A 230,686-nucleotide genomic window follows, 5' to 3' on the forward strand; every position below is an offset into this window, starting at 1 on the left:
GGAAATGGCAGAAATCATTCATACCAGCGGTCACGCACTCCTGTCCGTAATTAATCACATTCTCGATTTTACAAAGATTGAATCGGGCAAAATGGAGCTGGACTACGAGCTGTTCAACCTGCATGCCTGCCTGAAAGAAACGATGGATCTGTTCAGGGCACTCGCCAAAGAACGCAACTTAAGTATGGAAATGGATATCGACCCGGCGATTCCCGCGCTGCTGGTTGGTGATCCGAACCGTCTTAGACAGGTCCTGAACAATCTGATTGGCAATGCCATCAAGTTCACGGCAAGCGGCGGTGTAAAGGTACATACCCGTCTCAGACAATCGCTGGATGGGGTCCTGCAGCTGGAGTTTGTGGTTGAAGATACGGGCATCGGCATTCCGGCGGATAAAATGGGTTATTTATTTCAGCCCTTCACACAGATCGGCGCGACCATCAACCGCAAGTTCGGCGGAACCGGCCTCGGGCTGTCCATCTGCAAAATGCTGGTTGAACTCATGGGCGGCACTATCTACGCCAAACCGGGCACCGAACAGGGAGCCGTATTCATTTTCACCATTCAGGTTACCGAAGGCCAGCCGGATTAGTCTGCTTATGGGAACACACAAAAAACCGCAATCGCTCCATTCCTTGGAGGCTTGCGGTTTTTTTGTGTCAGTCTGGCAGGCTCTATGGTTGTAAAAGAGAGTGCGATCCCGTTATCCTGCGCTTACTTATTCACCGTATCCACCGGCAGGAGCCGGATGGGCAGCGATATATTCCAGGGCATTGTAGATCAGCTCCGCTGCTTCTGCGCGGGTAATCTCCTTGGCCGGATGGAATTTGCCCGCGGTGTCCAGACTGGCGATTCCAAGGGCAAGCGCCCGCTGAATGGAGCCGTCGTAACCGCTTGTAAAATCAGCTTCGTCGGCAATATCCACCGGCATGAGCTTGATCATCGGAAGGTTGCTGTGCTTCTCAATCGCCAGCATCAGCTGATGGGTGAATTCTTCCCGCGTCCAGTTCTCCGCAGGGTCCAAATCTGCCGGCAGGCCAATATTGTTATTGGCAGCGATAATCAGCGCATCCGCATACCAGGCTGTATTGCTGGCATTCGGGAAATAGTCCGTCGCCTGCGGGGCTTTGATGAAGCGAACCATGTCGATATTCAGATCCAGGGCGTTGACGATTAGTTGAATGCCTTGGGCAGCGGTAACCGGAGCATTCGGCAGGAATTTACTATCAGTGACCCCGTGAATGATCCCCTTTTGCTGCAGCTCTTCAATTTTTGCTTTAGCCGGGATACCGGCCAGATCCTGAAAAGAAGCGGCGGCGGCAAAGCTCTGCCCAGCAAAAGTCAACGTCAGCACTGCCGCTGCGGACAGCACAAGCTGTTTGAATGTATGATTATTCATGTCTACTCACCTCGCGGTAGTTTTACTTGCTTGATTGTGCCTTCTTTCTACCAGACGAAGCCGATTATTAAAAGTTGCAGTTCATCCGCTGCTATTGGAACGTAGGACAGCCCCGCTCAATGCGTCATTTCTGCACAGAGCCGGGGCTGTTCAGTCTGCCTTTTTGTGGTTCAGCACATTGTCCTCCAGAACGGCAAATTTATCGCCATATTCCCTGATGATATGCCGCTCCCCCCAAGCGCAGAGGGAATCCAGAATCGACCGCAGCGACAAGCCGTATTCGCTGAGCTCATATTCCACTTTAGGCGGCACCTGGTTGTAGCTGATCCGGTTGACAATGCCGTCCTGCTCCAGCTCCCGGAGCTGCTGGGTAAGCATTTTCTGTGTAATATTCGGCATATGGCGCTTCAAATCACTTGTCCGCATCTTGCCGTGGGTCAGGTGGCAGAGAATAACGCATTTCCACTTGCCGCCGATTACCTCCAGCGTCGCTTCCACAGATATATTATATTTTTTAGCCATGAGGATTCCTCCTGAAAAGTTTGGTGGGCTTTGTCTTCAAACACTCCTGCGGGTACTTTTTAGTACCTATAGCACTAAAAAGTACGTACTATCCTTTAACGTCCTGGTAATCCATAATAGCACTTACCGGCCGGTGATTACCATACTGTAGGAGTGGAAAACATGTCCTTAGATAAAAGAAGAAGCACCCTGGCGCTGCTGGCTTTGGCGATCAGCGCCTTTGCGATAGGAACAACCGAGTTTGTCAGTGTCGGCCTGCTGCCGCTAATTGCTGATGACCTGCATATATCCGTAACCACAGCGGGATTGACTGTCACTCTATATGCGCTGGGCGTTACCTTCGGCGCACCTGTGTTAACGTCGCTGACCACGGCGGTCTCGCGCAAAACCCTGCTGCTGGCGCTGATGGTTCTGTTCATCGCCGGCAACAGTCTGGCCGCTGCCGCTGACGGAATTGCCATGCTGCTGACTGCACGGGTCATTTCGGCCCTCTCACATGGCCTGTTTATGTCCATTGCCTCAACCATTGCTGCCGATCTCGTGCCCGAGGACCGCAGGGCCAGCGCCATTTCGGTGATGTTCACCGGACTTACGGTTGCTACCGTAACCGGAGTGCCGCTCGGTACGTTCCTCGGACAGCAGCTTGGCTGGCGGGCTGCCTTTATCGCCATAGTCATTACCGGCATCATAGCGCTGATCGGGAACCTGGTTCTCGTTCCCTCCGGTCTGCGCAAAGGCACAAAGACCCCTTTGCGCGACCAGGTCAAGCTGGTGACGAATGGCCGCTTGCTGCTCGCTTTTGCAATTACAGCTTTGGGATACGGTGGTACCTTTGTCGTCTTCACCTATTTATCGCCTCTGCTGCATGATATCAGCGGCTTCAAGGAAAAGACGGTTGCCGTCATTCTGCTGGTGTACGGCATCGCCATCGCCATCGGCAATGTGATTGGCGGCAAGGCAGCCAACCGCAAGCCGATGAATGCCTTGTTCTATATGTTCGCCCTGCAGGCTGTCGTTCTGCTGGTCTTGGCCTTCACAGCACCCTTTAAGGCCGCAGCACTGGTCACCATCTTCTTCATGGGGCTGCTCGCATTCATGAACGTACCGGGCCTTCAGGTTTTTGTCGTAATGCTCGCCGACCGGTATGCGCCAAGCGCCAGAGATATCGCCTCTGCTGTCAATATTGCCGCCTTTAACGCCGGCATTGCCATCGGAGCATACCTTGGAGGGCTTGTCACCGATCACATGGGCCTGATTCATACCACATGGGTAGGATCAATCATGGTATTCGGGGCTGTAATCCTTACCGCCTGGAGCCGTGCGCTGGAACGAAAAGATGAGCTTACACTTCAGACTGAAGCCGCCTGATCACCTGCCGCTCCATTCAATCCTGTTTCGAATACACAAAGTACAAACTGCAAATCACTAATCACATTACATTCTGGAGGTTATTATATGATGGCACAGCATTTACAGGATACAACTACACTGCAGAACGGCGTGAAGATGCCCTGGCTAGGATTGGGAGTCTTTAAGGTCGCCGACGGGGAGGAACTGGTACTGTCCGTGAAGCAGGCCATTGCCCATGGCTACCGCAGCATTGATACCGCTGCTGCTTATCAGAACGAACGGGGCGTTGGCCAGGCGATAGCCGAGGCTATGAAGGATAACGGACTGAACCGTGAAGATCTGTTCATCACCTCCAAGGTCTGGAACGCTGATCTCGGCTACGATGCGACACTTGCCGGCTATGAGGCCAGTCTGGAGAAGCTGGGCCTGGAATATCTGGATTTGTATCTCATCCATTGGCCGGTAGAGGGCAAATACAAAGAGTCGTGGCGGGCACTGGAAACGTTGTACACAGCGGGCCGGGTCAAAGCGATCGGCGTCAGCAACTTCCAGATTCATCATCTGGAGGATGTCATGCAGGATGCCGGAATCAAACCGATGGTCAATCAGGTGGAACTGCATCCGTACTTGTCCCAGCAGCCCCTGAGAACCTTCAGCAAGGAGCAGGGCATCCAGATCGAAGCCTGGTCGCCGCTCATGCAGGGACAACTGCTGGAGCAGCCTGTGCTGAAGGAAATCGCCGCCGCATACGGCAAATCCGTAGCACAGGTTATCCTGCGCTGGGATCTGCAGCATGGCATTATCACGATTCCGAAGTCAACGAAGGAACAGCGGATTATCGAGAATGCCGCTTTGTTCGACTTCCAGCTCAGCGATGAAGACATGAGCCGGATTGACGGGCTGAACCGCGATGAGCGGGTCGGTCCGGATCCTGATAACTTTGATTTCTAAGCAGACACCACGCTAGAATCGCTACAATAAAAGAAACGACGGCAGCCATGGACAAGAATAAAGTCCTAAACTGCCGTCGTTTTATATTTCTCCTTCGGATACCGGAAATAATCCGCCAAATAATGTCTAACGAATGGGGGCGGACCATGAAGCATTTACCCGTCTTTTCAGGCAACTGGAATCAAAAAACCCGGGTCATGAGGTATTCATCGGCAGGGTTTCACTGGAGGAATTTCACTTTCATAAACAATTGACAAAAATTCGGATATTAGATATATTTAATTTCGTAATATTATATTTCGCAAAATATAATTTAGATAACTACTAATTAAAATGGAATGGAGAGATTGTAATGATGATTTTGAGTACGATACTCGTAGCACTGGTTGCGCTTGAGCATGTATATATTTTGGTTTTGGAAATGTTTATGTGGACTACTCCAAGAGCGCAGAAAGCGTTTGGAACCAGCAAGCAGTTTGCGCAGGATACAAAGTCACTAGCCGCTAACCAAGGACTGTATAATGGCTTCCTGGCCGCTGGTTTATTATGGGGATTGCTTCATCCGAATGAAACGACCGGATTTCAGCTTCAACTATTTTTTCTGATCTGTGTCGGTGTGGCAGCGATTTATGGCGGCGTCACTGCCAAGAAGTCGATTTTATGGGTTCAGGGCCTCCCGGCCTTTCTGGCTATTCTGGCTGTTCTTGTAGCGAATCTGTAGGTCAATTTCCCCATAGTGAGCCATCCTTTGTGGATGGCTCTTTTTGTGCCCTCTTCTCCAGAACATTAACCGGCATCAGACTTAAGCGCACTAAAGTCCAAATTCTTAAGCCGTTCTGTTTCTATAAATATCATCAAATTGTCGCCATCATGCCAACACCATTCAAGATCATCATCGGAGGCAATGGTTAACAGAGAGATCCACCCTGCTCCAGGCGATGGATCATATGCCAGTGTACAATGAGAAGGATAACCTAGAAGGTAGTCTGAGCTTTTATGCAAAGAATCTCGTATTTCCGTGTATATGTCGTTCTCTTCTTCCCCGAAAGGCCAATCCTTCACCTGGTATTCGTCATAAGGAATATCCATCGCCGGGATAAATTCAATCACAGTGGTCTTGCCATTATCGGAATTGGGCGGCGATATCTCCTCCAGATCTATGGATTCAGGAATATATATAGCATGAACATACCCGTCCTCAAAAGCCTCCAGGCAACCCTCACCCTCGGGATCATCCGCTACAAAAAGACTTAGGAGTCCTGTGGATGGCAAGTCTGCTCCAGTTAATGAGATTTCCGCAAAATTGATTTGGCCCAGGAAACGATATGGATTGCCTTCATATGTAGGCCATTCGCTGCCAACTGGTAAATCAGGCGCTCCTCCAAAACGGCTACAGCCCAATCGTGGTTCAACATCGTTATTCTTAACTATATCAATTGCTGGTCTCACAACTTGGCGCAGATACTCTTTATGGCGTGCTATCTCTGACTGTTCTATCGTCTCTAAAAATTGGTTGTTATTCATTTGCATCTCCTTCTCCTTGAAAAACTTTACGATTTCAAGCGGCAAGTTTTGTTTAATATGTTCTCTGCATAGATTATAAAAAAATCTCATGATACCTTATTTCATATAACGACGGAGGAGGTCATAACATGAAGATTACGTTAAGAAGGTATAGATTACTTTCCGATTTCGAAAGAGTCTCTCAGTTCATGAGATTAAACTTCAAGAAGTATCAGTTGGGTGGTAATGTCCCGCAGCCTTTTTGGGAGTATGCGCATACACACCCTTATTTTAATCATTCTCTAACACATCGATTCGGTATTTGGGAGGAGAACGAAGAAGTTGTAGGTGTAGCTTGCTATGAAATGGACGTTGGCGAATGCTACTTTTCAACCAAAGAAGGATATGATTTTTTAAAACATGAAATGGTTGAATATGCAGAGACAGAGCTGTCTAAGAGATCAGCTGACCAATACAGCCTCGATATTAGGGTATACGATTATGAAGAACATCTTATGAAATTACTTGTCCAAAAAGGATATCACAAGGTATACAGTGAGCCAATCCGAGTTTACAATTACGTTTCGGGTTTTTCCACGCGCACATTACCCGAGGGATTCACTTTCATAACTTTAGAAAATGAAAATGACCTGCGTAAAATTAACGATGTATTGTGGCGGGGATTCAACCATGGAGACGAGCCTGACGATGACCTTGATTCCAGATTGCTCATGCAGAGTGGTCCACATTTCAGAAAGGACCTTACCGCAATAATAAAAGCCCCCAATGGAGAGTACGCCTGTTTTGCCGGAATGTGGGTTGATGGTGTGAACGATTTTGCATATCTTGAACCACTCGCTACAGATCCGCGATATCGCAGTTTAGGGCTTGCAACTGTAGCAGTAACCGAGCTAATGAAACGCACTGAACAACTGGGGGCTACATATTGTTTCGGAGGTGCCCCCGACTTTTATCCCAAAATTGGGTTTGAAACCGCCTGCCACCGGGAAATGTGGTCAAAAGCATGGTAACCAAACGGCAGACAGAAGCGGATATTATCTGACCCTATTCCCGCTTCTGTCTGCCGGAATTAACCGTTAACTTCTCATCTAGACTCATCAAGTCCTTTTACTTCTATTACCTTTTTACTAAACTGATACGCTACAGTAACATTTTCTATAATCGCAGTATCCTGATATGCAAGAGAGCCCTCAAACTCTAAAGTATCATTGTCTTTCCACACTATTTTATCTGCATAGCTATAATTCTCATAATCTGTGCGAATCCATGTATCTAATTCTTTTTGTGCACCATATTTGACTCTTGCAGATTCTACTAACTCTGGACTTGTCATTCCCTCTTCAATATTAATAATTTGAACGAATTCACTTTTATTAGAGCATGTCACTATCGCAACTAACTTCTTATTGGGTGAAGGAATAATATCTGTAATATACATAGATGGTGGAGAAAAACTTGAATATTCTTTAAGCACATTGTCTTTTATTCTCCAGAGGACATTTTGACTTCCATAATCCGAATAATTATTAAATAACGTAAACAATATACTTCCGTCTGCCAACTTAAAAATATAAGGGCTCCGGTAACTTTTTGACAGAATATCTATAGCGAAAGCAGCCGAATCGGCGATTTTTTGATTATCATTTTCTAAAAATGGCTGGAGTTCCTTTAACGCTTTTTCTCTCAACTTTTGATTATTAAAGCATTCTACTAGCCTATTAATAGCAATATATACATGTTCCTCATTATCACTTTTTAAAGCGTGCAGAAATTTTTCCGCATCATATTGAGTAACAGGTGCTAACTCCATGTCTTCAGCTCTTAAGTAACGTATATAAGGCTCTGAATTTTGATTTTTATAATATTCTGTTGCCAATAGAGCTGAAGCGGTTGAACTATACAGGATAAGACAGGCAACCAAAACAACCCACTTTTTAGAAATACTTTTTTTCCTTTTCTCTGTTCCACTGTGCTCTGCCGCTTCAATTAAGTTTTCATCAATTAATCCAATCTCTCTATATAACTCTTCTCTTTTCATAGATTAACCCCCTCTTTCTCCAGATGAACTTTAAGTTTATTTCTTAACCTAAATAAAATGGACTTTACTTTACTACCACTCATATTAAATCTCATAGAAAGATCCTTTATTGAATAGGAGTACCAGTACCTCCCAATAAATAAATTTCTTGCTTGCTCATCTAAGGCATATAAAAATTGATTGATTAAATTGGCTATCTCACCTGCTTCATACTCTGTTTCTACAGTATCAGGGGAAGCTAAACATTCTTCTAATTCAGTTAAAATAACTTCAAACTCACGATTACGCTTTTTCGCTGTATTATAACCATGTTTATCAAGCGCAATATTACGTGTGATCCTCCCTAGAAATACAGGGAACTTCCTAGGCATATTAGGGGGTATTGCATTCCATGCTCCTAAGTATGTATCGTTCTCACACTCTTCAATATCCGAATAACTGGAAAGTGTGTTTCTTGCAATCACTCTGCAGTATGCCCCATATTTATTCTTAGTCTCTATAATGGCTTGCTGCGAACGCTGTAAGTACAGGCGAACTATTCCCTGATCTTCCATCCGGTATTCTCCTTTACAAATCTTATCCCTCTTATCCATATAGTAGAAAGTTCGTAGGATTGGTTGCACTTTTCTCGACTCTTTCCTATTAATTAGAGCGTGTCCTCAAACTGGAAGAGCTCTGGGGAAGCAGGGTTTAGTATTGAATGAAGATAGGGTCCCTAAAAGCACACAGCGGATTCGTTCACTCGGACTCAGGAGACGCTATCGAGAGTAAAACCCCTGTTTATTCTCTTTTGCGGACCCAGATGCACTTATCTGCTCTGGATTCTATCTAAAAACGGTCTTCAGGGAGAAATAACTGCGCTGGAGTCCGTTTCCTTACTGTAACAGGCTAAAAGCCCCAAATAGGTGCAACTCGGTCCGTTTGTGCTCAGAGCCAGGAATACACTTTCCGGACGCACACGCCCTTGTTCAAAAATGTTTTTTTATTATTCCTTATTCTCGTCCAAACAGCAAGAAAGGCCCCTCCCTTTCAGGACGACCTTTTCCTTGAGAGATTGAACCAATGTTCTCTTCGCGCCAAGCCTCTCTATTTCGATATGGATTACGATTCTCACAATTCGTCTTTGTCGAAGTAATCATCTGGCAAATACAGTTCCCGCAAACAACCGATAAATTTCTCTCTGAAATTCGGATTGCTTTTATACTCCGGCCATACCGCCTTATAGTAAGGCAGCAGCTTCTCATGTGGAATAATGCCCCAGTATAAAATCGAGTTATTCAGAACCTGCCGGCCGCCCCCCATCAACATCTGTTCAATGATCTGCCAGCTTCCCTGCTTGTTCTCGCAACTGCGCGCGGCATAGATGGCAGTGGTTTGCATCTTCGGGTCGGCGTGACACAAGAAAGGCGCAAAGTTCAGGAGAGTAATCGCACCGTAATCTTCCAGGATATACCCTGCATAACGCAACGTTTCCGGGTCGTGAATCCTGTCAAACCTTTGCAAGATCACTGGAATAAATTCCGTTAAATCCACAGTTTTACTGGAAGCATGCAGAATCTCTAAAGCTTGCAGAAAACCCTCATGCCTATCCGATTGCAACAGCTCCAGAAGATATTTCCTACCCGCATCAAAAGAAGTTTTGCAGATTAGCCAAATTGCTGTGGTCCGATTTTTTGGGCTTTGCTCCGCAATATTTTTCAAAAAACCAAGGGTTGGCTGAGAGGTTTTCTTAAACTTGAACATTCCATCCAGCGCTTTTGCCTGAATTTCTTCGGTTGGAGCGCTCTGATAAATCTGGATCAGCGCATTCTCATCACCCGGCATACGACTGCCAAACCACCCGTTATCATAATCCAGAATAATTTCATCCAGCCAACGCTCATACCAGTCCAGAAAGTTGTCTTCATAGACAAAGAAAAAGGGATGATCGGGATGAAAATCAGAGGTGTACACAATTCTCCCCCTGTGTTTCCCTTCAAGCACGAGATACATATCGTATTCGCAGCCTTGGGTGCCTATGCACAACATGCCGCCCAGCACCTTATTACGGGCGTCGTCGTATTCCTCATCGGGGATGTCCTCGTCGTTGGTCAAGGGCTCCGTCAGATGGTTCCATTCCTCTTTGGTCATCCCGGGATGCAGAACAGCTTCTGCAAGGAGTGCCTGGCGCTCGGTATAGGAAGCTGCCTTTTCGATCGAATAAATTCCATAATAGGGTCCGGCGCCTCCGTTGCCGACCTTCGTTAAAAACTGCGCGAAAGGCTCAGGAAGTGTGACCTGATTGTGGGCTTGCCAGTCCGCCAGCTCTTTTGCTGTAAGCTTCCCATTAACCCTGTATTGATGTGAGGATGATCCAAACTCCGAGAAAGCCGTGTCTTTGCGCATGGCTTGATTCAATTTGTTTTTTATTCGATCCAGTTGCGTTTCTTTCTTCCCAAACCACATATTTGAACCCTCCTGTTGACTATAGCCAGGTTTTCTTTGTTTGCCACAACGATAGTATGTATATAATTTATATCCGTAAGGTACAACAGTTCCTGTATGCAAGGCAGTTTTGAAAAGGGCCACCCTTCACAGGATGACCCTTTCTTTTGTAGATCAAGCTTCCGCCTGACGGGTGCTCATTTAATCACTCATAATTATACGTTTATACGATAAGGGCAACAATCTTTCACTTCAACTTTTACACCGGATAATACCGCTCCTCTCCCAAAATGGTCCCGATCGCATCATTCTGTCGCCCGCTGCCGTGTTGGTTACAGTGCCTCCTCAAGAGGAGCGGGGTAAGCCCACTCTCCAGGGATAAAATTGTACTGTTCTAACGGATACCAGCCATTACTCTGTAGCACAAATAAAACTCTCAGAAGTCTGTTTAGCACCGTTCCGACCAGAATGTTACCCACCCTGCTCCTTTGGTCCGCATGATGCTAATACTGGCTCCTGCGAGCTTTTCTTCAAAAAACTTGCCCCTACTTGTGATAAGGTTCACCGCGCTGTCTGTAACGGCAAGTATCTTTTATATAATGAAGACCGCCATAATGGCGGCCTAAAATTAAATTACGACTTTCTTCTAACCGGGATCCATACTTCGCAAATCGATTCGGTGTGATCATCATTTGCCCAATAGTACTTCTCCATACATGGTCCTTCAACTTGTTCAAAATTCGAGGATGGGAACCACTCCGAATAAATTCGTTTCCAGACGTTTAGGATTTCTAACCCGATCTCCATGTCGTCTGGAATCGATTCTCGACTATCGAACACCGCGTAGCTTTGATTAGGAATCTGAAGGATGTTCAGCCCATCCGGTACTCCTCTTCCTTCTGGCAACTCGACACCCGTCATATAGCTCTTAGTACCATCCTCGCTGAAATCAAAGTAATATCCGTTTAACAGAGAACCTGCAGGCCTGCCAACAGTCTCGTTAATCTGGTCATGCGTGCCATTCTTCCAAATTACCTCTACGAAAGCCGGTATCTCCGTGAAAGGGTCTCTTTTGATGATGACGACCTTGCCGATTGCTGTTGAAGCCTTTTCCTCGACAATACGATAGTTCATTTCTGTTTCTCCTTTAATCTGAATTTGAAAGGAGATTCGAGAAAACGCTTTGAGCTTCACATTCTTTTTCTTTGCCGCAAGTGGTGTTACGCCATGCATCCGTTGAAATGCTTTGGCAAATGCTTCAGGACTCTCGTAACCATATTTCAGCGCAATATCAATGACCTTACTATCCGATCCTGCCAGATCTTCCGCCGCAAGCGTGAGCCTTCGGTTACGCATATACTCGGTCACCGTAAAGCCCGTCAAGGCATGGAATATCCGCTGAAAATGGTACTTCGAAGACATCGCGGACCTTGCGATATCGTCGATCTCAATATTCGATTGCAAATTCTCTTCTACGTAATCAATCGCCTGCCGAAGCAACCGAAGCGTTTCCACTCGCTCTCATCTCCTTTCATTATTCAGTCTAGAAGAACGGCTGAAAGAATTCCTGTTCGAAAGTGCTTCGTTTTGTCTGAAAAACTTGCCCCTACTTGTGATACGGTTCACCGCGATTGTGAAACATCCTTATCTTTTTTGCAAAAAGATCCACCATTGCCGGTCAAAACCGGGAATAAAAATCTCTTCGCAACCCTGAATCCCGTTCAGCCAGCGTCTGGTCAGGGGGATGATATTCTCAAACAAATCTAACGGGTAGCCCCAGTCAAGGTCTAATTGGAACATATAATGATTCATAGCGATAATGCCATCTGTTCGCAAAAAAATCAATAAAGTGTGGATCAAGGTGATAAAAGGCTGCATGGCATGAACTTCGAGTGTACCTGAGGCAACCTCCTGCTGAAGAAGTTTGATCATGGCCGGCAGAGTTTCCATCCAATCTGTATGTATGGTGTCGATTCCAGCCTGTCCACACAATATCGCCTGGATGATATCATTGACCGCATGCTGAAAAACGATAAGATCCACTGACCCGGAAGGCAGATGGTTTTCGAGATAAGCTGCATCTTCCTCTATGACTTTCATATGCAGGGGAAGGCCCCGCGTTTTCTGCAGCAAACTGGTGGTGAGGCTTTTATTCATATTCGCCGTTATGTATGTACTGTTCGGATGGGTTCGTGCCATGACCTGGGGAACCATATCTGCATCGCCGGAAGCCACCTCCAATAATGTCAGTTCATCTCCCAACTGCAGTGCTTCAAAAACCTCCGCCCAACGCGCTCTGAAGTAGACTTCATTTACAACGGTAAATTGGGCAATCGGACTTTCCAGCAACAGTTTAAGCTGGTGTTCAACCTCGTTTTGCGGGAGGGAGAGATATTGCTTCAGCTCTTGCTCACTCAAAAAACGTTGTGCCCGCTCATTTATTAATGGGTAGCATTTGTCTACATCATCTAATGGAATCATTTAAGCTTCCCCTTCCTGGCTATAACTATATTTGCTACTATTATATTTATTAATGGATTTTCCAACAATCGGAATTATCAAAGATATATAGGTTAAAATAAAGTTTTTTGGGAATCCATAGTTACTTCAATTATAGAATCGGCTTTCATGTACCTTATCTAGCTAAATATATACAAATCAATGTAGCAAAGGAGCGGCAGAAGCGCAGGCTCGTTACACGCCGCCGACCACCACAATAAGCACCGGCAGCACCAGGAAAGAAGCTAGCGTTGTCCATACAATGCAGCGGGATACCAGGGAGGGAGAACTGCTGAACCGTTCGGCCAGCACGACGGAATTGACGGCGACAGGCATGGACGCCAGAATGAGCAGCACCGAAAATAAGGTGCCGGTAATATTCAGCAGGAGCAAAACGAGTGCGGCAAGCAGCGGAGCCAGCAGAAGGCGGACCGTGATCCCGGTCCAGAAGGCAAGCTGCACATTGCGCTCTGTCTGGGCCGCTTTGACCTTGACCATCTGCGCACCTAGAATCGCGAGCACCACGGGCGAATATGCCCCGGCCACCATTGCGACTCCGGATGCTAGTTCATCCGGCATATGCAGGCCGAGCGCCCGCAGCATCAAGGCCAGAATTGCCGCATAGATGGCCGGCAGCGAGAACACCGATTTAACGGCGCTGCGCACTGAGAACTGTGATCTCGCAGCGAAATAAACGCCTATGGTATTGACGATTACCATCTGGCCAATGACATAGACCGATGCTTTATCGAGGCCAAGCTGGCCGAAGGCCAGCAGCACCAGCGGAAGCCCGTAATTGACGCTGTTCGTAAACGTGGAGACCAGTGTTAGTCCGGCGGCTTCCGCTGGAGCCAGCTTCAGTATTCGCCCGAGCACATTGGCCAGGCCCCATAAGAGAAACAGATTCAGCAAGGAGAACGACAGTGTCTTATAGACGTCGTCGAAGGAAATTTCTGCAGTAGCCAGCGTATCGAGAATGATCGCCGGACTCAAAAAGTACAAATAGAGCGTCAACAGCGGTTTCGTATCGAGGTTCTTGAACCGGCCCAGCAGCGCTCCGGCGATGACCGGAATGGACAGCGGCACTATGACCTTAAATAACGTCGACAACACACTCTCAATCACGGGCCAGGACTCCTCTGTTCTATAGTTACTCCCTACTATACCTGCTGAAGCAAGGCCCGTCTAAGATATGGAAACAATATGCTTAATAGAAACTGCCTATGGCTGCACATAACTTCCCAAAAGATAGTATTGTGATATGATTAAGAAAACTCGCTATTCACTCAGGAGGCTAGTTGAATATGAACCTTTCAGAGCCTGTCATTATAACCAAGGGCACTCCCGGCGAACCCTGTCCCATTGCCAAAACACTCGATATTATTGGAACCAAATGGACCTTTCTCATTATCCGCGATCTGCTGATCGAAGGCACGATGCGCTTCAGCGATCTGCTGAAATCCCTGGAGGGAATCAGCCCGAAGACGCTCTCGCTGCGGCTCCGTGAGCTGGAGAACCATGGCATTCTGGAACGTACAGTATATCCGGAGGTGCCGCCGCGTGTAGAATATACCCTGACCGCGAAGGGGGAACAGCTGGAAGGAATTTTTATCGAGTTAAAACGATACGGACTCGCGCTCTAAAAAACTTTAATCCGGCAACCCTTCCACCGCACAAAACTATACTTTTGGAAACTGTATAACAATAAGGTAACTACTTCCCAAAAGGAAGTTATAGACATATACTCTCCTCACAGAGCACAACATGCTTAGCGATGCTTCCGAAGCGAGTTTTATTGCGGCGGATGTCTGAAAGTAATGCTCCATAAACCTTTGAGGAGGAAAAGAGATGTTAACAGGACAAAAAGTAGTTATTGTCGGCGGAAGCTCGGGAATCGGTTTGGAAACGGCCAGACGGGCCGCCGCGGAAGGTGCGGAGATTGTAATTGCCAGCCGTTCCCGGCATAAGCTGGAACAGGCCAAGTCTGCCATCGGTACAGGGGCGAAAGTAGCTTCACACATACTTGATGTGACAGATGAGGAGCAGATGCGGCTGTTCTTCGAGCAGACCGGGACTTTTGATCATCTGGTTGTCAGTGCGGCCGAAACAACCGGCGGGCCTTTCCTGGCAACGCCGACAAGCACTGCCCGCTCGCTGTTCGAGAATAAATTCTGGGGCCAATATTATGCCGCCAAATATGCGGCTCCGATGCTGAACCCCAATGGCTCCATTACCCTCTTCTCGGGGGTTGTAGCGTTCAAATCCATGATCGGCTCCTCCATGCTGGGCGCAGTGAATGCTACTGTCGCAAATCTTGGCCGGACCTTGGCCCTGGAGCTGGCCCCTCTGCGGGTGAACGTCGTCTCTCCGGGCATTATTGATACGCCTTCCCGGGCAGGGATGGCGGAGGAATCCCGGAATGCCTTTTACAGCAGCACAGCTGCCAAGCTGCCGGTACAGCGTGTAGGCACCGTGGCGGACGTGGCTGAGGGCGTGCTTTACCTGATCCATAACGGATTCACCACAGGCACGGTACTTCATATCGACGGCGGCCATAGCCTGATCTGAAAGCGGCAGGGCCGCAGTCCCGGAAGCTGCGTTCCGTCATTCCCCCGGGCCGCCGTTACGCCGTAAAGCCGTTATTCCGGAGATACGCTCACCTGTCTACAACAAAAATCCTCATCCCCAGCGAAATGACAAGGGGATGAGGATTTTGTTTGTTACAGCATTTTGATTTCAAGCAGCTCATATTTTATGATGCCCATCGGGGCATTGACGCTGATGATGTCGCCCACTTTTTTGCCAATTAGCTCTTTGCCCAGCGGACTTTCATAAGAAATCTTGTTGTCGAGCACATCAGCCTCAGCCGGGCCCACCACTCTATATTCGATTTTTTCGGAGTATTCCACATCATTCAGGATCACGATGCAACCTACACTGACTGCACTCAGATCCATTTTGCTCGAATCAACGATCTGGGCTTTCGTCAGCATTTTCTCCAGGATCATAATCCGGGTTTCCATGAACGATTGATCTTCCTTGGCCGAGTGGTACTCACTGTTCTCCTTCAAGTCCCCGTAGCTGATCGCCAGCTTAAGGCGGGCTGCCAGTTCCTTGCGTTTCACCGTCTTCAGATCCCTAAGCTCTTCCTCTAACTTAGCCAATCCTTCTTTAGTCAAGAATACTTCTTCATTGGACTTAGACATGTTCTACAACTCCTATTTTTGCCTGCTTTATTGTATTTTACCCCATATTGCGCAAACATGCGAAGAAGAAAAGAAAATTATCTCATCCTCCTTTACCCGGCACAAATGCGAAGATGCCAAGGCCGAAGAAGTATGAATCCCTCTTAACTCTCCAAAAACATTGACGGATAGGGATGGACCTGATAAATTAAATTAAATTAATCATACAATTTAACTCGGAATTATATTCCAGCCAAAGGGGTTGATCGCCGTGAACTTTATTTTCTTTTCCCCTCATTTCCCGAGGAACAGCGCCGATTTCTGTACTCAGCTGCAGCGTCAGGGTGTGCTGGTGCTCGGGATTGGTGATGCCGAATATGCACACTTGGAGGACAAGCTGCAGCTCGCGCTGACGGAGTATTACAAAGTGAATGATCTGGAAAATTACGAGGAGATCTTGCGGGCGGTAGGCTATTTCACACATAAATACGGCAAGATTGACCGGTTCGAGTCACTGAACGAATATTGGCTGGAGCAGGATGCCGCCATCCGCAGTGACTTCAACATTTACGGCACCAAGACCGATTTCGTCTACAATCTGAAGCAGAAGTCCAAGATGAAGGAATTTTTCCGCAAAAGCGGCGTCAACACCGTGCAGTTCTCCACCGGAACCACCCGGGAGAGCGTCGATGCGTTCATCCGTGAAGCCGGCTTTCCGCTTGTTGTGAAGCCCGATCTCGGCTCCGGGGCCAGCATGACTTACAAGATCAATAATGAGGATGAGCTGCAGCAATTTTTTGACACCAAACCCGCTGAGGTCCCCTTTATTATCGAAGAGTTCATTGACGGGGTCATTCTGACCTATGACGGACTGGTCGATATCCATGGTGAAGTGCGCTTTGCCGTAAGCCATCTGTTCGAGAACAGCGTGATGGAGGTCGTCAACACCGATAACCATCTGTATTATTTCTGTCTGCGGGAGATTAGTCCGGAGGTTGAGGCGGCGGGCAGAAACATTCTGAAGGCTTTTGACATCAAGGAGCGTTTCTTCCATATCGAGCTGTTCAAGTCGAATAAAGATGGCCGGATTATTGCTCTAGAAGTGAATATGCGCCCGCCCGGCGCCTGGATGACCGATGCCATAAACTTCTCGTACGACGTGGACATCTATAAGGAATGGGCCAGCATGATCGCACATAACGAGGTTGGCGGACCCTATGAAGGCAAATATTATACCGGCTATGCCAGCCGCAAGAAGCATAAGCATTACACCCACAGCCATGAAGACATCTACCGCACCTGTGGCGACAAGATCGTGAATTATGCCGAGATCGAAGAGGTATTCAGCAGAGCCATGGGGAACAGCGCCTATCAATTCCGTTCCGCCGCATTAGAGGATGTCAGAGACATCGTGAACTATATTCAACAAGAAGAGGGATAGGATGTGTTAACGGATGAGGACAAGCTACCATAAGGAGTACAGCCATAACTTGCACAGGGAAATGGAGTATAAAATATACGGCCACGCCGGCAAGCCGATGCTGGTCTTCCCTACGTCACTCGGCAGATTCTATCAATACGAGGATTCGGGCATGATCCAGACGCTCTCTGAATTCATTGAGGCCGGCAAGCTGCAGATTTGGGCCTGCGACAGCATTGATGAGGAGACCTTCTTCTCTGCCCACTGGAATCATGAGGACAAAGTGCAACGGCATGAGCAGTATGACAAATACATCACGCAGGAGCTGATCCCCGGCATTCTCGACCAGAGCAAATGGAACAATGGCGGCAGTGACCAGCGCATTCTCATCTCCGGCTGCTCCATGGGCGCTTACTACAGTGCCAGCTTCTTTTTCCGTTATCCGCAATATTTCGATACCTTGATCGCCCTGAGCGGCGTCTATTCCACCTATTATTTCTTTGGCGACTATATGAGCGACAACGTCTATCTCAACTCTCCGCTCCACTATTTGCCGGGACTTCAGGATGATTATTATCTGCAGCAATACCGTGACAGCAACATCATCATTTGTGTCGGCCAGGGCGATTATGAGGACGAAATGCTTCATGAGACCCGCCTGTTGCAGGAACTGCTGCAGCGCAAGGAGATCCCTGCCCGGTTCGACTATTGGGGCCACGATGTGAACCATGACTGGCCTTGGTGGAACAAACAGATTCATTATTATGTCAGCGGCTGCCTATAGTCGTTATAATGTTGCAAAAAGGGGAGCTGCCATAGCTGGCAGCCCCCCCTTTCCTATGCAGAACCCGTCTTACTGCCTCACATAGCCACCGGGGTTCTCGTGCATACTTCCTTACTCCGGCAGATGTTCTGTACAGAACAAGGCCAGTGCTGCTTCCTCGTCCTCTTCCATATCGAAATCCAAAACGCGGCCTGTCGTCGTTTCCAGCAGATCGTAACTGACGATGGCGCTCTTCTCTTCCTCAACTTTGAAAATCACGCGGGCCGATACCCCGTTCTCTTCGTACAGTTCATCTTCTTCCGGCACATCCAGGTTAATCATGAACTCATATCGCTTGCCGCTTAAAATACCGAATGGGTCTCTTAAATTTTCCACGGTGTAGCTTGTAAATGTCAGCACAACGCATACCTTCTTTCCTAATCACTGCCAAGCTATTGTATCACAAAAATCCTTAGCAGGTGATGGAAGGGATTACGTCCTGCTAACCAGGCCGTCCGCAAACCGCTGAAATGGTCTCCAGCCTTATCCGGCAACTACCCCGTTCTTATCCGCGCTGCTATCTTTGGTCTTCTTAATCTGCTTGCTGCGCAGCTGGCCACAGGCGGCATCAATATCCGTGCCATGCTCCAGCCGGGTGCTGACGCTGACTCCCTGCTTCTTCAGCGTGTCAAAAAAGGCCCGTACCGACTCCCGCTCGCTCCGCTGGTACTGACTGTGTTCATCCACCGGGTTGTATGGGATCAGGTTGACGTTGGCCAGCTGACGCCGGTCGCCGATCAGTTCTGCCAGCTCCAGCGCATGCTCCTCGCGGTCATTGATGTCCTTCAGCAGAATGTACTCCAGCGTAATTCTCCGGTTCGTCTTCTCCAGATAATAATCAATCGCCGGCATTAATTTCTCTATAGGAATCGCACGGTTGATCTTCATAATCCGTGTCCGCAGCTCATTATTCGGCGCATGTAAAGAAATCGCCAGGTTGACCTGCATATTGGCATCGGCAAATTCTCTGATCTTGTCGGCCAGACCGCTTGTCGAGACGGTAATGCCCTTGCCGGCAATCGCCAGCCCTTTGTGGTCCTTGATGACCGTCAGGAAATTCAGCAGATGTTCAAAGTTATCGAACGGCTCGCCGATCCCCATCACTACTACATGGCTGACCCTCTGTCCCAGTCCGGCATGATCGAGATGCTGCTGCACCTTCATAATCTGCTCCACAATCTCGCCGCTGGACAGATCACGGCTCTTCGCCAGCAGTCCGCTCGCACAGAAGCTGCAGCCGATATTGCAGCCGACCTGAGTGGTGACGCAGACGGACAAGCCGTATTTCTGCCGCATCAGTACCGTTTCGATCAGATTGCCGTCCTTTAGACGGAACAGGAACTTGATCGTACCGTCAGCCGATTCCTGCTTCACATGCTCATCCATCGTTTGAAATACATAATGCTCGGACAGCAGCTGCACACAATCCTTATTCAGATCGGACATCTCCGTGAAATCCGTAATCCGCTTGCGGTAAATCCAGTCCCAGACCCGGGCTGCACGGGACTTTTTATGGCCGCGCTCCGATAGCCATGACGCCAGTTGATCCAATGTTAATCCATAAATGGATTCTTTATTCATTTCATATCCTCTTTTCAAAACTTTAAAGTTCAATCTATTCTACCTTGACAGGACTCTTCCAACAACATCTACTTATTGTCTCAAATTTCGTATATTAAAACAAGGGAAATCCCTGCCTGCAGCCCCGTATCCGTGAAGTTACCGATACACAGCTGGAGTAGTATGCAGCCGGCTATGCACATTATATCCAGACAGCCTTGCCGGTCGTTGCCCTCCGGTAATTTTCCGGAGACTAGAACAGCGAGTCTCTTCACTTCTTCTAACAACATATTAAGTTAGTTGTAGGGCATTTAAAAAGCGTATCCATGTACGATGGATACGCTCAAACCCTGCAAATTATTTAAAGATGGCGAATTTCAAGCCTTTGCTCTTAAGATATTGGATGATTTCAGGGAGGATCTTTACGGTTATGTTTTTTTCATGCAAAAGATAGATGCCGCCCGACGGATCGGTTGCGCGGAAATAATGAAGAATCTCCTCCGGGCTGTCGGCCTTCCAATCCTCAGGGTCACGGTTCCAGAGCAGCACCTTCATATGCTGTCTGCCGACTTCAGCCGCCAGCTCTTCATTTACCGCTCCATACGGAGGACGGAAGACCGTTACCGGAGACTTGATGAGCTGTGCCAGTGCGTGGTTAACTTGACTTAGATTGTTCCGGTTCTCTTCACCGCTGTTCCTGGTCATGACGCTGTGATCCCACGAATGATTGCCGACCGCCATGCCCTGCGCATCCGCATAGATTACTGCCTCAGGGTAGTGGAGCACATTCTGTCCAATAAATAAAAAATTGGCCGCAATGCCTTCCGCCTGCAGAATATCCACGATCTCCTTGGTATACTTCGAGGGGCCATCATCGAAGGAGAGCGCCACATATCCCTTGGGCAAGGCGTATTCATAGCTGTCTCCGCCAAGCTCAATCTCCTCGTACAGCAGCTTCTGCACTTCTTTCTCATCCACTACTGGTACCGTAGCTGCCTCGGCTATACTGCTCTCAAGTGAAGTCAGCCGCACCACAGGGGCATAAGGAGCGGACAAGGTATCATCTCGCTCGGAACTATGAGCACCAGCCTCAGACTGGGTGACTTCCACCTTCGCTTCGGCACTGTCCGAGAACAGTCCATCGTCCATACGCAGCAAGAATACGATCAGCAGAAGGCTCAACACAAGTCCCCGCAGGGCAATCGACCGGGCCCCAGCCCTGGAACTGCTGCGCTTAACCGGTTTCGGTACTGCCGCTACCGCCGGGGAAGGAATCACTGCTGCCTCTTCCTTCTCCTTGTCCTTTACCTGTTCAGCACCCGCCCATTCCGGCTGCTTCAAACGATGAAGTAAGGAGATATATTCTTCGGAGCAGGCGAAATACAGCGTTTCGCTGAAGGTCTGGTTCATTTTGATAAGCGAGCTGAAATGTGTCTGGCGGAAGGGATCCCACTTCGCATACAGTGACAGCCGAATCCGCTGTCCTTCAAAAGGGGGGAGTGCGTTCATTTGCAAATATGTAAGTTCATCTATGTGGACCATATGTCTGGTAAAGGCACCGCTGCGGGTTAGACCTACCTCCATCCGATAACCGTCCTGCCCGTGCTCAAGCGACAGCAACTCTATCATCAGAGCGGCGCTTTTTTCCTCAACTGGCATAAATATTATGTATCCCCATTCTCATCACTGCGCTCTGCAGGCAGGCTACTGCCGCCAAAAGGTGCTGTCATCCGGTTGGTGAAATCGCTGATCATGCTGGAGAGGTAGGCTTTCTCCTGCCGGACCGTTTCGTATTTCTGTCGAAGATGGCCATTTTCCGTCTCCAGGCGTCCGATCTTTTCTTCCAGCTCATTCATTTTCTTGAGCTTCTCCGCATGGACCTCATTGTGCTTCTGCACAAGGTTAACGTATTTCTGCTGCTCCAGATCAATGGTGCTCTTGAGTTCGTCCATCTCTGCAGAAAAAGTGATATGAAGCTCGCGGTAATCCTCCAGCACCTGATCCACCTTCAGATTACGCTCTACCAGCTTCTGCTCCAGCTCCATAATGTTCTTCTCCCGGTCTTCAATCACCTTGTTGAGGTTCTTGAGATCCTTGTTCAACCGCTCCACATGTCCGCTGGAATGCGCAAGCCGGTCCTGAAGCTCACGGTTATTCGTCTCGGCATGCGTCCGGTCCTGAATCATCTGTTCAACCGCAAAAATTAAATCCAGTGATTTCTTGTCCAGCTGTGCTTTGCCTGTCGAAATCAGGCTGTTCTGGCTGTCACTCTTTTCATAGCTTTCCGAATCTTCAGGAGGACTTTCCGCCAATTGTACCTTTTGAACCATGCCCGGCTTCGGCGTCTTGTCCACCGCGTCTCTTTTCTTAAAAAAAGGAGCAGCCATCTATATATCACCTCATTATAAATGTCAAAAAATGTCGAGCATATACGAGTTTATTATAGATGATTTGTCCTGGATGTAAGTGAGCCTTAATATCTAACTTTCCTAAATACATCTAAAGACCCAATTTACTGCCACAGAAGGGATTATCCACGCCAATAGGCCGGATTTCCACGGTTGCCGAACTTTTCGCACAAAAAAACGCAGCCCCATTGGACCACGCCTTTTGCCCTACATTCGCTATTTATACAGGACTTTCTCCACATTGTACTTGGCCTTCAGCTTGTTCACAATGTAAGTTTCGTAAATCTCTCTGTCGACCGGATCCTCAACGAGGCATACCTCGATCTTGGTGACTTCGTCGCGATGGGGCTTCATTACGGATACGTTATCTTCAAAATGCTTTTTGATTCTGGGTCTCAGCTTTCTGGCCTTGCCTACAAACAACAGCTCGTCGTTGTCGTTATAGAACATAAAGATGCCGCCGGCTTCACGCGTAATCAGGTGGAAATCCGTAAAACCGTAAATATGACTCAGCACAGGATTCTCCTGCTTGGTAATCGTAACATCCGGTGCCGGGATGGTAATGCTGATCATTCGTGCTCACTTCCCTCTTGTATATAGAAATAAATAGTATCACAGATCAAGTGGCCTGACTATTTCTATCTTCTGCGGCTTTGATGTATTTTATAAGCGTGTTCACAAAGATTTATCCTGCCGGGCCTTAAGCACGCGGATCGTTTCCGTAATTCCCTGTTCAAACGGTGTAGCCGGAATCGGCCCGACGGTACGTTCATATTTGCTGCCGCTTAAAATAAGGGGCTCCTTCGTTAAATAGAGCATCTCGACAATCTCCTTCATGACCGGGATGAACAGTCCCAGCAGCGACAAGCCGGCGGCACCGACGGGTATAACCGGTTTTGATGATCCGCTAGCCGCCTGGGCTATCCGGACGATCTCTTTACCCGAGATGATGCCCGCACCTGGAATGTTCCAATTCTGCCCGTACGCTTCCTCCCTGCCCGCCAGCTCCACCATCATCACTGCGGCATCCGGGAGGTAGACGTATTCACGCGGAACGCTCATATTTCCGATGAACATCGCCGGTTTCCCGGCGGCAATCGCCTCCAGCGTAGAGCCCAGATACGATGCCTCATTGGCGGTAGGACCGTAATAATCGGGCAAGCGGACGATCATTCTTTTGGCCCGATTCCAGCGCGGGCTGAAGAACATCCGCTCAAATTCAAGCTTGACTTTTCCCTTTTTGGTATGCGGATTCTTCGGATAATCCTCACTGATCGGCTGCTCATTCCGTCTTTTGCCGTACGGATAAATGCCGTCCACCGCAACAACTCGGGTCCCTAGCTTGCTTGCCGCCTCCAAGACCGCTTCCCCCATCGGCAGCAGCTTGGTGCTCATCTCGTGATAAGGCACCGAAGCACAGTGGAAAATAACATCCCCCCCCTGCCCGGCCTCCTGTACATCGCCCGCCTTAAATACGTCGCCGGTCTTCAAGCGGAGTCCTGTTGGATTCCCCAGCTTCGCAGCAAGCTGCTCCAGCTTTGGCAGGGATCGCCCAAAGGCGACCGTTTCCACCCCTCTTTTCAGCAGCTCGGCAATAATGACCATTCCTGTTCCTCCGGTTGCACCTAACACGACAGCTTTGTTTAACATTTTAATTACCTCCTGATTAGTGGGTTTGGGTTTGGGTTTGGGTTTGGGTTTGGGTTTGGGTTTGGGTTTGGGTTTGGGTTTGGGTTTGGGTTTGGGCCCCTAGCTCTTGGCTCTTGGCTCTTGGCTCTTGGCTCTTGGCTCTTGGCTTCGCCAAATACAGTAGTGATTAATCACTAACTAAACATTTCCTGATTTCTGACTGTCACGGACTGGAGAGACGTTATCTTGCTGATCGGAGTCTATTTGACTTCCATTCGGACCCAGGTGCACTTATTGAGTGTGAAAATCAACAAATTGAGTGCGATTGTGAACAATAGCTGCACTGAGGTCCGATCACTGCTGCAAACAGGCAATTCCTCCGAAATAAGAGCTCTGGTGTCCGGTAAGCGATAGGGATTAACCATCAGGCAACCGGATTGGCTTTAGTGTGATATGGATTAGCGATATAGCGAATCGGCTTTAACGATAGGCTATGAGATCGGCGTTACGGCGATTCGGATTAGCGATAGGCTATGAGATCGGCGTTACGGCGATTCGGATTAGCCATAGGCTATGAGATCGGCGTTACGGCGAATCGGCTTTAGCAATAGGCTATGAGATCGGCGTTACGGCGATTCGGATTAGCCATAGGCTATGAGATCGGCGTTACGGCGATTCGGATTAGCGATAGGCTATGAGATCGGCGTTACGGCGATTCGGATTAGCGATAGGCTATGAGATCGGCGTTACGGCGATTCGGATTAGCGATAGTATTAGATTGGCGTTACGGCGATTCGGATTAGCAGTAGGCTATCAAATTGGCGTTACGGCGATTCGGGTACTTAACCATATTGCCATACGGCATACCGTTGGAGACTATTGCTTGGCGATTGACTATTTAACCAGTTGATGAGCGGCTCAAGATACCGTTGCTCCTTAGTACTTTAGTTACTAACAGGGCGCTTTTGTTATTGGCTAATCACTAACTAAAAATCATTAATATCTAAGGGACTCCGCCCTTAGATCCTGCTCACTAGCCAAACTCCCCCTAGTACTCGCTGGTGCTTACAGATGCTTTGGCTTTAATTCCGGCATTCCCAGCGCCATTGCGATATTGCAAAGCATGCCGTTGGCCATAAAGGTGCTGACCTCAACCTCCGGATGCTCCATTCCGGCAGCCACAAATTTTCCCATAACCAGACTGGTGACCTCAAGCATTCCCTTCTGCATCGCATGGAGGATCATTTCATCGCGGATGCCCAATGCCTGCACTTGCAGAAGAATCTCATTAGGATGGGTCTCCATCAATTGCTCATATACCCGGATTGTTTCCTCAAGCAGCTGATCTGCAGGAGCCTCAACACTCTTAAAGGTGCGGATAATCCGCTCAAAGGCACGGTCCAGTGCGGCTACAAACAGTTCCTCCTTGTTCTTGAACAGCTTGAAAATATACGGCTGGGAGATACCCACTCTCTCCGCCACCTGTGCAGTGGTCGCCCGGTAATAACCAAGTTCGGCAAAAACCACAACCGCCGCCTCCAAAATCTGCTCCCGCCGGTTAACGGAGGTCGCTTCAGCTGTCTTAGACCGGACCGTACTGGATTGTTTGTTCATGATGGCCATATGCCTCCTTTTCTGATGAAGTAGATAAAGTAATTCACGCCTCAATAGTTGGTTATTGATCAATCACTTTCTTGGTTAGAAGTATATACTCCAATTCTTAAATAATCAAGCCTGTATTTTAAACGCCTAGCCGACTGTTCCACCTTTACAATTCGTGTGGCTGTCATCCTCAGCAGAGATGAAGGACTGGATGGAAATGTCCGTATCACTTGCAGCCAGAGTGCCGTTTAGGAAATAGTCCGCAAGTCTTCTTCGAATTATAGTTACGCTTGGGATTTCCCCTGAGCATTCTGTCCGATACCACGCTTGCGAATGAACGCTGAATCAGCTTATGGTGCCCCCTTCAAAATAAATGTATTTACTGCAACTATCCAGGGGTACAATAGAGCTTTTTTAGAGATAGATGCATTTCTTACAACTAAAATTGGCGAAAGCAACGTTTTGCCCAAATCACGCCTAAATAATTGTACAGAATACAGCTATCTCCTATACTGCTCCAAAATGCTGGTTTTTAGGTGTATGAGATGCAGTTAAAGTAAACGGGAAGCTGAAAGCCCGGTGGAACTATTGCTGGTGGTGAAAAGGGCAAGCTATCTCCGCAGCTGCATGTCCAGGTTCAGCAGGAGTTTCTTCGCGCTGATGCTCCATGATGTCCAAGCCCGCCGCAGCGGCAGAACTGGTATGCCCCGCGCCATCTCGCCTACCTTCCTGAGCACCTTCTCGCGCACCTTTCAGTGCCCCCTCATACGTACCTCCTCGGGTACCTTCTTGCGCGCCCTCCTGCGTACCCTCCTGCATACCTTCTCGCGTACCCTCCAGCGCCACTCCCTGCGCACCTTCTCGCGTACCCTCCAGCGCGCCCTCCTGCACATCTTCCAGCACACCTTTTTGTATACCATCCGCCTCCTCCAGCCACCCTGTATAAGCAGAACTTTGGTAGACCAGGCGCGGACTGAGGTTAAGCTCTTTCAGCTTGTTGTCATTCCAGATTGGCGTAGCCGAGGGTGACATCGGCGGGATCAGCCAATGCCATTTGCCGGATACTTCCCGCCCCCGCTGCTTTTCCTGCTCCTGAAAGCGGACGAACTGATCGGCAGCGGTATGATGATCCACTATGCTTACTCCGGCCAGCTTGTAGGAATGCAATACGGCACGGTTAAGCTCCAACAGCGCCCTATCCTTCCACAGTGACGTATTGGTCGAACGGTCCAGTCCAAGCAGATCCGCTACAGCCGGCAGCCGGTTATAGCGAACGGTATCACCAAGATTGCGGGAGCCGATCTCCGTTTCCATATACCAGCCGTTAAAAGGAGCAGCTGTATACCGGATCCCGCCAATTTCCAGCTGCATGTCCGAAACGATCGGCACCGAATACCAGCGCAGCCCAAGCTCCGGGAAACGTTCGATTTCCGGATGGGTTAGCGGTACCTCCTGCACGATTCCCTTAGGAATAGGGAAAAGGCACGGCTGTTCATCGCCGATACTGATTACGAGCGGCAGCAAATCGAAGTCCCCGCCGGTCCCTTGCCAGCCAAGCTTCCGGCAGAGCGAGGTAAAAGCATCGGACGCTGGGTCGCCAGCGCGCGGATCTTCTGCATTCCCGGGATACCCGGCATAACGGATCAGTTGATGATTCCAGATACGGATCACTTTCGCAGGATCTTCACCGCTGCGGAACACAGTCATCACCGGACGGATGCGTCCTCCGTTATTGGCCCGCTCCATGTGGGCCAGCAGCGCTTCGGCTACCTCCTCTGCGGTTTCCTTCCCGCGTGCATCAATCACCTCGAGCGAATGCCAGAACAGACGCCCGATGCAGCGGCTGTTATGCCGCCACGCCATCCTTGCTCCATGTGTCAGCTCTTCTTCGGTATGCCTATAGGTACCGCTTTGCAGCACTTCTTCACGTATGGCCGACATCCGTTCAAAGATCTCAGGCTCGGATTTCTCCAGCTCCCCGTAGCATAACCGGATGAACGATTCGGCCTGATCTATTAAGTCTTCGCGCAAAACTCCGCAGTCATTATTCCCCATACCGTCCACTCCCTTGCTTGATCCGGTTCTGCCGGATGTTCGTGATATTTTTCTCAAAGCGGGATGAATTTGTATTCCTGTGTCCCTGAAGTTAATAGCATAATCATAGTAACTCCTGCGGGAATAAGCAAGAATCGGACAGGCTGTGGACAAGGAGACTCAGGCGATCCTTTGAATGCTTATATGCGGGAGACCAGCCAGCTCATAAAAATATAAACTGAAAAAGAACCTAATTTTGTATATTATAGTATGGAACCTTCAGTTGGCATTATGTAGATTTCAGGAGAGGGGAGCAAGCAATATGTTAGGAATTAATGTTACACAATCGGATGAAAACCTCGTGATCAAGTGGCAGCTGTCAAAGTTTGAAATACCTCTTTCAGAGATTGTGGAGGTTACACAGGACGATACTTATGGCGGTTCTGAAAAAAATGCCATTCGAATCGGTACTCCTTACGGCACAACGGACAGGGTTGTCATTAAAACACAGTCCATTATTTATATTTTATTCACCTCGGATGCAGCGGCAATTATAAAAAAAATAGAGGATCTAGGGAATTCTGAAAGTTAACCGCTTCTTTTAAAATAGGAATCTGGAGTGATACATATGAGCAAATATGGGATGTACGCTAAATTTACTGCACAACCCGGCAAACGCGATGCTTTGGCAAAAATCTTGCTGGAAAGCGCGGCTGCTGCTGAGACTGTCGAGGAGTGTGAGCTTTACATCATCAATTTCTCGGAGACCGAACCGGATATTCTCTGGGTTACCGAGGTATGGAGCAATCCGGAGGCACATGCGGCCTCGCTCAGCCTGGAAGCTACCAAAGCGGCTATCCAGCGCGCCATGCCGCTGATTGCCGGTGTGGAGTCCACAAAGCTCAAGCCCGTAGGCGGCAAAGGGCTGTCGTTTAATTAAAACGGAGACGAACCTTTAGTGAAGAATATAAAAGGCAATAAGCACAGCCTGCAGCGGCTGCATTTATTGCCTTTTTAGCGTTATCTCGACTCAGCTATTCAAAAAATATCTATAGCCATTGATCTATTCCATTTCAGCCAGCCTGGCGATAATTCTACGCTTGCGGTACAGCATCCGCGCGGCCTCAGCCACATCCTCCAGCGCCTTCCGGTTAAGATATGCGCCAAAAAACATCCCGGCGACGGGAACGGCCTGCAGCATCTTTTTCCAGCCCCAGTTATCGCGGTATACCGTAATAACCTCCTTCCAGCCCTGGATCTTGGAGACGGCAGCATTCGTTCCGGCAGTGATATCGCCGTTGCCTCCGGCCTGCAGATTCAGCTCCTGCAAAATCGTCCGTTTCCCCACAATATCCGAAGACGCGAACTGCATCACCTTCACCGTAAAAATCCGTTCCGCCTTGTCCGTTGGATTATAGCCATAGCATAGACCGATTTCCTGAATGACCTTCAGCGACAGGCCCAAGATAGCGGGAATATCGGCAGCAAGCGTGAAGAAACCCCCGAACCCGGTTGTAGCCCCTTGCGCCGTTGCTACATTCCGGCTGCTCTGACTCAGCTTCAGCGCGGCTTCATCCATAACAGCGAGCGGAAACGGTCCCTTCTCGCTTCCCCCGGCAGCACGGCTGGACGACTCCAGGAGCGAGCCCACCTTACGTCCAGCCACCAGATAGTTACCCCCGTTCTGGATATAACTGCCCAGTTCATCCAGCAGCTTGCCCAGCTTCTCGTGTATCACCTTTGGTGTGATTTTGTCCAATAGCTTGAACGGCAAGCGGGTGATCCGGTCCCAAATCATCAGCTTGTTCTGCTCTTTTTCCCATTTCACAATTACGGCAAGCGCGGCCTGCAGCTCCGCAGCCGTTTCAAAGCGCGGCAAGCCTTCAGCAGTTTCCGGCATAGGGTAACCTCCTAAAAGTTTTGTGAGCATTTCTTCACTGAGTTTACTTCGTACAAAACTTGCTTCGAAAGCATACGCTTAGTTTTGTGAGCGTTTCTTCACTGGTTTATGCATTGGGTATAGTTACGCCTTAATTCAAAATTATTCACTTTGGAAGTTCTACGCTCCACGAGAGCTGTCGGTTTCGCATAGGACCGAGCAAGTCTGAGTGTGACAGACCGTCTCTTAACTTTATAACCGAATTAGCGGCTCTTGATTGCCCGCATCCTACTATTCGTTCCCGGATCATGCCAAACAGGCATTTCCGGAGACTCACCGGAAATGCCTGCGGCTGCACATACTGCCTGGGAAACACCATCATTGAGCTGGGCTCTAATCCTTAATCTGGCTCTGCTGCACTTCCAGAGCGGCTAACCTTTCCTTCTCATCCTTTAGTCTTTCTTCGGTTAGATCAACGCCATGGCCGCCCACCGAGCCCTCCGGGGCATGCTGGACTGCATTCTCGGCATGCTCCAGACTATTCTCGGCTTGGGCAAGAGTCTGTTCATTCGGATGGCTTAAAGCCTGCGTTACTGAGTTATGCAGCTTGGTCACAGAATCTTGCGCCTGGTCCACCGTGCTGTTCGTCCGCAAACTGGATTCATAGTGCCTCATAAGTTGAATACTCCCCCTTCTGTCACGCTTTCCGATCCTCTTTAGCATGGATAAGGGGAGGTTTTCTTATGCACAATATCTACATCAGGAACATGGCGACAATCGTCGTCGCCGAGAGGCCCAGCAGCACCGGCTTCAGGTTCCGCCGGGCCAGCTCGAACGGGCTGACGCCGCAGATGGCGGCTGCCGGGATGAGCGCCCACGGAATCAGTGTGCCGCCGCCGACCCAGATGGCGGCCACCTGTCCAAGGGCGGTCAAGGTCGCCGCGCCGGAATGGATCGCGGCGGCAAACATCTGGGCAATCGGGCCGACCAGCGAGATGCCGGAAAAGCCGGAGCCGTCAAGGCCGGTGATCGCGCCGATCACCGTTAATGTTACGGCTCCTACCGCGCCATTCAGCGGAACGTGATCTGCAAGGGCGACGCCAAGATCGTTCACGATGCCGTGCGAGCCGCCGGGCAGCGTGTTCCCAAACAGCTCGGTGAAGGCCGAATCACCGAGATAAAAGAAGGCCGCGATGGGGATGACCGGGCCAAATACTTTAAAACCAAAGACAAATCCCTCGATCAGGTAAGAGGTGATTTTCTCCAGCCCCTGGTTATGATGGGCCAGCAAAGTGATCGTAATCAGGATCAGCACGGCGGTTCCGCCAACCAGGGCCGTAGCATCTCCACCCTGCAGGTCAAGGATAAACATCGCGACTACATCGAGCAGGAACAGCAGGGGGATGGCGATAGCCAGCCCTTTTTTCAGACCGGGGCTCATCAATACCGGAGCTGTATCCTCCGCTCCTGCTGACAACGGACCTGAAGAACCTTTGACCGACACCAGCCCGTCTCTCCAGGTTCCATTTCTCTGATCTCTGCGCATCATCCAGAACGCCGTGACCGTAGTGACCAGTCCCATCACTATAACAAGCGGTAGGCTCGCCTCCATAACACTGGACACCGGAAGGCCTGCGGCATCTGCGGTCAGTTTCGGTGCCCCCTGAATTATATAATCACCGGATAAGGCAATCCCGTGGCCGAACAGATTCATCGCCATCGCTGCGCCAAGCGCAGGCAGACCCACCCGGACAGCCACCGGGAGCAGTACCGCCCCGACCAGCGCCACCGCAGGTGAAGGCCAGAAGAAGAGCGAGGTAACCATCATAATCAGCCCGATCCCCCAGTAGGCCATAGCCGGCGTGCGCAGGAACCGGGTAAGCGGAGCCACCATCGTTTCATTAATGCCTGTAACCATCAGGATCCGGCTCATGGCCACAATAATGGAGATGATCATAATTGTGCTCATCAGCTCTTTGGTCGCATAGACAAACGAATTGAAGATTCCTGACACTGAACCGCTGAGCGTACTTGTTGCAAGCAGCCCCAGGGCAAAAATCCCGGTCACACAAATCATCGTTGTATCGCGCCGCCTGATCAGCAGCGTCATAATAAACACAATAAAGACCAGATACACCCAGTGAACCGCAGATAACTGAATGCTCATCATCTTTGGCGCCCCCTTTCCTCCTCAAGCAAGATGGTGCTATATGCTATGCGGAGGGTTGGGCTATTGTTCTACTGCCTCTTGTCTGACTTGCTGTTTCTGATCAGCAAACTTAGCTTTAGCAAATCCCTGGAGGACAAAGCTCTGATGGCTGCAGGAAGCGCTGGCTCCCCTGGCTGGGTAACAGGCTGCTTCCCGCAACCCTCCGGCATGACCAATTCGCTTTCATTCCGCGCTACTGCAGCAATATGTGCCTGCTCCGCTTTTTCCTTCAGCTTATCTGCCTCGATTCGTCTGCCTTTCTCCACTTCCCCGGGAGAAGCTACTGATGCAGACCAAACCGTATATGTACCATCTTTGTGTATAATCAGACTGTGCCCTGTCACCGTGACCCCATGCAGCTCTTCCATCTGGGCCAGACTCTTCAAATCTTCATGGATATAGCTATCAATATAACCGTAAACCTTCTTCTTTATGGAAGGGTCCTTGCTCATTAGATGCAGAATGTTCGGTGCCACCACCACTTCCTGCAGGCTGCCGCTTGTACCTCGCTTGGTAATGTCCTTATCATCTGCCGGGATGGTTTCGATACTGACTGTAAAGTCGTAAATATCCCTAATCTTCTGCGCCTGTTCCTCAGTCATAGCCGTAACTGAAGCCAAGGTTTCAGAGAAGCCAAGGGAGGGCGCTGCTGCGGTATCCCTGATCTTGGACTGCGGCGGTCTTTTTATTGAGCTTCGCTGAACTCTGGATATTGAAATGTTCATCCAGCATTCCTCCTTCCTGCATAAACAATGCACTATACCCTATTTATCGGCGCATAAGAAAGAGTTATTAAACCGTGCAAGCTCCCGGTGAAATCTAAAAGAATAACCAACAGTGCCGTCATAACTGCGCTGAATCCGCAAAAAAAAACCACCCCGGCAGTTAGCCGAAATGGTTCATTCAGAAAAATATTGGGGAAACTCATTTCTCCAAGGCGCTACTGGCAGCATCTTCCCCGCCAAGACGGCCGGAAGTGAATGAATAGCCGATGCCGACACCGTTACCCACATAGGTATCGTTGAACAACACGCCTTCCGACTCCAGTCCGACAGCGTACAGACCTTTAACAGGCACACGTTTGTCGTTCAACACCTGGAACTGGGTATTGACGAGCAATCCGCCGACAGAGCCCAAGTTGTTGATCTCGGCAATAATCGCATAGTACGGGCCGCTTTCTCCCATAGGAAGCAGATAGTCCTTCGCTTTGCCGAATTCAGTATCCACGCCTGTCTTGGTCGCTTCCTGGTATTTGCTGAAGGCCTCTGCGAATACAGCCGCGTCCATTCCGGCATTTTTAGCCAACTCTTCAATGGTGCTGCCTTTATAGCCATCTCCATTCTCTACCATGGAGTCAAAGACTTTGTCCGCATCCTTCCAAGGGTTCTCCAGCGTGAACTGCTTCGCAAATGTTGCATAGAATTCCGGCGGCATTCCCGGCAGACTAGGTGCTTGTACACCGTTCATCCCTTTAGCCTTCAAAGCGTCGATCTGTGACTTGGAGACAATCACATAATGATAGGCACCGTTAAATGCACTAGTATTAGCAGCTGCTACTGCAGTAAGCGTAGCCGCTTCGTCTCTGAATCTCGCCCCGGACGAACCTACATTCATGAAGTTCGGCAGGTAGGAGAGCATCAGCGGGTAGCTGGCCTCAAACGGCTCATATTGTGTCTTCAGCTTCTCTGTTGCTCTGGCCAGCGTCTGGTGCAGCATTTGTCCGCCGAAGTTATCAGGAACCTTGGCCCCGGCAGCCCAGGACATTTCCAGGCCTTCGCCGATATTCTGGCCAAGTCCGCCGTTTACGCCCTCAAACCCGAAGGCTTCCTTAACCATTTCCTTGTTGGCGGCATAACCGCCGGTGGCCATCACGATGCTTTTGCCGGTAATCTCCAGCGTTGTACCGTCTGCCTTCTCGGCTACTACACCGGTCACTTCTCCATTACTGCCTGTAATCAGCTTCTTGGCTGTAGTTTCTGTGATGACCTGTCCGCCTTTTTTCTCCACCGATTCTGCCAGCATCGCCCGGAGCAGGTCCTGGCGGGTCTCGTAGGCCGGAAGCATATGCAGCTGTTCACCTGCGAAATTGATAAAGGTGGTTTTGTAGCCTTTTTGATTCAGCCAATCATAGGTATCCCCGGACTTCGTCACATACTGGCGGATCGCCGCCGCGTCCACACGCCAATGGTTATTGACGATCCAGTCGGAGATTTCTTTCTCCACACTGATCTTAAGCCCGCTGCTGACGGCAGCCGATGAATTGTAGAATTTACCCGCCCAGGATAAATTGCTCGCTCCGCCGATCGTTGCCGTCTTCTCGATAATAATGACCTTTGCGCCTTTATCCGCTGCGGATACCGCCGCAGACACGCCAGAGGCTCCCGCGCCTACAACGACAACATCGGCGGCCAGCTGTTCTGTTTTGCCTTCGCCGGCTTTGGCCACAGTTCTGGATTTGAAGGCTTCCACATTGCCGCCTGCCTGCTTCAGCGCATCTTCAACAGCAGTCAGGATCGCTGTGCTGGATTCGGAAGCTCCGCTCACTGCATCGATGGCCAAGGTTTGGCCGGCTATGATTTCTTCCTTCACTTTATTGATAGCTTCAACGCCGATGCCTGCCGTCTCATTCTGGCTTACGACCTGAATGTCCGTAATCTTCTGGGCTGCGTCCAGTGTAACTTCCACCTGAACCTTGCCGTCTTTGCCATCAGCTTCCGCCTTGTAGGTTCCCGCTTTGAAAGAAGCCGGGATTTCACCCGAATCGGCTGTTGGCTGCGTCGCTTCAGGCGATGCAGACGGCTGCTCCGAAGCGGCCGGTTCACTCGAATTGCCGCTGCAGCCTCCGATGATCGACAGGATCATAACCAGGCACAGCGATAACATGAACATTTTGGTGATGGATAACTTTCGCATTGCTTATTTGCCCCCAGTATAGTTTAGTGGCCGTCCTTATTTCTCTCTTCTCGGACGGCCCATGCGTATGTCCAGAGTGTAAACCTTGGTGCGGCACCAAGGTCAATGAATTATATGTGAAACTTTTCTCAAAGTGGGGGATAGAACGGGCAACCCTCTGCTTTTTGAAGCAAGTCAGGTTGTCATCCAATAGGCAGGTTTAGATAGGAATATTAATCTCCAGATAGGTTTTATTCGTTCCGCTCCTTCGTTCCGTGAACAGAATTTTTCCGATAATATCACCCGTGATGGCATAGCGGTGCTCTTCGGCATAATCCAGCATGAATTGAAAAGCACTCCGCTCGATGTACTCTTCACAAGAGGTAGCAATCACCGAAGATATGCAGGTCGCCGGCTGAAGATATTCAACACTTTCATTCAGGCCCACCTCAAGCTTCTCCTGATCCTCCTCAAGCAAAGCCAAACCCCAGCTATAATCCAGCTCCGCGCTCCCGTAGATACTTTCCGTATTTTCAATCCGGAAGGAATAGAACGTAAAGGGCAACAGCTCCATCCAGGCTTGGACCGTTCTTTTCAGGCAATCCTTCTGCAGCAAATGATTTTTGTTCGTCTGTTGGATTCTGTATATTCCCGGCAGCTGCTTGATCCGGCACTTATAGAAAGAATGGCTGATCACCTTCAGCTCCTTATGGATCTCATTGATCTTGTTCAGCAGCATCGTGCTGCGCCTGATTTCCGCTTCCAATTGCAGCTGCGCGGCGGCGATCGACTCCACTACCTGCTCCGAAGGCGCATCATTAATCAGCTCGGCGACATCCTGAAGCGGAATCTGCATACTGCGGTACCACCGGCTGGACAACAGATTCCGGGCATCCAAATCATCAAAATAACGGTAGTTGTTATGATGATCCTTCATTGGTCTGACAATATCATGCTTCTCATACAGCCGCAGCGTATCAGCCGTTATCCCCAGAATGGATGCGAACTCCCCGATTGAATATTTCATGAAATCCCCCCAGTTTTGTCGAAATTTATATTTTATATCCTTAATGATAAGGGGTTTTGACGGGAGCCTTTGTGGGTTATATCACATCGCCATATTTCTCACACGCAGAGCGGAACATCGGACTTTTCCAGTCGCCGCCGCCAATAGCATCGTTTATACTAGAATCTACTAGAGAACGCAATCAGCGGAGGAGATTTCATGCCTATGAATCTAACAGAAAAGGTGGCAGCCCTCCCTTTATCGCCCGGAGTCTATCTGATGAAGGACAGCCTCGGCCATATCATCTATGTCGGCAAAGCCAAGCAGTTGAGGAAAAGGGTGCAGTCCTACTTCTACAATTCCAAGGGGCATTCGCCCAAGGTAAACCGGCTGGTCAGCAACATCAGGGATCTTGAATATAGGGTGACCGATACGGAATTTGAAGCCTTTATGCTGGAGTGCCAGCTCATTAAGGAAATTAAGCCGATGTACAATAAAAAAATGAAAAATCCGCTCGCCTACACCTATATCACCATTCGCAATGATACCGCCTACCGGCAGCTCGAAGTGGGCTATGATCCAGGACAGGCTGAGAACAGCCTATCCTTTGGTCCCTTTACCAGCAGAAGCACGGTGGAACGGGCGGTGCAAGGCATTAAGGAATGTCAGAAGATCCTTTGCAGCAGTCCGCATGCCCAACGGACGCTCTGTCTCAACCATTCTCTGGGCCTATGCATCGGGATGTGTGGAGGCGGAGAAGCGCTGGAGAAATACAATGGCATTATCGACCGGATCATCGCCCTGCTGAATGGAGAGGACACGGGTATCCTTGAGGATCTGGAGCGGCGAATGGATGAGGCGGCGGAGAGATATGATTTCGAAGCGGCGGCCAAATATCGCGACTATGTCGGAGCTGTCCAGTCCCTGCTGCAGAAGGAGAAGGTTACCCGCTTCACGTCAGAGAACCAGAACATCGTCGTCCTGGAACCGGTGAACGAACAACTTCTAAAGCTTATTCTGATTAAAGGCAGCCGCATTCTCTTCCGGGCCAAGCTGGAAACCGGACATCCGGATATGGCGCAGCTGCAGGCCGGCATCCAATCCGCTATTGCTGAGACCTTCACCCAATTGACACCGGAACCGCCGGAAGCGGTCAACCGCCATAAAATTGACGAAGCTCAAATCATCTACAGCTATTTAAAAAGCAATTCCGGCAGCTATATCCTTGTTCCCCAGGAGCTGCTTCATCCAGAGCATCAATCGTCTCTTCGCGGGGCAGTGCGTGAACTGCTGGAGAATTATTTCGGGCTGTAACAAAAACGGCTGAATGTAATCGTTGGAGTGCATATCGAGATTCGTACGATTTCAGCAGTTACGTCCTCGCCAAAATGGGAAATCTTTAATTCAATCTATAGGAGGAAAACAATTGAATCTCAAAAGAACTTATACCTTATTAACAGCAGCTCTTCTACTTCTTGTACTGGCAGGATGCAGCAGCGGCAATGCCGAGGCCGTTAACATGGAGCCGGATACTTTCTCCAAGCAGGATATGGCCATCTACAAGGCGGTTAACAGCAAGGAACGCGTCAGCTACGGCATGAGCCGCAAGAATGCGGAGAAGGTGCTGGGGACCGGAAATAAAGGGATTCCGAATTCGTATACATATGATCCTGGAGTGAGCGTGATCTACAGGGATGATAAGGTCGTATCCATAGCGCTGCGGAAAGAATCTCAAGGGGTATATAGAACTGCCCGGGGAGCTGAAGCTGGCATGAGCCATGCGGGTATTAAAGAGTTATATGGAGAGAAATACGCGATAGAGAATGCTGAGAATTATATGGATTATTACTACGATACAGAAACACGTCAACTTGTGAAAAGTTCTGTACAGGAGTTGAATTCGCTCTCGGGGGAAGCGCTCAGAGGCATACATATGGTTTCAACAGTCTATGATGAGGAAGGAAAGGCCACGATAATCATACTGATGGATATGCAGGCAGCCACTACTATGAAATAGTTCCTTGAGAAGGAATACACAGATACAGAAACTAACAATTATTATAATAACTTCCGATTAAATAATGTATTACATTATTTAGGAGGTTGGTATGAGCGATTTTTTCCAGGATTTCAAGCTGTTCGAGAGCAATGCGGAAGAATTTCATATTTTGACACCGGAGTACATCTATTCAGAGATTGGAAAAGAGAATGAAGCACTTGTCGTCCAAGCACTTGCGAGAGGAGAGGATTTTCCGGCAGAAGTCCGTCATGGAAAAATATTTTCAATCGGGGATATTGAATCCGTATCCTCGAACAAAAAGGGAATGTTTACGAATATTGTAACTAGATCTAGTTTCGGAAAAACAGAGACTGACTTTATCGTAATTACGGATCCCGACATTCGCGAAGATTTCATCAGGTTATTACACATACATATGGGTAGTGAATATAAATTTAACAAAAAGCAGCTAACAAGCGTCACAGCTTCCTTAAAGCCCTTATTTTATGTGCTAATAATTCTGGGGGTAGGGGCTGTTATGACTCAACTTTCAATCAATGCTCAAACTGAACCTATTGAGGAAGGTCGCATTTTGAAAGCTAGGGTTCGTGTTCTTTATTATTTACTGGGCCTGATTAACCCCGTCTGGGTAATGGTTTTTACCGGGATTGCCTTGTTCATTGCACTTGTAATCGTCATTCGCAGAATTGCAAATCCGCCACATATTATCCAAATCAAGCCTGCTAAAAGAAGGGTAGCTTATTTGGCCAGATTTCGATGAACTGTTGAGTTAACTAACTATGCAGGTATGCGGCATGGCATTGCTGCCCTGTATTCAAAAAAGAGTCTGCCCTCCGGTTATGACCGCTCCTACTGGGGCGGTTTTCTTGTGGCCGGATATCAAAAAAAGCCATCCCGAAGAACCGCTTTATCATGAGCTATGTCAGGAGAAGCAAGCGAAGCCTCTCTTATCGGTGAACCTTCTTCTAATGGGCCCTGCCCTTGCTTTGCCAATAGTCCGCTGGCTCCCGGTCAAGCACCTCCGTGCCTCCATTTTGATCCCTTTACCAGCAGAAACACGTTGGAACGGGCGGTGCAAGGCATCAAGGACTGCCAGAAGATCCTCTGCAGCAGTCCGCATGCCAAACGGACGCTCTGTCTCGACCATTCTCTGGACCTATGCATCGGGTTGTCTACTCTTTAAAGATAGATGGCTCCTTAACATACCACTCCGTCAAACCACAGGTTGAACAGACATAGGGAACAAGTTCACTGGTTTTTTTAGTTGTAAATGCTCTATCCTGCTTTTTGATAGCAGAAAATTGTCCAACCGTATTTGTCGCTGTACATCTTGTTAGCTTGACGCCGCAATTCCGGCACATATAAATCATTTCAATCATCTCCTTGTATAATTTTCAATATCTGATTCATATACCCGTCCGTTTCTACAGGGATGATATTGCTCTGCAGGTCGTGTACATCACAGTGATCTACATACCATCTTGCATCCGTTATCGAGAAATGATAGTGATACTTGAGATTGGTTACAGCATGCAGGGTTACTGTCTTTTTCACTGTACCCTCTCCAATTAAATGCACGTTGTGCAGTTTTTGGACAAGCATCAACGCCAATATTTCACTACAGCTTGCTGTATGAGGGTTTACAAGTATGAATATTTTTTTAAAATCATAAAATTCATTATTGATTTTTTGGTGTATTACTTGCTTCTCCTTGTAATTCAAGATCAACATACTACATCTGGGAAGAAGCTGCCTGGCGATTTTTAGACAAGCGCCTAATTTACCACCGCTGTTATTTCTGAGATCCAGGATCAAATAACTCATTTTAGCGTACTTATCAAGCAGGCTGCCAATCTCCGCTGCTGACTCATCATTAAAACTAGTAAACGCAATGTACAAAATATCATGCAGCTTGATATCATATTTTATCTCATTCATTCTTTTCCGCTTTGCGAATGATTTCACTGGGTAAAAGTAATTAAATTGAGTATATATCGAATCCGTTGTACTATTCACAAATTGCTGAAAATCCAAATGAGAGATCTTCCGTCTGTTCAATAGAGCCTGCTTTTTCTCTTTATAACTATCCTCCATTACCAAATTTAATTCCTTTTCTTCATATACCTCGACAAGCATCTCCACCAGGCGCTTTGGAATATAGCGATGCGATCTGAGTTTGAGCATTTTTTATTCCTCTATTGTGTTGCTATCCTCAAATGTCTTAAGTAGCTTCTGTGTATTGATAATTAATTTCTCTTTATTCGGGTTATTAACGATCCAATAAGAAATCAGTAAAATGAATAGGGACAAGACAAATGATACAGCTGTAATTTGCAGAGACACCTCTATCCCTTTACCATAATAAAATAAAAACAGAAAAGGATTGGCATAAATCAACAAACCTGCTGCAGATGCCAAGACTTGCTTAAGTTTGGAGTAATCCGCAAAATGAATCGTAGAAAATCCTATTATAGAAGCTCCAACTACAATATTCAGAACATTTTGCAGTATCGCCTGACTGGTTATATTGAAGTCTATATCGAATAGGAAAGGACCGCTAAGAACAGCTATCCATAAGATAATGTTGGAATATATGAATCCAATTACTGTAGTGCATACAAGGTTTACCAACCATATTTTTTTTATCGAGGTGTTAGTCGCCAATATAACTTCTGTGGATACAAGTTCTTCAATTGAGAAAAATACAAAGGTTTGCAGTAGAATTACGCTCAGAGAATAAAATGCAACTACATTTTCTGTTTTTATATTCAATATTAATAATAGAAACAAGTAAGCTACTGGTAGGATAAAAAATACAAGCACTCTGACTTTGCTTCTTTGGAATTCGCTATATTTCTTCCACATTAACGCTCTCATATTACAGGCTCCTTCTCACGATTCTTTCTTTCCTTATTTTCCTTCTGAGAACACCGTTCATTACTATAATCAATAGAAAACTGACGAGCACTGCAATAATAAAATCTTGTTTATTAAGGCTTAAGATCATGTAGTAGACAAGGTAATCAAGCAACAACACAGCAAATTTATATTTTTTCCCAAAATGCCATATCAATTTATATAACATTAAATGATATGCAGTAACCCAGGTTAATAAGCACGCAACCTCAAGGAAATTCATGTTGAAAGATACATCTGCTGCAAATAGAATCATAATATTAACAACTGAAACTACAATACACTTGCAAATTAAATATATTGTTTTTCCAAGCCACACATCTTCAACATTTATGGGCAATGCCAGCAAGGACTCTATACTTTGGTTTATATCTGAAATGATCATTTCCATCTGAAAGACAAAATAAATTGCCAGCAGCAAATAAACATCATAATTTTGAAAAGCACTTTTATATCTGATTAAAACGTAGTTTCCAAGAATAATGAAGAATATAGAAAGCAAATTTGCCTTAATCCTTAATTTATCTTTTTTCAGTTCTCGCCATAATATAGTTTTATATATGCTCATAGGCCTCCATACAAATTACTCATTAATAATTTTATTGTACAAGTGCTTCAGATCATTATTCACTCTCTTCATTTCCAGAATTTCTACATTATCACTCACAATCCATCGGGATAAATAATTTGCTTCATCCTTTAGTTGAACAAATACCCCATCCTCTATCAATTTGCAGGATAGAACAAAAGGCTGGCTCTTTAGTTTGTTTATCAGTTGATTATTATCTTCTGATTTTAGAACATATGTGTTGTCTGAGTATGCTTTCTCAAGTTCGTTGTATGTATTCACATGAAGAATGTTCCCCTTTTTGAGAAATGCCACATGCGAGCATACCTCCTGCAATTCGTTAAGATCATGTGAATTAAAAATAATGGTACATCCTTTGCCTGTAAGCTCTTGGATAAACTCCTTAAGGAGCATTCTGCCTTCTACATCAAGCCCTCTACTAGGTTCGTCTAAAATCAATAATTCCGGTTCATTAATGAGTGCACGGGCAATAGCCAGTCTTTGTTTCATACCCCTGGAGAAAAATGAAATCTTATCAGATCTTTTATCATACAAGTCAACCTTTTTCAGCAGCCGTCCTATTCTTTCTGATCTTTCCGGATATTTTGCCGAAGGGTAGTAAATGCGATCAAAGAACTCCAGATTATCCCAACAACTCAGATCTTTAAACAGGCCGATATTGTCCAGCAGGAAACCTATTTTTTTTCTGACTGAAGTATATTCCTTAGAAGAAACATCAACATTATTAACCAGCACTTTACCCTCGGTTGTGTTGTACAAATTCAAAATCATTCTAATAATCGTTGTTTTCCCGGCGCCATTTGGCCCTACAATAGAGAATACGGACCCCTTATGAATGTGAAGATTAATTTTGCTAATAATCTCTTGTTCGCCTATCCTTTTTGTAACATCTATTAATTTGACTTCCATAGTCCAGCCTCCAAATTGTACTCGCAGCTTTTTTCGATATTTACTTTATTGCATGCATTGCATGCGTATTTAAACTCACATCGAATGCACTTGCCAGATGTATCCTTGGTATAAACCGGCTTATTCCAGTATTCTTCTACTAGTATCTTTAATATGCTTGATATGCCCATTTTATTTACATTTCCAACCACCTCATCTTGTTTGCCTAAACAGCTTATGACATCCCCATTATGACAAATGGTTACTCTGCCGCTTAAGCACCAGTCATTCATTTTCTTTATGAAAAATTTATTCATGCCCGTTTTAATAATGGAGCTCTCTTTAATCACCGGATTTTGTAAGGAAGTTCTCACACTCCTCCATGATTGTTTGATGGCCACCGGCAAAAAATCTATATCTATTAATGCAATAGTGACGTTGTCATATGAATCGTAATTAGTTGTGACTTGCCCAAGGTCTGCTGAATCAAACAGATTAATATATAAATGGGTCTCCAGCGGCAGTTCATTAATTTTAATCAGGCCATTGGTACTTATGGTGATATTGATCTGTTTATTCAATCCGTAATTAACAATGTCAACCACCTGAGGAAAAATAGCCGGTTCTCCCCCTGTTAACACTAAATTCGTTACTCCAAAAAAGTTAAGCTCGTCAATGAGTTTATACCAATCCTCAACCCTCATGTCGTTGGTATTATTTTCTAATTTTATACACATTGGACAAAAAGCGCTACTACAAAAACTGCAGTCAAGATTACACTGATTAGTCAGTTGTAATACTGCAGAGCTGATTACCGGAGTGTCCTTCCAAAACTTCTTTTGATTAAAAACATTAACCGTTCTCAATTTATCTATAAAGATTTTGGTATCTGAGAAAAACCCCCAGCCCATATTGCTTAATTCCTTAACCAGTTTCTCATCGGTGCTAACCAATTCATTTTTTTCACATTTCAACAGTAGCTGGGTACTCTCTTCATCCAGCACTACCATTCTTTCTTGCAATAGATTGTGAATGACTGAGTTCTTCTCCCCTACTTCCAAGTAACATTCAGGGTACAAATTAAAATATTTATAGTTCAATTCGTTCTCCTCCCTTCTCATAGATTGTGTTGAAATAGTCAACAGTTATATCTTCAAAAATATCCGGTCTCTCTTCCAGAATGTTTAAAAAATGGGTCAGCCTTTCCCGGACAGATCTTTCAATGTTAGTACATAAGGATGGGGATTTCACAAAAGCTGTATCCGTTGCACACTGTACAAAGCACATGCTGCAGAACCGGGTAAAATTGCAATCCTCACAATGATCACAAATGTTCTTGTTGTATTCATTGATGATGGAAGTGATTTTCCCATAGTCCAAGCCGTCATCAACATTACCAATCCAATGCTTCTCATTAATTTTTTCGCACATGTGTATTTTCCCGTCTGCAGTCACATATATTTTTTCCCCGGGAACGCAAGTTGATGTAAATGGAAGGCACTCTGTACGTCTTTCATTAATAACTGAGTGAAATGCCAGTTCAGAATAATTAATTCCGATTAGAGCATACAAAAATGAGTCCTTTTTAATCTTATTTTCGCTGGCCAAGTTATAGAATTTGTTCTGCAAGCCTGCCATCATATCATCGAAATCATTCAAATCACAGGAGGAAAACTGCTGATAGTATGTAGAATTAACCGCTTCAACCCGAGCAAGCTTAACCATGAACAGATCTTCCTCATCCAGAAACTGCTCATAGTCAAAGAGATTGCTCTTCAAGTCATAACAGGCGCTTATCCCAAATTTCGAATAATCCTTATAATCCTTTTTAAATTCACGGATGTTCGTAATTACTTCATCAAAACTGCCTTTACCGTTAAGCTTCACTCTATTTCTGTCGTGGTTTTCCTTATTGCCATCTAAACTTACGATGATGGAAAATCCGTTTTCGACCAAAAATTTTTGTACTTCCTTATTAAAGAGCACTCCATTCGTCGTTACATTAAATAGTATTTCTCCATATTGCGTGTAAGTAGACTTTGTATATTCAACAATTTCCCTAATTGTTTTAATATTAATTAAGGGTTCCCCGCCGTAAAACCCTATAACAGGTTTCCTGTTTGGATTTCTATACTGAATTGTTTTGAAATTTTCAAAGTAAAAATCTATTGCTTTTTTGCCAACCTCAAAGGTTAGCTGGGTGTTCTCATACCCTTTAGTGTATTGATAGTGGTCTGAGTATATGCAATATTTACATCTCAGATTACAACTGGAGGTGCTTTCTAGTATCAATTGTCTGAAACCATTGGCTTGCCGGAATAAATAGTCTTTCACTTGTCGGGTATCTACAGGGTATGATCTTAGATTCTGCTGAACAGGTATTATTGATTGATATTTATTGAAATGCTCTTCTTTTGTCCATGAGTCACCTGTAATCGGATTAATAATGCCTGTTGTGTCGTCATAAAAATACCTGTTCCCTGCTTTACTTTCTAAAAACAAACCTTTCATTAACTACACTCCCCGTGAAACAAGATATGAAATTTAACGTTTGTGAAAATTTGCACTAAGGGAAGTAAACAAATTACTTCCCTCGTCAGCTACCGTCTATTATGGATATAAAAATTACGTTTAAGTATGTCCTAGCTGTTTGCTACATTGATACCGACTGCCCCGGCACTTGTAGTTGAACCGGCAATTTCCAATGTGGCTGCAGCTGTAGCAGCTTGTCCCAGAACAGGAATAATACAAGCCAAGCAAGCCAAACAAGCTATACAAGCGACACAAGCATAACAAGCTATGCAACCAGCCATACTTTCTTCCGTTCCAATCTCCCGCATCCTTTTCGCCTCCTTTCCCTATTGCGATTAGCTCTTGTTTCAATGAGCAGCTCAATTATACTTCCAATACTTGTTAATCAATCACTTAGTGTCCCAATTGCAATAATTAGAGTCCGAGTGGCATATTAGCTAAAATTTTTTAAGCGTTAACGTTTAATGGAATGAATGTAAAATCTTTAATTCTATAATAAATTTTATGTAAAATAATAGAATATTATTGTATACTATTTCTTGCCTTATTTTTGCGTATTCATTTGCAGGGAGGGATAATAAATTGATTAACATTGCAGTATGTGATGATGATATTAGTGAAATTGCCCGTTTACAAAAGATGTTTGCAAGACTTGCTGTCTGCTCTTCATTTGACATACAAATACATTACTTCACGTCAGGCAAAGAACTGCTTCGAAAATACAAAGAACATACCCCCTCAACATTTCAGGTTTTATGCCTTGATATAGAAATGCCTGATATTAATGGCATTGAGTTGGCCCAAGAAATACGGAATTCCCCGGATTTTGATGTGCAGATCATCTTCCTGACAAGTTATCCGGCTTATATACTCGACAGCCTTGACACCCAGCCCTTTCAATATTTAATAAAGCCAGTTCTCTATGAGTTTTTTGAATCCAAAATGTTCAAACTGTTAAATTACCTGTATTCGCAATCCAAAAAGTATTTAACTATTAAAATTGAAGGGGAAGACTTTTTTTTTAGATATTCAGAGATTATTGCAATACAGAAAAGTAAGAAGGTAATTGGGCGAGACTATATGGAGATCATTACTACGGCAAAAGATTATTACACCACAAAAGGAATATTGTCGGAGATCCAATCAAAGCTAGAATTTCCGTTTCTGCAAGTTCACCGTTCAGTACTTATTAATCTGGATCATCTCCGTAAGTTGACAGCATCATCGGTTATCATGATCAATGATTCTGAATTCCCTCTCAGCCGTTCTAAATCCAAGCTCGTCAAGGAAGCATTAGCACGAAATTTGGTTATGGGTCTTAAAGACAATGTATAAAGAACTTTCGATATGGTATATGGGGGCTTCTTTATTTTCCATTTTTATAGCCAAACGTTACTTTTCAACACATTTCCAGACGCTTCGGAATAACACGATCATACGATTATTTTGCCTATCTGTAGGAAGCATTCTATATACAATATCAAATTCACTCATTCTTCCCATTACTTTTCACGCCTGTTTGACGGTTTCCGGGACCCTACTATTTGCTTTTATTTATAGAGAAGAAACTTTCAGGACTCTATACTATTCATTCAAGTATCTATCTCTAATAGCCGTAACATATATTGTATCAAGTTGCCTTTTTTTTCTATTCTTGAAATTTTCACATCTGTATTTATCAGAGAATGAATCCCATTTAATAGTTATCACACTGTCATTGATATTTTTATTTCTCCTCATAACTTTTAGCTCAACAATCAAAAAAAAATCTAAGCAGGGGTTGCCTAGATTACAATACTTCGTCTTTATTCTGATCCTTCTCAATAATACATTTGTCGCAGCTTATCTTTTAATCAACAACAAACACAACACACTCTATCTTTTCGCTACGATAGCAATATCATCCACTAGCTTATTTATCATTTACTATTCTGAGTTAGCTGCCAAAGCAACTAAGCTGTCTAAAATAAACAACCGGCTAAATGAACAATTTCTAGCTCAAGATAACAATTTAAAACATATGACGAATACATTTAAGAATATCCAGAGCGTAATTCACGATGTCAACAAGCAATTAATATACATCGAAAAATGCATTGTTGAAAACTCATCACAAGATGCTGTTATACATATCAACCAAACTCTTCAAACAGTTCATAATTCATATCACCTTATAAATACTGGGAATTTAATCATTGATGCGCTTGTTGGCTATACCCTAAATACCGCTAAACATAGAAAAATTGATGTCACCCATCAAATTCATGCAGTCCCGAATAACATCAGCATTGAACGGTATGATCTGTGTATTCTCATGGGGAATATTCTAGACAACGCAATAGAAGCTGTGGAGGGAGTTAGACAGAGAACGAAGTGGATTAAGATCAATATTCACTCTAAAAAAAATTTTCTAATTGTACAAGTGATCAATCCCTATGAAATTTCTCATGTTGAATCCAAATCCTGTAGGCACGATTGCAAAACACACGGATACGGTTTGGATAACATTAGAAGTGTTGCCGATAAATACGGAGGAAGCATGAGCATATTAAAAAATGAATCAACCTTCGATATCATTGCTGTTTTGCCTTTTTCAAAAAGAATATAAAAGAGAAAAGAGCTCTTAATAAAAACTCTCTTCTCTCTTGGCCTTTACTTTCTAGAACGGCGGGCAAGAAACTACCCTGGCGTTCTGAACCCTTAAATGGTCTTACGCCTTCGCACCGTTCAACATTTCACTTACGCCTTCGCTAAGCGTCGTGAGCGGACGCTGCAGCAGCTTCCCGAAATCATCACTCTCGATGTCCAAAGCACCTTCGCGGATCGCGGCTTGAATCGCGACCACAATCGGGAGCGCTGCTTCCGGCACGCCCGCTCCGGCCATAACGCTGGAGTAGGTGGCATCATCCACCTGCTGCACAGCAACGTCCTTGCCCAGCACGCTGCCGACTGTTGCAGCCAGCTCTGCCTGGGTTGCCGGCTTGCCGGACAATTCGTACACGGCGTTCTCTGTACCTTCGCCAGCCAGAACGACGGCTGCTGCCTCTGCATAGTCGCGGCGGGTAGCCCAGCCAACCTTGCCTTCGCCAGCCGAAGTCAGCCAAGGGGCTCCGGCTTGAACGGCCTGAATGGAGCCGATCTCATTCTCCAGATACCAGTTGTTGCGCAGGAAGGCATAAGGAATGCCTGACTCAATAATGAATTGTTCCGTTGCACGGTGCACCGGAGCAAGGAACAGGGTACTGTTGTCGGCATGGCCAACGCTGGTGTACACGATGTAGCCTACACCTGCCCGCACAGCGGCATCAACTGCTGCCTTGTGCTGGCGGATCCGGGTATCATTATCTCCGTCTGCTGATACGATCAGCAGACGGTCCACACCGGCAAACGCCGCATCCAGTGTCTCCGGCTGATCGAAATCACCATGACGGACGTCGACTCCACGGGCCCGCAGGCTCTCAGCCTTCTCCGGGTTTCTTACACTGGCTACAAGCTTCTCAGCCGGTACGGATTTCAGCAAGGTTTCTGCTACGATAGAACCAAATTGTCCTGTTGCTCCTGTTAATGCGATTGTCATGTCAATTCCTCCATTTGGATATATTTATTTGAATGCCGTATTGTATTTCATGCTGTGTTGAGGTTTCGTTGATCCTGTAACTATTGTAGTTACATGTAGACGAAATGTCAAATATATTGTTTCCCGCCTTTATTATTTTCAAAAAAAAGCGAACTACTCCGCTTTTACAGCGTCTGTATAAATAAATACTGAAGCTCATGCTTCCGAAGTGAGTTTTGTACAAAGTCGATTCAAGGATGTTATGCTCACAAAACTTTTAGGAGGTTATTCATGAACAAGCTGATTGTTTATTCGTTGGCTGGAATCTTAACAATTGGAATTATGGTATCTTGTGGTGATAAATCCGGCACAAATGCTGCATCGCAAGCGGTGAACGCTGGAACTGAGATTTCGGCATCCCCTCAGGCAACGGCTCAACCAACCGCACAAGCGACTGATCAACCCGCAACTACCCCTCAGCCCAGTCAGGGGGATTTTACTACAGGTGTATTTCTAGATTTAGATTCGATCGAAGATCCCTTATTTAACGAGGAGATTAAGAATCTATTGAATACAACATTGGAGGCCTTGGCTAATAAAAAGGAGGAGGCCTTCCGCAGCGTGTTCAAAGACAGTCAGTCCGCGGATGCATTTATGTATTTGTTCGGGAGAGATTATTATTTTGATACTATAGGTACCGTTGATCAAGATAAAGAAGGAAGAGTAATCGTAGAAATTAGAGGAAAAGTCAAAGACAGCGGTGAAATAAAAGAGCCTAATTCGTTCTACTACTTCATGAAGGACGCAGACAATCACTGGAGTTTGCGGGCGATTGATTAACCGCCCGGCTCCCGCGCCCGCCAAATGACCGGCGGGCACGGGGAGTGATCTTTCAGAACGGAGAGCCGCTTATGCACTGACCGTTTTGAAATAGCGGTACACCTGCTGAAGCTTCTTCGCGTGCTTGCCCCGCGGGCTCTCCATGCTGCCGAACTCGAAGAATTTCACCTTGCGGATACCCACGTAGTTAAACAGCGCTTTACGCATCAGGGCTTTGTGCGAATTATTCAGCCACAGCAGCGGATAATGCGCCGGACCTTTCATGCTGGATACACATACCACCGATTTCCCCTTCAGCAGCCCTTCCGGCAGAAGCCCGCCCTTATCCTTGTACGCAAATCCCGAAGCAAACATCTGATCAATATAGCCCATTAACATTGCCGGAGGCCGTCCCCACCAGATCGGGTAGACCAGCACGATTTGGTCCGCCCAGATCAGCTGTTCCCTGTACTTCGCCAATGCCGGATCACTATGCATATCCCTCCTGCGTTTGTGCTCATTAAAGACCAGCACCGGGTCAAAACCCTCCTCATATAAATCCAACACCTTAATTTCCTTGATCTTGCCATTCTCCTTGCTCCCCCGGATCACTTCCTGCAAAAAAGCATAACTGAGGCTCTTGTGATTCGGATGTGTATAGATAACCAGTGTGTTCATATGCGCTGCCCCTTTACTTATCATTTGATAACAAAAGAGTAACATATCCCGAATTTAGTTGTCAAATGATAATTGTTTTTTGATAATTATTTTGCTATGGTGTCATGTAGAGGTGATCCTATGGACCAGAATAATTTATTCCAGAAATTCGTGACTTTCACCACCGCTGTCCATCAAATAACAAGCGATATTTCCAAAGACGTGAAATCCGAGGCGCTAACGCCTGTTCAGTATAAAATTCTTGAATACATTGCCGTCAGCCAGCCCGTCACGCTCAGCGAAATCAGCGAATGCATGCATATGTCCATGCCCAACACGAGCCGTGAGCTGAAGAAATTAAGCGAAAAACATCTATGTCACAAAATCACCGATCCCGCCGACCGGCGCAAGCAAGGCATCACCCTCTCTCCTGAAGGCGAAACCATGATGAACGAGGCCTTCCAGCACATCGCCGTCCGGTTTGCTGACCGCCTCGCACATGTTACAGCAGAGGAACGCAAAGAGATCGAGCACGCGCTCGATCTGCTGCAGGAGAAAGTATTTTATTGAGCGGAAGTTCCGTTACCAACATTTAACACAAAACCATTTCGGCTTGTCATCGTCCAACTGTATAGAATCAAATCTATCAGTAAGGTGATGAATACATGACGAAAAGCAAAACTGTACTATTCTCTTTATTGGGCCTGTCCCTCTTCTACTCGGCTTCTGCTCATGCAGACACAGTGACCCAGACGCAAATCACGCCGAAGAAGATCTCCATCTATTTGGACGACAGGCAGCTCCAAGCCGAGGTTCCGCCGGTCAGCCTACGTGGCGCTGTGCTGGTTCCAATGCGCGGACTGTTCGAAGAACAAGGGGCCAAGCTCAATTGGAATAACACGGCAAAGATCGTTACTGCCACCAAGGGTGACAAGAAGCTAACCTACCGCATCGGGGATACCACCGCCCAGTTGAACGGGCAATCGCTCCAGCTGGATGTTCCCGGTCAAATTACAGATGGCTACACTTTGATTCCACTGCGCTTCGTCAGCGAAGCACTCGGAAGCAGCGTAACATGGGAGCCGGTTACCCAGTCAGTGCGGATCTTTTCTCCAATAACCTATGAGACCTCCATCCTCTGGGGTGTCAACTTGCGGAGTGCCCCGGACGCCCAAAGCGGCTCCGTCCAGTCAGAAATGCTGCCTAGCGGTGCGAAGGTTCATGTGATCCGTGAGGTTAACGCTTTATGGCTGGAAGTGCGGACCGAAGACAACCAAAGAGGGTACATATCGGCGAAACCGAAATACAGCGATTATACCAGTGCTTCTCTGCTGGATAAGCAGGCCGATGCGCTGATATCCTACGGAAAGACCTATCTAGGCACCCCGTATGAATTCGGGGCTTCTCCGGATCAGACGAAAACCTTTGACTGCTCTTCGTTTGTGAAGCGATTATTCGGGGACACCCTGTCCATTGAGCTTCCGCGCGTATCCTACGACCAGGCCAAAGAGGGCAAGAAAGTCGGCATCGACTCCTTGCGCAAAGGTGATTTGCTGTTCTTCAGCGCACGCGGCCTCGATATCGGCCATGTGGCCATCTATGCCGGAAACAATCAGATTTTGCATACCTATTCCAAAGACCTGAATGTTCACGTTGAAGCCTTTGACGGCCAGTGGAGAAAACGGTTTGTGACTGCCCGCAGAATTCTATAGAACAATTTAACACCCCCTCCAAGGCGCATGAATTAGATCCTTACTGCGCCCTTTGAGGGGGTGTTGTCTTTTCGCCGTTGGCAGCACTAAGCGAACAAGATCACCCTATATAGATTGAACTGAAAAGTTTAGAGTAAAGGGTTAGTCGCAACTACGGTGAATATTTGGACTTCCGGCCGCTGTTGTCTTCCGATTCCTTGATTATGACCGCTGTTTGCGGTTGAAATCCGAAGACAAAGGCGGTCGCTATCGCTCCTACAGTTCCAAAATCCCCCTCCGTCGCTCCGCTCTCTTCCTTCAAGTTTCAAGTTCATTCTATATAACGGGTGAATAAGCTGGTTCACTTGAGAGATAACGGCAACGGGACCTCTATTATTATTTAATCCTCTGGCCCGCATACGGCCAATTCAAGTGCATCTTTACCTCTCATTCCGCTTTAGCAACTTGTAGCGGATGTAAGGTTACTTTTCGTGCAGTATTCCTCACAGTGTTCACCATAACGCGAGCAGAAAGACAACGCGCCTACGTATCACCAAGTTTATCTACAACCTTTCAGATTGCACAATTTATACAACAAAAAGCGCCTTTACAGAAGCTTTACAGCTGCTAAATCAAGACTGTGGGTGGCACCATTCCAGCCATTTTCTTCATTCCAAATGAATTTATCTCTTGCAGGTGACGTTGCGTCACCCGTTATACTTGAAGTAATGATTGTTATTCAGCCGCAAAGTTGAGGTGATAGACAGGATGCACAAAGGCTTAACCACCGGACAAATCTCCCGGATAACCGGCGTGACCGTCAGGGCGCTGCGGTATTATGACCGGATCGGACTGCTGAAGCCCTCCCATTTCGAAGGAGATACCCGCCTGTATAACGAGGAGGATATCGCCAGGCTCCAGAAGCTCTCGGTGCTTAAATTCATTGGGCTTTCCCTGGAAGAAATGAGCACCGTGATGGAGATCGGCAGCGGGAGTGATCTGCGCAGCGCTCTACAGCTCCAGAAGCAGCTTATCCGCCAGAAAATAGATCATATGGAGAGCGTGGTCCAGGCCATCGACGCCTCCATGGACTATATGGAGCAACAAGAGCAGGCAGCGGACTGGGAAGAGCTGGCCCGGATCATCCACATGATCCGCACAGAAAGGGATTGGGGCCGGCAGTATCAGAATGCCGCCCGGCTGCAGGCGCGAACCCGGCTGTATGATCAGTTCAGTACAAATCCGCAAGGGTGGCACAACTGGTTCTTTGAATACATGCTGGAGGCAACGCAGGAACTGCGTTCATCCTCTACCCGTCCTTTGCGGGTGCTGGATATCGGCTGCGGCGATGCGGCTCTTTGGGTTCGAAACCGGGAGCGGATTCCGCCCCGCTTGGAGATCACGCTTGCTGATGCCTCCCCGGGGATGCTGGAAGCTGCGCGCAGCGCACTTGGGGCGGCGGCTGGAAGATTTCAGTTCCGCCAGGCCGATGTAATGGCCATGCCTTTTGCGGATAACGAATTTCAGATCGTGATTGCCAATCACATGCTGTACCATGTGGAGCAATTGACGCCGGCATTCACGGAAATTTCCAGAGTGCTTAGCCCACGGGGAAGCTTCTTCGCCTCTACGATGAGCAGCCGGCACTTGCGGGAGATGGAAGAACTCGCCCGCGAATTCGATCCAGCCCTCCGGGTACTGGATGACACACTGGAACAATTCAACCTGGATAATGGCGCAGAGCTATTGCAGCCCTGGTTCCCGGCTGCACGGGTTGAACGTTATCCTGATTCTCTTGTTGTGACGGAAACCGGTCCGCTGATCAGCTATATGACCTCTACACCCATGAATGCGGGCAAGGTGCTGAAGGGTGAGACACTGGAACAATTTATGGCTTTTGTAGAGCGTAAGATGGCGGACCAGGGAAGCCTGGTCATTTCCAAGGATATGGGCGTGTTTACATGTCGCAAACTATGACGTAGCGGCTGGATCCAACAAAAAAAGGAGGCTTTACCTATGAACCCTAACGTGCGAATCAAGCAAATTGACCTGCTATCTGACAACTGGTATACATTGAAGAAATACACCCTGGATTATCGGAGCGGCGACGGGACCTGGGAAGAGCAGCAGCGCGAGGCTTATGACCGTGGCAACGGCGCAGCCATTCTGCTCTACAACCGCAAGAAGCAGACGGTTGTCCTGACCCGGCAATTCCGTCTGCCTACCTATATTAACGGTAATACATCCGGCATGCTGATCGAAGCCTGCGCCGGACTGCTGGATCAGGACAGCCCGGAAGAATGCATCCAGCGCGAAGCCGAGGAGGAGACCGGCTACCGCCTGTCGGAGGTGCACAGTATCGGCGGAGTGTATATGTCGCCGGGCTCGGTAACGGAGATGCTGCATTTATTCGTCGCGGAATATTCCGACGAGATGAAGACAGGGCGGGGCGGCGGACTGGATGAGGAACAGGAGAACATCGAAGTGCTGGAGCTTCCGTTTGACAAAGCGATGGAGCTGGTGGAGAGCGGTGAGATCAGGGATGCCAAGACCATTCTTTTGCTGCAGCATGCGAAGCTTCACCGGCTGGTCGAACCGGAGGAGCCGAAACCTCTGCACATCCTCATTGCCGGTCCCTATCGCTCGGGAACCGGAGACGATCCGGCATTAATTGCAGCTAATCTGCAAGCCATGAATGAAGCTGCCTTGCTGGTGTACAGGCTCGGCCATCTGCCGGTGCTGGGCGAGTGGTACGCATTGCCGCTGATGGAGGCGGCAGGCTCAACAGCCATCGGCGACGAGGTGTTCAATGAAATGTTCCACCCTTCCTCCGTGCGGCTGCTCAGCCATTGCGATGCCGTCCTGCGGATCGGCGGGCCTTCTCAAGGCGCTGATGAAATGGTGCGGATTGCCAAGGAGAGCGGGAAAAGAATCCTGTATGGGTTAGAGAATGCGAACACTTCCTTATGCCATATGTAAGATGCTGTCCCCCTAAAGCCTACAGTTTCTTGGCAAACTCATTCAGCTTCTCAGACATTCCCTGAATCTCATCAATAAACGCGGACATCTGCTCGGAGGACTCCGCCTGCTCCTGAATAATTGAGGCAATGCGTTCAATGGAAGTTCCCATTTGCGATGTTGCCTCTTTGAACGACAGCAATGTGTCTTGAATCCGTTTGGTAGAATTCACGGTTTCATTCGACAGCTTGCGGATTTCACCCGCGACAACACCGAATCCTCTGCCTTTATCTCCGGCATGGGCGGCTTCGATAGCCGCATTAATGCCGAGCAGGTTCGTCTGGCTGGCAACATTCTTGATAATGGAGACCACCTGATCAGTTTCGTTCACCTGCTCCCCGGTGCGGAGTGCAAGCCCCAGCAGCTTTTGGGTGAAACCCGCCAGCTCATTGGAACCTTCAGCTACCTCACCAAGCCTTGCGGCGGCCTGGGTGAGCGAGCTTGAGATTTGATCCGATATCTTTCTCAGCTCACTCTGACGCCTCAGCTGCACTGCTATCCCCCCGATGACCTGTCCCTCCCGGTCATGAAGCGGCGTAGCCGTCCCCGTGAACTCAAACCCGTAAAACTCCGCAGGCACCTCGGCTCTCAGCGGGATATTGCTCTGAATGACCACAGTCAGCGGCTCTTCCGGATGCAAAGATTGCCCTACTTTAATATTCAGATTAATATCCTCCCCCGGCCAATAAGCAATAAATTTCTCCAGATCGCATATTGCGATAGACAGGTCCGCCGGAACGGCTGCTTTGAGCACCGGAATTAACGCTACAATATTCTCAAGTGAATCCACCTTATTCATTTTCTATGTCCCCCTAATTGCTGAACCCGGGCTCAATGCAAATACTGCTCCCAAGCTTTATTCATCCTTACTTTTAATATATCGAATTTTCATTAGTTTTTTTTTAATTATTCAGCTCTACCGATCCCAGTCATGTGTAAAAGAATGAAAGACATCATGCTTGATAAGCTGCTCCGGGTTTAAGAAAAAAAATAATGTGGTAATAATTGAGAGGCTGATTAGACCGTGAAATGATACGAGGAGGGACTACGAACATGAAAGAGACGAATTCATCAGGCGCTCTTCCTGATAATGAATTACACCCGTCCGGCCTTGCTGCACAAGCGGTAGATGCCATCGAGGATCTGTCCGGCGTCCATCCCGGTTACCGCCGCACCGCCTATGCTGATTCCCATCAGAGACGCAGCAGGGAATTATAAATCTGTGCCCTCCACAACAAAGCACAAAGAAGCGTCAGAGACACCCTTTGGGGCTTCGGCGCTTCTATTTATTATTCCTTAATGATCTTTAGTGTAAGTTGGCCTGTTCAGTGTAAGCGAAACCTCGCTCCCGTCCATGAATCCGGCCTCTACACATAACTCCACCAGTTTATGCACTCCGTTAAATTGCTGACGGTTGCGCCGGTCAATTTTGACCATTGCTTCCACTGTAACCTCCTTCAGCTTCTCCACACTGTTCTGCTCCAGGGCTTGCACCAGCTCTTTCATCTTATCCAAATAATACACCGTGGTTCTAAGCGTTCGAATCAGCATGATTTGCCTTGCGTGTACCGGAGTGTACAGGCGGTAGCCGTTCTCCGGATTTCTCTCCGGGGACAGCAGCCCTTCCTTCTCCCAGTGCCGGATGGCGGAGGTCTGCACATTCGTGATAGCCGCCACTTCTCCGATGCTCATCTTATGCTTCATTCCTTTGCCCATAACCGGATGGAGTCCGGGGTCCTGCAGCAAAGCAAGCGTTCTGCCCGCGGTGACTTTCTCTTCCTGCAAACGGGCCTGCTCGGCGCTTACCAGCCATAAGGCAGTGTCCAGCTCCCCTTTCTGAATATGCCGAAGCACCTCATAGGTCAGCGGGTAGCCAAAGCCGGGAACCATGGACCGAAGACAACGGAAATACGCCATATGCAGCCCGGTGTACAACCGGTATCCGTTAGGAGCCCGTTCCGGTGGCGGAACCACGCCCCAAGCCTCGTAATGTCTTAATGCACTGGTGCTGATGCCAAGCGCCTTGGCGATTTCAGCCGGTTTGTATATAACCATCTGCCGTTCACCTCTCTGCATACCTGATGATTGTAACAGTAGCAAAACTGCCCCGTGATGGCAAACCTTCAATCATAACCTTAAAGTGCTCTGATAGCCTTCGGGAATAATTTAACCTCTGGGGGCAAGGGTCCTTCAGCTAAAGCTTCTCTCTTGCATCAATGTTGTATATTGGTTGGTGTAATAGATTATGCAGTAACAAATAGCGGAAATGGAGGGCTGATCATGCTTACAGCAAAATTGCATGATGGAAGTGAAATCGAGGTCATAATTACGGGCGACGGACCGAACCTGCTGCTGCCGGTTAATCCGTATCCTGTTATAGGTCCCCAGGCAGCGGAAATGCTCAAATGGGGGGCTGATCCGGCACTGGGACGTTCACTGATCGACGCGCTCAGCGGTAAATACCGGGTTATTGCCTTTGACTATGAAGGGCATGTCCAGAGCAAGCCGAAGCCGGATACGCTGACACCCGCCAACATTGCCAAGGACTTTCTGTCCATTGCCGATGCTGCGCAAGCGCCCCAATTCGCCTATTACGGCTACTCTTGGCTGGCGCTTAGCGGACTGCAGCTGGCTCTTCGTACAGACCGCATTACCGCGCTTGTCATGGGAGGATTCCCTCCCATCGGCGGACCCTACAAGGAGATGCTCCGGGTAACGATGGCTGCGCATGAGCTGTCTCAAGCCTCACATCAACATCCGGCCCCTTCGCCGGACAGCCAGAGTGAAACCAGGGACGACTTCGACTGGTACACAGTGGAAGTCACCCTGAACGAAGCACAGACGCGGCAGTTCGTCACGTTGTATGAGGCGCTGCAGCCATTCGATGACCATGCCGCGCAAACCGCGCTCAACTGTCCCCGGATGTGTTTTGCCGGGGCTGCCGATACTATTGATTATGATGAACGCTGGGGAGGTGTGAGGGTCGACATCGCCGGGCCTTTTCTCCGGCAGCGCGAAGAGCTCGAAGCGCTGGGCTGGAAGGTCTTGGTGCTGCCAGAGCTCGACCATACCGGGGCCATGCAGGCGTCACACGTCCTGCCCATCCTGATTCCCTGGCTTAACTCCAAGCTGCTGTAGCCATGCGGAAATAAATGATTTGAGCGTAGGATCAAAGCCGGTATTTTCGGGTAAAGGTATGCAACGAATCCTATATCAGCTGGACAGAAAGGATGTTGTGCATGCAGCAGGCTATGATTATCATTAATCCCTCCTCCGGCAAGGAGGACGCGCTCGAATATATTAGTCAGGCAGAAGAGATTCTACAGAATAACGGATACATGGTTACGGTCAATGAGACGGCAAAAGAAGGCGACGCCACCCGCTTCTGCATTACTGCATGCCGGGAAGGTTATGAGCTGGTCGTTTCCATCGGCGGCGACGGCACGCTCCATGAAGTCATTAACGGGCTGATTGATCAGGAGCACCGCCCGCGGCTGGGTATAGTTCCGCTTGGAACGGTCAATGATTTTGCCCGCGCTTTGCAGGTTCCCCTGGATCCCGGACAGGCCATCGCTGCACTCACATCCTCAAGGATTCAACCAGTCGATGCCGGCCGCCTAAATGACCGGTTATTCGGAAACGTCGTCGCCGCCGGTTCACTCGCCGAAACGCTGTCAGGCGTATCGTCAGATGATAAATCGAGGCTGGGAGCCTTTGCCTATTTCAAGGAAGGCTTCAAAGAGCTTGCCGGAAGCGGCAACCCGGCTCATTCCTTGACCATCCAGTATGATGGCGGGATATGGGAAGGCGAATCTCCGCTGTTCGTCGCCGCTCTTACCAACTCTGTAGGCGGATTCGAAAAGCTTGCGCCGGGTGCGCAAGTTGACGATGGCCTGCTTCACTGCTTTATCATCAAAGACCTCAATATCTTCAATACGCTTACAGTCAGCATCTCTTTGCTGCTGGGCAACCTGAAGGATCATAAGGATGTCATTTATTTCACGGCCAGCCATGTCACCGTAAGCTCACCCGCCCCCGTCCGGACCAATGTGGATGGCGAAGAGGGCCCGGCTCTGCCGATCCGGTTAAGCACCCTTCCCCGTTATGTTCAGGTAATCGTGCCTGAAGAGGAGTAGCGGGCACTCCCAGGGGAATACCCTATCCCCTCCTCATACTCCAGGCTTATACTGGTTTAATTTCCCTTCGTAAATCAACTGCAGCCGGTCGCTCTGCCGAAAATCATCGGGCGTAACGAGCGCTGGCAGCTTGTTCCATAGCTTGATGCCGGAACGGTCCAGAATTTCCGCAACAAATTGTGAGCAAAAATAAGAGTTGCTGAATTCGACCGGCTCCTTCAGTGCGATACCGATAACACCGAGGATGTTATATAGATACTTCTGCTGGCTGCGGATAAAGATGTGCAGCACACGTTTCATTTTCTCCACCTCGCGGTCCGTGACCTGAAGCTCGTAGATGACGCATGTTGTATTCGGATATTTGCTGAATGTGCCTGTCTGAACATCCTCCTTCACAAATCCGCCGTTCAGAGGATTGCTTGGATGCTTTCTCCCGAAGCTGTACATTTCCGAAAGCCCGCGGTCAAAAGCGATCGAGGCGTGATTATACGGCGCTTTCGTGTAGCCTTGAATGAGCTTCGTAAATAACGTGCCGGTATTCGTAAGCAGGATAAAGACCGATTGATTACCTGTCATTTACAAAATTTCCCCTTATCAAGTTTGGAAGTTTCCTTCATAATAACATATGATTCCTTTAATGGAATCCTACCCTGCGACAAGTTGGTGATAGCTATAGACCGCTCCTTATTAACATTAGTGCTAATTTTCGCTGCCCTTTCGGCCATCCATTTAATTTATGTTGTAGTGAGCAGACTCCAAAAGAACAAGGACTATACCGGCATCGGCTTTCGCATCAAAACCTGGTGGGGCATGCTCCTTATCTTTTGCCTGGCCACCTTGTTCAATCCGGTTGTCTCGCTGCTGTCGCTGATGGCGCTCACTTTCTTCGCCCTAAAGGAATATTTCTCGATGATCCGGACCCGAAAAGCCGACCGCCGGCTGTTCCTCTGGGCGTACCTGGCGATTCCTTTGCAGTTCTATTGGATTTATATTGAGTGGTACGGGATGTTTATCGTCTTCATTCCCGTGTATGTATTTCTGCTCCTGCCGCTCCCGCGGCTGATCAACAAAGGCACGCTCGGCTTTCTGCGCAGCGTCAGCTCCACCCAATGGGGACTTATGCTGATGGTGTTCGGGCTTAGCCATCTGGCCTACTTTCAATTTGCCACCCCGGAATACGGAGCCGGACTCGTCCTGTTCCTGGTCGTATTAACCCAGCTCAATGATGTCATTCATTATCTGGCCTCGATCTATTTCGGCAAACATAAGGTGGTTCCGACCGCCAACCCCAACCTGACCTGGGAAGGGTTCATCTGCGCATTTGTGGTAACAACAGGGGTATCCTATCTGATCTATCCCTACCTGACGCCGCTTAACCCGACCTTCGGACTTTTGTCCGGCATGCTGATCAGTCTCAGCGGTTACTTCGGCAGCTTAACGGTTTCCGTGCTGAAACGGGATTTGCTGATCGGAGATGATGACAAGTTCGACGCGCTCAAAAAAAGCTATTTAAGCCGGGTCGACAGCCTGACTTACACCTCGCCGGTCTTCTTCCATGTCATCCGTTATTTCTTCGATTTCATGTAGGAGAAACAGCAAGCAGCACGCCCCCGCTGACCGGAGACGTGCTGCTTTCTGCATTGTACTACCTTCTTTTACTGCTGAACTTCGCCCTCAGCTCCGGTCGGTGGACTACCTCCGCCGCCAAATCCGCCTTCAGGTCTCGTTCCGCCGCCGCCTCGGCCGCCACCCATGCCGCCGCCCATACCGCTCGTGGCAGTGGTTACTCCGGATTCATTCAACCAGGTTACGCTGCTGGAGATGTCGAAGGATACCACTTCGGTACCACCGCTATAAGCGCCGTCGTTGTACAGGCCATCCACTGCCGTACCTGTCGAGCTTCCGCCGGTGGAGAGGGTATACGACCCGCCTTCTTTAAGATCCGGCGAGCTGATGACTACTGATCTGTAGCTCTTCGATGGAGCGAACGTAGCAATCGTATTGCCGTCGCTGTCCTGCAGATGAACCAGTTGTCCAGCCTCCTGCGAATCCGTGAACGTCATGGCGATCGAGTATTGGCTGGATGCATCACTTGGAGCCTGAAGCATACCCGCACTTCCCGCTACTACCAGATATCCGCCAGTGATCTCGAAGGTTCCGTCATAATCCAAAGTGCCATTGCCATCAGCAGTTGGACCATTGGTGATCACAGTACCGCCCGTCATCACGACCGATCCGTTCGAATCCAATCCGTCCCCTGCAGCATCAACGGTTAATGTGCCTCCGCTAATCGTGAGCAGGTTGTTGCCGGAGCTGGTGAACTGGTCCTGTCTCTGTGTTCCTTCTGCAGAATTATCATCATTGCCTCCGGCAACATTCACACCGTCATCGGACGCAGTCACATCAATCTCACCGCCTGAAATGGTGATATTCGCACCTTCAATTCCTTCATAGCTCTTTGTAATATTAACCGTTCCACCCGACAGGCTTGTCAGGCTATCCGCATGAATACCGTCATCGCCTGCAGCAATCTGGAGTTCTCCATCTGTGATGGAGACATTGCTGTTGCTGTGCACCGCATCATCGGCGGAATCAATCGTGAAGCTTCCGCCGTTCACCGTAAGATCTCCTCCGGCTTTCAGCCCTTTAGCGCTCGTGGATTCGGTTTCTGTTGCAGTTGCCGTATCAGCAGATGCTGCTGTCGTGTCACTCGTTGCAGTCGTCGCAGCGGTTCCAGCGGTTGCGGCAGGTTCGGCTGCCTGATCTGCCGGTGCCTGACCCGAACCCGTACCGTCTGCAGGAGCCTGAGTACCTCTCATACCCCGGCCGCCGCCCATTCCCATGCCTCCTCCTTGGTCGCCCGTCTTCACTTCGGCGTTAGCATTGCCGCCGCCGGTCAGAAGGTTAAATGTCCCTCCATCAGCAACCAGCGTTGTCTCGGCCTGGATTCCGTCGTTGCCGGCCACAATATCAAACGTTCCGGCCGTAATGGCAATGAATCCTTTGTCAGCATCCTCATCGTTGGTCGATTTGATCCCGTCTCCCTCGGCATTGATAGTCATTGTGCCGTCTTGAATAGCGATCAGATCTTTGCCGACAATCCCGTCATCGGCTGCCTGCACTTCAATCGTGCCCGACACAATCTTCAGGTCATCCTTGCTGGTGATTCCGTCCTTGTAGCTGGCGGTAACCGACAGCTTGCCTGTTCCGTTAATCGTCAGGTCTGCCTTGCTGAAGATAGCCGCACTTGGCTCATCGGTAGTATCATCAGCCAAGATATAGGTGATGCCGTCGGTAATCTTGTTGTCCGTACCTTCCTGCAGGGTCATAATGACCTTGCCTGCTTCCTTAATGTAGACCGGTGCGCTGCTGCTGTTGTGAAGCGTAGCGCCGTTCAGCACCAGATGAACACTTCCTTTATCCTGAACATCAATAATGATCTGCCCTTCATTCAGCGTTCCGCTGACAACATAAGTACCTGCCGCTGTAATCGTTACTACTCCCCCGGAGGCTGCTGCGCCGGAACCGCTAACGGTTGCGCCCGTTTCATTCAGCGCTATCGCGGTGGAGCTGTCCGCGCTCCATGCTATAGCGGTATCTTCTTCGTCAAAGGTAACCAGATCCGCTGCCTTGACACTTGCCAGCTGTACACTGGAAGCCGTTGTGCTCTGCGCGGATGCCGTCGTTACGGCTGCTGTTGTTGCAGTGGTCGAGGCCGATTGTGTTGCGGAACTGGCTGCGCCGCAAGCTGACATTACAGCAGCGAGCAACAGCACCAGCCCTACTTTACTTCCCATGATAAATTTATTCATATCAATCAATCCCTTCATTCTTCTAGTATTCTGTGAGAGTCGGGCTCATCGTCAGTGACAGATCCAGGTTGCCGTTGCGGCAGCGGATCGCATCCAGCAGTTCCTTCTGGCTCGTGTGCTCATCAATCGTCACGGCGTAGACCAGTTCATATAAGCTGCCAAGCTCAGTGGTGCGGATCTTTTTCAGTTCATAAGCGACATTGAATTTGGCAAAAACCTCTGCGAAAGCCTCCTCGTAACCCAGGTTCTCGGGAATGGTCACTTTCAGCGTTTTTTGCATTGTTTTTCTCACACCAAAACCTGTGCGGTTCAGGATAAACATAATAATGCAGAGAATAATGGTAAATAGTGCAGCGTAACCGAATGCGCCTACGCCGCAGGCAAGGCCGGAGGCCATGGTGAACAGGACAAAGGTGATATCCTTAGGATCACCCGGCGCACTTCGGAAGCGGATGATCGAGAACGCCCCGGCCAAGCTGAAGGCTCTGGCGACATTGCTGCCGATCAGCAGGATGATGATGGCCACAATGACCGGCAGCAGCACCATCGTGAGTGTAAAGCTTTGCGAATATCCCGTCGGGCTTGTTTTCATATAGGTCAGACTAATAATCGCGCCCAGGGCGATAGCGGTCAGGATGGTTAGAATAGCGTTTGTGAACGTTAATTCTGTACTCGTCAGAGCCGCCGAAAAGAGGTTATCAAGCATACAGGACACTCTCACTTTCTGTTTTACTGTTTCTCAGCATTTTTTTATATTCATTGCCGTATTTGGAGAAGCTCGTGCGGTACATTTGGTGCTCAGAGAGCATTTTGGAGAGCCAGACCGGGATCGTTTTTTCCGCCTTCACTTCCATCAGACATTGACCCGGTTCCATCAGCGGTTCGCCGTGAGTGCCATGCTCCATCTTGAGATCGTACCGCCGGCTGCGGATATTCGTATCGAACGTGATGCGGAGATCGCGGTTATTTTTGCAGAACATCGCTTTGCGGTCATAGGACAGATACACCATAGGCTGCAGATCATATCGTGTCAGGAAGTATTTGATTTCCTCAATAACCTGCTTGTTCATATAATCCTTGTATTCCGGTTCAACTCCTGTGCGGACAAAATCATATGCCTCGTGCAGTGTCAGCGAAGTTCTTCTTTTGTTGACCAGGCCGAACACCTTTTTCTTAATCTCCAGATACACCTTCGTCTCTCCATTGGGTATCCCGTAAGCTCTTAACCTAAGCTTCTCCTTGTATTTCGGTTTAGCCAGGCTGTTGCGGATCAGCGTATGGTGCGCCGTGTCATAATACAGATTGGTGATGGAGTAATATTCATGCTGCTTGTTGTAATCGTCAGGCTCCATATATTGAAGCAATTCATTGTAAAGGTGGAGGTAGGCTTCATTGTCGAACAAATACTTGTTCTCATATCGGTTAAAAACTTCGATCGCCATGGGGTTCAGATCCTTTCTTATTCGAGTATTTCGTGTGTCCCGCTTGCTTATGAATGTATCTTAGTCCCCGAACCTTTAGTGAAGCTTAAATGGTTTTACACAGGTTTAATTTTTTTACACAGGCCTAACAAAAGGGCACATAGCGGCGCTTGCTATATATGAAGAAAGAGATTCCATTAAGGTTCGCTAAAGGTAATCTTGTTATAATGGCGTAAGCAGCAAGCACACAATTTATGCAGAGGATGTTTAACCCTATGAGAATATTAATAGTAGAAGACGAGGTGCATCTGGCGGAAGCCGTCACGCAAATCTTGAAGAAACATAATTATTCGGTAGACGCCGTGCATGACGGCAGATCGGGACTTGATTACGCATTAAGCGGGATCTATGATTTGCTGCTGCTCGACATCATGATGCCGGAGATAGATGGAATCAGTGTGCTGAGGGCCCTCCGGAATAAGGAAGTGGCTACACCTGTCATTTTTCTGACCGCCAAAGGCGAAATTACAGATATGGTAACTGGGCTCGATTATGGGGCTGATGACTACATCGCCAAACCTTTTTCATCAGAGGAATTGCTGGCCCGGATACGGGCGGTGCTGCGGCGCAAAGGCGAGGTTCTGCCGGATGATGCGCTGAAGTTCGGGGATTTGGAGCTGAATACGACCAATCTGCGGCTTACGGTGAACGGCAAGGAAATGAAGCTGAACCTCAAGGAAAGCGAGCTGCTGGAGCTGCTGATCATACGGAAACAATCCGTAACCTCCAAGGAGCAGATTATTGAGAAGCTGTGGGGATTCGATTCCGAGGCGGAGCATAACAATGTGGAGGTCTATATCTCTTTTCTGCGCAAAAAGCTCACGTTCCTGGGTTCGGCTATACGCATCAGCACAATCCGGAACGTCGGCTATGTATTAGAGGTGAATACCTGATGTTCAAAAAGCTCAGAAACCGGTTCCTGATCGTCAATCTGGTCACTATCTCCGTGATGATGCTTGCCGCCTTCGCCGCCATCTACATCATTTCCTACCTGGATGTGCAGGCTAAGAATGAAATGGAGCTGCACCGGAGTGTAGAGTTGTACCAGAAACGGAAGGGCAACAATTCTGACGGGCCGCGGGATAACGGCACTGTCACCGGAATGCCGCTGCCGGATGGCGGGGGCATGGGCAGCATGGGCGGCGGAAATCCCCCGCCGGAACGTTCCGTGTCCTTCATGATTGAAACGGATGATCAGTGGAACCAAACAGGGACGCCAAAATCACAATTCACCATGGAAGACGAGTTCTATCAGCAGGCGCTGCAGGAAGCGGTATCCACAGGCAAAAATACCGGGCGCTTCACCCTCGACGGCAGCGACTGGACCTTTGAGATTCAGCCAACCACTGACGGGCATATGCTGGTCTTCCTCGACATCACCGCCCGGCAGGAGATTCTGACCAATCTCAACTATACTTTTACTATCGTAGGCGTGGTCATGCTGATTATTCTCTATTTCACCAGCCGGTATTTTGCCAACCGCTCAATCCAGCCGGTCAAAGAAGCCTTTGATAAGCAGAAACAGTTCATCGCCGATGCCTCCCATGAGCTGAAGACACCGCTCGCCATCATTAGTACCAATACCGATGTGCTGCTCTCCAATGGGGAGGACACGATTGACCAGCAGTCGAAGTGGCTGCACTATATCAAGTCGGAAACAGAGCGGATGGCCAAGCTGACGAATGACTTGCTCTATTTAACGGAAATAGATGATTCGCGGACGGGCATGATCCATACCCCCTTTGATATCAGCGAAGCGGTCGAGAATATCATTCTGACGATGGAAGCTGTAATCTTCGAGAAGAACGTTGCTCTGGAGTATGATATTGAGCCTCATCTGACCGTTCAGGGCAACAGTGAGCAGATCAAGCAAGTGGTCATGATTCTGCTGGACAACGCTGTGAAATATACCGGCCCGAAAGGTGAGGTGAGCCTATCCTTGCGCAAACAGCATAATGATGTGGTGCTGGCCGTTACCAATACCGGCGAGGGCATCGCCCCGGAGCATCTCCCGCGGATCTTCGACCGGTTCTACCGCACCGATGCTTCCCGGGCACGCAAGCAAGGCGGGTACGGGCTTGGTCTTGCGATCGCGAAGTCGATCGTGGATCAGCACAAAGGGAAAATCTACGCCAAAAGTGTTGTCGGGGAGTCGGCTACGTTCTATGTGCAGCTGCCCTGAAAGACACACAAGGAGTGTAAACAAATGATATAATACCAGCATTAAATGTTTTGAGCTGGAGGAATCACATTGTTTCGAATCATGCTTGTGGAAGACGACGAGAAGATCAGAAGAATTGTAGCCGACACACTTCGCAAATGGAAATATGAGGTCATCGAGATATCATCCTTTGAACAGGTATTGGACGAGTTCACAGCAGGTCAGCCTCACCTGGTGCTGCTCGACGTAAACCTGCCGGTGTACGACGGGTTTTACTGGTGCCAGCAAATACGTTCTGTCTCCAAGGTGCCGATTATTTTCCTGTCCTCACGCAATCAGAATATGGATGTCATCATGGCCATTAATATGGGGGCGGATGACTTTGTGCAGAAGCCGTTCGACCTTGGCGTGCTTGTGGCGAAGGTGAGTGCGCTATTGCGACGCAATTACACCTACCAGGATGAGAGCCTGCAGATGGCTCACCGTCAGCTTATTTTTCATCTGTCCAACTCCTCCATCGAGTACGGGGGACAGACCGCAGAGCTGTCGCGGAATGAATTCATTATTCTGCAGACCATGATGAGAAATATCGGCAAAATCGTATCCCGGGACAGCTTGATGCAGGTGCTTTGGAGCGATGAGCAATTCATTGACGACAATACGCTAACCGTTAACGTAAATCGCCTGCGCCGCAAAATCGCGTTGCTGGGGCTGGAGGATTTCATCGTCACCCGCAAGGGAATGGGGTATATCATCGAATGAGCTTCTGGCGATTCCTGAAATATGAGAGACCGTATATTTTCCTGTACGGCGCCGCATTTCTTCTGACGGTTACCGTGTTTGCTGCCGATCCGCAAATTCCCTGGCGCTGGAAAACCTTCTTCTATGCGCTCGCGCTGGTCCTTTTATGCCTTGCTGTTTTTTTGCTTCACCGTTATATGAAGAATGTGCAGACCCTCCGCCGGATAGCCGATGAAGATACGGAGCCGCTGTCACTGGAGGCCGAGGTTTGCCGGGAAGCTATGGAACAGCTGCAAATTCAGCATATCCGCGCCATGAACGAAGTGCAGATGCAGCAGAAGGAGCATTATGATTTTATCGTTACCTGGTTTCACGAGGTGAAGACGCCCATCGCCGTGCTCCGGTTGATGCAGCAGACGGAGATCGATCACAACAGTCTGGAAGAAGAGTTATCACGGATTGAGCACTACGTCGACCAGGCGTTATATTATTCCAGGCTCGACACCTTCAACCAGGACTATGAAATCGTGAACTGCAATTTGGAGCTGCTAATCAAGGAAGCTGTCAAAGCCCACTCCAAGACGTTCATCTTCAAAAAAATCAAAATCCGGCTCGATGTACAATCCACGATGGTGCAAAGCGACTCCAAATGGCTGTCCTTCATTATCAACCAGCTGATCACGAACAGCCTGAAATATACCAGGGATCAAGGAGAAATATCCTTCGCTACCCGGGTTACCCAGCATGAGAAACTGCTTATTGTACGTGATAATGGCATCGGGATTGACCGCAAGGATCTGCCGCGGGTGTTCAACCGCGGATTCACTGGCACCAATGGACGCGCGTATACGAAATCAACAGGAATGGGGTTGTATTTGGCCCAGGAGCTATCCAAAAAACTGGGGCACTACATTTCCTGCGAATCCGAGGCAGGAAGCTTCACCGAATTCACCATCCACTTCCCGAAGAACCATGATCCTTATTTGAAAATACTGCAATAAGTGATCTCTACTATAAGTATATTTTCTGGCATAGAAGACAGCTTGTCTTGGAGTGAACAAATGAGGGTTGGAGCTAACAACGTCAGCATTTGTTGTACAATGTGCAGGATTTTTTTAATTTGGTGCTTGAATCATAACAAACTCAAGTGGAAACAGTGAACTTAAATCCCCCCTTCCCGTTTCCCAGCAAGCGATAGTTGGAAATAGGATATCTGCTCTCACTGATTCCACTTTTTCGGGTGAATGCCACTTCATTTTTCTGCAACTTCCACGCCCGATCCCGCTTTTTATCTTTTGATTCCGCAGTCTCTCCAAGCAGCGCCCGCGGGTTCAGAACACTTTTTGTTTTTTGTATTTGTTTTAACCAAAAATCTGGTGGAGCATAGCCGATGATTGAATAATCAAGTTCATAACCTTGAGGAATTGCTAATTGAATAAGCAACAACTTACTTAAACAACGCCGAGCAGCGATCCTCCAATAACCAAAGAATCGCTGCTGTCTCATTCTAAAAAAAACAACTTGAATAGAGGAGTTACACGTCAGACCGGTTATCCATGAATTTTGCCGGCGGTTCTTCCCTTCCGATTTAAACCTATGCTGCGTACGAACAACAACATTTTGACCGCACCGATGCATAGCGACAGAATACTCAGTACAAAGGCCAAATGTCCAATCCCCGGCAGAAACGAAAAGGCGACACTCCAAGTTGCAGCAGATCGGATCAGGACATATAAGACGGCAGCAGGCACCGCCAGATTAAAAATAAGCAGGCACAAGATGAAAAGAGTGATGCGTAGCGGGCTGAGCCGGAATCTTTTATTCCACCGGAATAGGTTGTATACCGACAAGCCCAGTAAAATAATGGCCGCCACGCCGGCAAGGTCAATGATCATGTTGGTTCTGATGACGCCGTCCGCTCCCTCCAGCGAAGGTTCCTTATGATGCAGAATGTCGCGGATACCCGATACAATCATGCCAAACTTTGAACCACGCACAAAATAATCATGGGCATTGATCAACACCACAATTCCTGTGTCTCCATCCAACAGCATATCGGAAGCGAAATTTTGGACAGCCCCGTTATGCCAGACAGCGCCATCGGATATCTGCCACCCCATTCCATAGTACCCGCCCGAAGGGTCAGGGACGGCGGGCTTATGCATTTGGGCGATGCTGTCAGCGCTTGCTACTACGCTACCCTCGAAGCGGCCTTTATTGATTTGCGCGATTAAGTAATTGGACATATCCTCAGCGGTGGAGATCAGAAAGCCGGAAGCAAGCATGGACGGATTATACGGCAGTTCTGTCGGCATCATAAAACCAAACACAGACTGATGTCCTGATGCCATCCCCTTTTTCTTCGCCTCCGTCTTAGAGGTGAAGCTGTTCTTCATCTCCAGCGGGTCATAAACATGTTTCTGAATATAGTCGGCATAGGACATGCCAGTGACAGCCTTAATAATTCCGCCTAATATGTCGTAGTTAAAGTTGGAGTATTGAAATTTGGAGCCAACGGGTTCGGTCAGCGATATGTTTTTGAGGTCTTCAATGAGCCGGTCGATCGTCGGAGTATTATTGGCAAACGCACGCCGCCCATCATGAGTAGAGAGACCGCTCGTCTGATTCAGCAGTTGTCTGACCGTGATTTGGCCGGAGGCTTCCTTGTCGGCCAGCTCAAATTGCGGCAAATACCGCCGCACCGGATCATCCAGTTCAATTTTCCCTTGTTGGACCAGTTGCATGATGGCCAGAGCAGTAAAGGATTTCGAGATCGATCCCAGAATAAAAGGCGTCTGCGGAGTTACCGGACGCTGGTCGGAACCCGCTACTCCGTATCCTTGCATGTAGACAGGCTGATCTCCTTTGACGATGCCGACAGCCACCCCGGGAATGTCCAGTCTGTCCATCATTGATTTTACAAACGCATCGATCTTCGCAGTATCCGGGGCAGTAAGTGCCGGATCTGCATACGCTGTATCCGATGGCCGAACTGTCATCATCACAGTTCCTCCAACCAGGACCAGTATGAACATTATAACTTGAAATTTTATGAATACGTTCTGTTTCATAATTGCTATACCTCTTCCTTCTCCAAATTTCAAATTCAATCTAAGTCCGTAAGCGATTGCCCTGGAGGAGTTACGGGTTTTCGTTGACAGTTTTATAATAGACATTCGTGGAAGAAGCGTAGAACAGTACGTAAATAAGGAAATATACGCCCATAATGCCCCACACGATTGCCGTATGTCCAGTAAAGGCCTGTACGGAATCCAGGATGTAATATTTGATAATAAACCAGCTATGCAGCACTCCGAGCGCGAGCGGCGGCAAAAAGACAAACAGCAGTTGCTTGCGGATCACGCTTTTCATTTGCCGGTCATCCACGCCCATTTTTCGCAGAATCGTATATTGCAGCCGCTCGTCCGTGGCTTCGCGCAATTGCTTGAAATAAATCACACTGGCAAGCGCGAAGATCGCAATCAGGGCCAAAAAGCCACTGGCGAACAGCATGAGCGATGAGCCTTCAATTTGCTTGGAGTACACGTCTGCGAACGCGGAGTAATAAGCGCCTGGCGTCTCCGTGACGATCGCATGCACCTGCTTCGACAGTTCTTCAGCCCGGTCAGCAGCAGCAATATCGTAGATTTCAAAAGACTTCTTATCCGCATGCTCCCGCAGGTTCTGATAGGCCTCGTCAGAAATCACGAGCACCGCAGGTATGATCAGCATGGATTTCACCGGATCTGACGACCAGCCAAGATAGGCATAGTCCTTCTTCTCTATAATCCGAAAGGTCGTTTCCACATTCGTCTTCACCGTAAATTCCGGCTCCTTGTTTGCGGCATAGAATTGCGAGAAGTCCGACCCACGGGCAAGGGTTACCGCTTCATCGCCTTGCAGATCTAGGATCTGCTTGGGGTCCCGTTTCTTCATCAGCCCGTTATAGGTTTGCTCGGATACAAGCAGCAGGGATGGAGTATAGTACTCGGGCTTCTCAAAGGCTGAACCCATGTCCGATACCGGATCAGCCACTATGGCCTCTTGCGTCAGGTGGTACCGGACCTCGTGGCCGGAGCTTCGAATCAGGCTGTCGATCTGGTTGTTTTTTTCAGAGGCCAGCGATTCAAACGCTATATCATTAGGCAGGTTTATCCCCGCAGCTTCGAACTGCACCTTATAGTTAATGGTCATGAAGCTCAACATCAGCATAATCGCCGCACTGAACAAGGAAATAAAGGTTAAGTTCAGCGTATTGCCTCTAATCTGAAAGCGCAGGGAAGAGGTCCATAGCATCGTGTTGCCTTCGTAATATTTTCTGCGGCGGCTTACCGCCTGTAGCAGCCAGCCGGCAAATTGACGAAAGAACAGGAAGGTGCCCGCGATAATGCCAATGGCCACGGCAATCATACTTACGGTCGCGTAGTCCTGCCAGAACACCGAACCTTTCCCGCTACTGATCAGAGCAAAGGCCATGCCCAGCAGAAGTACAGAAATCATAGCCATTGCAGTGGAAATGCGCACGGGCTTCTCCATCTTTTTCACTGCATGGAACAATTCCGTAAGCTGCACCCGGCTCAGCATCATGTGGCTCTGAATGCTAATAATTACAGCAAGCAATAAGAAAACACCGGCAGTAGAGGCAATCGACTGGATGGGGAATGTCAGTGAGATCACTTGATCGTAATGCATTAAATTCATCAGCAGCATCCCAAACAGCTTGGACAGCAAGCCGCCGGCCAATATCCCTGTGACCAGTGAGATCGCGCTCATGAACAGTGTTTCATAAAATACCATCCGTGTGATTTGCCGTTCGTTCAGGCCGTATAGCAGATACATGCCGAACTCTTTTTTGCGCTGCTTCATGAAGAAGGAATTGGCATAAAGAATAAAAAATATGATAAATAAAAACACAACGAGCGAAGCGATGCCCACACCCGTCTGGAAGTTGGCCCGGTTCTGCAGCGCATCCATAATATCTTCGTTGTACATCAGGGATGAGAAGGTGAATTGAATAATAACGCCGGTAATCATTGAGAACAGATAGATTGTATATAGACGGAAGTTGCATTTAACGTTTCGGACAGTAAGATCGAGCAGGCTCATCGCAGCTTGCCCCCCATCAAGCTTTGGGTCTCCAGAATCCGGTCATAGAATGCTTTTTGCGTCTGTTCACCTGTGTAGAGCTCGTTGACAATTCCCCCGTCTCGCAGAAAAATCACCCTTTTACAGTAGCTGGCCGCATAGGGATCATGAGTCACCATCATAATCGTTGTGCCGAACGTCTCATTCAGCCCCACGAGCTGCTCCAGCAGTTGTGTTGCGGACCGTGAATCCAGCGCTCCCGTTGGCTCATCTGCAAAAACAATGGACGGTTTAGTAATGATGGCCCGCGCTGAAGCTACCCGCTGCTTCTGTCCGCCTGATATCTCGCTCGGATATTTATGAAGGACTCCTTCAATATTAAGCGCCTGCACAATCGGCTGCAGCAGCCGTTCCATCTCTTCCACTTTCACTTTGCGCAAAGAGAGCGGCAGCAGAATATTTTCTTTGGCCGTCAATGTATCCAGAAGATTATAATCCTGAAAAATAAATCCCATGCGCTCCTGCCGGAATTGCCTCAGCGACTTTTTCTTGAGATTCAGCAGGGATTGCCCTTCCAGCCACACTTCGCCACCCGTGAACCGGTCAATCGTAGACAATACATTCATCAGCGTCGATTTCCCTGAGCCTGAAGGCCCCATGATCGCTGTAAGCTCTCCGGACTCAATGATCAAATCAATATTCTTAAGTACTGCTGCCGTTCCATAATTTTTCGATAGATTTTTGGTCTGAATGACAGTTTGTATTTCATTCTCCTCCCTTTCCTGTTTTTTATCTTAGCCGTGATGTGGACTTGCAACCATAGAAGCAGAATGAATCTGAGTGACATTTTTGTCACTCACAGACCGGATATGATTAAATGTCATTAACCATGCGGTAGGCGCGGGTATTTATTAAGAAGATTTCTCCTGCCTGTGATAAGGCAGAATGATGCATACAATCATCCATTTTCGATCAACCTACTGGTTAGCGTTCCTATGGGGCGCGTTAATAACAGGAGGCGATCAACCTATGGCAAAACCGGATAACCGTGCAGACAACGTAGAGCATTTACAGCAGAGCATTCAGAATACAGAGCAGAACCTTGAAGAAGCCGAAGGCTACTTAAACGAGTTTGCTTCGGAAATCAGCAGTGAAGAACGGAACCAGATTGAAGAAAAGAATGAACGGCGCAAGGAAAGCATCCGGGGCTTCCGCGCGGAAGTTAAGGACGAGGCAGCTCATTCCCAGGAGTAGTTGACCGCAAACGGCGGCCCACCCGATTTACCCGGGCTGGACCGCCGTTTGTACGTCGATATTTTACTATTTGCGGGGGTTATAGGCCACTGCGTCTATCTGCACCTTGAGTCCATCCGGACCACCCACATGGGCAAACTCGGTGGAAATGGTTTTTCTGGCCGGATATTTACCTTTGAACCTGCGTTTGAACACCTCTTCCATGACCGGAATATCCCATACATCCCTAAGCAGGATATCCACCTTTACGACAGCATCCAGCTGCAAATTCACCTGCTGCAATCTCTGGCTCATATCATTCAGCGCCCCTTCAACCTGCTCCGCTGGCGATCCGCCCACATTGCCGACACAGAAGCTGAGAAAGATAAAATCCCCCGCCACAACAATGCCCGAATAGGCATACTCTTCATTTACATCAAGTCTAACGATTTCGCTCATCTAATTGTCATCTCCCTATACAAGATACACCGATTATATAGGGTGATATCGGACAACAGTTTGTCGCAGATCTCAACTATATAGTTTGAACTTAAGACCTTTCTGGTTTGGGGTATTGTCGTAACTGCGGAGAATGTTTGGACTTCCGGCCGCTGTTGTCTGCAGATTTCTTGATTTTATTCCGCTGTTTGCGGTTGAAATCCACGACAAAGGCGGACGCTATCGCTCCTCCAGTTTCAAACCTCCCCTCCGTCACTTCCACCCTTTTTTTTATTTTCCAAGTTCATTCTGTATAGCAAAGAAATATTTACTCAGAGGCTGATCTAGGGCGTCTCGCCACTAGGTAGTTTTTTCGGTGGAGGCTTACGTCTCGGTGTTATAAAGACTTCGCTCTTTTTCCGAAGGCGTGTGTGCGTCCGGAAAGTGTATTCCTGGCTCTGAGCACGAACGGACCGAGTTGCACTTATTTGGGGATTTTAGCCCGTTACAGTACAACACCGGACTCCAGCGCAGTTATTTCTCCCTGCTGGCCGTTTTTAGATAGAATGCAGAGCAGATAAGGTCACCTGGGTCCGCATAAGAGAATAAACAGGTGTTTTACTCTCTATAGCGCCTCCTGAATCCGTTACGAGTAAACAAACCCGCTGCGGGCTTTTAGGGACCCTACTTTCAATACTAAATTCCTGCTTCCCCAGAGCTCTTCCAGTTTGAAAACATGCTCTAGAGCAGAATCCGGTTTTCCAAAATATTTTTCAGGCTGATATGCGACTTGGAGGGTCCGAGCTTCATCAGGGAGTCCTGGAATTCCGCCACTTCGCCGATGGATGCCGTCTGCACTTTGATAAGGTAGTTGTATTCTCCGCTGATGCGGAACAAGTCCGTCACCTCCCAGGCTTGTTCGCAGAAATCAACGAGTTCCTGGCAATATTCTGTTTTGAGCAGGATGAACGTAGTCGTGCCCCGGTTCAGCTTATTTAAATTTAATGCCGCAGTATACCCGGAAATGATGTTCCGCTCTTCCAGCTTGATGATCCTCTCCTTTACGGAGGGTTGGGACATGGAAATTTCTTTACTGATCTGGGACACGGGCATCCGCGCGTTGCGCTGCAGCAACTGCATAATCTGTTTATCAGTTTCATCCATTGGATACTCCATTTAGGCACCTCCTGAGCAAGTTTTAACAAAATAACGCTTTCCAGCTGAAAAACCTTATAATAAATAATCATTTTACTATAAAACCCTTATTATTCGTATGTAATTCAATGTTTCTTTTCCCTATAATTAATTGCATCTTAGTTAGGGGGAGATTAGACGTGAGTATTAAAGGCCTTGCCCATGTGGCAATCCAAGCGAAGGATTATCAGGCAACACTTGCTTTTTATACAGAAGTGTTAGAGTTCAAGGTGGCGCATCATTGGAGTCTGCCTGCTTTCAAGATCAACGAGGCTTGCATGCTGATCTCACCGGATCAAAGAACCTGCATTGAGCTTTTTGACGATGAAGCGGTGATTGCGGCTCAAGGGAAAAAAGCGAAGCGCGAAGAGGATGTTGCTCACGGGGCGCTGCTGCATCTGGCCTTCTATGTCGACAATGCCCGGGAAACATATCAAAAAGCCCTTGCTCATGGAGCAAAGGCCTGTATAGAGCCCGACCAATTGTCGCTCGGTGAACCGCCGCTCATTGTACGAAACGCGCTCGTTCACAGCCCAAACGGGGAGATCATCGAATTCATTGAAGAGGTGGATTGGACTCGTTCCGCTGAGGGATGATCTCCTTACATAAAATCATTGAAATTGATCAGCTTCAGCCGCCGGGCCTCCACTACCGCCTCGGCGCGGGAACGGACGCCCAGCTTCTCAAAGATACGCGTCAGGTTATATTCTACCGTCCGCTGGCTCATCAGCATCTTGGAAGCGATATCCTTGTTGCTGTTCCCGTTGGACACTTCCTGCAGTATCTCCTGCTCCCGTTCATTGATAGATACTTCCTCCAGCATTTTCTCTTCCTTGGACTCATTGAGACGGATATCCCTGCGCCGCAGCTGCCGCAGCAGGGAGACCGGGATGATTGCTTCATCCCGGAGAACGCAGCGGATCGCGTTAAGGAGCTGCTCGCGGGTAACCGTCTTGCTCACGAAGCCGGATACGCCGGAGTCAATCAGCAAGTTGAAGTTGGGGCTGATCTCATACCCTGTATAGATTAACACCCGGCTCTCGGGCTGGACGCTCATCATCCGCTTGGTCAGCTCAAGACCGCTGATCACCGGCATATTCAGATCAAACAGCATGACATCGAAGCTCTCCGACTTAACCAGCTCCAGTGCCTCCATCGCTGAGAGAATCACCGTGACTTTCATGTCCGGGTCCTGCTCAATCATATTTTTGGTTCCTTCACCCACGGAAGGATGGTCATCAACCAGCAAGATTTTTATCATCTAAATCGTCCCCACCCTCTCTTGTCATACTTGCTGACTCCAGCGGCAGCGTGATGCAGACCTCAAGTCCTTCACCGACTACCGATTGGAAGAAGATTTCGCCCTCCAGACTGCGCACTCTCTCCTTAATGCCTGACAGACCCATGTGCTGGTAGGAATCATTCAATTCACCCAATTCCATCCCAACCCCGTTATCTTTATACATCAGCCGGATCGACTCCCGTTGCTCAAGTCCAATCTCAACCACTGTAGCTTTGGCATGCTTATTGGCGTTGCGCAGCAGTTCCTGAACGATGCGGAACAGCGCCAATGTCTGTTCATCACTTAATTCTGTGATATGATCCGTCACCTGGAAATTGATCACATAATTTGAACGGATCTGAGCCTGCTCGAACAATTGCCCAAGCGCTTCGACAATGCCCATTTCCTTAAGCAGCGGCGGTCTCATCTCATTGCAGGTCTCGCGAATCTGGTGGATAACATCCAGCAGGCCTTCCCGTACAGTCTCAAGCTCGTGATAGATATCCTCCGGCATCTGATGGTCGAGCATGACCGTTTCCAGCTTGCGGTACCAGATCAGCTGATCCTGCAGCGCCGAATCATGCAGGTCGGCAGCCAGCCGGCGCCGTTCCGTCTCCGAAAGATTAAAGATCAGACGCATCACCCACGGTGAAGCTCCCTTTTGCTTCTGAAATTCCAGTTCAAGATCTTCAATCAAATTTTCGATCAGATATAGATTCTCGTACACGATAGCACTGTAATTAGCCAAGGTTTTCAGCCAGCTCAATTCATCCAGATTATATTTGGTGCGGTTCTCCTTATCCGCCAGCCAGAGGACGTGAAAGGTAGAGCCTTTCTGCCCCATAACAACACATAATCCTGAAGGAACGGCCACAGTCTCTCCAACGGCCAGTTTATGAGCAGCATCCCGCAGGGCAGAAATTACGGAGATAGGCACCTCACCGGAATCTGGCTTCGAGCTTCCCCGGGGACCCGATTCTCGGTTCACCTCCAGAAAGGCCACTTTCTTGACCAGTAATATGGAGAGGACCTCCTGTACCAGCAACCGCTCCAGGTCGGCCCGCTTCATCACCCGTGAAATTCGGGTAGAGAACCGGTCCAGGCTTCCCTGGAAGCTGTACAGGTTCTTGTTAAAACTTGGTCTGAACCGAAAATCGGCATACTCCTTGCTGAATAACAGAATCGTAACAATAAAATACACCATCAGAAATAACTGTACCCATCGAACCCACGTATAATTGTGCTGCTGGGTAATCAGAATCCCGAAGGTGGTAATTAGCGAAGTTGGGATAAACGCAATAATAATATGGTAAAGAAAACGGCTCAGAACAAAATCAATATCAAACAGCTGTCTTGTAGTGAACATATAAAGGTACACTACGGGAATTGCCAATAGAAAAATCGAGGCCACCTGTGGAGTAAGCAGGGTTATACCAAATAATCTCGGCACGCCAAATAACAGGATAAACGGCATAAATCCAAGCAAATGACCCAGCAAGGTCAGCTTAAATAAATTTCGCAGTGAATCCCGGCGGTGTACCACAAATTTCTGAATCAATTTATAAATAGTGTAGAGATTTGTAAAGATAAAAAAAGGTAACGAAGGCCGTGCTACTAAGAAGAAAAGCAAGTTATATCCCGTTAATATTGTGATGATCTGCACAATGATAATCGCACCTGTAATACAATAAAAGCCAACAAATACGCTTTTGGGAACGAAAGGCTCTTGATACTGTTTTAAATACCGGTTGAGAAATTGCAGGAAAAATACCGGGACCAACGAGAAGGAGGCAGTAAAGATTATGTTGCCCAAGCTGTCAGTTCTCCCCGAAGAAGCAGCGCTGAAATAGGCAAAACCCGTCGATAAGAAAAACAGGATCAGATATATAGCTGCCTTGTCTTCTTTCTTGCGCTTGTAAACAAACAGTGAGAATCCGGCGAATAACAGCAAGGAGCATAACGGCAAAATAAATTCCAGCAGCAGATTCTCAGATCCAATTCCTTTCGCTACAACAAGCGTGATTCTCTCCTGAACGCCATCAGGCTGATTCCGGTTCAGAGTGATGGTGGAAGCCCCTTCTATTACATCAAATCGCTTAACCGAATGAAATGAAGAGGCGGAGCTTCCATCTATCTCTTCTATAATATCGCCTGGAAGAATCTTTCCATATCCCCAGTAACCAGCAGTTGTATCTGCTACCACGTAACGTCCCTGGCCATCCTTTTCGATATCGGTCCCAATCATTCTCTGCTGCAATATGCTCTGAGATAGATAGACGGCAAGGATAATGACAATGACTGAGAAAGCGGCAACGTTCATTCTTCTCGACAATCCGGTTTCCTCCAAATAAGGCTAGATTAGCTCCAATAAAATGCCATGCGTGGTTCAGCTTTGCCTTCTTTGCTGCTCAGCACGTCAATAAATGCTCTATGTTCAGTTTCACTCATTCCCGCCAATTGAAGTTGTCCAGTCTGTACACGGGCCCAAGCACTTGGATCTGCCATCAACTTTTGAACCATTTCCTTCAACATTTAACATTCCCCCAATCGGTTTATAAGAGATCTTCCTCTTGAATTCAATATATCAGGTGTTGTCCCAACTGGAAACGACAACCATACTAGTACTTTCCGCAAATGTAATTGCGGGGTGATTGCGGGCTTTTGCGGTGGTTTGTGGCGGTTTGTAGCGGGCTTTACGGGACCCTCTGGCTCAGTCTGCCATCGCAAGCATCTGTTCCTGCCAGACGGGGGCAAGCCCAAGCTTGCCTACTAAATCCAGATAATTATAATAGTGAGTTCTCATTCGGATAGAAGAGTACAGGAACGTTCCCGATTGCTCGATAATACGCTCAATCTCTTCTTTGCGGTGGGCCACCTCCTCCAATTCCAGGCGTGCCTCAAAATAATCGGTGATCCAGCCCTCTCCCTCCGGGATGGACTGAAGCAGATACAGTGTCGGCAGTGTCTTTTTGCGGTTCCAGAAATCATTTTTGTTGTCCCAGTTCAGCAGGTCACGGATATCATTTTTCATTTGAGCTGCTATTCCGAGCTCCTCCGCATACTTTCTTACCTCTTCATGGATTTCGCCGGTTGCCAGCAGTGTTCCAATCATACAGGCGGCCACAAGCAGACCGGCAGATTTCTGCCTTACCATCTCTATGTATTCCTCTTCGCTCTCAATATCGTTCAGCAGATCTGTTGTTTGGCCATTAATGGCAGAGAGCACCTGCTCATTCATCAGCCGCGCGGCACCGCTTGCCCGCTCCTCCGGGAAATCGCTGGTCAATAGCATCTGCTGGGAAAGCGTCAACAGCCCAAGGGCAATATTCAGGGCGATTTCCGGACTCATCCGGCTCCATACCGTTTCTTTGTTATCCTTGTCCTGCAGATCATCAATGATATCCAGGCTCAGGATCATCAGCTCTACAGCGGCGGCGGCCCGGTAAATCGCCTTACCGCTTCCGTCAAACGCCCGGTAATGAAGCACTGTCATTCTGCTGAACAGCAGTGATTCCCGCAGTTTCTCTTCCACACAGGCTGTTCCTTGCTCCAATAAATGCGGCACGGTAAAAAACGACCGCAATCCCGCTCTGATTTCCAGCTCTATCATTTCTGCACAGCCATCCATCCTCAGAAGCCCCCAATCAATTTCGGTCTCCTAAACGCATCACGGGGTACGCCAAAGTTGCCGCGCGTCAAGCAGATTCCTCTAATAGAAGGGTATTCTATATTCTCTTAGTATTTCCTTCTTCTGAGTGGTATAACATGGGGTATTCTTGTCAACATCGCTCTAATTCCGCTGTCGAACAATAAGACCCAGCCATTATCGGCAAGCCCGTAAACCGGATTACCGGTTCAGGAATATACCTCAAAGCTTCAGTGATAGTCAGTGATCGAACGTTCAAAAATCAATTCCAAAAAGGCGGCAGTTCCAAAGCCATAGGTGTTCGGAGCAAAAATTTGAAACAGCCTCCACCCCTCACGGGCATGCTCATGAATAAGTTCGTGATAATCCTCCTCAGGCTTGCTTTGCAGGATTCCCTTTAAATCGACTTTGACAAATTTGTATTGGTACATCTATTGCACCTCCTCTAGAATCATACAGGAAAGCACCACTTCAGAATGCCCGTCTATTTCCAGCAGCTCCTGAACGGCCCGGTCATAAAAAGTGGCGACAGGCTGGAATTTCCATCCGAATTTATGGGTGCACTGTGATAAACGCTCCGTTAACCGCCCGCCTTCCAGCAAGCTGAGCCGGTACCCCCGTTCTCCGAACAACTTCATGGAGCTTTGGATTTTGGCCGTTACAAATACGGCTGCCTCCGCCGTTCCCTGGATCAGATCGGAATGGAACATCCGGTTCCAAATGCCGGGGTCTGTCTCCTTCACTCGCTGAACCACCATTTCTGCCGGATTGCAGTAGAACAGTTCATGCCTGCCGGATACCGGGCTTCTCGAAAAGATATACAGCTCCGGACCGTCCAGCTTGGCCCCGCCCAGCTCTCTTAAGGGTTCATAATCCAGAAACGGTCTGGACTGGACCTGAAGCTCCTGCAGATGGACAAGCAATTTCATCATGAACGGATGCTCTGCCAGCTCGCTCTTCTGCAGTCCGAAGGAAGGGGAAGAGAAATAACATTTTGCGGGCTTCACCTCAACATTCCTCTGGGCAAACAGTTGATTCAGCATTTTCATCCGCGAGCGGGTCAGCACCTCAAGCTGCGGATTCACATTGGAATTGGAATGATACTTCAGCGCCAGCCGCTCTTCCTCAAGTTCATGCTCCGACCGCCAATCCATAGATTTAACCTGCATTCTTAACACATCCTCGTAATAGATTTGGTCCTGGAATCTGATTGAAAAGGATGGGGGAGAGATCAGGCGCTGAGAGCGTCCAGGATAACCACAGGTTAAACTACAGTCCAACCGCCATCGACCACCAGATTATGCCCGGTGATCATGCTTGCGGAATCTGTGGCGAGAAACAGTACCGAATTCGCAATATCCTCCGGTACCGCAAACTTGCGGAGCGGAATACGCGGCAGGTTCGTACGCCGGAACTGAGGATCATCCATCACCTGCTCATTGGCATCGGTAATGACAAAGGTTGGGGACACCGCATTGACTCTAATCCCGTGTTTCGCCCATTCAGCAGCCAGGGACCGTGTTAGATGAATCAGTCCTGCCTTGCTAACGCTGTAGGGCGCATGGTTCTCACTGCCTACTACACCGTCATGGGAAGCAATCATGATGATGGAGCCCCGCTTATGGCGGACCATCGTCTTCGCGACTTCTCTGGTCAGGAAGAACGTGCCCTTGAGATTAATATCTACGACGAAATCCCATTGCTCCTCGCTCAGACTCAGCGCAGGCGACGGCAGATTCACGCCTGCATTGTTGATCAGAATATCGATGCTCTCCACCTGTTCTTCGATAGAACGCACACAGCGCTCGATGTCCTCCACGCTGCGCAGGTCAAGGGGCTTGCACAGTACCTCAACACCGTATAAGCGCTGAAGCCGTTCAGCCTCATTCTCGGCATTCTCCAGAAATTCGGGCAGCTCCGTAAGCACTATAGAAGCGCCGGACTCTGCAAAATGCTCAGCAATTTCCGCCCCTATCCCGCTTCCGGCACCGGTCACCATTACCCATTGCCCAAGCAGCTTCTTGCCTTCAACGGCACGGATCGGGCGCTCTTTCCACTGTGCCTTGCCCGGTTTCAGCTTCTCCGGTTTCATTGCATTTCCCATCATCTCATCCCCCCCTCTATAAGGCCTTTATAGCTTTGTAGAGCAGTTTAGGATTCAGCTTCTGTCCATACAGGAGGACACCCACCTGATAAATCTTCGCCGACAGCCAGCAAGCAGCCAGGGTAGATACGAACAGAATCAGCGTCGGAATTACAATCTCCAAGGCTGTCAGATCTGAGGCGCCAATTCTTGCGAACATAACGAACGGGGTAAAGAAAGGAATGTATGAGCCTACCACTGCCAGTGTGCCGTCAGGGTTCAGCATAGCTAACATAGCAACAATGAGTCCTGCCATAAGCAAAATCGAGATAGGCAGCGTCACCTGGTTGATTTCCTCGCTGCGGCTAACCATCGATCCAGTTGCCGCGAACAAGGCAGCAAAGAAGAAATAACCGAGAATGAAAAAGAGAGTTAACAGCATAATTGTGGTTCCGCCCAGAATGGAGAAATCCACCGGCATGCCGAACAGCTCCAGCACCCCGCCCGTACCCGACACCGTCAGGATGAGGTAAACCGCGCCAACAATAATGGCAAATTGCAGAATGCCCGCCAGGCCGACGCCAAACACCTTGCCGAAAAGAAGCTGTACCGGCTTAACCTTCGTAATCAGGATCTCCTTGACCCGGGAGCCTTTCTCTACGGATACAGATACTGCTACATTGCTTCCGAACATGTAGATTAGAAGATACAGCATGAAAGTCACCATATAGACCGGCCAATACGTGGAAGTTAAGGATTTGCTTCCGGCTTCCATCTCCTGTATTTGCATTTGAACTGCTGAGGTCAGCTGCTTCTGCTGCTCCTGTCCCAGGCCCAGTTGGTGAATTTGAAATATCGTATACTGATTCTGAACGTAGCTATTCAGTTCACGGATATAAGGAGCATCATCCGCCTTGTTTACGGTTAAGGAAAGAACCGGCTGGCTGCCTTGATTCTCAATCTGAACAATCCCAAGAAGTGCTTCCTTCTCTGCCAGACGCTTCAGCTCACTAGCCCTTTCATTCTCGGTAATCATCCGCCAGTCATAGGAAGCTGATACGTTCTCCTTGAAATTGTCTGCGTTCGGAATGGCTCCTGTCCTATCCAGCACATCAATTTCGCCCTTCGCGGAATCCCCGTCATTCTGAGTTAATTTTGGAACTAGTACAAGTGCAGCCACAACCACAATCATAATCAGTGTCAAATAGGTAAAAGCTTTGGAACGCAAGCGTTCCTTGAAGGAGTAAGCAAATACCAGACCAAAATTCCTCATGACACTTCACCTACCTTTTCCACAAATATCTCATGCAGTGTTGGCTCTTTAATCTCGAATTTCAGCAGCCGGATGCCCATCTGGGTTAAGCGCAGCAATAACTCATTGGCCTCATCCTCATCCCGCACCTTCATCTGCCATTCCTTTGCATCTGCGGTAAGCGGCTGAAGATGTGTTGCCACCAGATGCCGGCTGAGATCTTCATCACTTCGCAGCAGCACGTTGCAGCGCTCATAGGAGCGTTTAATGTCTGCTATGCTGCCCGATACTATCATTCTTCCACGCTTAAGAATGCATATATCCTCGCAGAACTGTTCTACATGCCCCATCTGATGGCTGGAGAAAATCATGGTCTTTCCCAGGGACAACTGCTCTTTCACGATCATCGCAAGCATATCCGAGTTAATGGGATCGAGGCCGCTGAATGGCTCATCGAGAATGATCAGCTCAGGATCATGCAGCAGGGCAGAGATAATCTGCACCTTCTGCTGGTTCCCTTTGGACAGCTGCTCTACGCGTCTATGTTCATGCTCTGCGACTCCGAGCCGCTCCAGCCAATGCTTCATGGCCTTTATAGCCGCCTGCCGTGACATGCCCTCCAGTCTGGCGAAATAAACCAGCTGTTCACTAACCTTTTCCTTAGGATAGAGGCCCCGTTCCTCCGGCAAATACCCAATGTTCGGACGGTTGCCGAGGATCGGTTTTCCTTCCCACAGAATGCTTCCCGCATCATAATCCACTAATCCGAGGATGGAACGGATGGTCGTTGTTTTACCTGCCCCGTTTCCTCCCAGAAGTCCAAAAGCCTTGCCGGTAGGCGCCTCAATGGTGATATCGTGAATAACCCGATTGTTCCCATATTGCTTCATTAATCCATTAATCTGTAGTCCCATGCTGTTTCCTCCATTACATCAATTTAATTCGGGTTAGATTTGCTGGTCCATATATGTATAACTAAGAAACTGTTATTTTCGGATTTATGAAAGCCTACAGCCATAGGGCTGTAGGCTTGTGAGGTGGCAAGCTACGTTCACAAAACTGCGACAGGATGTTTCAGGCATCCCTCCTGCATAAATAAATCTGTAGCCTGGGATATGATTTGGTCAGCTTGTTCTTCTTCGACTTGGTAGCGGTCCCTAAGGGCCTGCTTCAATTCAAAGCGATTGGCACCCGCCATCATTCCTTCCAGCAGCAGTGCCATGGGCTCGCTCAGCTTCAGTAATTTCTGGCTGGCAGTCTGGTAGACCGTCGGAGTTTCCCCGATGAAGAACAGAAATACGGTATCTGCGACTGCCGAGCGGACATTTCCTCTTCGCTCATAGGGGTATTTGTGTGTGCAGGTTGGCAGCGACATCCGGAAGTTGTCCACACTAAGACCGTCTAAAGCCTGCGAGTATTTGTTAAGCCCTTTGAGCAGTTCAATGGTCTGCATATATAAGTGCATTGTGTTATGTTTTTTGCGGATATTACAATATTGCTGGCGGTTCATGTAGGCAGGCAGGAAACTGCATTTGGTGCAGGAAGCGCTGATTTCACAAGTCGCGCAGCCTCTTACTAGCTGCTCCCGATCCGAGACCACCGCAGTCTGCAGCAGCAACCTATCCATAGAATCATCTAGAGTGCCGATAGCGCCGCAGCCTCTGCACCCGGATACCGCCTGATTGCCGTCTACGAACAGCCTCGGAAGCTGCTTCACTGTGCAAGTCTGGGCTCCTGACCAGCGGCAGCTATCCACCAGATACGACTGGATTTCATATCCGTGCTGGAAGGTCCCTGTTCGGCTGAAATGGTCCACATCCTCCAGATAGGCCTCCAGATCTTCTGTGGATGTTATCCTTAGCATCTGGAACTCCACGTTGTTCTTATCCTGTTCCCTGGTTGCCGCTTCTGAATAGCCCATTTGCCGGATGCGGATCGGCTCCACCTGGAGAAAGTCATTCAGCTGCAGAATATATTCAGTTCCTTCCGTCTGCACCACTTGGTGAGCATTGGATAAATAGTATTCTTCTTTGTCAGCAGCCTCCGACAATTCCTCAAATCTCCGGTTGCTGCGCTTCCATACCCCATCGGAATCATAATAGATATAACTCGGGTTTTCTCCCCTGTATACTTGGTTATATTCGTATATAAGTGCGCTATTGAGGGCTGTGTACTCCCCAAAATAATTACTGGGCACTTCTTCCTCTAGCGGTTCTGTGAGCCCGATATGCTTGACCCCGCCGCCGATCGCCTGCTGCGGATAGTATCCGGTCATATAGGCCGTATACTCGTTTAATAAGACCGGAGGCTGCTCTGTGGTCAGATGCTCAAGCATTACAGCGGCTAAAGCTTCCGGGAGAATGACGGGCTGAATGGCTTTGGCCCGGTCCATCGGTTCTGCCCGTACAGATATCGCCTCAATCACTCCTTCAGTGATCCATCTGTGCAGCAGCTCCGCCGTAAGGCTGGGGTCTGCTTCCCGGTTTCCGTCATCGGTAAGCGTAACGGAGAAGGTCATCGGCTGACCGGTTTGCCTTTGCCATATCATATAATTAATTGCTTCATCTTTCGGGAAGGCATCCGGCGTGATGCCCAGCGGAACCTTGATCTGGAGTTGTTCTACCCCACACTGTTTAAATCGCTCCAGCATTGAATATGTGCAGGCTTCTAGCGGAACAGTCAGCTTATAACCAGCCTTGAACACCGCTTCTTCCAGAACCTCCAGAATCTGCTCTCTCTGCACCTCATCCCGGATCAGGTCGAATCCCTCAATAGTAATGACGGGTGCCGTCTGTCTGGATGTCCGAACCGCAAGCTCCAGATCACGCTGCAGCCGCTCCGGAGAATGCCTCCGTATCCCTTGGGCAACATGATGAGGATTGCCGAGCTGATCCGCACATTTCACTGACAGCATCGCCACCCGCCTCCGGTCTGACGTGTCCTCCCATACCCCGGTCAGCTCATCCAGCTCCATGACGCCTGCTGCAGCCGCGGCTTCCTCCTCCGTGGGAAGGGCCTGCGAATCTCCACCAGGCTTTCTGCCAACCATGGTCCGGGATGTAAATCCATTCACAGCAGACCAGCCCTCTACCTCTGTATTCACCAGCCGGGAGAGCGTCCGTTCAGGACTCCACCTTACCAAACCGTCCACTTCTGTTTCCCCGAACACTTCCTCACCGATAACCGCTGCCAGATTACCAAACCAGATGACCCGGTTCCGCCCCTCCTGCTCCTTAAGGGTGGAGGTCAACCGCTTACATAACCGGTAGTTTGACGGTGTTACATGAAGCGCAATAATTTCATTCCCCATTGCAGCAATATCTGCAGTTGTATCATATATGTTAGATAGATTAGGTTCGATATATTGAGTCGCCGTCATGCCTTGTCTTTTGAAGAAGGCTCTGATATACCTGCAATCCAGATGATCACCGGCAGTGAACAACCTGGGTTTCTGCTGTTCGAAGTGTATCAGCGTGATCCCGTTCCCGAAGGATAGTCCAAGCACCATTCATCTCTCCTCGCCGTCTTATGTAACTTATGGGCCGTATTATTTTTCTTATGGACTAATCATAATTCATATTTTTAGGTTTTACACCGAAAAGCACCCTTCGTCATCCCACAAACATCTTGCGGAATGCAGCAGCAAAAAGCGCAACAGCTGGCAAAACTAAGCAGGTATAGAATTCTTAACTAGATAAGTTGAACTTTAGACTTACCGATCCGGCATAATATGCAACTGCGGTGAATGTTTGGACTTCCGGCCGCTGTTGTCTACAGATTTCTTGATGAACACCGCTCTTAGCGGTTGAAATCCGTAGACTGGTTATGCTTCCGAAGCGAGCTTTCCTGCGGAAAGCTTTCAGGCGGTCGCTATCGCTCCTACAGTTCCCCCCTCCGTTCCTCCCTTTCCTTATCTCAATTTTTTAAGTTGAATCTACATAGGTAGTTCTTTAGGGCGTGTCTTCAAACCGCTTCACCCGCCAAAACCTGCTGTATGCCCTAAGGAATGATAGGTACAGTAGCATTTTCTGATCACATGCGGAGAAAGGCATTTCGCCACTAGGTAGTTTTTTCGGTGGAGGTTTACGTCTCGGTGTTTTAGAGACTTCGCTCTTCTTCCGAAGGCGTGTATGCGTCCGGAAAGTGTATTCCTGGCTCTGAGCATGAACGGACCGAGTTGCACTTATTTGGGGATTTTAGCCTGTTACAGTAGGAAAACGGACTCCAGCGCAGTTATTTCTCCCTGCTGGCCATTTTTAGATAGAATGCAGAGCAGATAAGGTCGCCTGGGTCCGCAAAAGAGAATAAACAGGTGTTTTACTCTCCATAGCGCCTCCTGAGTCCGAGTAAACGAACCCGCTGCAGGCTTTTAGGGACCCTGCTTTCAATACTAAATCCTTGCTTCCCCAGAGTTCTTCCAGTTTGAAGACATGCTCTAGTTCAACTGATATAAAAAAAGCCGCTTGGCAGCGGCTCTCATTCCTTCTTAATAGTAGTTTAGCTAATCGAGTTCTGCACGGGAGAATAAGTCACGGATAAGAGCGTCGTCCTCACAAGCTGCTTTGAAGCCCGCCGCAAAGCTCTGCACAGCCTCTCTATTGCTGGAATACGCGCAGAACATATCCGCTTCGGGGTCAAAATGTATGCTGTCCGCGAGCTCGGGCATCTTCTCTTCCAGAAAGACAGATGCCAGGGAAGCCCAGTCATAACCGCTCCCTTCGAAGCCCTCGTCTTCCCGTGTCTGAAATAGCTCTGCTTTATAAGAGCCTGCGTTTAAGATGACTGACATGCCGCCGTTGTCCTGCTCTACCAGAATAAAGGGTTTCAACTGGTCTCCTTCTTCAATTGCCTCCTGAGTAAGCCCCTCATCCCCGTCATCCTCAGACACATCATAATCATATTCCTCATCATTCACCAATCCGCGGATAAAGGCTTCAAAGCTGCCGGCCAGAAACGTAATTTCATAATCGCCTTCCTGATCGACATGAATAACCGCAGGTTCGCCTTCTCTGCCGCATAAACGGTAATCCAGCATCACTACATCATGGCCTGCAGATGGGCAGTCGCAAATCACCACCCCAATATCCGGATACCCCCACTCTTCAATCATAAAGCGGCTGCCCAAATCTCCGCACAGTGAATAGCTTTTCTCACGCCCGATTCCCATAATACTTGAAATGGCAATATGGTCTTCCGCCCATGACGTCGCTTCCCCGGTAGGAAAACAGGTGTTTTGCGGGATCCCCCCATTCTGCAGCTTCATCAGTTCGATATAGGAGGCCGGCAGCTTGTAACCCAGCTCCTGCTCCACTGAGGCAATCATCTCCTCCGTCGGCGGCTCGGATACATATTCTTTTAAAGCATAATCGCTGTTCTCCCAAAAGTCTGAGAAATCCGCTGGCTCAAAGAAGCTGCTATCACCGCTCTGTTCCTTGGCCATTTGCGCAGCCGCAAAACGCTTCTGCTCCCTTTTCTGCTTCTCAGCACCGCGCACACTCCAATTTAATAGCATTAGCGTATCCTGGTCTCCGGGATCCAGTTCGTCGGCCTTTTTAAAAGCTCTGGCAGCTTCCTCATATTGTTTCAAATAGTAGTAGGAATATCCCGCACGAAAATGCCATAACGGATCATTCGCTCCCTGCCCGGCAATAGCCAAAAGCTGTTCCAGCGCCTCTTCGTATCGCTCCAGATTATTCAGCGCTCTCGCCAAATGGCCAATGACCGCATAATCTCTCTCTTGTGCAGGAACCTCCATAATGCTGTCGACGATTTGTTGATATTCATCCGCTTCATGCCAAAGCGTTAGTTGGTTCATCCAATGATTGTCCATAGTTCACCCTCCCGGATTATTCTGCTATTTCAAAAATGGAATCAATGATAATCGGTAGATTCTCTCTCACGGATACCGCACCAAATACTGATCGCGCATGCATTCCCCGGTCACCGAAGACCTCAAGCATTAAATCAGAGCAGCCATTCAGAACCTTATGATGCTCTTCGAACTCCGGTGTGGCATTAACGAACCCTTGAATCTTGACCACTCTTCGCACAAGCTCCAGAGATTCCAAAGCCGACGACAGCACGGCCAGAACCTCAAGCCCAGCCTGTCTGGCGAATTGATAGCCTTCCGCAGTAGTAAAGGTATCGCCAAGTTTACCCTTGGGGTTCCCGGCAGGGCCCTTCCCTGACACAAACAACAGATTATTCACTTTGACATAGTTTGCGTATTTAGCAGCAGGCTCACTGACATTAGGCAACACGATCCCCAATAACTCTAATCTCTGGGCTACAGTTTGTTCGGACATGGCTGTTCCTCCCGCATAGAAGTGTTTAATTCTACTCTAACCGTTTAGATAATAAAATCAACCTTAGCGTATAGGTGAACCGCAGCCTCATTTCGTATAAAATAGGTTTAACATTGTTTACAAAGGAGGGCCCATTTCCATGGCCGTATTCATCAACGAGCAAATCAAAGCATCCGAGGTGGTGCTGACCGGCCTCAAGGGGGAGAAGCTCGGCACGTTATCGCGAGCGGAAGCGCTGGCGATGGCCCGTTCTGCCGGTGCAGACCTCGTCTGCACCTCGCTGATGAGCAGCCCCCCTCCCTGCAGCCTGATCGCTAAGGGCAAGGGAAAAGCGGCCGCGCAGAAGGAAGCCGCGTCCCGCAAAGCGGGCGCTGGACATGCCGGAAGCCAGAGCGGCAGCGGGAAGGTCAAGGAGCTTCGTTTCACCGCTCACATCGAAGAGCATGATTACGATACCAAGCTGCGCCAGGCAGACAAGCATCTGCGCTCCGGCAAGCCGGTGCAGCTGGTCGTGAAGGCGAACGGAGCGAAGGAGGCAGCAGCAGCCAAGGCAGTGCTGGAGCGGCTGCTGGGCGATTTGAAGGAAACCGGATTGAAGGAAAGCGGCATCCAAACCAGCGGCAAAGGCTCACAGGTAAAAGTAAATCCGCGATAAGCGGTAAGTCCCCGTTCGGGGCTTACCCCCTAGAGCTGACGCCCATGCTGGGCGTACAAAAAAAGCAGTCCATCCCCTACAGGATGAACTGCTTACAGCTTGAAGATTAACCTTGCTCCTCTTGGGTGTTCCCCAATCTAGCCCGCATCTGGGCATAAGCTTCCGGGGTGCCCACATCATCAATCGTACCTTCCGTATAGTAGGCCCGCATCTCTTGGCGGGAATGCAGCCACTCGGGAAAATAACTCGGCGCATCCGGGTTGCCCCCTTCGGCAAGATAACGGGAGAATAACGGCAATGTAGAGCGCTTGTAGATATAGAGTGCAAATACGCCAATGTTCGTCTTGGGTGACTGCGGCTTTTCTTCTAAAGAAAGGACACGCCTCTGTGCATCCAGCTCCGCCACGCCAACACTCTGCAGTTCCTCAATATCGTCCACTGTCCGGACCAGAATGCAGTCTGTACCCACTTTATGAAAATAATTCAGATACCCCTCAAGGCCAAAGCCGAGCACGTTGTCGCCCGCCAGCACCAGCAAATCCTCCTGCAGCTGTTCCCGCCCGATGACAAACTGGATATCGCCAATCGCTCCTAACCGCCCCTCTGGGGAAGAGGTTCCGTCATTCAGAATACGAATCGGCTTCGGCCCGCTATACTGCCGATGCCACTGCTCAAAAGCATGAAAGAAGCGGTCATTCGTCACAATCAGAATCTCCGTAATCTCCTCCAGTACCTCCAGACGGTCAATCAGCAGATCCAGAATCGTACGGTTTCCTTGAACCGGAAGCAGCGGCTTCGGCGTATCCCTGGTTAACGGATAGAGACGGGTCGCATACCCCGCAGCCAAGATTAATGCAATCATTCCCTGTTCGCTCCTCTACCTTGGAAAATGTCCCTCTACTATATACCACCGGCGACGGACAGCCAAGCGAACCTAGTAGAAATGGATTCATTTATAGTCTAAGCCCGCCACCTCATTGAACCAGAGTCTATCCTCTATATACAGGTTGGCACGGGCTAGGTATCTGAACTCCTCGGCTATTTCAACTCCGTCCTCACCAAGGTCCTCCATCCAGCCAAGCTCGGCATAACAGTATATGGATCTCTAGCCTCCTCATACTTCCCCTGCTTCTGACACACGATGCCCCGCATCAGATGACTGAACCCGAAATAATATACCAGAGGGCGCTCCGTATCCAGAATCTGTACCGGAAGCTTCTTAGCCTTGCAATACTGCCGCTCCTTATAGATACACTGTGCATAGCTGTACAGAATACCCGCCGTATTCAGCATCTTGTCCCAATCCTCGAAGCGATAAGCCATTTCCAGCATCTCAACAATAATATCCGGCTTCAGTGATTTCAGAATGGATGGGTACACGGTATGCCTTCTTTTTTCTTTATATATTAGCCAAGAAGTAGTACAATAAATCAAATACACTACTATAAAGTAGTATTATCAATATATTTTACCGCCTTTATAACCCTGCTATTTGTGCCCATACTCTCCTAACCTTTAGGAGAGGTGATTACCATGACAGACACTTACGGAATACAGTTGGAGACAGAATTCGGGCTATAAGAAAAGCAAAGGGATTAACACAACAACAGTTAGCGGAACTATCCAACCTGGATGATGCATACATAGGGGCAGTAGAGCGTGGCGAACGGAATTTTTCAATTGATACATTGGAGAAGATAGTTACAGCACTAAAAATTCAACCTACAGAGTTATTTCAAAATCATGATGATTTGAGTGAGATAGAGGCCGCACAGCGTAGAGCAATTGATGAATATGCGGCTACTGTTAGTGAGTTGAGTGTTAGGCAGATTGATACGATGAAAAGGATAGTTAGAGAGGTTAAGGGAGCTTTTGAGGCCTAATAAAAAAGACTCATGCACAGTAAAAAGACCCTTACTTGGCGGTTAGGGTCTCTTTGCACTCGAGGTCTTACATGAAAAAAATATATGTGTCTCGGTCACCCGAGTATTACCAGTTTCCAAAGAACCTCATGGTTATAACTTTCTAATTGTGTGACCCTACTCCTGATCCAGCGGCTGCTGTATCCCGTCCTCATAGAAATCGAACACCACCTGCTGCCGCGTGCCTCTTACCGCATAGAACACATCGGCCAGCGACTTCCCTTTCTGCTTCTGCCTCAGCTCATTCTCCAGCCACTCCCGGGTCAGCCCGTTCCGCTTCAGATTGTCCTCCACCACCACGCCATCCATGATCAGCTCCACGGGAAAAACCTGCGATTGCAGCGCCAGCCCCAGATCCTGCTTCGTGACGAACTGATACGCTTCCTTCTTCAGAACAGAGACCTGTCCGTTATCCTCAAGTACAGCATATTCGACCTCTTCAATATTAAAAATATCCTTCTCTCTCAGCGCCTGGTCCAGCGAATCCAGCGTATAGTGGATCTTACGCATGTTGGCCTCCATAATTTTGCCGTCCTCGATCAGTACGGTGGGGGAGCCGGAGATCCAGCTGCGCAGGCTGCGGCTTTTGAGCGCAATGAAGGAGAGCAGGAACGAGATGGCTGTAATCACAACCAGAGACAGGACAAGATATGAGGATTTCAGGCTAATATTGAAGGCCAGGTTGGCCGCCAGGGAGCCCAGCGTAATGCTGGTCACGAAATCGTTCGATGTCATGCTCGAAAGGGTCTGCTTGCCTAAGATTCGGGGAATGAGCAGCAGCAGTCCCACTGCGAGAATGGTCCGCATTAGAATTTCTACATAGTTCATCTTCAAGCCTCCTCCCCCCATTATTTCCAAACGGGTTCAAAAGAAACAGCAGGGCTTGAGAATCCTCACCTGTAGGGATGCGCTGCGGGACCTGGTTGATTATTTAAGCAATGTAAGGATCTCCTTCACAAAATTATCGACGAATGACCGTTCAGGACGGGATTTCAGCATTACCGTGAGTCCTATCAGTGAAACGACCAGTGTCTGTGCCAAACTTTTGGCGTTAATAGAGGCATCCAGCTCGCCTGAACGCACCCCTCGTTCAATCGTTTCCTGAAATATTACCGAAAGATACATCTGGTGCTCCCTCGTCAGGATTTCAAACTTCTCATCATGAGGTGCAAGCTCCACCATTGAATTGATACAGAAACATCCCCAATTCGCGCCGTTTCCATATTCTTTTGCCACCAGAGCATCAAAAAAATCACGGAATGCCTCTCTAACCGTTACATTCTTTTGAAGGCTAGTACGAACATCAGAAGCGTGGGCACTTGTGTATTTCCGCAAAGCTGCCTCAAATAGTCCTTTTTTATCTCCAAAAGCCGAATAGATGCTTGGCCGCTGAATGCCCATAGCAGATGTTAAATCGCTTAATGAGGTCGCTTCGAACCCCTTTTCCCAAAATAGCTGCATAGCTGCATCCAGTGCCTTTTCCTCATTAAATTCGCGAAGCCTAGCCATAATGCACCCCTTTACGTATCGAGCGGTATGTTATTAATCTATAATATCATAGATTACTTATCAATAATCCACATTTTTTAGCTCGACCCCGCATAATTTTGGTTTAATCCTTGACAACCAGCATTTTATAGCAGTATATTTTCTAAGACTAATTATGTACTGATCAGTATGTTATTATTAAATTACTCAATACTAAATTCATGGAGGTATTAGCTTTGAAGAAGCTTGATGCAGAAACGAAGTTCATTGCAGTAGAGGATACAGGCACCGGATTGGAGCCAGCTCAAGCAGAAGCACCCCGCTCTGCAATCCCCCGTTATGTGCCGCTCTTGTTTGCCATCGCCTGTGGACTGGCTGTCGCCAATATTTATTACGCACAGCCTTTGCTTGACGCTATTGCGGATGAGTTCCGCATCCCCCACTCATCCGCTGGAATCGTTATTACAATTACACAAGCATGTTACGCCCTGGGACTGCTGCTGCTGGTGCCGCTCGGTGATCTTCTGAACCGGCGCTCGCTAATCGCCGGACAGATGCTTTTATCCGTCCTGGCTTTAATTGTGGTGGGAACTGCCTCTTCCAGCATCGTATTGTTCATAGGTATGGCCATTGTTGGCCTGCTCGCCGTAGTGACGCAGACGCTCGTTGCGTTCGCGGCAACCCTTGCGGCGCCAGCCGAACGCGGACGTGTCGTCGGTCTCGTAACCAGTGGAATCGTCATCGGGATTCTGCTTGCACGGACGTTTGCCGGCCTATTGACGGATTTAGCCGGCTGGCGCTCTGTTTACGTAGTCTCTGCTGGATTATCGCTGCTTATGGCTGGCGTATTGTTCCGGGTACTGCCTCATGATGAGCACGAAAGAGAGTCATTATCCTATTTGCAGCTGCTGCGCTCTACACTCACCTTGTTCTTGCAGGAACGAGTCCTGCGCATTCGTGCTGCCCTCGCCCTGATGATTTTCACTGCTTTCAGTATCCTATGGACCTCGCTTGTGCTGCCGCTTAGTGCTCCGCCGCTTTCTCTGTCACACACTGCGATTGGAGCGTTTGGCCTTGCTGGAGCCGCCGGGGCGTTAGCGGCAGCGCGGGCAGGGCGTCTTGCGGATCGGGGATTAGGACAGCGGACCACCGGCGCGGCACTGATTCTGCTGCTTGTGTCATGGCTGCCTATCAGTTATACCGAACATTCGCTTTGGGCTTTAATCGCTGGTATCCTCCTGCTTGACCTGGCAGTCCAAGCGGTACATGTCACCAACCAGAGCATGATTCTCTCTGTGCGGCCTGAAGCGCGAAGCCGGCTTACCGCTGGTTACATGATTTTTTATTCCATCGGCAGCGCCACCGGGTCCATTGCATCGACCACGATCTATGAGCACATGGGCTGGAACGGAGTATGCTTGCTGGGCGCAGTTGTCAGTGCATTGGCCCTGCTCTTCTGGGCATTGACACGCCGATTGTACTGATTCCAACATCACAAAAAGCACCCATCCCTTTAAGGGTGAGTGCTTTTCTCCCGCAGAATAAATTATGCTGTTGCGTATTTTCCCTTTAGAAATGCTTCAAATTCTTCAATATCCGCGAAGCGGTTGATCTCCACTCCCTTGGAGCGGAAAAGCCCTTCCAAATCAGCGTTTAACCGTTCCACAGCGGTTTGTAACGGTGATAGGTCATCCGGGTTCAGCAATCCAGCCAGCTCCGGGAATCCCAACCGCCGGTATACGTTCTCATAAGCCAAATGAAGCATCAAATCGCTGGGCCAGATTCCCGTCTCGGCAAGAAATAAAAAGCTGGCGATCTCCTCCTGTGCCTGTATGGCGGAAAAGAATGCCGTATCATAATCATTCCTTTCACAAGCGGTAATGATTTTGTCCAGAACGCCCTTCACCTCTTCATAACAACCCTTCATGCGGTCGGGGTAAGAAGGTGCGTCATAACCCATTTCCTGCTCCGCTGACAGAATAGCAAATATACCCGCTACCAGTTCCTCACAAGCTTCTACAATCTCGCTTGTTACGATGCTGCGCATAATGGTTTCCATCAGCGGCTCCAGGCGGGGCGGTTGTAACGGAAGACTGAGAATTTGCTCCCGGTTTTTGCCGAAGCCGCTTTTATAGTATGTTCCATTCAGCAACGCCAGGCTTTGCAGCCCCCTCGTTAATACGCCGTACGCTTCTGTTCTGTAATACGCTATATTCTCGGATGCACCGGCGCGGCAAAGGTTATACAAATGTGTGTATACATTGCAGAACTCGGCTTCTGCTTTTCCAACCCTGTTGCCTCTATTTTCCGGGGATTGCATGCTGGAAATAGGTTCACGCAGCTTCATGAATCTTTCCCGGTCTTCCTCTGAGCGCACGTACAGCAGCTCGCAGTCAGCGATAATCGAAGTTTTGAATTCCTCAAATGAGGCCATGCTTGCCGCACGTTCCCAACTGATTGGCCAAAAGTCGAAACTGATGTCATCAATAATAAACTGAATGCTTGCCCCGTAACCTTCAGGCGTAGCCGGAATGAAAAAGAAGTCCAGGTCCGAGCGTTTAGTAGCCGTCCCTTGAGCATATGACCCGTAATAAGCAACCAGCGCGATATCTTCGGAATAGACTTTTTCAATTTGATGTACAAGCGTCTTGGCAACATCAAACACATTCAACATTTTATTTCCTCCTGTTGTGTAAGCCTTGCCCCGTCATCATATCAAAGTTTAATCCACCCGTTTAGGCAGAGTTCAGCTATAATTTTTGTCTACTGTCCAGAAGAACCGGCTATATAGTTTGAACTTTAGATCTTTTATTTTGGGTTATTATCGTAACTGCGGTGAATGTTTGGACTTCCGGCCGCTGTTGTCTGCAGATTTCTTGGTTTTATTCCGCTCTAAGCGGTTGAAATCCACAGACTGCCTATGCTTTCGAAGAGAGCTTTCCTACGGAAAGCTTTCAGGCGGACGCTATCGCTCCTACAGTTCCAAACTTCCCCTCCGTCACTTCCACCTTTTTTTATTTTCCAAGTTCAATCTATATATGTCCCTTCTTATCAGTTGCAAAAAGGCCCTCCTTATAGAGAGCCTTTGCATTGAAACTATTCAGCATGACGTCATTACACTGAACTGCACGATTCTATCCGCGGCAACTCAGTTCTCCGCACTCACCAGTCCGCGAATAAAGGCCTCAAAGTTATTGGCCAGCTTCGTGATCTTGTAGTTATTGTCCTTGTCCACATGAACAACCTCCGGTTCGCCGTCATTGCCGGATGAGCGGTAATCCAGCATTACTACTTCATGCTCTGCGGCAGGGGTGTCGCAAATGACTACGCCAATCTCAGGGTATCCGCCCTCTTCAATCCTAACCCGGCTGCCCGCAGCTCCGCACAGCGATTGACTCTTATCCCGTCCAATGCCCAGAAACCCGGAAATTTCGAGATCCTCTTGTTCTAAAGGAATACGCGTGTTGTGCGGAATCCCCCCGTTATGTAATTTCATCATGGAAGTATAGAACGCCGGCAGTTTGAAGACCAATTCTTCCTCTACGGAAGCAATCAGCTCATCCGAAGGCGGCTCTGATACGTAGGTATCGAGTGCATACTCGCTGTCATCCCAAAAGTTCGAGAAGTCGAATTTTTGTACAGGCTTCTTGACAGTGGACTTCTTCTTAGCGGCTTTACGGCGGCTGAGTGCCAGAAACTCCAGGGTATCTTCATCTTCAGGGTCCAGCTTGTCAGCGATTTCAAACTCTCTGATGGCTTCATCATATTGCTTCAGATAGTAATGGCAGAAGCCTACGCGGAAATGCCACAGCGGATCCTCTTCCCCCTCTTCGGCGATTTCCTCAAAAAGCTCCAGTGCCTCTTCATAACGTCCGAGATTATTCAGCGCTCTGCCCAAGTGGCTATTCAGCACATAATCCCGTTCCTCCGGATCAATCTCCTCAATCGCATCGACGATCTCCTGAATCTCATCTTCTTCATGCCACAATTCCAGTTGTTCCAACAGATTTTCACTCATTATTTATGCCTCCCAGTTCGATAACTACTACCTATAGGAATTATACCATTTCCAGCCTGATTCCAGCCAACCAAGGACGAAGTGGAACTTTATGCTGCACCGGAAGACGCACAAGATGATGTTTAAATCATAGCAAGATTTATCAAAATCGGTTCAGATGTATGTTATATAGTATTACTTGCCGGAAGGGGTGAACACACTGTACTACCATTTGATCCATACGAGCATTGAGTATATTGAACAGCATCTCGAAGAGGAGCTCAGCCTGGAACGGATTGCACAAGAAGCGGGTTTCTCCAAGTATCACTTCCACCGGATTTTTCGTAAATATGTCGGCAAAAGTGTGTACGAGCATATCCGCACCCGCAGGCTAAGCTGTGCGGCAAATCTCCTGCTTTATTCGGAGGAACGTATTCTTGACATCGCACTGCAATATGGATTTGAGAGCCAGGAAGCCTTTACCAGAGCTTTTAAGGAAATCTATGCTTTACCGCCTGCCCAATACAGAGCGCAGATGAAACTGCTGATTCAGGAAAGAGAGGTCTACACAATGTCAGAAATTAAAGGCTGGAAAGTTACCGGAACGACTCCGGAGAAGTATAAGGTGACGCTGGATACCCGAATCCGCTATAAGACCACCCCCTCTGTCTGTCTGCAGTCTACGGCCGGAGAAACATTTGAGTTCAATGATTTCGGTACGGTGATGCAGCAATTCCAAGCCCAGCCGTATGCGGGAAAGCGGATGCGGTTTTCCGGCTTTGTCAGTACGGAGAATGTCACCGACTGGTGCGGTTTATGGATGCGGATTGATGATAAGCTGCAGAACCTGTTAGCCTTCGACAACATGCAGCACAGAAGCATTCGGGGGACCACGGAATGGAACCATTACGCTTGTGTGCTGGATGTACCTCCCGAAGCCGTATGTATCAATATCGGAATCCTGCTGACAGGCCCCGGGAAGGTATGGCTGGGAGATTGTGAATTTGAAGAAGTAGGCAAGGATATCCCGGTAACGGATGGCCTGGTGGATGCAGAAGTCTTTCCGCCGGAACCGCAAAATCTGAAATTTGACCAATAGTTTTTTAGTCACTGCAGGAAGTTATTCAAAAAATGTTCTTGTAGAGACAGCTTCCCATCTGATCGCCTGGATCGTGGCCATGCTTATCGCAAAGTTTTTTGCAGGTATTATTGACCAAGGGGTTGCTCCGATGGAGGACCGCACCTACTATACTGCCGGCATGCTTATGGTGATCGCGTATGATCTGTCCGTAGTTTTGTCACTGATTACCCAGAAATTGAACATAAAAAGGGAGTATTGGTTTGCGGAGTTGACGATGTCGCAGCCCTATCTGATCACTTTATCCATTGTCACCGCCATTTTTGCTGCACTGTTCAAAATCTCGCAAAGGGAAGAGTTTGGTTAGATACCCGGCAGCATCATGCTGGCGGAAGAATCCCGTGTTATTAGAGAGAAACGGCTACTGTTCTAATAAGAACGGTAGCCGTTTCTTCGATCCTTTTACTCCACAATTCCCCTGCCATTATTCCATAAGGCCCTGAAGGGAGCGCACTGTTCCATTAAGGACCCGAAATCTCCTTCGCCCGCAAGACAGCCGTTCTCCATCACAAGAATCTTGTCGACCTCTTTAATAAAATTCAGCCTATGGGCTATAATGATCACCGTTTTGTGCTGAAATTCGCGGAAGACCGTTTCCATGATGCTTTTCTCCGTAATATTATCGAGGGCTGATACCGGTTCATCCAGAATGACAACATTTCTCTTCTGCAAAATAGCCCGGGCAAAGGCCAAACGCTGTCTTTCGCCTCCCGATAATTTGAGGCCTTTCTCCCCTACCAGGGTATCCAGCTGCTCCGGCAGCTGCAGCACCTTCTCCTTCAAATGAACCTTGTCCAGCACAGCATACAGTTCTTCATCCGGAAGGCTCTGCTCGAACACCATATTCCCCCGGATCGAATCGTCAAAAATCGGACTGTCCTGGGAGAGATAGGAGATATGTTCGTAATAGCTGTTCAGGCAAATCTGATCCAACTCCATGCCGTCGAGCAGCAGCTGGCCTCCGCTCTTTTTCAACAGTCCGGCCATTAATTTGATGATCGTCGATTTCCCGCTTCCGCTCAGTCCCACCAGAGCAACCGATGTTCCGGGCGCAATCGAAAAGGATAATTGCCGCAGAACCGGAACCTCTCCATATCCAAAAGACACATCTCTGAATTCAAAAGCACCCCGCAGCTCCGTAACTGCTGTTCCGGCTTCCAGATTCCGGTCCTCCGGCGCATTGATGAACTGCTCAAACCGCTGGTAGGTTACCTTATTCAGCCGATAATTCACGAACAGCACATTGAAAATGGCAATCGGCGTATAAATTTTATCAATAAACATAAACAATGCGACCATCACCCCAAGGGAGGCCTGACCTGACACCACGTTTCTCACCCCGTAGATCAGCACAATCACTTTGATGACAGTAATAAACAGTTCGAAGATTGCAAAAAAGGACTCATGAATCATTTGCAGCTGAGCGCTTTTATGAATGATATTTCTTGCGGTATCACTTATTTTGCGGATCTCCTGCTCATACTTTCTGTTCGTCCGGAAGACGACCAGCTCCATAAATCCACGAATGGAATATCTGGACATCGCTTCTTGCTCTTGAAGTATGGTCGACTTGATCCGGTACAAACCTTTGAGCAATATGTTTGTGATCAGGAAGATCACAACATAGCCGGCAGCAATCACCAGCATGATCCGCATATCGTAGAAGCTGATGAAGATCAGGCTGAAGATTATCGTGGGCAGCAGCTCATGCAGGGTTTTGAGGAAAAAGGAGTATATAATGCTGTTGCCGGCCGCTGCACCGTTCTCAATCACTTTGATCATTTGACCTGTACCCATCTCCTGATAGGCCAGATAATCGATTTTGGATATTTTGGACAGCGCCAGGATCTTCAATCGCTCCGTGATGCTGTTCGACAGATGGGCGCTTGGATATTCATCCACATAGTTAAGGACGACCACCAGGCCCAGCAGTACCCCATAGCTCACAATAAAGCCCGAAATTTCTCCTAAAGATGTTCCTTCCACAGCCCTATCCAGGATCTTCTGAAAGACCACAATCCCCAGACTGCTTAAGAATTGAATGGCAAAACCTAAACTGATATACAGCACAATCCACCCTTTCAGATGGACAAGACATTTTCTCAACATCACAGATATCCCCAATCTTTCAAATGAAGTATATAAAAAAAGCCGGGACTTCCTTCGCCGTTCAACTCCAGAGAACCCCCACAATTCAAAAATGTGTGGCCCAAAGTTAAACCGCTTAGTGTCCCGGCTCCGTAAAATGACTGCCCGACACCATTCCGAATGCTAGTAATAGTCGATCAAAGAGACAGACTGCCCCCTTGATAGCTGGTACGCGTGTTACCCAGCCCGATTACTAGTTCCTCGGAACGATACGGAAAGACATCCATTCACCTCATTTGTCAGATTCTCCATATTATATATTTCATATTGTTATTATTCAAGAGTGAAAAGCAAGGATACTGCCCTTTCTTGTCGAATACCTATGCCTTGAAGGCAACTGCGTATTGTCACAATATCTGCGAGGGTGAAGGAGTGTATATTATGGCTTACACGATTAATAATCTGAAAGATAACAGCAATGTGGTGATTAAGGAGCAGCTTGGCGGATTTACGGTCATCGAATATAAAGAGGATCTGAGCAGCACCACACTGCTGGAAGCCCAAAACAACTTCTTCATGAGCAAAAGCAATATGCGCAACAAGCAGCTTATGATTGAACTGAGCAACAGTGAGGTTATGCTGAGCGCAGGGGCGATGCAATATATGATTGGCAATATTGAAATGACCTCCGGGGTTAAGGGTGTTGGAGGGCTCATGAGAAACATCGTCTCCAGTGCGGTGACCGGCACCACGGCAATCAAACCGCTTTACAAAGGTACGGGAACGATTCTGCTGGAGACCACCTATAAATATTTGTGGCTGATTGATGTCGACAACGACCATATCGTCATTGATGATGGCATGTTCCTGGCTTGCGAGTCGACACTGGACGTTGCTGTCACTGCGCGTAAGAACGCATCCTCTGCCGTACTCGGAGGAGAAGGACTGTTTAATCTAAGCGCCAAAGGAAAAGGCATCCTGGCACTGGAAGCACCGATTCCTTCCGAAGAAGCCGTCGTCATCGAATTGCAGAATGATGTACTGAAGGTGGATGGGAACTTTGCGTTAATGTGGTCCAATTCCCTGGACTTCACCGTCGAGAAATCCGGCAAAACCCGGATGGGCTCTGCGGCCTCCGGCGAGGGACTGGTCAATGTATACCGGGGCACGGGTATGGTGTGGCTGGCACCGCTGATTCAGTACAAAAACAGTCTGTTCCAAGCGAATCCCACGTCTTGATCCGTAAACTAACTTATATTTTGAACAAGGGCCATCCGCTTGGATGGCCCTTTGTCTTCTTCGGTATCGAGAGATTTAATTCCCTGCCCTGTTACCCTTTTTTTATCGGTGCGGTAAGGACCATCTGCCCCCGTGGTGTTTCTCCACCGGCATCTGGCTCAAGGGTGATCGCCACTGTATCGTATTCCTGCGGTTTGAATGAATAATAGAGCGCGCCATTCCCCTCACTGGATACAAAGGTTCCCGCATTCTGCGGGGCATCTCCCTTGATCAGCCATACCTGATACACTTCCGTTCCTGTCAGCTCCGGCAGATTCTCCGCTTGAACGACAAGATGGGTGCCGCTGCTGTCAACGGCGATCGTCGCCAAACCGCTGGCCACAATATCCTTGGCCGCCGGACTCAGCGTGACCGACTCATCAACCTTAAGCTCCTGTGCCGGCTTTGTGCCGCCGGCAAGCTGCTGCTGGAGCTGGTCCACATCCTGACGCAGCTGTCCCGCATAGATCATCATAATCAGCACCGCTACGGCAAGACCCAGGCTTACGTACCGCCAGAACGGGATTTTTTTGGCGGGCGCTGCCGGGGGCACTATCTTCACTTCCCGTTCTACAGGAAGTGCCTGGACCGGCTCCTCTTCAATTGAACGTTTAACCTGTGCCGGAGCATCCGCTACCAGTACCCGGGACATTATCCGTGACTTCATTCCCGAGGGCGGCTGAACAGGCTCGGAGGCAAGAGGAAGCAGGTCCATCACGCTGCGATATTCCTTCACCCGCTTGCTACAATCTGCGCACTCCATTAAATGAGCTTCAAATTTCTGCATTTCATCTTCAGGCAAGGCTTCCAGAACATACAATTCAACCAGTTCACATCTATCGTTCGTCTCTTCAGTCATGAACATGCTCCCTCCTTCCCCAATGACTCAATCGCTTCTGGAGCTGTTTCATTGCCAATCTTACCCTGCTCTTGACCGTGCCCAGCGGAATGGATGCAAGGTCTGCTGCCTCCTGCTGGGTTAAGCCCTGATAATAGATCATATCCAGAACCTGCTGCTGATCCCTGCTCAGCTCTCTCAGTGCTGCCCTTACCTGCTCCCCGGCCATCAGCAGCTCGACTGTTTCCTCGGTCATCGTCGCCTGATCCAGGATCAGCTCCAGACTCTCTGATCCGGATTGCTGCGGAACCCTTGTGCTCCGCTTGCGAAGATGGTCTATGGCAATATTGCGGGTCACCGTGAACATCCAGGTGGTGAGCTTCCCCTTGGCCGCATCAAAGTGCTCCGCATTCTTCCAAATACGCAGGAACAGCTCCTGCATCACTTCCTCGGCCGCCATCGAGTCCTTTACTATCCGGTAGGCAAAGCTATAGATCACCTGTTCATATCGGTCGTAAAGCCTTTCGAGGGCATCCGGGTCTTTTTGCATTATGCGCTCAATCAATTGCCCATCGTCAGCTGTATCAAACAATTCCAGTCCTCCTTTTTCCCAGCGTTCCTCTACACTCATTCATTCAATTTTTCGCAAAAAGTTTTCTCACCCTGTGATCCAACTCTCATATCCTGCGTTTCACTGAGTATAACCGCTTTTGATAAGCGGCTCAACTTTGATTGAAGGAGTGAGAAGATGAAAAGATTACAAAGTAAAATGGCCATTCTTATGTTATGTTTAAGTTTTTAGAACGGCTGCTTAGCCCAGCTGGAACGAAGCCACTCCGCCGATTGTTCCATGTAGCCCAACTGGTCCACTGCATCAAAATGCTCAATAGCCAGCGTATCATCGTAACCGCCTGCCTTCAGCCGGGTCAGAATCGCTTCAATCGGGATGAAGCCGGACCCGGCTGGCGATGGGAACAGCCGGGCTCCACTCATGGCCAGCTTCGGCATGCCCCCATTCTGTTCATCCAGTGAGCGGTCTTTGCAGTGGACATGGACGATTCTGTGCTTAAGCTTCTCATAGGCTTCCAGTTCATCCTCGCCACGGTAAATGAAATTCCCTGTATCAAAAGTGATGTGCAGCTTGGGCACCTGCTCCAGGAACCAGAGCAGTTCATCCGAGCCGGAGAACGGCGCGCGAATGTCATCGAAGTCCTCCATCGTCACAAGAATGCGCTTACGTTCAGCATAACCGCAAATACTGTTCAAGGTCCCGGCCATCTTCTGCAGCGCCGCATTGCGCTCCTCGGCACTTGCTGTTTCATCCACGAATCCGGGGATAATGAGCATTTTCCCCGCTCCCAAATATTCCGCCGTATCGATAAATTCAAACCCTGGCTTGGTATCGGGGTCATTTCCAAAATCAAAAAAGCCATACATCGACGCGACCGAAATACCCGCTTTTTCCAGCCGTTTCTTCATGACCTCCTTGCCGCAGCCTAAGGCCTCTTCAAGATCCAGCTCTACCGCACTGATGCCAAACTCATGTACTCTATTCAGTACTTCCTCCAATGTCAGCCCGGTTTGCTCGCTTGCCCTCACAATATGATTGTAAAACACAGATAGGTGCACAAGAAATCTCCTTTCATGTCATTCGGCTAGAAGCTGGCACTATTATATCACTTTAAATCACCCTAAATCACATGGGTCGAGGAACAGGGTAAAGCAATCCGCGACCACCCAAAATATTGAATAATGATTTAAATTATGTTAATATGCGAACACAAGTTCCTATTTAATAGCTCAACCAGAGGGGAAATTCACTATGGAAAACAAAGATGATGCAGAAATGATCACAGACCGCCAGCTCCTGGAATTAATGCAGGCTGTCAGGCAAAAGGACCCGGAAGCGATGCTGCAGCTTATTCAGCTCTATAAAGAAGATATAGTAAACATAAGCAAATTCATTCACATGCCCAAAGAAGATGCTGTTTCTGAAATCATCCTTGAATTTCTGGAGTATATCCAAAGGAGCGATTGATTCTGATATAATGTATTTTATTTCCTATACCAATTTATGGGGTGCTCTTTATATGTCAATTCAAGCCGTGTTATTTGATTTTGATGGGACGCTTGCCGATACTTTGCCGGTATCCTTCAGTGCCTTTAAAGCCGTGTTTAAGCAATACGACAATCGAGAGGTCACGAACGACGAACTGGTTGCCATGTTTGGCCCGACAGAGGAAGACATCATTGGCGGCAACTTCAAAGATAAAGCCTCCGTTCTGCAAGGTATTCACGATTATTACTCGTTATATGAGAAGGGGCATTTTGAAGAAGATTTCCAACCCGATCAGGGAATTATGGATCTGCTTCATTTATTGAAGGGACAAGGTGTGAAGCTTGCTGTAATCACGGGGAAAAGCAGACGCGCGTTTGAGATATCAACCGGGGCTTTGAACATGACGGACTTTTTTGATATCACGATTACAGGGGATGACGTGGATAGACCCAAGCCAGACCCCGAAGGTATACATAAAGCTTTGAACATACTGGGCCTTGATCCGGCAGAAGCTGTATTCGTAGGTGACAGCAATGCAGACATCCTCGCAGGCAAGGCTGCCGGACTGCGGACTTACGGTGTCCGCTGGTTATCCACTTTCCAGAGCCTGGTCTACGATGTTTCGCCGGATGGCATTTTCAGCAATGTGGACGAATTCCGTGAACTTCTTGCTAAAGAGATCCGCATTCAAGATAATTAAGGGTTGGAAGATGCACAAAAGCGGCCAGCGAATGTTATCGCTGAAGCCGCTTTTGTCTTTCTATACCTTTTTCACAAACTCCGATTTTAATTTCATGGCCCCGAACCCGTCAATTTTGCAGTCAATATCATGATCTCCGTCAATCAGACGAATATTTTTTACTTTTGTGCCTATCTTCACGACCAAAGACGTCCCTTTAACTTTCAGGTCTTTAATCACTGTTATCGTGTCGCCATCGTTCAGGACATTTCCATTGGAGTCTTTAACAATCTTTTGATCTTCGCTGTCCCCAGTCTCTGCTTCCAGACTCCATTCATGGGCACATTCCGGGCATACGAGCAAGCTGCCATCCTCGTAAGTGTATTCCGAATTACATTTTGGACATTTTGGTAAATACGACATAGTATTATTGTTCCCCATTTGCTGTTTTTCTATATAGTCCCATAATCCTTCCCTGTTGGCAATCCTTAAAGAAACCACTCCTGAGCGGAGTGGTTTCTTTAGATACCGGATCACTGGACAGATCCTTGGCACAGGTCCTTATGAGGTACGCTTTAACGCACGTTTTCTTCTTATCACATGAATTCTCTTTTTTCTGGCCAAACGTTGTCTTCTCATTGCCAATTTGCGTGCCTTTCTCTTCTTTGCACGATGCCCTTTAATCAGCCTTACCCGCTTGAGAGAGCGGAATTTGAGACGGATCAATCTTTTTCTTCTCAGTCTTAACTTTAACCGTAACACTCTACGGCGTTTCAGTCTGTGCCGCTTTACGGGAGCCGGTGGGGCCACCTCAGGGACTAGGGGTGGCGGCGGCGGTGGCGGCGGCGGCGGTGGCGGCGGCGGTGGCGGCGGCGGCGGTGGCGGCGGCGGCGGTGGCGGCGGAAGCAGTATTTCTGCAGGCTGATGCACCTCTTCCACATGCTGTACCTCTTCTACATGATGGATTTCTTCTACATGATGGATTTCCTGAGCGGGTGGCTCAGGGGCGATGTAGACTGGCTCCGGTTCATAAACTGGCTCTGGTGTGAATTCTTTAGACCATGGAGTCATGGAAAGGAACCTATTGTACAGCGGTGATGCGGGAGACTCCGGCTCCCACCATTTGGTGTCTCCGGCGAAATGAACAATTTTATTATCTAAATCCAGCTCATCATTGGCGAACGTATTAAACCGCAGATCCATTTGCAAAAAGTTGGAGCTGTACACGGCATTCAGAACATCCTGATCAGGCATGGTCATCGTTGGATAATAGCGCAAGAAATGAAGCATTTCTCCATACCAGTTCGGATGCTTGCGGATATTGTCCAGTTGGAACAGAATGACTCCCGAGTTGAAATACACCTCCGCATTTAATCCAAGTGAAATAAAGTACTCCAGCATATTTTGGCCCTGATCCAGTACTGCGCCCAAATAGCGTTCTCCCAGATCGACGCTCCACAATTCGTTAATATCCATATTGACCAAAATGTCGCAGTCCAGATAAATAACCCTGTCAACCTGAAGAATTAGCGGAAACAACAAACGGTACATACTGGCTATCGTCCAATAGTCGATTTTTTGCACACCGGACGCAACCTCTTTCAAGTCCTCAGGAACAGTAACATGATAAAAATAAATGTTGTGATAGAATGTTTCCACCAGCTGGGTAAGCTTCCACTTGTTTTCTTCGCTTAAGGTATCATCGTGCACAATGTGCACATTGATCGGTTGCTGGGTATTGGAAAAGATTGATGCAAGTACAACACCCGCATGTTCGGTATAGCTCCCATCTTTGTCATTGATCGTCAAAACCAGCTCAATCATTCTCAAGGATCACCTGCCCTTAAAAGTATACTTCTGCACATTTGTCTGATGCATTAGACTACTTTAAGTGTATGTTTATCCCTGTGTCTGGATTGGACTATTCCCCAGTACGTATCTAATTTATTTTGAATCGTCGTTCTGCGGGTCAGAATGGAGTCTTGTGACCGTTGAACGATCACCCAGAATATGACGCGCCGGCTGCTCCTGAATTTCCTGTTCGGCCAGATGAACATGTGATCCAAACACACTTCCCGCCGCATGGACATGGGACAACCGCACCTCATCCGTCAAAATACTATTGGTCAGAATGCAATCTTCGACGACACAATTCGGCCCAATATACACATGGGGTCCAATCACACTGTTCATTACGAGGGCGGTTGGATCAACAATGACGGGAGGAATCCACTGAACCTTACTGTCCGGATCAGAGCGGTCTGCAAAGTTCTTTGGATCATGATCCATCTTGTAGCGATTCGCCTCAAGCCAGCGTTCATGGGTACCGATATCAAAAAATGGTGCTTCCGTCACACTGTACGCCACATGCCCGCCTTGTGAGATGATCATTTGAATGGCATCGGTCAACTCATATTCTCCGCGGGGAGAAGGTGTAAGTCTCTCAATGACCGGCCAGATTGCCGCAGTTAAAGCATAGACGCCGACAATAGCCAAGTTTGATTTCGGAGATTTCGGCTTCTCTTCCAGACTGACAATTTGCTGATCCTCAATCACAGCAACACCAAATTGACTGGGGTCCTCGACCCGCTGAAGCAATATCGAAGCCTCAGAATGATCCGCGTCCAGTGATCGGATCAAGGGCTCTATATCCCCCTCATATAAATTATCGCCAAGCATCAATACAAAAGGAGAATCCGCCATAAAAGACTTTGCACTTTTGACCGCATCCGCCAGACCCTTAGCTTCATCTTGCAGCAGAAAGGTTAAAGAGGCGTTCCACCGCTCCCCATCCCCGATCGTTTCCCGGATCTCCCCTTGTGTAGCGTTCACTACGATTCCAATATCGGTAATACCGGCCGCAACAAGCTTCTTAATGATGGAGATAAGAATATACTCCCCATTAACAGGCAACAAGCATTTGGGTTTGGTATAAGTCGAAGGCCGAAGTCTCGTTCCCTTGCCGGCACATAAGATTAATCCTTTCATAACCATCCTCCTCACTCTTAAAATCTGCAATCTTTGAAACTCGGTGAATGGAGTCTCTTTATATTTTATGCACAAGCTGTGAAGGGGCTTGGGTATATAATAAGCAGCAATAACCTATTAATCTATCATCGACTTTGACTGCACGAAATGGCCTTTTTTGTAGAACAGTATCCTTCATCTAACCGTAGGTTTGCTCGTAATAGCACTTTGTTTAGCGAATAGACACCTCCTTTGTCACCCTTGCAGGGAGTCGCTTAAGGACAACGAATTGGTTATAGCAAACACCCCGAAGCGGAGGAATCGAAATGGAAATGTTAAAAACAAAGGAAGCCGCAGAACTGCTGTCCGTTAGCCAGACGACAATCAAACGTTGGGCCGCCATGTTCCCTAATTTCTTTCCAAAGGACCGATTTGGGCACTACATCTTCACCGGGCAGGAAATCGGCCTGCTAAAATCTATTAAAGAGCGAATCGAGCATGGGGAGACCTTGGATAGTATTGATCTGGGGGGTAACAAACAACCTGCGCCGGCAGAGCCGCTGCAAGATATGCGCCCACTGCACACACCGGATAAGCCTATGGAAGAGCTGTTATCCCGCATCGTTCATATTGAACACTCCCTTGACCAGAAAGCCGACGAAGTGGTCTCGGTTCAACTGCTCCGGCAGCGTGAAGAACTCGAGGACCTGCGCCAGATGATCCAGCAATTGGCTGTATCCATAGAAACGATCCAGAAACCAAACAGCAAGGCATCGTCCTCTGAAGAAATGCGCCCTATTGCCAAGCTTCAGGCCCCACCCAGAAAGCGCGGCCTTTTGCGCACTTTATTCTCACTGTAAGGTACATGCAGCCTGAGTCCTGATGAATCAGCACTCGGGCTGCTGCTTGTGAACGCAAAAAAACCGTCCCCTCAGGGACGGAGTTAGCTATATTAAGAATGATGTCTTGATTTCACTGCTATTCACGGCAAACCCGCAAGCCTGTATAGCTGCTGCCGCAGCTTCATGGCTTAGGGTTGGTCTTTGTTCGCAAGCTGCTCCTGGGCAAGACGGACCATTTCCCGGACCATCGCGCCGCCGATTTTTCCGCCAATATGCCCGGCTGATTCCGTAGTCAGACCGCCATTGTTGCCTGGCTGCAGAGGGATACCCAGCTCCTTGGCCACTTCGTATTTTACATCGTCCGGGTGGTTGGGATCAACGGCATAACCTTCACTCTTCATCACATCTGCTTTGAACGTCTGCATCCCCTGTGCAGCCCCTGGCACGGCATATCTTCTATTTCTTCTGGCCATCCTCATGCACTCCCTTGATGTCTTTACCCTAACATACCCTGAAGGCTTGAGAGTTATCCCTGTTCATCCTCAACATCCAATGAAAAGACTTCCTTGAAGCCCATTTTGCCCTCAGAAGTAATCTTTATGGCTCGTGTGTTAGGCAGACGCTGCACCCAATTCACCTCTAACAGCTTCTCCAGAAGAGCATTCCCTAATGCTCCGGCAAGGTGGTGCCGTCTTTCACTCCAATCCAGACATTTGTGTGAAAATGAGCGGCGTTTTTTCTTAACCTGTTCAAGGTTAATTTGAAAGCTTACAAAAAAATCCTCCCCGTCTTCAGTTACAGCAAACCCTTCCTTATCTTCACGCAGAATACCTGCCCTAAGGAGGGCATTGGTTAATTGAACCCCTATACTCCCGGCGAGATGATCATAACAAGTTCTTGCGTAACGCAATGCTTTATCCTCTGAAGCTTGTTTTAAAGACTTAATTTGGACGGGTGAAGCGAGTGATAACAAGGATTCCATCACCTGGGCTACTTCTTGATTACGAATCCCATAGTACCGGTGTCTCCCTTGTTTCTCAACGGCAACTACGTTAGCATTGACCATTTTTGCTAAATGGAAACTTGCTGTTTGAGGCTGGATGCCTGCCATATAGGCTAACTCACTTGCTGCATGAAACCTTCCATCCAGTAAAACAGTTAATATTGCTGCACGGGAAGTTTCGCTCACCAGAGAAGCAATCACAGCTACATTCGAATTTGCTTTCATTTTCGCCCTCCATTTTTGCATTCCACACTTCGATGATGATTGAACTATTTATATTATACAATTAGGGAGGATGTATACAAATAGGAGGAGAACAACTAATGAACAATACGAACCAGCTGCCACAGACAGAAGTGATTACACCTAAAATTCTCTATTATGGAACTCCGGTCATTTTGCTAAATACATTAAATGAAGATGGAACAGTAAATATTAGTCCTATTTCTTCATCATGGGCATTGGGAGATTGTATTGTACTAGGGGTTGGACTGGAGGGGAAAGCGCTTGAAAATTTAGAGCGGCTTCCTGAGTGTGTAATTAATATTCCTAGCCCTTCCCTTTGGGAGAATGTAGAACAATTAGCGCCTTATACCGGCAAAAACCCCGTTCCAGAACATAAGCAGAAATATGGATTTTCCTATCAAAAAGATAAATATGCTATAAGTGGATTGACTCCTGCCCAGTCTATAGCGGTACAACCTGCACGAATTATGGAATGCCCGCTACAAATTGAAGCTCGCGTAAAAAACATTCGAATTCCTGAGCATTCTCCGGACTTTGCTATTATTGAGACCCAAGCTGTGCATGTACATGCGCATAAAGAAATTATCCTTGAAGGAGATCATATCGATCCGCAAAAATGGAGTCCGTTAATCTATAATTTCCGTCATTATTTCGGCCTGGGTCATCAGCTCGGTAAAACCTTTCGGTCAGAAACATAAATCCAAGACATTCCGTAACAAGAAGACAGACTGCCAAGGGTATCCTTCGCAGTCTGTCTTTCTACCCTATCCCCTATGCTCACGGCTGCATCCCGTCTTCGATCCGCTTCATGAAATCTTCAACGGCGCTGTAGCCGAGCTGCTTCAGGTACCAATTGTTAGCGGCTGCCTCGATCAGACCGGCGACATCACGACCCGGCTGAAGCTGGACCTCGATATGCGGAATTTGGACACCAAGATATTCGGTGAACTGAGGAACCAGCTCCAGCTCATTATTCAGAGAATTTTCCCGCCATGGGGACAGCTCAATGTCGAGTACGATTCGCGTCTCGTCCTGAAAAGCCCTGCGCCCGTATTGGCGTACGACATTAATCAGCCCGATGCTCCGCAGCGCCAGGAACTCGCGTGTTGTCTCATTATGCGTCCCGAGCAGCGTAGCCGGCCCCAGCTTCTTAAGCACCACTATATCGTCCGCCACGAACCGGTGGCCTCTTCTAATAAGCGTGTGTGCGGTTTCGCTTTTGCCGATCCCGGACTTGCCCCTGAGCAGAATTCCTATGCCCGATACGTTGACGCATACGCCATGGATCGACAGCTCGGGCGCCAGTGTCTTCACCAGATAGCTGTCCAGCTTGGCTATGAACTCGGTTGTCGTATCTGCTGTCCGTAGCAGGGGAATGCCCTCCTGATCGCAGAACAGGGTCAGATAAGGGATCTCCTGCTGGCCTGTCGTCACAATGAAACACGGCGGATGATATTTGACGATATTCCCGATATGCAGCCTGCGTTCTTCTACGCTTAGCGTCAATAAATAATTAATTTCCTTGCGCCCGAGCACTTGCACCCGCTCCATGGGAAAGAAATCAAAATATCCCACAAACTCAAGCCCCGGTCTATGCGTCCGCGGACGGGTAATTAAACGGTCCATACGGCTGGAACCCGCAAGCACCTCCAAATGAAACTTTTCCGTAAGGCTTTGAACGGTGATCGACTTCATATTGTTCTCCTCCTGCGGCTAGGGCGTATCTGGATACGCCTACTATTCAATAGTACGGTTTCGGATATATTCAACAGCCGAATGGTACTTTCCTGTATTAATCCCCTTAATATCTTGTAATCTTTCCATGCTGATTATATATTAAAATCAATATATAAGACTCTAGACCCACATAGATTCAAATTACTAATAATAGCAAGAGGGTGCACCTATTGGCTTTGGAGTCGTGGATTGATTTGATGCTTTGCTTCATTTTATTTCTTTTGTTCGTATACATATTTGCTTCGGTCACGATTACAAATCTGCATAAAGTATATTTGGCATTTCATTTTTTCATGATGATATGGCCTTACTGCCAGTTCGCCATCAGATCCGCCCAGGACCCCATTTACCAATTGTTTTATGTGAAGCTTGCCTTTGTGGATGCTTCTCTGCTGACTGCCGGCTGGATCTTCTTCACCATTCTTATCTCGGGCCAATCGCAATTTCTCAAGCGGAAAATATTAATGCTCCTGTTCATCCCGGCAATTATCTCATCGCTCGGTGTGGTGCTGAATCCCAATGGCTGGTTTGTTCTCCCGGTAAACGGCGGATATGTCGAAAGAATCTATGGTCCTATTTTTTGGATCAATATTTCAATCCTCGTTATCCATGCCATCGTATCCTTATATATCATTTATGTAGCCCTGGTCTCCGATCAGGCGCCGCGGATTAAAAACCAGGTCATGTACATGCTGAAAGGGATACTGGCAGTGACCGTATTTCTTATGCTCGATATCTTCCTGAATGTTGTACTAGATGATTATTTGCCCGTCATCCCGGGGTTCACCTCTTTGGGTATTGTGATCTCAGCTATTTTCTTTGTGATTACAATCCATCAGGATAAAGTGTTTGATATTGTGACCATCGCCCACCAGGATATTATAGATACGTTGGAGTATGGGATTCTAGTGCTTGATGATCATGAAAAGGTGGTGGAAATCAATCAGGCTCTGCGCCCCCTCCTGCTAATGGAGGCCGGTGACCTGTTCGACATGTCCGGCATCTTGCCCGGCAGCACCGTAGAGAACGCAAACTTCCTGCTTCGTTACCGGGAATGTCCCGATGAGGTAGCTGAGATTGAGCTCTGGCAGCCTGAGGTCCAGCTATACATCCACATTCATGCCGCGCCCATTATGGTTAATGCTGTCAGGGTGGGGCGGATCATCACGTTCCAGGATATGAGCGAACTTCGCCGTCTCATTGAGGAGACTAATCATCAGAACAGCATTCTGCAGGAAAGAAACGAATCTTTAATCAAGGTCCAGGAGGAGTTGTTTCAGACCAACCGCAAGCTTACGAAGATGGCGATCACCGACAGCTTGACAGGATGCTATAATCGTCACTATTTGACCCAACAGCTGGAGAGTGAAGTGACCAAGAACCAGGAATACCGAGCCCCTTCGACACTTATCCTGATAGATATCGATTTCTTTAAAGCAGTCAATGATCGTTACGGTCATTTGGCCGGAGATGCGGTGATTTGCGGTACGGTAGAGATCCTGCAGCAAACGCTTCGGCAAGATGACATCTTAGCCCGTTATGGAGGAGAGGAATTCATTATTTATTTACCGGATACGGATGAGTCACAGGCACTGCTCCTGGCTGAACAGCTCAAAGCGAACATAGAATTCAATAAGATGAGTATCGAAAATGTGGATCAGCCAGTGTCGGTCACCATTAGTATGGGTCTTCTAAGTATCAGTGATTTCACAGCCCGGCAGCCAAGGGACGCGGCTGCCTACTTAAGTGATTTGTTCAAATCGGTGGACGAAGCCTTATACGAAGCTAAAGATCAAGGCCGCAACCGGATTGTTTCCATTCGAGGATAAGGACTTATATCCGGGATAGAGCCTTTATCCTACTGTATACAAAAAGTTGAACCGTACGAAACGGTTCAACTCAAGGATAGTTTATGGGGTCGTTTGCGGTTCTTTTTCACTTAGACCAAGTGTCTGCGTTAGGGAAGCCAGAATCTCCTGGAGCAATTCCGGGTTGTCCTCCAGTGAAACGCCGTAAGAAGGAATCATTTCTTTTATTTTCGGCTCCCATTGCTTGATATGCTGCGGGAAACATTTCTCCAGTACTTCCAGCATCACGTGAACGGCAGTAGAAGCACCTGGAGAAGCGCCCAGCAGCGCAGCTACCGACCCATCGGCGGCACTCACTACTTCGGTACCAAATTGGAGCGTTCCTTTACCACCCTCCGTATCTTTGATCACCTGTACACGTTGGCCTGCTGCCACCATACTCCAGTCTGCACTTTTGGCGTTCGGAATAAACTCGCGTATTTCATCCATACGTTGTTCATTCGATAACATTAACTGCTGGATCAGATATTTGGTCAAGGACATTTCTTTTACGCCTGCCGCCAGCATGGTGAGGAGATTATTCGGTTTTACGGAACCGATCAAATCCAAATTCGAACCCGTCTTCAGGAACTTTGGCGAGAAGCCGGCAAACGGTCCGAACAGCAGTGCTTTTTTGTTGCCGATATAACGGGTATCCAGATGCGGGACAGACATTGGCGGAGCCCCAAGCTTGGCTTTACCGTATACTTTTGCATGATGCTGTGCGACGACTTCCGGATTGTGGCAGACCATAAATAATCCGCTTACCGGAAATCCGCCAATATGTTTGGACTCTGGAATGCCGGTTTTTTGCAGTAAGGATAAGCTGCCGCCTCCAGCCCCGATAAAGACGAATTTGGCGGTATGGTACTCAATTTTACCGTTATCCAGATTATGCACTTTAACCTTCCACATGCCGTCGCTGGTCCGTTTAATATCCTTGATCCCATGCTTATAGTTGATTTCGACGTTTTGGCTTTTTAGATGATCAAACAACAGGCGCGTCAAGGCGCCAAAGTTGACATCTGTTCCCGAGTCGATCTTGGTTGCAGCTACCGGTTCATTCGATGTACGGCCTTCCATCATCAGCGGAATCCATTCCTTCAGCTTCGCAGGGTCATCGGAATACTCCATCCCCTGAAACAGAGGATTTTTTGATAGCGCTTTAAATCTCCTGTTCAAATAAGAGACGTCCTTTTCCCCTTGCACCCAACTCATGTGCGGAAGCGGCATAATGAAGTCCTGCGGATGACGAATCAAGTTGCGTTCCACCAGATAAGACCAGAACTGTCTGGAAAGCTGGAACTGTTCATTGATTTTTACAGCTTTGCTGATATCTATGGATCCGTCGTACTTTTCGGAAGTATAGTTGAGCTCACACAGTGCCGCATGGCCCGTACCTGCATTGTTCCATTCGTTAGAGCTTTCTTCTCCCGCGCCTGCAAGCTTCTCAAACACTTTAATTTCCCATTCCGGTGCTAACTCTTTCAGCAAAGCTCCCAAAGTCGCGCTCATGACTCCGGCACCAATTAAGATAATGTCTGTTTTTTTCTGTTCGCTGCTCATAAAAAACCTTCCTTATCTCTTTTATATTTGCAAAAAAGAGCCAGACCGGCTGCTTAGGGACTGTAAGAGGCAAGGCTCCACTCAGGAATACTATTAAAAACGTTATCGGCTGTTATCAGATAATTATATACAATTTGAAGCAAATAAAAAATCAAAAGTTTGCACAATCCGTATGACATTTATATGCAGATGTTTGATATGGGAATACCGGATTATTCGCTTTCGGCTTGACCCGTTACGTTTACACTTGTAAACTATAACTATCGTTTACAGACGTAAACAAAAATCATTGAAAAAAGGTGAAGACAATGCAGGAGTCCCCACGCATTACCGAGGCCGAAAGCGAAGTGATGAAGCTCCTCTGGCAAAAAGAGCCTTTGTCCGCAAATGAGATTATTTCTAAGCTGACGCAGCAGATGCAGTGGTCGGATCAGACGATTAAAACCTTTCTGAACCGGCTGCATAAGAAAAAGGCGATTGCATTCGAGAAGTCTGGCCGGAACTATCTCTACTATCCGCTGGTTTCACACGATGAATACTTAAAAACTGAAAATCGTTCTTTCCTGGACAGGGTTTATAAAGGGGCCGTCGGTATGTTGTGCGCGAAATTTCTCGAAGAAGAGAACCTCTCGGAGAAAGAAATTGAGGAGCTTCAACAACTTTTGGAGAAAAAGAAGAACTCATGAAATCTATCGACACCTTTTTCCTCCTCTTCCTGGCCGCGTCCCTGGCTTCAACGGTCATCCTGCTATTGTTGCTCTTGGCCCGGAAGCTGTTCCTCAAGCGTCTTAGCCCTAGAATCCTGCATGCATTGTGGTTTATCGTTTTGATTAAGCTGCTGGTTCCCTTCGCTCCGCAAAGCCCTGTCAGCCTATTCAATCTAATACCGCAAGCGTTGCCTGTGGAATGGAGTCTGGAGCAAAAGAATACCCTCCCGATGCTTTCTTCCGAATCCGACTCCAGTACGAAGGTGACAGTAACGGATAGTGGAGAAAAAACCTTGCGTCCAGACACTGTCCCGATCCGTTCGGGAGAACAAGGTTCGTCTATTGCACAGCAGTCTCCTCAAGAGAACATCTATGAGAAAGTTCGCGATGGGCTGAGCGGGTTAGCAGTAAGCACGCTTGTTTGGCTTGCAGGACTCCTTTTTTTCGGTTCATACTCCCTGTTCTTCACGCTCAAATTCAGAAGCAGGGCCGGAACCTCCCGCAAGTCAGACAACCCGGAGGTGCTCTCCGTTCTCGCGGCGTGCCTAGAGAAATTAGGCATTCGCCAAACCATTCCCGTCTATGAAACGAGCAGTCTTCGCAGCCCGTGTCTCTATGGCTTAATGAAGCCGAGAATTTATTTGCCCGAAGATATCGTCGCAATTGCCGATACAAGGCAGCTCACACATATTCTGCTGCATGAGCTGACCCACTATCAACGCAAAGACTTATGGTTCAACTCCCTGTGGACGTTAGCGGTCTGGCTCCATTGGTACAATCCGCTGGTTTGGCTGGCCATGAAAAAAATGAATGCCGATCGGGAGGTCGCCTGCGACGCAGGCGTGCTTGAGGTGCTGGGTGAAAAAGAAGCTGCGTCGTACGGTATGACACTTCTTATGCTGTCGCGCTTATTTTCCAGAACCTCTGCCCCGCGGGTCAATCTTTCGCATTTCTTTGAGCACCAGAATGAAACGAAACGGAGAGTGACGATGATCGCCAAGTTCAAAAAAGGTTCGTACAAGCTATCCGCCGCCGCTATTCTCTTGGTGCTTGCCTTGAGCATCGTCTTGCTCACCAATGGAGCACAAGATGCAAATGGCACGCAACCGGATGTTAATATCCATGCAACAGACTCCCAGAAGCAAACTGTTTCTTCATTCAGGATCGTCAGACCGATTGACTCGTTCAAATGGTTTAACCGTCTAGACCGGGCGATTGTTTTTTCCAAATTCGACTTTAATGTACCTGACTATCTGCCCGAAGGTTACCAGCTTGAGAATGTGACATTGAGTGAGCTATTCTCCAAAGCGAACCAAGTTGACCTCATTGATACAGTAACCATTACTTATGTGTCCCATTTCGGACAAGAAGATGAGAAAAGATTCGAGATGCTCGCCTCCAAAGGCAAGGGTAATATGCTGGAGCACAAGTTATTGTGGGGCGCTCCATATTCCCAAGAGGACACAGCCTCTCCTTCTTACCGGCAGGAGGTGGTTGCGATGGGCAATATCCAAGGCACTCTATTCACGGCAAAACAAGTCAACGGGCGTAAGCCGGGGACGGGCATAAGCTACATCTGGCAAGACAAGGATATAGCATATGCGGTCAATTTCGATAGCCTGTTCACACAAGAGGAGCTATCGAAAGTCGCGCAATCCTTTGTTTCTCCGCAGCAGGTTCAGCATGTCCGCTACGATGGGGAGGGAAATTCTTTTCCTCTATACGACGAAAAAGATTTGCTCGAAGCGAAGAATATTCTCGGCTTTAACGTGAAGTTCCCGTTTGACTTGCCCGACACCCAGCTTACGCTGGCCGACTCGGTATTGCTGAAAGCCGGAGACCAGAACACAGGGTTCTCGTTCAGACAGACCTCGGATGCCCTGTGGAATGACTATCGGGCACCTTACGATTCCAAAATCTATGATATGAACGATGTACTTTCGCTTTATCAGAGCAAAGCTCCACTGTTCAATGCGTCCAAGCTCTCGTTCATTCGGAAACTGGAGATTAACGGCATCGAAATTTCAGCTTATGCTGATAACGCTCATGTATACTCTGGACCTTTCTATGCTGGCAGCGGCTCAGACAAAACAAAGATAAAAACTCAAACTTATTACTTCTGGGAGCAGAACGGTCTGTACTATGCTGCCAACTTCCTGGGTATGGATAAAGACCAGGAACTAAACCTGAAGGCTTTAGTTCTCGCTCCTGTTCAATAGGTCTGAGTAGCTTCTCCTTGTTGTTATATCAGATTGGCGGAAAGTAAGAAAAGCAGAAAAAGACGACATTCATCCGCAGCTTGGCGAATGAATGTCGTCTTTTAGGAGGTTCCACTGCTCTGGGGGAGCTTTAGAAGCTCATGAGCTTCAAAATCCGTTAGCGATATTTGACAATCAGTTACTCTATTAATTCAATATGTGATTTCAAGTCTAGTTGTAACGAATTTACAGAATACCAATTCCTGAATCCAATTCCAATCGCAGTTAAATCGGAAAGCATATTTGTTCTGTAAACTTCTACAATAGATGTATCTTGATCAGCAACAGAAAATACATAATCTCCATTATTCTCAAGTCTCACTTGTAATATCTCAACATTCCGAACTACATTATAACTAAATATCGGATCAATAGATTTGGATAAAACAACTTTTTCATTGTTAAAGATCCCCCAAATATATGTCTCACCAAGTTTTGTTCTAAAGATAATACCCGCTTGATATGCAGACACTTTAGGTTCTTGTGCAATAGAAATCTGTACATTATATATAAAATTTTGATTAGGCTTTATATGATACATAAATTTAGGAGAATTATTGTAATCATATTCTTTATCAGTTTGAATGCAAAACTTAATAATATCTTCGTCAGACTGTATAATACCTTCTTCATTATTTTCTGCGTTCCATTTCATTTCAGGCATTTCTTTCTGTTGTATTTCCCGTAATGAATAAAGCATAATTAAAACTTCTTTTAAATAAGTTTTTAAAGAATTCTCTAGTATTATTGCTTTTTCTGAGTTCACTTGTACACTAAATGATCGGTTTTCTGTAATTAAGCTTTTTAAATAAACTGAAATAACTGTTTTCCATTCTTTAATAAGTTGCGCAGATGTCTCCTCTATTTTTTCTATTAAGGTACTATTTACTGAAAAACGCTTAAATTGTATCACTAATTCTGCGTTAAGGACTTCCTTTGATTTAACCATTCCTAATAACTTGGTGCCAATGTATTCAGTAGTTATTCCACTGTTGTTCTCTTGGTGCTGTTCCATTGCTATAATCTCATTATTTATCGGTGCATTTAGGATCTCGTTTATACAGGTAATAAGTAATTCTGATTCTAGGGGTTCTAAATGTAAGCTTTCAATTGAAAAAAAGCATTCTGTATTATATGTTTCATGAGAGGATGTCGCCAAACTTTCTAACATTTCCGTAGTGATAACAAATTCATCATATTTATAACCTTCATTTTTCTTTTGTGCACTGTCCATAATATAATAAACCCCTGTTGTGGCATTGTACCCTTTAATTAAAAATAAATGCATCCAATCAGATACATTATAATGATGACTGTAATAAAGCGTTTTCAAGTTGCCGAAGACTAGAACTGGTCTTTGGAGATCTATTTGTTCCCTAATAATCGTATGTATATCTCTGCACAGGGGGAAATAATGTACCTTTAGACCTAAAAGACTCATAACTTCTTCAGTGTTCTTACAAAACTGGTTAAAATCAATTTTTAAATTCGAACTATGATATAACTCAAAACACTTCTGAAGAATTAGATAATAGTTTGAAAAGTAACTCCTTTTCCCCTCTGCAACAATTAATAACGTTTTTTCTAGACAATTCACCTGATCAAGTAAATAATTATCTTTGTTTGGACGAATAAAAGGTAAAATTAAAGTCATACTCATAATCTCCAATCTGATTAGAATAATGAGCCACTTCTGTTAATTAAAAACACAGTTACACAAATCTTCAACGGTTTCAAAGATTATAATATCTAAATCTTCATCATACAGTTCCTCCTATTCAATTTAGGAAATCGTTTGCACAACATTACAATAGCATACCATTTATATGACCTTATGGGAATATAATACTAGTAAAAAGCTGCTGCGAATGAAGGGATTAAGTGAAATCGCTATTTTAATGATCAGGCTGCTCAGGGAGCATGGAGACCACCAGCCTTTGGTTTGATACTTTAATTATACCGAAAAAAAAAAGACATTCTCCTCAGAAAAATGAGGAGAATGTCTTTTTGAAATCTAAATGGATTTTTTCAGTGGTCTCCCCTTTGGGCGGAGGTTTTGCTCATTAGAGCTGTTTACTTGTTTGCCAAGAAAGCATCAATTTGAGCTTGCAGTTCAGCTTGGATTTTATCAATGCCAGCCGATTTCAGTTGCTTGTTCAGCTCTGCAAGGCCTTTGTCGATATCATCAATTACGCCGTACTCAAGCGGAACCGCATAGCGGAGCATCACATTGCCTATGTTGGCGATTTGCGTTTTCACTTTGCTGTTGTCGAATACAAACGTTTCAAGCGGATAATGGTAGACTTCTTTTGCTTCCCAGCCATTCACCAGATCGGAAATTTCTTGCGGGAAGGCTTCATTGTCACGGTTGAGCGGCGAGTTGAAGCTCCAGTTCGAGAAGCCGGTAAAGTTGGCATTTTTAGCGGTTGCTTTATATTTGTCGTCGCCCACCGCTTCATAGTGTACACCGCTTACGCCGTACATCATCAGATCATGCAGTTCTTTATCATTTTGCATCAGATCGATTAACATCAGGGAACGTTCCGGATTCTCGGAAGTTGCATGGACCGACGTACCGTTTTGTGTAGAAATAGCTACCGATTTTTTCTTGCCTTGGTTGATGTCGGCCAGTGCTACTTCATAAGGAGAATTTTCTTGGCGCATTAAAGCCATGAGGGCTCCAAGCGTTCCGTTGTTGTGCGTAATCGATGCCGTTTTGCCTGCTTTAAAATCCGCCTGATGATCGTTTTTGCTGTTCAGAACGTTCTTCGACCATGCATTGTTATCGGCAAGGTCCTTGTAATACACGAGCAGATCTTTGAACTCTTGCGTTTCATATACGTTAAAGATTTGCCCTTTTTCATCCGTCAATTTAAAGGCAAATGGAAGGTCGAGATCAAACATATTCCATTCATTTTGCTGCTTCAGCAAGACGCGGTCCAAATTATGAAATTTCCAGTCCCCTGTTTCCGGAGTGAAAGGCGATACGCCCTTCTCGTTTTGTGCTATCGCTTTCAAATAAGTAGCATAGGTTTCCGGGCTGTTGATTTCTGGCAGATTGTGTTTCTTACGCAAATCTTCACGATACAAAATCAGCTTTTCAACGGACTCCCCTCTGTTTTGCGGAACCATGTACAGTTTTCCGTTTACTTTCGCCTGATCCCAGCCCACATCAGACATCGCAGCCATCGTTTGCGGCATATATTTGGTAAGCAGCTCATCGGTCAATTCCAGGAAGCCGCCTTTCAGCGCCTGATCATTGTAGCCGGCCCAGTTTGCTGAATAGATGAGGTCAAAATCTTCATCCGCCGCCAGCTTCAGTGGATATTTTTGCGCCCAGTCAGACCAGTCCAGGAATTCGCCTTCGACCGTGGCATTAATTTTTTCTTTCAGCTTTTTATTAATTTCAGCAAACACGATATCATAGTCTACAGGTTTGGGACCCACAAAAATCATTTTCAGCTTCACTTCTTTGGAGGTATCAATGGCGCCTGAGGTGTCTGAGCCGCCTGTCGTATCGCTGCCTGGCTCTGCTGACTCTGATGCATTGTTAGTAGCCTGAGCAGGTGCATTGGCATTGTTCTTTCCGCCGCCGCATGCACTCAAAATCATTACGAAGGTTAAAACGAGCGCCAACATGATCAATCTATTTTTCTTCAGCATTTCAAACCTTCCCCCTTATGTTTAAATATATTGATTAACCGGGTTTCCCCGGGTTCACCCTTTCACAGCGCCAATCGTCAAGCCTTGGACGAAGTACTTCTGTACGAATGGATAAGCTAGCAGAATTGGACCGGTTGCTACAACCGTCATCGCCATCTTCAAGCTTTCGGTCGGAATCGAAGTAGTTACGACGGCTCCCGCACCCATCATAGCTTTTCGCATGCCATCCATATTGCCAAGCATTTTATATAAATAATATTGGAGCGGCATCAGGTTTTCATTGGATATAAATAGCAGCGCGTTGTACCAGTCGTTCCAATAGGCAAGTGCAAGGAACAATCCGATTGTAGCAAGCGCCGGTTTAGAGAGCGGCAGGATTAGACGAGCATAGATCTTGAAGTCGCCTGCGCCGTCAATTTTGGCCGATTCTACAATCGCTTCCGGAATGCTGCCCATAAAGGACTTCATGACAATGATATAGAAGACGTTGAGCATCATTGGAATCACTAAGGCCGCCAGAGTATCCTTCATATCCAGGTAGTTGACCATAAGCAGATACCACGGGACCAGCCCGCCACTAAACAAAGTCGTAAAGAAGAAGAAGAAGGAAAACTTGTTGCGCCACTTGAAATCTTTTCTGGACAGCGCGTAAGCGGTCATCGAGGTCAGAAATAAGCCCAGAAGCGTGCCTATTATCGTAACAGCTATTGTCACCAAGTAGGCCTGAATCATTTGCTCGGGATACTTAAACAAAATACTGTAGGCTTCCGTAGAAAATGCAGTCGGTATAAATTGATAGCCTTCCGTTATGATTTTATTTTCTTCCGTAAAGGATGACGATACGACAAGCACAAAGGGAAAAATACATAAAATCGCGAGAAAAATCAGGGATACATAACCAATACCTGAGAATATTTTACGATCGAGCTGCTTCATATCGTTACCTCCATTTTGAAAAACTAAACTCCTTATGCGCTTAGAACAGGGCGCGGTCTTTGTCGTATTTACGGACAGCAAAGTTCACAGTCATGATCGTCACGAATCCAAGAACGGATTGGAAAACGCCAGCCGCAGCCGACATGCCGATGTCATTCGAAGTAATCAGCGATCTGAAAACGAAAGTATCGATAACATCTGTCGAAGAGAACAACAAACCGTTGTTGCCGATCATGTTATAGAACATCCCGAAGTCACCGCGGAAGATATTCCCGACCGCCAGCAGCACCAGAATAATAATCGTCGGATAAAGATTGGGAATCGTCACTTTCATGATCCGCTGAAAAATATTGGCACCATCGATTTCAGCCGCTTCGTACATCTCGGTATCTATGCCCGTAATCGCGGCCAGGTACATCACCGTTCCGTATCCAAGACCTTTCCAGGCGGAAACGAGAACCAGGATATACGGCCAATAGGAAGGTGTATTGTAAATATCGACAGGCTCCAGTCCTAAGCCTCTAAGCAGAGCATTCACAGTGCCGATATCATAGTTGAGCAGGTTATAGGCAATCGCCCCGACAACGACCCATGAGATAAAGTAAGGAAGAAACAGCGCCGATTGTGTGATTTTCCGGAACCATTTGCCGCCGACCTCAAACAACATGATTGCTGCAAATATTTGCAACGAGTTGTTCACGATAATAAACGCAATGTTGTACAATGCTGTATTTCGTGTGACCCGCCAGGCATCTCCCGATTCAAAGAAAAAGCGGAAGTTGTCGAGTCCGTTCCAGGCACTCCCAAAAATACCTCCGGCGTAATCATAATGCTTGAAGGCAATAATGATGCCTGCCATCGGGATATAGGCAAACAGGAGGAAAAATGCAACCGCTGGTGCCAGCATCAATAAGAGAACCCTGTAGTTTTTCAAATCGCTCCAAAATGTATGCCCTTTCATCTTTGCACCCCTCTCTTCTCTATATCTCTGATTATAATAGGGCGGGTGCGGTGACATAATTCAGCGAAACAACTAAACTTAATACTAATTCAACGATTCGACAAAAAATAAGCCCTGTCCCGTCCGGAACAAGAGCCTCACGAATAGATTCAAATTTTGTTTCTCTTCCGGTACTCGCCGGGGGACATGCCCATGTACTGCTTGAACTGCCTATTGAAATAAATAATATTTTTATATCCGGCCTGTTCTGCAATTTCATATATTTTCTTCGTCGGATCTCCGAGCAGCTCGCATACCCGCTTCATTCGCAATTCACTCAGGAAATCGCTGAATAGACTGTTGGTTTCGACTTTAAACAGATGACCCAGATAGTTGGGCGTAAAATCGAAATGAGCGGCAACTTCGTTCAGCGTTACTTTTTGCTCCAATCTTCCTTTCACATATTCCGTGATTTCATCAATTAGCTTCCGCTTTTGTCTTTGCCGTTTCAAATACAGCAGCTCCGACAGTTCAAAGAACCTTCTTCTCAGCCACGAAAGGATATCATGCACCGTTTCGAACTGAAAGAGCACAAAAGGATGATGGGAATCCCAATTCAAAATCTCGTACAAATGCTCATCCATTTGCCGCAGATCGGCATGAAGCTTGGAGGTAATCCGAATGATGATGTCGTAAATATCGTTTTTCTGGGAGATCGGGCTGTCTCCGGCAAACAGCTGCAGCAAGCAATCGTCAATGGTTGTAAGGTCGTAGTCGAGCATAGCTTTAAGCATCCGGTCAACAATAACCTCTACATCCGCAGCGATCTTTTCCTTTGGGTGCCACTCGGAGGCGTCTTGGATGAGCCTGTTTTTGCCGACAATCCATTTGATGCTTAAAGCGGCCTGAGCCTGCCGGTAGGACTTATGCAGCTTGTCGAGTTTGGTTGTGTACATCCCCCGGCCGATGGTAATGGAAAAGGAAAATTCCTGATAGAACGCCCGAATCAGCTCTTCCATCAAAGCGGTGAAATATTGTTCCTGAACTGCAGCCAAGATCACAAAGTGATAGTCATAGGTGGTGATGACCATGCCTAAATTTTGATCGTGAGCGAACTTCCGGATGAAATGATTGGCGCTGCTGCTCCATACACTCCGCTTCTCTTCAGTCCATGACTCTATTTTCCACGCCATGTCGTCGATCTCAACGATGGCTACCGCGGACGCATCTTGTAAATAGGGCACTAGGAAACTCTGAATATGCGTCTCGACCTGACCCGGAGTGGCCTCGTTAAACCAGCGCAGCAACAGTTCCTGATTCACAAGCGTCAGTGTCTCCGACAAGGAAATATGCTGCTTCCGCTCTTTCTCAATCTTGGCGCAGAGTCCCCTCAGCATATGGTTTAGCTCGTCGTCATCGACGGGCTTAAGCAAATAACCGGATGCGCTCAATTGAATCGCTTCTTTGGCATAGCTGAAATCCTGATGTCCGCTAATAAAAACAATATGGATCTCGGGGTTGATCTCCTTCGCTTTCCGCGCAAATTCCATTCCTGACATGATGGGCATACGGATATCGGAGAGAATGATGTCAACAGGATACTGCTCCATCATTTTGAGAGCGGCAAACCCGCTCGCGGCCGTTCTAACATTATGCAAAGGCAAATGCTCATTGCCCGCCACACGCCGTCTGAGCCATTCCAAATCGACCACTTCGTCATCCACCAGCAGAACGTTAATCTCCATCACCATATCCCCCTACTCCCCCAAATCTTCCCGGATTTCCGCATTATCCACCGGTAAAATAATTTGAACTGTCGTTCCCGCCCCAAAATGGCTGCCAATCTGAATGCCGAAATCATTACCGTATCTCAGTTTGATTCGTTCTTCCACGTTTCTCAGACCATAGCTGTCAGAATGAAGCGGGTTCGACCGCATTGTTCTAAGGGTATCCGGCCGCATACCGATCCCGTTATCAATGACCTTAAGTTCAATCCGGTCGCTAAGCTGCTTTCCGGTAATACGGATCGCAATCGTCTCACCGAACCAGGCGTGCTTGAATATGTTCTCGACAAACGGCTGCAAAATCAGCTTAATAATGGGAATCTGTAAAATTTCCGGATCGATATCATAATATACCTTGAAGGCATCCGCATACTTTACTCTCTGGATTTCAAGATAGGTCCTTACCTGCTCCAACTCTTTTTCCAGAGAGATATACACATGCCCTTCGTTTAAGGTGAGCCGATAAAATTTGGAAAGGCCTTGTACCATCCTCGTAACCTTCTCAACTTCCCCCAAATTGGCCAAACTGCCAATCGTCGACAGTGTATTGTACAAGAAATGCGGACTGATTTGGGCTTGCAGCACATCCAGCTCAGCTTGTTTTTTCTGGATGCCCTGCTCGTAGACGTCGTGGATCAGTTCCTGGATGCTCGTGGCCATTTGATTAAAGCTATTGGCAATGTAGACAAATTCATCGTTTCCTGAAAACCCGATTCTTTTGTAAAAATTCCCTTCCTGAAACGACTGGACCAAATATACGATCCGTTTAATTTTTTTACCGGAGATTCGGGCAACCAGGAAACCGATAACAGCCATAACCAAAAAGCTGATGGAACAGACGGTGCCAATCACCTTCTGCATTCTGCTCGCGTCTTTGTTCAAATAAGTGTGCGGTACCCTTGCCTCGATGGCATATCCCGGTATCGGAACATCTTCGCTAATAATCAAATAAGAATCTTGCTTCGCATGTTCATCTACAATACCCTGTTCATATATAGTCGATCCTTGCATCCTGTCAATCAAACGAAGGTCAAGCCCCTGTTCAATCGGAAAGGTATCGAAATTGCCAAAAAGCTCGTCAATTCTCGCCGTGACACGAATATAACCGATAATGGCCGGACCATTTGATGAAACGAGCTTACGGACATACGAAATGTTGCCCAGCTCGCGATCGGTGTCTGCCTGAAGCCACAGGCTGTCTTTGCTATCCGTGACGATCGACTGAAACCACTCCGCATTTTTGATCGTCCGGTAAGGAAGAACATAATAATCGCTTCTACCGATCGGCATCGACATCTCGTCACCGGTAATTTCAAGCATCGTCTCATTCACGGTATAGAGCGTAAGTCTCAGCTTGTTCCCGTACAATTGCAGAGGGGCCTTCATATAAGGAACGATATCGTCTCTCATCTTAAGCATGTTATCCAAAGGCTCCCCCCTAAACTGAAGGGCATTCTGAAAGTTCGAATTGAGAAACAGCGAATTACTCATTCGTTTGATTTCATCCGTCTGGTATTCGATGTTATTCCTTGTCTGCTTCAAAGCGGTCCTGATATTCGTTTCCGCCATCTCTGTCCTGGATTGAATGAGCATCGTATATGCGATATAGCCGACCAGTACATCTGTCAGCAATACAAGAATGAGATACGGAATCATCATCTTGTAGGTGAACGGAATATACTTTTTCCTGAACCAGAACCTCTCCATGGGCATGCTCCCTTGTAACCGTGTCAATGGAATACCTTCATTTTTATCTATTCTACAATGAAATGAAAGCGGTTACTATAGAATGCATTTGGAAATTCGACTTTTAATGACAAAAAGGCCTGCATTTAAGACCCCCCGAACAATAAAAGCTCGCAGCAGCTGTAATCAGCACCCTCTCCATGGTGTGTGTTTCTACCATAGCCGGAATGATGAAAAACAGGCTGTGCGAGCTTCAACTCCATACCTTTCTACCTATTCAGAAGAGGCAACGTTGGCTTGTTCATTCATGAACATGAACCAAACCTTGTTTTAAGCGGTCCAGCTGCAGAAGATGATGACGGTAATGCATTTCAACAAGCAGAAACCATTCCTCTGCGCACAGTCCACCGAATCGCGGATGAGGCACTGTATTTTGTTTGGACGCTTGCTCAAGGGTAGGTTCAATCTCCTTCATTCTCTGGTTGACCATGTGCAGCCCTTGAATTAGCTGCTCTTTGCTTTCCGGCTGCTGCGGCGTATATTGGGGGGAAGGCGGAACCTGAACACGAACGGGCGGGAAACTTCCTTCAGCGAATATAGCCGCACCTGCTTCGGTTTTTCCCGCTTGAGATACCAGGGAATCTTCGCTTGGCACCAGGCATTGATCTACATTGCGAAGCTGCATATACAGCGCCGAGTTAATAAGATGTTGAACCATCTGTCCGATAGACCACTCGTTGTCGCTTGGCTTTTGCTTCAGCTGCTCCATACTGAATGGATCCAGTTCATCAATATAATGTGCCACAGTTTCCTCAAAACGTTGTAAGGCTTCCTTAGTTGTAACCATCATGTATTAGCTCCTTTAATCATCTTTTGTTCTAAGTATACTAAAACGCTACTGACACCCTTATGTCAGTAGCGTTTCAACATGTTCTCCAGTTCGTCTCTAACCCGATTCCGGAAGGATTCCGGCTCCAGTACAACCACTCCGGCTCCCCAGCCGAGCACGGATTGCAGCAGTTCCTCCGCCTGCCTAACACGAAAGGTTACCAGCAAGCCTTCCGGTTGATCCTCTATCGTATCTATATAGAAGTTGTTCGACTCCCTTACCTTATCGGCAATGTCAGGCTGGACCCGGATGCGCACACGGATGTTGCGGTCGTCTGGAGGCCGGTATGCCTCCAAATTAAAATCTGCTGGAAGCTTGAATCCAGCTTCCAGTTCAATAAGCTCCGTCATCCGGGACAACCGGAAATGACGGATGTCTTGACGCAATTCACACCACGCGATGAGTACCCATGCCCCATGAAGGAGCACAAGCCCATAAGGAGCAACCGTACGAACGCTTTGGCGGTTTCCATCGGCTTCGGCAATTTTTTTGGAATAGTGAAAGCTTATTTTTCGTTCCTCCAGGATCGCCTGACGAATCGCTTCCAGGTATGCCTTCTCTTGTATTCGTGATACATCTTCAGCGGACGTACGCAACCGAATGCTCTTACGTATCCGGGCAGCCTCACTGCGGACCGGTTCCGGGAGGATGGCTTCAATCTTTCCTCTGGAAGTACGAGACTTACGGCCATAGTGGACATCAAACCACTGCTCGATAAAATCCGTCCCGATAAGTAACGTCACAGCTTCTTCTACCGTAAAGCTGACTGGCGGCAGGAAATACCCCTCCATTAAGGAGTATCCCTGTCCTGGCGCCCCTATCACGGATACACCAGCTTCACTTAAAGCTTGAATATCCCTATAAATGGTTCTCACGCTTGTTTCAAAGGTAGCGGCCAAATCCTCGGCCCGCAGCACCTTATTACGCTGCAGCTCAAGCACTATGGCTAACAAACGATCCGTCTTATTCATGCGGCTGCACCCTCCCCCTGCTGTTTATGATTATTTGCAATATTCAAATTAGTACTGTATAGTTCTAGTTATGACAAAGGTGAAATTAATGAATCAAAAACGTGTGATTGAGGTCGCAGCAACATTATTTTTAGAAAAAGGATTTGCTTATACAAGTATGGATGAATTAGTGCGTGTAAGCAAAGTATCAAAATCTAATGTGTATTATCACTTTTCTGATAAGGAAAAATTGTTAGAAGGGGTCGTTGATTATTGGATTGAAACGTATCAGCGTGCCATTGATCAAATACTTTCTCAGAACCAATTATCAGTTGAAGATCGTGTCCAGATGTTTTTAGAGCATTTATCACAGGGAGTTCAGTCAAGAAAGTATAAGGGTAGTTGTCCATTTATTACTCTTTATATTCAAAGTCCTACACAAGCTACGCACATAAAAGAAAAAATAGGTCTCTTTTTTGCAGAATTACAAATAAAAGTATCTCTATTACTAAAACAAGGAGTAGAAAAAGGAGAGTTTAGAAGTACGATTCATATTGACGAGGTAGCGGCACTGTTTATAACGAATCTTGAAGGAGCGCTGTTTATTTCAGAAACATTGAAGGATGCAACTGTTATCACGAAAACAGCCAACCAATTTTTTAACTTGCTTCGATAAGAGAAGCATTTTTTTTACACTAAATTAGTACTGAATAGTACTAAACTGGAGAGTGGAAGATGTGAAGACAATATTTTTAACAGGTGGAACAGGCTTTATTGGGAGGCAATTAGTGAAGGAACTTCTTAAAGAGGATGTTATGATTTTTCTTTTAGTGAGGTCGAAAAGTAAAGCAACACGTACTTTTCAAGAAAAAGATATTTTAAACAAGGCAGCCCTGCACTTTATTGAAGGTGATTTGACGAAAACAGATTTAGGTTTAAGTGATGAAGATAAGGATAGAGTATTGGACACGGATGTTATTATTCATGCAGGTGGACAAATGGATATTCAAGCGACAAAGCAAGAGGCAACATCTGTATTTTTAAACGGGGCCAAGTATATCAGTGAATTCGCTAAAAGTATCCATCAATTGAAAGGCTTGCAGCAATTTATTCATGTAGTAGGATATATGAGCCCCTTTGATGATAATAATAGCAAGGTTGCGATTGATGTGTTTAAAGAAGGTCACGACTATTTGAAAATAAAAAACTCTTATGAAAGAACAAAATTTTTGGCAGATCTTTATATTCGCCAGCAGGCATCCGCAATAGGATATCCGCTTTCTGTGATTAATCCACCAACTGTAGTGGGCAGTAGTAAAACAGGGAGTACAGAGCAAACAGCAGGCTTAGGCTTGCTTGTGACGAGTATGCGAAGAGGGCTGATGCCAGTTATTCCTGGAGGCAAGGGGTATAAATTACCACTGATTTCAAACGATGAGCTAGCGAAGTTTATTGTTCAGGTTTTTAAGCAGGAGCAATCGTCTATTCAAACATATACACTTGTTCAAGACAAACAGCTTGATCCGGATATATCTGAATTATTAGACGTTATGTCAGAAAGTATGAATATGGCAGCACCTAAAATCTCTGTGCCCATTCATTTCATGAAGGCCCTTATGAAAAGTGGAATAAGTAAAATAACACAAATTCCATCTGATGGACTGAACTTTATAACAAATAGAAAGTTTTCAAATGATTCATCGAAAAAAATCATGGGAGAAGATTGGTTTAATAAGACGAGTGTAATGAATTTTTTCCCAGTCGTAGTAGCGGATTTGGATTACCGCTTGATGAATCAAAATGACCAGGATAATCATGCATTTGAACGAACCTTAATCGGAAACACTGTGATTTATCAAATACAAGGAGAGGGTAAGCCATTTATTTTATTACACGGTTTAATGAGTGATGGAGAGGATTTATTTCCTCTAGGACTAGAGCTTCATGAAAAAACTGGGCAACCTGTATGGATTCCAGATCTTCCAGGTTTAGGACGTTCCCCTTTTAAACGAGAGAAAAATCTTCTGGATCTCTATTTAAATTTAGTGAAAGAGTTATTGGGAAAAGCTACTAATGGTGCACATTGGATTGGCCATTCTTTCGGAGCGGTTATTCTGCTGGAAGCATTAGTGCGAGAGTACATAGATACGAGGAATACTATTACTTTACTTCAGCCCCCTGTTGCGAAAAGAAATTCCAAATCGTTTAATGCTCCTCAATTTATGAACAAATGGGCATTGAAGTTAGCAACCGCTAATTCAATAGAACGTTATTTAATTGGTAATGGTCTGTTTGAAAATAGGGTGAACATTCCGAAACATTATATTGCAAAAGTAAGCAGCAGCTTTACTTCGCCTAGAATTTTAAATACAACTCTTCAGCTAAACCGTTTTCTATCGAAAGACTATCAGGGTGATTTCACCAAAGTACCAAGGTATGATCTTCATATTATTTGGGGAGATCATGATAGAAGCTATTCTGCTCCATTACATCTTGGTAAGGTTGATGTTGTTCCATATGGTCATCATTTTCCTCTTAGCCATCCGAGGGAGACGGCTTCCTTCATACTACGAAATTAATATGATATTTTCAAAATGGACCTGTCGGCATTTAAATTAGAGGAGTTGTCTAGTATGCTCATTTCAGTTCAACATATTCGGCACGCTACATCAATTTTAACCATAAACAGTAAACGTATACTGGTTGATCCGATGTTGAGTGAGGTCGGCGAACTTTCGCCTGTGCCTTTAACTCGAAATTATCGAAGAAACCCATTAACCCCATTGCCTGTTCCACTCCACCTTTTTGAGGATGTGGATGCCATTCTGTTAACACATCGTCACTTTGATCATTGGGATAAAAAGGCCATTTCCATTCTCAATAAAAATATACCTGTGTTTTGTCAGCCTAAAGACCAAGCTTCCGTGCGATCTGCTGGGTTCTTGAGAGCAACACCAGTCAATAATTCTTTTGAGTGGGAAGGTATTCAGATGAAACGAATTGCGGGGCAACATGCTCTAGGGCTTTCTGGCAAGTTACTCGGGCCGGTTTCCGGTTTTATCTTGAATATAATGAAAGAAGGCTCTATTTATATCGTTGGTGACTGTATTTATACACCTGCTATTGAAGCGGCTTTTCGTAAGTACAGTCCGGATATTGCAATTTTGAATACAGCGGAGGCGGAGATGATATGGGGAACCGTGATCACCATGACACGTGAAGATATCGCTCGCATAGCCCGATTGTCACCGAGGACCAAGCTCCTTGCCGTACATCTGAATACCATCAATCACTGTAAATTGAGCCAAAATCAGCTTACCAAGTTCCTGAAGGAACAACATCTGGAGGATTCCGTTTGGGTTCCTGAAGATGGAGAGGTCGTTTCTTTTTGACTCTCCTTTCCCTTTGGCAAAATTAAGAATGAGTGTATACGCCGCGAGGGCGAGAAGGTCAGCGATATGTATAAGGATCATGTAGATGTAATAATACCAATTAAAAAGGTATCCATGGGGCTATGTAACATAGCCCCATGGATACCTCTGATAAGAATCCCGCCTCTTATATCAGACCGGATTTTTGCAGCAGCCGCTTCACCGTGACTGCAACCTCTGCCCTTGATATAGGCGCTTCAGGTTCGAGTCGGTGATCGCTTCGTCCCAACACAATTCCCGCCTGCAAAATGTCGGTAATGCTTGTCGCTGCCCAGGCTGATACATGACTTGAATCCACGAAAGAACTCAGCAGTTCTTCCCCGTTATTAGTCTGAAGATTTGACTTCAGTCCTGTAATTTTTATCGCTTTGGCCAAAATAACCATCGCTTGCTCCCGCGTTATCTTCTCCAACGGACGGAAGGTTCCGTCCTCAAAGCCGTTAATCAGATTATACGAATGCGCTGTACTAATAAAGCTGCTATACCAATCGGCCGACTTCACATCCGAGAATGGAATCGTACTATTATCCGTCTTCAATCCCAGTCCGCGAACGATAATCGCTGCAAATTCTGCGCGAGTAATGTCTTGGTCGGGATCAAAATCTCCATTCCCAATCCCGTTAATGATCATCCGGGATCCCATATCATTGACGGCCTCTTTCGCCCAGTGGTGCTCAACGTCCTTGTAGGAAATAGGGTGCCAGATAACAGAATACGTACTGTTCGTTAAGCTGTTGATCTTCGCGTAATACGTCCCGCCATTGAGAATGACTTGTGTAGGCACATGGCGAACCGTTCCATCCGGGTCAATGACAACGGCTGTAGTCACTCGGTTAGGATCCACCCCTTCAGGAATGGCTATGGTCCGTTCCACATAAGCATTGAACTTGGCGACATCCACCGTCTCTCCGCCATATGTGGCCGTGACGGTAAAATCAATTGGAGGAGCAACCAGTTCAAATGCCCCTTTCTCCGACTCTGACTGCACAAGCTTAGCCATCTCTGCGGCAGGTGTGGCAATTTTGACCTGCACCTTAATATCCTGCAGAGAAACCTCGCTGCCAATCAGTTGAGATACAGCATCGATGTTGATTTGAATGGCCGGTAGAGTGTAAGAAGCGTTTTTCGTCTGGATGACGAGCTTCGCCTGCTGGTTCTCCATGTTTTTGATCATTTGGCCATTCAGCTCACCGATCACAATGTTGGCTTCCGCATTGACCGGAACGATTACGGTCGCGCCCCTGCCTTCCGCCGCCAGTTTATCCTCCAGTTTTTTCTGGTCGATCGTCACGGTAATCACTTTCAAATCGCCGATCTGACTTGTCACTGCGATGCCCGCCCGCTCAGCAACACCGTTAACCAACACGTCAACACCCGTATTTGGGGCAGAAGTGGCAGTAGGTACAGAAGGTGCTGTTTCAGTTGGTGCAGACGTTGATGGAGCTGGCTCTACAACGGTCACTTTAGCGGTGGAGCTCGTTACCGATGCCGTTTTCTCGCCTGTCTTGCTGTTATCTGTGTTGGTCACCACAACGTAGTAGTAGGTTGTGCCTACAGCACTCGTTGGCGCGGTGAACGCCGCGCTCGTTTCGCCCGTCAGCGGCGTGCCGCCTGTCATGCTGTTCTCCGTATTGCTGTACCATTGGTAGCTCAGCGTGCCACCAGCTGTTGCCGTAACGCTTAGATCGGCTGTGCCGCCCACGCTCACCATCCGGTCTTCCGGCTGTCCGGAGATCGCCGGAGCTTCTGCGTTCGTCAGAGAGTTGACAGCCACTTTAGCCACGTTGCTCATTGCCGACGCCGTTCTCTCGCCAGTCTTGCTGTTGTCAGTATTAGTCACTACGACGTAGTAATAGGTTGTGCCTCCAACATTCGTTGGCGCGGAGAATGTCGCGTGCGTCTCGTCAGTAAGCAACGTGCCGCCTGTCGTGCTGTTCTCCGTATTGCTGTACCATTGGTAGCTCAGCGTGCCACCAGCTGTAGCCGTAACGATTAAATCGGCTGTGCCGCCCACGCTCACCGTCCGGTCTTCCGGCTGTCCAGAGATTGACGGTGCTTCCGCGTTCGTCAGGGAGTTAACGGTCACCTTGGCTACGGAACTCGTAGTCAAAGCCGTCTTCACACCTGTCTTGCTATTATCTGTGTTCTTCACCACGACATAGTAGTAGGTTGTGCCGACCATATTCGTCGGCGCAGAGAACGACGCATGCGTTTCGCCCGCCAGCGGCGTGCCGTCTGCCGTGCTGTTCTCCGTATTGCTGTACCATTGGTAGCTCAGCGTGCCACCAGCTGTTGCCGTAACGCTTAGCTCAGCTGTACCGCCCAAGCTCACCGTCCGGTCTTCCGGCTGCCCGGAAATCGCCGGGGCTTCTGCGTTCGTCAGGGAGTTGACCGTCACCTTCGCTACGGAACTCGTAGTCAAAGCCGTCTTCTGGCCTGTCTTGCTGTTGTCTGTGTTGGTCACTACAACGTAGTAATAGGCTGTGCCGACCATGTTCGTCGGCGCAGAGAACGATGCATGCGTTTCGCCCGCCAGCGGCGTGCCATCTGCCGCGCTGTTCTCTGTATTGCTGTACCACTGGTAGCTCAGCGTGCCACCAGCTGTTGCCGTAACGCTTAGCTCAGCTGTGCCGCCCACGCTCACCGTCCGGTCTTCCGGCTGTCCGGAGATCGCCGGGGCTTCTGCATTCGTCAGGGAGTTGACTGTCACCTTCGCTACGGAACTTGTAGTCGACGCCGTCTTCACACCTGTCTTGCTATTATCCGTGTTCTTCACCACGACATAGTAGTAGGTTGTGCCGACTATGTGCGTCGGCGCAGAGAACGACGCGTGCGTTTCGCCCGCCAGTGGCGTGCCGTCTGCCGTGCTGTTCTCCGTATTGCTGTACCACTGGTAGCTCAGCGTGCCACCAGCTGTTGCCGTAACGCTTAGCTCAGCTGTGCCGCCCACGCTCACCGTCCGGTCTTCCGGCTGTCCGGAGATCGCCGGGGCTTCTGCATTCGTCAGGGAGTTGACTGTCACCTTCGCTACGGAACTTGTAGTCGACGCCGTCTTCACACCTGTCTTGCTATTATCCGTGTTCTTCACCACGACATAGTAGTAGGTTGTGCCGACTATGTGCGTCGGCGCAGAGAACGACGCGTGCGTTTCGCCCGCCAGTGGCGTGCCGTCTGCCGTGCTGTTCTCCGTATTGCTGTACCACTGGTAGCTCAGCGTGCCACCAGCTGTTGCCGTAACGCTTAGCTCAGCTGTGCCGCCTACGCTCGCCGTCCGGTCTCCCGGCTGCCCGGAGATTGCCGGGGCTTCCGCATTCGTCAGGGAGTTGACGGTTACCTTGCCGGGAACAAAGGTTTTCTCCATTTCAACTATATGTGTATCCACAAAGGTGAAATGCTGCAGATCATTTGGATTGCTCACGGTGACAGTCTTGTCGCCTATTGACGCATTCTCCTTAATTTTGAAAGAAACAATAAACAAACTATCACCAGCTTTGACCGCGTTATCGCCGCCGCTGATATCTGCCCATGCTGCTTTTAGCCAACCTTCCTCGTCACTTTGGGTATACATGAAAAAATCGCCGGATGCCCCAACAATGTTCTCTACTTCAAGCGCAGCCGAATCATAATCAAGCTGTAACCCGTAAGCTCCAGCAGACCCCGAGGATTCCAGAACGGTCACCGGTACATCTACCGTTTCTCCTGGAATTCCGGATGCAGTTCCAATTCCAACTTTTATGGTTTCCGAAATAGGAGCCACACTCACTGTACCAGGTGTCACGCTCGTAATATTACGCCACAAATCATCATCTTCCGTATAAGTGCCGGAGACAATTTTTACATCTGAGTTTATAGTGCCTGCCGTCTCTTTGATTTTGAAATGCATGACGAAGACCTCTTGCTTTACCGAAAGAAAAAACGATCCCCCGAAATATCCGGCATATACATTAATCGTCCCGCTAATATTTGCGTCAGCATTAAAAAACATAGAGGCTGCTTTATCTGTCACCGGATTTGCAAATACCGGTTCAAGGACATTCGGATCATAAGATAATTGCATCATATACTGCAATACTGAATAGTCTCCCGGATCCACTGTAACCGCCACATCCACCGTATCCCCCGGAGCCCCGGAGACACTGGAAACCTTGGCCGAGACCGGAGTAGCAGGAGTCGCTTGAACGATGGAACCGAAGGGAACCAGCAGCAAGCATAAGACCAGGAATAGTGAAAAGGTTTGTCTGATATAGCTTGCCGTGCCATTGATGCGGTTTATCATGATTTCGCTCCTCCCAGGTAAATCGCCATAATCTTTTGTACATCAGTGTTGTTGAGAACCCCATCGTTATTCATATCCAGGGCATTAAATTGCTCGGGTGTCAGCGTGATCTTGCCTGTCAGATATTGCGTAATCATCAGGGCATCTGCGGGAGTAATCAGTCCATCCCCATTGGCATCGCCCTTGATGATCACTTTAGCAACCACCTGCTTAACAGTGAAGGTCTTACCCGCCATATGATCCGCCGTTACGGTAACTGTTGCGTTGTAGGTTCCCAAAGGCAAACCATCAATCGCCTTAACGGTAAACGTAGTTGCAGGCGTTCCGTCGTTCAATGTAGTTGCCGCCGGTCCGGCAATCTCAAAGTTGCCTGCATCGGCTCCGCTCAAGCTCGCAGCCAAATTCGTCAAATCCCCTGTACCTGTTCTGGTAACGGTTATGGTCCCTGTTTCCTGGGTTCCCGGTGCATAGCCTGCCGTTAACCCCGCCAACGTCTGATTCCCCAGTGTGCCGATTGTATACGTCAGTGCGGTCCACTTTGCATAGAGCTTGGCATTAGCCGTCCCTATATTGAAGGTATCACCGGCTTTATAAACCGCCCCATTCCCAGCAGCGTCCATACTCCACCCCGCAAAGGTATACCCATCCCTCACAAGACCTCCATCATTGCCCAATACCGTAACTATACTGTTGTCCAGATAACGGCTGCTGTCTGTAGGTACTCCCCCTGTCGTACTTCCATTACCCTCATACGTGACGGTATAGGACCGTACATACGGACGGAGTTTCGGGTATTCCATACCCTCATTGATTAACCAGACAGAATTAAAATCCCATCCGCTAAAAGTAGCAGCACTCATCAGTTCAGCCGTTGTCTTCGGCTCACCCATTCCATTGTCGATTTGTCCGGCGATGTCCGAGTTATAGTAACTGCCGGTGACCTTTTTCCAGCCGTCCATACCCACCAGAGGGCCATTGCTGCCGTTTCCGTTCCCTGATACTTGTCCGGCCGCGTAGCTGTTTTTAATTTCGCCTGAATTACTCCCTACCAGGCCGCCAAAAAGCGTGCTGGTAGCGTTCCCTGTGATCTGAACATTTGCATAACTATTGATAATTTTTCCAGAGTAAAATCTGCCTACCAAACCGCCGGCATACGGAAAACTGCCTCCTTCAACGGTGATATGGCCGCTGGCATAACTCTTCTCAATAATTCCTCCCCCAGCCCCTAGCAGGCCGCCAACGTGAGTACCGTCCTTAGAGAATACATCGCCTGTTGCATAACTGTATTCAATAAGGTTTGAGTTACTGCTGCCAATTAGGCCGCCAAGATAAAAACTATTGTTGTTTGTTCCCCTTACATCGCCGCTGGCGTGGCTGTTCGTGACGTTGCCTCCCCAGTCAAGGTACCCGATCAAACCGCCAATATTAGCTCCGGTTCCTGTCACGTTACCACTGGCAGCGTTGTCAGTCATAGGCGCCCAACTGGCGTACTGTCCAATCAGACCGCCCAGGTTGGCATATCCTTGGACCGTTACATTTGCAGAGCTTCCGTTCACGACAGCTGAATTTTCAGATTTCCCTACCAGACCGCCGACATGACGATAGCCCGTCATCGTACCGCTAGCGCTGCTATTCTCCACCTTGCCATAATTGATATATCCCACTAAACTTCCGGTATAGTCATACCCGATTATATTTACGCCTGACAAATGAACATTGCGAATCTGCCCGACTGTACTTACATAACCGAATAATCCGATGTAGGATTCAGCAGGCCTAATAATAGTTAAACCTGTAATCGTATAGCCGTTCCCGTCAAAGCCGCCTCTGAAGTTGCTGTTGTTATTCCCGATCGGTATCCAGTTTCCATAACTGCTTAGATTGATATCACTACCAAGCTTATAATAAGAACTCAAGCCGTTACGTACATTGTTAAGCTGTGTCGCCGTCGTAATGATATACGGATCAGCCGCTGTCCCCGTACCTGCACCCGCTGCTTTGACTGCGCTTGGCAACCATGCCAGAGAAGACAGTATTGTCACCGTAACAAATATAACAGCGATAACAACGGATAGTTTTTTCATTATTTTTTCATTCATCTTCCAATGATCCCCTCCTTGTTGTAAAAAAAATTGTAACAATCCATTCTCACAAAACACTAACAGACATTATTCGACAACAAAAAAAGGATTTCGCCCTCTTTTTGAGGTCCGAAATCCTGAATTTCATCGCAAATCTGCATATAATTGTCTCAACACTTCCGGAGGTTCTACGCCCAACTCCCCTTTGAAGCTTTTTTCCATTTTCTCATAGTGTGTAAAGAATGCTGTTCTATCATGTAAATGTATATAAGTCCTTAGAAGAATTTCATGCGCCTCACCATCAAAGGGTACGTAGCTGAGCACAGATTGGAGGACTTCAACCGCCTCGTGATATTGGCGTTTTTCCAAATGCCATTTCGCCAATTTTTTGGAGAGGCTGGCAAAATACCGGGACATCCTCTCCCGCTCCGCCTCGCACCAGGGATAATCCCTGTTTCCGAAGAGCGATCCTTTATAGAGCTGAACCGCCTTCGTTAAGGCTTCAATATTGCCGTTGTCCATCTTAACCGTATGGGTAACGGCTTGCTCAAACATGACGTAATCACAAATATCCTCGCATTCCATCCGGTAGGACCCCCGCTGGGAGGAAATACGCACTCCAATTCCGGTATCCCGCAGCGTCTTCTTCATCCGGTACACTGCCGTGTGCAGATTATGATCGCTTTTCTCCGGCGAGTGAACTTCCGGCCACAGACTGTCGCACAGCGTCCATTTGGAAATATACGTATTCCGGTGTACCAGCAAATAGGCAAATAGCTCTTCCGCCTTAGCAGTAGGGAAGCGAATGGGTTCCGCATGATCCGCTTTGTATATTTCAAAGCCTCCGAAACATACAATCCGGGAAGCAGCAGTTGCCGCTTTTGCGGGGGCTGTCCCTGTTCTTCTTTTCAATACTCTATCTATGGTACGATGCAGCAAGTCCGGCACCACCGGCTTTAATAAATAATCCAGCGCATTCACCCCGAAAGCCTCCAGGGCATATTCACGATAAGCGGTAACAAACACGACCTCGATGTCTTCCTGCAGCTCCAGCAAACGGGCGGCCAGCTCCAACCCATTCATCTCCGGCATCTCGATATCCAGAAAAACCAGATCAGGCCTGAGTCCCTTTATATCCTTGAGCAGCTCCGAAGGGTCCATATATGCGCCAACCACCTGCACATCGTCTCTTCCCCCGATCACTTTGTTCAGCACGTTCAACGCAGGCTTTTCATCATCCAATAAGACAATCCTTAGCATCGAACATCACTTGTTTCCTTATGAAATGGAAATCCCGTCTCTTGAGGCCTTCGTTCAAAGTTGGGCACTTGTCCATTCCCCCTCCCTGCTCTCTCCATATTCAGACCCGCTTATAAAAAACGGGCAGTCTAGCCGCATTATGCTACTATTACCCGAATAATTTCCGGGCAATCTTCTATACCCTTCAACCGGATACGCCTCGAAAAACCTATACAACAAGTTTCGACAATTATCGTCAAAAATCCTTTCCCGCCTCGCACAGGATTTAATGTTGAAAATTTCGCACAAAAAAACGCCTTCGCAGCTCTAACTGTGAAGGCGTTTTTGGTGCGATCGAAGCAGCTTCTCAATTTACATCCCTTGCAGCCTGTTCGTAGAATCCTCATAATGCCCTGCCAGCCTTAACTTGAAAGTGGTTCTAACGCTTGGCGACAAAGCCTCCACCTGTAAAATGGCCGTGAGCAGCTCTTTATTCCGTATATCCTTATACATAACATCATTGACCCTTGCAATGGAGATTTGAGAGGGATGAGTTTTGGAGCAAACGAATTGGCTCTCCATGCTAACCCAACCTTCCTGCAGAACACGCATGAGAAAACCGGTTCTCCCCAGATTTTGAAAAAGGAGCGGCAGTTGAGGGTTGCCAAACTTTTTAGCCAGCTTATGACATGGGGGGCGGGGCTGGGTAACCTCAAGCAACGCCTCCCCCCACATAAAAATATCGCCGATATGTACTTCCGATTCCCTCATACCCCGTACTGTAAGATTTTCTCCGAAGGAACCAAAGGGAAGCTCCATGCATAGCTCCTGTTCCCAGTCATCGTAATATTCTTCAGGATAAGCGCAAACCGCTTTGTCTAGTCCACCATGTCTGATTTTATTCGCCTGTTCATCTCCTTGCAAACCTAGAACGGATAAGAACACCTGGTCTTTTGTTGGCTTCTTCGTGATCGCAGACAATACGCGTTTCCCTTCACATTCAATCCATCCGGCTTTTCCAATGTTCACAGAACAGATTTGCATTCTGATTCCACTCTCCTTAAACCGCTGTATCCGTCTGCAGCTCCTTTTGCATTAGAGCGACTTTCTGATTCTGTGCATTACGGATTAGTTGATAGATGGCCACTCCACAGAGAACCAGCAGACCAGCCACAAGCGAAAACATCATTCCCCCGCCAAAATACTCAAAGATCAGTCCGAAGCAAATGGGGCCGAGGATTTTGGGGATTTGCATATATAAGCCAAAGATAGAGTTATATCTTCCTCTCATGCCTGCAGGTGCGGCAATGGAAACATATTTTTGCAAATGGATGATGCCTATAATTTCGCCTACGGTAAAAATCAGCTCCGTGACCACTAATACGAGGAAAGATGCAGCAAATCCATAACCCAGACTTACGATGGCAAACAGCACATAACTTATCAATATCATGGACTGCGGTGATTTGTTTTCCGTCTTCTTTGGCAGCCAGACCATGAGCAGAATCACAACAATAGAATTAATCGTCATAAGTCCGGCAAAGATGGAGGATGCGTTAGAAAAGTTTGTTTTCAGATGCAGCGGAAGAGTGGTTTCCACCTGTGAGTACAGTAATCCCACAGGAAGCGCGAACAAGGTCAACAGGTACAACAATCTATGTTCCCGGTATGGAAGTCTGGTCGAATGGGCCGCAGGCTTATCGGGCTGCAGGACCTCTTCCGGTCGTGTCTCCGGCACCTTCCACCAAATGAGCAAAGCAAACAAAACAAAAGAAGCCGAACAAATCACAAAGATAACACTCTGGTTCAATAGATACACGGCCAAGCCCAGCAAAGGCCCCAGCGCACCGCCAACATTGACTGCACCATGAATAAGGGCAAAGGCTTCCGCACGTTTCTCCTCGGGAACAATGTCAGAAATCTGGGCATTGGCTGCTGGCAGAAACATCGGCATCCCCATGCCCCCAAGTACAGAAATCAGAATCAGCATCCACAGGGTATCGGCAAATATAAAACCAAGCATGGACAAAGCCTGAATAGCCAATGATACAAGCATAACCGGCTTGCGCCCGTAACGGTCAGCCAGCCCCCCGCCCCAGAAGCTGAGCATAATTCCCGCCAGCGGTTGAAGACCTACAACCAGCAGAGGCATCAGCACAGTTCCACCAAGCTTATCCGAAATATAAAAAATGAGAAAAGGCCGGATCATAAATGTAGTTAATGCACATAATCCGGTTCCAAACACTCGAATCCATAGTATGGGGTCATGTCGTCTAAAATAAGAAAACGTAAGCCGCATGAAAGAATCAACCTCTCTTCATTCTATTCAACAATGCCCATATGTCCGTTACTCTCAAGCGACAACTCCCAGGTGCGCAATTCATAATTCTCTTTGCCCGAAAGGACATAAGGATCACGCTCTGCTATCTGCACCGCTTCTTCTCTGGACGCAGCGCGGATAATGACCATACCGCCGGCATAATCCGTAAACGGCCCGCACAATACCAGCTTCCCCTCCCGGTCAAGCTCCCGTAAATGGTTTACATGGGCGCGAATGAGTTCAAGACTCATTTTTTCATTCGTTGCATGGCTGAGCAAAATAACATAACGAATATCTTCATCTCTGGTAACATAGCTCATTTGTACATTCCCCTTTTTTATTAGACTGTGATCCGATCTGCAGACTCTGGTGTGGAATGCAGCCAGCAGTGCGTATCATCAGCTAAATAGTCGTGATACAGGCCATAAGCAACCCCGCGGCAGCCCCCGCATTTTTCCCGAATTCCGCATTGTCCGCAGTTTCCGCCCAGGTTGCTCCGGTCACGCAATTGCTGGATAACAGGCGAGCTGTCCCAAATCTCTTTTAAGGGGCGCTCATGGACATTGCCTAAATGTACCGGAAGCATAACACAGGGAGTGACCCAACCATCTGCAGAAATATACCCTTGCGCCATACCGGCTTGGCAGCCTCGGAAGCCCTCCTGGCAGGCTAAAGTGGGATCAACCAAAGCCATTTGCGCCAAGTGGCTGCTGAACTTCATACGCCCTTTAAGCTGCTCCCTCTTGTTCACCCACAGCATCGCCAATGATTTCCATTGCTCGGGAAGCAAGTCCATGCTTTGACTTCCCCGGCCTACAGGCACGAACTGGGACAGATTGAACAGATGAACTCCTTTGGATAAGGCAAATTCAATGACCTGCTCGGTATGATGCACATTTTCCTTGTGGGGAGTAAAGCAGATATGTGTCTGGAGTCCTGACTCCAGAGAAGCATCAATGGCACGTTCCACACGATTAAACAGCCCCTTCAGCCCTCTCACTTCATCATGCGTCTGGCCTATGCCATCGAGGCTGATCTGGATGCGCTGAAGTCCTAACCCTCTTAATTCCTTCGCTCTTTTCAGATTCAGACCCCAGCCGTTGGTTCCCAGACCCACCTGCATATGATGATGAACGGCATGCTCGATGATCTGTTCGATATCCGCCCGAAGCAGCGGCTCTCCGCCAGATAAGGCCAAATCAATACAACCCATATCCGCCAGCTCGTCAATTAACTGCAAAGCCCGCGCCTGATCCAGTTCTCCCGGAAGACAGGTTCCAGAGCTTGACGAGCAATGTATGCAGTGGGCATTACACAAATTAGTAACCGACCAGACCATATGTACAGGATAGCGGAACCATTCCTCCACCATGTTTAGACCAGCTCCGTTTCTTGTGATTATCCGTATATTTCAAAGCACTCCTGGTTGTTAAAGTACTGCGCAATTATATTTTGAAGGTCACCTATACTGATCTGATCAATGAATGTCAGGAGTTCGTCCAGAGGAACCATACGTCTATGACGCATCCAGGCCTGGGCAATTGAGACCGAACGGCTGTGGGATACGGAAGCATCCAGGGCCATTTGTGTTTTTACTTTTTGCTTGGCACGGTTGTATTCGCGTGGTGTGATCCTTCCAGCCTCCATCTGGCGCAGCTCGGCCAGCATCTTTTCTCGGATCGCCTCCAGCTGAGCTGCCCTTGCCAAACCGTAGATTTTGAACAGTCCTTTGCCGCCCAATACGGAGTATACACAGGTGATCTGCTGGGCGAATCCAGGGGCAACGATCACATTATAGAACCTTGAGCCGATGTAATTATCGTCGCCCAGCAAGGTACATAGCAAATGGACTGCGTAATGTTCTTTATCTTCAAGCGGCGGGAGACTCCAGGCCCATACTGAGTAACATAGCTCTGCACGCTTTTGCGAAAGGTTAACCACCGCAGGTTGTGCCATTAGAGGCTGTTCAAGCCCGACCGGAAGCATAGGCTCCTCCCAATCCTGTAAAGCTTGCAGGCAGGACTCCAGGCCGCTGCATTTCTCAAGGCTGCCGGAAATCACCAGCAGAATATTGGAGGGAATATAATGCCGCCGGTGAAATTGTCTAAGCTCCAGAGCGCTCAGTTTTAGAATATCTTCATCGAGACCAATCAGCAGTTTGCCGAGACGTCCCGGATACACGTATTGATGGAGCGCATGAGTGAGTCTGCTCCGCGGTTCCTCTAATTGTCTTGATAATTCTTTGCGGATAATATTCTGTTCCAGACCAAAATCTTCTTCCCGCAATAGAGGCTGACGAATCATATCCACTAATGGAAAAAAGATTCCGGGCAATTCTTCAGGGGTGGAACGGCTGTAGAAGCAAGTATATTCCCAGGTGGTAAAAGCATTCATAGTCCCTGTCATTTGAGTGAACTCGGGACTCATGGCTCCCTTCGGATAGAGCAGCGACCCCCGAAAAAGCAGATGCTCCAGCGCATGTGCTATACCTGTCTGTTTCGGGGACTCATGTCTTGCCCCGCTCAGTACAAAAAATCCGGCCGTCACACTTGCCATTGAAGGCATATCCTCCGTGATTACGTTCAGACCATTTGGATACTTCCACTGCGAGTAGGCCATAACGTCCTCCTAATGATTCAATACTAGCGCTGAAGCGGATACCGGACCCAACGTCACCACACCCATTTCTGCAGTCGGGGCGGCGTTCTGTAATGCGGACTGAATCGCCTCCGGAGTAACCGAACTTATGGCTTCTTTCATGGCCGTTAATGTCCCGGGGTATCCCGGATACCATGAGGCGGTCAACAGCGTGTTCATTCTGGAAGCTGTGCTCTCTGACCTTAGGACCATCTGGTTTAAAAGCTGGTTTTGGGCGGCCTTGACCTCCTCCCTGCTCATTCCGTTATTCCTGATTTGCTCCATTTCTTGAACGATGGCAGATGCCGCCCAGGATACGGAATTCGGTCCGGTGGCCAAATAAAAGGTCATGAGTCCCGTGTCCCTGAAGGACATCAAACTGCTCCGCACTTGATAGGCCAACCCTTTTCTCTGCCGGATACTTTCAAAAAGTCTGGAACCGTCTCCTCCACCCAGCGCCTGTGACAATACAGCAAACGCAAAAAAATCAGGATGTCTGCAGGATACACAGGGCAACGCTGCTGCCAGATGAACGAGTCTGCCTTCCTGTTCGATGGAATACGCACAGGATTGCCAATAAGGGGGTTCTTCCCGAGGAACGATCAGTGAATCCTGTTCAGCGCCGGCTTCACCGATTGCATCCAGCAGCTTCCCCAGACTTTCCTTTGAAATGCCTCCAACCACAGCAACCACACAATTATCTGGAACATAAAGACGTTCATAGACGCTCTTCACCTTGGGGAAATCCAGCTTCGCTATATCTTCAACCCGGCCTACAGCTGACCGTCCGATCGTTTTACCCCCGGACATTTTTTCACGCAATACATCCATTACGTACGCATTTGGTTCCTTCCGGCGTTTACTTGAAAGAACTGCTGCATACTCCTTGCTGGCCGCAAAGGTCTCAGGGCACAAATCAAACTCCAGAATATCATGCAAAAACAGTTTGAAGACCGGCTCAAATTGATCACAAAGCACTGTAGTCCAGTGGCGTGTCCATTCTATATTGGATGAGGTTTTCAAATTAGCTCCGAAATCCGCCAAAATATCATTGAGATCTTCTTCCTTCTGTTCTCTTCGCCATATCCAATGTTCGAGAATCCGCGAACTGCCTATTTCATCTTCCGCTTCCAGCCTTGCACCTGCACCCGAAAGCAGGCCCAGCGATACCGTGTTCATACCGGCTAACGGAAGATGAATAATTTCCAATCCACTGCTTAACCTCCGGCAGGTTGTTCTGCTCTGATCCATTGGCTGCCTCCTTGTAAAAAGAACCTCCGGCAGCGCCCGAGGCTCCTTGCTTGCTAAATTACTCTCCAGGCAATAACAGATAATTCCCCTAAATCTACAATATCCAGTTCTTGAATGGCTGCCAGCAAATCAGCGTCTTCCATTTCCGCCATATTGTCACGGGCGATGTCCCACAGCAGTTCTCTGGTTGCTTCCATTTCCTCACCTCCTCTCTATAGGGCTGGTCAGGCTGCCTGGAGCAAGCCTCGTTTCAATAGCTTCTGAAGTAATCCGTTCACTTCCCCGCGTCCCTGGTCACACTGGAAGGCTGGAATGGATTCCTCAACAAGCCCCGTAATCTCGGCAACCCGGGCGGGCTGCTCACACAGCTTCAATATGGTATAGGCCAGACGTGACAACACATGGAGCTCGTCCGTAGCCGGGTTGTACACCACATACTTGCTATTTTCCTCTTTGCGGGTAACAATATTGGATGCGAGTGTTAGTACCGTATCCGAAGTTAAATTTGGCATCTTATCCTCTCCTTCTACACTTGAACTGCTTCAGGAACCACCCAGCAATAAGGATCGCCCATTGAAGCATCATTATGATAGGCTAATGCCGCAGAGCGGCATCCTCCGCAGATAAACTTATGCTCACAAGTGCCACAATTTCCTTCGTTTCTTGTCGTCCTGTCCCGTATATTCGCTAGGACCGGCGAGTAGCTCCAGATGTCCTGGAAGCTCTGCTCACGCAAATTGCCTGCTGTGAGCGGTAAAGTCACGCAAGGGGTGACATCACCGTTAACCGTGATACGGGCGGTAACATAACCTGCACCACAGCCTATATATTGTGCTGCCTGCTCTGGCGGCAGCATCAGTGCAACACGGCAGTCATGCCAGTATATCTTCAGCTTTCCGGCGTACTCCTGCTGCATGGATATCCACTCCACAATCACATCACGAAGCTCATTCGGCGTAAGCGCCAATGCCTGATCTCCCCGTCCTGTGGGAATGAACTCAGATAAATTCACTCCATTTGCACCGAGTCGGGCGGCCAATTCTACGACCTTTCGGCCATCCTTGAAATTAAGCCGGGTCGGCGTATACCCAACAGTTACATTAATCCCATGCTTCACTAATGTTTCTATAGCGCTAACAGCTTTGTCATACAGTCCTTTGACACCGCGCACCTGCTCATGCACTTCCGCCGTTGCTCCATCAATACTGACACAAATCCCGGACACTCCTGCCTCGATGATCCGGCGGCACATCTCATCATCAATCACGGCTCCATTAGTGCCGATCGAAACCATCATCCCCTTCGACGAAGCACGGGAGGCTATGTCCATCCAATCGGGCCTGAGCAGAGCTTCTCCTCCGGAGAGTCCCAGCAGGAGGACACCGGCCTCAGCTAATTGATCGACTACGGAAAGAGCCTCTTCTGCGTCTAATTCGTCGGGGTGCCGGCGGCCTGCGCCTGAATAGCAATGCACACAACTGGCGTTGCACAAAAGTGTAATCTCCCAGACCAGGTAGAACGGAGCTTTGAACTGATCCTGTATTGCTGCAATATTACTCATATTTCCCTCCCTCACCGGGACCGTTTGCTCCCGGCTTTCAATATGTGCTACTAAATTAACATATATTAGAAGAAGAAGGATCGTACATTTGAGGTATTTTTATAATATAATTTGGATATTAAGCCGCAAAAAGGATCACCTCCTCAGTCAACCGGGAGATGATCCTTTTCTATTACTCACTAATTATTATTTAAGCAGCTCGGCAAAAAAGAGAGAAACGGCTTCCTTTTGGTTGTGTACCCCAAGCTTGCTCAAAAGATTACGGATATGGGTTCGTACCGTAGTATAAGAAATGTGTAGCTCTATAGCAATCTGCTGCGTTGTATGGCCTCTGGATAATAGGCCCAGCACTTTATTTTCTTGAGAAGTCAGCTTTTCCATGAGGGAAAAAATCGCGGCCTGTTCAAGGGTCACCCAGATTAACCGTTTATCGTAGCTGCTGGCCCGTATATTCTTCAGGAAAGGAACCCGGACCGAACCACGTTGAACAAATACCCTGCGTGATCCGTTGCAATTGTTCATATGTTTTGTAGCGCTTAGAACCTGGCAGGTTTTACAGAGGCTGTTCCCGGTAGAATCACTGAAGAGATCAAGGGAACGGCAGGCCTTGCCGACCGCTTGTGTGGCCGAAATACCAAGCAGCGTACCAAGCTCCGCGCTCCATTGTAAGACTTTCCCCGTCTCATCGATGATAAAATAGCAGTCAGAAGTGCGCCTGATCCAACTCATATCCTCTACATTGGTTACGAAAGGCGCTTTGAGCTCTCCCATCTCTTTACCCCCATTTTCCAAACAGTGATTAGTGAAGTTTGTCTGGATGCAGGTTCCAAAAAGAAAAAATAATTGCATTATTTTCTATTTATTTGATTATAGCATTGCTTTCGAGACTGTCAATTCTTCATCACAAAGATACTAAGGGGTACGTTCGATGCTATAAAAAACCTTCTATCTGCTCATTGCTCAACATCGCACTGGCAATCGTCATAAAGTCCTCTCGGCCGATCTCCAAATGACCGAAGCGGAGGGAATACCCCCACTTGGGATTCCCCCGCGTGAAGCTACGGTATATAGCTGATATTTCTGCGGAATGGCACAAACGATTCGGACATCTGATAGTTGTAGACCTTATCATCAGCCACTTCCCCGATAGCAGTGAACGCTTGGAGTGGCTCCCCGTTCGTCCTATCTGTACGCGGCGAGTAGTAGATCAGCCAATCGCCTGTCTGCATCTTGCGTAAAGGTGCTGACTTGCCGTGGCAGAGCTGCGCGAAGCCCCCCAGCTCCCCATGCTTCACGTGGGATGCAGACACGACACCAATCCAGAAGCGGCTTTGTTGACTTATTTCATCCATTTGCATGCCTCAATCCCCTTCCTTGTTTACATCATCTATTGATCTAAGTATACAAAAACGCTACTGACAGCCTTATGTCAGTAGCGTTTTAACATGCTCTCCAGCTATTTAATGGCTATATAAATCTGCACTTCTGTGTTTGCTGGATCCGAATTCCTGGAATCATAAAGCTCAAAATCGCCCGTATAGGTTCTCACCTCCGGCGATTGCTTGAAATAGGTCCATATCTCCCGCCACGCCTCAGGCACCACTTCATACATAGGTCCCTTCTTTGCCGTGAATACGATGTACTTACTTTCGGGTATTTCCACAATCGCATGATTATTGTCATCCTGGACGAATTCATTGTCTGTTTCATGTCCAATTACAACGGTATAGGCTCCGTTCACGTCGCTTTCATAATCCGTATACAACGAGTATAGGAATTGAGGATTTCTGACCCCCGCGGCAGAAACAAGATTGCTCTGAAAGTAGGTGTCCCAAAGTTGTGGCAATCGTCCGTCCGGTCCCGTTTCTTCAGCGTTTGTTGTACGTACAGCCACTCCAGTAATGATCAGCTTGGGCTTGTGGGTCGTATAAGTGTTCATGGTTGAATCCTCTCCTTTCTCCAAAGTATACATGGAGAAACTCGACATCTGACTGTCATGTTTATGAAGAGAGATCCTTGGTTAGTATTCATCACTGAATTTGCTCTACCTCATACAAGGACTTATCCGATGCCGGAAGGAATGGGGTCCACTCTCCCGTTGTGTAGAGCAAAAGCCGGTGCATAGCACGCGTGCATGCGGTATAGAATAACTTGCGCTCGCTCTCCAGATGATACGTCTGCGAAGATGCGTCGTAGATTAGAACGGCATCGAATTCAACGCCCTTGGCGAGATATACGGGGAGGATCAGGGTTCCCTTCTCAAAGTTGGGCGTACTCTTCGTCACAAGCTTCAACCCCTGGCATCCCTGAGCTGTAAGGAGATCATAAGCAGCTTTGCTTTCGGCCGCTGTCTTGGTGATGATCCCGATGGAGACCAAACCTTCCGCCTGAAGCGCCGCAAGATGCTCAGCTATTCTTGCGGCCCGCTGCCCGCCGCTGCCCATCTGAGAGAGGAGCGGTTTTCTGCCCTTGCGTTCAAAGGCTACAATCTCCTTGGCGTTAGGCAATAAAGACTTCGTGAATTCCACAATCTCACGCGTTGACCGGTAACTGCGAACCAGACGGAATAAGCTCGTTTCAGATTCGCCATACAATCCGATGAGCGGTGAATCTTCGCCGTGCAGTTCCGTGGCCTGAGCAAAGATAGCCTGACCGAAATCGCCAAGCACCGTCATGCGGGCACGGGGAAACATTTTTTTGAGGAACTCATACTGAAACATCGAATAATCCTGACCCTCATCGACGAATACATGCCGGATCTCCGTGTTCACCCGAACGCCCTCGATGAGCTCTTTCAGGTACAGGTACGGTGTCGCATCTTCATAGAAGAGTTCGGACCGGCTAAGCTTCTCCTTGGTTTGCTGACAGATTTCCGGCCAGAGCAGGGAAATTCCAGCTTCATTCGTCATCTTCGCCAAAGCATTCTCTTCTTCAAAGAACTGGATGTACAACCCGATCATGTCTATGAACAACATCCGCTTCACACTTCGCTTCAGCGGTTTAAATTGCTCTTTCACGACCATCCGGCGCAGCAGTGCTTCCTCCCGCTCAGCATAATCGAAATCGCCCTCGTCCAGCCTCCGATTGCCGCGCTGCATTTCGCGGGCTTCTTCATATTGTTCGGCAAAGTCAAACACTCCCCTGTCTTTATGCAGTTCATTAAACACTTCGGCGTACTGATCGTTGTCAAGATAATCTAGCTCCTCCTGCACCCAGAACGCCTCACGTTCCTTGTCTTCCAGCAGAGAAAGCTCACGCAGCAGCCACTCCTGCAGCAAAGTGATGCGGTTGGATAAGCGAATGGAAGAATCATAGCTGTAAAATTTCGATTCCATTTGCTTAGCTGTGATCAAATCGCGATCCCGGAAGCGTATGCTTATGAATCGCATGCCCTTCCCCTCCAACCCCTGCGCATACTTCTGGAGCGCTTGAAGAAAGTCCACAGATGCCTTGTATTGGATTCCTTTCAGCCGGGCTTCATACCCGCGGTCAGATTGTTCTTCCAGCACATATTCAATCTGGTCAAAGGGATCCTCTAAACGAAACGTCCTGCCAAGCCAGTAATCGAGATATTCATGGAAGGTCGTCTGCTGCATGTTCTCTTCACCGAGTTCAGGAAGAACGGTAGATACATAACTGTTAAACATCGGATTAGGTGAGAATAGCACAATTTGGTCAGCCCTCAGCCGTTCGCGGTGTTTATACAGCAGGTACGCCACCCGCTGCAGGGCAGCCGAGGTTTTCCCGCTGCCAGCCGCCCCCTGCACGATCAGCATCCGGCTGTTGTCATCGCGGATAATGGCATTCTGTTCCTTCTGGATCGTCGCGACGATGCTCTTCATCTGATTGTCCGCACCCTTGCCAAGCACCTGCTGCAGCAATTCATCGCCAATCGTTAAGCTCGTGTCGAACACATTCTGCAGTTGATCTCCGCGAATCTGATACTGCCGCTTCAGCTGCATCAGTCCAGCGATAGCTCCACCCGGCGTGTCATATCCGGCCGCGCCCGGTGAATAATCGTAATACATACTAGCGATCGGAGTACGCCAGTCGTACACCAGAAAACTCATGCCATCTGAGTCAATGAAGGATGACACACCGATGTAGACTTGCTCAGCAGTGTTCAAGCCATCCTCATGAAAATCGATGCGTCCGAAGTAGGGAGAGGACAGCAGCCGTTTCATGTTTTTCCATTGCTGCGCGCGCAACCGCTGGCTTCGCTCCCGTTCGGACAATAAAGCTTCCTGCTGCCTGATACTGTAGAAGGTCTCTTCAAAATCTTCGCTAGTGCTTGTGTTTACAGTCACTTCTTCCCAAAACAGCTTGCGGATGTCCACCACTTGGTCATGCAGCCCGGCCACTTCCGGCTCCAGTTCGGTGATCCTCGCTTGCAGCTTTTCCATAACCTGCTTCAGCCGTTCCTGTTCTTGCTTCCAATCCTCCGCACTTATCATCTTCCTGCATACACTCCTTCATTCGAATTTGTAAAATGAAAGTTTGACAACCCGTATTACTGTGTGGTAAGATTAAGTTGTAAATAAGATAGGATTATTAGGCGATTCGCAAAATAAATGATTAGTAATTCTCCAATCATATCATAATGCCTCTGTGTGCACAACTCCATTTATACATATTTAGCCCCGGCAGATTTGCCGGGGTTTTTAATTGCCAGGGGCCTTGAAATTCCCGCAACTTAACCTAACGTGATTCTTATGAAGGCTCCTCAATTTGAGGGGCTGTTTTCTTTTTCAGGGAACAAACCCAATCATTGAATGCATAATCAGCTCACCTGCAGTAGATAATTTCTAAAAACAAGGAGAGTGGTTAAATTGAAACGATCGGTAAAATCAGTCACGTCCCCCAAGAAATTTATAGTAGGTCACCACTTATTAAACGAACTATCTACGTATACCACTACTTATGGTGACCATGCTTATGTAATTTGTGACGAATTCATTCTGGATCGTGCAGCGAAAGAGGCGGGTCAATCCTTTGAAGAAGCTGGACAGCAGAGTGAGTTCGTGAAATTTAATCTGCAAATTACTCAGGAAGAAATCGATAGGCATTGTGAAGCGGTTAAAAAATCAGGAGCTAATGTGATTGTGGGTATTGGCGGCGGGAAAACCTTAGATACTGCTAAAGCCACCGCTTATTATGCACATTTGCCTGTGGTTATCTTCCCAACCATCGCTTCAACCGATGCGCCCTGCACCGCACTTTCTGTCATCTACAAAACAGACGGCTCGTTTGACCGCTATCTGTTCCTGCCAACCAATCCGGATGTGGTCTTGGCAGATACAAGTATTTTAGCAAGTGCTCCAACCCGTTTTTTTGTCGCTGGAATTGGAGATGCGCTCGCCACCTATTTCGAAGCACGCGCCTGCTATCAGAAAAATGGTGATAATCTGGTCAATTTGAAACCCTCGCTTGCCGGATTAGGTATCGCCAAAATGTGCTATGACACTGTTCTGGAATATGGCCTTCAAGCGAAGATAGCCGTTGATCATAAAGTTTCCACTCCTGCCGTTGAAAAAACAATTGAAGCCACCATCTATTTAAGTGGTGTGGGGGCAGAATCCGGCGGTTTAGCCGCTGCTCATGCCATTCATAACGGAATGACCGCTGTCCCATCGCTGCATCATGCACAGCATGGCGAAAAAGTAGTGTTTGGTTTATTAACACAGCTTGTTTTAGAAAGTGCACCCAAAGAAGAAGTGGAAACGGTCATTAACTTCATCAAAGAAGTGGGCTTACCCTTAACATTAAAAGATCTCGGTCTGGATCAGTTTAGAGAGGAAGAATGGCGGAAAGTGGCGGAAGATGCATGTGCCGAAGGAGACACGATGGGCAATATGCCACATCCCGTAACTCCTGATGACGTATACCAGGCCATCATTGCGGCAAATGCATTGGCAGAATATTATCATAATTAAAATCTCGAGACCTATTGAAACGCTAAGCAGCCAGTTGCCGGGATGGAACCGACAGCCGGCTGTTTAAAGCCGCTGAAACAACTGCTCCCCTTTTGTCTGCATATATCTATACATTGCTAGGCATGCCGCTATCATAATCATGCCAACCCCTAACAAGAGGAGATTTGCATTTACCTGCGTCAGAAGAAGGGATAGTCCCAAGGGAACTAATAAACTGATGATCCCTATGAGCATAGATACAAGAACTGCTGCACTCTGTTTGATTACCGTAACTTCGCTTTTCCACTCCAGGTTAGGTAATTTCAGGTTAACAATAATGCCCATCAGCGCGGAATAACAAGCATAGATCAAAGGGATAACAAGCAATAATAAGCTTTCCGTCCATCCCGTGCGCAACGATATCATAAGCATTACACTACTAATACTCAGGACCGGTAAGGTGATGGTCAGATTCACGGCAACTTTGCTAAGCCATATCGCTTGTTTCGATACGGGTGAACTTTTTAGTATCCATAAATTGTTGCCTTCAAGCGAAATGGAACTTGACGTTGTGCAGCTTAACACTACAAATAAGGAAAGCAGGATAGGAGCCAGCGTACTCAGATAATGGGATAATTGCGGAATTTCAATCATTTCCCCCAGCTTCTCCGAACTGACAAACAATAAGGCAACCGACATCACCAGTAATAGAATCATGCCTATACTTGTGTTCAGCACATAAACAGAAGAGCCAAAATATCGGCGCAACTCCTTCTTATACAGTGCACGAAATGGAGAGGAGGCTTCTAACGGCTTCATGGTATATTTGCTGCCTGCATGACTGGTCATTAGACCTGTATGAATCGCTTTATATTTTGTACTTAACACAGTGGCAAATATAATAAATGAAAGTACGGATAACGCAATAAATAATAACAATGAGCCTACCTGATACGAGCAGACCGCATCGACATACATCGCTGCAAGAGGATACAGCTTAAATATCATATCGGCCAGCTCAGCCCCCATATCAGCAAGTGCCTGCTCGTTTCCATTGAGTGTAAATGAACCGACCATAAGTACAATCACAATGGCAAAAGTTAATACAAGACTGATCATCCGGCTCGCTTTAAACCGGGAAGAGATCCAGCTGATGCATGAACCAATAATCGTTGCCGCAATAATCGGCAGTAATGGGATAAATAAAAGGGTCAATAGAAAAAACAGATAAAATAACGTCCCCGGATTCACTTTTATAGCATACACCACACCTGCTGGCAGCATGACAATCAAAGAAAGGAACAAATTCAGCACATAAAGCTGAAGAACACGGCTTGCCACAACATGACTCGTCTTGATCGGCAGCGACATCACCAAATCGTAGTCCTTATAGCTGAATAATACACCGCTTGCCTTATAGACCGTGGTGAAGAACCCTACAATAGAAGTAACAGCCATCATAATCGCCAGTAATAGATCCATTCGCCCCATTTGCTCAAAAGTCACTGCCAACATGAAGTTGTATCCAAATGAAACTACTGCTATCATGAGCACTCCCACAAGAATACCAAAGGCGAGTAAAAGCGATTTGCGTTTTTCTTTAACATCTTTTGTATGTAAAGCTTTATTCAACCCAAATGAAGAAAACAACTGCAGCTTCGTTAATCTCCAGATATTAATCATTGTCGATCAGCTCCATGAATAATGCTTCCAGGCTATTTTCGCCCTTTACTTCTTCTGTCTTGCCATGGGCTATTAATTGGCCCCCCTTTATGATCGCTATCTTATTGCAGAGCTTCTCTGCCACATCCAGCACATGCGTGGAGAAGAAGATGGCACTGCCGTTGCTGCACAGCTCTACCATAATTGTCTTTAGCATGTGAGCGGCTTTTGGATCAAGGCCAACAAAGGGTTCGTCTAACACCAACAACTTTGGTTTATGAATAAGTGCAGAGATAATCGCAAGCTTCTGCTTCATCCCATGGGAATACGATGAGATCATATCACCCAAATGGACCGTAATTTGAAAAGCATCGCTGTATTTTTTAATAAGCTGCTCACGATCCGCTTTGGATACACTAAAGAGATCACCGATAAAATTCAAGTACTGAATGCCGGTAAGATGATCATACAAATCCGGGTTATCCGGAATATACGCAATCCTCGCCTTGCACGCTACCGGATCTTTTTTAATGGAGATACCGTCAATTTCAATATCCCCTTCTTCAAAATCAAGCACGCCCACTACTGCCCGAATGGTTGTTGTTTTACCTGCTCCGTTATGTCCGATAAAGCCGTAGATATCGCCTTGCTCCACCACCAAATTCAAGTCATTTACTGCCTTTTTACCACCCTTATAGCTTTTGGTAAAATGTTTGATTGTAAGCATGCCCTTCACCCTTTCAATGTGTTTTCCCATACGCTCTTCCCGTAGAATAACTATAGTACGAATAGCACCGCCCGAACGTTCATTTGTCTGCATATTAAAAAAAGCCCATCCCCTTAGGATGGACTTCCTCATTATTAAAAAATCAAGCGCCAGCGTAGTTTCACACTTCTTCTACTTTCTGAATGCCGCGCAGCCATATTCTACGGATGGATAACGTATCGGAAATAGTCGTGGTCGGGTCGCCGTCGACCAAGACCAAGTCTGCTCTTGCCCCCTGAATGATACGCCCGCGGTCGTTCAGGCCGAACCGGCGGGCTGTTTTTGAAGTAGCGGACTGAAGAGCTTCTACGGGCGTGAATCCCGCTTCCACCAATAGCTGCATTTCATGGTGTACACTAGCGCCATGGGCAAGCCCGCCAAGCGATGGAACCGGCACGGAGACATCCGTACCCACCAGGATGTCTACACCTGCATGATGAAGATCCATCACATTCCGGTAGTTGTCTTCCATGCTGCCTTGCGGGTAGGTATGGAAGCTGGCATTCAGCGTATCCAACCATCCCGGACTGAGCCTGGAACTCACACGGTGATCCTTGGCCAATTCCGCTGCGGAGTTACCAATAATGGAGGAGTTCAAGACCAGACACGGTGTAACGAAAGCACCGGCCTCTGCGATCATTCTCACCAGATCCGAAGTATTGTCCGGGCGGTCGATGAATAAATGGGCCAGACCATCGACCCCGACTTCGATGGCTTGCCGGGAGGAGTCCGCAGTCAACACATGGGCAATCGCAATCTTGCCGTACCGGTGTGCTTCCCCTACGGCTGCACTTAGAATATCTTGGCTTAAAACAGGCAATCCGGGGGCGGCCAGTACCGTCCCTTCCTCAATCATAATCTTAATATAGTCGGCTCCCTCCCTGACTTGTTCGCCTACAAATGCCAACGCCTCGTCCCTGTTCGATACCGCAGCCGCTTCTCCGTGATCGTGATCATGGGCATGAGCAGCCAGCATAGCGTTGCGATCTTCCTCGCTCATTTTCTCCAATTCCTTCAGTACAAAATCCGGGATTTCCCCATCCCCAGGCATAAGTTCATCGGGATGCCCTCCAGGAGGTGTGACCCCCATTCCGGCAGACCGCACGTCGGCAATATCCTCAATCCCCTGGAGCTGTGCCTCGCGGCCGTTTTTCGTAAACCCGCCCATCATTTCCAGTTCAGTCGTCACACCGAATTTCAGTGCGTCACGCAGGCCCTCTACGGAAGTGTGAACGTGGGCATCGATCAGACCCGGCAATAAAGTCCCTCCTTTCGCATCAATGGTGACCGCATGTGCCGGTATTTCCCCGCCTACCGATAGGATCTGTTCGCCTTCAATCAGGACCGTCGTGGCTCTGATCACGTTCTCGCCGTCAAATATGCACGCATTGGTGATTGCTGTAATCATTGTGATACCTCCTATAATGGAATAGCATTTGTTATTGATTGAAATATAACAGTTAGATTTCTAACTGTCAATCTTAAAATTAAATGAAGTCTAACCATTTGAATTTGACAATTTAGGGACCGAAAATTAAGATGTTCTTATAATTAGAATTCAAACTATAGCGAGGGAGTCAGGCACAGGATGACGAAGCAAGCTTTGCTTACCCCCTACTCCGATTTAATCCGGGAGATTGGATTGAAAATCAGAGGTATGGCCAATGTCAGATTATCGGAACTGGGACTGAATGCGCAGCAAGGGCAGATGATGGGCTATATTTTTGAGCATCAGGACAAAGGTGTGATCCAGAAGGATTTGGCCGAGCGTTTCAACCGTAAGGGAGCCACCATCACCAGCATGCTTCAGGGGTTGGAGAAAAAAGGGTATATCAAGCGGGTGATTCCGGAAGATAATGAACGGCAGAAAAAAATATATTTATTGCAAAAAGGGGCCGACCTCGTCGAAGAATTCCACGATATATTCATGGAAGTAGAACGATGTGTTACCCAGGGCCTTACCGAAGAAGAAAGCGCGGCCTTCTTGAAGTTATTAATCAAAGTGAAAGACACCTTGTAGCAAGACAATGCCACTCCTGCCCATGTGAGTGGTTTTTTTATTGAGATGAAACCCTCTTGCTATATGCGGACCTTACCGGTTACAAAAACCTTCTTCTATGCATCAAGGTAATTTGCGCTGCCCAAGCAACTCGGCACACATGGTACAGCAGTAAATAATACCGTCCGCCAAATTGCCGGGGCGATTGGTACGGCTGTCGTGATTACGATTTACAGTGCAGGCTACAAGCCATGCAGCTACAGTGCTCCAGCACAATCCTTCTACTACTGCTGAGCTCCTTAAATCTCTTACATCAATTTTAGGGGCAAGTGACGCCTATTACTTCATGATAATTCTATCCATTGCCGCGTTTGTTATCACATTATTTATGCCCACGAAAAAGAAGATCATGATTGAAAAAAAAGCAAACGTAGTCAGCAAGGAAGAACCTCTGTTGTAACACGCATGAGCTAGCAATATCAGTATATGAAGAAGAGAAGCCACTCTTTATGCGGAGTGGCTTCTCTTCTATTATGTCCGCAAGGATGACAGTTCTATTTACGGCCTGTCTCTTCGGTAAATATCGATGCTTTTATACCCTTCACCCAGAATCTTCTTCATTTCTGCCCGCCGTTTTTCTCTAGTCTCCTCTTGTACAGCGCTGTATATATAACGGGCCCAATCCTTTCGGTAGCCGGGCGTAAGGGATTGGTAAAAAGCCAGTATCTCCGCACTATCCGTCAGATCTTGCTCCACAGCAGGGATCATAGAGGTGTAATCGTCCACACGTTGACTTGGCTTTGAAGATACATCCTTGTTCTTCCGCGCCTCCTCTTTGAATCCGACAACGGTAAACACCTCATTTAAGCCCACCATACGTGCAAACTTCAGGTTGCTCGTTCCAATATAACCGTCCTCATCGGCTCCTACCCCTTCAAAAAGACTGTCTCTGTGAATGTAGGCCGAATAAACCTTATTCCCTTTTTTGGGATAAGCGGCGAACAAATAGCCTCCTTTATTTAAATAGTTGTGATCAATCACTTTGTGGACGAGCTCCTGTAGCGATTCCATATTGAGCACATAAGCAAAAATCAGATCATAACTGCTGGCTGTTAATTCAGTGTCATGCTCTGCTAATCCCGCTAAACTGTCTTCATTCTCTGGTCTGTACAATACAGCAACCTTTTTGAATTTGTGCATATTTAACTTTTCTACAATTGTTTTAGCCATGTACGGCCCCCCGTTAAATGTTGTCTTTATTTAGGGTTGCATAACCGTTGTCTTTTTGCAAGCCGGGCAGCTTTTGTAGCTCCACAAGGAAATGACTTCCTTGCTGAATAAATCAAACAGCCCCCAAGACCCCTAAAAAGTGGGGTAGGAGGCTACTTGTGAGAAAATGTTCTTTGCTTTAAAACTTGCACGATAGCTGTTAACCAATATTACTTCGCGCTGCGGTCCACAAGTTTACGAGGATCCACTTTGTTGTCCATCAGAAGCGGAGTCTTTGCACCTTTAGCAATTTGATCCCAGGCTACCACTTTAAAGTTTTGGTTAAGCTCTTTGCCATTGTTAATGTTAGAATCATCCTGTGCGATGAAAATGCCATAAGGGAACTGTTCGCCCAGTCCGAACCCGAGTACATCAATACCATCAGTTACTGAGGTGCCATCGGTCAATGCGCCATCGGCGATATTGAAGCTAGTAAGGTAAGCGTTATTGCCTTCACGGTCATATATTGCGTAGCTGTCACTGCCTTGGCTGGAGGCGATTAAATAACCTTTGCCGTCGGCACCGTAATAGAGAGTCAACCCTTCAATATCATCCTGTAATCGGCGTCCGTCTGCAATATCGACAGTGGATAGAGGTTTTGTGCCGCTGTCAGGCTCCGCATTATATTTGTATATCGCGTAATCCTCTTCCGCTATATACATCATGCCATACTCATCATCGGCTACCATTCCTTCTGATTGCGTAGCCAGCTTAAACTCGCGAACGAGCTTACCTGAAACTTTCCCCTTCCCGTTGTCAGCCAGCTCATATTGTTCAAATTCGCCTTCTTTACCCAGAACCAGAGCGTAATACTTATCCGATTTCAGGCTATGGTAGAGGCTGAATCCGTATACCTCTTCCATCTTCGCTTTAATGGGCTCTGCTACGATGTCAGTCAACTTTCCGGTTGCCCCGTCCATGGCAAAAATATCAACCGTGTTCGTAGAACGGTTCGTCGCGCCAACAAGATCTACTTTTTTATCGCCAAGCTGAAAATCATAACGTATATCAATATTATTCATTTTTCCTACTTTATAATTTTGAAGCTCTTTGCCGTTCAAATCATAGACGAGAACGCCTCCGCCTTTGTTCGTGGCAATGATTTTGGAATTCGCCGGGTTCGCAGAATCGAGCCAAATGGCCGGGTCATCGGCTGCATCCTCACCATCTTCAACGGCTGCCGTCTCTACCTGGGCGGTTACGGAATAAGGAGTGATGATATCAGCGGAATTGATAAACTTTGCATTTTCCGCCAGAATAGCTTGAAGCAGCTTGGAAGGAATGTACATCGTGCCATCGACTAATTTGACCTCCGCTGGAAGCTCGCCTGCTTTACCCGCTAGACGATATTCCTTATCGCCTGCCGTGAACGTGCCTGCGAATCCGTTCTTCAGCTTGACCAGTGCCGACTTATCGTCACTATCCCAAGTGATAGTTGCTCCGATCCCATCCATGTGCTTGCGCAGAGGTTCATATCCTTTTAGGTCTGAGGCGGATGCTGCGTTAGTTGTTGCGGCAGGAAGTAGAGCGCCTGCAAGGAGCAGCGTAGATAGTACAGTTTCCCATGTTTTCATTGATGTTCAATGTTCCCCTCTATTGTTAGTAATTGCTTAACTATAGAAGATGAGTGTAAAAGAAGTATTAACAGGCAACTAGGCCTTTGTAAAATTTACAATGTAAATTCAAGATAGTATTTGAATGCATCTCATAGTTCCAGACTGCCACTATTATTTCTCAGCAGGGAATTTGCTCATATCCATATACAGCACATTCCAGCGATGACCATCCAAATCAGCAAAACCAGCACCATACATCCAGCCCTGGTCATGGGGTTTGCCGTAAATGCTACCGCCTGCCTTTCCCACCTTCGTTACCATTTCATCCACTTCTTCCTTGCTATCTGCACCAATTGTAAACAATACTTCAGTGCCTTTCGTTGTATCTGCAATATTATTTCCTGTAAATCTTTCGAACGTGGACTCCGTAAATAGCATCACAATAACATTCTTGTCTCCGATGACTAGACTAGCTTTATCATCAGCATTTCCATGTCCTTGATTCAAAGAAAATCCAATCTCCGTGAAAAAATCTTTTGATTTGTTGATATCTTTAACTGGTAGATTGATCCATATTTGCCCCGCCATAGTTATTCCTCCTTATAAATAAAATTATGTCCATTTTCATTTATAAGAATAACTGCCGGAGTTGCTACTTGAAAGGTGATATTGAAGAATTTCAATTTTTTTTGCCTAAAAAATAACTAAGGCCTGAGGCAATCCCCTTTGTCTATTAAAAGAATGATCGGGTCAGGCATCCATGGGATGTGATTCTGTACTGATTATTTTGCTGCTTCTTTCCCGCTTTCTCCGATTCGTCGAATACAAAACAAATAATAAAATAAACCATAACGGCGTCAATAATAAGGCCGGACGTGTTTCTTCAGCAAACAGCATAATAATGAGTATGATTGCAAACAACGCTAAGACTACATAATTAATAAATGGGGTGAACGGGGCTTTGAATTTTGACTTCGCCTGCAATTCCGGCTTTGTTTTCTTATACCGCAAATGGCAGATCAGAACGATACCCCAAACCCAGATGAAACAAATGGCACTGATGGTTGTCACGATTCCAAAAGCAGTCTCCGGAATCAGCTTACTCAAAAGAGCTCCCACGGACAACACAAGTGTGGAGATGAATAGAGCATTGCTTGGGACATGATTTCTATTCAGCTTTGCAAAATTGGCTGGAGCCTGGTCATTCCTGCTCAAATTATATAGAATCCGGCTTGTTGAGAACATTCCGCTGTTACAGGCAGACGCGGCTGAAGTTAATACGACAAAGTTAATAATTCCAGCAGCAATCGGTATCCCCACCAAACTAAACGTTTTAACAAAAGGACTTTCTGCCGGATTTAGTTCCGTCCATGCGTTGATGCATAACAAGGCGATAATGGCACCCACGTAGAAAAATAGAATTCTTAAAGGGATTTTATTAATAGCCGACGGGATGGTTTTTTCTGGATTGGATGTTTCGGCTGCCGATACCCCCACCAATTCTACACCGACAAAGGCAAACACAACCATTTGGAAGGAAAGTAGGAACCCTGAAACCCCGTTCGGGAATATCCCCCCATGTGACCAAATATTACTGACAGTAACCGTTCCGTTAGCTGTTTTGAATCCAATCACCAGCAGGATTGCCCCGATAACAATCAACGCCAGAATAGTCACTACCTTGATTAATGCAAACCAAAACTCCAATTCGCCAAAACTTTTTACAGTTAATAAATTGAGTCCTAATAAAATGATTAAACAAATGACGGCAGGGATCCATTGCGGGATATCAAACCAATATTGTACATATACGCCAACAGCTATAATATCCGCCATAGCCGTCATGATCCAACAAAACCAATAGGTCCATCCGGTTACAAATGCTGCCCGCGGTCCAAGATAATCTTCAGCGATGTCTGTAAAAGATTGATAACCGGCTTTTGACAACAGGAGTTCTCCCAAGGCCCTCATAACAAAAAACACGGCAATACCCACGATTAAATAAGCAAAGATGATGGATGGTCCTGCGAGTTGTATAGCTTTACCTGATCCTAAAAACAATCCGGTCCCGATGGTCCCCCCAATTGCAATGAGCTGAACATGCCGGTTCTCTAAATCTCTCTTTAGTTCTTGTGGTGCCATGTGAAACTCCCCCTCTACATCTAATAATTCTTTGTGAAATGATGAACAAGTAAAAATGACAATAAAAAAAGAGACTGGATGCGCTCCAATCTCACGGTCATAAGAATATTAAATAAAATACATTCATTATTCTGACGCTTATCAGAATAACAAATGAATTATCCAGTACTCTTCTGTCCTTTTGCCTGAGATTGTGAACCCTTCGGCGCCGGGGAATCCCCACGGTCTCTCCAGAAGCTGCTCCTGCTATAGTGTGATCCATAGCATTCATAGCTTAGAAATTATTTGATTATAGGATCATAACTTCTTTTAAATATTTTTCAATACTAATCATAGTCAAAAGTTTTGTCAATAACATTAGTTACCACCGTGCTTCGCCAAAATAATTATGATAGGGCTTGAACGTTGCCAGCACTTCGTCTACCTTGCCCATTCGTTCCTCCAGGCTTCCCCGAAGTGTGATATAGGGAATCCGCCGCTCCTTCAAATCTGCAATAATTTGCTTATGGAAAATATGCCGCTTCTGATTCCCGCTGCGGTCCCATGTATCCTCGTAAGGAATATCGTCGTCGCACAGGAAAAAAAGGTCGTACCGCTGTGCATTTTCCAGGGCGATCCGGGTTAAGCGTTCAGGGGCCCGGCCGTGGTAATCCAGGGCAAACATATAAGTGGTGATCGCATTGGTATCGACAAAAAGATATTTATCCGCTTGCAGTAAAGCCCGCTCTTCCCGCTCCATATGGCCGACAGCAATTTCATCGAACGCCTCCAAGCCAATTCGGCGGTCCACCTGATGCTCCGTCCAATAATCGCGCCCGTATTCGCTCGCATAGGTTGTGCGATACCGCCGGGCCAACGCTTCGGTGATCGTGGATTTGCCGGTAGACATCGCTCCCACAAAAACCACTTTTGTTATTAAATCCCGATATACGCTATCGCTCACATATTCCCGGTACTTGTAAGGATCCGAACGGACCATAGTAGCTGAAACCGGTACCTGCCCGCGGGCTTCATCCACCCGCCGGTCTACTGCGCCCAAAGCGATGCTCATGTGCTCTCCGTAAAACTCGCTGGAGTAGAAATGCGTCACTTGCTCGCCTTTCAGTAACTCCAGAATATATTGCTCCTCCCTTATCTCATGCTCCCGGTCGTTCGAATACCCGTCGGGACCGTCCCAGGCTTCAATCAGCCGCACCGCCGGGTAGAGCTTGCGAATCCAGTTGGCCCGGATATGCAGCGGGATCGGGGTCACCGTCGTCTCATAGATCACTACAATTAGTTCGTCGACCTCTTGCAGCGCCGTCTCGAACATGAACTGATGCCCTTTATGCAGCGGGGCAAACTTCCCGAGCGTCAAGCCAAGTCTCTTCATGCTGATACCTCCCTAGCGCCCTTGTTCCAATTGTAGTAGCCGTATACAGCGTTAACCAGATACGCGCTCCACATGACGATCATCAGCAGGCCTTCACCGCTTCCCTCCAGCATTCGAATCACCCACAGCAGCACCGTGAACATATTGAGGACAATATAGACCAGCCATTGTTCCTTGAATCTTCGAACCATTAATAGAGTGGCGACAACGGATAACACCGTCGTAATGGCATCAATATAAGGCGAATTCTGCCCCGGTATGAACGATAGACCCAGGCCCAGCAGCAGGCTGCCTAATACGCAGACCGCCCCCACAAGGAGCAGACGCTTGAGCTCTAACTGACGCATGGACAGCTTGCCGTCAGTCCGGTTATTTTTCCACATGTAGAAGCCGACCACATTCATAGGAACAAAGAAAAGCAGATTTAGCATAACCTCTCCAAACAAACCGTTGACGTAAGCCAAGTACGCATAACCAATGGTATTGTACATCCCAAACACATAACTCATCAGATTTCCCTTCGCCGCGAGCACCACACACAGCACCCCGGTGATAAAGACCGTAAATCCGAATAAAGAATCCTTAGAAATCACCGTAAACCCAACAGCAATTGAGGTAAACAAAACCAGCCAGGTCAATTCAAACAGGTTCCAACCGCCCCATGATTTATTCACTTGCATCCCCTCTGCTTTCATCCGATTTGTGCACCATAAAGTTAGTTCACTCTTACTTTCAACTTGATAATAACATATTGTTAATATCATTGAAAGCAAAAATGTACACTTGATGAATCGAATCTTCAAAAGGGAGGCTTCGTGCCTTGTGGCTGCTAATGTAACTGATAAGTTAATTCGTTTAACCACGCGGTCATTGAGGAGATTTTAAACCACAAGTTATAATTCAAGGGACTAGTCGAACTGATAAAAATTGGAGGGTATTCAAATGAATATTGAGATCGGAAAAAAAATCAAAACCCTACGTTTACAAAAAGGAATGACTCAGGAAGAACTAGCAGCAAAACTGAATATGTCATCCCAAGCCATATCCAAGTGGGAAAACAACGTAACCATGCCAGATATTCAAATTCTCCCTGAGTTATCTGTGATTTTAGGGGTTACAATTGATGAGCTATTCGCATTAACTGATGACACACATCTAGAGCGTATTGAAAATATGATTAGTACCGAACATTTTATTTCCAAAGATGATTTTAATTATGCTGAACAATTTCTCAAAGAAAGGCTAACTAATGACGAAAAAAAGGCCCCATGTCTCACATTGCTGGCTCAGTTACACATTCATCGTTCAGAGGAGCACCGTGAATTAGCTTCCCATTTTGCCAAGGAGGCCCTGTTATTAGATCCACATAAAAAAAGTAATCATAATGCTTTGCGGGATGCGGAGAATGGAGTCATTTTTGACTGGAACTATTCAAATCACCATAAACTTATAGAGTATTATAAAAATTTCGTGCCAAATCATCCAGATTACTGGCAGGGTTATGTATGGCTTATGAACCACTTACTTGCAGATGGCAGATGTGCTGAAGCTAAAGAAACTCTAGAAGGATTGAACAAAATCCATCCAGGTTATTTATATCAATTATATGGAGGACTGATCTGCAAGGAAGAAGGCAACCTTTCTCAGGCATTAGTTCTTTGGGAGCAGATGACGGATCTGTATCCTGATGAATGGCGTACGTGGTCCTTTAGGGGAGACTGCATGGCGAAACTGTGCAAATACGACGAAGCCATCGAATATTACACCAAAGGATACGAACTACAACCCAATCCCAAATATATAGATGCATTGATAGCAATTTCACATATATATGAGATTCAAGGAGAATATGATAAAGCTATTGAGAAGCTTCAAGAAATCATCGAACAATTGGAAAGTAATTGGGAAATCACAGAGGGTAAGGCAGTTGATTTTTATGCAAGAGAAATAGAATATTTCAAGAAACTGTAAGTAAAGTGGCATAAACGACTAGCCCATCAATTACACCGCTTCCCCTGCTATATTATGGGGTGGATTTCAATTCTGTTCACGAAAAGCCAATCAATGGAGCTGGCTCCATTGATTGGCTAATTCGGTGCCCGTGATCACAGCTTCCAGCGGCAGGTCATCTTTAAGTTGCCCCCGTGCAGCTCCGCGGTCAGCGTTCCGTTCATCTTGTCCATTAGACTTTTGGCGATAGAAAGACCAAGTCCCGATCCTTGGCCGGATCGGGTGCGGTCGACCGTGTAGAAGCGGTCAAATAGCAGCCTCACATCAATATCGGATAATTCCTTCGCTTCGTTAATGATCGTAAACTCGGCAATCTCAGGCTGTTGCTGGAAGCAGATTTTCACATGACCGGTCGCATGCTTGATAGTATTGGTAAGCAAATTCTCAACGACCCTCCGCACGGCTGATTCGTCGGCATATACGGCTACCTCTCCCTCCGGCATCCGAATGTCCGGCGTAATGTCCCGCTCGTTGAACCGGTCGTAGAAACCGACCAGGATGTCTGACAGGAGGACAGTCATTCCGATCCGCTCAGTCTTAAGCTGATAATCGGAAGATTCAATTAGGGATAACTCGAAGAAGTCGTTCAATAGTGCTTGCAGCCGTCTCGTGCGATTTTTAACAATGCTGAGGTATTCGTGCTTCTCCTCAGGCGTGATAGGCTCTGCTTCCAGCAGTTGAATATAGCCAAATATGGAGGTGAGCGGAGTACGGATATCATGGGAGATGTTCGCAATCGCCTGCCGCAGCTCATTCTCGGTTCGTCTTCTGCGGGCCTCCGCGTCGACTACGAGATCGGACTGGCGATTAATTTGACCTGCAAGTCTTTCGAGCCTCTGGTCGAATAGAGTCACGTCTATTTTTTTGCCGGTTGTCCGTTCATTATAGTGGCGCAGCTGCTCCGTCATCCGCCCCAGCTCCCGCCTCATCAGCAGCAGATGGGCAAGCAGGAGAACCGCCACCGTAACCGATATGAGCGTTATGATAAACAAGACTCTCCCGCCCCTCTCATTATTATTTAATTTCTTTTCTGCGGAACACGAGAATACCGAGTAGCGCGGATACGACAATCGTCAGCACTGGCACGAGCAGGAGCGCTGGCAGATCGCCGCTGGCAATACTGGGCTTGCCGATATCGTTCATCAGCTTGAAGATAGAATAATCATACACTGTAGTAAAGAAAGGGATGTACTCACCCAAGCCCCCCAAAATCGTATCAATCATTAGGAAGAAAATCATCGAGAAGCCGATCGTTTTGCCGCTTTCGGTGAACACGGCAGTGAACAGCGCCCCGATCGCCGCATAGCCTGCAGTGTACAGTAGTGTCAGTCCTAGGGCCCGCGGTATGAAGGACGCGTCAAACCCCTCCGGCAAATGGCCGAAACCTGAAAGCAGGGAAACTTCGGTCGTGCTTACGATCGGGAATACCAGAGAGATAGCCATGGCTCCGACCGAGAATCCGATCAGCTTGGCGGTGAACAGCCGCCCTCTATCGTTGCCCGACGATGCGATCGTCTTCATGACACCCGTCGCATATTCATTGGCGATGAAGAATCCGGCCAGCGCTGCTACGCCGAATTTGATCAGATAGGCATTGCTTGCAATAAACTGAATCAGAAATTCGGCTCCTGTGAACTGCGGCTCTCCACTCGACTTATGGTCAAAGTAGTAGAGCAGTGGATAGGCCAATGAAAGAATGGCGGTTATTAGCAGCAGCACGCGGAACGACCTGTCCTTACGCAGCTTGAACAGCTCGGATCTAATCAGATTATACATGCCCGGCACCCCCGATCCGCTTCATGAAATAGCTCTCCAGGTCTTCGCCCATCGGCATAAACTGCTCAATTTCCAGACCTGCGGAGAATAGCGTCGAAGATACTTTACCTGGCTGTTCGATATTGCCAAACAGCTTAATCGCGCCATCGGGCATCACTTCGAAATCATTCGTGCGGAGTTCGTTTTGAATAACCGTTGCCGCCTTGTCAGGATCATCTGCTTTAATAAACACGTATTGCTGGCATTTATCATTCAATTCCTGAGCAGTGAGCTGCTCCAGCAACTTGCCGTTATGAATGATGCCGTAATGGCTTGCCAGCAAATGCAGTTCGCTCAGAATGTGGCTGGAGATCAGAATCGTTATCCCTCGTTCGTGGTTAAGCTGCTTGAGCAGCTCGCGCATTTCGATGACGCTCATCGGATCGAGCCCATTGGTCGGCTCGTCCAGAATTAGAAATTCCGGATCGCTTAGCATTGCGATTGCCAGACCCAGCCGCTGCTTCATGCCAAGCGAGAAATTCTTCACTTTCTTCCTGCCTGTTCCCTGCAATCTGACCAATTCCAGCATCCTTGGGACGCAGTCTTTGCCGGGGATGCCCCGGAGGAGCCGGTTCACCTCCAGATTCTCGGCGGCGGTCATGTGGGGAAACAACGAGGGGCTCTCGATAATCAGACCCATCCGCTTACGGGCCTGGGTCAACGCCCGCTCGTCGCTCGCGCCGAACAGCGCAATACTTCCGCCAGACGGAAAAGCTAGTCCGGTAACGATGCGCATCAGCGTCGATTTCCCGGCTCCGTTCTGCCCAATAAAGCCATATATGGAGCCTTTGCGGATAGATAAATTCACTTTATCCAGCGCTACGCTGCCTTTGAACTTCTTAGACAATTGATTCGTCTGCAATACATATTCACTCATTGTAGTCTTGGCCTCCCTTATGTGATAGACCAAGTATAGAAACGAAAACTTAAGAGGAGCTAAAGCCAATCCTTAAGAATGTCTTAAGGCTTTAGCCGATAGCCCATGCCCCATACCGTCTCGATAAATTCGCTGCCGGGCGCAGCCTTCGCAAGCTTGCTCCGCAAATTGCTCATATGGACGTTGACCGTATTGTCATCTCCGTAATATGGCTCATCCCATACGCTTTCGTATAGATTCGCTTTCGTGAATACCTTTTTCGGTGCCGATAGAAGCAATGTGAGAATCTCATACTCCCGGGCGGTCAACGCAACCTCTATCCCCTCTGCCGTCACCGTTTTGGAATCGTGGTCAAGCACAAGTCCCTTATGCTGCAGCACGCTCAAAACAGCCGGCGGAGCAATCTGCGCAAACCGGCGCAGATGGGAATCGATTCGCGCCGAGACTTCCTCGATATCGAAAGGTTTCGTAATGAAGTCGTCCGCACCCCCGCGTAGCGCTGACACTTTGGTCTGCTGCTCACCCTTGGCCGAAATGATAATGACTGGCACGCCTCCCCGCAAGCGGATCCATTTAAGCAGCTCCTCGCCCGTCATTCCCGGCAGCATCAAATCTAGCAATACCATGCTCCATTCCCGTTGCTCCAGATAGAGCAGCGCCTCCGTTCCGGAAAAGGCAGGCTGTGGCACATAACCGCTTTTTCGAATAATGCTGCACAGCAGCCGGCTGATGTCATTGTCGTCCTCGGCCACGAGAATATTTATTGAATTATCCATTTTTTCTCCTTGTTTTATCCTTAATCGCCTGTCATTTAGATGTTCTATAGCCTATATGATAGTCGATTTTTACCTCTATTTCCAGAATAGCCTTCCTGATGCGGCCCTTTCGGTGTTCGCTGGAATCCGGTGGTTTTTTATGCTATTCAAATGTTCCACGTGGAAATTCGACTCCGCTGTGATGAACATGAAAAAGAACAACCGAGCCCGGTTTTTTCGGCCATAATACAATCTACCCGCCTCATAAATCTATTGCTTCAAAAATTCATCCACACTGATTTGCTGTAATTCATAATCCGCGCCGATGCTTTTTAATTGATCCTCTATTTTAGCGGAACCCCGGGCAATGCCCTTATACACCAGTAGAGGTGCCGCCTCCAAATAAGTTTTCGCCAGCGCATAATCGCAGGAGAATACCTTTTTGATAAACACCAATGTTTTTATTTTGTCGGTGCCCGGGCCTGTAATGAACACTTTGTAGTAATCCAACTGCCCGTCTTCGCCCCTCTCCCCTTCCTCCTCAATCCCCCTAGGAAGCAAGACGCTGTAAAGAAACTCGGTAAGATTATCATAACCAACGGAGAAATCCCAAGAACCCTCTCCATGCCTTGCAGTATAAATCACGGTATCTCCTCTGGAGAGATCCAGGCAATACGGATCGCCTTCATCCGACGCAATAACGAGATAGTCGCGCGGCCAATCGGCAATGACCTCTTCCGTAACGGGATTATAATTGTAGCCCGATTGGCCTTCAACCAAGTCCTTGGCACCGTAAATAAATAGATTGATCGGTTAGCAGCTGCATCGGATACTTCGCGTAAAATTCGGGGTTTTGCTGCCTTGTCTTCTCTAAAGCTGATTGCATTTTCTCCAAAACGTTGTCTATTCCTTGATAAACGTTCTGCATTAAGATCACCACTTTAATTAAGAATGGATTGCTTCGAAGGAATCAAAAACTGTAGAAAACTGTTTCACCGTTTAGGAAGGGTTTGCAATAATTCTCAATCAAATCCGGCATTTGTTTACGTATCCACATATGCTTATCTTGGTTACTCATCAGAAAAGAGTAGTAGGCAAATATCACCAAAAACATGAAACCCTCTAACTGTTCAGTGTCTATTTTTCTGGAAATGATAGTAGTGTAGCCGGCTAGTAGAGCGTTTCGCAATTCTCCTTCAGTCAAAAGGGCACCCATAGCGATATCCATCGCATAATATCCAGAACCCGACAAGCCAAAGTCGATGAACGAAATCCCCTTTGGTGTGAGGATTAAGTTACTATAGTTGATGTCTGCATGGATGAATCCCCATGTCTCCATCGTTTTGCTCAATATTTTAATACGATCATTGATCAACGAAATTGTATTTTCAAGAATATAAAAATCCTTGGTAGCGATAATACCCATTTCTTCACCGGATCGCAATTTGGCCAGCATGGTATTTGTCCACTCTATTTCATATTCGGGCCTAATAAAACTTGAACCCTGTTGATAGCGCATTGAAAACTGATGCAAATGGGCAATACGCGTCCCAAAGGTACGAACTGTTCCCTCACTTTTCAAATCTTGCTTGGACATGATTTCCCCAAAAATCCATTTTAAAACGGAACAGTGCACTTCTTCGTGTTCAATGACAACAGTTGTTACCAGTTCACCGTTTAAATTCGGAACAGGGATTTGAACAGGTAATTCGGAATGAGAAGACCAAGCTAACAGATATTCCAACTCCGATTGAACAGCCTCACGCGTATTATGTACACCCTGCATGTTTTTTGTAATGGGTTTATGCATCCGCAACAAGTAAGTGTCTCCAGAATGCTTTTCTGTGACCTTGTATGTAATGTTCTCATTATGACGGATCAATTCCACGAAAGGGTCAATAAAAGAATACTTCAGTAAGACTTCCTTAAAACACTTCGTATAATCCATAGAATATCCTCCTAGTTTAGTGAACAACCCCACTGCTTAATTTGACGATACCTACTCTTCTTGGAAAATCTCTTTAATTCCCTCTAGTTCCCGGGGCTTAATTCCGTTTTCACTAAGTACAACCACGGAATCGGCCCTTTTCCAGACAAGAATTTCTCCGTTCGTATCCCAACTAATAATATCCTCAGGGAAATCTTCCACCTTTTTTAGCCCCAGCAGTTTGACTAATTCACCATACTTGTTCTCATCCACAATCTCATAGTAGTCCCTATATGCGTCTAACTCATATTTATAAACGGTCTGCCATTTCCCTTTGTTGACCTGATTCAGCATGGCTGAACTCTCTATATGGGTCTCAAAATTGTTGCATTTCAAGTCGTATCCCTCATAATATCTGCCTTGCTCATCAATTGAAAATATCTCTTGATACAACGTATCTGCACAATTAAAGTGGCGTATGACGATATCATCCTCCGGTTCCATTACGATTAATCCGTTCTCATGTTTAAAATCGCCCCGGCAAGGCCTCTTATGAAGAATTCCATATACGATAGGCTCCAAATAGGCATAGAGTGTAAATCCGCCGAATCTTGTTTGGAAATCTATTAACGGATCTGTAGGCATGATTCTTGCCGCTTGAAAAGCATTGATCATCTCTTTCTCATCCTTAACAGAGTCTTTCCATTCGGAGTGTGCAAGATAATCACAAGCTCTTATTGATAAAACCATATCGTCACCCTTTCCTTATTCGTAATTTAACAGCTGGTTAGGCCGCGGCCATACTTTTGTTTCATAATAATTCTTTTAGTACATTTTTAGCCAGCCGTATCTTCTCATCATTGGCATCACGAAGTAAAGCCACAATGTCTTGAATATCGCTCTCTGCTGATGTAACGATGAAATCTTCATCCAGATATGCAAACAACTGTATTAAATTCACTTCAAGGGATTCCGCAATCTTATTTAAATTCAGCAAAGATACGTTTTTCTCCCCACGTTCAATCTGCCCTATGTATGAAAAATGAAATCCGCCTTTCTCACCAAGGGCTTCCTGAGACAAGCCCCGCTCTTTCCGAAGAGCACGAATACGGGTTCCTACGAGCTTTAAAATCCCCTTATCCATTACGGTATTCACCTCTCCATGTCAACCCTGCCCTATGTATAGATTACCTCTTAATTCATCGGGTGTATCCCCCATTATCCTTACAGAATCCTTAGAATCTCCCCTTACACTGTGGAAGTGGAAAGGATGATATAATATGCGGGACATTATTTTAGAAACCCAGAATCTTTGCAAGAGCTTCAAACATCAAACAGCCGTCAACAAAGTAACGTTAGCAGTACCCCGTAACTCGATCTATGGGCTCTTGGGGCCGAATGGCGCAGGTAAATCGACAACGCTCAAAATGATCGCAGGCATGCTGCGCCCCGATTCCGGGAGTATTCGTATTCATGGGCATGAATGGACACGGAAGGATTTAAGCGAAATTGGCGTATTAATTGAGGCGCCACCGCTCTATGAGAATCTGACTGCCAGAGAGAATCTTAAGGTGCGTACGCTTGCCCTCGGACTGCCGCAGTCCCGAATCGAGGAGACCCTCGCCGTTGTGGATTTAACCGATACCGGAAAGAAACGTGCCGGACAGTTCTCCATGGGTATGAAGCAGCGGCTGGGAATCGCGATTGCACTCTTGAACCAGCCGAAGCTGCTGATTCTGGACGAACCGACCAACGGGCTGGACCCTATCGGGATTCAGGAGCTGCGGGAGCTGATCCGTTCTTTTCCCGGGCAAGGAATCACCGTCATTCTGTCGAGTCATATTCTCTCCGAGGTCGAACAGGTAGTGGATCAGATCGGAATTATCGCCGGGGGAGTTCTGGGATATCAGGGAGCCGTTCCCCACGGGCAAGAGCTCGAAGCCTTGTTCATGCAGGTCGCCGCAGCCAACCGAAGGGCTGGTGAATAACATGCTTTGTCATATTAGGGCTGAACGTTTAAAATGGCGGGGCACTTTTATCCCTAAGCTTGTCTGGCTAGCACCTGTGTTCACGATGCTCCTTTGCGCCATTTTAATGGGCGGACGCTTATTTCAAAGCGGGGCTTACAACTGGTGGTACACGATGCTCTTGCCCGGAGCGCTGACCCTAACCTGTTCACTGACTCTACATAAAGACGCTAAGATGAAATACCGTGGTCTACTGGCTCTGCCTGTTGATCTGAAGACACTCTGGGCCGGGAAAATAATTGCCTGTGCGGAATGGCTATTAGTCGCTATCCTCCTGTTCCTGGTTGGCATTACGTCGGGCGGAATGTTGTTCGGCCAATCCATTCCGCTGCTGAACAGTTTGGCTGGCAGCTTCCTGATCTTCGTCACATTTCTGTGGCAGATTCCACTGTGTCTGTTCCTGGCTGCACGACTCGGATTTTTCGCCGCTGTTCTGCTTAATATGTTCGGTAATGTCATGGGTGTCGTTGCCTTCGATACCGGAGGACTGTGGGATTTTGTGCCTTATACTATTACTTTCAGGCTCATGTGCCCGGTTCTGTCGATCCTGCCGAACGGTCTCCCCGTACCGGTGGACAGTCCGCTGAGAAGCACGGAAATGATTCTTCCGGGTGCCCTGATCTCCCTGGCCTGGTTCGGATTACTTTCCCTCCTTACTGCGCTATGGTTCCGTAAGCAGGAGGCGAAGTAACATGGCTTCACTACTGGGATTGCTGAGAGCGGATCTGCTCAAAAGCCGGCATACGCCGTTTCTGCTAATTCATCTGCTGGCTCCTCTTATCGGAGCTGGCATATTCTTAGCGTACTATTCGTACTCCCCGTGGAGTGCAACCGACAAAGCACTGGCGTTTATGCAGTCTCTAGGATGCGCATTTCCTACCCTGATCGGGCTGGTCTGCTCCATGTCGGTGGAACAGGAAGCGGCTGCAGGACAGTTTCAAAGCATGCTTGCTATACCCGCAAACAAAATTACAACCTATATAAGCAAGCTGCTTCTCCTGCTGTTGTTTGGCTATGGAGCCGTCCTGTTTGCTTACAGCCTTTTTGGCCTGGGGTTCGGCGTGATTTTGCAGCAGGACAGATTGGGAATGCCCTTTTACATCACCGGGGCAGTTATTCTGTTTGGCAGCAATATGTTTCTCTACCTTCTTCATCTGACAGCCAGCCTGCGCTTCGGAAGAGGCGCTTCCATCGGGGTAGGGATTGTGGGGAGTCTGGTCGCTGCCTTAATGCTTACCGGGCTAGGTGATGCCATCTGGCCGTATATTCCCTTCGCATGGGGCGTCCGCTTCATCTCCCTGTGGACAATCCACGCTTCCGGTACGACAGTATCCCCCGCTGTATCGGGGCTGAGCACCGGAATTACGGTCTGGCTGCTGGGAACAATACTGGCTGCTCTTCTGTGCGCTGCATGGTTCCAGCGGTGGGAAGGACGATCAACCGATAATTAGACATACAACTTACAATCGAGGGAACGAATATGGCAAAAATACTCGTGGTAGACGATGAACCCGCCATCCTGTCGCTGATCCGCAACGCGCTTATTACTGACAATCATCTGGTGACAACGATCTCTGATTCTACACAGGTGTGCCGGAATGACCTTGGCGCGTATGATCTTATTTTGCTGGATGTGATGATGCCGGGTGTGGACGGCTTTACACTTTGCCGGGAAATACGCGCGGCGGTGGATTGCCCGATCCTTTTTTTAACAGCCAAAACACTGGAAAGCGATCTGATGTACGGCCTCGGACTGGGGGCAGATGATTATATTGTGAAGCCCTTTGGCATAGGTGCGCTGCGGGCACGGATTGGCGCCCATCTCAGGAGGGAAAGCAGGGAGCGGCGGAATGTTCTATATCTGGAGAATGTACACTTCAACCTCTCCGGTAAAGAACTGTTGGTCCAAGAGGACAAAGTGCCTCTGACCAAAAGCGAATATGAAATTTGCGAATTTCTGGCCCGCAGCCGCGGACAGGTCTTCTCCAAAGAACATATTTATGAAGCGGTCTTCGGATTTGACGGAGAAAGCGACCGCAGCGCCATTACGGAGCATATCAAGAACATCCGCGCCAAGCTGAGCAAATACGGGATCGACGCGATTGAGACTATCTGGGGGATTGGATATAAGTGGAATCTGTGAAACGAATCAAAACAGTGCGCCTTCGCACCTTTTTCCTGCAATACCTCTTGTTCTTAAGCACAGGGACGATTCTGCTGCTGGTGCTTGTACTTGGCTTGTTCACACTGGCGTTTTCCTCCAATATTATACTGCCTGCTAACTATGCCGAGAAGGAGATTACTGCGTTCAAGGAGCGTCTTGCCTCAAGCAGAACAGTAACGCCCGATAGCGTTCCGGGAATGGTAGATTATACGGTTTTCACCCAGGAAGGAGAACTTCTCGCCGGTAATCTGAGCCGGAGTGAAGCAGCACATGCCTGGGAGATTATACAGCAAGGCAATACTCAGGACTCTCATTTCTATACAACCGCCCAGCACGGACAGGAGATCTGGATATTCCGGTATAGCTTAACACCGCAGTATGCATCCTCCTTGCTGCGCAGCTATCTGCCGAATCCTCAGCTGCTGGGAGTGCTGCTCTTCATCTTGGGAATTTTGCTCCAAGCGGCCTTGCTTGCTGCCCGGTTCGGCAGAAAACTCACGGAGAAAATGGCAGGATTACAGGAAGCGACAGAGAACATCCAGCGCGAGAATCTTGAGTTTACCGTCAAGCCCAGCGGTATCCGCGAAATCGACGATGTGCTGGTCTCACTGGACCGGATGAAAGAAGCCCTGCACACTTCACTTAAGCGGCAGTGGGAGCTGGAGCGTTCCCGCAGAGAGCAGATTTCCGCGCTGGCCCACGATATCAAAACCCCGCTTACCGTCATTCGGGGAAATGCGGAGCTGCTGCAGGAGACGACACAGAATGCTGCCCAGCTGGAATATAACGGATACATTCTTCGCAGCGCCGAGGATATTGAAGCCTTCGTACAAGAGGTTATTGATCTGTCCAGCATGCAGGCCAGCTTTGTTCGTCAGAAATCGCTGGTAAGTACAGCGGAGATTCTTGGAGAATTAGAGCTGCAGATGAAGGCTCTGTCCTCCGGCAAGGACCTGCATACGCTTGTCCATAAGGATACTCTTCCAGCATTTCTTTTTATAGATAAGGAGCTGTTTCAGCGGGGCATCATCAATGTCATCGCCAATGCGGTCGAGCATACGCCTCCGCAGGGGAGCGTTGCTTTGCTGGTCCGGGGGGATGACGCTGCTGTTCATTTCACGGTTACGGATACGGGGAACGGCTTCTCGCCAACCGATCTGAAAGAAGCCGCCACCCAGTTCTACAGAGGGGACCAGAGCCGAAGCTCCGGCAATCATCACGGGATGGGGCTGTACATTGCCGAGTCCGCCGCCCAGCAGCATGGAGGGAGCTTAACTATAGCAAATATGTCCTCCGGCGGAGGGAAGGTGACTATGAGCATTCCTGTTTCTACGGGAGTCAGGGATGGTTATGGGCAGGAGTAACGAGTTGCTCTTGTGGTGTCCCTAGATTATTTCACTTTTACGGGTTCGAATAAATTCAGATAATATTTGCTTCCACAACCATCTGGATTGTCATTACGAATGTGTTCTTCCAAGCATAGTCTTGAACGGTCAGATTTGTACTTATTATGCTTGGACAAGTGACGCATTAACGTTTTCCATGAATCACCTATATCATCACTGCTTTCAAGCATGGCGTATAGGCCCCCGGGTAACATCATTTCTTTTAAATGTTTTGGAACATCCGTACCATCTGGGATTGTAGCACACATACCATAACCATATGGGGTACCCAGATGACTTGGCATTGGCTTCACATTACCACCAAATAAACGTGCTGTGCCCAGTAGGTTTGCCGACTTAATCCAATCCAGCACCGGTGCCATTGCCTCATCTTCTGGGGAAACACCTATAGCAATATTGTAGGCCACCCTCATAGGAGGAAGGGTAATAATTTTGATTATGTTGGCTTCTTTCAAATTGCTCATTAATAAATCCTCCGTCTCAGTAAGGATCTCATCCAGACTAGACAAACAGTCTGCGTTTTGCTTTTGAAGGAGTTTCAAGACCCGGCCTAATTGCTGTTCAAAAAGGAGTACTTCTGCTCTCTGCAACTTTAGAGTGGAGATTTTATTTGCAATAACCGTGCTAAGCTGTGAAGGGGACTTGTTTGCGATAACAGATTTTATATCCTTTATCGGAATATCCATTTTGCGAAGTACTGCAGTAATTCGTATACATAAGAGTGCATTTTCATCATAAATTCTCCAGCCAGAGGAGGTATCCCTTGAACTTTTAAATAGTCCCTCTGATTCCCAGTGGCGCAAAGTGCGACTCGTCAGTCCCATCTGCTCCGACAATTTATTGATTGCAACAGATCTGTTCATCCTGGTCTCCTTTCCGAGCTCTCAAAGTTATAATAGCACTTGACGCTGCGACAACTTCAAGAGTGTTCCTTCTCTAAAATGAGATTACTTGCCCCTACTTATGATAAGGTTCACCGAAGCATTTGCAAGGCAAAATTATAGGGCACCCGATTGGATGCCCTAATGTTTGGAACAGGAGTGTGGAGCGGCAGACATTGGCTGTGTAAAGGAATTTAGAGGCTTGTCAGCCAGGCTGCCAATTCTTCGGTCTGGCTCAGAATAGCTATCGGGTCCCAGTAGCCAGAGCGATCACTTGTCCATAAAAACACATGATCATTTTTGACTGCTGGAAGCGCCCCCCAGATCGGGTCTGCTTTGAGTTCATCCAGCGTTTCCGAATCGGAGGTCAGTATAATATAATCTCCCGCATACTTTGGCAATACTTCCGCAGAGAATGAAGCCCAGCCGGGATCGGCCATTTCGGCTGTGACAGCCGCTGGAGGCTTAAAGCCGAATCCATTGTATACCGGCTGTCCGCCTTTACCGAAGCCGGTTCCGACAGCCATCAAGCTTTTTTCACTCATTTCAATAACTGAAAATGTGCTGTCTGCAGGTATAACCTTCAATACGTCTTCTTTGGCACTGGCGGTACGTGTGTCATAATCGGCAAGCCAGGCCTTCGCCTTTTCTTCTTGGCCAAGCAGCTCGCCGAAATATGCGACCTCCTCATGTACCGTTTTTAAGGAAGCGTACGGAATGACGACAATAGGCGCTATTTTTGACATCTGCTCATTCAGCTCAGGATAGAAGTCATCCATAATAATCAAGTCCGGTTCAAGCGATAAGATTTTCTCTACATTGCCATTACCGTCCCCTATATTATCAACATCTTTCAAATATTCCTGGAAGTAAGGATTTTTAATATGATGATCGGATGTTCCGATGGGTGTAATGCCAAGCGCAATAAGACTACCAAGATACTCCCCCGCAACGATTCGTTTCGGATGAAGCGGTACCTCTACATCACCGTTAACCGTTGTAACGATTTTGGTCTGCGGCTGCTCCACAGCATCATTCGTGCCGCATGCGCTCAGCATCAGAATGAAGCTTAGCAGCAATACTGATGCCAGCGTAGGCCTTGAATGTTTAAACATGAATGAATCTCCCTCTCTGATACCATGATACTGATAATCGTTATCAATGATATTAGTATAGTTAAATGGTTCAGGAGGGACAATGGAGGATTCCATGGTTATGGCAGGACAATCTTCTAGTATCTTCTTGCCGGCATGCACTTCTCTATAACGAATTGGAGAAACACCCTTGTATTTTTTGAACAGCCTGCCCAAATAGCTTGGGTCTTGATAGCCGATGCCCTCAGCAATTTCCTTCAGTGTAGCATCTGTTTCAAGCAGCAGTGCCGCTGCCTTATCCATGCGCACCTTGATTAAGTAGTCAATTGGGCTAAGCCCTGTACGGATTTTAAAATAAGAGGATAAATGGGGAATGCTGTAATTCACGCTTTCCGCCAGTGATTCCAGCGTAATAGACTCCGCATAATGTTCATGGATAATAGCGGCGACCTGAGCTGCCAAATCACGTTTCGCCGGGCTTACACCGTGCACCTGTATTTGATGAAGCAGATCATGCACAAACTGATAGAGTAAGGTCCGAACGCGCAGATGCACAAGTGGTTTCTGTTTCTCCCACTCCTTGAACATTTCACTCAATATCCGATGCAGCGCTACCGGGCTGCCCGGCGTTATACTGTACGAATGATCAAAGGAACGAGCCGGATCCAATAATGCGGCAAGCTCTGCGGGTACCGGAGGGTTCATACTCACTTTATAATAAACGCTATAATAATCCATGCCTTCGCTGCCCGCGACTATGTTGAGTACATCACCTTTACCTGCATGAAGCACTGTGAACCGCTGCAGGCGATGAAATTGCTCTCCCAGATAAGCTGTAGCCTTGCCGCGAACCGACATGAGAAACAGGTTTGAGGGTACAGAATAGGAACGAATGGATTCGCCAGCGCTAATCGTGGTGCGGCGAATATCTATGACTTTGCAATTCGCGTGATTCCAAGAAACCATAAGATCATTGATGTCCATGCCGCAGCCCCGCCTCCACTCTCAAAATTCTGTTTTATTTCATAATGGCCCCGCCATACGTGCTGCCCAGCTTACCGTTAACCTTCCTGCCGTTCTATCAAATAGAACAAATAATCGGTCGGGACCCCGGCGTACCCTTGCTGCCTCAGCATCGCGGTCACATTGCCCCGGTGATATGTCCCATGGTTGACCACATGCTGCAGGATGCCGGAGAAATGCGTATCGAGACGACCGTACTTCGGATGCTCGATCGTCATCGCCTTGTCCGGGTCTGGCGTACGCCGCAGCAAATCGCGAAACTGTTCGGGGACGCCAGCGAACAGCCGCCGCATCTCGTCCACGGTTTTGCCCTGTGCTTCTTCCGCCCAGCCCGGGATTTTCGGGAAAATCTCCTCGTTCGGAGCTTCCGCCAGTACGGACATATAGAGCTTTTCGTACAAATACATGTGCCCAAACAGGATATTCGTATAATTGCTGCGGATGTTGAAGCATGTATGAATCCACCTTTCCTTTATTCATCGTCGTTTGGCCGCCACTGCCGCAGCCTTATCTCTATCGTATGCCGGGTTCGCTGACAACCGTTGTCAGCGGAGTTCAATCGGGATCGTCTTCGTAATGTTTTGCGATTCCGTAAGCCATTTCCTGAATCTGACGCTTCAGCTCCAGCGGCTCCCGTATACAAATGGCCGGACCAAACGTCAGCAAATACATCGGAAGGTACTTGTTCATCGTCGGAACGTCGAGCAGAAACCGCGCCTCACGATCGGTCCTTTCCGTCAAATAGTGGCGTAGATACCAGTGGCGGCAAACCGCGTTCAACGTGTCGGGCTCCCCCTCGATACGGATGACCGTCAGCGGTCCGTCCGCCTCCCGTTTCCGCTTAGACTGGTCGTGGAAATAGGCAGACGCGGAGAAATGCTCCGGCTTTTCGAACCGCGCTTCGGTTGGCTCCAGCCGCGCGATACGATCTACGCGGAACGTCCGCATTGCCAGCGACCGATGGCAAAACGCGACAACATACCATTCGTTCCGGTCGTAAGCCAACCCGTATGGATCGACGTTACGTTCGTCGGCCTGTCCTGCGTTCTCCTTACGATAGGCGATGCAGACCGTTCGCCCATCCTTCGCCGCCTGCTCCAGGTCCCGCAACAACAGAACACCGGAAGGCGGACGCACCGGAGAAATCACATCCAAGCCACTCGTCTGGCGGGACAGATCGTCGCGCTGCTCTTCGTGCAGCCCATTCTTCACTTTCTCCAATGCGCTTTCCAGCTCTTCGGTATACGGATAGCCAGCACCTTGCGCAAATTTGAACGCGTCCACAAGCGCCTTCAGCTCTACGGAATTGAAGAATAATGGCGTCTCCCTGAAGCTTTCCAGAATGTGAATGCCGCCGTCGTGGCCCGATTCCGCAACGACTGGCACACCGCTGGCGCATAATGCGTCGATATACCGGTACACGGTGCGGATGCTGATCTCCAAACTGTCCGCGATCTGTGCGGCGGTGAGTTTCCTACCGGAGCGTAGCATCCAAAGCATGGATAGCATATTATCCCATTTTGCCAACGGGAGCACCCTCTTTCCTCGCGAAAATGTGTTCGGAAGTGACTCTTTACTACCTACGGGTAGATAACTTCCGTCTGTTCATCAAAATATCCAGCTTCGGATAAGACAATCTCACTCAGATCATATTTTACAAATATCCGTAAGGACCTAGCAATATGATCCCCATAATTCTCCCCAAAGTAAATACTGTAATAATCCCTTTGATCTACCTCATTACTTTTACTATCTGGTCTTTTTTCGACTACAACAAAATAAATAGGATCGCTCAATTGTTCTTCGTCTTCATTTGTATCAGGCCAATCCTTTAGTTTTACTGTAGTTTCGTTTAAATCGCTGTATTTAAGAACAAAGGAAAGGATCTCATCATCTGACGAATTACTGTTATTGCATCCGACAATGAAAAGAAAAGTGAGAATGAAAAAAAACCGGATAACCTTCATCAATCTGGGGGTCCCTCCAATGAAAATAAATAGGTTTAAAACGGTATTCGTTTGGGCTGTGGTACGATAAGCAGATACTTAGGGGGTGTCCCAATAGCCCTCAAATGGCTTGGTACACCCCCTCACTATTTTTTGCTTTAATAACTTTTCTTTGATCCAACGTTAAATTCTCGATTAGTTGCCCTCTTCCGTGGAAGCAAAGCCGCATTGCGGACTCAGGCAAATCCGGTTCAGATCGACGTATTGCTTACTCCGGCTGAGTATCCCCGTTATCTTCCAAATTTACTATGACACCATTGTTCTCCAGCTCTTGGATAACCTGCTCCGCTTGCTCATTCAGCGGGTTGTTTGCCAAAGATACTTCTTGTAATTGGGGCAACGTTTCGAGCACTTCAATATCCTGGATGAGGTTATCGTCTAGATAGAGATGTTCCAATGTTGGATGATTTTTTAACGGCGTCAAATCTTGAATTTTATTCCCGCTCAGTAAGAGCCATTCTAACTTCAATTTCTTAATGGGACTTAGGTCTTCCACCTGATTGTTGCTGGCAAGAAGATCGGTCAGCTTATTTAGATTTTTTAACGGCACTAGACTTTTTATCATGTTACCGTCAACAACCAGCTTCTCTAGAGAACTTAACCCGGAAATCGGTGAAAGGTCAGTAATCTGATTCTCCTCAACTGCTAAGAACGTTAACTTTTTCAACTTGCTTAGCGGTTTAATATTCTTTATCTTTTGGCCGGGCAGAAATAAGCTCTCGATGTTAACCGCATATTCAAGACCTTGTAAACTGGTGATTTTAGCCTTAGATTCGCTAGGATACAAAGATTCCAGCTTCTTCAAATCAACTGCCTTCAGTTCTTTCTTAGCCGGCAGCTCTAATTCCGCGCGAACGGCTTTCGCCAAAGCCGGGTCTGTAATGACGGATGCAGCCCGAATGGATGTAGCCGGTAAGAATACGAGAACCAAACAAATCACGATGATATTTTTCATTAGCTTAGCAGGCATATACATTCTCCTTTTCAAGCACATTGAATAAGTGCCATTCCTTACCTTTATCGGATTTCACTGCAAAAATGTTCAGCTTAACCTGTTGAATTCAATCAAAATAATTAAAATTTATACCGAAAAAATACCCTAAAACTATATCACATAGTCATAGGGCATTCGCGCTAAATTTTGAAGAAATATGAAAGCATATCTTGTCATTAAATCTCTCGTCCGACAATCGTGTCCGTTCTATACATTTTTTCTGCTTCAATAGGACTTTCTTTTGCTGTCATATGGTGCGGAATTACCCGGTAAACTTGAACCGGTCCGCCGAATACAGCCGACCTATACTTGTCCACATGCTGCTTGGACAAGGGGCGGTTATAATAGCCGGGTACGTATTTATTGATCAATCCCTGAAGTACATGAGTGGCTTCGTCCAAATCTTTGATCGGCTCTGCTTGTCCAAATATCATTACGCTCATATAAGCCGTATCCGTTTTAGCAGGTACCGGGTCCGTAATGGTCCCGTATTCCTCACACACCGTAAAACACACCTCTGGATTTTTGCTCATGACCTGATTACGTCTTCCATCGCCAGCCCCGTGAATATAGAGCTTCCCCTCAGACCATACATAATTTAGCGGTACAACATAAGGGAGGTTCCCATCAACCAACCCAAGATATCCAATTCTCGCTTGCTGCAGGAAGCTTTCAATTTTCTCCTGATCCTTGCATTCCCTGGTCTTGTAACGAACTGGATCCATTTCGAAATCTCTCCTTTCACTCATGAGATATTCATCCCACTCCAATAGTTTGAACTCCGATACTCTTCTAGAGTGCGGCAACGACTCAGATTGCAAATACCAGCGTTATTACGGTAGTATATCAGTGAATGGAGTGCCTTTTAAGATCCAAAGATTAAGGTTATGAGCAATCCATAACTACTTAATATTTTATGATTGGAGCTACTATTTGGAGGTATACACGATGATGAAAGTAATTCGTAATGATAAGAGACCGATCTGGCAGCAATTGCTTGATCAAGCCATTCATAATATTACAAGTGGAATCTGGGCTCCAGGAGAATTGCTGATTCCTTCCCGCGAACTCGCTCACCAGATAGGCGTCTCTCGCTCTACTATACAGATCGTCTATGAGGAATTGCTAAGCCGAGGCTATACGGTTACATCCCGGCGAGGAGGAACGCGGGTTAGTAAATGGAATCAAATCACTGAGTCAACGAAGGAAATCATAGCAAATGGCCCTCTGCCTCCCTCACTTCCCTTGTTGAACTCGGCGGTCGATCAATTACAGGACTGGTTCAGAGGCAAAGAACATGGAGAAGCGGATATTGATTTTAGTCCCCACGAACCTTATTTGGATGGACATTTTCAAAAGAACTGGCGGCAATCGTTTCTCCACGCATCCGCTGCAATGGACTTATCAAGCTGGGCTTACGGCAACCCCTACGGTCTCACACCATTACGTGAGCAAATCCAGCGTTATTTATCACTTGAACGAGGTATCCATATCCAAACAAATCAGATTCTGTTGACCTCAGGAGCTCAGCATAGCATTGACTTAATCGCACAATCGCTTTTATCTGATGGGGACACTGTCTCTGTAGAAGATCCCGGTTTTCCAGCTTCCTGGATGGCGATGAACTATCGGCGTATGAATGTGGTGCCCGTCCCCGTTGATGCGCATGGTCTTGTGGTTGACCGTATTCATCCACAATCCAAACTGATCTTTGCGACTCCTTCGCACCAGTGCGCAGTCGGGGTCGTTATGTCGGAGCCGCGCAGGCAACAACTGCTACATAAGGCCGCGCAAGAACAATTTTGGATCATTGAGGACGATTATGACAGTGAATTTCGATATCGTGGGGACCCGCTTCCCACACTCTTTAGTCAGGCATCTAATAATACCTTGTACCTCATGAGTTTTTCTAAAATGATTGCTCCAGGCATTCGTATTTCGGCTATCGTTGGATCTGCCGAGGCAATTGCTCAACTAGCCAGGGTACAGGAGCTGACTTACCGTCATCTTCCGATTATGGATCAGCTCACACTAACCCACTTCATCAAGAATGGACATTTTATGCGCCATATGAGAAGAGTCAGAAATGTGTACCGACGAAGACACGAAGCTATGACAAAGGCTATTATGGCTAGCGGTTTAGGGGAACGCTTCACACTAAGTGGAGTAGAAACGGGATTGCATATGTTACTTGAAGCTGAAGAATCATACGACGAAGAAACCGTGACAAAGTTAGCCCTTCAACAGGGAATACGTGTATACCCTCTTGGACCTTATTGTTTGGAAAGCAAAAGGAAGGGATGGGTGTTGGGGTTTGCAAAAGTAGATGAAGCATCGATTGAGCAGGGAATCCATCGTCTTGCGGAGCTGATCTTATAGGGTCATGTTCACAAGAAGTTTTGGGGTTATCTTCCGTGCTCTTTTTCTGTTAAAGCGAGCATCTCCCGCTTCCACTTGTCCCGCTCCTCCGATGGCATCGGCTCCCCTTTATCATACAGAAATCTAACCATGTAGAACCCATCCTTGGTAAGCAGGCTGGTAACAAGTTCATGCTCTAATACATTATTGTTCATTATTTGCGTCTCAACTATAGAGCTGCAATCCGTCTGATGCAGTACTTGAGCAGCCACTATGGTCTCTTGGGAGACATAATCCGCTGTATGCTTTTCTACAGAGGCAGCCTCCATCTCATCAAAATAATTAATCGTGAACGTACACGAAGGCTGGTACCGATGGTATTCGCCCAGCGGATAATATCCGATAAATTGACTGTTACTGTAAACATGGAATGTTGCAGGTACATAGCTATCAAGCTGAAAATACGGGATGAACCGGGCAATGCTTGGGTCGATCTCTTCACCAGGAGGAATGACCGCATCCACGCCCATAAGGAGTTCACCCTGCTTATCTACATAAATCGTGCTATAAGAGCTGTACCTCGTAATCCAAATTGAACCGTTCTCCTTCACAGCCTCAACGTAATAACTGTTAATTTGATTTCTTTTTTCCTCACGTTCATCGGCGGGATTGACACAGGTATGCATGTGCTTCCGGGTGTAAGTAAAGACTGCTTTATTGGCGTCTATCGACAGTAATTCAAATTTGAGAATTTCAGATTTTATATTATAGATTTGAAATGTCAGCATCAGTTGAAAGTGATTTAAGAAGGACATCCCCCTCTTATCCGGATGAAATCTTTTGACCAAACCTTGTTCATCCTTATCCATATAAGCCTGCTCCAAGCCTTTAACCATGGCCTGTAGATCCTCTTGTGTGATGTCTTTATTTTTCTTAAAAAAGAACATGTTCTACTCTCTCCTCATCATCAGTCTACTATTGTCTCCCGTAAGCTGATTGCTAAAGGAGCGGCCGCGGCATACTCTTTCGTTTGATTTATCTTGCAGAGTTAACTGGCACGTTATAATACTCCCCTAATCTCATCCCGTCAAGAGATAATGTGTGAATTAGCGGCGTAGCGGGGAATCCCCCCTTATACTTTCGAAATATGAATGAATTTCCGAGTATGGAGAGCGATATCGCTTTTTCCAATTCATCCGGTTTCACGTAAAATTTACTTCAGGTTGATGGGGAAAAGGAGGCTCTGCATGCACAAAGTGATCAAAATCAAATTTACGCTCTTTTACGGCGAAGCACCTGAAGCAGATTGTTACGGGTACATGGAGTTGAATCGGGATGGCAATATGATCGCGCTCTATAACAGGTATGGCGAGGAAATAGACATGTATGGCGGACATGAATTTATCAGGGTGCGGACGCTTGGCAAATTCGATAACGAAGACCGCGATAATTTTTACTCCTTGTTAGAAAGTGATGGTGTGGGGTAATCTGCACGGCAGGCTGGCGGTTCGGTATCAAGGCACTACGAAATAACTATTCGGGAGGTAGAAAATGGACAACCGGATTCAAGAGGCAAGTGGAATGAAGAGAGGGCCGATGTTAACCGCACTACTCATCGGTGCATTTGTTGCCTTTCTTAACGAAAATTTGCTTGCTAATGCGCTTCCTGGATTGATGCGGGAATTCAATGTTGCTGCCGCGACCATACAGTGGTTATCGACAGGTTATATGCTCGTTATCGGTGTACTGGTGCCAGTGACCGCATTACTGCAGCAATGGTTCACAACTCGCCAGATGTTTATGTCTGCGATGGCATTATTTTTGGCCGGTACCTGCTTGTGTGCAGTATCCCCGGGATTCGGAATCTTGCTGACGGGCAGGGTTATTCAGGCTTGCGGTACAGGATTATTGATCCCGTTGATGATGAATACGATTCTCGCCCTCTATCCTCCAGAACGCCGGGGTGCCGCCATGGGTCTCATGGGGCTGGTCATCATGCTTGCCCCTGTCATCGGGCCGACTTTGTCTGGTTTGATTATCGATACCTTACACTGGCGCTGGCTGTTCTACATGGTGATTCCTGTCGCACTGTTTTCGATGATTTATGCATTCATCTACTTAAAGAATGTGACAGAACTGACCAAGCCAAGGGTCGATCTTGTGTCCATTGTGATGTCAACCGCCGGTTTCGGCTGCGTCACCTACGGCTTCAGCCAAACAAGTGTCTCTCTTGGGCCTAAAGGTTACGGATTGATTGCAATAGGCAGCCTTTTCTTGCTCTTGCTAGTATGGCGACAGCTCAAGATCAAAGAGCCGTTGATCGATCTTTCAGTATTCCGGCATCATACTTTTTCTCTCGTTGCGGTATTGATTGTTATTCTGATGATGGTTCTATTCTCCACAACAACATTGCTGCCGTTCTATATGCAGGATGTGATGAAGTTGACAGCATTCGCGACAGGCTTACTTCTTATGCCAGGTAGCATTTTGAACGGGATCCTGATGCCGGTGTCGGGGAAATTATTCGATAAATTCGGACCGAGACGCGTAATTGTGCCCGGTCTGCTCCTGATCGCCATATCGTTGTGGCTGTTTGCCGGCATCGACAGTGATACAACACAAGGTTCCGTGCTGTTCAATCATGTCCTCTTATTCGTAGGCATGTCATTCGTCGTCATGCCGGCTCAGACGGCAGGATTGAATCAACTTCCACGTCACCTGGTCCCTCATGGCACAGCCATATACAATACGCTTCAACAGATTGCAGGTGGAATTGGCATTGCATTGTTCGTCGGCATCATGTCGTCTGGAGCCACTCGTTATCTTCACCATTCGCTCGATCCCACTGCAATGCATGAGAAGACACAAAGCATGGTTTCCGGTCTACAAACGGTTTTTTGGATTGAATTTATTCTTGCAATACTTATTTTGGTGCTGGGTTGGTTTATCAAAAAGACACCTGAGCATAATTGATTCATTGCTATATAGATTGAACTTATAATTCTTCTATTTTGGGATTGGCCGTGACTACAGAGAATGTTTGGACTTCCAACCGCTGTTAGGTTTCGATTTCTTTTCCCTAAATGTATATTCTCAAGTTCAATCTAAATAGTCAATTTCATCCTACGCATAAAGCCAAACCCCCGCCACCGTCATCAACCCGGGCAGCACTGCCTCGTCCACCTCCACGTTGTCGTACCATCCGCCCACGGCCAGGTTAAGCAGCAGATAGAAGGGCTGGTCGAACGGCATGATGCCCGGCTCCAGCTGGCGCTGCGCGAAGCAATACCCGTCTACCAGCCAGCGAATAGAACCCGCATCCCATTCCAGCGTATAATCGCGGAACTCATTGATGGTTCCGTCTTCAAGCTCGTGGGTGAATTCCTCAACCACTTTGCTGTCAAGGTCCTTTCCGTAGTGCAGCGTGCCGGCGATCTGCCGGGGTAGGCGGCCCTTGGCCTCCAGAATGTCGAGCTCTCCGGAGGCTGGCCAAGGCCCGTATGCCAGATCCTGCGGCAGCAGCCAGATGGCAGGCCATAGACCCTGCCCTACCGGCAGCTTGGCGCGTATGACAAGCTTACCGTAGCAGAAAGAGAAGTGATTCCTTGTATCCAAACGGGCCGATGTATACGCAAAGCTCCGTCCATCCTTCTCAACTTTTTCAAGACACGCGCGCAGGTTTAAGCCGTACTCATCGAAATAGAGATTGTTCGGGTGACCCGTATAGAACTGCTGCTCGCCGTTCCCCCAACCGGCATAGACGGGATTATCGTTATTATCAAGCAGATCGTTGCCTATACGGATGTTCCAGAGACTCAAATCACCTCCGCCGTTCACAAAATCCTGCTCCCATATCAGCTTACTCATCCATGACACTCTCCTTTCCATTTAACCACAGCATAATGCATTTCAGTGCCCGGCCCGAATGAATCCAAAAAAATGGGATAGGGTCAAAAATCATGCCCTTTTTTTCCCGGGTCTTTTTTCTTACGATGAAAAGGAAGGGGGGGGGGACACGAGACATGTTTCAATTTCAAACGAAACAAATGAAAGCGTTTTTTAGACAGTGGCAGATGCAAAGCATGGTCATTCCGGGAATCATCTGGATGTTGATCTTTTGTTATTTTCCGATGCTGTGGCTCATTATCGGCTTTATGGACTATAGTATCGCGAAGCCTATGCTGGAGTCGCCGTTTGTCGGACTGAAGCACTTTCAGGATTTTGTGACGGACGACCGGTTCTGGCGTTCGATCCGCAATACGCTGGGGATGAGCAGCATCAAGCTTGTGCTGGGGTTTCCGATTCCGATTTTGTTTGCTCTGCTGCTGGGCGAAATCCGCAGCCTGCGCTTCAAGCGCACTGTGCAGACCATTTCGTACCTGCCGCACTTTATCGCCTGGACGATCTTCGGCGGCATCGCGCTCAACTGGCTGGGCGAAGGTGGTGTGGTCAACCAGCTGATGATGACACTCGGACTGCAGAACCGCGAAATTCTCTTTAACAGCGACCCGAAATATTTCTGGTGGATTACCTTTTTTACCGATACGCTGAAGGAAACAGGCTGGAGCGCCATCATCTACATCGCGGCTATATCCGGCATCGACCCTGGTCTGTACGAGGCCGCAGAGCTTGACGGAGCGGGCCGCTGGCAGCGCATGTGGCACATTACCGTGCAGAGCATCCGTCCGACCATTGCTATTCTGTTCATCCTCGCCGTCAGCGGTATTCTCGGCAGTAACTTTGAGCAGATCTTTATGTTAAAAAACAATATGAACATGAAGATGGCCGAGAGTCTCGATCTCTATATCTATAACATGGGACTTGTGTCGGGGCGCCATTCTTTCTCAACAGCCGTTTTATTTGCCCGTTCCATCGTGGCGCTGGGGCTGCTGTTTATGGCGAATCAGACATCCAAAAAATTAACTGGCGACGGCATTTTCTAGAAAGGGGGCCAACCGGTGAAAAGACGCTCAGGACTAAGGGGCATCGGAGTATTTGAAGTCTGCAACGCCCTCCTGATGCTAGGGGTATGCTTTCTGACGCTGTACCCGATGTGGTTCGTGCTTATTAACTCGCTTAACGCGCTGGAGCAGGCGTTGCTGGGCACCGTCAACTGGTTCCCGGAGCAGTTCTCGCTGGCCAGCTACAGCGTCGTATTTAACGACAAGACAATGATGAACGGGTTCGTAATTACGACCCTGCGCACTGTAATCGGGTCGGCTGCACATGTCTTTTTTACCGCCATAATAGCTTACGGCATGAGCAAGACGACGCTGATCGGCCGCAAGCTGTATATGAAAATCGCCCTGATTACCATGCTCTTTTCAGGCGGACTCATTCCAACGTTTATCCTGATGACGAAGCTGGGCCTGTACGACAACTTCTGGGTATTCGTCATTCCCGGCATGTACAGCTTTTTCAATATGGTCATCTTCATGAGCTTTTTCCGCACCATTCCAGACAGTCTCGAGGAATCGGCCAAGGTAGACGGGGCATCAGATTACGGCGTGCTGTTCCGGATTGTACTGCCTAACAGCATGGCTGTAATCGCTACCATCTCACTGTTCTCAGCAGTCTATCACTGGAACGATTATTATCAGGGTGTTATCTATATCCGCTCGCAGGAGATTCTGCCTTTGCAGACCATTTTGTACAAAATCATTGCCGAAAACTCCATGTCCTTCATGCAGCAGCAGGCGATGGCCCAGTTCGGGGCAAGGCTGCCCGGCAACTCCATAAAGTTCGCCTCCATGATGGTGGCTACCCTGCCGATTCTGGTGTTCTATCCCTTCATTCAGCGTTATCTGGTCAAAGGGGTGATGATCGGCGCTATTAAGGGGTGAACCGATTCACTAATCAGTAACTTACAAAAAACCGAAAGGATGATCTTCTTATGAAGCGTAAACCCGTTAAAAGAAGTCTGACTATCATGCTGACCTTGATGCTGTCGCTGGCTCTGGCCGCATGCAGCGGCAATTCCGGCAATAATGAAAGTGCCCCGACCGCGCAGCCGGCAGACTCCACACAAGCGCCGCAGAACGAAGCAACGCTGAATCCCGATGAGCCCGCATGGAAACTGGATACGAGTCCAATCGATTTAACCTGGTTCGTCGGTGCCAACTGGTACGCCCACTCCTGGGGCGAAAGCTTGACCTCCAAGTACATTACAGAGAAAACAGGCGTCAATGTTAAGCTCGAAGTCCCTTCCGGCGAAGCGAACGAGCATATCACCTTAATGATGACCTCCGGCCAGCTGCCGGACCTTATCTCCATGGGATCATGGGAAACCGCTGTCAAAAAACTGTGGGAAGGCGACCATGTCTATGCCTTAAACGAACTGGCAGACCAGTACGATCCTTACTTCTACAAGGTGGCGGGCGACGGGACCCTGAAATGGTACCGGCAGGAAAACGGCAACACCTATGGCATTCCGAACGACTCCTACAGCCCGAACCTGATGCATGAAACGGGTATGACGGCGGCCAACCAGACGTTCCTTGTCCGGAAGGATCTGTATGAAGAAATGGGCAGTCCGGACCTCAGCACCCCGGAGGGCTTTCTGAACGCGCTGCAACTGTTCAAGGATAAATATTCGAAATATAAGGGCCAGCCGATGAGCCCCTTCTTCGCCCAAGGCAATGTGCCATACGGCATGACTGAATATCTGCATAATCTGTTGGCCATACCGCACGAGAAGGACGGAAAAGTATACGACCGCGTAACCGATCCTGAATATATTGCCTGGCTGAAAACATTCCGCACCGCTTACGAGCGCGGGCTGATCAACGTAGACTTCCTGGTGGATTCCGATACGCAGGTGGAGGAGAAAACGAATAACGCGCGCTATTTCATGATGATCCGCGAATGGTCCGGCATGACGGCCGTAAATCCGATGCTGGCTGCCGGCACCAATCCCGATTCGTATTATATCGCTGTGGATGGACCGCAGAACAGCAGCGGCGACAGCGCCAAGCTGTTCCCCGGCAATATGGACGGCTGGATGGTGACAATGATCAGCAAGTCGACGAAAAATCCGGAACGGGCCATCCGCTTCCTGACCTATCTCTCCAGCGAAGAAGGGCAGCACGATCTGTTCCTCGGCAAAGAAGGCGAAACGTGGGAGACGGTGGACGGCAAGCCTCAGCTCAAGGCTGATATGCTGAACCTGATTGAGAGCGATATTGAGACGCTGGAGAAGCAGTATGGCGTGCTCGATACGTACTGGATGATGCGTAACCCGGTTATCGTTAACCAGTGGAGACCGGAAAAAGCACCTGTGATCAAGCAGATGGAGGACTTTGCCAACGCTCAGGCCGATATTGACAGCGGCATTTACAAGGGGCTGGACCCGCTGGGCGATTCCGAGGTTGCAGTAGCCTGGTCACGGATTTCACAGAACTGGGAGGAAGTGCTGCCGGAGCTGATTACAGCCAAGGATGAGGCTGCGTTTGACAAAATCTTCGCAAGCTTCCTTGAGCGCCGTGACAGTTACGGCTTCCAGCAGGTAATGGAGTTCCGCCAGACCGAGCTGGATGTGCGGAAAGCGAAAATGGCCGATTAACAGCACTGCCGGCTGCCTGAGGGCAGCCGGTCTTGCCTGCTTACGCAGGGGTTTCAGCAAGTTCGCTCATTCTCCTGTTTACCTGCCTGAAGGTTTGTAATCCATGGTATATTACAAATGTAGGGAGGTATGGGAATGAAGGCTGTATGGATGAAAATAAGGAAGCTTTACCGCAATTCCCGTATATCACAAAAATTATTTCTGGCTTTCAGCCTGATGATTGCCATTCCTGCCATTGTGGTATCCTTCCTGTTTATCCGGGCCCAGGAAACCCAGCTCTACAAGGACGCCATGGCCACTGGCAGCAGCCACGTCTCGCGCCTGGAGGAACAGCTGCGCAGCCGCATGGATATGCTTGAGAACGCTTCCTCAACAGCTCTGACGCAGAAAGCATTTGTGGACTTCATTCATTCCGATATGCGGACCGACGGTCTGCGGCTCGTCAAGTTCAGGCAAAATCAATACGAGCAAATGCATAATATTATTCAAAGCTACGACATGGTTAGCGAGCTAAGCTTCTATGTTGACAACCCGAATCTGTACGAGATCTGGCCGGAAATCTATCATTATGACCGCTTCTGGCCGCAGGACTATTGGAGGTCGCTGCGTGAAGAGAACGGAGCTGCTTACCGCTTGTTCTCCCTTCAGGACGGAGAGCATACGTTATCCTACTACAGATTGGTGCGCCTTCAGGGACAACAGTACAAGCGGCCTACCATCATGGAAATCCGGACCCGGCACAGCGTCTTTTTCAGCAATCTTTTGGAGGAGGAGACAGGCGGTAATTTCTTCTCTGTTGTCATGGATGGGACCGCTCCTTCACGCCATGTTTATAATACCTCGCATGCTTTTGCCCTGGACGCAGGCGGGCAGCTGGATGAGATCCTTACCCGCGTTCACGGGCAGCTCGACGTACTGCAGCATAACAATCCCGTCGAGGTCCGGGCCGGTGATCAGACCTATTATGCGCTATACCGTTACATCGCACCGCTGGATGCCTATGTCATTGATATCGCTTCCCGCCATGATCTGATGAAGGGGCCGCGAAGCTGGTACCTGCTCGTCGTGGCCATTACATCCTGCGTGCTGCTGATGCTGCTGCTGTTAGTTTCATATATGACCCGGCGCATTTTCCGCCGTCTGGAGATGGTACTGGCTTCCATGCGCAAGGTGCGCAGAGGCCAGCTTGATGCCAAGATCCATACAGGTCTTGGCGACAATGAACCCGGCGATGAAATCGACTATGTCGCCGTCAGCTACAACAACATGCTTGATGAAATCCAGCGCCTGATGACCCAGGTCGTCGATAAGCAGCTGATCGCCAAAAACGCACAGCTCCATTCGCTCCATTCGCAGATTAATTCCCACTTCCTGTACAACGCACTGGAGTCGATCCGGATGCATGCGGAAGTGGAGCGGCAGCCGGCCATCGCCGGTGCGTTGGTGTCACTCGGTTCGCTGCTGCGTTACAGCATGCAGTGGCGGGGCGATACCGTCAGTCTCGGGGATGAGCTAGCCAATATTCAGAGCTATATCCGCTTCATTAACTTTATGGAAGGCAGCAGCTTCGAGCTGCGGGCGGACCTCCCGCCTGAGGTGCTGCGCTACCCTATTCCGAAAATGTGCATGCAGCCCATTGTGGAAAACGCCGTACATCATGCGGCGCCCCCGGGGGGCAGCGTGGTCATCGAAATTAACGTAACCGTGGAGAACAACCTCATGCTTTTGATTGAAATCCGCGACAACGGCACCGGCATCAATTCTCAGACGCTCAGCAATCTGCAAGAGGCGCTGGAGGATGAGTCGGATAACCCGATTGTCGCCAGCCAAAACGGCCTAGGATTAGAGAATGTGCACAAACGGCTGCAGCTGCACTACGGCAAGGGCAGCGGCCTTTCAATTGATAGCATACCGGGCGCCTATACATGCGTCACGATACGGTTGCCTTGGGAACAAGTCAATCTGGGGGGATGGTAAAAGTTGATTAATCTGCTGATTGTGGACGATCAGAAGCATATCCGCGACGGCCTGCAGGCAATGGTGCGCCAATTCCCGCTCCAGCCGGACAGCATTTACTGCGCGGGGAATGGCATAGAGGCGTTGCAGCTGCTTCGCCAGAACAGCATCCAGCTCGTCATTACCGATATCCGCATGCCCGATATGGACGGACTGACGTTGATGGCGCACGCACGGGAAGAGCACATCACAGCTGATTACCTGATCATTAGCGGATACGGCGATTTTGCTTATGCCCAGAAGGCGATCGAACTGGGGGCGAAGGGCTATTTGCTCAAGCCGGTGAACCGCGAGGATCTGCAAGCCTCGGTTGAGCATGTGTGGCAGGAAATCCGGACCCGGCAGGCGCTTACGCACAACATGGAGCAGCTATCCCGGCTCGCCCGGGAGACGGACCGCAAGGAACTCAGCCTTTACATGCAGGGCTCCGCAAGCGATGAGGTGTGGGTGGGCGAGACGGAGCAGCAAAATGCGGAGCTATGGCGCAGCTACCGGCTCTGCCTGCTGCGCGAGGAGCGGCGGATTAACCAGCCGGGTGCCAGCAGCGCCCACAGCATGGAATCCATCGCCTACCGCGTGTATGGCAGTGAGGGCTGCCTCTGTCTTCAGCACCGGCCGCACCTGATATTAGCCGTTGATGCCTCTGTTCCTACCGACAAGCTGCCCACCGCTCTCAAGACCGCACAGATTGGCGCTACAGCCATCATGACTGGGCTGCAGCAAGGGTTAAAGGTACTTCCCTGCGCCTACACCGAGGTCCAGGAGTTATACCGTCACAGCTATTTATTCCCCGAGCTACGCTGCATGCTGCCGGAGAACATCGCGGGGCTTATGCAGCAGTGGCAGCTTCCCCATGAGGAGCTGTACGCTTTGTTCCGTTTCATTGGAGCTAACAACGACAGCAAAATCGCCGAGGGCATCTCGATGCTTTTTCACAAAGATGTGCTGCAGCGTTATCACATTCAATATACCGATCGGTTATGCCGGGCTGTGGTGCAGATGCTGGAGGAGTACGAGTGGGTGATACGACCTTACATGGGGGAGGATGCGCTCGATATTGAATCGCTGCGTAACCTGTATGACTATCCGGGTATCCGTGATTATATTCAGGCGCTGCAGCATCAGATGCTGCGTCTCAACCATTTCTATTACGAGTTTAAGTGCAGCTACCGTAACTCGCAGGACCTGAACGAAGCGATCCGCTTCATCCACGAAAATTACCACAAGCCGCTTGATCTCGCCATGGTTTCCAACCATGTGTCGCTGAACTACGCTTACTTCTCCAACCTGTTCAAAAAGAATGTCGGTAAAGGGTTCGCTGAATACTTGCGTGATGTACGGCTGGATAAAGCCCGGCGGCTGCTGGCCGAGACGGAATACAAAATCGTCGAGATCACGCCGCTGGTCGGGTATGAAAGCTACAAAAGCTTCACCCGGGCCTTCCGCGAAGTCATGGGTATGCAGCCAACGGAATACAGACAGATGATCCGGCGGAAATAAGTGTACCGATCCCCCTTTATGGGGGATTTTTTGGGTTCATCCTGCCTAAAGCCAAAATAATGGGCCTTCATATAAAATCCTGTACCTTTAACCGAATTATTCCATTGGTTAAAATATAGATGTAATAATCTGTAAGCGTTTTCTATTGTGCCAAACGATTCTAAAGGAGGGCAAGTATGAAACGAATGTACAAGACTGAGATTAGGTTTACACGCAAAGTATGGAGCCTGTTCCTCGCGCTGGTGATGCTGTCGGGCATCGGCTTGTTACCAGCTTCCAGGGTTCAGGCGGCGGGCAACACTGTAACGTCCATGGCTTATTTCTCGGCGGCAGACGGGCCGGTCATCTCCAAATCCGGAGTGGGGCAAGCCAGCTTCGGGTTTGTTATGCCGGTCTTCAATGGAGGCGCCGCCAGCTGGAGCGACGTTTCCGGCGATGTGGGCGTTAAGGTGAAGAAAAGTGGCAATTGGGTAGACATCGACAGCGCAGGCGGTTATGTCTATAACCAGAACTGGGGACACTGGAGCGACGGCGGCGCGAATGGCTACTGGTTTACGCTGACGGCCACCACAGAAATTCAGCTATACTCCAAGGCCAATAGCGGAGTTACACTGGATTACATGCTTGTGTTCCAGAACGTTAACACCGCAACCATCACGTCGATGACGCCGACGCAAGGGCCGGCGCTTACGGCGGGCTTCACCGGCAGCGCAGGTTTTACGTATCCCATCTTCAACAACAATCCGGGCCTCATCTATGATGCAGTAGCTCACGATCTGAAGCTGTCCGTCAAGCCTGTTAGCAGCAGCCAGTGGATTAACATCGACAACAATGCGGCCAGCGGCTGGATCTATGACAGCAATTTTGGCCAATTTACTGAAGGGGGCGGCGGTTACTGGTTTAAGGTAACAGAATCGATCAACGTCAAGCTGGAGTCGAAGACCTCTTCCGCCAGCCTCATCTACACCATTACCTTCAATCAGCCTGTCCGCAATTCATTCGTCCTCTCCGCTTACGACGGTACCACCTACACAGCGGACAAGAGCGGCGCCATCGGCTTCCCGTTACCTAAGATTGACGGAGGCGCACCGATTGGCAGCGAACTAGGCAACTTCGTGTATCAGATTAAAATAGGCGGGCAATGGATCGATCTCAGCAGCTCCGGCCAGAGCGGATTCGTCTACGCGGGCAACGGATACAATAACATGTCCGCCGCCAACCAGTGGGGATACTGGGCAGACTACGTCTACGGCCTCTGGTTCCAGCCGATTCAGGAGAACATGGAAATCCGTATCGGCTACCCGTTAAACGGGCAGTCCGGCGGAAACGTCGGCAGCAACTATGTGTATTACAACTTTATCGGCAACCCCAATGCACCGCGTCCCGATGAAACCGACCATGAAGACATTGCCATCGGGACACCAAGTGATCCGGCCATCGCCGGCATGAACCTCATCTGGCAGGATGAATTCAGCGGCACCGCACTCGATACAAGCAAATGGAATTATGAAACAGGCTATTACATCAGCGATGATACTAACAGCTGGGGCTGGGGCAATGCAGAGATGCAGCACTACACGAACAGCACACAGAACGTATTCGTGACTGGCGGACAGCTGAACATCCGTGCCTTGAACGATCACCGTTCGTTCCCGCAGGACCCGAACCGGTACGCGGAGTATTCCTCCGGCAAAATCAACACCAAGGCTCATATGTCCCTTGAATACGGCCGGGTGGACATCCGCGCCAAGCTGCCTACCGGCGACGGCATCTGGCCGGCGCTCTGGATGCTGCCGGAGAATTCCGTATACGGAGCCTGGGCTGCATCCGGCGAAATCGACATCATGGAAGCCAAAGGGCGGCTGCCCGGCACCACCAGCGGCGCTATCCACTTCGGCGGCCAATGGCCGGTGAACCGCTATATCGCCGGTGAGTATCACTTCCCGCAAGGGCAGACGTTCGCGAACGATTCCCACGTCTATTCTATGGTGTGGGAAGATGACAACATCAAATGGTATGTAGACGGCAAATTCTTCTTCAAAGTAAGCCGTGAGCAATGGTATTCTGTCGCCGCGCCGAACAATCCCGACGCACCGTTCGATCAGCCGTTCTACCTCATCATGAACCTGGCAGTCGGCGGCCATTTCGACGGTGGCCGCATACCGGACCCATCCAGTATCCCGGCTACAATGCAGGTGGATTATGTACGGGTGTACAAAGAAGGCACAGGCGGCGAAAATCCCGGCAACGTTCCAGTTAGCGGAGTCACCGTCACACCGTCCTCTTCCCAAGTAGAGGTAGGCAAGAGCGTCCAGTTAACTGCGGGCATAGCGCCTTCGAACGCTACCAACAAAGCGGTCAACTGGTCAGTCTCCAATCCCGGCAGCGTAGCCGGCATCGCGCCGGGCGTTGTCACCGTAACAGCCACAACCGCTGACGGCAGCAAAACGGCCGCCAGCACTATCACCGTCGTCACGCCGGCACCCGGCACCGTCGTCATCGGTGACAGCGTGCGCGGCCTGAAGAAGACCGCCAACAACCTGCAATTCTACGTTAACGGCGCGACCTTCGCCGACCTGCACTACAAGATCAATGGCGGCGGCCAGATCAACGTTGCCATGACCTCTACAGGGAACGGCAACTTCACCTACCCGCTCCTCAACCTGCAGCAAGGGGATACAGCGGAATACTCCTTCACCTACAACCCGGGTCAAGGAGCGCTCGACACGCCTTGGCAAACGTATGTGCATGGATTGACGCAGGGGGTTCCGGAGTAGGGATTATGGCGGGATGAGCTGATTAAGCGAAATGCAAACAACCAAGCGATGCCCCCGGGGCAATGCTTGGTTGTTTTTACCTACTCATATATCTTTGAAGCGTATAAAATATCAGCAAATGTCTTCCAAGTTGGTTGTGATGGAATATTACTATAATCAGTAAGCCATGCTTCCATCGCTTCAAGATAACGAAGGGGCCAAAGGCCTTTCTCGCGCCGGGCATCAGCCTACCAGACCCGCCCCCTCCACCTCAAGCCGCTTTTAGCGTACCTGTACGCGATCGGGGTAACAAACGGTTGATTACGGAGTATTGAATCGTTTTGCAACGGCCCCCCTTTCTGTGTAAGATAATAGTGAGGGGACTTGTCATTATGACGATAGGGCTTCCGTTCAATGGAAACCTTTCTTTAATGATAGAAAGTTCGGTGAAGCGTTAAACCGAATTTGGCAAGAAAAGCTTCAGCTTGCGCAGGGTCATTCCTCACGGAGCGGGCTTCGAATAGATGCTTTTCTCATGGCAGGGAAAGTTAGTACGAGGTGAATGAAGATTGCCGACGATTATGGTAGTGGATGACGACGCCTATGTCCGCGAACTGGCAGGGCTGTTATTAAGAGACGAAGGTATGGACGTCGTAGAGAAAGTGGATAGTCTCGAAGCCTGGGATTATTACTTGCATCATTCCGTCGATTTAATCATTTTGGATATTATGATGCCCGGCATGGACGGTTGGGAGCTGTGCAGAAAGCTGCGGGAGGCCGGGGACAAGCCGATACTGATGGTCACGGCCAAAAAGGAGTCGCTGGACAAAGTCAAAGGCTTTCGATTGGGGACGGACGATTATTTGACCAAACCTTTTGATCCGATGGAGATGGTTATGCGGGTCAAGGCACTGCTCAAAAGGTATCGGATCGCTACCTCCCATATCGTGAAGCTCGGTCGAGTCATTCTCGATAAAACGAGCTACCAGGTTCACTTTTCTGATACGGGCGAGGAATGGGCTCTTCCTTTAAAAGAATTTGAGCTGCTTTACAAACTGGCCAGTTATCCCGGGCAAATTTTTACGCGCGACATGCTGATCCGCGACATTTGGGGTTACGCGTACAATGGGGATGAACGCACCGTGGACACGCATGTCAAACGTCTGCGCGACAAGTTTGAGCAGTATGCCGAAGATTTCCGCATCGTAACGATGCGCGGCATGGGCTACCGTCTGGAGGCGTATCATGATTAACTCGCTCTATGCCCGCGTCGTGTTAACGTTTCTGGGGGTCGTCATAGTCAGCCTGCTCTCGGTTTTATTCGTTCAAAGCTATTTCTACAAAGGCCATATCGAAGCGACAGTGGAAGAGAAGATGATTGGCAATGCCCAAATGATCATTCAATTATATAAGAAATTGGCTCCGAAGGATGCGAAGGCTTTCGTGGAAGTAAGCAATTCTATGCCCTTTTATAAGATACGGTTTTATGACAGCGCGGGAACGCTGCTGAACCCGGGGAGCGCTGCTCCAGACCGGCAGAAGGATCAACCGTATCTGCAGCAAGTGCTCAAGCAAAACAAAATTTATCACAACGGGTCCAGCGAGGATGACGAGATTACGGTTGGCCTGCCTTTTGCGCTGAACGGTTCGCCGCACGTCTTGTTGGTTACGACCCAGACCAGTTTTGTCCTCGACGAAATCGATTCCTTGATCCGGTATCAGCAGCTGTTTACTCTCGGTTTGGGAAGTATTCTGGTGTTGATTGCTGCGCGGTATATGGTCAGGCCCATCCGGAAGCTGACGCATGCAACGCAAAGAATGGCCAGGGGCGATTTTAACGTTGGCCTGTCTACCAAACGTCGTGACGAAATTGGACAGCTTACCCTAAGCTTTAACGCGATGGCGGCTGAATTGGGAAGGATGGATATGCTCCGTCGGCGGTTTGTTTCCGATGTATCCCACGAAATCCAATCTCCTCTAACGTCGATCAAAGGATATACCCGTGTGCTGAAGATCAAGTCCATGGACGAGAAAACCCGTATGCGGATGCTGAATATTATCGACGAGGAGAGCGACAGGCTGTCCCGGCTGTGCGACGATCTGCTGGAATTGACCAGCCTGGAGCACGAGCATGCAAAGCCCGCCCCGCAAAAGTTTCGTCTCGACGAGCAACTGCGCAAAGCTGTCATTCGCCTGGAACCGCAATGGTCTGCCCGCAATCTGGATATGCAACTTATGCTGGAACCGATAACCATTGTGGCGGATGAAGACAAGATGAATCAGGTGTGGAACAACTTGCTTGGCAATTGCATCAAATTTACCGCCGATCATGGAAAGATAATGGTGGAGTCCTTCAAGAAAAGCGAAAGCGCAGTCGTCCGAATGACGGACAATGGAATCGGCATACCTGAGGAGGAAATCAGCCAAATTTTCAAACCGTTCTACAAAGTGGATAAAGCGAGAAACCGCAATGTTAGCGGCAACGGAATCGGTCTTTCCATCGTGAAGCGAATTGTCGATCTTCATCATGGAAAAATCGAAGTGTCCAGCAGATTGGAGAGCGGAACCTCCTTCTCGATCACACTTCCCCTCGAAGATACAAAGCCCGAATTGTAATCCTCCGTTCAAACTGAGGACAAATTCGGGCTTTATACTATCCTCGAAAGGTCAATTTTATATTTTTTGATCAGAAGGAGGACCAAAAATGAAAGTATTGATTGCCATCTTGACCCTCCTGACATTCAGCATGTCGGGAACCTATGTCCAGGCGAAGGAGAACCAGAAGCAGCCGCCCCCCGCAACCGCAGCCGCCGAGCGCCAGCTTTGGCAATCGAAAGGGTATGGCCATATATTCGAAATAGAAGGCCAATCCGTTAAGGTCTACGGCTACACCAAGGACAGCTTGGTACCGTTCGGGAAAGGAAATATCGAGAACAACGGCGACATTTATATTAATGAAATTTACGACAACACCAAAACCCAGGAGCAATTTAATGCCCCGCGATATCTGATGGGCCGCTTCGTTAACGGCAGCTTGACCGATGGCTTGGGGTACGTGCAGCATCTCAAACGGATCGATAATCTTCCCAAGGTGAAGTATAACGGATTCAGCAATGATCCCGTGCAAAATTTTGAAGTATTCTGGCAATCCTTTGAAGAGAATTTCAGTTTCTTTCCGCTCGTCAAAGTGAATTGGAAAGAGGTGTACAAAGAGTATCGGCCCAAAGTTAGCGCCGCTACCTCCGAGAAGGAACTGGAGGACATTTTGACGCAAATGTTCCAAAAGCTAAACGACGGACACAGCGTCATATTCGGTAAAAAGGGTATGATCTTCTCCAAGTCCAAAGTTGAGCGAGAGGAATTTTTCGAAGCCAATTCGAAGTCGATGCAACGAAACGTCGAAGACGGATATATGAAAGGGGCGGTAAAGAGCAAGCTCGACGGGCGCATTGTTTATGGCCAAACGAAAAGCGGCGACGCATACATCAAGCTGATTGGTTTTGACGAGTCCGATCCGCAGAAAATTGACCAAGCGCTGGCGGAAATGGTGCAGGATCTGGCGAACTGCCGCAACTTTATGATCGATATGCGCTTTAATGAGGGGGGCGAGGACTTCTTCGGGTTGAAAATAGCCGGCTTGTTTGCCGAGAAACGCACGCTGGCGTATGCCAAACAGGCCCGAACAGGCGGATACGAGCAATTCTCCAAGCCTACGCAGGTATATATTGAACCGGGAGCAAAGCAGTTTTCAGCTGACAATATTGTGGTGCTGACCAGTCCGATAACGGTAAGCGCCGGCGAGACAGGGACGATGGCCTTAAAAGCATTGGACAAAGTAACGGTTATCGGGGAAAAGACGTGCGGATACTTTTCGGACATGCTGCTTAGACTGTTGCCGAACAAACAGTTATTCTCCCTGAGCAACGAACGCTATACATCGCCTGACGGCACTAATTACGAGCAGCGCGGCCTACCGCCGGACGAAAAGATCATGATCAAGCAAGCCGATATTGCTGCCGGCAAGGACCCGGTGATGAACCGAGCCTTGGAATTGCTTAAAAAGAAGCCATAAGGGATCCCTTTCACTCATCGGGACTCCTCCAATGGGATAAAACACAAGCCCCTGGCAAATGTAGATGCCGGGGGTTTTTTGGCGTTCATTCCGCAAAATCACCGGGTATTCCGAAGCCATTCCGTAAGGCGGACGGACGGATACCCTTTTCTTTTTCGGCCATCGGATTTGCAGATTTGCAGCAGTAGAAAAACCAAGAATGCCCACGCTGATCATTGTGGCCATTCTTGATTTCGTGTACACTTCTATTTTTTCACACTCGTGATGATGTATTTATTCTTTTGACTTGAACAATCGTTACTCCGCAGCACCTACTTGGTTGCGCCCTTGATACCGCGTTACATTTGATTGATATGATGTATAATTGCATGATATAAAAATTCGGCTAAATCTCCATCGCTATATTGATTTATATAATTATTGAATCGACTATCTATTTTATACGTATTTGCAATGCATGTTAACATTTCAGAATCACATGCCATAGATTGTTCGAGATAACTTTTCCATTCTGTGATTAATTGCTGCACTTCATTTGAAGAAGGGGATTGATGAATACAGGATGCTATTTTTCTGAATACCCTTTCCATGTTTTGTTCAAATCCAGAATATAGGCCCGCTTTTTCATTAGGAGCGAGTTTTTCCATCTTCTCCTCGAACTCCTTGTATGCCTCTGTTTCTCCATAGATGAATTTCGCTTCATGATCATATTGTTCTTGTAATGGTAAAATAGATGAATCATTAAAAATTCGTAAGTTGTAAATATCCTTCCCCGACACATACTCATCCAATGCAGTAATGATTGTTTCTAATTTTTGTTTTCTCGATATTAAAGTTTGGCTATGCTTTTTTAATATTTGCTTCTGCTCTTGTTTCGCAAGCTTCAAAATATCCGCTATTTCCTTCAGGGAAAAGTCCATTTCCTTTAAAAATAAAATCGTTTGAAGTTTTTCTAAACTGTTTCGATCATAGAGACGATAGCCTTTTTCTGTTAAGTAAGTCGGCTTAAATAAATTTATTTTATCGTAATATTGTAAGGTTCTAGTGGTTATGCCTGTAATTTTAACGATATCTTTAACCGTTAATAATGGTTTCTTCATCCCAAAATCCTTCTATTTCGTCTAGTATTTGATTGGCAGGTGTAATCGTTGCTTCAAAGATCGTTTTCCCTGCTTTATCTAAGTAGTATTTAATTAAATAATAACCACAGGCATAACCAGCACTATAAGGCATATTGACCGGATCATAGTTTTGAAGTTTTGCTATTTCGTCACCATAAAGATACGGTGCAATTTCATCAAAGCCTGTTAGTTGTAATTGTTCCTTGAGCACAGGCTTAATATGCTTATTAAGCGTTTCTGGATTTGTTTTCGACACCCAAGGGCCTAGTAGATCTTCCCCAAAGATGGAAGTAGCGAAGTTTTCTGCTAATCCTTCACTTACGATTAATTCACCTAAGGTAACGGTATGATCCCATTGAATAAATTGATACCGAACATTATGGTTACATTCGTGTGCTAAAGCAGCCTTCATTCGAGTTATTGTATATTCATTTGGCACAAGTGTACACAATATGTAGCCAGGAATACCCCCATCACCACTATATCCTTCACTTAACATTAATGAAGGGCTTTCCGGGTTCCCTAATTGAATGGTAAATAAGTAATCGGCTACAGATAAGCTTACTCCATGCTCTGTAAATAAATGAAGGCTTTTCTTTACAGCATTTTCACACTCAGACCAAAAAGAATCGGACGAAATTAAACTTATTTCTGTTGAAAGCTCATTTGTGATCTGATTAGGAGAGATGTTCATTATATTATTCAAAGTAATAACATCAAAACCATTAGACTCCTCAGCTTTAAAAGGAATATGTTGGATTTCCCATTTTTTCATAAAAGGAGCCAACATTTCTTGTCTGAATAACTCAACCTTTTCCTCTTGTGGAGCTTGTGCAACTTTTCGGTAAATTATATCTGAACGTAATGACTTTATATTCATAACTTTCACCCCTCGTTTATTATAGTGAAAATTATGCACTATGACGTTGCGTAATAGTCAAGAGATTAAGATCAAAATATAAGCTAATCTATTCTAATTGCCTCGATATAAAGCTCGATCTTCACTTCATTTCCGACGATTATACCACCCGTTTCCAGCGGCGAGTTAAATGACAAGCCAAATTCGTTGCGTTCGATACTGGCTATTGAATGAAATCCTGCACGCTCCCGGCCACGAGGATCTTTGTTTAGTCCTTCAAAAACGGTCTGAAAAGTGATGGGCTTTGTTACTCCATGCAGAGTTAAATTGCCCGTAAGTTCATATTGCCGTTCGCCAGCTAGGACGCAGCTGGTGCTTTGAAACGTAATGGTTGGATACTTAGCTGCATGAAAGAATTCGTCGCTCCTCAGGTGCTCGTCCCGTTGCCGTTGGCGAGTTGTGAGACTATTTGCGTCTATGGAAGCCTGTATACCCATGGTTGTTAAATCGTTGGGGTCAAAGCTTAAGGTCGCTTGGAAATGCTCGAATACTCCTTTAATTTTATTAATCATTAAATGCGTCACCGAAAACTCGACGGAGCTGTGGTCCGGATCTACTTCCCAATTGACATTGCTCATGAATAAATTCCACCTTTATGATAAGATTCTGAGAAAGGTCGCCCTATCTCCAAAACACTGCGAAATTCGCATACTCCTAATATACAAAAACGCTACTGACAACGTGATGTCAGTAGCGTTCTAGCATTTTTTCGGCTTTCTCGTAAATCCGATTTCGGAATGATTCAGGCTCCACCACCTTTACATTCCCTCCCAGCTGTCTGTAACGGCAAGTTTTTAGGTCATCCTTTGCGGATGGCCCTTTCTTCAAAAATCGCTTTATTCAACTACCGTATCCGTGCACTAGGTTAGCGTACATCCAGCTAAATGTCCCCAAGTAGAGTGTCGAGTTGCTCCCACCGCTCCGCAGTGTGGATCATTTCTTCGGCAAAACGGACAGGGACCACGCTGGACGATTCGAACGACGGCTGAATCCACCAAAGCGATTCGATACACCAGTCGTACTTGATTGCCCTTAAAATCGAGCCCGGCGGTAGCTGCCGCACACTACGGTAGCCTTCAGTGAAAGCGACCACTGCATCCTTGCGGAATCCGCGCTCGCTGAGCGTGCCGGAAAGGACAGCCCGCCCGAGGTCCAGCGCCGGAAACGAGTAGCGTGCCCGGTCGAAATCAACGATGGCTGCCAGAGCATCGCCTTCGAAAAGCAAATTGTCTGCCCACAGATCGAGGTGGGCCCAGCCGGCAGTCAGCGGCTTAAAGTCATCATCTCCAAGGGAATCAACAATCGCCTTCTGTAATTGCAATGCGTTCCGGACACGCTCAGACGAGTCACGGGTCGCCTCCCAACTTACCTCCCAGGTGCGCTCCAGCTCCTCGCGAGACAACTGCCAAACCGGTTCCTCCGGCGGCACTGCTGCTCCGAGGCCTGATGCCATCGCGGAATCCCAGACGGTATGCATATCCGCGGCAGCCCGTCCGAGTGCGTGCATCCTATGCTCACCGATCATGCCAGCAGGCACCATAGCGCCCGGACAGCACGTCATGACGGTCATGTACCTTCCGCACGGCAGAATGTGCATGCAGCGCCCATCCAAAGTCAGCGGCTCAGGACACGGTCCTCCCGACTGATAAAAAAGAAGTTGCAGCTGCAGCGCATTTTCAATCTTGCCGCGAAACTCCGGGTCATGCATCTTAAACCGCTCAGGGTGATAGCTTTTGGCGAACAGCCACCCCTTGTTCGTCTCGACAATCCACTTCTCGTTCAATAGCCCACGCCTAACACGCTCGGCGGACAGCAGCTCAGCCGAAAAATGCTTTTTCAGCCAGTCCGCGATTTCGTTGACTAATTGGTCCTCAGTCGTCAACAGCATTTGAATCCAACCTTTCCAAATCCCTCCGCACCCGAACAGCGAAACTGCGCAGAGAGCGTAGTAGAGTTATAAAGTTTCTTGGCGGTCAGTTATGATGTCGAAATCTCCAGATGACATTCTACTTCTCCTGCTCTTTTATCACCTGCTCAATCCCGAGCAGAATCAGCTTCAGGCCGAACTCAAACGCCCCGTCGGTCCCCATTAGCTCGAACAGCCCGTTCGTAAACATCCTGCGGAACAGCCCTGCATCCGTCTCGCTCATGGAATCCAGAAGGCGAATCATCTCCTCACCCGGAGCTGCTCCCGGGTCCTCCTTAAGGATAGCGGAGACATTGCGCTCATGCTGATAATCGTCTAGGACGAAGTAGTAGACATAGTTCACAAGCGTAGTAATCACTTGCATTTTCTGCGCTTGTGTAAGCGGCGTCGACTCCACGCAGAGCAGCATACGGTTGGTGAACCGGATGATGTCCGGTTCGTGGGGCAGCGTCATCATCATGAGCTGCGTAGAGCAGGGATATCGGCTGAGCACGCTCCGTACTGTTACCGCAAGCCCTGTCAGTTGCTCCTTCCAATCCCCCTCGGAGTGAAACTCTTCCAGGATCACCTTCGATACCTGATTGGCCAAGCGCTGGTAAAGATCCTGTTTGCTCTTGAAGTACCAGTACAGGGAGGGAGCCTGAATCCCCAGCCTGTCGGCCAATCGCCTCATGCTGAATTTCTCGATATCCTCCTCTCCAAGAAGCTCCCACGAGGCTTCCAGAATCCTGTCCTCCGAAATTTGAGGCTGCTGCTTTTTCATCGTTATCCGCCCTTTATCTAACAGTGTAAGTTTATGCTTTACAGGTTTATAGGTTCATGATATCATCTAACACTGTAAGGTTCAATCTAACACCGTTAGATTGGATACAATAAAGAAAGTGGTGATCCAACATGGATGCAGAAAACCTCTATTACTTTGAAAAAGCACCGGTCGCAAAGGCCGTAGCTCACTTCGCTATACCGATGATGCTAGGCACATCAATGAATGTCATATACTCCATCTTGAATGCCTATTTCCTTGGTACACTCCATAATACTGCTATGTTAACCGCACTCGCGCTAACCTTGCCACTATTCGCAGTCATTATGGCGCTGGGCAACTTGATTGGCATGGGCAGCGGTACCTACATCTCCCGTATGCTAGGAGAGAAAAAGTATGATGACGTAAAGCATGTGTCTTCATTCGCTTTTTACAGCAGCTTAGTTCTCGGTCTTCTCGTGATGGCCGCGGGTCTCCCGTTGATCGATCCCATCGTTCATGGCCTGGGGGCCACGCCTGACTCCTTCGGATTCACGAAGGACTATGTCACGGTTATGCTTATCGGTTCACCGTTCGTCGTGCTATTTTTCACGCTGGAGAATATCGTGCGCTCGGAGGGTGCAGCCATCACGTCGATGATCGGTATGATTCTCAGTGTTGTTGTAAATATCATTCTCGATGCGCTCGTCATCTTCGTGTTCCATTGGGACGTGATCGGCGTTGCGTCAGCTACGGTCATTTCTAACTTGGTTGCGAGTATATACTACGCCTTCCATATGGGATATAAAAGCCAATTTTTAACTATCTCCATAAAATGGTTCAAGGCTACCAAAGACATTCTGGGCAATGTATTCAAAATCGGGGTTCCCGTCTTTATTATGAGCATCTTTTTGGGGGCAATGTCGCTTATCTTCAACCATTTTCTTGTCGAATACGGGGATTCGGCCGTAGCGGCTTACGGAATTTCATCACGTTTATTGCAATTTCCTGAGTTTATTCTGATGGGCTTATGCGAAGGGGTCGTGCCGCTCATTGCCTTCTCTTTTACAGCGGATAAATTGCGCATGAAGAATACCATTGGATTTACGATCAAAGTGATTGTGGGGTTAGCAGCCGTATTCGGCATCATCGTCTATTTAGTTTCCGACCATTTAATTGGTCTATTTACAAATGACCCGCAATTAATTGAAATGGGCAGCTACATTCTGCATGTGACGTTTTTATCCTTGTTCATTACAGGAATGACCACTCTGTTTACCGGGGTCTTCCAGGCAACAGCGCAAGGAACGGCCGCGTTTATTATGTCAATTATTCAAGGTGTTACGCTGATTCCTGTGCTTTATATCGCCAATCAAATGAACGGCTTCCACGGGGTGGTCTGGTCGATTGTCATTGCGGATGCCGCCGCATTCCTTGTCGGTGCCGTCATGCTGTATGTTCTGCGGAACAAATTGCAGCCGGAATTGGATAGTTTGGTACAGTAGAAGTTATGTAACAGCCAGATCAGCCAACCTTGGAGTTCTGCGGCCTCTTTAAAAAAAGAAGGTGCGAGAAGCCGGTTCATCACCGGACGCTTTTCGTACCTTCGCTTTTTTGTCTAAATCAACGCGTTGAAATGGCCCTCTGAGTTTACCGTCGCCGTCCGGGGATCAGTCAGACCGGCGCCCTTGAGGCCTCCCTTTCCTTCAGCCCGCCAGAGCGGGAGATGGTCTTGAAGCGGAGGAGCCAGTACAAAATCGACCGGGGTGCTACTCCCACTTTTCTGCACCAGTTGGGCCTCCATCAGTCGAATTTGCCGCTGCAGCTGCTCCCGGCGATAAGGAGTCTGCATCTCTCCGCCCTGCGCTGCATTCACCTTGTCCAGTTCCATCAGCAGCCGGTTCCGCTGCTTCTCCAGGGAACTGACATCGCTTTGTGTGCCACCGTAAGCTGTAATGGCCTGTACCGGGCTGATGCCTGATACCGTCTGTGTCGCCATGATCTTCCCCTCCGTTTCCTTGGCTCCTACTCCAAATTCAGCCAAATTTGAAAGTTCTAATCATGTCTATTACCCGGCCACCCCCGCCATGACAACATCCCAAACGCATTTCGGAAAAAAATCGTCTCATAGTCTCAGTCAGCCGCTTGTTTCGACCATACCAAAGACCCACCCAGGACCTGTAAAAGTCCCTTCAAGGTAAATCATTAATCTGCAGCATAAATACAGGCTCCCGCGAGCTTTTTCATGATCCTTATTTCATTTTTCTGTACTGTTAATAAATCTTGTTCAGCAGCCCAATCACTTCATCAAGGGTGAGGCCAAAGGACTTGTAATATGATGTGTCGCTGTCCATTTGCTTCAGGATCATTTCGTTGCGTATCCGCAGCATCTCATCGGGCGAGAATTCGGCTACAAAACATCCTTTACCTGTTACCGTATTGATCAAACCGCTTCGCTCAAGTTCTTCCCACGCTTTCTTTACGGTGATAACACTAACATGAAGCTCCAGGGCTGCCTGACGAATGGGCGGTAAACAATAGCCGCTTTCCAGCTCACCTTTCAGAATTTGTGCGCTGATCTGTTCGTAAAGCTGCTGATAAATCGGTTTCTCGGATGTGCTCGAAATCGTTACGTTCATAATATCTCCACTCTTAGGAATCTCTTTACCGCAATCCGATAGGCAATCAGGGTGAATGAAATAAAAATTACGAGGCCCGCGATCAGAATAGATAGCTGCAGCGCTTTATTATCCGTCCCGGAGCCATAGAAAATGTCGTTCATCCAAGGACTTCGGATTCCGGCCCATTGGGCCACTCCGGCAAAAAGTATAGCGGCCGTAGTGGCTGCGGTCGTTGCCGCGCCATACTTATACGCCGTCTTGTAGTACATGGATATAAATATGATGTTGAAGATCGCAAGCATGATAAAGCATAATCCCCAAAAACCCATGTGTGGTGCATAGAAAATGTAAGTCAGATGAGGGTATAAGAGAAACGTAAATATACCGAAGATCATCGCAACAAGAAGATGCATTAGTTCAAGAATGACAACAACGGCTATCCTGGACTTCACGATGTCTGTTTTGGTCACTGGCATCATCGTACTAAACATCAAATCGTTCTGACTTTTAAATCCGCCAAACATGTTCGGTACAGTTATGAAGCAGAAATATAGCTGGACAAGAAAGTAGACCCAACCGGGAATAAGCATTAAGCCACCCAGAATTACGGGTAATACGAAGAACCAGGGATTTACTCCTAATTTCAAATCCTTCATCACCAAATTATACATATACATCCTCCTTTTTCGCGAAGTAGATCATGATTTCATCGAGGCTGGGCGTGGTTGCCCTTAGGTTGGAGGATGGATCGAAATCATTGGCATGAATCAACCCGGTAAAGCCGAACGAGTTGATTTTGTAGGAAATCAAATATTCCTTTACTTCGCTCAATTGGGCCTCGCTGCCGCTGATTAAGCGATAGGACTCCTTAAACTCGTTTTTCTCGGAACTGGCGACGATTTGCCCGTGTTCAATGAAGGTTATATAATCCGCACATCTTTCCAAGTCGGATGTAATATGGGTAGAGAAAAGAATACTGATTTCGCCGCCAATGATAAGCTCCTGAAAGATATCTAGAAGATCGTCTCTTGAGACAGGATCGAGTCCGCTGGTCGGTTCATCAAGGATAAGCAGCTTTGCGCCATGCGATAAAGCAAGGGTCAAGCTGTACTTTACTTTCATTCCTGTAGACAGTTCCGCTATTTTTTTATTTTCATCCAATTTGAATCTTTTTAGATAGTTGTAGTACGTTTCATCATTCCAATTCTTATAGAACTTCTTTGTAATATTGGTTAGCGTTTTTATCTTGCTGCGTGTATAGAAATCGATATCACCGAATGCGCATCCAATTTCCTGCTTCAATTCGATTTCATGTTCAGCGATGTTCTTGCCAAAAATGCTGATCTCGCCACTATCGGCTTGAACCATGTTCAAGATCGATTTTATCGTGGTCGTTTTTCCCGCGCCATTGACCCCGATAAACCCCATAATATAACCCTTCTCCAATTGAAAAGATACATCTTTGATCTGAAAGTGAGGATATCTTTTATTTAAATTTCTAATATCTAATGCCAGCATACCATACCTCCTCAACAAATTGTGTATTCCGTGTATACACAATGTATCATGAGGCTTTTACAAAGTCAATTGGTACACGACGACGGATACACTGATGCCGAGCAGCGCCACACATCCCTGATCCCCGAATAGTGATAACCTTTTTTAACGGGATTACGGTACGGTTCACAATAACATGACTAAAGCTATTACATCTGTAAAGTTAGCCAAGCAATGTACGAATATTCCTAATTTCAAAGAATCTTTTTTGTATACCAAATAAAATAATGGTGAAAATGCCACAATTCTTGCGACTATAAGCCAAGGGGACCAGAAATGATAAACTGCAAATAATACGAGATTGACCAGTACACTATACTTGCCCATCCATTTCATACGTGCCAGTAGAAATCCTCGAAAATAGAGTTCCTCCGTTATGGGTAGTATAAGTGTAATAAAGAAAAAGCTTACTATTATTGCGATTATGATAAAATTTTTACTGAATAGGCTCATGTCCTGGACATAATTGTACTCACTTGGAAGCCAATGAAATACTGAATTTAATATGTAATTTGAAAATGGTTGTAATGCCTTCATAAGTATTCCTGCCACTGTAAGCAATAAAAGAGTGTAGACTACATATTCTTTAACCTTCATCTTACTTTTTAGGCCCAGTACCTTAAAGATATTGAAATTCCCCGTTTCCTTTTTGGCGACATAAAATAAATATCCCAGTTCTATAGGAAATACTGAGAAAAAACCGGCTATGCCTAGCGTAACAATTTTAGGATATTCTGTTAAATTGCCCGCTTTTAATAAAAACAGATAACATAGACTTAACGCTATTCCTGGAAATAAGTGAAGTATTATAAGCTTCCATATGCTTCTGATCTCATTTTCATTATTCATATCCTGTTCCCCCCATAATTTAATTCTTCTATAACTTAAACTATGGGGCCATCCCAAGGTCAACCTTATTCAATGGGGATATAAACTTCTAAATATGACTTTAATATTCCTTCGTGGTAGCCTACTAATAACATCCCTATAATTACTATGCCTTTATGTTTATAATTATTGGCATCCATCCACTTCTCACCCTTTATAAAGTTATCCTCCATCACGTCTTCATACTGTACTCCATCTTCAACAATCGTATATATACATTTTTCATAGTCTAAAATATCCGTTTCCCCTACAGCATTATCAACCTCTATATCTTTTGTAACCAGCATTGTATTGGATTGTATTCCCTCTTCATTAAAAATGATATACCGTTTTAAACTCTTGAAAATTGGCTCCTCAGCTAATTGATCTCTGTTATTATGTATAACTTCAAATTCCTTATAAGCTCTGAAATCTGATATTTCTCCCAATATTTTTATAGGTGCCATAGGCCTAATCGAATAATTATTTAAGTGTTTTTCAATATCGTTGCAATCCTTTTTAGCCTTTTCAATTCTATGGGCTATAGTATTTAATCTGGCTATATTTTGAATTATTTCATTGTGTTTTTCGTCCAAAATACCTTGCATATCTTTTATATCACTTTCTTTGCATAGCTTCTGAATAGCCTTAAATTCCAAATCCAATGATCTATAGAACTCTATTGCCAATACAGTATCTATATCTTTAAAATCATATTGTCTATAATTATTTTCATCATTTTGTATTGGTGTCAAAATCTCTTTTTCTTCATAATATCTTAACTTATCCTTGGAAATTCCCATGATATTAGCGATCTGGCCTATTGTGTACATAGTCCCACTCCTTACTTCTCTTCTATTCTCTTGGTGATAGTAATCTTAATCCCGGCTCAATGCCTCAATTAATTCCCCGGAGATTCCGCCCGATTCAAACGCAAGGCGATTTCAGTATTGATCTTATCCGGCGGCATGACTTCAATAAGTACGCATACTGACTCCCGAAGTTGATTCAAGGCAAATACACCCCTTAGGTCATCGTTCCTTAATCATCCTCTGAACCTCCCGCACCTGCTCTGCCGTCGCCCGATCTCGCAGCGATTCGAAGAGCGCCAGACTTCTTGTAAAATAACTGTCGTTCCCCGACCTATGGGCTAGCCTTACGGCTTGCAGTACCTGCTCCAGTGCCTCCTCCGTTCTTCGCGCCCGCTTCTGATACAACGCCAGGTGATGGCTGAAGCTGTAATAGTGCGCGAGATTGCCCTCCTCCTCATATGTACCGAATTCAGCCGTCTGGTCCGAAAACGTCTCCAGCAGCTCATCCACATTCAGTCCATGCCGCAGCGCGGCCCGCAGAATTGTATCCAGCCCCGGTAACACTTCTTCGGGATTCTCCCGCAAAAAATCGGTATAGGCAGCCAGCACCTCCACATGGCCAGACAGCAGCTCCAGCGCATGCCCATTCGCTTGAGCCAGGGATCGGAACTCCTCTACAACCTCCAGCCCATCCTCACCCAGATCCTCCAGCCATCCCAGTTCGGCATACTTATCAATGTACGCACGCGATTCCTCATACTGTCCCTTCTCCTGGCAAGCCATTCCCCCCATCAAATGACTGAAGCCGTAGTAATAGACCATTGGATGCTCCAGCTCGAATGTCAACAGTGGCAAGGACTTAGCCTTCCGGTACTGCTGCTCCTGGTACAAGCACTGCACGCATTCGTACAAAATCTCCGCCGTCTCTTTCACCTTGTTCCACTTCTCCAGGCTGCAAGCCATCTCTAACATCTCCACAATGACATCAGGGTTGATTGTTTTTAGACAGGATGGGCGCACGGGTAGAGCCTCCTTTGGGCTAAAAGAATATTTTTGCTTTTTGAGGATAAATTATCTGTGCGATATATTTACGGGTCGGGTAACTTGGGATGATTGCGAGCCTAATATAAGGCTTTCATAAATAGCTACATAAATTGTATATATTTTACTTTTTGTTGAATACTTTATCTGTTGTGGCCATTATATCAGATTGATAATGGACTTAAAAGGGGTAAATTTCCTTGAGCGATCCGTCCAATATCATTAAGCAAATTATCGGTAAAACGGTGAAAGCGATACGTATCAAACAAGGCTTAAGCCAAGAAGATCTAGCACATGAATGCAATGTCGACCGATCCTATATTTCCATGATTGAGGTTGGCAAAAACGAACCTTCCGTCAAAAAAATTTTTGACCTTTGCAAAGGGCTAAAAATCAAGCCGTCCGACTTTTTCAAAATGGTTGAGGTGGAGTATGAGAAAGGGCGAGAGAACGAGTGAATGTGAATAAGAGCGGGACATAGGGCTGTTGACCTGTGTTCCGCTCTTGTCGTTATATTGCGATATCATTTTAAAATAACGATCAAACCACTTCCAATAAAGAGTGGAATATTGCATGTAGAGGTGACCCCATGAATTTACCAGAAAACGTTGGCAGTCGCATACGTGAGCTTAGAAAAGCAAAAGGATGGACTCAAGAACAACTGGCTGAAGCAGCATCGCTTCACTACAGTTACATAGGTGGTGTCGAGCGGGGAGATCGTAACATTTCTTTGGAAACGCTAGAGAAAATAATCGCAGCGTTTCAAGTTCCCGCCATTGAAGTTTTTCGTTTCGAAGATGAGACCGAGCACCGAAAGGCGCTTGATGAGCATATGGCTTTGATTAGCAATAAGAGTGTAGAAGAAATAGCAGCAATCACCCGGGTTACCCGGGAAGTAATTGCTGCTATGGGGATGGGGAAGAGGTAGGGCTGGATAAGTGGGACATGGAAAGACAGTTCAATAGGCAGAACATGAAAAAAGAAAGAAACAAAGAGCTGTAGTCTTCATTTCTTTCTTCTTCTGAACTCAAGAACAACCCTGCTCTGAATATTCTTCGTTAACCCTCTAATTTAGTGATCATGTCATACACCTTACTCAAATTCGTCTTAAAGTATGTAGTAAAGTACCAGTTATGATACAATTCCGGTACTTCAATCTCATCAATGCTTTTCTTACTTTGAACGGCTTCTGCCACAATTGCCATTATATCGGTTATATATCCCTTCACTTCGTGAAGTTCTTGCAAAGAGCATACTTCGCCATGTCCCGGTACGATAGTTTCTACATCCAGCAGTTCGACCTGCTCCAAAATATTCAGCCATTCCTGAGGATTTGCATACGCCAAAACCGGGTGATGTTTTGAGAGCACCAGATCCCCTATTACGACAATTTTGTCTTCCGGAATGTACACGATTGCATCACTTTGCGTGTGTCCCCCACCAAAGGTAATGAGTTGAATGCTACGATTACTGCCATGTATGGTCATCTGCTGATCAAAAGTTATTGTCGGCAGCGAATGTACTAGATTGGGTAGCATCTTCATAAACTCACGGTCACTAGCACTTTCCCATGCCATTTCCCTTTTTAACTTTTCATCCGTCTCTTGTTGTATTTGCTCTTCAAATTCTTTGATAGCCTGATACATCTGCACCGTGTTTTCCCGATATTGGGCTAACCTGTCTCTGGCAAAAGTATTCATAATCTCACGAGTAGTTGATGTTGAGATAATATTAGCCGCAGGTAAAAACACTTGATTTCCAGAGGTATGATCACTGTGCCAATGCGTGTTGATTACATAGGATACAGGGTTTCCCGTGAGGTACTCTGCAGCAGCTTTCAAATCTTCTGCAGCCTGTATTGTCGAGAATGTATCCACGACAAGAGTTATATCGCCTAGATCAATGATTGCTGCATTCCCCAAAGAACCGGTACCTGGAACCGCAATCGCTGCAATTACACTATCAGCGATGTAATTCAGCCGAAAATGCTCGGAGCCTCTAAATGATTCAATCCTATTTTTCATAGTAACCTCTCCCTTCCAACATGGGAATACACTATACTCCAAATCAATACAGTAGACAATAATTTTTCTCCAAAAAAAGTAGGCTATATAAGCTGGACTTATCAAGGATGCAAGGCAATTTCACAAACCCATCAGTTGAACCATACCTAAATCGAGCAGAGGACTATGATAGCGATTTAATATTTTATCGTATTATTCTTCACATGCACTAAGATTTTACAATGATAAGCTTAATAATGTATGCCTTATTTCAGTTTAGGAGGTAATATTATGAGCAAGTACGACGAAGCAATGAAGCTGCTGGAAGAACAAGTGGGTAACAAGGACGGCCTAATCTCTCTGTCCACCATCGCGCTGGAACCGGGGGCCAATGGCAAAAGCCGTCCCGCCGCCCGCATTGTGGACGCCTATTATGAGGATGGCGCGTTCTACACCGTCACTTACGCGACCTCAGGCAAGATGCAACAGATCGCCCAAAACCCCGAAGTCGCCGTTTGTATCATCGTCGAAAACTTTACGGCCGATGGTATCGGTGAAAACCTGGGCTGGGTATGTGACGAGAAAAACGCGGAGATGATGACAAAGCTGCGCACAATATTCGCCGAGTGGTATAACGAAGCCAATAACGACGAAGACCCTAACACATGCCTGCTGCGCATTCGCCTGACAAAGGGCCTGTGGAATGACGCCCATAAAGGGATCAGAAATGAGATTGATTTTGTCAATAAGACGGCAAATTAAGTGGTCTATGTGGTTTCTATATTTTGCATATCATTTGATAACAGACAATTTTAGCTCAAAGGGAGTGTCCGCACACTCCCTTTTTTTCGCCGTTACTTATTGTAGGGTTCACCGTAACATCTAAAGAACGAAACTTGGGTACACCCCTGATCTTGACGATTCAGCCAACGACAATTTCCCATCTTCCATCCGGTATACCTTGTCGCAATATTCAAGCATACGCTCATCATGGGTAACCATAATCGCCGCTTTCCGGCGTGACTTCACCTCTTGCGCAATTAGACTGACGACTTCATGGGCGCGTTTGGTATCCAAACTTGCAGTCGGCTCATCCGCCAAGATGATGTTGGGATTATTAATTAAAGCACGAGCAATCGCTGTCCGCTGCTTCTCACCACCTGATAGCTCTTCCGGAAGGCTTTTTAACTTCGAGCCCAGACCCAGCTCTTCCAGCAACTTAGTGGCGAATTCCTTATCCTCCCTTTTAACCTTTCCCGACATCCTTTTTACTATTAGCAATTGATCAAGAACATTTAGATAGGGCACCAAATTCGATGATTGCATAATAAATCCGATTTCTTGTAGTCTTATAATCGCTAGTTCTTTGGCAGTAAGTGTAGAAATATTATGTCCATTTAGCTTAACCTCTCCTTCTGAAGCTTTAAGTAGCGCTCCAGCAATAGACAAAAACGTACTTTTACCGGAACCCGACGGTCCAACTACAGCAACAAACTCGCCCGGCTCCACTGATATTGACACATGATCGAGTGCCGCGATCCGATTGCTTCCTTCGGCATAATACTTTGTGACTTCACTCAATTGCAATCCCTTACTCATTATTCAACCCTCCCGAGCGCTTTGAGCGGATCAATCTTTGTAATCTTGCGAACAGAAACCATCGAACTTAACATAGCGATAATTAGCAAAATAACAGAATACGTGACGACAAGACTAGTTTCCAGCTTGAATGGCATACCCTTCGGCATAATGGCAGCTGTTCCATAAGTCAGTAAGATTCCAACTACTATACTAGTCAGCGAAAGCACAAACACTTGCGATACAATGGCTTTGCCCAAGAATCTGTTACTAGCACCTATAGCTTTCATAATTCCGAACTGGTTGGTCTTCTGCATCGTAATTACATAAAAGAACACCCCAAGCACGAATGCGGAGATAGCGAGCAGAAATGCAAGCATCATTAAAATAGTACCGTTCTCTTCTTTGTATCCTGGCATTCCTTGAACGGCTCCCGCTCGGGTAACCGTATCCGTACCTAATAATTTGCTATTTATTACTTCTGGATCGATATCCTTACCTTGTACCATAATCGCATTAACGGGACCTGTAACTCCTTTATCCGAACCCGGAGCTGCGAAGGTAATCTTCCGCCACTCGTCCATCGGAGTAAATACTGATGCAACGTGGTTATAGGTCTGATTCTCGACAAATCCGATAATCGTCAATGATTCCGTCGTGGCATCTAATTGAAAAGTGTCACCAATGTTATAGCCCTCATCCTTCATGGAGGAATTTACTACGACACCAGTAGGGTTCTCAGAAGATAGGCTTTCCCCTTCTACGATAGCCGGTTCCAAGAAGCTTCCTGGGTTAATTCCTATAACCGCAATATCCAACTTATCTTCATTCTTGGTGCTTTGTTCCTTCAACGCCGTTGCCATCGTACTTCCCATAGGTGCGGCAGCACTCACATTTGGTAGTAGCTCCACTTCCGTCATTAATTGATCAGACAGCAGCGACTTACTCATTGAAGACTGGGACCCTTCTTCAAAAATGACATAATCAGCCTTCATAGTCTTGAATGTTGACGCAGCTAGCGTAGACAATCCATTCCCCAAACCTGACAAGATAAATACCAACCAAGCAATTAGTACAAAAATAATGATGATCATTAAAAATCTCATTTTACTATGCATCAATTCTTTCATAGCTAAAAACATTCCCTTTTCCAACTCCTTATCTCTATATTTTTTTGACACTAGTGTCAAATTAATAACACCATCGCACTCGCCACATTAATTAAACAACATAAATGACACTTGTGTCAAATTAAATCCAAGACTGAGGCTAGCTCTTGGCTCCTCCGATCCACATTTGAAACAACAGCTTTCCCCAATCAGGTATAGGGATATTGAGCATATTAGGGGTATCAATTAAGTTAAAGAACACACCAATAAGCACAGGAAGCGGGATATCTTGTCGCAGGCTTTTTTCCTGTTGTGCGCGTTCAAACAAGCGTGACAATTGTATTTTAAGAGTCTTATGTGCTTCCTCAATAAACTCAAGATCCCTCGCTGCTGCAGTAGAATTAGCCGTATTTATTTTACTGGCATCTCCCAATAGTTGATGGAGCCTATATTCTTCTACGTAAATGAGAAGTAACTGCTCGAGAGCGTCCATAGGATTAGTCTCATCAATTGCTGATGCATTGTCTAGTACTGTTGCTATTACACGCTTCATACAAGCAGCAACGATCTCTTCTTTATTAGCGTAATATTGATAAATAGTACTTCGGGCTCCGGATAGATGCTGTGAAAGCAGCTTAAGATGAAAACCGTCGTATCCATACTCAAGCACTAATTTTTTTGTCGTATCAAGTAGCTCTGTCTCAGTAAAAGATTGTTTTCTTCCCATTGAATCTCTTCCTTTTTATCATTTAAGATCTGTGTTAAAAGTAAATAACATGATTGGTAGGATCCGTAATATTCTGAAGTCTCGCTAAAGATAAGAATACACCAAATTCACTACAGGTGCATACGGCTATTAGTTAATCGTACCAACACTCCTTTTTCAATGTTTAATCCATTCAGAACCTGTTGAACCTTCACGTCAGCAGACCGTAGAGGTACTCAAGAAACATCTTTGGGATTACTTCGCCCCTGGCCCATGCCGAAATATCGTTGTCAACGGCGAAGCCAGTTGGAGCCGTGTCTGTGCTTTCTGTGCCGAATACCGATCACCGCAGACCGTTCCGCACGAGTGATGTTTACGTTCGAGCGGGAAGTGTCATCCGAGGAGCCCTTTATAAGGTTAACTCCTATCGCTTGAGCGACTGCATTCTGCGACCGGCTTCCACCCAGTTCGCCGTTACTTATGATACGGTTCACCGCGATGGCAGTAAGGGCAAGTTTTGCATGCTAGCTATAGCGAAGACAAAGACAAATTTCTTTATTAACGAATTTATTTTGTTACGCTTATATAGCCTTGGTCTTTCGGCATCTCGGATAATTACTACAGCCCCAGAATGCTGCGCCTTCCTATCTCCATAACGATTCTAACGGCGATTTTTTTCAATCCTCTTTTCATTTCAATAAATGCCTCAGCTTATCTGGGTTCCTAACAAAATATAAGTTGCGAATCGAATTTCTCTCGACATGCATGAGCGCAACAGTTATGTTGCCCTCTCCTGAACGGATAACAAGTCCTGTTTGGCCATTTATATCCCTCATTTCTACATGCACGCCTCCTTCGTAAAGAGGAGCCTTACGAATTAAGCCGAGAAGGAACCGGGCGACGAGATCGCGCGATTCAATAGGATGGACGGCGGCGATGGCTTTACCTCCTCCATCTGAGACCAACACGACATCTTTGGCGAGCATGGATACAACCATATCCACGTTACCCTGTTCGAGAGCTGCTAGGAGTCGACGGACCCACTCTTCGCTTGCTGCTTCGGGATTGACTGGTTCATCGGGGGTAATCCCCATCTTTCCTCTCGTAACGCTAATTGCAGCCATGAATTACTTGTGTTCGGCACAATAGTCATATTCGCCAAGATAAACGTCTCGACTTCGTTGATATTGACCGGTGCCAATAACGACGAAGACCCTAACAAATGCCTGCCGCGCATTCGCCTGACAAAGGGCCTGTGGAATGACGCCCATAAAGGGATCAGAAATGAGATTGATTTTGTCAATAAGACGGCAAATTAAGTGGTCTATGTGGTTTCTATATTTTGCATATTATTTGATAACAGACAATGTTAGCTCAAAGGGAGTGTCCGCACACTCCCTTTTTTTCGCCGTTATACCCATCATTGAAATGATCTGTTACAAACAGAATCTTTCCCCGAAGAATGGTCAATTGTAGAATTGAGAATCATCAAAACAAAGCAGGACATTTATATTTCCCTAGTTTCTTCCCTCAGCCATGCGCTCTCTTCATCATTTAAATAAGGAGCCAGCTTCGTATAGACCTCTTGATGATAATTGTTTAACCATTGCTTTTCACTCTCTGTTAATATATCTGTATTGATACCGGCTAGATCAATTGGACAATACGTAATGGTTTCAAACTTCATAAATTGACCGAACTCTGTTTTCTCGTCGTCAACTACTAACATCATATTTTCAGTTCTAATTCCATATTTACCTTCAAGGTATATTCCCGGTTCATTCGTAATGATCATGCCTTTTTCTAATATAACATTATTAGTATTATTCCTTATGCTTTGTGGTCCCTCATGAACATTCAAGAAAAAACCCACCCCATGACCTGTCCCGCACTTATAGTCTAGACCATATTGCCATATTGGTTGTCTTGCTAAAACATCTAAGTTAGAACCTGTAGCCCCATATAAATATTTCACTGAGCTTAATGCAATAAACCCTTTTAACACCAAAGTAAAATCTCTTTTTTGCTCATCGGTAAGTTTTCCTAAAACAATCGTTCGTGTAATATCTGTTGTTCCATCATAATACTGTCCGCCTGAATCAACTAGAAAAAGGCCTTCATTCTTAAGTATAAATTGCGTTTCTTTATTGGCTTTATAATGCATCAACGCAGCATGTTCTCTATAACCTGCTATCGTATCAAAGCTAGGCCCAACATATCCTTCCTGTGCCCTTCTGAAATCTTCTAATCTTTCTTCTGCAGTAATCTCTGTAATTTCTATTTTATCTACAACGTTTTTTAACCATTTTATAAATTTCACCATGGCTAAACCGTCTTTGATTTCACACCATTTCACATTTTTTATCTCAACTTCATTTTTTATAGCTTTTAAATTAGTTGTGATGTCCGGACTTTCAATTTTATTTGTATTACTGTTAATGGCGTTATATAATCTGCTATTTGTTTTATTCGCATCTAAAATAATGGTATCTCCGCTCGAAAGATTTCCCAAGAACATATGTATTTCATCATACGCTTTTAACTCGATTCCTTCAGCCTCCAGTTCTAATTGAACCAAAGGGGGAATCTTGCAGGAATCAATAAATAAATAACATTTATGTTCCGCTACGATTACATTACTAATTACAACTGGATTGTTAGGCACATCGGCCCCTCTTATATTCAAAAGCCATGCAATGTCATCTAAGGAGGTTAAAATATAATAATTTGCTCCTATATTTTTCATTTCTTTTCTTACTTCATTTAATTTTTCCACACGTGATTTGCCTGCATATTTTACGTCATGAGTAAACATTGATCCTTTAGGAATCTCCGGTCGATCTTCCCACAGATCACCAATTAAATCTTGATTCATTTTTAATCCGATTCTTTTTGCTTTTAGATCTTTTTCCATTCTTTTAACCATAGTAATTGAAAAAACATTTCCATCAAAGCCCACAACGCTTCCTTCATTAAGAACATCTGCTAACCATTCCGAATAAAAGGGTACCCCTGGATCCACCATTCGAAATAATCTGATTCCTGAGCCCTCAAGCTGCTTTTCTGCTTGAATATAGTATCTACCATCTGTCCATAACCCAGCATCCTCTAAGGTAATAACTACTGTACCTGCAGACCCTGTAAATCCTGATATCCACTCTCTACATTTCCAATGCTCTGCTACATATTCACTCTGATGTGCATCAAAGCTGGGAATGATATAAGCATCCATTTGATTTGTTCTCATTAGCTGTCTTAACTTTTCGACCTTATCCCTGATATCCATTTCCAATACCTCCATTTTCCTTAGGACCAAATGCATTAAAAGCTATTATATAAATGACGAGTTCTTAATAATCCTACTCCCAAAATATTGGCAAAACAAATATTGGTACCTCCTCATTCTAATCAATCGAGGGAATTTTGCTGTTTTCCGGAAAAAGATGCTGCGATAATACAAGCAATTGTTTATTTACGGAAACCTGCTTGTGCGAGAGTCGCTTAGCAGGTTTCTTTGTTGTGTACAGCGTGTTGGAAGTGTGGTGAACCAGCGGATATAGGGAGCGTACACCCGTAATTCCCAACAAATTTTATATAAAAATAAGGGGATATTCTGCCGATAATTATCTTGTTACAAGAAAAGTATGAGTCTGAAGGGGCATTTACGATTAACCCAGACGGTAGAGTCTAAGGAGGAGAAGGATTTATGAGAAAAAAATGGCTTGTTTCATTTTTGGTTTTATTAATGTGCGCGTCTGGCAGTACGGTTTATGCTGAGGCGAAGACTTCGGCAGACTTCACTGATCTAAAGGATTTGGATGCGGCGACGAAGGCAAAGTTTGATGCAATGATTAGCGCTGGGATTTTTGATGGCGTCAGTGATACGACGTTTGGGCTCAAAGAGGAGATGAACCGCGCCCAGTTCGCAAAGGTTGCGGCATTGATTACGGGTATTGAAGTCAATAAAGATCTGAAGATGTCCAGTTTCAGTGACGTCAAGGCGAATGATGCCGCCAATGGTTATGCGCTGCCCTACATTGAAGCACTTAAAACTGCTGGCGTAACGGACGGCTATGGCGAAGGTACATACAATCCTGCTGGCAAAGTGACCAAAGAGCAGTTGGCTACGTTCTTGGTTCGAGTGCTAGGCAAGGACGCGGAAGCAAAAGCGAAAACTGGTACCGATACAACCGTATCCAAATGGGCGCAGGGTTATGTGTCCGAGGCATTGGAGCTTAAATTGTTATCCAATGGCGCTGATGGTACGTTTGGCGGCAAAGCAAATGCTACGCGCGATTTGCTGCTTACCGGTGCCTACGAAGCGAAATCACAATATATAGCGCCGACACCAACACCAACACCGACACCAACACCAACACCAACACCAGCACCAGCACCAGCGCCAACACCAACACCGACACCAGCGCCAACACCAACACCAACACCGACACCAGCGCCGACACCAACACCAACACCAACACCAACACCAACACCAACACCAACACCAACACCAACACCAACACCAACACCAACACCAACACCAACACCAACACCAACACCAACACCAACACCAACACCAACACCAACACCAACACCAACACCAACACCAACACCAACACCAACACCAACACCAACACCAACACCAACACCAACACCAACACCAACACCAACACCAACACCAACACCAACACCAACACCGACGCCGACACCAACGCCGACACCGACGCCGACACCAACACCGACGCCGACGCCGACGCCGACACCAACACCGACGCCGACACCAACACCAACACCAACACCGACACCGACGCCGACACCGACACCAACACCGGCGCCATCCAATGTCGCACTAGATATGATTAATGCATCTGTTGGGACATGGATCAATGTTGATGAGACGACTTTTGCTGAAGCCGGTATTACGGGCGTAACGACATCCAATGTATCAGCTGTTCAAGATGCACTTGACTCTGATGGAAGCTCTCCGTGGACGGTTTCAGAAATTCAAGCCATCGTCAATGCGGTTATTGACGGTATTACGAAGCAAGCGGCACTGGATTTGATCAATGCTGCATCGGCTTCGGGTTCATGGACGAATGTTGATGTGACGACTTTTGCCAATGCAGGTATTACGGGCGTCACATTAGAGGACCTTTCCTCCTACGAATACGCATTGGAAACCGGATTAACACCACTTCCAAGAACATTGTCTCAAATTCAAGCGATTGTTGACGAGACTAATCAGGCAATTATCTTAGCTGCAATCTATGATTATTTGAATCCTTTCAGTGAAGGATCTACTCCTAACGAAGAAGTATTCGCTCTAGCTGGTATAACCGGAGTGACAGCTTCGAACTTAAGCGAGGTCTTATCTGCCCTTGAATCGGCCTATCAGGAGGCCAAAAACAATCCTTTTGGAACGCCTATGTCTACTAAACAAGATATCCAGGACGTAGTTGACCTTGTCTTAGGCTACTATACGGATTAAGAAAAGTCATAATCGTAACACCGTAGAGGGGTTGCTTATTCTATCTTGAGTTGAAGGCAGCTCTTCAGCGAGAAGAAAATTTCAACTAGAAAAATAACGGCGTAAGGGAGGCTATCCCTTCACCGTTATTTTTTGATTTTGGTTCAATGGCGGTCTCACCCCAAGTAAACGTGTATTGATGGAGCGATGATCTCCTTGACCAATTCTCAGATACTGCTCACTACCTACCCCAATCGCAGAGTCTGCCGTCCGGGCATTTATGTACGCCATAATCTGACCGCTGCCGCTGTTGGATTCGCTCCCGCCATCATATCGCCAGAACCATCCCTTTGGCTACCTACACAATCTCTTTATTAAAATGTCCTCTTGTGTCTGTTTCCTGATTAAAGACAGCATTATTCATTGAGCCATTTAATTTACCTGACGCCATATTAATGACTTTCACAACCTGCTCTTTTGATTCAACTGTGAAGTTTAATCTGAGCGCCTCGATTCCTTTGATGTTTTGTAGCTCATCTAAAAGATTAAGCGTCTTCCCATTAAGGAGAGTCGTTGTACAATCATTATGGGAAATTATAGGGAACGTTCCGTGCTCATCTTTTAACTCATAGCTCTTCGTTTTGCAAATTCTGCATTGATTCATTTTTTTCATCGGACAATATTTTGTAAACATCAAAGGAACCTTACCATATACAATCATTTCCAGTGCAGGATAGCCGTCATTTTCTTCATAATAGGCATTCATTAAATCTTCAATTTGGCTCTTATTCAATTCATAAGATAAAGTGACTCGTTTTGCACCTAATTTATATAATTCATAGCAACTAGTAGCATTAACAACATTTAGAGAATAGTCTGTAACAAAAGGATTAGTTTCTCTGTAGTGATAAATTCCACCATATCCTCCGATCAGTAGCTGCCCTTCTTTTTCCTTATAATCATTCTGATTTCTTCTAACAACGTTTTTAAAATAGATTTCCTTAATTCCACAGCTCACGCAAGCATCGTACTGCTCCTTAGTCGTTACAGAGGCCGTAAGGTATGGTTTTTCAGGGGCAAAGCTTATTTTTTCTTTTGCTTTCAAAGCCTTGGTTCTTTTCTTTTGGCTGTTAAGCTTTAAGTCATATAAGCCCAGTACAATATCTCTTCTTGCTGCATTTAACAGTTTAGCTGGAATAAATGCATTGCATTCCTCAAAATCGACATGATTAAGTTCGAATATAGTATCATTTAATCTTGAAAATTGCTTTATTACCTGGTCTTTTGTTGTTGGATTATTAATGGCTTCGCCTAATATTTCCTCGCTTTCATATGAATAATTAAAGCCTAAGCCCTCCGCATCTATGAAAAGCTTTGAATCTGGACATGCATATACTCTAATATCGAGGTTAAACCGCTTAAATTCTTTTTCCAGTGATGCTTCTAATTCTTTGGAATAGAAATAATCCTTCGTTTTATATACTACATCTCCCTTAGACATCTTTTCTTTGATTTTGATATAGCAGACATCCTCTGCTTTGTTGATTAATTCACCATCTTTATCGTACAGTTTTGCAACCGTTAAATTAACATCTTCATTGTTGTGACTGATTCGAATGGTATCGTTCTGATTTAAAGGACGTGTAAGTGTTATTTCATACCTATCTTTAACAATCTTGCTGATTGTTCCAATTTCATAACCAAAGTTATTAGGTCTTAAGATGTTTGTAATATTTCTCCTATCTTCGTGAAACAAATACCCTTTAGTAAATGTCCTATTGAATGTTTTTTTCAGATTTTCTTTATCTTCTTCGGTTATTTTATTATCTAAGGCCATGCGATATTTTGATACAACATTAGCAACATACGTAGGCGCTTTCATTCTGCCTTCTATTTTTAAAGAATCGATTTCTTTTAAATCATGGATGTAATCGATTGTGTTTAAGTCCTTAGTAGATAAAATATAGCTATTCCCTAAAGATGTATCTATTGTCTTATCCATTAGTTCATACTCCTTACGGCATGAACCCACACATCTTCCGCGATTTGCGCATCGATAGCCGAGTAATCCTGACATTAGACAGTTTCCCGAATAAGATACACATAAAGCACCGTGAACGAAAATTTCTAAAGGTATTTCAGCTATTCTTTTGATCTCTTTTACTTTTTCAATCTCAACCTCACGGGACAGAACAACTCTTTTAGCACCAAGTTCTTTAAATAATAAAGTTCCGTCTAAATCGTCTATTCCCATTTGAGTTGAACAATGTGCTTCCATATCAAGAAAGTTTTTAACGATATAATCGAAAGCAGTCAGGTCCTGGACGATAATGCCATCAACACCGATTTCATTTAATTCGTGTATCTGCACTTTCATCTCTTCAACTTCGTTTTCGAAAACGATGGTATTCATTGTAACATAGAGTTTAACGTCCCTCAGGTGCGCATACGTAACAGCCTCTTTTAACGATTCTAAATCAAAATTAGATGAGTATGCACGTGCACCAAATTTTTGCATTCCTAAGTATATTGCATCACAACCATTAGAAATTGCAGCTTTTAAAGCCTCCATATTTCCTGCTGGAGCTAGTAATTCAGTCATTTTTTCCTCCTTATGACCCATAAATTATACGCTAGTTAAAGCGACATTTCTTTATCAAAGATATTTTTTGTTATGCCTATATAGCCCTGGTCTTTCGGCAGCTCAGACTCAGCACCATTGATCATAAAATAAGAACTACACTTAAGCTACGGCAAAAAGCACAAACCAATGGCTTGTGCTTTTGATTCTAACGACCTTATTTGCCCTGAGAGGCTTGCCTCATAATAATTCTTTATTCACATCTAGAATCAGTTAGCTACCCCTGCCTTATGTGATCGACGTTCCGGTTCATAAGATGCCGAACCACCCTGCTATAGATTATTTTCTTGAATGGACTGAGCCCTTGCGGATGACCCGTGAAGAAGGCATCAGGGCTGTCATAAATCCCGAAATCCTGAACGATTCCTTCTTTTTGCACGTAGGTATCATTTTCGTTCCAATGTATATCCGGCTTTTGAAAATTATCGGTTGCAACGCCATAACCGCAAAATGAACCCGTACACTGTTCAAATTTTTGCTGAAGCTTGGTCAAATAGGGAATATCCAGTATAAATCCTTCGATATTCAACCACTTGCCTTCATATAGCACTTCAACCCAGCTATGAATGATCTCCTGGGGAGACAGTTGGTAATACCACCCTTTCATTGCCCCCTTTTGCAGCTTCTTATCAATGGCAAATCCATGCATACGGCATGGCACTCCCACAGCCCTTAGCAACGCCATAAAAAGCACACCCTTTGTATTACACTGACCGTAGCCATCCTGTAATACTTCCGATGCCGGAATATCATCTGCCCGGTTATAGCCGAACCGGATTTCGTCACGCACGTAGTTATATATGCCAAGAATTTGTTCCCTCCTGGACATCGAATCCCACTGGCGGCTGTGAACAATTTGCTGGATCAATGGGTGAGAATAGTTTAGTAATTCGGTTTCCTTCAAGTATGCACTCATGGAACACACCTCCTGCACCCATTGTAAGGTTAATACAGGCAAGAAACTTTTAAAAAGACGCTATCTTTGCGAATACCCTTCGCCGTCATTCCCAGCAACTGCTTGCTGGTGGCGGCTAAATGTGACGGACTGTCAAATCCTGCTGCCATAGCCGCATCCGTAATGCTGAGCCCCTCAAAAATTAAATAGGTTGCCTTCTGCAGCTTGTGCAGCACCATGTACCCGCTAAGCGAAATGCCTGTATTTTCTTTAAAGAGGTGCGACATTCTGCTGTTGGATAAACCAAATTGCCGGGCGTATTGACTTACGGAGTGTTCGGAGTTCGTGCAATCTTTTATGAGCTGAATAAACTCTCTTATTCTCGGATCAACAATAGCTGTATTCACCTGTTCTACGCCCAATAGCATCATGAGTTGTCCCAGAAAAGAACGATAGCTGTCCGGGTCCTTAACGCCAGCATACTCTTTTTGCACAAATTCGCGAATGCTCTTCATCATTCCTTGCGGAAACACATAATACTGCTGCCCCTCCAGATACCGCCTAAAGCTTGCAGCCATCTCAGAGGTGCTATCTATCAGAAGAAGCATCAACGGGTGTCCCGCCTCTTTTAAGCGATGAACGACGTTCGAATTGATAATGATTCCTGGACAACTCAAGCTTTGCCCCGCTACATCAATATCAAATTCTCCTGTTAATGAGATCGTCACCTGTAAAAAGGAATGCCGGTGTTCTTCCGCATCAATAGCGTCTGACACCACCATCAAGTGATGCTCCGCTCCATATAAATTCATCATCCCCTAATCACTCCATGTTCATCTCTTTATAGACTAAGTATATCAGCTCATATGTTAGGTCGTTACTGATGGTCATATCAAGCAAAAATCTTTATCT

At 47.3% G+C, this 230,686-nt stretch carries 218 protein-coding genes, 4 pseudogenes and 1 riboswitch (1 of these 223 cut by a window edge); of the genes and pseudogenes, 74 read left to right on the forward strand and 148 right to left on the reverse strand.

Going from position 1 to position 230,686, the window contains the following annotated elements; all coding sequences use genetic code 11:
• On the forward strand, window positions 1-592 hold the 3' portion of the coding sequence (locus H70357_RS32605; protein ID WP_038597838.1) for an ATP-binding response regulator. It extends 584 nt beyond the left edge of the window; the window shows 592 of its 1,176 coding nt (coding positions 585-1,176); the start codon falls outside the window, past its left edge; it ends in the stop codon at window positions 590-592.
• A 126-nt stretch (window positions 593-718) separates the two neighbouring features.
• On the opposite strand, the gene H70357_RS32610 is transcribed toward H70357_RS32605, so the two are convergent.
• Together H70357_RS32610 and H70357_RS32615 are read right to left on the reverse strand one after the other, a co-directional pair.
• Entirely contained in the window at window positions 719-1,399 is a 681-nt protein-coding gene (locus H70357_RS32610; RefSeq protein ID WP_038597840.1) for an S-layer homology domain-containing protein, read from the reverse strand.
• A 150-nt stretch (window positions 1,400-1,549) separates the two neighbouring features.
• On the reverse strand, window positions 1,550-1,921 hold the full coding sequence (locus H70357_RS32615) for a winged helix-turn-helix transcriptional regulator (RefSeq protein WP_038597842.1): 372 nt from the start codon (window positions 1,919-1,921) through the stop codon (window positions 1,550-1,552).
• 162 nt (window positions 1,922-2,083) lie between these two features.
• Between H70357_RS32615 and H70357_RS32620 the strand changes: the two genes are divergently transcribed.
• From H70357_RS32620 to H70357_RS32630, 3 genes are all read left to right on the forward strand, one after another.
• On the forward strand, window positions 2,084-3,289 hold the full coding sequence (locus H70357_RS32620; RefSeq protein WP_038597844.1) for an MFS transporter: 1,206 nt from the start codon (window positions 2,084-2,086) through the stop codon (window positions 3,287-3,289).
• A gap of 90 nt (window positions 3,290-3,379) precedes the next feature.
• On the forward strand, window positions 3,380-4,222 hold the full coding sequence (locus tag H70357_RS32625) for an aldo/keto reductase (protein WP_038601114.1): 843 nt from the start codon (window positions 3,380-3,382) through the stop codon (window positions 4,220-4,222).
• Between the two features lie 352 nt (window positions 4,223-4,574).
• Window positions 4,575-4,943, forward strand: a complete 369-nt coding sequence (locus tag H70357_RS32630) for a DUF1304 domain-containing protein (protein ID WP_038597846.1) — start codon at window positions 4,575-4,577, stop codon at window positions 4,941-4,943.
• 65 nt (window positions 4,944-5,008) lie between these two features.
• Here the strand turns inward: H70357_RS32630 and H70357_RS32635 are convergent, their stop codons facing one another.
• Window positions 5,009-5,746: a YwqG family protein gene (locus H70357_RS32635; protein WP_038601117.1), complete on the reverse strand. Its 738-nt coding sequence runs from the start codon at window positions 5,744-5,746 to the stop codon at window positions 5,009-5,011.
• A gap of 128 nt (window positions 5,747-5,874) precedes the next feature.
• Between H70357_RS32635 and H70357_RS32640 the strand changes: the two genes are divergently transcribed.
• Entirely contained in the window at window positions 5,875-6,756 is an 882-nt protein-coding gene (locus tag H70357_RS32640) for a GNAT family N-acetyltransferase (protein WP_038597847.1), read from the forward strand.
• A gap of 74 nt (window positions 6,757-6,830) precedes the next feature.
• Here H70357_RS32640 and H70357_RS32645 read toward each other — a convergent pair whose 3' ends face one another.
• From H70357_RS32645 to H70357_RS32670, 6 genes are all read right to left on the reverse strand, one after another.
• Window positions 6,831-7,784: a hypothetical protein gene (locus H70357_RS32645; protein ID WP_038597849.1), complete on the reverse strand. Its 954-nt coding sequence runs from the start codon at window positions 7,782-7,784 to the stop codon at window positions 6,831-6,833.
• The gene (locus tag H70357_RS32650) at window positions 7,781-8,338 is read right to left on the reverse strand and encodes an RNA polymerase sigma factor (protein WP_038597851.1); all 558 of its coding nucleotides are present in this window, start codon (window positions 8,336-8,338) and stop codon (window positions 7,781-7,783) included. Before H70357_RS32650 ends, H70357_RS32645 begins: the two co-directional genes overlap by 4 nt.
• Before the next feature lie 556 nt (window positions 8,339-8,894).
• Window positions 8,895-10,229, reverse strand: coding sequence for an SMI1/KNR4 family protein (locus H70357_RS32655; protein WP_038597853.1), 1,335 nt, complete (start codon window positions 10,227-10,229; stop codon window positions 8,895-8,897).
• A gap of 612 nt (window positions 10,230-10,841) precedes the next feature.
• Window positions 10,842-11,723: an AraC family transcriptional regulator gene (locus H70357_RS32660; protein ID WP_038597855.1), complete on the reverse strand. Its 882-nt coding sequence runs from the start codon at window positions 11,721-11,723 to the stop codon at window positions 10,842-10,844.
• Between the two features lie 129 nt (window positions 11,724-11,852).
• The gene (locus H70357_RS32665; RefSeq protein WP_038597857.1) at window positions 11,853-12,689 is read right to left on the reverse strand and encodes a hypothetical protein; all 837 of its coding nucleotides are present in this window, start codon (window positions 12,687-12,689) and stop codon (window positions 11,853-11,855) included.
• A gap of 213 nt (window positions 12,690-12,902) precedes the next feature.
• The gene (locus H70357_RS32670; RefSeq protein ID WP_038597858.1) at window positions 12,903-13,832 is read right to left on the reverse strand and encodes an AEC family transporter; all 930 of its coding nucleotides are present in this window, start codon (window positions 13,830-13,832) and stop codon (window positions 12,903-12,905) included.
• A gap of 179 nt (window positions 13,833-14,011) precedes the next feature.
• Here H70357_RS32670 and H70357_RS32675 point away from each other — a divergent pair, with 179 nt between their 5' ends.
• Together H70357_RS32675 and H70357_RS32680 are read left to right on the forward strand one after the other, a co-directional pair.
• Window positions 14,012-14,350 (forward strand): winged helix-turn-helix transcriptional regulator, encoded by a 339-nt coding sequence (locus H70357_RS32675; RefSeq protein ID WP_038597860.1) that lies wholly within the window; start codon window positions 14,012-14,014, stop codon window positions 14,348-14,350.
• Between the two features lie 205 nt (window positions 14,351-14,555).
• Complete coding sequence (locus H70357_RS32680; RefSeq protein WP_038597862.1) at window positions 14,556-15,275, forward strand: SDR family oxidoreductase; 720 nt, start codon at window positions 14,556-14,558, stop codon at window positions 15,273-15,275.
• 152 nt (window positions 15,276-15,427) lie between these two features.
• Here H70357_RS32680 and greA read toward each other — a convergent pair whose 3' ends face one another.
• A complete protein-coding gene (gene greA / locus H70357_RS32685; RefSeq protein WP_038597863.1) occupies window positions 15,428-15,913 on the reverse strand; it encodes a transcription elongation factor GreA in 486 nt (161 codons plus the stop codon).
• Window positions 15,914-16,163: 250 nt separating this feature from the next.
• On the opposite strand from greA, the gene H70357_RS32690 reads away from it, so the two are divergent.
• On the forward strand, window positions 16,164-17,333 hold the full coding sequence (locus H70357_RS32690; RefSeq protein ID WP_038597865.1) for an ATP-grasp domain-containing protein: 1,170 nt from the start codon (window positions 16,164-16,166) through the stop codon (window positions 17,331-17,333).
• Between the two features lie 13 nt (window positions 17,334-17,346).
• Window positions 17,347-18,096, forward strand: coding sequence for an esterase family protein (locus tag H70357_RS32695; RefSeq protein ID WP_038597867.1), 750 nt, complete (start codon window positions 17,347-17,349; stop codon window positions 18,094-18,096).
• A 111-nt stretch (window positions 18,097-18,207) separates the two neighbouring features.
• On the opposite strand, the gene H70357_RS32700 is transcribed toward H70357_RS32695, so the two are convergent.
• From H70357_RS32700 to H70357_RS32725, 6 genes are all read right to left on the reverse strand, one after another.
• Entirely contained in the window at window positions 18,208-18,495 is a 288-nt protein-coding gene (locus tag H70357_RS32700; RefSeq protein ID WP_038597869.1) for a DUF6509 family protein, read from the reverse strand.
• Window positions 18,496-18,618: 123 nt separating this feature from the next.
• On the reverse strand, window positions 18,619-19,716 hold the full coding sequence (gene rlmN / locus H70357_RS32705) for a dual-specificity RNA methyltransferase RlmN (protein WP_038597872.1): 1,098 nt from the start codon (window positions 19,714-19,716) through the stop codon (window positions 18,619-18,621).
• 336 nt (window positions 19,717-20,052) lie between these two features.
• Complete coding sequence (locus H70357_RS32710; RefSeq protein ID WP_038597874.1) at window positions 20,053-21,354, reverse strand: polysaccharide deacetylase family protein; 1,302 nt, start codon at window positions 21,352-21,354, stop codon at window positions 20,053-20,055.
• A gap of 5 nt (window positions 21,355-21,359) precedes the next feature.
• Window positions 21,360-22,082: a hypothetical protein gene (locus tag H70357_RS32715; protein ID WP_038597876.1), complete on the reverse strand. Its 723-nt coding sequence runs from the start codon at window positions 22,080-22,082 to the stop codon at window positions 21,360-21,362.
• A gap of 237 nt (window positions 22,083-22,319) precedes the next feature.
• Complete coding sequence (locus tag H70357_RS32720; RefSeq protein WP_038597878.1) at window positions 22,320-22,676, reverse strand: nucleotide excision repair endonuclease; 357 nt, start codon at window positions 22,674-22,676, stop codon at window positions 22,320-22,322.
• Window positions 22,677-22,778: 102 nt separating this feature from the next.
• Window positions 22,779-23,753 (reverse strand): NAD-dependent epimerase/dehydratase family protein, encoded by a 975-nt coding sequence (locus H70357_RS32725; protein WP_038597881.1) that lies wholly within the window; start codon window positions 23,751-23,753, stop codon window positions 22,779-22,781.
• A 673-nt stretch (window positions 23,754-24,426) separates the two neighbouring features.
• Here H70357_RS32725 and H70357_RS36160 point away from each other — a divergent pair.
• Window positions 24,427-24,642 carry a hypothetical protein gene (locus H70357_RS36160; RefSeq protein WP_156130974.1) on the forward strand — a complete coding sequence of 72 codons (216 nt, stop codon included), beginning with the start codon at window positions 24,427-24,429 and terminating at the stop codon, window positions 24,640-24,642.
• Window positions 24,643-24,797: 155 nt separating this feature from the next.
• Here H70357_RS36160 and H70357_RS32730 read toward each other — a convergent pair whose 3' ends face one another.
• Both H70357_RS32730 and H70357_RS32735 read right to left on the reverse strand, forming a co-directional pair.
• Window positions 24,798-25,346 carry a TetR/AcrR family transcriptional regulator gene (locus H70357_RS32730; protein WP_038601120.1) on the reverse strand — a complete coding sequence of 183 codons (549 nt, stop codon included), beginning with the start codon at window positions 25,344-25,346 and terminating at the stop codon, window positions 24,798-24,800.
• A gap of 573 nt (window positions 25,347-25,919) precedes the next feature.
• Entirely contained in the window at window positions 25,920-27,389 is a 1,470-nt protein-coding gene (locus tag H70357_RS32735) for a nitric oxide synthase oxygenase (protein ID WP_081966046.1), read from the reverse strand.
• Between the two features lie 301 nt (window positions 27,390-27,690).
• Here H70357_RS32735 and H70357_RS32740 point away from each other — a divergent pair, with 301 nt between their 5' ends.
• Together H70357_RS32740 and H70357_RS32745 are read left to right on the forward strand one after the other, a co-directional pair.
• Window positions 27,691-27,960: a SunI/YnzG family protein gene (locus H70357_RS32740; protein ID WP_038597883.1), complete on the forward strand. Its 270-nt coding sequence runs from the start codon at window positions 27,691-27,693 to the stop codon at window positions 27,958-27,960.
• 36 nt (window positions 27,961-27,996) lie between these two features.
• A complete protein-coding gene (locus H70357_RS32745; protein ID WP_038597884.1) occupies window positions 27,997-28,308 on the forward strand; it encodes a putative quinol monooxygenase in 312 nt (103 codons plus the stop codon).
• A gap of 123 nt (window positions 28,309-28,431) precedes the next feature.
• Here H70357_RS32745 and H70357_RS32750 read toward each other — a convergent pair whose 3' ends face one another.
• The 6 genes from H70357_RS32750 to H70357_RS32775 form a co-directional block, all read right to left on the reverse strand.
• Window positions 28,432-29,268, reverse strand: a complete 837-nt coding sequence (locus H70357_RS32750; RefSeq protein ID WP_038597886.1) for an EcsC family protein — start codon at window positions 29,266-29,268, stop codon at window positions 28,432-28,434.
• 372 nt (window positions 29,269-29,640) lie between these two features.
• Window positions 29,641-29,922: a hypothetical protein gene (locus H70357_RS32755; RefSeq protein WP_038597888.1), complete on the reverse strand. Its 282-nt coding sequence runs from the start codon at window positions 29,920-29,922 to the stop codon at window positions 29,641-29,643.
• Window positions 29,923-30,001: 79 nt separating this feature from the next.
• Window positions 30,002-31,414 carry a hypothetical protein gene (locus H70357_RS32760; RefSeq protein ID WP_038601125.1) on the reverse strand — a complete coding sequence of 471 codons (1,413 nt, stop codon included), beginning with the start codon at window positions 31,412-31,414 and terminating at the stop codon, window positions 30,002-30,004.
• Between the two features lie 71 nt (window positions 31,415-31,485).
• Entirely contained in the window at window positions 31,486-32,181 is a 696-nt protein-coding gene (locus H70357_RS32765; RefSeq protein WP_038597890.1) for a DUF6033 family protein, read from the reverse strand.
• A gap of 199 nt (window positions 32,182-32,380) precedes the next feature.
• On the reverse strand, window positions 32,381-34,369 hold the full coding sequence (locus tag H70357_RS32770) for an FAD-binding protein (protein WP_038597892.1): 1,989 nt from the start codon (window positions 34,367-34,369) through the stop codon (window positions 32,381-32,383).
• Between the two features lie 199 nt (window positions 34,370-34,568).
• A complete protein-coding gene (locus H70357_RS32775; protein WP_038597894.1) occupies window positions 34,569-35,375 on the reverse strand; it encodes a MerR family transcriptional regulator in 807 nt (268 codons plus the stop codon).
• Between the two features lie 204 nt (window positions 35,376-35,579).
• On the opposite strand from H70357_RS32775, the gene H70357_RS32780 reads away from it, so the two are divergent.
• The 4 genes from H70357_RS32780 to H70357_RS36940 all read left to right on the forward strand — a co-directional run bounded on the left by H70357_RS32780 (window position 35,580) and on the right by H70357_RS36940 (window position 38,557).
• Window positions 35,580-36,668 carry a UvrB/UvrC motif-containing protein gene (locus tag H70357_RS32780; protein WP_038597896.1) on the forward strand — a complete coding sequence of 363 codons (1,089 nt, stop codon included), beginning with the start codon at window positions 35,580-35,582 and terminating at the stop codon, window positions 36,666-36,668.
• A gap of 112 nt (window positions 36,669-36,780) precedes the next feature.
• Window positions 36,781-37,371, forward strand: coding sequence for a hypothetical protein (locus H70357_RS32785; RefSeq protein ID WP_038597898.1), 591 nt, complete (start codon window positions 36,781-36,783; stop codon window positions 37,369-37,371).
• A gap of 91 nt (window positions 37,372-37,462) precedes the next feature.
• The gene (locus H70357_RS32790; protein WP_038597900.1) at window positions 37,463-38,134 is read left to right on the forward strand and encodes a hypothetical protein; all 672 of its coding nucleotides are present in this window, start codon (window positions 37,463-37,465) and stop codon (window positions 38,132-38,134) included.
• A 300-nt stretch (window positions 38,135-38,434) separates the two neighbouring features.
• On the forward strand, window positions 38,435-38,557 hold the full coding sequence (locus tag H70357_RS36940; protein WP_269322456.1) for a hypothetical protein: 123 nt from the start codon (window positions 38,435-38,437) through the stop codon (window positions 38,555-38,557).
• 188 nt (window positions 38,558-38,745) lie between these two features.
• Here H70357_RS36940 and H70357_RS32800 read toward each other — a convergent pair whose 3' ends face one another.
• From H70357_RS32800 to H70357_RS32830, 7 genes are all read right to left on the reverse strand, one after another.
• A complete protein-coding gene (locus H70357_RS32800) occupies window positions 38,746-39,558 on the reverse strand; it encodes a S41 family peptidase (protein WP_038597904.1) in 813 nt (270 codons plus the stop codon).
• 3 nt (window positions 39,559-39,561) lie between these two features.
• On the reverse strand, window positions 39,562-40,251 hold the full coding sequence (locus H70357_RS32805) for a hypothetical protein (RefSeq protein WP_038597905.1): 690 nt from the start codon (window positions 40,249-40,251) through the stop codon (window positions 39,562-39,564).
• Between the two features lies 1 nt (window position 40,252).
• Window positions 40,253-40,858: a hypothetical protein gene (locus H70357_RS32810; RefSeq protein ID WP_038597907.1), complete on the reverse strand. Its 606-nt coding sequence runs from the start codon at window positions 40,856-40,858 to the stop codon at window positions 40,253-40,255.
• A 15-nt stretch (window positions 40,859-40,873) separates the two neighbouring features.
• Window positions 40,874-41,788 (reverse strand): ABC transporter ATP-binding protein, encoded by a 915-nt coding sequence (locus H70357_RS32815; protein ID WP_052092383.1) that lies wholly within the window; start codon window positions 41,786-41,788, stop codon window positions 40,874-40,876.
• Window positions 41,773-42,867 (reverse strand): radical SAM protein, encoded by a 1,095-nt coding sequence (locus H70357_RS32820; RefSeq protein ID WP_038597909.1) that lies wholly within the window; start codon window positions 42,865-42,867, stop codon window positions 41,773-41,775. Before H70357_RS32820 ends, H70357_RS32815 begins: the two co-directional genes overlap by 16 nt.
• On the reverse strand, window positions 42,857-44,278 hold the full coding sequence (locus tag H70357_RS32825) for a radical SAM protein (protein ID WP_038597912.1): 1,422 nt from the start codon (window positions 44,276-44,278) through the stop codon (window positions 42,857-42,859). Before H70357_RS32825 ends, H70357_RS32820 begins: the two co-directional genes overlap by 11 nt.
• Before the next feature lie 131 nt (window positions 44,279-44,409).
• Entirely contained in the window at window positions 44,410-44,607 is a 198-nt protein-coding gene (locus H70357_RS32830) for a hypothetical protein (RefSeq protein ID WP_038597914.1), read from the reverse strand.
• Between the two features lie 274 nt (window positions 44,608-44,881).
• Between H70357_RS32830 and H70357_RS32835 the strand changes: the two genes are divergently transcribed.
• Together H70357_RS32835 and H70357_RS36415 are read left to right on the forward strand one after the other, a co-directional pair.
• The gene (locus H70357_RS32835) at window positions 44,882-45,634 is read left to right on the forward strand and encodes a LytR/AlgR family response regulator transcription factor (RefSeq protein ID WP_038597916.1); all 753 of its coding nucleotides are present in this window, start codon (window positions 44,882-44,884) and stop codon (window positions 45,632-45,634) included.
• 445 nt (window positions 45,635-46,079) lie between these two features.
• Entirely contained in the window at window positions 46,080-46,907 is an 828-nt protein-coding gene (locus H70357_RS36415; RefSeq protein ID WP_197073637.1) for a sensor histidine kinase, read from the forward strand.
• A gap of 102 nt (window positions 46,908-47,009) precedes the next feature.
• On the opposite strand, the gene H70357_RS32845 is transcribed toward H70357_RS36415, so the two are convergent.
• Complete coding sequence (locus H70357_RS32845) at window positions 47,010-47,876, reverse strand: SDR family oxidoreductase (protein ID WP_038597919.1); 867 nt, start codon at window positions 47,874-47,876, stop codon at window positions 47,010-47,012.
• Window positions 47,877-48,146: 270 nt separating this feature from the next.
• On the opposite strand from H70357_RS32845, the gene H70357_RS32850 reads away from it, so the two are divergent.
• Window positions 48,147-48,695, forward strand: a complete 549-nt coding sequence (locus H70357_RS32850) for a hypothetical protein (RefSeq protein WP_038597921.1) — start codon at window positions 48,147-48,149, stop codon at window positions 48,693-48,695.
• A 69-nt stretch (window positions 48,696-48,764) separates the two neighbouring features.
• Here H70357_RS32850 and H70357_RS32855 read toward each other — a convergent pair whose 3' ends face one another.
• The gene (locus H70357_RS32855) at window positions 48,765-49,352 is read right to left on the reverse strand and encodes an NAD(P)H-dependent oxidoreductase (protein WP_038597923.1); all 588 of its coding nucleotides are present in this window, start codon (window positions 49,350-49,352) and stop codon (window positions 48,765-48,767) included.
• A gap of 120 nt (window positions 49,353-49,472) precedes the next feature.
• Between H70357_RS32855 and H70357_RS32860 the strand changes: the two genes are divergently transcribed.
• Both H70357_RS32860 and H70357_RS32865 read left to right on the forward strand, forming a co-directional pair.
• Complete coding sequence (locus H70357_RS32860; protein ID WP_038597925.1) at window positions 49,473-49,901, forward strand: MarR family winged helix-turn-helix transcriptional regulator; 429 nt, start codon at window positions 49,473-49,475, stop codon at window positions 49,899-49,901.
• Between the two features lie 95 nt (window positions 49,902-49,996).
• Window positions 49,997-51,043: a stalk domain-containing protein gene (locus H70357_RS32865; RefSeq protein WP_038597927.1), complete on the forward strand. Its 1,047-nt coding sequence runs from the start codon at window positions 49,997-49,999 to the stop codon at window positions 51,041-51,043.
• Window positions 51,044-51,194: 151 nt separating this feature from the next.
• Here the strand turns inward: H70357_RS32865 and H70357_RS36170 are convergent, their stop codons facing one another.
• Window positions 51,195-51,344 carry a hypothetical protein gene (locus H70357_RS36170; protein WP_156130976.1) on the reverse strand — a complete coding sequence of 50 codons (150 nt, stop codon included), beginning with the start codon at window positions 51,342-51,344 and terminating at the stop codon, window positions 51,195-51,197.
• A gap of 446 nt (window positions 51,345-51,790) precedes the next feature.
• On the opposite strand from H70357_RS36170, the gene H70357_RS32870 reads away from it, so the two are divergent.
• Together H70357_RS32870 and nudK are read left to right on the forward strand one after the other, a co-directional pair.
• Window positions 51,791-52,999 (forward strand): MerR family transcriptional regulator, encoded by a 1,209-nt coding sequence (locus tag H70357_RS32870; RefSeq protein ID WP_038597929.1) that lies wholly within the window; start codon window positions 51,791-51,793, stop codon window positions 52,997-52,999.
• Between the two features lie 39 nt (window positions 53,000-53,038).
• Window positions 53,039-54,001: a GDP-mannose pyrophosphatase NudK gene (gene nudK / locus H70357_RS32875; protein WP_038597931.1), complete on the forward strand. Its 963-nt coding sequence runs from the start codon at window positions 53,039-53,041 to the stop codon at window positions 53,999-54,001.
• A 19-nt stretch (window positions 54,002-54,020) separates the two neighbouring features.
• Here the strand turns inward: nudK and H70357_RS32880 are convergent, their stop codons facing one another.
• Window positions 54,021-54,839 carry a methyl-accepting chemotaxis protein gene (locus H70357_RS32880; RefSeq protein WP_038597933.1) on the reverse strand — a complete coding sequence of 273 codons (819 nt, stop codon included), beginning with the start codon at window positions 54,837-54,839 and terminating at the stop codon, window positions 54,021-54,023.
• A 254-nt stretch (window positions 54,840-55,093) separates the two neighbouring features.
• Between H70357_RS32880 and H70357_RS36175 the strand changes: the two genes are divergently transcribed.
• On the forward strand, window positions 55,094-55,258 hold the full coding sequence (locus H70357_RS36175) for a hypothetical protein (protein ID WP_156130977.1): 165 nt from the start codon (window positions 55,094-55,096) through the stop codon (window positions 55,256-55,258).
• Between the two features lie 78 nt (window positions 55,259-55,336).
• Here the strand turns inward: H70357_RS36175 and H70357_RS32885 are convergent, their stop codons facing one another.
• Window positions 55,337-56,095, reverse strand: coding sequence for a MerR family transcriptional regulator (locus H70357_RS32885; protein WP_038597935.1), 759 nt, complete (start codon window positions 56,093-56,095; stop codon window positions 55,337-55,339).
• A gap of 225 nt (window positions 56,096-56,320) precedes the next feature.
• On the opposite strand from H70357_RS32885, the gene H70357_RS32890 reads away from it, so the two are divergent.
• Window positions 56,321-57,178, forward strand: a complete 858-nt coding sequence (locus tag H70357_RS32890) for an alpha/beta fold hydrolase (protein ID WP_038597937.1) — start codon at window positions 56,321-56,323, stop codon at window positions 57,176-57,178.
• A 101-nt stretch (window positions 57,179-57,279) separates the two neighbouring features.
• Entirely contained in the window at window positions 57,280-58,176 is an 897-nt protein-coding gene (locus H70357_RS32895) for a diacylglycerol/lipid kinase family protein (RefSeq protein ID WP_038597938.1), read from the forward strand.
• A gap of 33 nt (window positions 58,177-58,209) precedes the next feature.
• Here H70357_RS32895 and H70357_RS32900 read toward each other — a convergent pair whose 3' ends face one another.
• Complete coding sequence (locus tag H70357_RS32900; protein ID WP_038597939.1) at window positions 58,210-58,752, reverse strand: hypothetical protein; 543 nt, start codon at window positions 58,750-58,752, stop codon at window positions 58,210-58,212.
• A 96-nt stretch (window positions 58,753-58,848) separates the two neighbouring features.
• Here H70357_RS32900 and H70357_RS32905 point away from each other — a divergent pair, with 96 nt between their 5' ends.
• A complete protein-coding gene (locus H70357_RS32905) occupies window positions 58,849-59,763 on the forward strand; it encodes a phosphatidate cytidylyltransferase (protein WP_038601130.1) in 915 nt (304 codons plus the stop codon).
• A 68-nt stretch (window positions 59,764-59,831) separates the two neighbouring features.
• On the opposite strand, the gene H70357_RS32910 is transcribed toward H70357_RS32905, so the two are convergent.
• From H70357_RS32910 to H70357_RS32920, 3 genes are read right to left on the reverse strand one after another with little or no spacing between them, the layout of a single operon-like run.
• Window positions 59,832-61,988 (reverse strand): carbohydrate-binding domain-containing protein, encoded by a 2,157-nt coding sequence (locus tag H70357_RS32910; protein WP_038601133.1) that lies wholly within the window; start codon window positions 61,986-61,988, stop codon window positions 59,832-59,834.
• Window positions 61,989-62,010: 22 nt separating this feature from the next.
• Window positions 62,011-62,694, reverse strand: a complete 684-nt coding sequence (locus tag H70357_RS32915) for a DUF4956 domain-containing protein (RefSeq protein ID WP_038597940.1) — start codon at window positions 62,692-62,694, stop codon at window positions 62,011-62,013.
• Window positions 62,687-63,430: a polyphosphate polymerase domain-containing protein gene (locus H70357_RS32920; protein WP_038597941.1), complete on the reverse strand. Its 744-nt coding sequence runs from the start codon at window positions 63,428-63,430 to the stop codon at window positions 62,687-62,689. The genes H70357_RS32915 and H70357_RS32920 overlap by 8 nt, the downstream gene beginning before the upstream one ends.
• A gap of 254 nt (window positions 63,431-63,684) precedes the next feature.
• On the opposite strand from H70357_RS32920, the gene H70357_RS32925 reads away from it, so the two are divergent.
• The 4 genes from H70357_RS32925 (at window position 63,685) to H70357_RS32940 (ending at window position 67,372) form a co-directional block, all read left to right on the forward strand.
• Entirely contained in the window at window positions 63,685-64,362 is a 678-nt protein-coding gene (locus tag H70357_RS32925; RefSeq protein ID WP_038597943.1) for a response regulator transcription factor, read from the forward strand.
• Entirely contained in the window at window positions 64,362-65,651 is a 1,290-nt protein-coding gene (locus H70357_RS32930) for a sensor histidine kinase (protein ID WP_038597945.1), read from the forward strand. The genes H70357_RS32925 and H70357_RS32930 overlap by 1 nt, the downstream gene beginning before the upstream one ends.
• A 69-nt stretch (window positions 65,652-65,720) precedes the next feature.
• Window positions 65,721-66,392 (forward strand): response regulator transcription factor, encoded by a 672-nt coding sequence (locus H70357_RS32935; protein ID WP_038597947.1) that lies wholly within the window; start codon window positions 65,721-65,723, stop codon window positions 66,390-66,392.
• On the forward strand, window positions 66,389-67,372 hold the full coding sequence (locus H70357_RS32940) for a sensor histidine kinase (RefSeq protein WP_038597949.1): 984 nt from the start codon (window positions 66,389-66,391) through the stop codon (window positions 67,370-67,372). Before H70357_RS32935 ends, H70357_RS32940 begins: the two co-directional genes overlap by 4 nt.
• A 142-nt stretch (window positions 67,373-67,514) precedes the next feature.
• Here the strand turns inward: H70357_RS32940 and H70357_RS32945 are convergent, their stop codons facing one another.
• The 4 genes from H70357_RS32945 to H70357_RS32960 form a co-directional block, all read right to left on the reverse strand.
• Window positions 67,515-67,877 (reverse strand): hypothetical protein, encoded by a 363-nt coding sequence (locus H70357_RS32945; RefSeq protein WP_081966053.1) that lies wholly within the window; start codon window positions 67,875-67,877, stop codon window positions 67,515-67,517.
• A gap of 44 nt (window positions 67,878-67,921) precedes the next feature.
• Entirely contained in the window at window positions 67,922-69,373 is a 1,452-nt protein-coding gene (locus H70357_RS32950; protein ID WP_197073638.1) for a serine hydrolase domain-containing protein, read from the reverse strand.
• Between the two features lie 139 nt (window positions 69,374-69,512).
• The gene (locus H70357_RS32955; protein ID WP_038597955.1) at window positions 69,513-71,477 is read right to left on the reverse strand and encodes an ABC transporter permease; all 1,965 of its coding nucleotides are present in this window, start codon (window positions 71,475-71,477) and stop codon (window positions 69,513-69,515) included.
• Window positions 71,474-72,220, reverse strand: coding sequence for an ABC transporter ATP-binding protein (locus tag H70357_RS32960; protein ID WP_038597957.1), 747 nt, complete (start codon window positions 72,218-72,220; stop codon window positions 71,474-71,476). Before H70357_RS32960 ends, H70357_RS32955 begins: the two co-directional genes overlap by 4 nt.
• A gap of 265 nt (window positions 72,221-72,485) precedes the next feature.
• Between H70357_RS32960 and tlp the strand changes: the two genes are divergently transcribed.
• Window positions 72,486-72,710: a small acid-soluble spore protein Tlp gene (gene tlp / locus H70357_RS32965; RefSeq protein WP_038597959.1), complete on the forward strand. Its 225-nt coding sequence runs from the start codon at window positions 72,486-72,488 to the stop codon at window positions 72,708-72,710.
• Between the two features lie 66 nt (window positions 72,711-72,776).
• On the opposite strand, the gene H70357_RS32970 is transcribed toward tlp, so the two are convergent.
• Window positions 72,777-73,148, reverse strand: coding sequence for a RidA family protein (locus tag H70357_RS32970; protein WP_038597961.1), 372 nt, complete (start codon window positions 73,146-73,148; stop codon window positions 72,777-72,779).
• Window positions 73,149-73,868: 720 nt separating this feature from the next.
• Window positions 73,869-74,303: an Lrp/AsnC family transcriptional regulator gene (locus tag H70357_RS32975; protein ID WP_038597963.1), complete on the reverse strand. Its 435-nt coding sequence runs from the start codon at window positions 74,301-74,303 to the stop codon at window positions 73,869-73,871.
• A gap of 158 nt (window positions 74,304-74,461) precedes the next feature.
• Between H70357_RS32975 and H70357_RS32980 the strand changes: the two genes are divergently transcribed.
• Window positions 74,462-74,917, forward strand: a complete 456-nt coding sequence (locus H70357_RS32980) for a VOC family protein (protein WP_038597965.1) — start codon at window positions 74,462-74,464, stop codon at window positions 74,915-74,917.
• Between the two features lie 5 nt (window positions 74,918-74,922).
• On the opposite strand, the gene H70357_RS32985 is transcribed toward H70357_RS32980, so the two are convergent.
• The 12 genes from H70357_RS32985 to H70357_RS33035 all read right to left on the reverse strand — a co-directional run bounded on the left by H70357_RS32985 (window position 74,923) and on the right by H70357_RS33035 (window position 88,889).
• Entirely contained in the window at window positions 74,923-75,582 is a 660-nt protein-coding gene (locus H70357_RS32985; protein WP_038597966.1) for a response regulator transcription factor, read from the reverse strand.
• A complete protein-coding gene (locus tag H70357_RS32990; RefSeq protein WP_156130978.1) occupies window positions 75,560-77,935 on the reverse strand; it encodes a sensor histidine kinase in 2,376 nt (791 codons plus the stop codon). Before H70357_RS32990 ends, H70357_RS32985 begins: the two co-directional genes overlap by 23 nt.
• Before the next feature lie 26 nt (window positions 77,936-77,961).
• Window positions 77,962-78,135, reverse strand: a complete 174-nt coding sequence (gene comX / locus H70357_RS36180) for a competence pheromone ComX (protein ID WP_156130979.1) — start codon at window positions 78,133-78,135, stop codon at window positions 77,962-77,964.
• Window positions 78,136-78,313: 178 nt separating this feature from the next.
• Window positions 78,314-79,231: a polyprenyl synthetase family protein gene (locus H70357_RS32995; RefSeq protein ID WP_038597968.1), complete on the reverse strand. Its 918-nt coding sequence runs from the start codon at window positions 79,229-79,231 to the stop codon at window positions 78,314-78,316.
• A 248-nt stretch (window positions 79,232-79,479) separates the two neighbouring features.
• Window positions 79,480-79,680: a DUF4177 domain-containing protein gene (locus H70357_RS33000; RefSeq protein ID WP_038597970.1), complete on the reverse strand. Its 201-nt coding sequence runs from the start codon at window positions 79,678-79,680 to the stop codon at window positions 79,480-79,482.
• Complete coding sequence (locus H70357_RS33005) at window positions 79,681-80,418, reverse strand: nitroreductase family protein (RefSeq protein ID WP_038597972.1); 738 nt, start codon at window positions 80,416-80,418, stop codon at window positions 79,681-79,683. It lies immediately after the preceding gene.
• Window positions 80,419-80,513: 95 nt separating this feature from the next.
• Entirely contained in the window at window positions 80,514-81,356 is an 843-nt protein-coding gene (locus H70357_RS33010; protein WP_052092385.1) for an SDR family NAD(P)-dependent oxidoreductase, read from the reverse strand.
• 13 nt (window positions 81,357-81,369) lie between these two features.
• Complete coding sequence (locus H70357_RS34715; protein ID WP_052092386.1) at window positions 81,370-82,605, reverse strand: ABC transporter permease; 1,236 nt, start codon at window positions 82,603-82,605, stop codon at window positions 81,370-81,372.
• A complete protein-coding gene (locus H70357_RS33020; RefSeq protein WP_038597974.1) occupies window positions 82,602-83,498 on the reverse strand; it encodes an ABC transporter ATP-binding protein in 897 nt (298 codons plus the stop codon). Before H70357_RS33020 ends, H70357_RS34715 begins: the two co-directional genes overlap by 4 nt.
• Before the next feature lie 137 nt (window positions 83,499-83,635).
• Window positions 83,636-86,092, reverse strand: a complete 2,457-nt coding sequence (locus H70357_RS33025) for a hypothetical protein (protein WP_038597976.1) — start codon at window positions 86,090-86,092, stop codon at window positions 83,636-83,638.
• A gap of 993 nt (window positions 86,093-87,085) precedes the next feature.
• Complete coding sequence (locus H70357_RS33030; RefSeq protein ID WP_038597978.1) at window positions 87,086-88,414, reverse strand: Imm51 family immunity protein; 1,329 nt, start codon at window positions 88,412-88,414, stop codon at window positions 87,086-87,088.
• A 16-nt stretch (window positions 88,415-88,430) separates the two neighbouring features.
• Window positions 88,431-88,889: a RidA family protein gene (locus H70357_RS33035; protein WP_038597981.1), complete on the reverse strand. Its 459-nt coding sequence runs from the start codon at window positions 88,887-88,889 to the stop codon at window positions 88,431-88,433.
• Between the two features lie 139 nt (window positions 88,890-89,028).
• On the opposite strand from H70357_RS33035, the gene infC reads away from it, so the two are divergent.
• Window positions 89,029-89,544 (forward strand): translation initiation factor IF-3, encoded by a 516-nt coding sequence (gene infC / locus H70357_RS33040; protein WP_038597983.1) that lies wholly within the window; start codon window positions 89,029-89,031, stop codon window positions 89,542-89,544.
• A 106-nt stretch (window positions 89,545-89,650) separates the two neighbouring features.
• Here infC and H70357_RS33045 read toward each other — a convergent pair whose 3' ends face one another.
• Both H70357_RS33045 and H70357_RS33050 read right to left on the reverse strand, forming a co-directional pair.
• Complete coding sequence (locus H70357_RS33045; RefSeq protein ID WP_038597985.1) at window positions 89,651-90,406, reverse strand: sugar phosphate nucleotidyltransferase; 756 nt, start codon at window positions 90,404-90,406, stop codon at window positions 89,651-89,653.
• A 176-nt stretch (window positions 90,407-90,582) separates the two neighbouring features.
• Entirely contained in the window at window positions 90,583-90,924 is a 342-nt protein-coding gene (locus H70357_RS33050) for a hypothetical protein (RefSeq protein WP_052092387.1), read from the reverse strand.
• Window positions 90,925-91,112: 188 nt separating this feature from the next.
• On the opposite strand from H70357_RS33050, the gene H70357_RS33055 reads away from it, so the two are divergent.
• Window positions 91,113-91,427 carry a helix-turn-helix domain-containing protein gene (locus tag H70357_RS33055; protein ID WP_038597987.1) on the forward strand — a complete coding sequence of 105 codons (315 nt, stop codon included), beginning with the start codon at window positions 91,113-91,115 and terminating at the stop codon, window positions 91,425-91,427.
• Between the two features lie 156 nt (window positions 91,428-91,583).
• Here the strand turns inward: H70357_RS33055 and H70357_RS33060 are convergent, their stop codons facing one another.
• Together H70357_RS33060 and H70357_RS33065 are read right to left on the reverse strand one after the other, a co-directional pair.
• Window positions 91,584-92,294, reverse strand: a complete 711-nt coding sequence (locus H70357_RS33060; protein ID WP_038597989.1) for a DUF421 domain-containing protein — start codon at window positions 92,292-92,294, stop codon at window positions 91,584-91,586.
• 99 nt (window positions 92,295-92,393) lie between these two features.
• Window positions 92,394-92,975, reverse strand: a complete 582-nt coding sequence (locus H70357_RS33065; RefSeq protein ID WP_038597991.1) for a TetR/AcrR family transcriptional regulator — start codon at window positions 92,973-92,975, stop codon at window positions 92,394-92,396.
• Window positions 92,976-93,247: 272 nt separating this feature from the next.
• On the opposite strand from H70357_RS33065, the gene H70357_RS33070 reads away from it, so the two are divergent.
• Window positions 93,248-94,438: an MFS transporter gene (locus tag H70357_RS33070; protein WP_231578525.1), complete on the forward strand. Its 1,191-nt coding sequence runs from the start codon at window positions 93,248-93,250 to the stop codon at window positions 94,436-94,438.
• 62 nt (window positions 94,439-94,500) lie between these two features.
• Here the strand turns inward: H70357_RS33070 and H70357_RS33075 are convergent, their stop codons facing one another.
• Window positions 94,501-95,628: a nucleotidyltransferase domain-containing protein gene (locus H70357_RS33075; protein WP_038597992.1), complete on the reverse strand. Its 1,128-nt coding sequence runs from the start codon at window positions 95,626-95,628 to the stop codon at window positions 94,501-94,503.
• Window positions 95,629-96,102: 474 nt separating this feature from the next.
• Window positions 96,103-96,972 (reverse strand): SMI1/KNR4 family protein, encoded by an 870-nt coding sequence (locus tag H70357_RS33080; protein WP_038597994.1) that lies wholly within the window; start codon window positions 96,970-96,972, stop codon window positions 96,103-96,105.
• Window positions 96,973-97,162: 190 nt separating this feature from the next.
• On the opposite strand from H70357_RS33080, the gene H70357_RS33085 reads away from it, so the two are divergent.
• Both H70357_RS33085 and H70357_RS33090 read left to right on the forward strand, forming a co-directional pair.
• On the forward strand, window positions 97,163-98,050 hold the full coding sequence (locus H70357_RS33085) for a helix-turn-helix transcriptional regulator (RefSeq protein WP_231578355.1): 888 nt from the start codon (window positions 97,163-97,165) through the stop codon (window positions 98,048-98,050).
• Window positions 98,040-98,396: a DUF5823 family protein gene (locus H70357_RS33090; RefSeq protein ID WP_038597996.1), complete on the forward strand. Its 357-nt coding sequence runs from the start codon at window positions 98,040-98,042 to the stop codon at window positions 98,394-98,396. The genes H70357_RS33085 and H70357_RS33090 overlap by 11 nt, the downstream gene beginning before the upstream one ends.
• 95 nt (window positions 98,397-98,491) lie before the next feature.
• On the opposite strand, the gene H70357_RS33095 is transcribed toward H70357_RS33090, so the two are convergent.
• The gene (locus H70357_RS33095; RefSeq protein ID WP_038597997.1) at window positions 98,492-100,198 is read right to left on the reverse strand and encodes an ABC transporter ATP-binding protein; all 1,707 of its coding nucleotides are present in this window, start codon (window positions 100,196-100,198) and stop codon (window positions 98,492-98,494) included.
• 420 nt (window positions 100,199-100,618) lie between these two features.
• On the opposite strand from H70357_RS33095, the gene H70357_RS33100 reads away from it, so the two are divergent.
• Window positions 100,619-101,416, forward strand: a complete 798-nt coding sequence (locus H70357_RS33100) for an AIM24 family protein (RefSeq protein WP_038597999.1) — start codon at window positions 100,619-100,621, stop codon at window positions 101,414-101,416.
• 91 nt (window positions 101,417-101,507) lie between these two features.
• Here H70357_RS33100 and H70357_RS33105 read toward each other — a convergent pair whose 3' ends face one another.
• From H70357_RS33105 to H70357_RS33115, 3 genes are all read right to left on the reverse strand, one after another.
• Window positions 101,508-102,314, reverse strand: a complete 807-nt coding sequence (locus tag H70357_RS33105) for an anti-sigma factor (RefSeq protein WP_038598001.1) — start codon at window positions 102,312-102,314, stop codon at window positions 101,508-101,510.
• Complete coding sequence (locus tag H70357_RS33110) at window positions 102,307-102,885, reverse strand: RNA polymerase sigma factor (RefSeq protein ID WP_038598003.1); 579 nt, start codon at window positions 102,883-102,885, stop codon at window positions 102,307-102,309. The genes H70357_RS33105 and H70357_RS33110 overlap by 8 nt, the downstream gene beginning before the upstream one ends.
• A 206-nt stretch (window positions 102,886-103,091) precedes the next feature.
• Window positions 103,092-103,922 (reverse strand): sugar phosphate isomerase/epimerase family protein, encoded by an 831-nt coding sequence (locus tag H70357_RS33115; protein WP_038598005.1) that lies wholly within the window; start codon window positions 103,920-103,922, stop codon window positions 103,092-103,094.
• 193 nt (window positions 103,923-104,115) lie between these two features.
• On the opposite strand from H70357_RS33115, the gene H70357_RS33120 reads away from it, so the two are divergent.
• Both H70357_RS33120 and H70357_RS33125 read left to right on the forward strand, forming a co-directional pair.
• Window positions 104,116-104,331 carry a hypothetical protein gene (locus H70357_RS33120; protein WP_038598007.1) on the forward strand — a complete coding sequence of 72 codons (216 nt, stop codon included), beginning with the start codon at window positions 104,116-104,118 and terminating at the stop codon, window positions 104,329-104,331.
• Window positions 104,332-104,383: 52 nt separating this feature from the next.
• Complete coding sequence (locus H70357_RS33125; RefSeq protein ID WP_038601151.1) at window positions 104,384-105,052, forward strand: HAD family hydrolase; 669 nt, start codon at window positions 104,384-104,386, stop codon at window positions 105,050-105,052.
• Window positions 105,053-105,112: 60 nt separating this feature from the next.
• Here H70357_RS33125 and H70357_RS33130 read toward each other — a convergent pair whose 3' ends face one another.
• From H70357_RS33130 to H70357_RS33140, 3 genes are all read right to left on the reverse strand, one after another.
• Entirely contained in the window at window positions 105,113-105,454 is a 342-nt protein-coding gene (locus tag H70357_RS33130) for a zinc ribbon domain-containing protein YjdM (RefSeq protein ID WP_038601154.1), read from the reverse strand.
• 138 nt (window positions 105,455-105,592) lie between these two features.
• Entirely contained in the window at window positions 105,593-106,855 is a 1,263-nt protein-coding gene (locus tag H70357_RS33135; RefSeq protein ID WP_038598009.1) for a glycosyltransferase family 8 protein, read from the reverse strand.
• 120 nt (window positions 106,856-106,975) lie between these two features.
• Entirely contained in the window at window positions 106,976-108,019 is a 1,044-nt protein-coding gene (locus H70357_RS33140; protein WP_038598011.1) for a sugar phosphate nucleotidyltransferase, read from the reverse strand.
• A 305-nt stretch (window positions 108,020-108,324) separates the two neighbouring features.
• On the opposite strand from H70357_RS33140, the gene H70357_RS33145 reads away from it, so the two are divergent.
• The gene (locus H70357_RS33145; RefSeq protein ID WP_038598012.1) at window positions 108,325-108,858 is read left to right on the forward strand and encodes a MerR family transcriptional regulator; all 534 of its coding nucleotides are present in this window, start codon (window positions 108,325-108,327) and stop codon (window positions 108,856-108,858) included.
• Window positions 108,859-109,028: 170 nt separating this feature from the next.
• Here H70357_RS33145 and H70357_RS33150 read toward each other — a convergent pair whose 3' ends face one another.
• Window positions 109,029-109,313 carry an alpha/beta-type small acid-soluble spore protein gene (locus H70357_RS33150; protein ID WP_038598014.1) on the reverse strand — a complete coding sequence of 95 codons (285 nt, stop codon included), beginning with the start codon at window positions 109,311-109,313 and terminating at the stop codon, window positions 109,029-109,031.
• Window positions 109,314-109,366: 53 nt separating this feature from the next.
• The gene (locus H70357_RS33155) at window positions 109,367-110,068 is read right to left on the reverse strand and encodes an ArsR/SmtB family transcription factor (RefSeq protein ID WP_038598016.1); all 702 of its coding nucleotides are present in this window, start codon (window positions 110,066-110,068) and stop codon (window positions 109,367-109,369) included.
• 98 nt (window positions 110,069-110,166) lie between these two features.
• Here H70357_RS33155 and H70357_RS33160 point away from each other — a divergent pair, with 98 nt between their 5' ends.
• Window positions 110,167-110,787, forward strand: coding sequence for a flavin reductase family protein (locus H70357_RS33160; RefSeq protein ID WP_038598017.1), 621 nt, complete (start codon window positions 110,167-110,169; stop codon window positions 110,785-110,787).
• Window positions 110,788-110,866: 79 nt separating this feature from the next.
• Here H70357_RS33160 and hprK read toward each other — a convergent pair whose 3' ends face one another.
• On the reverse strand, window positions 110,867-111,784 hold the full coding sequence (gene hprK / locus H70357_RS33165) for an HPr(Ser) kinase/phosphatase (protein WP_038598019.1): 918 nt from the start codon (window positions 111,782-111,784) through the stop codon (window positions 110,867-110,869).
• 212 nt (window positions 111,785-111,996) lie between these two features.
• Here hprK and H70357_RS33170 point away from each other — a divergent pair, with 212 nt between their 5' ends.
• Entirely contained in the window at window positions 111,997-113,655 is a 1,659-nt protein-coding gene (locus tag H70357_RS33170; RefSeq protein WP_052092390.1) for a histidine kinase N-terminal 7TM domain-containing diguanylate cyclase, read from the forward strand.
• An 81-nt stretch (window positions 113,656-113,736) separates the two neighbouring features.
• Here H70357_RS33170 and H70357_RS33175 read toward each other — a convergent pair whose 3' ends face one another.
• A complete protein-coding gene (locus H70357_RS33175; protein WP_038598021.1) occupies window positions 113,737-115,239 on the reverse strand; it encodes a malate:quinone oxidoreductase in 1,503 nt (500 codons plus the stop codon).
• A gap of 308 nt (window positions 115,240-115,547) precedes the next feature.
• Here H70357_RS33175 and H70357_RS33180 point away from each other — a divergent pair, with 308 nt between their 5' ends.
• The gene (locus H70357_RS33180) at window positions 115,548-115,925 is read left to right on the forward strand and encodes a BlaI/MecI/CopY family transcriptional regulator (protein WP_038598023.1); all 378 of its coding nucleotides are present in this window, start codon (window positions 115,548-115,550) and stop codon (window positions 115,923-115,925) included.
• Entirely contained in the window at window positions 115,922-118,165 is a 2,244-nt protein-coding gene (locus H70357_RS35570; protein ID WP_081966061.1) for a M56 family metallopeptidase, read from the forward strand. The genes H70357_RS33180 and H70357_RS35570 overlap by 4 nt, the downstream gene beginning before the upstream one ends.
• Window positions 118,166-118,343: 178 nt before the next feature.
• Here H70357_RS35570 and H70357_RS33190 read toward each other — a convergent pair whose 3' ends face one another.
• The 8 genes from H70357_RS33190 to H70357_RS33225 all read right to left on the reverse strand — a co-directional run bounded on the left by H70357_RS33190 (window position 118,344) and on the right by H70357_RS33225 (window position 129,073).
• Entirely contained in the window at window positions 118,344-119,858 is a 1,515-nt protein-coding gene (locus tag H70357_RS33190) for a hypothetical protein (RefSeq protein WP_038598025.1), read from the reverse strand.
• Between the two features lie 419 nt (window positions 119,859-120,277).
• Complete coding sequence (locus H70357_RS33195) at window positions 120,278-121,867, reverse strand: ABC transporter substrate-binding protein (RefSeq protein ID WP_038598027.1); 1,590 nt, start codon at window positions 121,865-121,867, stop codon at window positions 120,278-120,280.
• 54 nt (window positions 121,868-121,921) lie between these two features.
• A complete protein-coding gene (locus H70357_RS33200) occupies window positions 121,922-122,803 on the reverse strand; it encodes a carbohydrate ABC transporter permease (protein ID WP_038598028.1) in 882 nt (293 codons plus the stop codon).
• A gap of 40 nt (window positions 122,804-122,843) precedes the next feature.
• The gene (locus tag H70357_RS33205; protein ID WP_038598029.1) at window positions 122,844-123,764 is read right to left on the reverse strand and encodes an ABC transporter permease; all 921 of its coding nucleotides are present in this window, start codon (window positions 123,762-123,764) and stop codon (window positions 122,844-122,846) included.
• A 149-nt stretch (window positions 123,765-123,913) separates the two neighbouring features.
• Window positions 123,914-125,488 carry a response regulator gene (locus tag H70357_RS33210; protein ID WP_038598031.1) on the reverse strand — a complete coding sequence of 525 codons (1,575 nt, stop codon included), beginning with the start codon at window positions 125,486-125,488 and terminating at the stop codon, window positions 123,914-123,916.
• Window positions 125,489-125,500: 12 nt separating this feature from the next.
• Window positions 125,501-127,234 carry a sensor histidine kinase gene (locus H70357_RS33215; RefSeq protein ID WP_038598033.1) on the reverse strand — a complete coding sequence of 578 codons (1,734 nt, stop codon included), beginning with the start codon at window positions 127,232-127,234 and terminating at the stop codon, window positions 125,501-125,503.
• Window positions 127,235-127,514: 280 nt separating this feature from the next.
• Window positions 127,515-128,060, reverse strand: coding sequence for a DinB family protein (locus H70357_RS33220; RefSeq protein ID WP_038601162.1), 546 nt, complete (start codon window positions 128,058-128,060; stop codon window positions 127,515-127,517).
• A gap of 65 nt (window positions 128,061-128,125) precedes the next feature.
• A complete protein-coding gene (locus H70357_RS33225) occupies window positions 128,126-129,073 on the reverse strand; it encodes a helix-turn-helix transcriptional regulator (protein WP_038598035.1) in 948 nt (315 codons plus the stop codon).
• A gap of 88 nt (window positions 129,074-129,161) precedes the next feature.
• Here H70357_RS33225 and H70357_RS33230 point away from each other — a divergent pair, with 88 nt between their 5' ends.
• The 3 genes from H70357_RS33230 to H70357_RS33240 all read left to right on the forward strand — a co-directional run bounded on the left by H70357_RS33230 (window position 129,162) and on the right by H70357_RS33240 (window position 132,444).
• On the forward strand, window positions 129,162-129,728 hold the full coding sequence (locus H70357_RS33230; RefSeq protein WP_038598037.1) for a TetR/AcrR family transcriptional regulator: 567 nt from the start codon (window positions 129,162-129,164) through the stop codon (window positions 129,726-129,728).
• 61 nt (window positions 129,729-129,789) lie between these two features.
• Window positions 129,790-131,631 (forward strand): alpha/beta fold hydrolase, encoded by a 1,842-nt coding sequence (locus H70357_RS33235; protein ID WP_038598038.1) that lies wholly within the window; start codon window positions 129,790-129,792, stop codon window positions 131,629-131,631.
• 54 nt (window positions 131,632-131,685) lie between these two features.
• Window positions 131,686-132,444, forward strand: coding sequence for an MBL fold metallo-hydrolase (locus H70357_RS33240; RefSeq protein WP_052092391.1), 759 nt, complete (start codon window positions 131,686-131,688; stop codon window positions 132,442-132,444).
• A 166-nt stretch (window positions 132,445-132,610) separates the two neighbouring features.
• Here H70357_RS33240 and H70357_RS35575 read toward each other — a convergent pair whose 3' ends face one another.
• From H70357_RS35575 to helD, 16 genes and pseudogenes are all read right to left on the reverse strand, one after another.
• Window positions 132,611-136,759 (reverse strand): S-layer homology domain-containing protein, encoded by a 4,149-nt coding sequence (locus H70357_RS35575; RefSeq protein ID WP_052092392.1) that lies wholly within the window; start codon window positions 136,757-136,759, stop codon window positions 132,611-132,613.
• Entirely contained in the window at window positions 136,756-138,858 is a 2,103-nt protein-coding gene (locus tag H70357_RS33250) for a GLUG motif-containing protein (RefSeq protein WP_038598040.1), read from the reverse strand. The genes H70357_RS35575 and H70357_RS33250 overlap by 4 nt, the downstream gene beginning before the upstream one ends.
• Before the next feature lie 126 nt (window positions 138,859-138,984).
• The gene (locus H70357_RS33255; RefSeq protein ID WP_052092393.1) at window positions 138,985-140,082 is read right to left on the reverse strand and encodes a response regulator; all 1,098 of its coding nucleotides are present in this window, start codon (window positions 140,080-140,082) and stop codon (window positions 138,985-138,987) included.
• A gap of 369 nt (window positions 140,083-140,451) precedes the next feature.
• Window positions 140,452-141,123: an MOSC domain-containing protein gene (locus tag H70357_RS33260; RefSeq protein ID WP_038598042.1), complete on the reverse strand. Its 672-nt coding sequence runs from the start codon at window positions 141,121-141,123 to the stop codon at window positions 140,452-140,454.
• Window positions 141,124-141,139: 16 nt separating this feature from the next.
• Entirely contained in the window at window positions 141,140-142,378 is a 1,239-nt protein-coding gene (locus H70357_RS33265; protein ID WP_052092394.1) for an MDR family MFS transporter, read from the reverse strand.
• A gap of 23 nt (window positions 142,379-142,401) precedes the next feature.
• Window positions 142,402-142,719, reverse strand: a complete 318-nt coding sequence (locus tag H70357_RS33270; RefSeq protein WP_052092395.1) for a YciI family protein — start codon at window positions 142,717-142,719, stop codon at window positions 142,402-142,404.
• Window positions 142,720-142,739: 20 nt separating this feature from the next.
• Window positions 142,740-143,771: a radical SAM/SPASM domain-containing protein gene (locus H70357_RS33275; protein ID WP_038598043.1), complete on the reverse strand. Its 1,032-nt coding sequence runs from the start codon at window positions 143,769-143,771 to the stop codon at window positions 142,740-142,742.
• A gap of 26 nt (window positions 143,772-143,797) precedes the next feature.
• On the reverse strand, window positions 143,798-145,018 hold the full coding sequence (locus H70357_RS33280) for a M16 family metallopeptidase (RefSeq protein ID WP_038598044.1): 1,221 nt from the start codon (window positions 145,016-145,018) through the stop codon (window positions 143,798-143,800).
• 9 nt (window positions 145,019-145,027) lie between these two features.
• Complete coding sequence (locus tag H70357_RS33285) at window positions 145,028-146,287, reverse strand: M16 family metallopeptidase (RefSeq protein ID WP_038598045.1); 1,260 nt, start codon at window positions 146,285-146,287, stop codon at window positions 145,028-145,030.
• Window positions 146,288-146,340: 53 nt separating this feature from the next.
• Window positions 146,341-146,484: a hypothetical protein gene (locus H70357_RS36185; RefSeq protein ID WP_156130981.1), complete on the reverse strand. Its 144-nt coding sequence runs from the start codon at window positions 146,482-146,484 to the stop codon at window positions 146,341-146,343.
• Window positions 146,485-146,511: 27 nt separating this feature from the next.
• Window positions 146,512-146,799, reverse strand: a complete 288-nt coding sequence (locus H70357_RS33290; protein ID WP_038598046.1) for a PqqD family protein — start codon at window positions 146,797-146,799, stop codon at window positions 146,512-146,514.
• Window positions 146,800-146,813: 14 nt separating this feature from the next.
• Window positions 146,814-147,848, reverse strand: coding sequence for a radical SAM/SPASM domain-containing protein (locus tag H70357_RS33295; protein WP_038598047.1), 1,035 nt, complete (start codon window positions 147,846-147,848; stop codon window positions 146,814-146,816).
• Window positions 147,849-148,034: 186 nt separating this feature from the next.
• Window positions 148,035-148,619 (reverse strand): helix-turn-helix transcriptional regulator, encoded by a 585-nt coding sequence (locus H70357_RS36945; protein ID WP_038598049.1) that lies wholly within the window; start codon window positions 148,617-148,619, stop codon window positions 148,035-148,037.
• 160 nt (window positions 148,620-148,779) lie between these two features.
• A pseudogene (locus tag H70357_RS33305) lies at window positions 148,780-149,200 on the reverse strand (EVE domain-containing protein).
• Between the two features lie 104 nt (window positions 149,201-149,304).
• On the reverse strand, window positions 149,305-149,787 hold the full coding sequence (locus H70357_RS33310; RefSeq protein WP_038598051.1) for a GyrI-like domain-containing protein: 483 nt from the start codon (window positions 149,785-149,787) through the stop codon (window positions 149,305-149,307).
• 91 nt (window positions 149,788-149,878) lie between these two features.
• A complete protein-coding gene (gene helD, locus H70357_RS33315) occupies window positions 149,879-152,302 on the reverse strand; it encodes an RNA polymerase recycling motor HelD (protein ID WP_038598053.1) in 2,424 nt (807 codons plus the stop codon).
• A gap of 375 nt (window positions 152,303-152,677) precedes the next feature.
• Here helD and H70357_RS33320 point away from each other — a divergent pair, with 375 nt between their 5' ends.
• Window positions 152,678-153,781 (forward strand): glycerol dehydrogenase, encoded by a 1,104-nt coding sequence (locus tag H70357_RS33320; RefSeq protein WP_038598055.1) that lies wholly within the window; start codon window positions 152,678-152,680, stop codon window positions 153,779-153,781.
• A gap of 63 nt (window positions 153,782-153,844) precedes the next feature.
• On the opposite strand, the gene H70357_RS33325 is transcribed toward H70357_RS33320, so the two are convergent.
• From H70357_RS33325 to H70357_RS33335, 3 genes are all read right to left on the reverse strand, one after another.
• Window positions 153,845-155,443: a hypothetical protein gene (locus H70357_RS33325; protein ID WP_038598057.1), complete on the reverse strand. Its 1,599-nt coding sequence runs from the start codon at window positions 155,441-155,443 to the stop codon at window positions 153,845-153,847.
• Complete coding sequence (locus H70357_RS33330; RefSeq protein WP_038601180.1) at window positions 155,436-156,149, reverse strand: ABC transporter ATP-binding protein; 714 nt, start codon at window positions 156,147-156,149, stop codon at window positions 155,436-155,438. The genes H70357_RS33325 and H70357_RS33330 overlap by 8 nt, the downstream gene beginning before the upstream one ends.
• Window positions 156,150-156,309: 160 nt before the next feature.
• Window positions 156,310-157,596: an amidohydrolase family protein gene (locus H70357_RS33335; RefSeq protein ID WP_038598059.1), complete on the reverse strand. Its 1,287-nt coding sequence runs from the start codon at window positions 157,594-157,596 to the stop codon at window positions 156,310-156,312.
• Between the two features lie 180 nt (window positions 157,597-157,776).
• Here H70357_RS33335 and H70357_RS33340 point away from each other — a divergent pair, with 180 nt between their 5' ends.
• Window positions 157,777-158,208: a MarR family winged helix-turn-helix transcriptional regulator gene (locus H70357_RS33340; protein ID WP_038598061.1), complete on the forward strand. Its 432-nt coding sequence runs from the start codon at window positions 157,777-157,779 to the stop codon at window positions 158,206-158,208.
• A gap of 537 nt (window positions 158,209-158,745) precedes the next feature.
• Here the strand turns inward: H70357_RS33340 and H70357_RS33345 are convergent.
• The 6 genes from H70357_RS33345 to pnuC all read right to left on the reverse strand — a co-directional run bounded on the left by H70357_RS33345 (window position 158,746) and on the right by pnuC (window position 165,200).
• A complete protein-coding gene (locus H70357_RS33345) occupies window positions 158,746-159,417 on the reverse strand; it encodes a YdeI/OmpD-associated family protein (RefSeq protein WP_038598063.1) in 672 nt (223 codons plus the stop codon).
• A gap of 209 nt (window positions 159,418-159,626) precedes the next feature.
• Window positions 159,627-161,030, reverse strand: a complete 1,404-nt coding sequence (locus H70357_RS33350) for a phytase (protein WP_038598065.1) — start codon at window positions 161,028-161,030, stop codon at window positions 159,627-159,629.
• A gap of 153 nt (window positions 161,031-161,183) precedes the next feature.
• Window positions 161,184-161,600, reverse strand: a complete 417-nt coding sequence (locus H70357_RS33355; RefSeq protein WP_038598067.1) for a VOC family protein — start codon at window positions 161,598-161,600, stop codon at window positions 161,184-161,186.
• Between the two features lie 162 nt (window positions 161,601-161,762).
• The gene (locus H70357_RS33360) at window positions 161,763-163,154 is read right to left on the reverse strand and encodes an amino acid permease (RefSeq protein WP_038598069.1); all 1,392 of its coding nucleotides are present in this window, start codon (window positions 163,152-163,154) and stop codon (window positions 161,763-161,765) included.
• Window positions 163,155-163,317: 163 nt separating this feature from the next.
• A riboswitch (glycine riboswitch) is annotated at window positions 163,318-163,398 on the reverse strand.
• 117 nt (window positions 163,399-163,515) lie between these two features.
• Window positions 163,516-164,526 carry an AAA family ATPase gene (locus tag H70357_RS33365; RefSeq protein WP_038598071.1) on the reverse strand — a complete coding sequence of 337 codons (1,011 nt, stop codon included), beginning with the start codon at window positions 164,524-164,526 and terminating at the stop codon, window positions 163,516-163,518.
• Window positions 164,523-165,200: a nicotinamide riboside transporter PnuC gene (gene pnuC, locus H70357_RS33370; protein ID WP_231578356.1), complete on the reverse strand. Its 678-nt coding sequence runs from the start codon at window positions 165,198-165,200 to the stop codon at window positions 164,523-164,525. The genes H70357_RS33365 and pnuC overlap by 4 nt, the downstream gene beginning before the upstream one ends.
• A 268-nt stretch (window positions 165,201-165,468) precedes the next feature.
• Between pnuC and H70357_RS36420 the strand changes: the two genes are divergently transcribed.
• The gene (locus H70357_RS36420) at window positions 165,469-166,497 is read left to right on the forward strand and encodes a helix-turn-helix domain-containing protein (RefSeq protein WP_052092396.1); all 1,029 of its coding nucleotides are present in this window, start codon (window positions 165,469-165,471) and stop codon (window positions 166,495-166,497) included.
• A gap of 134 nt (window positions 166,498-166,631) precedes the next feature.
• Here H70357_RS36420 and H70357_RS33380 read toward each other — a convergent pair whose 3' ends face one another.
• The 8 genes from H70357_RS33380 to H70357_RS33415 form a co-directional block, all read right to left on the reverse strand.
• On the reverse strand, window positions 166,632-167,528 hold the full coding sequence (locus H70357_RS33380; RefSeq protein WP_052092397.1) for a sensor histidine kinase: 897 nt from the start codon (window positions 167,526-167,528) through the stop codon (window positions 166,632-166,634).
• 22 nt (window positions 167,529-167,550) lie between these two features.
• On the reverse strand, window positions 167,551-168,312 hold the full coding sequence (locus H70357_RS33385) for an ABC transporter permease (protein WP_038598072.1): 762 nt from the start codon (window positions 168,310-168,312) through the stop codon (window positions 167,551-167,553).
• On the reverse strand, window positions 168,305-169,228 hold the full coding sequence (locus tag H70357_RS33390) for an ABC transporter ATP-binding protein (protein ID WP_038598074.1): 924 nt from the start codon (window positions 169,226-169,228) through the stop codon (window positions 168,305-168,307). Before H70357_RS33390 ends, H70357_RS33385 begins: the two co-directional genes overlap by 8 nt.
• An 83-nt stretch (window positions 169,229-169,311) precedes the next feature.
• Window positions 169,312-170,004 (reverse strand): response regulator transcription factor, encoded by a 693-nt coding sequence (locus tag H70357_RS33395; protein ID WP_038598076.1) that lies wholly within the window; start codon window positions 170,002-170,004, stop codon window positions 169,312-169,314.
• 249 nt (window positions 170,005-170,253) lie between these two features.
• Window positions 170,254-170,763 carry an SMI1/KNR4 family protein gene (locus H70357_RS33400; RefSeq protein ID WP_231578357.1) on the reverse strand — a complete coding sequence of 170 codons (510 nt, stop codon included), beginning with the start codon at window positions 170,761-170,763 and terminating at the stop codon, window positions 170,254-170,256.
• Between the two features lie 190 nt (window positions 170,764-170,953).
• Window positions 170,954-171,931 (reverse strand): phosphotransferase enzyme family protein, encoded by a 978-nt coding sequence (locus tag H70357_RS33405; protein ID WP_038598078.1) that lies wholly within the window; start codon window positions 171,929-171,931, stop codon window positions 170,954-170,956.
• A 51-nt stretch (window positions 171,932-171,982) separates the two neighbouring features.
• Window positions 171,983-172,660: a hypothetical protein gene (locus H70357_RS33410; RefSeq protein WP_038598080.1), complete on the reverse strand. Its 678-nt coding sequence runs from the start codon at window positions 172,658-172,660 to the stop codon at window positions 171,983-171,985.
• Window positions 172,661-172,721: 61 nt separating this feature from the next.
• Window positions 172,722-173,054 (reverse strand): helix-turn-helix domain-containing protein, encoded by a 333-nt coding sequence (locus H70357_RS33415; protein WP_038598082.1) that lies wholly within the window; start codon window positions 173,052-173,054, stop codon window positions 172,722-172,724.
• Between the two features lie 136 nt (window positions 173,055-173,190).
• Here H70357_RS33415 and H70357_RS33420 point away from each other — a divergent pair, with 136 nt between their 5' ends.
• From H70357_RS33420 to H70357_RS33440, 5 genes are read left to right on the forward strand one after another with little or no spacing between them, the layout of a single operon-like run.
• Window positions 173,191-173,898, forward strand: coding sequence for a lantibiotic protection ABC transporter ATP-binding protein (locus H70357_RS33420; RefSeq protein WP_038598084.1), 708 nt, complete (start codon window positions 173,191-173,193; stop codon window positions 173,896-173,898).
• A 1-nt stretch (window position 173,899) separates the two neighbouring features.
• The gene (locus H70357_RS33425; RefSeq protein WP_038598086.1) at window positions 173,900-174,628 is read left to right on the forward strand and encodes a lantibiotic immunity ABC transporter MutE/EpiE family permease subunit; all 729 of its coding nucleotides are present in this window, start codon (window positions 173,900-173,902) and stop codon (window positions 174,626-174,628) included.
• Between the two features lies 1 nt (window position 174,629).
• Window positions 174,630-175,388 (forward strand): lantibiotic immunity ABC transporter MutG family permease subunit, encoded by a 759-nt coding sequence (locus tag H70357_RS33430; RefSeq protein ID WP_038598088.1) that lies wholly within the window; start codon window positions 174,630-174,632, stop codon window positions 175,386-175,388.
• Window positions 175,389-175,417: 29 nt separating this feature from the next.
• Window positions 175,418-176,080, forward strand: a complete 663-nt coding sequence (locus H70357_RS33435; protein WP_038598089.1) for a response regulator transcription factor — start codon at window positions 175,418-175,420, stop codon at window positions 176,078-176,080.
• Window positions 176,068-177,465 (forward strand): HAMP domain-containing sensor histidine kinase, encoded by a 1,398-nt coding sequence (locus tag H70357_RS33440; RefSeq protein WP_052092398.1) that lies wholly within the window; start codon window positions 176,068-176,070, stop codon window positions 177,463-177,465. Before H70357_RS33435 ends, H70357_RS33440 begins: the two co-directional genes overlap by 13 nt.
• Before the next feature lie 26 nt (window positions 177,466-177,491).
• Here the strand turns inward: H70357_RS33440 and H70357_RS33445 are convergent, their stop codons facing one another.
• From H70357_RS33445 to H70357_RS33475, 7 genes and pseudogenes are all read right to left on the reverse strand, one after another.
• Window positions 177,492-178,370: a MerR family transcriptional regulator gene (locus H70357_RS33445; RefSeq protein ID WP_038598091.1), complete on the reverse strand. Its 879-nt coding sequence runs from the start codon at window positions 178,368-178,370 to the stop codon at window positions 177,492-177,494.
• A gap of 212 nt (window positions 178,371-178,582) precedes the next feature.
• On the reverse strand, window positions 178,583-180,466 hold the full coding sequence (locus H70357_RS33450; RefSeq protein ID WP_038598093.1) for an AraC family transcriptional regulator: 1,884 nt from the start codon (window positions 180,464-180,466) through the stop codon (window positions 178,583-178,585).
• 77 nt (window positions 180,467-180,543) lie between these two features.
• Window positions 180,544-180,921: pseudogene (locus H70357_RS33455) on the reverse strand (DinB family protein); the annotation flags it as partial.
• A gap of 139 nt (window positions 180,922-181,060) precedes the next feature.
• A complete protein-coding gene (locus tag H70357_RS33460) occupies window positions 181,061-182,032 on the reverse strand; it encodes a helix-turn-helix transcriptional regulator (protein ID WP_038598095.1) in 972 nt (323 codons plus the stop codon).
• A gap of 53 nt (window positions 182,033-182,085) precedes the next feature.
• Window positions 182,086-182,475: a hypothetical protein gene (locus H70357_RS33465; RefSeq protein WP_156130982.1), complete on the reverse strand. Its 390-nt coding sequence runs from the start codon at window positions 182,473-182,475 to the stop codon at window positions 182,086-182,088.
• Between the two features lie 244 nt (window positions 182,476-182,719).
• A complete protein-coding gene (locus tag H70357_RS36990) occupies window positions 182,720-183,505 on the reverse strand; it encodes a leucine-rich repeat domain-containing protein (RefSeq protein ID WP_156130983.1) in 786 nt (261 codons plus the stop codon).
• 176 nt (window positions 183,506-183,681) lie between these two features.
• Complete coding sequence (locus H70357_RS33475) at window positions 183,682-184,230, reverse strand: pyridoxamine 5'-phosphate oxidase family protein (protein ID WP_038598101.1); 549 nt, start codon at window positions 184,228-184,230, stop codon at window positions 183,682-183,684.
• A gap of 223 nt (window positions 184,231-184,453) precedes the next feature.
• On the opposite strand from H70357_RS33475, the gene pdxR reads away from it, so the two are divergent.
• Window positions 184,454-185,884 carry a MocR-like pyridoxine biosynthesis transcription factor PdxR gene (gene pdxR / locus H70357_RS33480; RefSeq protein ID WP_038598103.1) on the forward strand — a complete coding sequence of 477 codons (1,431 nt, stop codon included), beginning with the start codon at window positions 184,454-184,456 and terminating at the stop codon, window positions 185,882-185,884.
• Window positions 185,885-185,910: 26 nt separating this feature from the next.
• Here pdxR and H70357_RS33485 read toward each other — a convergent pair whose 3' ends face one another.
• On the reverse strand, window positions 185,911-186,810 hold the full coding sequence (locus H70357_RS33485) for a hypothetical protein (RefSeq protein ID WP_038598105.1): 900 nt from the start codon (window positions 186,808-186,810) through the stop codon (window positions 185,911-185,913).
• 300 nt (window positions 186,811-187,110) lie between these two features.
• Here H70357_RS33485 and H70357_RS33490 point away from each other — a divergent pair, with 300 nt between their 5' ends.
• On the forward strand, window positions 187,111-187,350 hold the full coding sequence (locus H70357_RS33490) for a hypothetical protein (RefSeq protein ID WP_038598107.1): 240 nt from the start codon (window positions 187,111-187,113) through the stop codon (window positions 187,348-187,350).
• Between the two features lie 64 nt (window positions 187,351-187,414).
• Window positions 187,415-188,836, forward strand: a complete 1,422-nt coding sequence (locus H70357_RS33495) for an MDR family MFS transporter (protein WP_038598109.1) — start codon at window positions 187,415-187,417, stop codon at window positions 188,834-188,836.
• Between the two features lie 150 nt (window positions 188,837-188,986).
• Here H70357_RS33495 and H70357_RS33500 read toward each other — a convergent pair whose 3' ends face one another.
• Complete coding sequence (locus tag H70357_RS33500; protein ID WP_052092399.1) at window positions 188,987-189,730, reverse strand: glycoside hydrolase family 16 protein; 744 nt, start codon at window positions 189,728-189,730, stop codon at window positions 188,987-188,989.
• 155 nt (window positions 189,731-189,885) lie between these two features.
• Here H70357_RS33500 and H70357_RS33505 point away from each other — a divergent pair, with 155 nt between their 5' ends.
• The 6 genes from H70357_RS33505 to H70357_RS33530 all read left to right on the forward strand — a co-directional run bounded on the left by H70357_RS33505 (window position 189,886) and on the right by H70357_RS33530 (window position 199,717).
• Window positions 189,886-190,806 carry an ABC transporter permease gene (locus H70357_RS33505; protein ID WP_038598111.1) on the forward strand — a complete coding sequence of 307 codons (921 nt, stop codon included), beginning with the start codon at window positions 189,886-189,888 and terminating at the stop codon, window positions 190,804-190,806.
• A gap of 15 nt (window positions 190,807-190,821) precedes the next feature.
• The gene (locus H70357_RS33510) at window positions 190,822-191,706 is read left to right on the forward strand and encodes a carbohydrate ABC transporter permease (protein WP_038598113.1); all 885 of its coding nucleotides are present in this window, start codon (window positions 190,822-190,824) and stop codon (window positions 191,704-191,706) included.
• A gap of 50 nt (window positions 191,707-191,756) precedes the next feature.
• Window positions 191,757-193,424: an extracellular solute-binding protein gene (locus H70357_RS33515; RefSeq protein WP_038598115.1), complete on the forward strand. Its 1,668-nt coding sequence runs from the start codon at window positions 191,757-191,759 to the stop codon at window positions 193,422-193,424.
• A 135-nt stretch (window positions 193,425-193,559) separates the two neighbouring features.
• Window positions 193,560-195,401: a sensor histidine kinase gene (locus H70357_RS33520; protein ID WP_038598117.1), complete on the forward strand. Its 1,842-nt coding sequence runs from the start codon at window positions 193,560-193,562 to the stop codon at window positions 195,399-195,401.
• A gap of 3 nt (window positions 195,402-195,404) precedes the next feature.
• Window positions 195,405-196,940, forward strand: a complete 1,536-nt coding sequence (locus H70357_RS33525; RefSeq protein WP_038598119.1) for a response regulator — start codon at window positions 195,405-195,407, stop codon at window positions 196,938-196,940.
• 176 nt (window positions 196,941-197,116) lie between these two features.
• Window positions 197,117-199,717 (forward strand): family 16 glycosylhydrolase, encoded by a 2,601-nt coding sequence (locus H70357_RS33530; protein WP_038598121.1) that lies wholly within the window; start codon window positions 197,117-197,119, stop codon window positions 199,715-199,717.
• 80 nt (window positions 199,718-199,797) lie between these two features.
• Here the strand turns inward: H70357_RS33530 and H70357_RS37260 are convergent.
• A pseudogene (locus tag H70357_RS37260) lies at window positions 199,798-199,896 on the reverse strand (DUF7660 family protein); the annotation flags it as partial.
• A 369-nt stretch (window positions 199,897-200,265) separates the two neighbouring features.
• Between H70357_RS37260 and H70357_RS33535 the strand changes: the two are divergent.
• From H70357_RS33535 to H70357_RS33545, 3 genes are all read left to right on the forward strand, one after another.
• Entirely contained in the window at window positions 200,266-200,949 is a 684-nt protein-coding gene (locus H70357_RS33535) for a response regulator transcription factor (protein WP_156130984.1), read from the forward strand.
• On the forward strand, window positions 200,942-202,312 hold the full coding sequence (locus H70357_RS33540; protein WP_038598123.1) for a sensor histidine kinase: 1,371 nt from the start codon (window positions 200,942-200,944) through the stop codon (window positions 202,310-202,312). Before H70357_RS33535 ends, H70357_RS33540 begins: the two co-directional genes overlap by 8 nt.
• Before the next feature lie 88 nt (window positions 202,313-202,400).
• Window positions 202,401-203,768, forward strand: a complete 1,368-nt coding sequence (locus H70357_RS33545; protein ID WP_038598124.1) for a S41 family peptidase — start codon at window positions 202,401-202,403, stop codon at window positions 203,766-203,768.
• Window positions 203,769-204,106: 338 nt separating this feature from the next.
• Here H70357_RS33545 and H70357_RS33550 read toward each other — a convergent pair whose 3' ends face one another.
• From H70357_RS33550 to H70357_RS33570, 5 genes are all read right to left on the reverse strand, one after another.
• On the reverse strand, window positions 204,107-204,868 hold the full coding sequence (locus H70357_RS33550; RefSeq protein ID WP_038598126.1) for a MerR family transcriptional regulator: 762 nt from the start codon (window positions 204,866-204,868) through the stop codon (window positions 204,107-204,109).
• Complete coding sequence (locus H70357_RS33555) at window positions 204,843-205,769, reverse strand: DUF2268 domain-containing putative Zn-dependent protease (RefSeq protein WP_038598128.1); 927 nt, start codon at window positions 205,767-205,769, stop codon at window positions 204,843-204,845. Before H70357_RS33555 ends, H70357_RS33550 begins: the two co-directional genes overlap by 26 nt.
• 83 nt (window positions 205,770-205,852) lie before the next feature.
• Complete coding sequence (locus tag H70357_RS33560; RefSeq protein ID WP_038598130.1) at window positions 205,853-206,386, reverse strand: YceI family protein; 534 nt, start codon at window positions 206,384-206,386, stop codon at window positions 205,853-205,855.
• A gap of 302 nt (window positions 206,387-206,688) precedes the next feature.
• The gene (locus tag H70357_RS33565) at window positions 206,689-207,696 is read right to left on the reverse strand and encodes a phosphotransferase (protein ID WP_038598132.1); all 1,008 of its coding nucleotides are present in this window, start codon (window positions 207,694-207,696) and stop codon (window positions 206,689-206,691) included.
• Window positions 207,697-207,814: 118 nt separating this feature from the next.
• Entirely contained in the window at window positions 207,815-208,498 is a 684-nt protein-coding gene (locus H70357_RS33570) for a TetR/AcrR family transcriptional regulator (protein WP_038598134.1), read from the reverse strand.
• Between the two features lie 131 nt (window positions 208,499-208,629).
• Between H70357_RS33570 and H70357_RS33575 the strand changes: the two genes are divergently transcribed.
• Entirely contained in the window at window positions 208,630-209,982 is a 1,353-nt protein-coding gene (locus H70357_RS33575) for an MATE family efflux transporter (protein WP_038598136.1), read from the forward strand.
• Window positions 209,983-210,095: 113 nt separating this feature from the next.
• Here the strand turns inward: H70357_RS33575 and H70357_RS33580 are convergent, their stop codons facing one another.
• The 8 genes and pseudogenes from H70357_RS33580 to H70357_RS33610 form a co-directional block, all read right to left on the reverse strand.
• Complete coding sequence (locus H70357_RS33580; protein WP_038598138.1) at window positions 210,096-210,476, reverse strand: hypothetical protein; 381 nt, start codon at window positions 210,474-210,476, stop codon at window positions 210,096-210,098.
• 274 nt (window positions 210,477-210,750) lie between these two features.
• Window positions 210,751-211,116, reverse strand: a complete 366-nt coding sequence (locus H70357_RS33585) for a GntR family transcriptional regulator (protein ID WP_038598139.1) — start codon at window positions 211,114-211,116, stop codon at window positions 210,751-210,753.
• Window positions 211,113-211,769, reverse strand: coding sequence for an ABC-2 transporter permease (locus H70357_RS33590; RefSeq protein WP_038598141.1), 657 nt, complete (start codon window positions 211,767-211,769; stop codon window positions 211,113-211,115). The genes H70357_RS33585 and H70357_RS33590 overlap by 4 nt, the downstream gene beginning before the upstream one ends.
• Window positions 211,762-212,616, reverse strand: a complete 855-nt coding sequence (locus tag H70357_RS33595) for an ABC transporter ATP-binding protein (protein WP_038598143.1) — start codon at window positions 212,614-212,616, stop codon at window positions 211,762-211,764. Before H70357_RS33595 ends, H70357_RS33590 begins: the two co-directional genes overlap by 8 nt.
• 165 nt (window positions 212,617-212,781) lie before the next feature.
• A complete protein-coding gene (locus tag H70357_RS33600; RefSeq protein WP_038598145.1) occupies window positions 212,782-213,504 on the reverse strand; it encodes a CPBP family intramembrane glutamic endopeptidase in 723 nt (240 codons plus the stop codon).
• A gap of 65 nt (window positions 213,505-213,569) precedes the next feature.
• Complete coding sequence (locus H70357_RS33605; protein ID WP_038598147.1) at window positions 213,570-214,355, reverse strand: MerR family transcriptional regulator; 786 nt, start codon at window positions 214,353-214,355, stop codon at window positions 213,570-213,572.
• A gap of 68 nt (window positions 214,356-214,423) precedes the next feature.
• Window positions 214,424-214,543 (reverse strand): annotated as a pseudogene (locus H70357_RS36195) (DUF4303 domain-containing protein); the annotation flags it as partial.
• A 10-nt stretch (window positions 214,544-214,553) separates the two neighbouring features.
• Window positions 214,554-215,354: a hypothetical protein gene (locus tag H70357_RS33610; RefSeq protein ID WP_038598149.1), complete on the reverse strand. Its 801-nt coding sequence runs from the start codon at window positions 215,352-215,354 to the stop codon at window positions 214,554-214,556.
• A gap of 221 nt (window positions 215,355-215,575) precedes the next feature.
• Between H70357_RS33610 and H70357_RS33615 the strand changes: the two genes are divergently transcribed.
• Window positions 215,576-215,833 (forward strand): helix-turn-helix domain-containing protein, encoded by a 258-nt coding sequence (locus H70357_RS33615; protein ID WP_052092400.1) that lies wholly within the window; start codon window positions 215,576-215,578, stop codon window positions 215,831-215,833.
• Window positions 215,834-215,964: 131 nt separating this feature from the next.
• Window positions 215,965-216,303 (forward strand): helix-turn-helix domain-containing protein, encoded by a 339-nt coding sequence (locus tag H70357_RS33620; RefSeq protein ID WP_038598151.1) that lies wholly within the window; start codon window positions 215,965-215,967, stop codon window positions 216,301-216,303.
• Between the two features lie 130 nt (window positions 216,304-216,433).
• Here H70357_RS33620 and H70357_RS33625 read toward each other — a convergent pair whose 3' ends face one another.
• Complete coding sequence (locus tag H70357_RS33625; protein WP_038598153.1) at window positions 216,434-217,399, reverse strand: MBL fold metallo-hydrolase; 966 nt, start codon at window positions 217,397-217,399, stop codon at window positions 216,434-216,436.
• Between the two features lie 270 nt (window positions 217,400-217,669).
• Between H70357_RS33625 and H70357_RS33630 the strand changes: the two genes are divergently transcribed.
• Window positions 217,670-218,140 carry a pyridoxamine 5'-phosphate oxidase family protein gene (locus tag H70357_RS33630; RefSeq protein ID WP_038598155.1) on the forward strand — a complete coding sequence of 157 codons (471 nt, stop codon included), beginning with the start codon at window positions 217,670-217,672 and terminating at the stop codon, window positions 218,138-218,140.
• 120 nt (window positions 218,141-218,260) lie between these two features.
• Here H70357_RS33630 and H70357_RS33635 read toward each other — a convergent pair whose 3' ends face one another.
• The 5 genes from H70357_RS33635 to H70357_RS33655 all read right to left on the reverse strand — a co-directional run bounded on the left by H70357_RS33635 (window position 218,261) and on the right by H70357_RS33655 (window position 224,057).
• Entirely contained in the window at window positions 218,261-218,977 is a 717-nt protein-coding gene (locus H70357_RS33635) for an ABC transporter ATP-binding protein (protein WP_038598157.1), read from the reverse strand.
• Window positions 218,977-220,098, reverse strand: coding sequence for an ABC transporter permease (locus tag H70357_RS33640; RefSeq protein ID WP_038598159.1), 1,122 nt, complete (start codon window positions 220,096-220,098; stop codon window positions 218,977-218,979). Before H70357_RS33640 ends, H70357_RS33635 begins: the two co-directional genes overlap by 1 nt.
• 127 nt (window positions 220,099-220,225) lie before the next feature.
• Entirely contained in the window at window positions 220,226-220,792 is a 567-nt protein-coding gene (locus H70357_RS33645; protein WP_038598161.1) for a TetR/AcrR family transcriptional regulator, read from the reverse strand.
• Between the two features lie 668 nt (window positions 220,793-221,460).
• Complete coding sequence (locus H70357_RS33650; protein WP_052092401.1) at window positions 221,461-221,865, reverse strand: sigma-70 family RNA polymerase sigma factor family protein; 405 nt, start codon at window positions 221,863-221,865, stop codon at window positions 221,461-221,463.
• A gap of 413 nt (window positions 221,866-222,278) precedes the next feature.
• Window positions 222,279-224,057, reverse strand: coding sequence for an aminopeptidase P family protein (locus tag H70357_RS33655; RefSeq protein WP_038598163.1), 1,779 nt, complete (start codon window positions 224,055-224,057; stop codon window positions 222,279-222,281).
• A 420-nt stretch (window positions 224,058-224,477) separates the two neighbouring features.
• Here H70357_RS33655 and H70357_RS36205 point away from each other — a divergent pair, with 420 nt between their 5' ends.
• Entirely contained in the window at window positions 224,478-226,259 is a 1,782-nt protein-coding gene (locus H70357_RS36205; RefSeq protein ID WP_197073639.1) for an S-layer homology domain-containing protein, read from the forward strand.
• Between the two features lie 337 nt (window positions 226,260-226,596).
• On the opposite strand, the gene H70357_RS33670 is transcribed toward H70357_RS36205, so the two are convergent.
• The 3 genes from H70357_RS33670 to H70357_RS33680 form a co-directional block, all read right to left on the reverse strand.
• The gene (locus H70357_RS33670) at window positions 226,597-228,840 is read right to left on the reverse strand and encodes a U32 family peptidase (protein ID WP_038598169.1); all 2,244 of its coding nucleotides are present in this window, start codon (window positions 228,838-228,840) and stop codon (window positions 226,597-226,599) included.
• Window positions 228,841-229,096: 256 nt separating this feature from the next.
• Complete coding sequence (locus H70357_RS33675) at window positions 229,097-229,795, reverse strand: transglutaminase-like domain-containing protein (protein ID WP_038598171.1); 699 nt, start codon at window positions 229,793-229,795, stop codon at window positions 229,097-229,099.
• 29 nt (window positions 229,796-229,824) lie between these two features.
• Entirely contained in the window at window positions 229,825-230,589 is a 765-nt protein-coding gene (locus H70357_RS33680) for a helix-turn-helix domain-containing protein (RefSeq protein ID WP_038598174.1), read from the reverse strand.
• Window positions 230,590-230,686 lie beyond the last annotated feature (97 nt).

This window comes from Paenibacillus sp. FSL H7-0357 (assembly GCF_000758525.1).
GTDB lineage: Bacteria > Bacillota > Bacilli > Paenibacillales > Paenibacillaceae > Paenibacillus_AQ.

Excerpts from the sequence above, each read along its gene's own strand:
- H70357_RS32610 (WP_038597840.1), bottom strand. The coding sequence starts at position 1,399 with ATGAATAATCATACATTCAAACAGCTTGTGCTGTCCGCAGCGGCAGTG.
- H70357_RS32615 (WP_038597842.1), bottom strand. The coding sequence starts at position 1,921 with ATGGCTAAAAAATATAATATATCTGTGGAAGCGACGCTGGAGGTAATC.
- H70357_RS32620 (WP_038597844.1), top strand. The coding sequence starts at position 2,084 with ATGTCCTTAGATAAAAGAAGAAGCACCCTGGCGCTGCTGGCTTTGGCG.
- H70357_RS32625 (WP_038601114.1), top strand. The coding sequence starts at position 3,380 with ATGGCACAGCATTTACAGGATACAACTACACTGCAGAACGGCGTGAAG.
- H70357_RS32630 (WP_038597846.1), top strand. The coding sequence starts at position 4,575 with ATGATGATTTTGAGTACGATACTCGTAGCACTGGTTGCGCTTGAGCAT.
- H70357_RS32635 (WP_038601117.1), bottom strand. The coding sequence starts at position 5,746 with ATGAATAACAACCAATTTTTAGAGACGATAGAACAGTCAGAGATAGCA.
- H70357_RS32640 (WP_038597847.1), top strand. The coding sequence starts at position 5,875 with ATGAAGATTACGTTAAGAAGGTATAGATTACTTTCCGATTTCGAAAGA.
- H70357_RS32645 (WP_038597849.1), bottom strand. The coding sequence starts at position 7,784 with ATGAAAAGAGAAGAGTTATATAGAGAGATTGGATTAATTGATGAAAAC.
- H70357_RS32650 (WP_038597851.1), bottom strand. The coding sequence starts at position 8,338 with ATGGAAGATCAGGGAATAGTTCGCCTGTACTTACAGCGTTCGCAGCAA.
- H70357_RS32655 (WP_038597853.1), bottom strand. The coding sequence starts at position 10,229 with ATGTGGTTTGGGAAGAAAGAAACGCAACTGGATCGAATAAAAAACAAA.
- H70357_RS32665 (WP_038597857.1), bottom strand. The coding sequence starts at position 12,689 with ATGATTCCATTAGATGATGTAGACAAATGCTACCCATTAATAAATGAG.
- H70357_RS32675 (WP_038597860.1), top strand. The coding sequence starts at position 14,012 with ATGAACCTTTCAGAGCCTGTCATTATAACCAAGGGCACTCCCGGCGAA.
- H70357_RS32680 (WP_038597862.1), top strand. The coding sequence starts at position 14,556 with ATGTTAACAGGACAAAAAGTAGTTATTGTCGGCGGAAGCTCGGGAATC.
- greA (WP_038597863.1), bottom strand. The coding sequence starts at position 15,913 with ATGTCTAAGTCCAATGAAGAAGTATTCTTGACTAAAGAAGGATTGGCT.
- H70357_RS32695 (WP_038597867.1), top strand. The coding sequence starts at position 17,347 with ATGAGGACAAGCTACCATAAGGAGTACAGCCATAACTTGCACAGGGAA.
- rlmN (WP_038597872.1), bottom strand. The coding sequence starts at position 19,716 with ATGAATAAAGAATCCATTTATGGATTAACATTGGATCAACTGGCGTCA.
- H70357_RS32710 (WP_038597874.1), bottom strand. The coding sequence starts at position 21,354 with ATGCCAGTTGAGGAAAAAAGCGCCGCTCTGATGATAGAGTTGCTGTCG.
- H70357_RS32715 (WP_038597876.1), bottom strand. The coding sequence starts at position 22,082 with ATGGCTGCTCCTTTTTTTAAGAAAAGAGACGCGGTGGACAAGACGCCG.
- H70357_RS32720 (WP_038597878.1), bottom strand. The coding sequence starts at position 22,676 with ATGATCAGCATTACCATCCCGGCACCGGATGTTACGATTACCAAGCAG.
- H70357_RS32725 (WP_038597881.1), bottom strand. The coding sequence starts at position 23,753 with ATGTTAAACAAAGCTGTCGTGTTAGGTGCAACCGGAGGAACAGGAATG.
- H70357_RS36160 (WP_156130974.1), top strand. The coding sequence starts at position 24,427 with ATGAGATCGGCGTTACGGCGATTCGGATTAGCGATAGGCTATGAGATC.
- H70357_RS32730 (WP_038601120.1), bottom strand. The coding sequence starts at position 25,346 with ATGAACAAACAATCCAGTACGGTCCGGTCTAAGACAGCTGAAGCGACC.
- H70357_RS32735 (WP_081966046.1), bottom strand. The coding sequence starts at position 27,389 with ATGGGGAATAATGACTGCGGAGTTTTGCGCGAAGACTTAATAGATCAG.
- H70357_RS32740 (WP_038597883.1), top strand. The coding sequence starts at position 27,691 with ATGTTAGGAATTAATGTTACACAATCGGATGAAAACCTCGTGATCAAG.
- H70357_RS32745 (WP_038597884.1), top strand. The coding sequence starts at position 27,997 with ATGAGCAAATATGGGATGTACGCTAAATTTACTGCACAACCCGGCAAA.
- H70357_RS32750 (WP_038597886.1), bottom strand. The coding sequence starts at position 29,268 with ATGCCGGAAACTGCTGAAGGCTTGCCGCGCTTTGAAACGGCTGCGGAG.
- H70357_RS32755 (WP_038597888.1), bottom strand. The coding sequence starts at position 29,922 with ATGAGGCACTATGAATCCAGTTTGCGGACGAACAGCACGGTGGACCAG.
- H70357_RS32760 (WP_038601125.1), bottom strand. The coding sequence starts at position 31,414 with ATGAGCATTCAGTTATCTGCGGTTCACTGGGTGTATCTGGTCTTTATT.
- H70357_RS32765 (WP_038597890.1), bottom strand. The coding sequence starts at position 32,181 with ATGAACATTTCAATATCCAGAGTTCAGCGAAGCTCAATAAAAAGACCG.
- H70357_RS32770 (WP_038597892.1), bottom strand. The coding sequence starts at position 34,369 with ATGCGAAAGTTATCCATCACCAAAATGTTCATGTTATCGCTGTGCCTG.
- H70357_RS32775 (WP_038597894.1), bottom strand. The coding sequence starts at position 35,375 with ATGAAATATTCAATCGGGGAGTTCGCATCCATTCTGGGGATAACGGCT.
- H70357_RS32780 (WP_038597896.1), top strand. The coding sequence starts at position 35,580 with ATGAATCTAACAGAAAAGGTGGCAGCCCTCCCTTTATCGCCCGGAGTC.
- H70357_RS32790 (WP_038597900.1), top strand. The coding sequence starts at position 37,463 with ATGAGCGATTTTTTCCAGGATTTCAAGCTGTTCGAGAGCAATGCGGAA.
- H70357_RS32800 (WP_038597904.1), bottom strand. The coding sequence starts at position 39,558 with ATGCTCAAACTCAGATCGCATCGCTATATTCCAAAGCGCCTGGTGGAG.
- H70357_RS32805 (WP_038597905.1), bottom strand. The coding sequence starts at position 40,251 with ATGAGAGCGTTAATGTGGAAGAAATATAGCGAATTCCAAAGAAGCAAA.
- H70357_RS32810 (WP_038597907.1), bottom strand. The coding sequence starts at position 40,858 with ATGAGCATATATAAAACTATATTATGGCGAGAACTGAAAAAAGATAAA.
- H70357_RS32815 (WP_052092383.1), bottom strand. The coding sequence starts at position 41,788 with ATGGAAGTCAAATTAATAGATGTTACAAAAAGGATAGGCGAACAAGAG.
- H70357_RS32825 (WP_038597912.1), bottom strand. The coding sequence starts at position 44,278 with ATGAAAGGTTTGTTTTTAGAAAGTAAAGCAGGGAACAGGTATTTTTAT.
- H70357_RS32830 (WP_038597914.1), bottom strand. The coding sequence starts at position 44,607 with ATGCGGGAGATTGGAACGGAAGAAAGTATGGCTGGTTGCATAGCTTGT.
- H70357_RS32845 (WP_038597919.1), bottom strand. The coding sequence starts at position 47,876 with ATGACAATCGCATTAACAGGAGCAACAGGACAATTTGGTTCTATCGTA.
- H70357_RS32850 (WP_038597921.1), top strand. The coding sequence starts at position 48,147 with ATGAACAAGCTGATTGTTTATTCGTTGGCTGGAATCTTAACAATTGGA.
- H70357_RS32855 (WP_038597923.1), bottom strand. The coding sequence starts at position 49,352 with ATGAACACACTGGTTATCTATACACATCCGAATCACAAGAGCCTCAGT.
- H70357_RS32860 (WP_038597925.1), top strand. The coding sequence starts at position 49,473 with ATGGACCAGAATAATTTATTCCAGAAATTCGTGACTTTCACCACCGCT.
- H70357_RS32865 (WP_038597927.1), top strand. The coding sequence starts at position 49,997 with ATGACGAAAAGCAAAACTGTACTATTCTCTTTATTGGGCCTGTCCCTC.
- H70357_RS32870 (WP_038597929.1), top strand. The coding sequence starts at position 51,791 with ATGCACAAAGGCTTAACCACCGGACAAATCTCCCGGATAACCGGCGTG.
- nudK (WP_038597931.1), top strand. The coding sequence starts at position 53,039 with ATGAACCCTAACGTGCGAATCAAGCAAATTGACCTGCTATCTGACAAC.
- H70357_RS32880 (WP_038597933.1), bottom strand. The coding sequence starts at position 54,839 with ATGAATAAGGTGGATTCACTTGAGAATATTGTAGCGTTAATTCCGGTG.
- H70357_RS36175 (WP_156130977.1), top strand. The coding sequence starts at position 55,094 with ATGAAAGAGACGAATTCATCAGGCGCTCTTCCTGATAATGAATTACAC.
- H70357_RS32885 (WP_038597935.1), bottom strand. The coding sequence starts at position 56,095 with ATGGTTATATACAAACCGGCTGAAATCGCCAAGGCGCTTGGCATCAGC.
- H70357_RS32890 (WP_038597937.1), top strand. The coding sequence starts at position 56,321 with ATGCTTACAGCAAAATTGCATGATGGAAGTGAAATCGAGGTCATAATT.
- H70357_RS32895 (WP_038597938.1), top strand. The coding sequence starts at position 57,280 with ATGCAGCAGGCTATGATTATCATTAATCCCTCCTCCGGCAAGGAGGAC.
- H70357_RS32900 (WP_038597939.1), bottom strand. The coding sequence starts at position 58,752 with ATGACAGGTAATCAATCGGTCTTTATCCTGCTTACGAATACCGGCACG.
- H70357_RS32910 (WP_038601133.1), bottom strand. The coding sequence starts at position 61,988 with ATGAATAAATTTATCATGGGAAGTAAAGTAGGGCTGGTGCTGTTGCTC.
- H70357_RS32915 (WP_038597940.1), bottom strand. The coding sequence starts at position 62,694 with ATGCTTGATAACCTCTTTTCGGCGGCTCTGACGAGTACAGAATTAACG.
- H70357_RS32920 (WP_038597941.1), bottom strand. The coding sequence starts at position 63,430 with ATGGCGATCGAAGTTTTTAACCGATATGAGAACAAGTATTTGTTCGAC.
- H70357_RS32925 (WP_038597943.1), top strand. The coding sequence starts at position 63,685 with ATGAGAATATTAATAGTAGAAGACGAGGTGCATCTGGCGGAAGCCGTC.
- H70357_RS32930 (WP_038597945.1), top strand. The coding sequence starts at position 64,362 with ATGTTCAAAAAGCTCAGAAACCGGTTCCTGATCGTCAATCTGGTCACT.
- H70357_RS32940 (WP_038597949.1), top strand. The coding sequence starts at position 66,389 with ATGAGCTTCTGGCGATTCCTGAAATATGAGAGACCGTATATTTTCCTG.
- H70357_RS32945 (WP_081966053.1), bottom strand. The coding sequence starts at position 67,877 with ATGAGACAGCAGCGATTCTTTGGTTATTGGAGGATCGCTGCTCGGCGT.
- H70357_RS32950 (WP_197073638.1), bottom strand. The coding sequence starts at position 69,373 with ATGATGACAGTTCGGCCATCGGATACAGCGTATGCAGATCCGGCACTT.
- H70357_RS32955 (WP_038597955.1), bottom strand. The coding sequence starts at position 71,477 with ATGAGCCTGCTCGATCTTACTGTCCGAAACGTTAAATGCAACTTCCGT.
- tlp (WP_038597959.1), top strand. The coding sequence starts at position 72,486 with ATGGCAAAACCGGATAACCGTGCAGACAACGTAGAGCATTTACAGCAG.
- H70357_RS32970 (WP_038597961.1), bottom strand. The coding sequence starts at position 73,148 with ATGAGCGAAATCGTTAGACTTGATGTAAATGAAGAGTATGCCTATTCG.
- H70357_RS32975 (WP_038597963.1), bottom strand. The coding sequence starts at position 74,303 with ATGGAGTATCCAATGGATGAAACTGATAAACAGATTATGCAGTTGCTG.
- H70357_RS32985 (WP_038597966.1), bottom strand. The coding sequence starts at position 75,582 with ATGATAAAAATCTTGCTGGTTGATGACCATCCTTCCGTGGGTGAAGGA.
- comX (WP_156130979.1), bottom strand. The coding sequence starts at position 78,135 with ATGTTGAAGGAAATGGTTCAAAAGTTGATGGCAGATCCAAGTGCTTGG.
- H70357_RS32995 (WP_038597968.1), bottom strand. The coding sequence starts at position 79,231 with ATGGATGGCTGTGCAGAAATGATAGAGCTGGAAATCAGAGCGGGATTG.
- H70357_RS33000 (WP_038597970.1), bottom strand. The coding sequence starts at position 79,680 with ATGTACCAATACAAATTTGTCAAAGTCGATTTAAAGGGAATCCTGCAA.
- H70357_RS33005 (WP_038597972.1), bottom strand. The coding sequence starts at position 80,418 with ATGCAGGTTAAATCTATGGATTGGCGGTCGGAGCATGAACTTGAGGAA.
- H70357_RS33010 (WP_052092385.1), bottom strand. The coding sequence starts at position 81,356 with ATGATGGGAAATGCAATGAAACCGGAGAAGCTGAAACCGGGCAAGGCA.
- H70357_RS34715 (WP_052092386.1), bottom strand. The coding sequence starts at position 82,605 with ATGAGGAATTTTGGTCTGGTATTTGCTTACTCCTTCAAGGAACGCTTG.
- H70357_RS33020 (WP_038597974.1), bottom strand. The coding sequence starts at position 83,498 with ATGGGACTACAGATTAATGGATTAATGAAGCAATATGGGAACAATCGG.
- H70357_RS33025 (WP_038597976.1), bottom strand. The coding sequence starts at position 86,092 with ATGGTGCTTGGACTATCCTTCGGGAACGGGATCACGCTGATACACTTC.
- H70357_RS33030 (WP_038597978.1), bottom strand. The coding sequence starts at position 88,414 with ATGGACAATCATTGGATGAACCAACTAACGCTTTGGCATGAAGCGGAT.
- H70357_RS33035 (WP_038597981.1), bottom strand. The coding sequence starts at position 88,889 with ATGTCCGAACAAACTGTAGCCCAGAGATTAGAGTTATTGGGGATCGTG.
- infC (WP_038597983.1), top strand. The coding sequence starts at position 89,029 with ATGGCCGTATTCATCAACGAGCAAATCAAAGCATCCGAGGTGGTGCTG.
- H70357_RS33045 (WP_038597985.1), bottom strand. The coding sequence starts at position 90,406 with ATGATTGCATTAATCTTGGCTGCGGGGTATGCGACCCGTCTCTATCCG.
- H70357_RS33060 (WP_038597989.1), bottom strand. The coding sequence starts at position 92,294 with ATGAACTATGTAGAAATTCTAATGCGGACCATTCTCGCAGTGGGACTG.
- H70357_RS33065 (WP_038597991.1), bottom strand. The coding sequence starts at position 92,975 with ATGGCTAGGCTTCGCGAATTTAATGAGGAAAAGGCACTGGATGCAGCT.
- H70357_RS33075 (WP_038597992.1), bottom strand. The coding sequence starts at position 95,628 with ATGTTGAATGTGTTTGATGTTGCCAAGACGCTTGTACATCAAATTGAA.
- H70357_RS33080 (WP_038597994.1), bottom strand. The coding sequence starts at position 96,972 with ATGAGTGAAAATCTGTTGGAACAACTGGAATTGTGGCATGAAGAAGAT.
- H70357_RS33095 (WP_038597997.1), bottom strand. The coding sequence starts at position 100,198 with ATGTTGAGAAAATGTCTTGTCCATCTGAAAGGGTGGATTGTGCTGTAT.
- H70357_RS33100 (WP_038597999.1), top strand. The coding sequence starts at position 100,619 with ATGGCTTACACGATTAATAATCTGAAAGATAACAGCAATGTGGTGATT.
- H70357_RS33105 (WP_038598001.1), bottom strand. The coding sequence starts at position 102,314 with ATGACTGAAGAGACGAACGATAGATGTGAACTGGTTGAATTGTATGTT.
- H70357_RS33120 (WP_038598007.1), top strand. The coding sequence starts at position 104,116 with ATGGAAAACAAAGATGATGCAGAAATGATCACAGACCGCCAGCTCCTG.
- H70357_RS33125 (WP_038601151.1), top strand. The coding sequence starts at position 104,384 with ATGTCAATTCAAGCCGTGTTATTTGATTTTGATGGGACGCTTGCCGAT.
- H70357_RS33130 (WP_038601154.1), bottom strand. The coding sequence starts at position 105,454 with ATGTCGTATTTACCAAAATGTCCAAAATGTAATTCGGAATACACTTAC.
- H70357_RS33135 (WP_038598009.1), bottom strand. The coding sequence starts at position 106,855 with ATGATTGAGCTGGTTTTGACGATCAATGACAAAGATGGGAGCTATACC.
- H70357_RS33140 (WP_038598011.1), bottom strand. The coding sequence starts at position 108,019 with ATGAAAGGATTAATCTTATGTGCCGGCAAGGGAACGAGACTTCGGCCT.
- H70357_RS33145 (WP_038598012.1), top strand. The coding sequence starts at position 108,325 with ATGGAAATGTTAAAAACAAAGGAAGCCGCAGAACTGCTGTCCGTTAGC.
- H70357_RS33150 (WP_038598014.1), bottom strand. The coding sequence starts at position 109,313 with ATGGCCAGAAGAAATAGAAGATATGCCGTGCCAGGGGCTGCACAGGGG.
- H70357_RS33155 (WP_038598016.1), bottom strand. The coding sequence starts at position 110,068 with ATGAAAGCAAATTCGAATGTAGCTGTGATTGCTTCTCTGGTGAGCGAA.
- H70357_RS33160 (WP_038598017.1), top strand. The coding sequence starts at position 110,167 with ATGAACAATACGAACCAGCTGCCACAGACAGAAGTGATTACACCTAAA.
- hprK (WP_038598019.1), bottom strand. The coding sequence starts at position 111,784 with ATGAAGTCGATCACCGTTCAAAGCCTTACGGAAAAGTTTCATTTGGAG.
- H70357_RS33175 (WP_038598021.1), bottom strand. The coding sequence starts at position 115,239 with ATGAGCAGCGAACAGAAAAAAACAGACATTATCTTAATTGGTGCCGGA.
- H70357_RS33180 (WP_038598023.1), top strand. The coding sequence starts at position 115,548 with ATGCAGGAGTCCCCACGCATTACCGAGGCCGAAAGCGAAGTGATGAAG.
- H70357_RS35570 (WP_081966061.1), top strand. The coding sequence starts at position 115,922 with ATGAAATCTATCGACACCTTTTTCCTCCTCTTCCTGGCCGCGTCCCTG.
- H70357_RS33190 (WP_038598025.1), bottom strand. The coding sequence starts at position 119,858 with ATGACTTTAATTTTACCTTTTATTCGTCCAAACAAAGATAATTATTTA.
- H70357_RS33195 (WP_038598027.1), bottom strand. The coding sequence starts at position 121,867 with ATGCTGAAGAAAAATAGATTGATCATGTTGGCGCTCGTTTTAACCTTC.
- H70357_RS33200 (WP_038598028.1), bottom strand. The coding sequence starts at position 122,803 with ATGAAGCAGCTCGATCGTAAAATATTCTCAGGTATTGGTTATGTATCC.
- H70357_RS33205 (WP_038598029.1), bottom strand. The coding sequence starts at position 123,764 with ATGAAAGGGCATACATTTTGGAGCGATTTGAAAAACTACAGGGTTCTC.
- H70357_RS33210 (WP_038598031.1), bottom strand. The coding sequence starts at position 125,488 with ATGGAGATTAACGTTCTGCTGGTGGATGACGAAGTGGTCGATTTGGAA.
- H70357_RS33215 (WP_038598033.1), bottom strand. The coding sequence starts at position 127,234 with ATGGAGAGGTTCTGGTTCAGGAAAAAGTATATTCCGTTCACCTACAAG.
- H70357_RS33220 (WP_038601162.1), bottom strand. The coding sequence starts at position 128,060 with ATGGTTACAACTAAGGAAGCCTTACAACGTTTTGAGGAAACTGTGGCA.
- H70357_RS33225 (WP_038598035.1), bottom strand. The coding sequence starts at position 129,073 with ATGAATAAGACGGATCGTTTGTTAGCCATAGTGCTTGAGCTGCAGCGT.
- H70357_RS33230 (WP_038598037.1), top strand. The coding sequence starts at position 129,162 with ATGAATCAAAAACGTGTGATTGAGGTCGCAGCAACATTATTTTTAGAA.
- H70357_RS33240 (WP_052092391.1), top strand. The coding sequence starts at position 131,686 with ATGCTCATTTCAGTTCAACATATTCGGCACGCTACATCAATTTTAACC.
- H70357_RS35575 (WP_052092392.1), bottom strand. The coding sequence starts at position 136,759 with ATGATAAACCGCATCAATGGCACGGCAAGCTATATCAGACAAACCTTT.
- H70357_RS33250 (WP_038598040.1), bottom strand. The coding sequence starts at position 138,858 with ATGAATGAAAAAATAATGAAAAAACTATCCGTTGTTATCGCTGTTATA.
- H70357_RS33260 (WP_038598042.1), bottom strand. The coding sequence starts at position 141,123 with ATGCAAATCTGTTCTGTGAACATTGGAAAAGCCGGATGGATTGAATGT.
- H70357_RS33265 (WP_052092394.1), bottom strand. The coding sequence starts at position 142,378 with ATGCGGCTTACGTTTTCTTATTTTAGACGACATGACCCCATACTATGG.
- H70357_RS33270 (WP_052092395.1), bottom strand. The coding sequence starts at position 142,719 with ATGAGCTATGTTACCAGAGATGAAGATATTCGTTATGTTATTTTGCTC.
- H70357_RS33275 (WP_038598043.1), bottom strand. The coding sequence starts at position 143,771 with ATGGTGGAGGAATGGTTCCGCTATCCTGTACATATGGTCTGGTCGGTT.
- H70357_RS33280 (WP_038598044.1), bottom strand. The coding sequence starts at position 145,018 with ATGGCCTACTCGCAGTGGAAGTATCCAAATGGTCTGAACGTAATCACG.
- H70357_RS33285 (WP_038598045.1), bottom strand. The coding sequence starts at position 146,287 with ATGGATCAGAGCAGAACAACCTGCCGGAGGTTAAGCAGTGGATTGGAA.
- H70357_RS36185 (WP_156130981.1), bottom strand. The coding sequence starts at position 146,484 with ATGGAAGCAACCAGAGAACTGCTGTGGGACATCGCCCGTGACAATATG.
- H70357_RS33290 (WP_038598046.1), bottom strand. The coding sequence starts at position 146,799 with ATGCCAAATTTAACTTCGGATACGGTACTAACACTCGCATCCAATATT.
- H70357_RS33295 (WP_038598047.1), bottom strand. The coding sequence starts at position 147,848 with ATGAGTAATATTGCAGCAATACAGGATCAGTTCAAAGCTCCGTTCTAC.
- H70357_RS36945 (WP_038598049.1), bottom strand. The coding sequence starts at position 148,619 with ATGGGAGAGCTCAAAGCGCCTTTCGTAACCAATGTAGAGGATATGAGT.
- H70357_RS33310 (WP_038598051.1), bottom strand. The coding sequence starts at position 149,787 with ATGAACACTTATACGACCCACAAGCCCAAGCTGATCATTACTGGAGTG.
- helD (WP_038598053.1), bottom strand. The coding sequence starts at position 152,302 with ATGATAAGTGCGGAGGATTGGAAGCAAGAACAGGAACGGCTGAAGCAG.
- H70357_RS33325 (WP_038598057.1), bottom strand. The coding sequence starts at position 155,443 with ATGATTAATATCTGGAGATTAACGAAGCTGCAGTTGTTTTCTTCATTT.
- H70357_RS33330 (WP_038601180.1), bottom strand. The coding sequence starts at position 156,149 with ATGCTTACAATCAAACATTTTACCAAAAGCTATAAGGGTGGTAAAAAG.
- H70357_RS33335 (WP_038598059.1), bottom strand. The coding sequence starts at position 157,596 with ATGATTACAGCAATCACCAATGCGTGCATATTTGACGGCGAGAACGTG.
- H70357_RS33340 (WP_038598061.1), top strand. The coding sequence starts at position 157,777 with ATGACGAAGCAAGCTTTGCTTACCCCCTACTCCGATTTAATCCGGGAG.
- H70357_RS33345 (WP_038598063.1), bottom strand. The coding sequence starts at position 159,417 with ATGGCTAAAACAATTGTAGAAAAGTTAAATATGCACAAATTCAAAAAG.
- H70357_RS33350 (WP_038598065.1), bottom strand. The coding sequence starts at position 161,030 with ATGAAAACATGGGAAACTGTACTATCTACGCTGCTCCTTGCAGGCGCT.
- H70357_RS33355 (WP_038598067.1), bottom strand. The coding sequence starts at position 161,600 with ATGGCGGGGCAAATATGGATCAATCTACCAGTTAAAGATATCAACAAA.
- H70357_RS33360 (WP_038598069.1), bottom strand. The coding sequence starts at position 163,154 with ATGGCACCACAAGAACTAAAGAGAGATTTAGAGAACCGGCATGTTCAG.
- H70357_RS33365 (WP_038598071.1), bottom strand. The coding sequence starts at position 164,526 with ATGAAGAGACTTGGCTTGACGCTCGGGAAGTTTGCCCCGCTGCATAAA.
- H70357_RS36420 (WP_052092396.1), top strand. The coding sequence starts at position 165,469 with ATGAATATTGAGATCGGAAAAAAAATCAAAACCCTACGTTTACAAAAA.
- H70357_RS33385 (WP_038598072.1), bottom strand. The coding sequence starts at position 168,312 with ATGTATAATCTGATTAGATCCGAGCTGTTCAAGCTGCGTAAGGACAGG.
- H70357_RS33390 (WP_038598074.1), bottom strand. The coding sequence starts at position 169,228 with ATGAGTGAATATGTATTGCAGACGAATCAATTGTCTAAGAAGTTCAAA.
- H70357_RS33395 (WP_038598076.1), bottom strand. The coding sequence starts at position 170,004 with ATGGATAATTCAATAAATATTCTCGTGGCCGAGGACGACAATGACATC.
- H70357_RS33405 (WP_038598078.1), bottom strand. The coding sequence starts at position 171,931 with ATGGATTATACGAAGTGTTTTAAGGAAGTCTTACTGAAGTATTCTTTT.
- H70357_RS33410 (WP_038598080.1), bottom strand. The coding sequence starts at position 172,660 with ATGGTTTTATCAATAAGAGCTTGTGATTATCTTGCACACTCCGAATGG.
- H70357_RS33415 (WP_038598082.1), bottom strand. The coding sequence starts at position 173,054 with ATGGATAAGGGGATTTTAAAGCTCGTAGGAACCCGTATTCGTGCTCTT.
- H70357_RS33420 (WP_038598084.1), top strand. The coding sequence starts at position 173,191 with ATGCGGGACATTATTTTAGAAACCCAGAATCTTTGCAAGAGCTTCAAA.
- H70357_RS33425 (WP_038598086.1), top strand. The coding sequence starts at position 173,900 with ATGCTTTGTCATATTAGGGCTGAACGTTTAAAATGGCGGGGCACTTTT.
- H70357_RS33430 (WP_038598088.1), top strand. The coding sequence starts at position 174,630 with ATGGCTTCACTACTGGGATTGCTGAGAGCGGATCTGCTCAAAAGCCGG.
- H70357_RS33435 (WP_038598089.1), top strand. The coding sequence starts at position 175,418 with ATGGCAAAAATACTCGTGGTAGACGATGAACCCGCCATCCTGTCGCTG.
- H70357_RS33445 (WP_038598091.1), bottom strand. The coding sequence starts at position 178,370 with ATGAACAGATCTGTTGCAATCAATAAATTGTCGGAGCAGATGGGACTG.
- H70357_RS33450 (WP_038598093.1), bottom strand. The coding sequence starts at position 180,466 with ATGGACATCAATGATCTTATGGTTTCTTGGAATCACGCGAATTGCAAA.
- H70357_RS36990 (WP_156130983.1), bottom strand. The coding sequence starts at position 183,505 with ATGTGCTTGAAAAGGAGAATGTATATGCCTGCTAAGCTAATGAAAAAT.
- H70357_RS33475 (WP_038598101.1), bottom strand. The coding sequence starts at position 184,230 with ATGGATCCAGTTCGTTACAAGACCAGGGAATGCAAGGATCAGGAGAAA.
- pdxR (WP_038598103.1), top strand. The coding sequence starts at position 184,454 with ATGATGAAAGTAATTCGTAATGATAAGAGACCGATCTGGCAGCAATTG.
- H70357_RS33485 (WP_038598105.1), bottom strand. The coding sequence starts at position 186,810 with ATGTTCTTTTTTAAGAAAAATAAAGACATCACACAAGAGGATCTACAG.
- H70357_RS33490 (WP_038598107.1), top strand. The coding sequence starts at position 187,111 with ATGCACAAAGTGATCAAAATCAAATTTACGCTCTTTTACGGCGAAGCA.
- H70357_RS33495 (WP_038598109.1), top strand. The coding sequence starts at position 187,415 with ATGGACAACCGGATTCAAGAGGCAAGTGGAATGAAGAGAGGGCCGATG.
- H70357_RS33500 (WP_052092399.1), bottom strand. The coding sequence starts at position 189,730 with ATGAGTAAGCTGATATGGGAGCAGGATTTTGTGAACGGCGGAGGTGAT.
- H70357_RS33505 (WP_038598111.1), top strand. The coding sequence starts at position 189,886 with ATGTTTCAATTTCAAACGAAACAAATGAAAGCGTTTTTTAGACAGTGG.
- H70357_RS33515 (WP_038598115.1), top strand. The coding sequence starts at position 191,757 with ATGAAGCGTAAACCCGTTAAAAGAAGTCTGACTATCATGCTGACCTTG.
- H70357_RS33520 (WP_038598117.1), top strand. The coding sequence starts at position 193,560 with ATGAAGGCTGTATGGATGAAAATAAGGAAGCTTTACCGCAATTCCCGT.
- H70357_RS33530 (WP_038598121.1), top strand. The coding sequence starts at position 197,117 with ATGAAACGAATGTACAAGACTGAGATTAGGTTTACACGCAAAGTATGG.
- H70357_RS33540 (WP_038598123.1), top strand. The coding sequence starts at position 200,942 with ATGATTAACTCGCTCTATGCCCGCGTCGTGTTAACGTTTCTGGGGGTC.
- H70357_RS33545 (WP_038598124.1), top strand. The coding sequence starts at position 202,401 with ATGAAAGTATTGATTGCCATCTTGACCCTCCTGACATTCAGCATGTCG.
- H70357_RS33550 (WP_038598126.1), bottom strand. The coding sequence starts at position 204,868 with ATGAAGAAACCATTATTAACGGTTAAAGATATCGTTAAAATTACAGGC.
- H70357_RS33555 (WP_038598128.1), bottom strand. The coding sequence starts at position 205,769 with ATGAATATAAAGTCATTACGTTCAGATATAATTTACCGAAAAGTTGCA.
- H70357_RS33560 (WP_038598130.1), bottom strand. The coding sequence starts at position 206,386 with ATGAGCAATGTCAATTGGGAAGTAGATCCGGACCACAGCTCCGTCGAG.
- H70357_RS33565 (WP_038598132.1), bottom strand. The coding sequence starts at position 207,696 with ATGCTGTTGACGACTGAGGACCAATTAGTCAACGAAATCGCGGACTGG.
- H70357_RS33570 (WP_038598134.1), bottom strand. The coding sequence starts at position 208,498 with ATGAAAAAGCAGCAGCCTCAAATTTCGGAGGACAGGATTCTGGAAGCC.
- H70357_RS33575 (WP_038598136.1), top strand. The coding sequence starts at position 208,630 with ATGGATGCAGAAAACCTCTATTACTTTGAAAAAGCACCGGTCGCAAAG.
- H70357_RS33580 (WP_038598138.1), bottom strand. The coding sequence starts at position 210,476 with ATGGCGACACAGACGGTATCAGGCATCAGCCCGGTACAGGCCATTACA.
- H70357_RS33585 (WP_038598139.1), bottom strand. The coding sequence starts at position 211,116 with ATGAACGTAACGATTTCGAGCACATCCGAGAAACCGATTTATCAGCAG.
- H70357_RS33590 (WP_038598141.1), bottom strand. The coding sequence starts at position 211,769 with ATGTATAATTTGGTGATGAAGGATTTGAAATTAGGAGTAAATCCCTGG.
- H70357_RS33595 (WP_038598143.1), bottom strand. The coding sequence starts at position 212,616 with ATGCTGGCATTAGATATTAGAAATTTAAATAAAAGATATCCTCACTTT.
- H70357_RS33600 (WP_038598145.1), bottom strand. The coding sequence starts at position 213,504 with ATGAATAATGAAAATGAGATCAGAAGCATATGGAAGCTTATAATACTT.
- H70357_RS33605 (WP_038598147.1), bottom strand. The coding sequence starts at position 214,355 with ATGTACACAATAGGCCAGATCGCTAATATCATGGGAATTTCCAAGGAT.
- H70357_RS33620 (WP_038598151.1), top strand. The coding sequence starts at position 215,965 with ATGAATTTACCAGAAAACGTTGGCAGTCGCATACGTGAGCTTAGAAAA.
- H70357_RS33625 (WP_038598153.1), bottom strand. The coding sequence starts at position 217,399 with ATGAAAAATAGGATTGAATCATTTAGAGGCTCCGAGCATTTTCGGCTG.
- H70357_RS33630 (WP_038598155.1), top strand. The coding sequence starts at position 217,670 with ATGAGCAAGTACGACGAAGCAATGAAGCTGCTGGAAGAACAAGTGGGT.
- H70357_RS33635 (WP_038598157.1), bottom strand. The coding sequence starts at position 218,977 with ATGAGTAAGGGATTGCAATTGAGTGAAGTCACAAAGTATTATGCCGAA.
- H70357_RS33640 (WP_038598159.1), bottom strand. The coding sequence starts at position 220,098 with ATGTTTTTAGCTATGAAAGAATTGATGCATAGTAAAATGAGATTTTTA.
- H70357_RS33645 (WP_038598161.1), bottom strand. The coding sequence starts at position 220,792 with ATGGGAAGAAAACAATCTTTTACTGAGACAGAGCTACTTGATACGACA.
- H70357_RS33650 (WP_052092401.1), bottom strand. The coding sequence starts at position 221,865 with ATGGGGATTACCCCCGATGAACCAGTCAATCCCGAAGCAGCAAGCGAA.
- H70357_RS33655 (WP_038598163.1), bottom strand. The coding sequence starts at position 224,057 with ATGGATATCAGGGATAAGGTCGAAAAGTTAAGACAGCTAATGAGAACA.
- H70357_RS36205 (WP_197073639.1), top strand. The coding sequence starts at position 224,478 with ATGAGAAAAAAATGGCTTGTTTCATTTTTGGTTTTATTAATGTGCGCG.
- H70357_RS33670 (WP_038598169.1), bottom strand. The coding sequence starts at position 228,840 with ATGACTGAATTACTAGCTCCAGCAGGAAATATGGAGGCTTTAAAAGCT.
- H70357_RS33675 (WP_038598171.1), bottom strand. The coding sequence starts at position 229,795 with ATGAGTGCATACTTGAAGGAAACCGAATTACTAAACTATTCTCACCCA.
- H70357_RS33680 (WP_038598174.1), bottom strand. The coding sequence starts at position 230,589 with ATGATGAATTTATATGGAGCGGAGCATCACTTGATGGTGGTGTCAGAC.